The following is a 227,838-nucleotide window of genomic DNA, read 5'->3' as shown; positions in this document are numbered from 1 at the left end:
TGCGCTTCCTGCTGCCCGGCGAGGTCGAGCACACCGACGTGCGCGCCCGGCTCCGGGACGGGCTGCTGCACCACGTGGTGCTCCAGCTCTCCGGCGACGGCTTCACCGCCATCGGCATGATGAACCGCCTGAACGGCTCCACCGAGGAGATCCTGGAGGTCTCCGGACAGGACACCAAGCGCCAGGTCCTCAACCTCGCCGAGGTCGTCGACCACAAGGGCCAGCCCACCGTGCGCCGGCGCGGCGACTGGGTGCCGGTGGCCCGCCAGCGCGGCATCGAGCAGGCCGTGCTCGCCTTCCTCGACGCGGTCCGCGCGGGCCGCCGGCTCAGCGCCCGGGACGCCCTGCGGACCCACGAGCTGTGCGAGCACGTGGTCCGCCAGGTGCTCGCCCAGGCGTCCTGAGCCCCCACCGGCGCCCCGGCCCGGCGAGGCAGACGAGCACCATCACGGCGAAGGCCCCGTACACCGCCCAGTCGCCCAGCCGGTCGTAGAGCGTCGGGCCCCCGCCGAGCGGCAGCGCGTAGACGGCGGTCGTGCTGCGGCCGGTGCCGAGCCGCGGGCCGACCGGGCGCCCGTCGGGGCCGTACGCGGCACTGATCCCGGTCAGCGTCGCGTGCAGCACCGGGCGGCCCGTCTCCGCCGCCCGCAGCGCACCGAGCGAGGCGTGCTGGGCCGGCGCCCAGGACTCCTGGAAGGTCGAGGTCGAGGACTGGGCGACCAGCACGTCCGCGCCGTCCCGCGCGAGCTGCCGGCTCATGTCGGGGAACGCGGTCTCGAAGCAGATCAGCGGCCCGATCCGCAGCCCCGCAGGCCCCGGCCCGGGCGCCTCGGGCAGGGTCATCACCACCGGCGCCGCACCGCGCCGCCGGTCCTCGCCGGCCGCCTTGCCCACCGCCGTGGCCCAGCCGAGCACCGGCCGGGCCGGGATGTACTCGCCGAAGGGCACCAGCCGCATCTTGTCGTACCGCGCGCCCGTCGCCCCGTCCCTGCCGACCAGGATCGCGCTCTTGAAGATCCCGGGCCGGTCGGAGCGGCGGGCGTCCACGTTCACCAGGAGCGGCGCGTCCACGGCCCGGCTGAGCGCGGCCACGCGCGCGGTGACGTCGGGCCGGGCCGCCAGGTCCATGCCGACGCTGCTCTCGCCCCACACCACCAGGTCGAGCCGCTGCCCGGTCAGCGAGGCGGTCAGCTCCTCGCCCCGGTCGAAGCGCAGGCCCGGCGGGCCGATCGGGCCCGGCTGCACCACCGCGATCCGCACCGTGCCGGAGCCCCGCGAGGGCGCGCCGGCCCACCAGCCGAGCCCCACCAGGAGCGCGCAGCACAGCAGCCCCGCCACGGCGGTGCGGCGCAGCGGGGGCACGGCGAGGAAGAGGGCGACGGCCGTGTTGACGGCGACCACGAGCAGGGTCACCAGCCACACCCCGCCGACCGAGGCGAGCCGCAGCGCGGCCGGCACCTGCCACTGGCTCGCCCCCAGCAGCCCCCAGGGCCCGCCGAGGCCCTGCCAGGAGCGCACCAGCTCGACGAGCAGCCAGCCCGACGGGACGACGAGCAGCGCGGCCGCCGCCCGGCGCGGGGACGGCGTCCCGCCCAGCATCGCCCGCACCAGGCGCCCCCAGGGCAGCCACAGGAGCCCGAGCAGCGCGGCGATCACCAGCAGGAAGACGTGCAGGCTGGGCAGCAGCCAGTGGTGCACGGCCACCATGAACCCGATCCCGCCGCACCAGCCGTCCAGCCCGGCCCGGCGCTGGTCGGGCGCCGTGCGGATCAGCAGCAGCCAGGGCACGACCGCGAGGTACGCCCACCACCACAGGCCGGGCTCGGGAAAGGCCAGCGCGGGCGGCGCCCCGAGGAGAAAGGCGACCCCGGACCGCCCGAGCCCCCGGAGCCGACCGCGGCCCGGGCCCGTACCGGCGTCGGATCCGCGCCCCGACCCCGTACCGGCGGCGGGTCCGGAACCTCGGCCCGTACCGGCGTCGGCGCCGGGAGTGCCCCCGGTGTCCGCGCCCGTCGCGGGCGCCGTCCCGGCCGTCGCCGGCCGGTGGGCGAACGGGATCCGCATGCCCTGCCTCCAGGTGTCGCCGCCTCCAGTGTGCGCGCCCCGCTCCCGGCGGGCCTCACATGCGGCGCCACCTCTCCTCGACCACCACGCCGCACAGCCGCCAGCCGGCGTCGGTGCGGCGCGCGGTGAAGACGTACCGTCCGCCGCACACGAAATCCTCGCCCGTCTCGAAGCGCATCGGGTTCACGTAGTCGGCGCGCACGCTGGCCGTGTCACCCGGAAAGCCCCCCTGATCGGCCACATGGAACCGGCGGTTGACGATGAGGTGCTGCCGTACGGGAAAGAGCCGCATCGCCCCGGCCAGCCACTCGGCCACCTCCGCGGCCGGCCCCTCGATCCCGCCCGAGCCCCGGTAGTCGGCGCGCCCGTCGGGGGTGAACAGGCCGCGGTAGGCGGTCCAGTCGGCGTCGTCCACGGCCACGGCGTAGCCGGTGACCAGGTCGTCGAGGGCGAGCCGGTCCATCACGCCGGCGAGGTCCACGCGCTGCGTCATCGCCTCAGTGTCGGGCAGCGCCCGCGCGAGGCCAAGGGTCGTGCGGCGGAAGCACCGAAAGGGCCCGCACAGCCGGGGCTGTGCGGGCCGGTACGGGCGCCGCGCGGGGGCGGGAATACGGTCAGGCCCAGCCCGGGGCACCGTATTCGCACAGGACCCTCGTGGTGCCCGACATCTTGCAGACTTCGAGCCACACGCGCGTCTGCTCCGGAAGGTCACCGGTCTGCCAACCCGTGCAGTAGTTCGCGGTGTGACCCGCGGTGCTGGCGGTCCGAATGAGTCTGCCGGTGTCCCGATTGGTCAGCCACGCCTTGATGTAATAGCCGTCCGAGGCCAGGTCACAGGCTTTCAGCGCGTCACCGGGGTTGCTCCCTATCGGATCGGCATTGAACCACCCGTACCCGGCGGTGGAGCAGTAGTCGAGCGGGCACTGCAGGACGTGGACGGTGACACTCGTGCTGGCCTGCGCCGGAGACGTGGCGAAGACCAGCATTCCGCCGGCCGCTACCGTCGCCGTGAAGAGCCTCTTCGCAAAACGCGGAATGCGCATGGATTCCCCCTCTGTTGGTCCATTGGGTGAACGCAGATTATTCACGGGCCGTCAACGGAACAAGGATTCGGCGTGGTCCGCGATGGAAAGAAAAGTCGTCGGCGATGGAATGCGCAGAGTTTTCCGCGGCTACGACTCTCCGGTCAGGGAGCGATGCCGGTGTTCCCTGGGTGATTCGCCATAAGCGGCCCGGAACGCGCGGGCGAAACAGGACGGGCGGGGCATGCCCCAGCGGGTCGCGACGGACTGGATCGGAGTGGTCCGCAGCAGGGGGTCCGCCAGGTCGCGTCGGGCGTTCTCCAGCCGTCGGCGGCGGATCCAGGCGGCGACCGTCTCTCCGCCGGACTGCTCGGTGAAGACGCGGTGCAGATGGCTGAGCGAGATGTGGTGGGCGTCGGCGATCGTGCCGGGTGTCAGCTCAGGGTCGTGCAGGTGCTCCTCGATGTACGCCCGGATCCGTTCCGCCAGGGCGTACTGACACGCGTCCTCGGACCGGCCGGCCTCGGCACGCACCACCTGGGCCAGCCAGACCGACACCAGGTCCAGCACGACCGCGCCCAGGCGTGGTGCGTCGGCCGGCCGGAGCGACGGGGCCTGGCGTACGAGGCCCAGCAGGAAGTCCGTCAGCAGTGCTCCCGTGCCCTCCCGCTCCGTCAACCCGCGCCCGAGCAGGCCGCGTACACGCGGGGCGGGCAGCGACAGCAGCGCCTGCGGGAACTCGACCGCGACGCCCTCGACGGCACGGTCCGCCGCCCGCCGCCCGGCGGAGTCGGCGCCGTACGGGTCGGCTTCGCGAAGCCGCGAACCCGTCATCGTGAGAAGAATGCGCGGGTCGAGCGAGGACGCCGGCCCCGCGTGACCGCCCGATGGCGGCATGTCGTGCGGCACGAGGGTCAGGCGGTGGAGGGGAGGGAGGGGCCGAGGTGCCGTGGTGGTCCGCTCCGGGGAGTGCGCCGACGCGGCGCGGATCGTCCACACCTTCACCGGCCCCAGCTCCACGACCCCCTCACCGGTCCGGAGGTCGATGGCGTCCGCGCTCATCGTCGTGCGCAGGGGCATGCGCGCACGCCCCTGCCCCGGAACACGGTCCGGATCACCGCTTTTCCCCGCACGCCGCGGGGACCTGCCCCGGATCCTCGGAGGCCAGTTCCTCCGCGACGGCCTTGACGTTCTCCTGCGCGAGGGTCGGGAGGTCCGCGACCGGTGGGTGACCGGGGTGGGAGCGGTCCATCGCCGCGGTGATCGTCGTCTGTTCGTCAGGGGTCACCGCCCGCCCGGCGGGCGAGTGCACGGCGACGGCCGGACGGACCAGACCGCGGAACCGCTGGAGGTATCCGCGCTGGTCCTCGATCAGCGTCCTGGCCGGGCCCGGCGCACCATGTCCCGGATAGGCCGTCCCGGCTTCGGGGAAGCGCCGGCCCAGCCGGTCGAGGGCCTGGAGCCAGCCGCAGCTGTGTCCCTCGATCAGGGCGGGCGTGACCTTGCTGGTGGCCAGGTCGCCGGCGAAGAGGTCCCCGGTTTCCGGACGGTAGTAGACGGTCGCGGTGTCGGACTCGCCCTCCGTGAACGTGGCGGTCTCGAAACGCAGTCCGCCGACCCGCACCGGAGCGCCGTCCTCGAAGGTCTTGTCGGCGTACGTGAGGGTGGCGGGAAAGGCGGCGTTGGCCGAACGGGCCAGCGGGTAGAAGCCCCGTCGGTCCTCCCGCATGGCCCGGTCCGTCGCCTTGGAGGCGAGGATCGGGGCCTGGGGAAAGGCCTCGTGGAAGGCGCCCGCGCCACCCACGTGATCGGGATGGGAGTGGGTCAGGAGAACGGCTGCGACGGGCTTGCCGGTCTTCCTGATCTCCGCGATCGCCTCGCGGGCGTCGCCCGGCGTGCGCAGGGTGTCGATGACGACCAGGCCCTGCGGCGCCTGGATCCAGTACGTGTTGACGGAGCCCGGATCGCGGGAGGCGAAGCGCCCCGGCGGCGGGACCGTCCGCGTCTGCGACGCGTCGGGCCCGGGGACGTCCGAGCAGCCCGTGGCCGCCGTGAGGGCGCACACGGCGGCGAAGCCGGTGGCCAGAACACGCCGTAATCCCTGGCGCGACTGGCGCACATGACGCGACTGACGCGCATGACTCGACTGATTCGACTGACTCATCTGGAGCTTTCGTGACGTCGGGTGCGTGGCTGATGCGGCGGAAGCCGTCCGCGTGACCGTTCCGACCGCCAGGACGACTCTGTACGGACAGCACCGCGAACGGAAACAACGATGCGCTGGGCCTGTCCCAGCGCATCGTTGTGGCCGTTAGGGTGATCGCCATGAACGACATCGAGCTCCGGCACCTGCGTTCATTCCTGGCGGTGGCCCGGGAGCGTTCCCTCACCGGCGCCGGAGCGGTGCTGCACCTGACGCAGCAGGCGGTGTCGGCTCATGTGCGGCATCTGGAACGCGCCCTGGGCGTGGCCCTGTTGGTGCGGACCTCCCGAGGTGTCCTGCTCACCGCCGCGGGGGAGGAACTCGCCGCCGGCGGCGCGGCCGTCGTCGACGACGTGGACCGGCTGGCCGAACGGGTGCGCGCCGTGGCCGATGCCCAGGCCGGCACGTTGCGGCTGGCCTGCTGCCCCGCCGCCACCTCGCTGTTCGCCTTCGACCTCGCCGACGCGCTCGAGGCGTCGGTCCCGGGCCTGCGCGTGACGCTGAAAGCCGCACGCCATCCCAGGGACGAACTCGAACTCCTCACCGGCGGACGAGCCGACGCGGCCTTCATGTGGCTGCCGGTCGGCGACGGCTCGTTGCACCACGCGGTGGTGCGCGGCGATCCCCGGGCCGTGGCGGTCTCGACCCGGCATCCCCTGGCCGACCGCGCGAGCGTGACCCTCGCCGAGCTCGCGACCGATCCCGTCGTGCGTCCCGACGTCCTCATCTCGCCGGACGTCGAGCGGTTCTGGATCGTGGACCCCCGCCCCGACGGCGCCCGCGCGCCGCTCGGACCGGTCGTCCCGCTGGTCGAGGACTGCCTGCTGGAGGTCGGCCGCGGCCGTGGCGTGTGGTTCGCGCCGCAGCCGCTGGAGATGCTGGCGCCCACCGGCGGCGTGCGCTGGATCCCGGTCAAGGACGCGGAGCGCTTCGAACTCGCCGTCGTATGGACCGATCGTGCGCCCCAGGCCCTGGTCACGCGCCTGATCGCCGAAGTCCGCGCCCTCACGGGCCACGTGCCGCGATAGCGCGCGACCCGTGTGACCCGGTTGCTCAGCCCGCCGACTCGCCCGCGTGCGGGCTGAGCACGCCCATGCCGACCAGCACGATCAGCAGGATGCCCAGCGCGATCCGGTAGATCACGAACGGCATGAAGCTCTTCGTGGTGATGAACTTCATGAACCAGGCGATCACCGCGTAGCCCACCACGAACGCCACGATCGTGGCGAAGACCGTCGGGCCCCAGGAGACGTGGCCGCCCTCGGCCGCGTCCTTGAGCTCCAGGCCGCCGGAGGCGAGCACCGCAGGAATGGCGAGGAGGAAGGAGTAGCGGGCGGCGGCCTCGCGGGTGTAGCCCATGAGCAGGCCGCCGGAGATGGTCGCGCCCGACCGGGAGACGCCCGGGATCAGGGCCATGGCCTGGCAGACGCCGTAGATCAGGCCGTCCCGGACGCCGAGCTCCGCCAGCGTCTTGCGCTCGCGCGCGGCCCGGTGCCGGCCGCCCATCTCGTCGCGGGCGGCGAGCCGGTCGGCGACGCCGAGGACGATGCCCATGACGATCAGCGAGGCGGCGGTGAGCCGCAGATCGCGGAAGGGGCCCTCGATCTGGTCCTTGAGCGTGACGCCGAGGACGCCGATCGGGATGGAGCCGACGATGACCAGCCAGCCCATCTGGGCGTCGTGGTCGGCGCGCATCGACCTGTCGAAGAGCGAGCGGAACCAGGACGAGACGATCCGCGCGATGTCCTTGCGGAAGTAGATGAGGACGGCGGTCTCGGTGCCGATCTGGGTGATCGCCGTGAACGCGGCACCCGGGTCCTCCCAGCCGGCGAAGGCCGCGGTGAGCCGCAGGTGCGCGCTGGAGGAGATGGGGAGGAACTCCGTGAGCCCCTGGACGAGTCCGAGGATGAACGATTCGAACCAACTCATGGAGCCAGGGCCGTCCCGAATGTACGTGTGCGGTCAGAAGGTCGGTGCGCAGCGTACCGTCCCAAGATGACGCGTCCGCCACGGGGCCGGGCCGGGCGGACGCCCCGCCGCGGCCGGGAAACGTCAGGGTCGTGCGGGGCCGTCGGGCCCCTCCCCGGGCGGGCGTTCAGTCCTCGACCGGGCCCGTCGTGGTCCAGCCCGGGGCCCGGGTGTGGTGCCGGAGGCGGTCCGGGTCCGTGGCTCCGCCGCAGTGCGCGCAGACCACCCGGGGGGTGAGGGCCGCGCCGCAGTCGTGCTCCAGGAGGACCGGCGGGGCGTCCGGGTTGAGGTGGCGGTCGCCCCAGGCCATCAGGGTCAGCAGCACCGGCGCCAGCTCCTCGCCGGCGGGCGTGGCCCGGTACTCGTAGCGCTTCGGGCGCTCGCTGTAGGCCACCTTCTCCAGGATCCCGGCGTCGACGAGCCGCTTGAGCCGGGCGGTGAGGACGTCGCGCGGGGCGCCCGTGTTGCGGGCGATGCGGTCGAAGCGGCGGACGCCGAGGGAGATCTCGCGCAGCACGAGCAGGGAGTACTTCTCGCCGACCAGGGCGAGCGTGTCGGCGATGGAGCAGGGGCGGGGCGCGGCCTTCATGGGGCCAGCGTAAGGCAGCCGGGAACGAGAGGGTTTGAAAGTCCAACTCACTGGGCTATGTTACCGACGAGTGTTCGTCCAGTTTTCCAACCCAGCACCTCAGGAGATGTGCCATGCGCGAGGCCGTCATCGTCGAAGCCGTCCGCACGCCCATCGGGAAGGGCAAGCCCGGCGGAGCGCTCGCCGACGTCCACCCGGTCGCCCTGCTCTCCCACACCCTGCGCGCCCTGATCGACCGGGCCGGGATCGACCCCGCCCGGGTCGACGACGTCATCGGCGGCACCGTCGACCAGGTCGGCGAGCAGGCCATGAACACCACCCGGTACGCCTGGCTGGGCGCCGGCCTGCCCGAGACCGTGCCCGCCACCACCGTCGACCGGCAGTGCGGCTCCTCCCAGCAGGCCGTGCACTTCGCCGCCCAGGGCGTCCTCTCCGGCGCCTACGACATCGTCGTGGCCTGCGGCGTCGAGTCCATGAGCCGCGTCCCGATGTGGTCCAACGTGCCGCCCGGCGCCGACCCCTTCGGCCCCGGCGTCGCCGCCCGCTACCCCGACGGCCTCGTCCCGCAGGGCATCAGCGCCGAACTCATCGCCGCCAAGTGGTCGCTGGGCCGGACCGCCATGGACGAGTTCGCCGCCGGCTCGCACGCCAGGGCCGCGCGCGCCTGGGCCGACGGCTTCTTCGACGCCCAGGTCGTGCCGTACGGGGACGTGCGCCGCGACGAGTCGGTGCGGCCGGCCACCACGCCCGAGATCCTCGCCGGGCTCCGGCCCTCCTTCGAGGACCCGGCCTTCGCCGAACGCTTCCCGCAGATCGACTGGTCCGTCACCGCCGGCAACAGCAGCCCCATCAACGACGGCGCCTCCGCCGTCCTCGTCATGGCCGCCGACACCGCCCGCGCCCTCGGCCTGCGCCCGCTCGCCCGGCTGCACTCCTTCGCCGTCACCGGCTCCGACCCGCTGCTCATGCTCACCGGGGTCATCCCCGCCACCGAGAAGGTGCTCCGGCGGGCCGGCCTCGACCTCGCGGACATCGACCTCTTCGAGATCAACGAGGCCTTCGCGAGCGTCGTCCTCGCCTGGCAGCAGGAGACCGGCGCCGACCCGGCCAAGGTCAACGTGCACGGCGGCGCCATCGCCCTCGGCCACCCCCTCGGCGCCAGCGGCACCCGCCTCACCACCACCCTGGTGCACGCCCTGCGCACCCGCGGCGGCCGCTACGGCCTCCAGGCCATGTGCGAGGCGGGCGGCCTCGCCAACGCGATGATCGTCGAGGCGCTGTAACACCGGGACGCCGGCCGCCCCGGGGCGCGCGGCTCAGGCCGAGACGCGCTCCGGCTCGCGCGGGGCCGGCGCCGTCCCGGCCGGGCCGGGACGGCGCAGATGGTGCCGCTTGCGCCAGCCCACCAGCGCGGCGACCACCGCCGACAGCACGATGAACCCCGTCGAGACCAGGAAGGCGGGGGAGGTCGGCGAGGTCGCCTCGCTGCCCGCGATCACGTACGCCAGGGTGTTCGGGATCGAACCCAGCGCCGTCGCGAGCAGGAACGGCAGACACCGCATCCGCGACACGGCCGCCGCGTAGTTCGCCACCACGAACGGCATCCCCGGGAAGAGACGGATCGCCAGCACCGACCGGAAGCCGTGCCGGCTCAGCTGGCCGTCCGCCGCCTTCAGCCACCGCCCCCGGACGTACGGGCGCAGCGCCTCCTGCCCCAGGACGCGGCCCAGCGCGAACGAGAGCCCCGCCCCGAGCACCGTGCCGCCGAGCGCCGCCGCGAAGCCCGCCTGGGTGCCGAACAGCGCCCCGGCCGCCAGGTTCAGGATCGGCCGCGGCACCAGGGCCGCCGTGCACACCCCGTACGCGAGCCCGAAGACCAGCACCGCGCCCGCCCCGCTCAGCTGCGGCGGCCACCCCGCCGACAGCAGCCGCTGGGGCTCGAAGAGCAGCACCGAGACGCCCGCGGAGAGCAGGATCACGGCGAGGTACGCCAGCCGGGCCTTCGGCGACAGGAGCATGGCCGGGAGCGTAACCGACACCGGCGGATGATCGCCGCAGGTGAGGTGCCGCCGGGGCTCCTAGAGTGGGCCCGTGACCACCACCGCCGTCCCCGAGAGCACCCTCGCCGACACGGTGCTCGCCCGCCTCACCGAGGTCTACCCGCGGGCCGGCGACCCCTTCCGGGCGCAGGAGATGATCGCGTACATGAAGGGCGTCGCGCCCTTCCTCGGCATCCGCACCCCCGAGCGGCGGGCGCTGTCCCGCACCGTCCTCGACGGCCTGCCCGCCCCTGCCGAGGGCGACTGCACCGCCCTCGCGCTGCGCTGCTTCGCGCTGCCCGAGCGCGAGTACCACTACTTCGCCGTCGACTACCTGCGCCGCCACGTCCGGCGCTGCTCCTCCGCCTTCCTGCCGGTGGCCCGCACGCTCGTCACCACCGTCTCCTGGTGGGACACCGTCGACCACCTCGCCGCGCACGTGGTCGGCGGCCTGGTCGCCGCCGACCCGGCGCTCGGCGACGTCATGGACGAGTGGATCGCCGACGACGACCTCTGGGTGGCCCGCACCGCCCTGCTCCACCAGCTCCGCTTCAAGACCGCCACCGACGCCGACCGCCTCTTCGCGCACTGCCTGCTGCGCTCCGGCCACCCCGACTTCTTCGTCCGCAAGGCGATCGGCTGGTCCCTGCGCGAGTACGCCAAGACCGCCCCGGACGAGGTCCGGGCCTTCGTCGCCCAGAACGGCTCGCGACTGTCCCCGCTCTCGGTGCGCGAGGCGCTGAAGAACCTCTGAGGCGCTGCCAACGGCCCGCCGCCGCGCCGAAATCCGTTCGACGGCGGCCGCCCGGCCGTCCATCATCGGAGCATGTCCCGGTACGCCTTCCCCGCAGCGCCGTACGCAGTCGCGGACGCGCCGAAGGCTGCCGTCCGCGCGCTGCCCGGCGGCGACCGAAGCTGACCCTCCCCGGACCGTCCGGCGGACCCCACAGGGGGAGGGTCGGTCCGGCCCCGGGGTCCCCACACACGCTTCGAGCAGGGAATCGAGCGCCTTCGTCATGTCCAAGCAGCTGTACGCGCGCACCAAGCCGCACCTCAACATCGGCACCATGGGCCACGTCGACCACGGCAAGACCACCCTCACCGCCGCCATCACCAAGGTCCTCAGCGCCCGCGGCACCACCCGCTACGTGGCCTTCGACCGCATCGACCGGGCCCCCGAGGAGGCACGGCGCGGCATCACCATCAACGCGGCGCACGTCGAGTACGAGACCGACACCCGGCACTACGCCCACGTCGACATGCCCGGCCACGCCGACTACGTCAAGAACATGATCACCGGAGCCGCGCAGCTCGACGGGGCGATTCTCGTCGTGTCCGCGCTCGACGGGATCATGCCGCAGACCGCCGAGCACGTGCTCCTCGCCCGCCAGGTCGGCGTCGACCACATCGTCGTCGCGCTCAACAAGGCGGACGGCGCCGACGACGAACTGGCCGACCTGGTCGAGCTGGAGGTGCGCGAGCTGCTCACCGCCCACGGCTACGGCGGCGACGCGGTGCCGGTCGTCCGGGTCTCCGGGCTGCGCGCCCTCGACGGCGACCCGCGCTGGACGGCCTCCGTGGAGGCGCTGCTCGACGCCGTCGACACCTATGTGCCGGTGCCGGAGCGCTATGTGGAGGCGCCGTTCCTGCTGCCGGTGGAGAGCGTGCTCACCATCACCGGGCGCGGCACCGTCGTCACCGGAGCCGTGGAGCGCGGCGCGGTCCGGGTCGGCGACCGCGTCACCGTCCTCGGCCCGGACCTGGACACCGTCGTGACCGGCGTGGAGACCTTCGGGCGCCCCATGGAGTCGGCCCAGGCCGGCGACAACGTCGCGCTGCTGCTGCGCGGGGTGCCGCGCGGCGCGGTCCGCCGCGGCCATGTCGTCGCCCAGCCCGGCACGGTGGAGCCACGCCGCCGCTTCACGGCCCGGGTGCACGTCCTCTCCGCCCGCGAGGGCGGCCGCTCGACCCCGATCGGCACCGGCTACCGGCCGCAGTTCCACCTGCGCACCGCCGACGTGGTCGGCGCCGTCGACCTCGGTCCGCTGCCCGCCGCCCGGCCCGGCGACATGGTCACCATGACCGTCGAACTGGGCCGCGAGCTCCCGCTGGAGCCCGGCCTCGGCTTCGCGATCCGCGAGGGCGGGCGCACGGTCGGCGCGGGCACGGTGACCGAGGTGCTCTGACCCGCCCCCAGCACCACGGGCGGGGGCCGGAACGATTCCTTCCGGCCCCCGCCCGACACCTGCCCCACCCTGTCGGCCACACTCGTCCCATGACCGAGACAGCGAGGCGAACGGCACTCGTCCTGGGCGCGGGCGGGCTGACCGGGGCGGCATGGGAGATCGGAATCCTGCGGGGGCTCGCCGAGGCAGGCGTCGACCCGGGCACCGCGGACCTGGTCGTCGGAAGCTCCGCCGGCGCCGTCGTCGGCGCCCAGCTGACCACCGGCGGACGCACCCTCGACGAGCTGTACGAGAGCCAGTTCGCCGACGCCGCCGACGAGCTGCCCGCCCGCCTGAGCCCCGGCCAGATCCTCCGCTACGCCCTCGCCGTCCTCGGCTCGCGCACCCCCGAGGCGTACGGGCGCAAGCTCGGCCGCCTCGCGACCGCCGCCCGCACCGTCACCCCCGAGGCACGCCGCAAGGTCGTCGCCGCCCGGCTCGGCGACCGGGCCGACTGGCCGGCGCGGCGGCTGCTCCTCACCGCCGTGGACGCCGACAGCGGCGCCCTCACCGCCTTCGACCGGGACGCCGGCGTCCCCCTCGTCGACGCCGTCACCGCCAGCTGCGCCATCCCCGGCGCCTGGCCGGTCGTCGAACTCGCCGGCCGCCGCTGGATCGACGGCGGTCTGCACTCCACCGCCAACGCCCAGCTCGCCGCCGGATACGAGCGGGTCCTCGTCGTCGCCCCGAGCGCCGCCGGCAACGGCGTGCTGCACTCCCCGGCCCGGCAGGGCGCCGCGCTCGCGGCCGCCGGCGCCCGGGTCGAGGTCATCACCCCGGACGCCGCCTCCCGGCAGGCCTTCGGCCGCGACCGCTTCGACCTCACGCGCCGCGGCCCGGCCGCACGGGCCGGCCGCGCCCAGGCGGCGGCCCACGCAGCCGCCGTCACCGCCCTCTGGGCACAATGAGCGGGTGAACGACCAGATTCCCGTCCTCCGCGAGGTCGACGGCGGCACCGCCCGCCTCATGCCCGACGTGGACACCGAGCACGGCTGGCTGCTGACCGTCGACGGCGCGCCCCAGTCGTACGTCGACCTCGACGACCCGGACCACCTGGAGTTCGAGTACGCCCGGCGGATCGCCCACGTCCTGGACCTGGCCGCCGAGGAGGGCGCCCCGCTCGACGTGGTGCACCTGGGCGGCGGGGCGCTGACCCTGCCGCGCTACGTGGCGGCCACCCGGCCCGGCTCCCGGCAGCGGGTCGCCGAGGCCGACCGGGGACTGCTCGACCTGGTCGCCGAACACCTGCCGCTGCCGCCGGACTCCGGCATCGCCGTGCACGGCGCGGACGCCCGGGCCTGGCTGGCCGAAGAGCCGGCGGACTCCGCGGACGTGCTGATCGCCGACGTCTTCGGCGGCTCCCGGGTGCCCGCGCACCTCACCTCCGTCGAGTACGCCCGGGAGGCGCGCCGGGTCCTGCGCCCCGGCGGGATCTACGCGGCGAACCTGGCCGACGGCGCGCCCTTCGGCTTCCTGCGCGGCCAGCTCGCCACCTTCGCCGCCGTGTTCCCCGAGCTGGCCCTCGTCGCCGAACCGGCCGTGCTGCGCGGGCGGCGCTTCGGCAACGCCGTGCTGCTGGCCTCCGACCGCGAGCCGGACCTCGCGGGCCTGGCCCGCCGTACCGCCGCCGACCCGTTCCCGGCGCGGGTGGAGTCGGGGGCGGCCGTGGTGCGCTTCGTCAGCGGCGCGGCGCCGGTGCACGACGCGGACGCCGTGCCGTCACCCGTGCCCCCGGACGGGGCCTTCGGCATCGGCTGAGGCCGCGCCGGGGGCGGGGACGGCCGCGGGGCCGCCCGTCACCGGCTTCGTACGGCGGGTCAGGTTCCGCACCTCGGGCACGAGCAGCACCAGGCCCGTGACCAGCACGATCAGCGCCGCCGAGCCCCACAGCGCGGCGCTGCGGCCGACCAGGCTCTCGACCGGTCCGGCCAGGGCCGTGGAGAGCGGCAGCATCGCCGTGGAGCCGAACCAGTCGTAGGCCGAGACCCGCGACAGCTTCTCCTCCGGGATCTCCTGGTGCAGCGCCGTCATCCAGGACACGCCGAACACCTCGATCGCGACCCCGCTGACGAACATCGCCGCGGCGAGACCGAAGAAGTCCAGCGGCACCGCGAGCGCCGCCGAGGGCAGCGCGATGGGGAAGACGCACAGGGTGCCGACGAGCAGCATCCGGCGCGGCTTCCAGCGGGCCATCAGCAGCGCCCCGGCCAGCGTGCCGAGGCCGAACGCGGCCAGCGCCAGGCCCCAGGGCCGGGCGCCGCCCAGCGAGTCCCGGGCGACCAGCGGCCCGTACACCGACTCGGCCGCGCCGACCAGGGCCACCACGATGGAGAACTGGGCCACGATCGACCACAGCCAGGGCCGTCCGGCGAACTCCGTCCAGCCCTCCCGCAGATCGGCGAGCAGCCCGCCGCCCGGCGTCCGCTCGGGGATGTGCCGCACGTCGAGGAAGGCGCGCAGCGCGCCCGCGAGGGCGAAGGCGGCCGCGTCGACGGCCAGCACCCACCCCGGCCCGAGGGCGGCGATCATCGCGCCGCCGAGCGCGGCGCCGCCGATGCCCGCGCCGTTCATCGCCATCCGGAAGAGGGCGAACGCGCGCCCGGCCTGCTCGCCGTCCACGCTGGACATCAGCATGGCCTCGGCGGCCGGGTTGAAGAAGGCCTGCCCGGTGCCGCACAGCGCGGTCAGCAGCATCATGTGCCACAGCCGGGCCTCGCCGGTGAGCACGAGGACCGCGAAGACGGCCTGCGAGGCGCAGTTGAGGGCGTTCGCGGCCACCATCACCCGGTGCCGGGGCACCCGGTCGGCGACCGCGCCGCCGACGAGCAGGAACAGCACCAGCGGGAGGGTGCGGGCCATCGCGACCAGGCCCACGTCGCCGCCGTCGCCGCCGGACTGGATGACGGCGAACGCCGCCGCGATCAGGGCACCGTGGGTGCCCAGGTTGGTGACGATCGCGGCGGCGGTCAGCAGCAGGTAGTTCCGGCCCGCCCACTCGGGTCTGCGAGCCCGGTTCACGACTGCGGGGACTCGGGGGCCAGCCGGACGGTGGAGACGATCTTCTTGATGGTGTCGTCCGACAGCTCCTCCTTGACGCCCTTGGCGGCGTAGAGCACGAAGGAGGAGAAGTCGCCCTTCGCGTTCTTGAAGGAGAAGGCGACGGACTTGCCGTCCGACTCGCACTTGTTGCGCTTCTTGATGTTGGGCGCCACGGCGGTCGCCATGCTGCCCTGGAGGCCGGACGCGGTGGTGAACGGCACCGCCTTGGTGATCTTGATGGTGCCCTTGGGCATGTGCTGCGCGTAGCCCGCCCACACCCAGTTGCCGGCCTCGTTGTAGGCCGCCTCGGCGGTGTCCTTGGCGCCCTGGCCGCCCTTGGTGCCGGCGGTGCTCAGGCCCCAGGTCTCCTCGGTGCCGTTCTTGTCGGTGTCGTACGCGCACCAGTTGCTCTTCAGGTGCGCGGGCGCCGACATGGTGACGACGGGGGAGCCGTCGCCCTTCTTCTCGTCCTCGAAGTAGGTGACCATGCCCGGCTTGGACAGCTCCCACTCCGGCGGGACGTCGAAGAGCGTGCCGTACTTCGGGTTGTAGACGACCTTCCAGCCGGGGATCGTCGGCTGGTGGTCGGCGCCGTTGCGCGGGTTCTCCAGCGGCGGCGCCGAGGCGGAGCCGCTCGGCGTGCCCGTCGCCGACTGCGTGGGCTTCGGGTCCTGCGCCTGGTCGTTCTTGTCCTCGTCCTTGCCGAGGACCAGGAAGGCGGTCACGCCGGCGGCCGCGAGGACCGCGAGGGCGGCGACGATCGCCACGACCGTCGTCTTCTTCTTGTCGTCACCCCCGCCGGGCTGCGCCGGGCCGGGCATCGCGTACTGCGCCACGGTCGGCTGCTGGTACGGGTTCGGCTGCGCGTAGCCGGGCTGCTGCCCGGGCTGGGCGTACGGGTTGGGCTGCTGTCCGTAGGCCGGCTGCGGCACGGTCGGCTGCTGGTACGGATTGGGCTGCCCGTAGCCGGGCTGCTGCCCGGGCTGCGCGCCCGGCTGCTGTCCCGGCTGCGCGTACGGGTTCTGACTCTGGTCCTGCGGGTTCTGCTCGCCCCCGGGCGGCTGCTGTCCTGGCCACATGGGCCGTAACGATAGAGGGGTCGGGGGAGCGGGGCTACGGCCGCCCCCGTGCGGGGATGGCGAAGACTGCTACTGGTGGGTAACATCACGGCCCATGAGCGCAGACCAGATGACCGTCGGCGAGATGCTCGCCGCCACCGTGCCCATGGCCCGGACCCTCAACCTGGAGTTCCTGGAGACCACCGCCGAGCGTGCCGTCGTGCGCCTGCCGGACCAGCCCGCCTACCACAACCACGTCGGCGGCCCGCACGCCGGCGCCATGTTCACCCTCGCCGAGTCCGCCAGCGGCGCCATCGTGCTCGCCGCCTTCGGCGACCAGCTGGGCCGCGCCGTCCCGCTCGCCGTGAACGCCGACATCGCCTACAAGAAGCTCGCCATGGGCGTCGTCACCGCCACCGCGACCCTGGGCCGCCCGGCCGCCGAGGTCGTCGCCGACCTCGACGCGGGCACCCGCCCCGAGTTCCCGGTGCACATCGCGATCACCCGCGAGGACGGCGCCGTCACGGGCGAGATGACCGTGACCTGGACGCTGCGCCCCAACGGCCAGGGCAAGTGACCCCACGGCGTCCCCCGCCCGCGTCGGGGGACGTCACCCCGCGGACCCGGCCGACCGCTCCTGCTTCGCCCACGGCCTGACCCCGAGCCGGGCCGTCGTGCCCAGGTCGAGCCCCGGGGTCACGATCACCGGATCGGCGCCCGCCTTCGCGCGGACCCGTACGTACGGCACCGTCAACGGCGTGCCGCCTTCCGTCGTGTTGCGCCACACCAGGCTCGCGATCGCCGCCTCGGCGGGCCGCAGCACGACCCGCCGCGGCGGCGCGTCGGCCCCCGCGCCGGTGCTGATCGCCCCGCTGCCCCGCAGCACCGTGACGCCCGTGACCCGCTTGCGGTCCGCGTCCAGCAGCTCCAGGAGCGGATAGCCCTCCACCACGTACTCCCGCGTGCCGCAGTTCTCCAGGTGCAGCCCCACCACGCGCAGCCCCATGGCCGCGTCCCCCCGGTCCGCGTGGATCCGCACCCCGGACGCGGGACAGGCGCCGTCCTCCGAAGGCGCCTCGGCCGCCGGCACCTTGGTCACCCCGAAGACCTTCGCCCCCGTCACCCGCGGCGTGCCCGGCGGGAGTTCCCCGGGCCCCACCGTGCCCCGCACCGTCCGGCCCGGGCCCACGTCCCGGACGGTCACCGTCCGGTTCGACATCGCCCCGCCCGCCGCGTCCGTGAAGGTGACGACCAGCGTGTAGGTCAGGGTCTCGGTGCCCGCGTTGGTGACCTCGTACGCGGCGGAGATCTCCGAGGCCGAAGCACCGGCGAGGGTCACCGAGGTGATCCGCGCCCCGTCCTTGCCGGGGTCGGCCACGGGTCGCGCCGACGGCGCCCCCGGCGCCCGCCCGCCGGTCTCGACCTCCCCGAGGGAGGCGGGCCGGGTCCCGCAGGCGGTGAGCAGGAGGGCGGCCGCGGCGAGGACCGGCAGGACAGTGGTGCGCTTCGTCATCCGGCCATCCCAGCAGGGGGGAGGCGGGGGGCCCGTGAGGGAAGCCACAGTTCCGGTCACAGGGGTGTCACAAGGGACCACGGGGGAGGACCGGGGCGGCCCCGATGGGTCGGTCCGTGCGTGGATGCGTGGGCGGGCGATGGGTGGGTGCGTCGGTGCGTTGGTGGGTGGATGCGTGGGCCGGCCGGCGCGTGGCCCGCCGGCTCGTCGGGCCGTGGCGGCGTGGCGGCCCCTGGGCCTCGTCGGCGCATGGGCCCGTCGGCACGTCGGCGCGGAATCCGATGGACCGTCACGCATAGTGCGACCAGAGCATGATCACCGGATTCGTCCCGGTACGTCACCTAAGGAGCGCGCCGTGCCCCCTGCCCAGGCCCCCACCCCGGACCGGCCGGACACCCCCGCCACTCCCGCTCCGCCGCACCGGCCCACCCGGCGCGGACTGCTCCTCGCGCTCGCGGGCGCGACCGCCCTCACCCTCGCCCCGCCCGGTCGCCCCGCTTCCGCGCGAGCCGCGTCCCGGCGCCCGGCCGGAGGACCCACCGGCCCCGGCCCGGCCCGGGTCGAGGAACTCCTCGCGCAGCTCACGCTCGACGAGAAGACCGCCCTGCTGCACGGCACCGCCGACCCCGAACGGCTCGGCCAGGCCGGCTACGTCCCCGGCGTGCCCCGGCTCGGCATCCCGCCGCTGCGGCTCGCCGACGGCCCCGCCGGCGTCCGGCTCCCCAGGACCGCCACCGCGCTGCCCGCGCCCGTGATGCTCGCCGCCGCCTTCGACCCCGCACTCGCCCGCGCCTACGGCCGGGTCATCGGCCACGAGGGCCGCGCCCTCGGCCAGGACGTGCTGCTCTCGCCCATGGTGAACCTCATCCGCACCCCGTACGCAGGCCGCAACTTCGAGACCTTCTCCGAGGACCCGCTGCTCTCCGCCGACCTCGTCGCCGAGGAGATCCGCGGCATCCAGGCGGAAGGGCTCATCGCCACCGTCAAGCACCTCGCGCTCAACAACCAGGAACGCGACCGCCTCTCCGTCGACGTCCGGGCCGACGAACAGACCCGGCACGAGACCGAACTGCGCGGATTCGAGGCCGCCGTGGCCGCCGGCGTGGGCTCCGTCATGGCCGCGTACAACAAGGTCGACGGCGTGCACTCCACCGAGAGCCGGGACCTGCTGACCGACGTCCTGCGCGACCGGTGGGGATTCGACGGCTGGGTCATGAGCGACTGGGGCGCCGTCCACTCCACCGTGCCCGCGCTCACCGCCGGCTGCGACATGGAGATGCCCCGCGGCCCCCACTTCGGCGCCGCCCTGCGCGCCGCCGTGCGCGACGGCCGGATCGACGAGGCCGCCGTCGACACCGCGGTCCGCCGCGTCCTGACCGTACGGGAGCGCTTTGGGCACCTCGACGCGCCCACCGCCCGGCCCGCGCGCGACGCGGCCGCCGGCGCGCGGCTCGCGCGCGAGGTCGCCGTCGCCGGCGCCACCCTGCTGCGCAACGCGCACCGCACCCTGCCGCTCGCCGGCCCGGCCGCCCGCTCGATCGCCGTGATCGGCCCCACCGGCTCCGTGCCCTTCGCCAGCGGCGGCGGCAGCGCCCACGTCGTGTCCGACGCCGCCGTCAGCCCGCTCGACGCCCTGCGGGCCCGCGCCGGTGCCGACGCCACGGTGACGTACGCGCTCGGCGAGGACATCCACGGCAAGCCGCTGCCCGCCACCGGCGCGACCCTCGAACCCGCCCGCTCCCTCGACGAGGTCGCCGTGGCCGCCGGCGAGACCTGGCGCCACGAGGCCGCCTTCACCACCGCGGCCGACGACGACTGGAGCCTCTTCGTCCACTACACCGGCCGGCGCCCCACCGTCACCCTCGACGGCACCGACCTCTTCCCCGTCGTTCCCGGTGCCACCGAGTTCGCCGGCGGGCTCGGCGGCCGCGCCCCCGACGGACGACACCTGCGCCGCGCCGACCTCCGCCTCGCCGCCGGCGCCCACCGCCTCGCCGTCACCGCCCACGGCGGCACCGGCGGGCAGCGCTTCCGGCTGCGGGCCGCCAACACCGCCACCCGGAGCGCCGACCGGGCCGCCGCCGTCGCAGCGGCCCGGGCCGCAGAGAGCGTGGTCCTCTTCGCCTACGAGGACGCCACCGAGGGCCGCGACCGCACCACGCTCGCGCTGCCCGGCGGCCAGGAGGCCCTCATCGAGGCCGTGACCGCCGCCAACCCCCGTACCACCGTGGTCCTCAACACCTCGTCCGCCGTCACCATGCCCTGGCTGGAGCGCACCGGCGCCGTGCTGCAGATGTACTACCCCGGCCAGGAGGGCGGCCCGGCCACCGCCGCCGTGCTGTTCGGCGACGCCGACCCCGGCGGGCGGCTCACCCAGACCTTCCCGCGCACCGAGGACGCCCACCCCACCGCCGGCGACCCGCGCCGCTACCCCGGTCAGGACGGGATCGAGGAGTACGGCGAGGGCGTCCACGTCGGCCACCGCTGGTACGACGCGGAGGACGTCACCCCGCTCTTCCCGTTCGGCCACGGCCTGTCGTACACCACCTTCCGGTACGAGGCGCTGCGCGTCGTCCCGGCCGCCGGGGGGCTCCTCCACGTGACCTTCAGCGTCCTCAACACCGGCACCCGCACGGGGACCGACGTCGCCCAGGTCTACGCCGGCCCCTCGCCCGACCTCACCGCCCTCGGGATCGACCAGCCCCGCCGGATCCTCGCCGGCTACCGGCGGCTCACCCTCGCCGCCGGCGCCCACCGCCGGATCACCGTCACCGTCGGCGCCCGCACCCTCTCCTCCTGGGACAGCGCCCGGCACGCCTGGGTCCTCGGCACCGGCCGCCGCGAGATCCACGTCGGCCGCTCCTCCCGGAACCTCCCCCTCCGTACCCGGGCCGTCGTTCGCCCTTAGCCGGCGCTCACCGCCGGCGCGGTAGGCTGCCCAGACCCCACCGCCACCCCACCGGAGAGGAACCCGCGTGCACGTCCAGGAATGGCTGGAGACGATCCCCGCGGTCGCCGTCTACGCACTGGTCGGGGTGGTGATCGGCTTGGAGAGCCTGGGCATCCCGCTGCCCGGCGAGATCGTCCTCGTGAGCTCCGCGCTGCTCGCCTCGCAGCACGGCGACATCAACCCGTACGTCCTCGGCACCTGCGCCAGCGTCGGCGCGATCGTCGGCGACTCCATCGGCTACGCCATCGGCCGCAAGGGCGGCCGGCCGCTGCTCGCGAAGCTCGGGAAGAAGTTCCCCAAGCACTTCAGCGAGGCCAACATCGGGCTCGCCGAGCGCTCCTTCGAGAAGTGGGGCATGTGGGCGGTCTTCTTCGGGCGCTTCGTCGCCCTGCTGCGCATCTTCGCCGGCCCGCTCGCCGGCGTCCTGCGCATGCCGTACTGGAAGTTCCTCGTCGCCAACGTCTTCGGCGGCATCCTGTGGGCCGGCGGCACCACGGCCGTCATCTACACCGTGGGCATCGTCGCCGAGGCCTGGCTCAAGCGCTTCTCCTGGCTCGGCCTGGTGATCGCCGTCCTCTTCGGCCTGGTTACCCTGCTGATCCTGAAGAACCGCGCCAAGAAGGCAGCCGCCGGCCGGACCGCCCCCGCGGAGGCGGACCGGTCGGGGGCGGGCGACCGGCCGGCGCCCGCCGTCGCCGACTAGGCGGAGCCGGACGGCTCCTCGCCGAACGCCTCGGCGTGGCCCTTGGCCAGGTGCAGGTACATCTCCGCGTTCAGCCGGATGCCCGCCTGCTCCTCCTCGGTCAGGGGCCGCCGCACCTTCGCGGGCACGCCCGCGACCAGCGAACCCGGCGGCACCTCCATGCCCTGCGGCACCAGCGCCTGCGCGGCGACCAGCGAACCGGCGCCGATCCGGGCCCCGTTGAGGACCGTGGCGCCCATGCCGACCAGGACGTCGTCCTCGATGGTGCAGCCGTGCACGGTCGCGTTGTGACCGATCGTCACCCGCGCCCCGATCCGCACCGGGAAGCCCGGGTCCACGTGCACCGTGCAGTTGTCCTGCACGTTCGCGTCCTCCCCGACCTCGATCGGGCCGCAGTCCGCCCGCAGCACCGCGTGGTACCAGACGCTGGCGCGCGGCCCCAGCGTGACCTCGCCGAGCACCACCGAGGTCGGCGCCGTGAACGCCGTCGGGTCGACCACCGGCTCCTTGCCGCCCACGCCCCTGATCAACGCCCCGGACACGTCCGTCACCTCTGCCATCGTCTCGCTCCTGCTTCGTTCGTCGTTCGTCGGTCGTCCGTCGCGCCTTCCCGCGCAGCGTAGTCCGGGCCCATGACGGACATCACAGCGCACCGCACTGATCAGCGACGACACCGCCGACTACGGTGTCCGGGTGCCCCGGAACCGAAACACGTTCTCTTCCCTGACCGCCTGGCGGCGCCGTGTCGTCGCCCGCGCCCTCCAGGGCGGCTGGCGTCGGATCCAGCAGGCCGGGGCGGTGACCGCCGAGCACCCGGGACGGCTGCGCTTCCGCGCCCTCGGCGAGGGCACCCGGCTCGCGTTCCCGCAGGGCACCGTCTTCGGCGAGCAGTGGATCGAGATCGGCGCCTGCTGCATCATCGCCGAACAGGTCACGCTGACCGCCGGCATGCTGCCGGACCTCGACCTCGGCACCGAGACCGTGCTGACCCTCGGCGACGGCGTCGTCCTCGGCCGGGGCAGCCACGTCATCGCGGACGCGCCGATCAGCATCGGCTCCGACACCTACTGCGGGCCGTACGTCTACATCACCTCGACCAACCACAGTTACGACGACCCCGACGTGCCGATCGGCCGCCAGTGGCCGCGCTCGGAGCCGGTGCGCATCGGACCGGGCTGCTGGCTCGGCACCGGCGCGGTGATACTGCCGGGCGCCCGCCTCGGCCGGAACGTCGTGGTCGCCGCCGGCGCCGTGGTCCGAGGGGAGGTGCCCGACCACGCGGTGGTGGCCGGTGCCCCGGCGAAGGTGGTCCGCTCCTACGACCCCGAGCGCGGCTGGCAGCCCCCGCTGCGCACCCCGGCGCCCCGGCCGCTCCCGGACGGCATCACGTCCGAGCAGATGGCCGCGCTGGCGCGACTCGACGCGGAACAGTTGGAGGGGCTGGCGAACCTGGAGCGCTGAGGGGCGCGTCGCGGTGGGGGCGGGGCTCCGGCCTCAGCGGACGGCGAGGGGTCCGGCGGCCGGTCATGAAGGGTCCCTCATCCGGTGGCGAGCAGCACCGTGCCGACCAGGGCCAGTCCCGCGCCGGCCGCCTGGACCGCGCGCAGCCGCTCCTTGAGGACTCCCCGCGCGGCGAGGGCCGTCACGACCGGGTAGAGCGAGGCGAGGACCGCGGCGACGGTGACCGGGCCGCGCTGCGCGGCCAGCGCGTAGGTGCCGTTGGCGGCGACGTCCGCGAGGCCGACGAAGGCGAGCGCGGGCAGCGAGGCGGCGATCGCCCGCAGGCCGCCGCCGTCCTCGGGCAGGGCCCGGCCGCCGCGCCGTACGGAGACCCACAGGGCCGCCCCGCCGACCGCGACATTGGTGACGCGCTGGACGAACAGCGCGAGGAAGAGCCCGGTCACGGTGGTCGACGCCTCGGAGATCAGGGCCATCACGGCGCCGAAGCCGAAGGCGGCGACCAGGGTGAGCAGCACCGCCTGCCGCTGCACGGGAGCGCCGCGCAGTTCGGGGCCGCCGGCCAGGACCACGCCGAGGACCGCGACGGCGATGCCCGCGAACTGGAGCGGTCCGGGCCGGTCGCCGAGCAGCAGGCCCACGCCGACCGGGACCACCACGCCGAGCGAGCCGAGCGGGGAGACCACGCCCATCGGGCCGAGGGCGAGCGCGCGGTAGAAGGCGAGCATCGCGACCGGGCCGACGACGCCGGCCGCGACCGCGTACCAGAGCCGGGGACCGGCCTCGTCGAAGGCGCCGGTGGAGAGCACCACGGTGCCGAGGACGAGGACGGCGACCGTCTGCGAGACCACGACCACGGTAAGGGCGGGGAAGCGGCGGGTCAGCAGACCGCCGCCGAAGTCGGCGAGCCCCCAGAGCAGGCTGGTGCCCAGGGCGAGCAGCGCCGTCAGTGCGGTCATCGGTGGTGCCTCGCAGTACAGTGCGGTGAACAAGGGAGTGCACCACACCGTAGTGCAGTCTGCTGAACTCTGTCATCCAGGATATTGGACGGTACGTGTCGGACCTCGACCAGCTCACCCAGTCGCTCGCCCGCAACCTGAGGCGCTGGCGCAACGAGCGCGGCTTCACCCTGGACGCGCTCGCCGCCCGGGCCGGAGTCAGCCGCGGCATGATCATCCAGATCGAGCAGGCCCGCACCAACCCCAGCGTCGGCACCACGGTCAAGCTCGCCGACGCCCTCGGCGTCTCGATCACCACCCTGCTCGACTACGAACAGGGCCCGCACGTCCGGCTCGTGCCCCCGGAGCAGGCCGTCCGCATGTGGTCCACCTCCACCGGCAGCCACACCACCCTGCTGGCCGGCACCGAGGCCCGCGGCCCGCTGGAGCTGTGGCACTGGACCCTCATGCCCGGGGACGGCAGCGCCTCCGACCCGCACCCCGACGGCACCACCGAGCTCCTGCACGTCACCGCCGGCACCCTCACCCTCGAAGTGGACGGCGCCGACCACCTCCTCCCGGCCGGCACCTCCGCCGTCTTCGAGAGCAACGTGCCGCACGCCTACCGCAACGAGGGCACCGAGACCGTCGAGATGACCATGGCCGTCTCGATCCCGCCCGTACGCTGAGACGAACGGCCGCTTCCCGGCCCGCACTTGTTACGGTGCCGGGCATGCGCGCTCCGATCGGTGACTTCGACGACGTCCGCCCCGCCCCCGACTGCCTCGACCTGCTGACCGCCCCCGTCGCCGCGGCGGTCCGCACCTGGTCCGGCGCCGTGCCGGCCGACCAGCTGCTGTACGTGGACACGGACCCGGACGTGGCGGACACGTCCGTCTTCGTCGAGCACTACGGCCGGCGCCTCCTGGACGAGTCCGCGAACTGCGTGATCGTCGCGGGCAAGCGGGGCGAGACCACCACCCTGGCCGCCTGCGTGGTCCGCTCCGCCACCCGCATCGACGTCAACGGCGTGGTCCGCAAGGAACTCGGCTCCCGCAAGGTGCGCTTCGCGCCCATGGAGACCGCCACCGGCGACACCGGCATGGAATACGGCGGCATCACCCCCATCGGCCTCCCGGCCGCTTGGCCGGTCCTGGTCGACGCCACCGTGGTCGACACCCCGTGGGTGCTGATCGGCAGCGGCCGCCGCCGCGGCAAGCTCATCGTCCCCGGCAAGGCCTTCGCCGACCTCCCCGGCGCCGTCGTCCTGGAAGGCCTCGGCACCGAGGGCTGACCCCGGCCGCCCGATCGCGGTCGGCGGCCCCGAGGCGAACCCGCACGCCCCGGAGCCGCCGCACGCCCCGGATCAGCGCCCGAGCTTCGGAATCTCGATCGCCGGACAGCGGTGCATCACCATGTCGAGCCCGGCCGCCCGGGTCCGCTCGTACGCCGCCTCGTCGATCACGTCGAGCTGGAACCACACGGCCTTGGCCCCGATCTCCACCGCCTGGTCCGCGACCGCACCGGCCAGCTCGCTGTTCACGAACACGTCGACCACGTCCACCGGGAACGGAATCTCCGCCAGCGACGCGTACCCCTGCTCCCCGTGCACCGTCTCCGCCTTCGGATGCACCGGCACGATCCGCTTCCCGAACCGCTGCAGCACCTCGGCCACCCCGTACGCCGCCCGCATCCGGTTGTTGGACAGCCCCACCACCGCCCAGGTGTCGCCGGTCTCGGTGAGGATGCGGCGCACGGTCTCCGCCTCGGTGGTCATGGACTCGACGCTCATCACACACTGCCCTTCCGCGAAACGATCGGTCGTCGATGGTGAACGCCCCGTGACCCTCGGTCATTCCCGGGCGGCCGGCGGATCCGCCGTGGCCGGGAAGCCGGGCGCGGGCGCATAGGGTGGCGGGATGCAGGAGCAGTACCGCACGCTCGCCGGCGAGGGCGTTCACGAGTCCGAGATCAACCGATCGCGCTTCATCTGCGCGCTCGCGCCCGTCGCCACCGAGGCCGAGGCCCAGGAGTTCGTCGCCCGGATCCGGCGCGAGCACCCCACCGCCACGCACAACTGCTTCGCGTACGTCATCGGCGCCGACGCCTCCGTGCAGAAGGCGTCCGACGACGGGGAACCCGGCGGCACCGCCGGGGTGCCCATGCTCCAGATGCTGCTGCGCCGCGAGATGCGGTACGTCGCCGCCGTCGTCACCCGCTACTACGGGGGCGTCAAGCTCGGCGCCGGCGGGCTGATCCGCGCCTACGGGGGAGTGGTCGGCGAGGCCCTGGACGCCCTCGGCACCGTCACCCGGCGCCGCTACCGGCTCGCCACCGTGACCGTCGACCACCAGCGGGCCGGGAAGCTGCAGAACGACCTGCGGGCCACCGGGATCGCGGTGCGCGAGGTCGGGTACGGAGCCGCCGTGACCATCGGCATCGGGCTGCCCGACTCCGATGTGACCCGTTTCACGGCCTGGCTCGCCGACGTGACGGCCGGCACCGCCGGCTTCGAACTCGGCGGCGAGGCGTACGGCGAGGCGTCCGGCGATGAGTGACGCCGGACCGAACCCCGCCACCGCTGTCACACCCCACCGATACGCTCAGGGATCATGAGGCTTCTGCACACGTCGGACTGGCACCTGGGACGCTCGTTCCACCGGGTCGCCCTGCTCGACGCCCAGGCCGCGTTCCTCGACCACCTGGTGGCCACGGTGCGCGAGCGCGAGGTGGACGCGGTGCTCGTCGCCGGCGACGTCTACGACCGCGCCGTGCCCCCGCTCACCGCCGTCGCGCTCTTCGACACCGCCCTGCACCGGCTCGCCGACGCCGGCGTGCCCACCGTCATGATCTCCGGCAACCACGACTCGGGCCGCCGCCTCGGCGTCGGCGCCGGCCTCATCGAGCGCGCCGGCATCCACCTGCGCACCGACCCCGCCGGCGTCGGCACCCCCGTGCTGCTCGCCGACGCCCACGGCGACGTCGCCCTCTACGGCCTGCCCTACCTCGAACCGGCCCTGGTCCGCGAGCAGTTCGGCGCCGCCAAGGCCGGCCACGAGGCGGTCCTGGGCGCCGCCATGGACCGGGTCCGCGCCGACCTCGCCACCCGCCCCGCCGGCACCCGCTCCGTCGTCCTCGCCCACGCCTTCGTCGCCGGCGGCGAGCCCAGCGACAGCGAGCGCGACATCACCGTCGGCGGCGTCGCCGCCGTCCCCGCCGGAGTCTTCGACGGCGTCGACTACGTGGCCCTCGGCCACCTCCACGGCAGCCAGACCCTCACCGAGCGGGTGCGCTACTCCGGCTCCCCACTCGCCTACTCCTTCTCCGAGACCGACCACCGCAAGACCATGTGGCTGATCGACCTCGGCGCCGACGGCGCCATCGACACGGCCGAGCGGATCGACTGCCCCGTACCGCGCCCGCTCGCCCGGATCCGCGGCCGGCTCGACGACCTCCTCGCCGACCCCGGCCTCGCCCGCCACGAGGACTCCTGGATCGAGGCCACCCTCACCGATGCCGTGCGGCCCGCCGAACCGATGGCCCGGCTCGCCGAGCGCTTCCCGCACACCCTCCACCTCGTCTTCGACCCCGAGCGCGGCGAGGACGACCCCGCCCTCTCCTACGCCGGCCGGCTGCGCGACCGGAGCGACCAGCAGATCGCCGAGGACTTCGTGGCCCACGTACGCGGCGGCGCCGGCCCCGACAGCGCCGAACGCGACGTGCTGCACGGCGCCTTCGACGACGTCCGGGTCGACGCGGCCCGCCACGAGCGCGAGGTGACCCGGTGAGACTCCACCGCCTCGTCGTCACCGCCTTCGGCCCCTTCGGCACCCCGCAGGAGATCGACTTCGACAGCCTCTCCTCGGCCGGCCTCTTCCTGCTCCACGGCCCCACCGGCGCCGGCAAGACCTCCGTCCTCGACGCCGTCTGCTTCGCGCTGTACGGCTCCGTCCCCGGCGCCCGCCAGAGCCCCGGCACCGTGCTGCGCAGCGACCACGCCGCCGCCGGCACCCCCACCGAGGTCACCCTCGAACTCACCGTGGGCGAGCGGCGCCTGGAGATCACCCGGCGGCCCGCCCAGCAGCGCCCCAAGCGGCGCGGCACCGGCTTCACCACCGAGAAGGCCCTGAGCCGGCTGCGCGAGTACGACGCCGGGAGCGGCGAGTGGCGCGCGCTCAGCCGCTCCCACCAGGAGATCGGCGAGGAGATCACCCAGCTCCTCGGCATGAGCCGCGACCAGTTCTGCCAGGTCGTGCTGCTGCCCCAGGGCGACTTCGCGCGCTTCCTGCGCGCCGACGCCGAGGCCCGCGGCAAGCTCCTCGGCCGGCTCTTCGACACCCGGCGCTTCGCCGCCGTCGAGGACCGGCTCGCCGAGCTGCGCAAGGCCGCCGAGCGGGAGGTCGCCGCCGGCGACGAACGCCTCCTCGCGCTCGCCCACCGGATGGCCGAGGCCGCCGGCGCCGGATCGCCCGCGGCCGCGCCCGTCGAGGAGCGCCCAGGCGAGCCCGGCCTCGCCGAGGCCGTCCAGACCCGCGCCGCGCTCGCCCGCAGCGAGGCCCGCGAGACCCTCGACATCGCCCGGCTCCGGCTCGCCGCCGCCGAGGAGCGCCAGGCCCGGGCCCGCGCCGCCCTCGACGCGGCCCGCGAGCTCGCCGACCGCCAGGCCCGGCACGCCGACGCGCTGCGCCGGCAGGAGGAACTGGCCGCCCGCCGCCCCGAGTGCGAGCGCTGGCAGCAGGCCCTCGACCGCTCCCTCAAGGCCGACCGGGTTGCCCCCGCGCTCGCCCTGCGCGAGGACGCCGAGCGTGCCCACCGGGCGGCCGACGCCGCCCGCGACCGGGCCCGCGCGGTCCTCCACCCCGACTACGCCGAGGCCGGCGCCGAACAGCTGTCCGCCGTCGAGCGGCGGCTGCGCGAGGAGCTCGGCGCCCTGGAGGCGGCCCGCCGGGCCGAACAGCGCGGCGCCGAACTCGCCGCCGAGCGCGCCGCCCTGGACCGCGAGGCCCGCGCCGACGAGGAATTCCTCCAGGACGCCGCGGCCTGGCTGGCCGGCTGGGAGACCCGCCGCGCCGAGCTGAGGCGGCACGTCGAGGCGGCCCAGGAGGCCACCGCCCGCGCCGAACAGCTCGCCGGCCGCCTCGAACCGGCCCGCCGCCGCCTCGCCGCCGCCCGCCGCCGCGACGCCCTCGCCGCCGACCTCGCCACCGCCCGCGAGCGCCTCACCACCGCCCGCGAGCGGCGCAACGAGGCCCACGAACACTGGCTCGACGTCAAGTCCCGCCGCCTGCGCGGCATCGCCGCCGAACTCGCCGCCGCCCTCACCCCCGGCGCCCCCTGCCAGGTCTGCGGCTCCGCCACCCACCCCGCCCCGGCCCGCACCACCGCCGACCACGTCGACCGCACCGCCGAGGACGCCGCCTACGCCGCCTACACCCGCGCCGACGAGGCCCGCACGGCCGCGGAGACGGGCGTCGCCGCGACCACGGAGGCCTGGGAGGCGGCCCGCCAGGAGGCCCGCGCGAGCGACCCGGCCGCCGCCGGGCCGGCCCCGGTGGGGGACCCGGCCGCCGACGCCGCCGGAGCGGCTACGCCCCCCGACCCCGCCGTCGAGGAGCTCGCGCGGCTCGTCGACGAGTTGGCCCGGGCGCACGGCGAGGCGCACGCGCTCGCCGGGCAGACGCATGCCGCGCGCGAGGCGTTGGCGGCGGCCGAGCGGGAGTACGAGGAGCGGGTGGCCGCGCAGCGGGAGACCGAGCGGCGGGTGGCCGCGCGGATGTCGCGGCGGGAGGCGTTGGAGCGGCAGCAGGCGGAGCTGGAGGCCGAAGTGGCGGCCTCGCGGGGGGAGTCGGGCAGTGTGGCGGAGTACGCCACGCTGCTGGAGCGGCGGATCGCGCTGCTCACCGGGGCCGCCGAGGCGGTGCGGACCGCCGAGACGGCCGCGCGGGCACTGAAGGAGGCGGACGACCGGCTCGCCGACGCCGCCTTCCGGGCGGGCTTCGCGACCCCTGCGGAGGCCGCCGCCGCGCTCCTGGACGAGCCGGCCCGGCGCGGGTTGCAGCAGCGGGTCGACGCCTGGCGGTCGGAGGCGGCGGTCGTCGCCGACCGGCTGGGCGAGGAGGCCACCGCGGCCGCCGCCGCGCTGCCGCCCGCCGACCCGGAGGCGGCCGGCGCCGCGCACACCCGCGCCGAGCGCGCGCTGCGCGAGGCCGCCGCCGCGCTCTCCGCCGTAACGGAGCGGTGCGAGGCCCTGGACCGGCTGTCCGGTCTGGCCGACGCGGAGGTGCGCCGGCTCGGGCCGCTGCGCGAGGAGTACGAGCGGGTGGCGCGGCTCGCCGCGCTCACCGCCGGCACCTCCGCCGAGAACGAGCGCAGGATGCGCCTGGAGTCGTACGTGCTCGCGGCTCGCCTCGAGCAGGTCGCGGCCGCCGCCACGGCCCGGCTGCAGCGGATGTCCTCCGGGCGCTACACGCTGGTGCACTCCGACGCCCGCAGCGGCGGCCGGCGGTCCGGTCTCGGCCTGCACGTGGTGGACGCCTGGACGGGCAACGAGCGGGACACCGCCACGCTCTCCGGCGGCGAGACCTTCTTCGCCTCCCTGGCCCTGGCGCTCGGCCTCGCCGACGTCGTCACCGACGAGGCCGGCGGGGTCCGCCTGGACACCCTCTTCATCGACGAGGGCTTCGGCAGCCTGGACGACCAGACCCTGGACGAGGTGCTCGACGTCCTGGACTCGCTCCGTGAGCGGGACCGCAGCGTCGGCATCGTCAGCCACGTCGGCGACCTGCGCCGCCGCATCCCGGCCCAGCTGGAGGTGGTGAAGGCCCGGCACGGTTCCGCGGTCCGCCTGCGCACCGGCGGCGAGGCGCTGGGGGAGGCGCTCAGCGGCTGATCGGGCGGCGCGGCAGCGGTGAGGAGTAGACGACGCTCGTCGTGACCGAGCCGAGCGCGCCGATCTTCCCGGAGACCTCCTCCAGGTGCCGCATCGACCGGGCGGCGACCTTCAGGACGAAGCAGTCGTCGCCCGTGACGTGGTGCGCCTCCAGGACCTCGGGCGTGGCGGCGATCAGATCGTGGAAGGGCTTGTAGTTGCCGTTGGGGTAGCGCAGCCGGACGAAGGCGAGGATGGGCAGGCCGAGCCGCTCCTGGTCGATGATCGCCGTGTAGCCGGCGATCACCCCCGCCTCCTCCAGGCGCCGTACGCGTTCGGTCACGGCCGAGGCGGACATGGACACCGCCCGGGCGAGTTCGGCGAAGCTGGCCCGGCCCTGGGTCTGGAGGGCGTCGAGGATCCGCCAGTCCGTGGCGTCCGGGGTGTATCCGCTGGTCATGGGCGTGACCTTGCAGAAAAACCCCCGGGAGTTCAAGTCTTCCCGGGGGTTTCTCACAGTCCGGCCCCCCGCAGCCCCGGCCGCCCCGCAGCCCCGGCCGCCCGGGTGCTCAGAGCCGGGAGATCTCGTCCACCAGGTCGTCCAGGCCCAGCGGCCCCTGCGACAGGGCCGCCATGTGCCAGGCCTTCGCGTCGAACGCGTCGCCGTGCTTGGCGCGGGCGTTGGCCCGGCCGAGCAGCCAGGCCCGCTCGCCCAGCTTGTAGCCGATGGCCTGGGCCGGCACCGACAGATAGCGGGTCATCTCGCTCTCCACGAAGGCCGGCGGCCGGCTGCTGTGCCGCTGGAAGAACTCCTGGGCGAGCGCCGGGGTCCACCGCTCGCCCGGGTGGAAGGTCGAGTCCGCCGGGATCTCCAGGCCCAGGTGCATGCCGATGTCCACGATCACCCGGCAGGCCCGCATCATCTGCCCGTCGAGATAGCCGAGCCGCTTCTCCGGGTCGCCGAGGAAGCCCAGCTCGTCCATCAGGCGCTCCGCGTAGAGCGCCCAGCCCTCGGTGTTGGCGCTGACCTTGCCGATCGTCGCCTGGTAGCGGGACAGCCGGTCGGCGACGTGCACCCACTGGGCGATCTGCAGGTGGTGGCCGGGCACGCCCTCGTGGTACCAGGTCGACACCAGATCGTAGACCGGGAAGCGGTGCTGCCCGTCGACCGGCAGCCAGGTGCGGCCGGGGCGCGCGAAGTCCTCCGAGGGGCCGGTGTAGTAAGGGGCGGCGGCGCCGCCCGGCGGGGCGATCCGGGACTCCACCCGCCGGACCCGCTCGGCGAGTTCGAAGTGCGTGCCGTCCAGCGCCTCGATCGCCTCGTCCATCAGGCCCTGCAGCCAGTCCCGTACCGCGTCCACGCCCTCGATGTGCGCCCCGTGCACGTCGAGGTGGGCCAGTGCCTCCCACGGGTCGGAGCCGGGCAGGATCCGGTCCGCTTCGTGACGCATCTCGCCGAGCAGGCGGTGGTATTCGGACCAGCCGTACGCGTACGCCTGGTCGAGGTCCAGGTCGGTGCCGTTGAAGAAGCGCGCCCAGCGGCGGTAGCGCTCGCGGCCCACGGTGTCAGGCGCGTCGGCGACCGCCGGGCCGTAGACGTCGCGCATCCAGTCCCGCAGCGCCAGCACGGCGGCGTCGGCGCCGGAGCCGGCCGCCGTCAGCTCGGCCCGCAGGGCGTCCGGCAGGACGCCCTCGCCGAGCGCCGCGTCCGCGCCGGCGGCGAGGCCCGCGAACCAGCCGCGCGGCGCGCCGTCCGGGCCGGTGCCGCCGCCGGCCGCCCACTCGGTGAGCTGCCCGACGAAGGTGGCCGTGGCCCGCGGCCCGCCCCGCATGCCGCGTTCGAGGCCCAGCGCGAGCGAGGCGCGGTAGCCCTCCAGGGCCGCCGGCACGGCGCGCAGCCGGGCCGCGACGGCCGTCCAGTCGTCGACGGTCGCCGTCGGCAGCATGGTGAAGGAGAGGCGCACGCTGTGCGCGGGCGAGCGCAGATTGCTGACCGCGCACAGGCCCTCGTCGGCCTCGTGCACGAGGAGCTGGGCGGTCAGCCGCTCGCGCAGCAGCCGGCCGCAGCGCCGCTCCGCCTCGTCCTCGGCGCCGTCCTGCCGCTCCGCCGCGTCGAGCCGTTCGAGCGTGCGCCGCGCGAGGTCGGCGACGGCCTCCTGGCCGGCGGGGGAGAAGTCGGGGAGGCGCCCCGCGCTCTCGCGGACTCCCAGGAAGGTGCCGGTGATCGGGTCGAGTTCGATGAGCGCGTCGACGTAGTCGTCGGCGACCTGGCGGGGGAGCGCGGTGCTGGAAGACTCTGGCATGGGCCAATCCTGGCCCGTACGGGGCGTCCGCGTCACCCTCGTTCGATCTCGGTCGGCGACAACTGAGCGCCCGGGACCGGTGGAAGCAGCGGTCCGCACTCCCACTGCTGGAAGATCAGGCGGGTTTCCACCCGGGCCACCTCGCGCCGTGAGGTGAACGCGTCCAGCACGAGTCGCTGCAGGTCAGCGGGGTCGGCGACGGCCACGTGGACCAAGTAGTCGTCGGGGCCGGTGAGATGGAACAGAGCCCGGGACTCCGGCAGGGCGCGCACCCGCTCGACGAACGGGCCGATGAGTTCGCGTCGGTGCGGGCGCACCTGGACGAGCAGCAGGGCTTCGAGGCCACGGCCGAGTTTGGCCGGATTCAGCTGTAGGCGGTGTCCGAGGATCACGCCGCTGCGGCGCAGCCGGGCCACCCGGTCCAGGCAGGTGGACGGAGCCACCCCCACCTCGGCGGCGAGCTCCCGGTAGGTGCTCCGGGCGTCGTTCTGCAACAGGCGAAGAATGTGCAGATCGACCGGGTCCAGTACGACAGAATCGGCCATTGGCCGAACGTAGCACGGCGATTTCCCGCTACCCACCGGTATTCGTTCACAGTGCGCCGCATGGACATGACCAGGAACGCCCACGCGTCCTCCGCCGCGTCCGCCCCCACCCGGGCGCTCGCCACCGAAGCCGTGCACGCCGGCCGCGACGACCTCGCCGAGCTCGGTCTGCACGCCCCGCCGCTCGATCTGTCCACCACCTATCCGTCCCGCGACGCCCGGGCCGAGGCCGCCCGGATCGACGAGTTCGCCACCACCGGCGTCCTCCCGGACGGCCCGCCGGTCTACGCCCGCCTGGACAACCCCACCACCGCGCGCTTCGAGACCGCCCTCGCCCGCCTGGAGGGCACCGACTCCGCGGTGGCCTTCGCCAGCGGCATGGCGGCGCTCAGCGCCGTCCTGCTGGCCCGCGCGAGCCAGGGCCTGCGGCACGTCGTGGCGGTCCGCCCGCTCTACGGCTGCAGCGACCACCTCCTCAACGCCGGACTGCTCGGCACCGAGGTCACCTGGACCGACCCGGCCGGCGTCGCCGACGCCATCCGGCCCGACACCGGCCTGGTCATGGTCGAGACGCCCGCCAACCCGACCCTCGCCGAGGTCGACGTCCGGGCCCTGGCCCACTCCTGCGGCGAGGTGCCGCTGCTGGTCGACAACACCTTCGCCACCCCGGTGCTCCAGCGGCCCGCCGAGCTCGGGGCGCGGATCGTGCTGCACAGCGCCACCAAGTACCTCGGCGGCCACGGCGACGTCATGGGTGGTGTCGTCGCCTGCGACGAGGGCTTCGCCCGCACCCTGCGCCAGGTGCGCTTCGCCACCGGCGGCGTGCTGCACCCGCTCGCCGGCTATCTGCTGCTGCGCGGCCTCTCCACGCTGCCGGTGCGGGTCCGGGCCGCCTCGGAGACCGCCGCCGAACTGGTCCGCCGGCTCGCCGCCGACCCGCGGGTGGCGCGCGTGCACTATCCGCGGATCGGCGGCGCGATGATCGCCTTCGAGGTGCACGGCGACCCGCACGACGTGATCGGCGCCGTGCGGCTCGTCACCCCGGCGGTCAGCCTCGGCAGCGTCGACTCGCTCATCCAGCACCCGGCCTCGATCAGCCACCGGATCGTCGACCCCTCGGACCGGCGCACCGGCGGCATCGACGACCGGCTGCTGCGCATGTCCGTGGGCCTGGAGGACGTCGAGGACCTGTGGCAGGACCTCGACCGGGCGCTCAGCGCCGGGCCCGCCACCGGCTCGCGGCGTCCACGGGACCCGGAGCGGGCCGGAGCGTAGCCGCGTCGGCCTCCGTGCGGGCGCCGTCGGCCTCCGTACGGGCGCCGGCCGGGCGTCCGGCGAGGCGGGCGGTGATCACCAGGGTGCCCTCCTCGATCTGGTAGTCGAGGGGCAGGTTCAGCCCGCGCATGGCGGCCACCATGCCGGTGTTGGAGGACTGGGTCACCGCGTAGACGCTGTCGCAGCCGGCCTCCTCGGCCAGCGCCACCAGGCGCCCGAGGAGCTCGGAGCCGATGCCCCGCCGCTGCCACTCGTCCTCGACGAGCAGCGCGACCTCGGTCTCGTCGCCGTCCCACAGCAGATGGCCGAGGGCGACGACCCGGCCGGAGGCCGTCTGCACGGCCAGGGTGCGCCCGAAGCGCGGGCTCAGCAGGTGGTCGAGATAGCGGTCGGCGTCGCCGACCGGGCCGTGGTAGCGCAGCGCCAGGGTCCGGTCGGAGCAGCGGTCGTGCATCGCCCGCGCGGCGGCCAGGTCGCGCTGGTCGGCGCGGCGGACGGTGATGTCGTTGCCCTCGGGCAGGGTCAGCACGTCCCGGCCGCGCGGCAGCCGCGGCCCGAGCCGGGCGTCGAGCTCCACCAGGGCCCGGGCCCGGGCGAACTCGGTGGGCGTGAACGGCAGATAGGGGCGCTCGATCACCAGCGTCCCGCCGTTCGGGTCGCGCAGCCGCATCGAGGTCTCCTCCAGGACCCCCTCCACGGGAGCCTGTTCACCGGTCGGACGGCCGCTGAGGGAGACCGCCGGCACGGAGCGCAGGGTGCAGCGGCCGAGCAGCCGCCGCAGCGCCAGCGGGAGTTCGGCCGCGTCGAGCGCGGTGCGGGTGGCCAGGCCCAGCACCCGGGTCGGGACGTCGACCAGGTCGTGCGCGTCGGCCCGCTCGGTCCAGATGTCGGTGCCGCCGGCCGCGGCGATCTCCCGGGTCAGCACGCCCGCCTCCAGAGCGGCGGGCGCGCGCAGCAGGAACTCGTCCACGGTGCCCACGGCCAGCGGGTGCGTCTGCAGGGTCAGGATGTCGACCCCGTGCCGGGCCAGCACCGCGCACAGCGCGGCCAGGCTGCCCGGGGCGTCGCGGACCGTGGTCCGCAGCCGCCACAGGGTCGTGGCCGTTCCGGCGGAGTCCCCCACGGGGGTGGGGGCACTGCCGGGAACCGCGTCCGGCGGCAGCGGGGCCGACGCCCCGCTGCCGCCGGGATCGTCGGCGGGCGGCGCATGGCTGTGCCGCCGGGCCCACCAGGTGTGGAAGGCGGCCGTGGCGACCAGCGCGATCGCCGAGAACACCAGCAGGTAGGGGCCGTCCGGGCCCTTCACCACGGTCTTGGCGATCGAGTCGGCCACCACCACGGCGGTGAACAGCGCGGCCAGTTCGATGAGGTCGTGCCGCCAGTGGTGGAGGCGGCGGGCGTTGTTCCGGTGTGACATGTCGGGCGTCATGACCTCACTGTGACCCAGCGGTGTTGCGTGATCACGAACGCCTTGTGACTGACGGGTTAAGCGCCGATCCGGGGCATTGATGGCGATTTCAAGCAGTTTCCGATCGGTCCTGATCGGCCCCCTGACCGAGGGCGACCGCGAGCCGCCGCGCCTGCGTCACCAGCTGCGTCGACCCCTTCCGGGCCGCGAGCTCCGCGAGCCCCGGCACCTCCCCGGAACCGCCGGCCCGCTCCACGCACTCCGCCGCCACCGCGAGCAGCTCGCCCGTGCCGCGTACGGGCCCGGGGCCGCCGAGCACCGAGGGCAGCAGCGCGAGCAGCAGGTCGCCCACCGTCCGGTACGCGCCCGTCGCCGCCGCCGTACGGGCCGAGTCCGCCAGCCGGTTCGGCTTCACCGTGCCCTCGGCGAGCAGCTCCGCGAGCCGCGCCCCCAGCAGCCCCGCGTCCAGCTCGCCCCGCGAGGCCAGCACGAGCAGCGCGTCCACCGCCGTCAGCCGGTCCTCCACGTGCCGGAAACCGAGCGCGACCGCGAGCGCGCAGTGCACCGCCGGACCGACGGGGCCGTCCGCCTCGGCCAGTGCGGTGAGCCCCTCGGCGACGTCCCGCTCCTCACCCCGCGCCCCGGCCGCGAGGACCGGCAGCAGCCAGGCCGCGAAGGTCTCCCGGTCGTCCGGGAGGACGGCCGGCCACAGCGGACGCCGGCCCGAGCCGGGCCAGTGGGCGCAGCCGCGCGCGTGCTCCGCCACCGACGAGCCCAGCCAGTGGAAGGCGGCCGGGAACTCGTCCCGTATCGCCCGCCGCTCCCGCACCGCCACCACCAGCCGGTCCGCGAGCCACCACCGGCCGGAGCGGTCGTCGCCGCTCCGGGCCAGGAAGCGCAGACCGGGCGACAGCGTCTCGTCCGCGGTCAGCCACTCCGCCAGCCGGTCACCCGCGCGGGTGCCGAGCGCCGCCGCGCCGGCGGCCGCGTCCGCCGCCTCCGAGCCGCCCTTGCGGACCCGCAGCAGCGCCTGCGCCAGGTCCAGGGGCAGCGGATCGACCCCCGCGTCCCGGTACTCCCGCAGCCGCTCCACCAGCACCGCCGGATCGATCGCCCCCGTGTGCCAGGTGGGCGCGGCGAGCAGGAACGGCACCGGCTTCTCCGTGATCACCAGCCACGCCGTCTCCCACACCCGCGCGTCGATCACCTGCCCCAGGGCCGTGTGCGCACAGGACGCGGACTCCGACCGACGCCTCCGGGCGGCGTCCAACTGACCCGGCCGCACCAGACCCAGCAGCGCCGCGAGCACCGTCGTCAGACCGTGCGAGCCGAGCGCGCTCGTGTGCCGCCCGCTGTTCAGCCGGTGCGAGCCCGCGAACGCCTCCCGCACCGCCGCCTTCAGCGCCTCCCGGTCCCGGTGCGCATGCCGTACGAGACCGTCGAGGGCCCGCTCGAACGCCTCCGGATCCTCGTACGGACGCCGCTCCAGCGCGACCAGGTCCGCGACCAGCTCCGCCACCGTGCCGGCCGGCGGCGCCACCGGGCGGCGCTCCGGCGCGGGTGGCAGCACCTCCTCGTACGGCGCCTCGTCGGCCACGGCCGCGGCCACGCCGAACAGCTCCGCCGCGGCCTGCCGGTGGACCGGGCTCAACAGCTCGACAGAACCCGCCAGTTCCGCCCGTACCCCGTCGTCCACGTGCTTCAGATGACGGCCCACCAGGGCCAGTACCCGCTCCTGGACCGCGGTGTCCTCGTGTCCGAAGGCGTCCGTGACCGCCGGCAGCAGCTCCGGCGCCGCGCCCGGATCGCGCCGCAGCACCTTGCCGAGCAGCGTCAACTGCGCCCGCACCAGCTTCTTCTCGCTGCGGAACAGCACCGAGCCCGACATCTCCGCCAGCTCGCCCACCGTGAGCCCGCCGTCGAGCGCCAGCTCGGTCAGGACCGCCTGGGCGTGCCCGGCCACCGGCGACGGCCCGTCCGCCGCCATGCCCAGCCAGTCCGGCACCCGGGCGCGCCGCTCCTCGTCCGTGGTGCCGAGGATCTGCAGAAGCGCCAGCGGGAAGCGCAGGTCACGGGCCCGGCCGCCGCGCAGCAGCCGGGACACGCAGCCGTCCACCAGCACCGCCCGGTCGAGCACGCCCTCGTCGGCGAGGGTCTTCAGGGCCGTCGGCCAGTGCGTCGGCGCGTCGGGCCCGACCGACCAGGTGAGCCGGTCCGGGGTCTCCGTCAGGGCCAGGACGTGCGGCAGCAGCACCGGCGTCTGCGGGTCCTCGCGCAGCCGCGCCGTCAGCCGGTGGTCCGTCACCGCCCGGATCCAGCCGCGCAGATAGCCCTCGGTGGTCGGCACCGGGCCGCCCGCGCGCTCCACCAGCGTGCGCACCAGGCGGTACTCGTCGTCGGCGAAGCCGGGGCGGGCGGCCAGCCGGCCCGCCACGTCCGCGAGCCAGGCCGGCTCCCGGTCCGCCAGCACGTCCAGGAGGCCGTCCACGGTGTGCCCGCCCCAGCCGGTGAGATCCCGCGAGGCGATCCAGGTCGCCGCCGCGGCCGGGCCCGTGTGACAGGCGGCGCCCGCCACCCGCAGCGCCCTGCGCGCCTCGGTCTGCGCGGTCCACTGCTGCCAGTCCCAGCCGCGCACCTCGGCGCGCAGCTCCTTCAGGCGCGGCAGCAGCCGCTTGCGGGCGGCGGCGTCCAGCGGCTCCAGGAGGGCGGGCACCTCGGTGTGCCGTCCCGCCCGCACCGCCGCAAGCAGCCGCTCCGCCGCGCCCTCCACCGCGGTCATGGCCGCGGTGTCCGTCGTGGCCGCCGTTTCCGCTGTGGCGGCCGTGTCCGTCGTGTCCGTCGTGGCCGTCGTGTCCGTCATGGTCCCCACCGCCCCCGTCATGGTCCGTACCGTCCCCGCTTCCGTCCCCGTCGTCGTCATCGCGCGGCCTGCGTGGCCGCCCCGACGGAGGCCGGCGCCGTCTCGACCGTCACCCCGCGCCGGGCCATCCGCACCGCGAGCGCGTGCTTGCACGGGCCGCGCCGGCCCCGGTGGTCCGCCCACCAGGCGCAGGTGCAGCTCAGGCGTCCGTCGGCCGCCTCCCGCACCTGGTAGCGGCGCTCGCCGGACACGACCGTGGCGAGCTCGCCGTCCAGCGCGACCGCGCCCGCCGCGAGCAGGGCGCGGGCGGACAGCAGCCGCGGGTTGTGGCGCTCGGCGCGGTCGGCGTCGTACGGCAGCTCGCGGTGGAAGTAGGCCGCCTCGGCCACGTCGTAGCCCACCCGGCCGGCCGTGCCGAGCCGGGTCAGCGCCGCCCGCACCCGGTCCACCGGCAGGCCCGACTGCTCGGCCAGGTCCGCGAGGTCGATGCGCGGCTCCCAGGCGAGCAGCACCGAGATCAGCTCGGCGTCCCCGGCGGCCTCCTCCGTGGCCAGCGACTCCAGGACTCCGCCCTCGCCGGAGAAGCCGCGCGCCGGGTCGGGGGAGAGGGTCAGGGTGAGCCGCATGCCCGGCAGCTCCACCTCCCAGGCGCTCGGCGCGGCCGCCCCGTCCGGCACCGGCCCGTACACCCGCAGCGCCACGGCGTGCCGGAGCACCCGCTCAAGCGCGACGAGCCGGTCGGGGCCGGCGAGACAGACCGCGCCCGGCACCGGCCGGGTGGTCGGGCGCAGGGTCCGGCCCTGCTGCACCACCCACAGCGGGCCCCGGCCGCGGGCCTGGCCGCGCGGCAGCGAGCGCAGGAAGCGCACCGCCTCGGCACCGGACAGCTCGGCCCGCAGGTCGAAGCCGGCGGACGAGACCTGCGCCTCGGCGAAGCCGCGCAGCCAGCGGTCCGGCAGCGGCACCTTCTTCTCGGCGACCGGGCCGTCCAGGGTGGTCACCGCCAACTCGTCCGGCCCGACCCGCAGATGCAGCGGGTCGGTGCCGGTCAGGCGCGACAGGGCCTCCCGCAGCGGGTTGTTGACGTCGACGTTGGTGGTGCCGTGTCCGGTCTCCGCCCCGTCGAGACCGGCGCTCAGCACGTCCAGACGCGCGTACACCCCGCCGCAGCCCGAGAAGGACTCGAAGCGCAGCCGGTCCCCGTTGCCCGTCACCACCGGGTCCAGCGAACCGGGTCGCATCCGCTGGTGGTAGCGCGCCGCCGCCACGTCGGCCACGGCGAGCAGCCCGCGCGCGGCGATCTGCGGCGAGCTGAGGAACCCGGAGAAGAACCGGGGCCGGGCCTCGGCGCCGCGCGGCGTGCGGCCTCCCGAGGTCTCCAGGCCGAGCGACCGCCCGGAGCCGGCGGTCTCCAGGACGGACGGGCGTGCGTAGGCGAGCGCAGTCAGGGATCGCGTCATGGGAACGACCGTAGGACCCACCACTGACAATCGCCCGAGCCCGAGCCCGAGCCCGAGCCCGAGCCCGAGCCCGAGCCCGAGCCCCCGGCCCCCGGCCCCCGGCCGAGCGCCGGGCCCGGTCGGACGCGCCCCCGTCCGGCCGGGCCCCGGTGCCGTGCCTACTGCCCCACGCGCCCCGGCTGGAGCGTCCGGCTGAACAGCACGAGACCGCCCTCCGCCCGCAGGCGCACCGTCAGTTCCCCGCTGTCGCCGTCGATGTCGACCTCGCCGAAGTGCTGCGGGGTCTCCATCGGCGAGAGGTTGGCCCGCTCCGGGGCGCGGACGAAGACGCGGTCCGGGCCGAAGGTGGCGTCCAGCTTGTTGGCCGGGAAGGCGCCGGCCGCGAGCGGGCCCGAGACGAACTCCCAGAACGGGGCGAAGTCCTTGAAGGCCGCGCGCTCCGGCGCGTAGTGCTGCGCCGAGGTGTAGTGCACGTCGGCGGTGAGCCACAGCGTGCCGGTGATGCGGCGGTGCTTGATGAAGCGCAGCAGCTCGGCGATCTGCAGCTCGCGGCCGAGCGGCGCGCCCGGGTCGCCCTGCGCGACCGCCTCGAAGTCGGTCGCCCCGTCGGTGACCACGAGGCCCAGCGGCATGTCGGCGGCGAGCACCTTCCACACCGCACGCGAGCGCGACAGCTCCCGCTTCAGCCACTCCAGCTGCTCCGCGCCCAGGATGCCGGTGGTGTCGTCGGCCTGCCGGCCCGGCGAGTTGGCGTTGCGGTACGAGCGCATGTCGAGCACGAACACGTCGAGCAGCGGACCGTGGTGCACCACCCGGTGCATCCGGCCCTCGGCGCGGGTCTCGCCCACGCGCGCGTGCAGCGTGGAGACCGGGAAGTACTCGGCGAAGGCGCGCGAGGCGCGGGCCGCCAGGACGTCCACGTCCTTCTCGGTGTAGCGCGGGTCGTCGAGGATCTGGCCCGGGTACCAGTTGTTGCGCACCTCGTGGTCGTCCCACTGCACGATGGTCGGCACCTGCGCGTTGAAGGCGCGCACGTTGTGGTCGAGCAGGTTGTAGCGGAAGTTGCCCCGGTACTCGGCCAGGGTCTCGGCGACCTTCGACTTCTCCGGCGTGGTGACGTTCCGCCAGACCCGCCCGTCGGGCAGCGTCACGGAGGGCTGGATGACGCCGTCCGCGTAGATGGTGTCGCCGCTGCACAGGAAGAAGTCCGGGTCTAGCCGGCGCATCTCCTCGTACGCCCGGAAGCCGCCGATGTCCGGGTTGATGCCCCAGCCCTGCCCCGCGATGTCGCCCGACCACAGGAAGCGCACCCCGTCGCGGCGCCGCACCGGGGCGGTGCGGAAGGTGCCGGTGACCGGCTCGCCGGTGCGCCGCGGGTCGTCCGGGTCGGCCAGGGTGACCCGGTAGTGGATCTGCTCGCCGGCCGGAAGACCGCGCAGCGCGGTGGTGCCGGTGAAGTCGGTGCCCGGGCCGAGCAGCGGGCCGTGGTGCCGGTGCACCCGGCGGAACGATTCGCTCGCCGAGGTCTCCACGATCATGCGGGCCGGCCGGTCCGAACGGACCCACACCAGACCCGAGTGCGCGGTGACGTCACCGGTCTGCACGCCCCACGCGGCCGTCGGACGCCCGGAGAGCGCGAACGCCGGGCTCGCGAACGCGCCGCCGCCGGCGGCGAGGGCGGCCGCCGACGCGGCGAGCGAGCCGCGCAGGACCGTACGACGGGCGGGTGCCGGGCCGCCGGCCGCCGGGCCGGGGGTGGGCTGGGACATCGAACGCCTCCAAGGGGTCTGCGGACCGGGACCGTCGCCCCGGCCACGGCTCCGGGGACCCGGGCCGCGCCCCATGCCTAGCGCCCGGGGACGGCGGGCAGCCGAACCCGGCGTGAACAACCCCTGCCCGGAGCCCCGTTCAGCCGTCCTGCCGACCGCCGTCCCGCATCGCGTCCGCCAGCAGCCCCACCCCGCGCGCGATCTCCGCGGGCGCCAGATGGGCGTAGCCGATCACGAGCCGCACCGCGCCGTCCGAGGGGCGGGCCGTGCCGTGGTCCTCCAGGGGGCGCAGGGAGACGCCCGCGGCCCATGCCCGCTCCAGGAAACGGGCGGTGGGCCCGTGGCGCGGCGGCAGACGGGCGATGACGTGGAGGCCGGCGGCGATACCGGTGACCTCCGTACCGGGAAAGTGCCGGTCCAGGGCGGTCACCAGGGCGTCCCGGCGCTCGCGGTACGCACGCTGGCAGCGGCGCAGCTGCCGGTCGTACCCGCCGCCGGTGACGAAGCGGGCCAGCACCGCCTGGTCGAGCACCGGATTGCCGAGGTCCATGGTCCGCTTGCGCTCCACCACCTCGTCGAGCAGCGCCTCCGGCACCAGCATCCAGCCGAGCCGCAGGCCCGGCGCGAGCGACTTGCTCACCGAGCCCGCGTACGCGACCCGCTCCGGGTCGAGGCCCTGGAGCGCGCCGACCGGCGCCCGGTCGTAGCGGAAGTCGCCGTCGTAGTCGTCCTCCAGGACGAAACCGTCCACCGCCCGCGCCCAGTCGAGGAGTTCGGCCCGCCGCCGGGCCCCGTAGGCGATGCCGGAAGGGAACTGGTGCGAGGGCGTGACCACGACCGCCCGGACCCCGGACGCGGCCAGCGGCCCCGGGACGAGGCCCTCCTCGTCCAGCGGCAGCCACACCGTCTCCAGGCCGGAGGCGGCGAACAGCCGGCCGTGCTCGGGGCTGCCCGGGTCCTCGATGCCGACCGAGGTGTGGCCGCGCGCCCGCAGCGCGAGGCCGAGGAGCGTCGTCGCCTGGGCCACCCCCGAGCACACCACGAGCCGCTCGGGGTCGGCGACCACCCCGCGCCGCCGCGCCAGCAGCGCCGCGAGCGCGGCCCGCAGTTCGGGCAGGCCCCGGGGGTCGGGGTAGCCGAGCCGGCGGTGCGGCAGCTCCGCGAGCACGGCCCGCTGGGCGGCGCCCCACGCGGCCCGCGGGAACAGCGACAGGTCCGGTGTGCCGGGGTGGAAGTCCACCCGCACGCCCGGCGGGCGCGGCGCGAGGTCCCGTACGCCGGGCGCGGCGGCCCGCGCGGCCCCGCCCACCCAGGTCCCGGACCCGCGGTCGCTGCGCAGATAACCCTCCGCGACGAGCTGTTCGTACGCCTCGGTCACCAGGCCCCGCGAGACCCCGAGGTCGGCCGCGAGCGCCCGGCTCGACGGCAGCCGGGTCCCGGCGGCGAGCCGTCCCGTGCGCACGGCCTCCCGCAGCGCCTCCTGGAGCGACCGGCCGCGCTGCCGCGCCGGTGCGGCAGCGGCGGGCAGCAGCAGTTCCCAGGCCGGTTGCCCCCGCATCCCCACGCCTCCTCCCACTTCCTGTTCCCGGTCCCCGCCCCCAGGGGAGGGCCTCATGGACCGACGGCCTCATGGCCTTGCCGACGGCCTCACAGGATCAGGTCCCGCAACCAGCCGAGCACGCTGAACATGATCACCGCCAGGATCACGAAGAAGGCGATGCAGCCCACGTTCACCCAGTTCCAGCCGCCCTCGCCGCCCGGCGGGCCGTCGCCCCGGCCGTCACCCAGCTCCCCGTCGATCCAGTCCATGCGCTTCCCCCCAAGTGGTCCCCGATGTCGTCAGGGAAGTGGACCTCATCATCGGGTGCCGCGGTTCCTAGCGTCGACATCATGAACCCGAACTCCCTGCGCGGTGTGCTCCTGGTCACCGTCGCCTACGCCCTCGTCGGCGCCTCCTTCACCGCCAACAGCCTGCTCGGTGCCTATCCGTACGCGGGCGGTCAGGCGCTGCGCTACGCCGCCGCCTGCCTCTTCCTGCTGCCGCTGCTCGGCGGCCGGGCCGCGCTCGCGCCGTTCCGCTCCCTGACCGCGCGCCACTGGCTGCGGATCGCGCTGCTCGCGGCGGTCGGCATGGTCGGCTTCAACCTCGCGGTGCTGGCCGCCGAACGGACCGCCGAGCCGGCCGTCCCCGGCGTCCTGGTCGGCTGCGCGCCGGTCGTGGTCGCCGTCCTGGTGCCGCTGACCGAGGGCCGGCGGCCGGCCAGGCCGGTGTTGTACGGGGCGGTGCTCGTCGCCGCCGGCGCCTTCGCCGTGCAGGGCTGGGGCCGCACCGACCTGGCCGGCCTCGGCTGGTCGGTGGCCGCGCTCGCGGGCGAGGTCGGCTTCACGGTGCTCGCGGTGCCGGTCCTGCGGCTGCTGGGGCCCAAGCTCCTGACGGCCGTGGTGTGCGGGGTCGGCGCGGTGGAGGCGGCCCTGGTCGCGGTCCTCGTCGACGGCACGGCGGCGGTGCGGATGCCGACGGCGGTGGAGGCCGGGGCCCTGGTGTGGCAGGCGCTGCTCGCGACCGTCGTCGGCTTCGTGCTCTTCTACATGGGCGCCCAGCGGATCGGCATGGAACGCGCCACGCTCTACACCGGGGCCATCCCGGTGGCCGCCGCGCTGACCGCGGTGCTCGTCGGCGAGGGCAGTTTCGGCGCGGCGCAGGCCGTCGGCGGCCTCCTGGTGGGCGCGGGGGCGGCGCTCGGCACCGGCCTGCTCGGCCGAAGCGCCGGTCTCGGTGCCGGCCGTGACCGCTGCCGTGACCACGACCACGACCACGACCACGACGGCGTTCGCACCCACGCCGACAGGGCTTCGGACGGGGCGTCAGACGGCCGCGCTGCCGTCCAGGATCACCCGGGCCACGAGGGCGGGGTCGTCGTTCATCGGCACATGGCCGCAGCCGGGCAGCCGCACGAGCCGGGCGGCCGGGATGGCCTGCTTGGCGCGGACCCCCTGGCGGCGCAGCAGCAGCCGGTCGCGGCTGCCCCAGGCGATCGTCACGGGCAGCGCGCCGACGTCCTCGCGGAACCGCACGGTGCGGCCCGCCGCGAGGGTCTGCTCGAAGCCGGTGGCCTTCCGCAGGGACAGCGTCTCGGCGACGGCCGACTCGGGTGAGAGCCGGGCCGGGCGGGCGTAGATGGAGCTGGTGAGCAGGGTGCGGCCGGCCGCGCTGCGGGACAGGCGCTCGATCAGCGGCAGCGGCATCGCCCGGGCGGCGCCCCGCATCGCGCGCAGCGTGGTGAAGGCGTAGCGCCGCTCGGCCTCCGACCAGAAGCCGGCGGGGGAGAGCGCCGTGACCGAGCGCACCAGCTTCTCCCGGCCCAGCTCCAGGGCGAGCAGGCCGCCCAGCGAGTTGCCCGCGACGTGCGGCCGGTCGATCCCGAGCGCCGCGCAGAAGCCGGTGAGCACCGGCACCACCGTGGCCAGGTCGTACGCGAGCGGGGCCGGCAGCGCCGGGGAGGCGCCGAAGCCCGGCAGGTCGACGGCGATCACGTCCCGCTCGGTGGCCAGCACGTCGATGACCGGCTCCCAGGCCTGCCAGAGGTGCCCGATGCCGTGGAGCAGCAGCAGGGGTTCGCCGACGCCCCGCCGTTCGTAGGTCACGGTGACCGTGCGCGGCCCCGCCGCGGATTCCACGGGGAACGAGATCTGTGCGGACATGGCTGCTCCCTGTCGTACCGGCACTCGGTGCGGGACACCTGCAAGACACCCTGTCAGCAACAATTACCGGTGAGTAGAGTCGAGTTCAAGAGGCGCGGGCGGACGGAGCCCGGGCCGCACTGGACACGGGCGGGCCCGTGGGCTGGGATGGGCACGTGCCGACCGAGATGCCGACCGACCTCACCGACGTCTTCGAGGAGCACCGCGCGCTGCTCACCGGCGTCGCCTACCGCATGCTCGGCCGCGCCGCCGACGCCGAGGACGTGGTGCAGGAGGCCTGGCTGCGCTGGACCGCCGACGACCGCACCGGCGTCCGCGAACCGCGCGCCTTCCTCGTACGGATCACCACCCGGCTCGCGATCGACCGGCTCCGCCGGCTCCAGTCCCGCCGCGAGTCCTACGTCGGCCCCTGGCTGCCCGAGCCGATCGTGACCGACTTCGGGCCCGCCGTCCCCGACACCGCCGAGCGGGCCGTGCTCGCCGACTCGGTCTCCCTCGCCCTGCTGGTCGTCCTGGAGTCCCTCTCCCCGCTGGAGCGCGCGGTGTTCGTGCTGCGCGAGGCCTTCGGCCTTCCCTTCGCCGAGATCGCCACCGCCCTCGACCGCACCGAGGCCGCCGTGCGCCAGCTGGCCGGCCGGGCCCGCAAGCACGTCGACGAGGGACGGCCGCGCTACGACGTCGACCCGGCCCAACGTCGCGACCTCACCGAGCGGTTCCTCGCCGCCGCGGCCGGCGGCGACCTGGAGGGGCTGCTCGCCCTGCTCGCCCCGGACGTGCGTCTCGTCGGCGACAGCGGGGGCAAGGCCAAGGCGCCGCTGCGGATCATGGAGGCCGCCGACAAGATCGGGCGCTTCATGGTCGCCGTCGCCCAGGACATGGGGGAGTCCTACGAGTTCCGCTTCGAGGAGATCAACGGCGGCCCCGCGCTGGTCGTCCTCCTCGACGGCACGGTGGACGTGGTCTACCAGGTCGACGTACGGGACGGGCGGATCGCCTGCATGTACATCCTGCGCAATCCGGACAAGCTCCGGGGTCTCGCCCTCGGCTGATCCCGGCCGACCCCGGATCCCCGGCCCGCGCCGCCCCCTTGGCGCCCCCGGCCCCCCGCCGCCCCCTCGTCACCGCGCCCGCCCGCCCCGCCCGGAGCCGACCGCTCCGGGCGGGGCCTCGTGCTGCGCGGGCCTCACGGAGACACGAACGTCCTGTGAACGATCTAGGTCAGAGGGTCACATTCGGGGCCGTCCGGCGCAGGATTGGTCTTGACCAAGGGGGTGGCGCCCCTTATGGTCGCAGAGTTAGTGCAGGAACCTTTAATAAACAAGGGCGCGGAAAAACGCCGCGGGACACGGCGAATGTGCGGAGGATCAGGGTGGGGACCACGCAGCTCGAAGCAGCACCGGAGCCTAAGTACTGGCACCTCAAGACCGTGATCAGCGAAGCCCTCGACACGGACTTCGCGGTCGGCGAGATCCTGCCCAACGAGCGTGAGCTGGCGGCCCGGTTCGGCGTCGCCCGCGCGACCCTGCGGCAGGCCCTGGAGCAGCTCGAACTCGAAGGCCGGCTGCAGCGCCGCCGCGGGGTCGGCACCACCGTCGCCCCGCCGCGCGTCGGCGTCGACGTCTCCACCACCCAGCACGCCTGGCCCGGCGCCGCCGACGAGACCTGGCAGGCCCTGGACGCGGGCACCGACACCGCCCCGGCCGCCGTCCTGCGCCTCCTCGACGCGCTGCCCGGCGAGCGGGTGCACGTCGTGCGCCGGCTGCGCGTCACCGACGGCACGCCCGTCGCCGCCGAACTGCTCTACGTGCCCGCCGGTTCCGTGCCCGGCCTCGACACGGCCGCCGCCCCCGAGGGCCCCGGCGGGGCCCGCGCCGTCCTGCGCGAACTGCGCCGACTGGCCCTGGAGGGCCAGGACCGCTCCGTCGAGCTCGGCTCGGCCCGCGCCGACGACGCCAAGGAGCTCGACCGCCTGCCCGGCTCCCCGGTCCTCGTCGTCACCACCCGCTACCTGTCCGGGGGCCGCACCGCCGCCGTCTCCGTGGCCACCTACCGCGCCGACACCTGCCGCCTCACCTTCGGCGACTCCGGCGACCTGGCCATGGCCTCCTGACGACCCCTCGCACCGACGGGGACGGCCCCGGGCACACCGCCCGGGGCCGTCCCCGTGTTCCGCGTCGCATCCGGCCCGCACCGCGGCCGGCGACGGCTCAACGCCGCGCGGACACCGTGCCGTCCACGGCGAACAGCTGCTCCTCCACGTGGTCGAGCGCGAGCCGCAGCGCACCCGTGGCCACCGCCGCCTCGCCGAGCAGGGAGAGCGCCACCCGCGGCGGGCGCAGACAGAACCGCGCCAGCTCCTCGCGCAGCGGCTGCAGCACCCCGTCCAGACCGGCCGCCCAGCCGCCGATCACCACGAGCTCCGGATCGAGCGCGAGCACCAGTGCCGCCACGTCGTGCACCAGCCGCTGGATGAACCGTTCCACCGCCGCCTGCGCCGCCGCGTCGCCCTGCCGGGCCAGCGCGAACACCTCCGCCACCGCCTGCTCGTCCAGCGGGTGCAGCGGCTCGTCCGTCGGCGACAGCAGGTGCTCCGGGGTCACGCCCCGGCCGAGCAGGTGCAGCGCGCCGATCTCGCCGGCCGCCCCGCCGTACCCCCGGTGCAGCCGTCCGCCGATCAGCGAACCGGCGCCCGGGCTCAGCCCCGCGAGCACGAAGACGAGGTCGTCGGAGTCGGTGGCCGCGCCCTTCCAGTGCTCGGCGACCGCCGCCGCGTTGGCGTCGTTCTCCACGATCACCGGGCAGCGGAAGGAGCGCCGCAGCCGCTCGCCGAGCGCGAGCCCCGTCCAGCCCGGCAGCGCGGTGCCCAGCCGGACCGTGCCGTCCGCCTCCACGATGCCCGGCGTGCCGACGCCGACCGCCCGCAGGTTCGACCGGGGCACCCCGGTCCGCCGCAGCACGTCCGCCACCACCGCCCGCACCCGGTCCAGGCGCTCGTCCTCGGGGGCGGTCTCGGACACCTCGCGCGAACCGGCGCCGACGATCCGGCCGTCGAGGCCCGAGATCAGCGCGGCGACCCGGTGCGGACCGATCTCGACGCCCAGCAGATGCCCGGCCTCCGCGCGGAAGCGGAACCTCCGGGCCGGCCGGCCCTGCCGCCGCGTCTCGCCCTCCTCGGGTGCCGCCTCGACGACCAGACCGCCCTCGATCAGCCCCTCGGTCACCCCCTCGACCGTCGGCCGGGACAGACCGGTGATCCGGGTCAGGTCCGTGAGCGTGAGCGCGTCGGAGCCCCGCAGCGCATGGAGTACCACCGCGGAGTTGATCCGCCGCAGCAGCGACGGGTCCCCGCCGGTCAGCCGCCCCACCGTGTGTCCTCCCAGCTCGCGCGTCCTTGGCCGGATGTTACTCAATGGACCCGGGCCCGGCGAGCGCCGCCCGCGGGCCGGTCCGGGCCCCCGGCGGCCCCGCCGGGCCGCCGGGGGGTGACGCACCGCCAACTGTTGTCAGTGGCGGGCGGTTTACTGGACTCATGGAGACGGCACAGCACCTCGCGGCGATCGACGAGCTGGTCGGCCGGGCCTTCCCGGAGCGCGACGAGCGCACCGGCCTCCGGGACAGCGGCCCGGGGTACCACGTGGCCGCGCTCACGACCAGCGAGGAGTTCTGGGAGGACGACGGCACCCGCCGATCGGCCGTCGAGGAGCAGTACGAGGCGGAGCGGGACGGCCTGTCGGAGCTGCTCGCCGTCCGTTGGGGCCCGCCGCAGGTCCTCAGCCTGTGGTCGGTCCTCGACCGGAGCATGTCCGGCGAGGACATACCCGAGCCCTGGGGCGTCCTGAGCAACCACACCCCCGACCTGCACCTGTGGCGCGCCGAGCGGCGCTGGATCGCGCTCGGGGTCTCCCAGTGGGACGACGAGCTGCCCTTCCAGCTGCTCGCCGTCGTCACCACGGTCGACCCGCCCTGACCGGTCCGGACTCAGCCCGCGCGCCGGTCCGGCAGGCCCGCCGCCTCTCGCAGCCGGGCGAACTCCTCGGCCATCGTCGCCGCCGTCCAGTGCGCGTTCAGCCCGCTCGGATTGGGCAGCGCCCAGATCCTCGTCGTGCCCAGCGGCCCCTCGATCACGCGCTCCTGCGGCCCGATCGCGGCCCCCTTCTCGCCGAAGGCCGTGCGGTACGCGGTGACCCCGACGACCGCGAGCCAGCGCGGGCCCAGCCGGGCCACCTTCTCGGTGAGGATCCGCCCGCCCTCGCGGTACTCCTCGGCGCTCAGCTCGTCCGCCCGGGCGGACGCCCGGGCCACCACGTTGGTGATGCCCAGGCCGTACGCGAGCAGCTCCCGCTGCTCCGCCGGGGCGAACTGCCGCGGGGTGAAGCCCGACAGGTGCAGCACCGGCCAGAACCGGTTGCCGGGGCGGGCGAAGTGGTGGCCGGTCGCCGCCGTCATCAGCCCCGGGTTGATCCCGCAGAAGAGCACCGAAAGGCCGCCCGCGACCACGTCGGGGACGACGCGGTCGCGGGCGGCCTGGAGCTCCTCGGCGGAGAACCGGCGGGACGGGGTCAGAGGATCGCCCCGGGGGTGTAGCCGGCGGCCTCCGGGTGCTGCTTGACGATCTCCTCGACCCGGGCCACCACGGCGGCGACCTGGTCGGCGGCGGCGCCGGTGAAGGACAGCTTGTCGGCCATCAGCGCGTCGAGCTGCGCGCGGTCCAGCGGGATCCGCTCGTCGGCGGCCAGCTTGTCCAGGAGCTCGTTGCGCTCGGCGCCCTGCTCGCGCATGGCGAGCGCGGAGGCCACCGCGTTCTCCTTGATGGCCTCGTGGGCGAGCTCGCGGCCGACGCCGGCCCGGACGGCGCCCATGAGCACCTTGGTGGTGGCCAGGAAGGGCAGGTAGCGGTCGAGCTCGCGGGCGATGACGGCCGGGAAGGCGCCGAACTCGTCGAGCACGGTGAGGAAGGTCTCAAGGAGGCCGTCGAGCGCGAAGAACGCGTCCGGCAGGGCCACCCGGCGGACCACCGAGCAGGAGACGTCGCCCTCGTTCCACTGGTCGCCGGCCAGCTCGCCGGTCATCGACGCGTAGCCGCGCAGGATGACCATCAGGCCGTTGACGCGCTCGCAGGAGCGGGTGTTCATCTTGTGCGGCATCGCCGAGGAGCCGACCTGGCCGGGCTTGAAGCCCTCGGTGACCAGCTCGTGGCCGGCCATCAGGCGGATCGTCTTGGCCAGCGAGGACGGCGCGGCGGCCAGCTGCACGAGGGCGGTGACCACCTCGTAGTCGAGCGAGCGCGGGTAGACCTGGCCGACCGAGGTGAAGGCGTGCGCGAAGCCGAGGTGCCCGGCGATCCGGTCCTCCAGCTCGGCGAGCTTGGCTGCGTCGCCGCCGAGCAGGTCCAGCATGTCCTGCGCGGTGCCGACCGGGCCCTTGATCCCGCGCAGCGGGTAGCGGCCGAGCAGCTCCTCCAGGCGCGCGTAGGCCACGAGCAGCTCGTCGGTGGCGGTGGCGAAGCGCTTGCCGAGGGTGGTGGCCTGGGCGGCGACGTTGTGCGAGCGCCCGGCCATGACCAGCTCCGCGTACTCGCCGGACAGCTTGCCCAGGCGGGCCAGGACGGCGACCGTGCGGTCCCGCACCAGCTCCAGGGAGAGCCGGATCTGCAGCTGCTCGACGTTCTCGGTGAGGTCGCGCGAGGTCATGCCCTTGTGCACGTGCTCGTGGCCGGCGAGGGCGTTGAACTCCTCGATGCGGGCCTTCACGTCGTGCCGCGTGACCTTCTCGCGCTCGGCGATCGACGCCAGGTCGACCTGGTCGAGCACGCGCTCGTAGTCGGCGAGCGCCGCGTCCGGCACCTCGATCCCGAGGTCCTTCTGGGCACGCAGCACGGCGAGCCACAGCCGGCGCTCCAGCTTCACCTTCTGCTCGGGGGACCAGAGGACGGCGAGCTCCGCGGAGGCGTAGCGGCCGGCCAGGACGTTGGGGATGCGGGGCTTCGCAGTCTCAGCAGTCACGTGTCCAGATTCTACTGGCGGTTTCTGCAGGCCAGCGCCACGGTCCGGGCTGGAGCTTGCTACGAGACGGGCGTCACGTCGGGCCCCGGGCGGCGGTCCGCCGGGCCGGAGCCCGGACGCTCAGCCGGTCCCCGTGGCCTCGGCCGGGGCGGTCGCGGGCGGCCCGGCCGCCGCCACCGGCTCGTACGGCAGCAGTTCGGGCCGCTTCGGCGGGCGGCCGTCGCCCGAGGAGCGGCCGGTGAGCCGGCGCCCGATCCAGGGCGCCAGGTGCTGCCGGGCGAAGCGTACGTCGGCGGCCCGGCGGCTGGCCCAGCCCGGTCGCGGGCCCGGCGCCAGCGGGGCGCGCCAGTCGAAGGCGGGCGCCAGGCCCAGGGTCTCCGCGACCGCCTCGGCCACCCGGCGGTGCCCCTCGCCGGTCAGGTGCAGCCGGTCCACGTCCCACAGGCGCGGGTCGGCGAGCGCCGGGGCGCCGTAGAGGTCGACCACCAGGGCGCCGTGCCGGGCGGCGAGCTCGTCCACGTACCCGAAGAGCTCCTCCATGCGGGGGCGGAAGCGCTCCAGGACCGGGCCGTTGCGGCCCGGGCTGCGCATCAGGACCAGCTGCCCGCAGGACGGCGCGAGGCGCTCGACGGCCTCGCCGAGCAGGGCGCGCACCCGGCCCATGTCGCACTTCGGGCGCAGGGTGTCGTTGAGCCCGCCGACGAGTGTGACGATGTCCGCATTCATGGCCGCGGCGGCCTCGACCTGCTCGTCGACGATCTGCCCGATGAGCTTGCCCCGTACGGCCAGATTGGCGTAGCGGAAGCCGGGCGCGCGGGCGGCGAGCCGGCCCGCGAGGAGGTCGGCCCACCCCTGGTACGACCCGTCGGGCCGCAGATCCGACATACCCTCGGTGAAGCTGTCGCCCAGGGCGACAAGACTGGTGTACGTGGCATTGATCTCCATGGCCCAGCGATCGTACCGCGCGGTATGGTCCCGGCGCCGAGTGGAGAACCGGGAGGGGAAACCCCATGAGCGAGGCGCTGCTGAGCGCGCTGACCGAGGCCCTGGCCGAGCTGGTCACGGCGGTGGAGACCGCGGACGACGCGGTGCTCGACCCCGACACCGCCGTGAAGTGGCTGGAGAGCACGGCGCACCCGCTCCGCGGGCTTCCGCCGGCCGACCGGCGCAGGCTCGACGGGCTCTTCCGCGACGCCGCGCTGCGGCAGCCGGCCGGGGCGTGGCGCGACGAGCTGCTCAAGGTCTCCCAGGGCTTCGGGCTCACCGAGGACGTCCACCCGGCCCGGCTCGACGCGGTCGCCGCCCGGCTGGAGAGCTTCGTCACGCTCGTCCGGGGCGCCGACCCCGCCACCCCGGTGCCCAGCTGCCCCGGCTGGACCCTGGCCGACCTGGTGCGGCACCACGGCACCACCCACCGCTGGATCGAGCACCTGGTCCACACCCGCGCCACCGAGCGCGTGTGGTCGAGGGACGTGCCGCTGGACCTGCCCGGGGACCCGGCCGCCTACCCGGACTGGCTGGCCGAGAGCGCCGCCGCGAGCCTGCGGACCCTGCGCGCCGCCGACCCGGACACCCCGATGTGGTCGCACGGCGCCGACCCGCACGTGCGGTTCTTCCCCCGCCGGCTGCTCTTCGAGGCCGTCGTCCACCTCGCCGACGCCGAGCTGGCCCTCGGCCGAGAGCCGGAACCCGTCGACCCGGACACGGCCGCCGACGGCATCGAGGAGTTCCTGGAGAACCTGCCGTACTTCTCCTGGGTCGCCGAGCGCGTCGCCCAGCTCGACCGGGACGGCGCGGGCATCCGGCTGGCCGCCACCGACTCCGGCGCGGCCTGGACCCTCACCCTCGGCGGGGGCGGCTTCGACTGGCGGCGCCGGGTCGAGGGCCCGGTGACCGCGACCGTCGAGGGGACCGCCGGCGACCTGCTGCTCCTCGTCTACGGGCGATACGGGGCCGACGACCCGCGCTTCACCCACCACGGCGACCGCGCCGTGCTCGACGCCTGGCGGGCCGCCACCGCCCTGTGACGCGCCGCGGGTGATCCACGGGCAGCCGAAGGGCCCCGGGACGACCCGTCCCGGGGCCCTTCGCACGGACGGCGCGTGCGGCGCCGTGGCGTCACGGGCCGGTGGGCCGGCCCACCAGCTCGCGCAGCACGTCCTCCATCGTCACCAGGCCGGCCAGCTTGCCGTCCTCGTCGATGACCGCCGCCAGATGGGTCCGGCTGCGCCGCATCGCGGTCAGCACGTCGTCCATCGGCGTCGCCGCCCGCACCCGGGCGATCGGCCGCAGCGCCGTCACCGGGAAGCGCAGGTCGCGCGGGGTGACGTCCAGGGCGTCCTTCACATGGAGGTAGCCCAGGATCCGGCGCCCCTCGTCGACCACCGGGAAGCGCGAGAAACCGGTCCGGGCGGACAGCGCCTCCAGCTGCTCCGGAGTGGTGCCCGTCTCCGCGTACACCACCTTCTCCAGCGGCAGCACGACGTCCCGCACGGGGCGCCGGCCCAGCTCCAGGGCGTCGTGGAGCCGCTCGGCCGCCCGGTCGTCGAGCAGGCCCGCGTCCCCGGCGTCGGTCACCATCCGGGCCAGCTCGTCGTCCGAGAAGGTCGCCGCGACCTCGCCCTTGGCGTCGACCCGCAGCAGCTTCAGGATCCCGTTGGCGAAGGCGTTGATCGCGAAGATCACCGGCTTCAGCGCGCGGGCCAGGGCCACCAGCGGGGGGCCGAGCAGCAGCGCGCTGCGGGTCGGCTCGGCGAGCGCGATGTTCTTCGGGACCATCTCGCCGAGCAGCATGTGCAGATAGGTCGCCACGGTCAGCGCGATCACGAAGGAGATCGGGTGCACCAGACCGTGCGGCACGCCGACCGCGTCGAAGACCGGTTCGAGCAGGTGGGCGATGGCCGGCTCGGCCACGATGCCGAGCACCAGGGTGCACAGCGTGATGCCGAGCTGGGCGGCCGCGAGCAGCGCCGAGACGTGCTCCAGACCCCACACGACGCTGCGCGCCCGGCGGTCGCCGGACTCCGCGAGCGGCTCGATCTGGCTGCGCCGGACCGAGATCAGGGCGAACTCGGCGCCGACGAAGAAGGCGTTCACGACCAGGGTCGCGAGGCCGATCAGCAACTGGATCGCGGTCATCGGCCGGCCTCCCCGTCCGTGTCACCGGGGTGCGGCGGCGGGGCGTGCAGCAGCACCCGGGCCGCCCGCCGCCCCGAGGCGTCGACCACGTCGAGCCGCCAGCCGGCCAGCTCGACGCTGTCGCCGTTGGCCGGGATCCGGCCGAGCTCGGTGGCGAGCACGCCCGCCAGGGTCTCGTACGGGCCCTCGGGCACCCTCAGTCCGATCGCCTCCAGCTGGTCGGTGCGGGCGGCGCCGTCCGCCGACCACAGCGCGCGGCCGTCGGCGTCCTCGCCCGCCGGCGCCAGGTCCGGCGTCTCGTGCGGGTCGTGCTCGTCGCGGACCTCGCCGACGACCTCCTCGACGATGTCCTCCAGGGTCGCGACGCCGGCCGTGCCGCCGTACTCGTCGATGACGACGGCCATGGTCTGCCGCCCGGACATGCGGTCGAGCAGCCGGTCCACGGTCAGGCTCTCCGGGACCAGCAGCGGCTCGCGCACGACGTCGCCGACCGAGCGGCGGCGCCGCTCGTCGGCCGGTATCGCGAGCACGTCCTTGACGTGCGCGATGCCGACCACCGCGTCCAGGCTGCCGCGGTAGACCGGGAAGCGGCTCAGGCCGGTCGCCCGGGTCGCGTTGAGCACGTCCTCGGCGGTGGCCTGCACCTCCAGGGCGGTGACCTGGACGCGCGGGGTCATCACGTTCTCCGCGGTCAGCTCCGCGAGGTTCAGGGTGCGCACGAACAGCTCGGCGGTGTCCGCCTCCAGCGCGCCCTCCTTGGCGGAGTGCCGGGCCAGCGCCACCAGCTCCTGCGGGGAGCGGGCGGAGGCCAGCTCCTCGGTGGGCTCCAGGCCCAGCCGGCGCAGGATGCGGTTGGCCGTGTTGTTCAGATGGCTGATGAGCGGCTTGAACGCGGCCGTGAAGATCCGCTGCGGGGTGCCCACGACCTTGGCGACGGCCAGCGGCGAGGAGATCGCCCAGTTCTTGGGGACCAGTTCACCGACGACCATCAGGACCACCGTCGACAGGGCGGTGCCGATCACCAGCGCCACCGACGAGGCGACCGAGGGGGACAGGCCGAGGGCCTCGACCGGGCCCTCGATCAGCTTCGAGATCGAGGGCTCGGAGAGCATGCCGACGACCAGGTTGGTCACGGTGATGCCGAGCTGGGCGCCGGAGAGCTGGAAGGTGAGCGAACGCACCGCCTTCAGGGCGCCGGCCGCGCCGCGCTCGCCGCGCTCGGCGGCGGCTTCGAGCTCGCCGCGCTCGACGGTGGTCAGCGAGAACTCCGCCGCCACGAACGCGCCGCACGCCACGGCGAGCAGCAGGGCCACCAGGAGCAGCAGTACCTCGGTCATCGGTTCACCTCCGTCCCCGGGTGAGTCCCATGATCAGTCAGGGAGGGAAGGAGCGCGCGGTGTCGGCCGCGGCGGAGGATCGGGGAACGGCTACTGGGAGGCTCGCCCATGGGCGGACGCTCACACCTTTCGGTCGGGTGGTGCTCATCGGATGAGGTGATGCTCATCGGATGATCGGATACGGACACCATGGTAAAGGATCGGCAAAGCGGCGAGACGTGCCTCGATGCCGTGGGCATACGGGTGCCCTGCGGGTCCCGGTGTCCGCGCGCCGCTCAGGCGGGCAGCGGCTTCACCCAGCGGGTCCAGCGCTCGTCCGGGCCGTACTCCGCCGCCCGCCACGCCGCTCGCCCCGGCTCGTTCCCGTCGAGCACCATCGCGTCCGCGCGCCGCCCGCCGAGCCGTACGAAGCGCTCCTCCGCCGCGCGCAGCAGCGCGCCCGAGATCCCGCGCCGCCGGTGCTCCGGATGGACGGCCATCCGGTAGAGGTGGCACCGCCAGCCGTCGAAGCCGGCGATCACCGTGCCGACCAGGGTGCCGTCCGGGCGCTCGGCGAGCAGCAGGGCCTCGGGGTCCCGCTCCACCAGCCGGGCCACCCCGGCCGGGTCGTCGCTGATGCTGGTGCCCTCCGCCGCGAGCTTCCAGAAGGCGAGCACGGCGTCGATGTCGGCCGCGACCGCGGCCCGTATCCGAAGATCGTCCATGGCCGTCATCCCATCACCGCCCGCCGTGCCCGGTCGACCGCGTTTCAGTCCGTGGTCCGCCGCAGCTCCGCGAGGACCGGGCCGAAGGCCTCCATCGCCCCGTCGAGCACCGTGAAGTACGAGAAGCCGTGCCGCTCGCGCAGCGCGCGCACCTGCGCGGCGATCTCCGGCACGGTGCCGAGCAGCACGATCGGCAGATCGAGGATCTGCTCCTCGGTGAGGTACGGCACCGCCTCCCGGAACCCGGCCGCCGCCGCGGCCCGGTCCTCGGTCACCACCACCCGCTGGATCAGCAGATTCCGCTCGGCCGGTACGGCGCGGCCCGCCGCCCGCTCGAACTCCGCGAAGGTCTCCACCCGCTCCGCCAGCTCCTCGGCGGTGAGCACGGTCGGCGCGTCGCCGTCGAACCGGCCGCCGGAGAAGGCCATCACATCGGCGTGCCGGGCCGCGAGCCGCAGCACCCGGTTCCCGTTGCCGCCGATCGTCAGGCCCACCCCCGGCGTCCCCTCGGCGCCCTTCAGCACACCGGCCAGCTCCTCCACCACCCGCACCAGATGGTCCACCCGCTCGCGCGGCGGCAGGAACGGGATGCCCGCCCGCTCGTGCTCGTCCGGCACGTAGCCGGTGCCCAGGCCGAGTTCGAGCCGCCCGCCGGTCAGCGCGGCCGTGGTCGCCACCTCGCGGGCGAGCAGCACCGGGTTCCAGAAGGCGGCGTTCAGCACGAAGGTGCCGAGCCGCGGCCGGGTGGTCGCCGCGGCGGCCGCGACCAGCGAGGGGAACGGCGCGGGCATCCCGAGGTGGTCGGCCACCAGGATCAGGTCGTAGCCGAGCTCCTCCGCCCGGCGACAACGGGTCCGCCACTCCTCGGCGGAGCCCGGGGCGAGCATGTTGACGGCGAATCGGAACGGCAACACCACGACGGTTTCCCCTCGTTGACGACGTCGGGCCGTCCTCGAACCTACCCGCCGCCCCCCTCGCCCCGCCGCTATCCGGTCACGAAGCAGAACTCGTTGCCCTCGGGGTCGAACATCACCTGGAACGAGCCCTGCTCGTCGGTCACGAGCCCGCCCGAGCGGCGCGCCCCGAGGGCCAGCGCCTCCTCGGCCGCCGCGACCGGATCGTCCACCTCCACGTCCAGGTGGAGGCGGTTCTTCACCGCCTTGCCCTCCGGCACCCGCTGGAAGGCGATCCGGACGAAGCCCGGCGGCTCCACATACGCCCAGTCGGGACTCCGGTCGACCGGAGCCCCGCCGAGGAGCGCCGCCCAGAACCGCACGAGGGCGGCCGGGCCGGCGCAGTCGAAGACGAGTTCCTGAACCCTGGCACGTCGCATGCGGCCCAGCGTACGGAGCTCAGCGGCCCGCCGTCGCGGCGAACCGCCCCGCCTCCCAGACCCCGCCGAGCGCGGGCGCCAGCCAGCCGGCCGCCGCCTCCCGGAACGCCTCGGGGGCGAGCGCGCCCGCGCCCTCCGGGACCGCGCCGAGCAGCGGCGCTCCCGCCACCTCCGGCAGGTCCGCCAGGTTGCACCGGGCCGCCAGGTCCGGCTCGGCCGGCCAGCTGCCGACCACCACGCCCAGCTGCGGGATGCCGCGGGCCCGCAGCGCCTCGGCCGTCAGGGCGGTCGAGTTGAGCGTGCCGAGCCCGGCCGGCGCCACCACCAGGACCGGCGCGCCGAGCAGGCCCGCCGCGTCCGCGAGCGTGCCGCCCGCCTCGTCGAAGCGCACGAGCAGCCCGCCCGCGCCCTCCACGAGCACCAGGTCGTGGTCCTCGGCCAGCTTCCGGGCGGCGTCGGCGACCTCGGCCGGGGTCACCGGCGCCATCCCCGCCCGCCGGGCCGCCGTCCCCGGCGCCAAGGGCTCGGGGAACCGGGCCAGTTCGGCCCCCGTGACCGCCCCGGACAGGCGCACGACCTCGTCCGCGTCACCGGTCTCCTCCGGTGTGACGCCGGTCTGGGCGGGCTTGAGCACGGCGACGGTACGCCCGGCGGCGGTGGCCACCGCGGCGAGCGCGGCGGTGACGATCGTCTTGCCGATCTCCGTGCCGGTGCCGGTGACGACGATGACGCTCATGGGGAGGAACCTTTCCTGGTCGTACGGACAGCGGGACGCGGGGCCGGACGCCCGGCCCCGCGGGCATTCAGCCCGCCGCGGCCGCCGCGCGGACCGCCGCGCAGATCCGCGCCACGTCCTCGTCGCCGGTCACGAACGGCGGCATCGTGTAGATCAGGTCGCGGAACGGGCGCAGCCACACGCCCTCGCGGACCGCGGCCCGGGTGGCGGCGACCATGTCGACCTCGTGGTCGAGCTGGACCACCCCGATCGCGCCGAGCACCCGCACGTCCCGGACCCCGGGCAGCGCCCTCGCCCCGGCGAGGCCCTCGCGCAGCCCCGCCTCGATCCGCTTGACCTCGACCTGCCAGTCCTGGCCGAGCAGCAGGTCCACCGAGGCCAGGGCCACGGCGGAGGCCAGCGGATTGCCCATGAAGGTCGGGCCGTGCGCCAGCACCGGCACCTCGCCGCGCGAGATGCCGTCGGCGACCCGGCCCGTGCACAGCGTGGCCGCCATCGACAGATAGCCGCCGGTCAGCGCCTTGCCCAGGCACATCACATCGGGCGAGATCCCGGCGTGGTCGGCGGCGAACAGCGCGCCGGTGCGCCCGAATCCGGTCGCGATCTCGTCGAGCACCAGCAGCACGTCGTGCGCGTCGCAGGCCTCCCGCAGCACCCGCAGGTACTCCGGGCTGTGGAAGCGCATGCCGCCCGCGCCCTGCACCACCGGCTCCACGATCACCGCGGCCAGCTCGTCGGCGTGCCGCCCGATCGCCTCGCGCAGCAGCTCGGCGTACGACTCCTCGTACTCCGCCGGCGGGGCGTCCACGAAGACCTGCTCCTGGAGCACCCCCGACCACAGCTGGTGCATCCCGCCCTCGGGATCGCACACCGACATCGGCTGCCAGGTGTCGCCGTGGTAGCCGCCGCGCCAGGTCAGCAGCCGCCGCTTGGCGGGCCGGCCGAGCGAGCGCCAGTACTGCAGGCACATCTTCGCGGCGACCTCGACCGCGACCGAACCGGAGTCGCTGAGGAAGACGTGCCGCAGCGGCTCCGGGGTGATCTCCACCAGCCGGGCGGCCAGCCGCACGGCCGGCTCGTGGGTGAGCCCGCCGAACATCACGTGGCTCATCTTCTCGAGCTGCCCGCGCGCCGCCTCGTTGAGCACCGGGTGGTTGTAGCCGTGCACGGCCGACCACCAGGAGGACATGCCGTCCACCAACTCGGCGTGCCCCTCGGCGGGTTCGGCCAGCCGCAGCCTCACCCCGGACGCGGACGCGACGACCAGCGGTTCCGTACGGCCGGGCATCGGGCCGTACGGGTGCCAGACGTGCGCCCGGTCCAGGGCGAGGAGTTCGGTGTCACGCATTCGGCGCGAGGTCCGTACCGGCACCGCGACGGCGCACCGTCACCAGGTCCGTCCTGGCCTCGGACGCGGCGGCCGCCTCCGAGGGCGCCTCGGCCGCCGGCGCGTCGTGCCCGCCGCACGGGCCGCAGCCCCCGCCGGCCTCCGCGTGCGAGCCGCAGCCCCCGCCCGCCCCGGCCTGCGAGCCGCAGCCCGCGCCGGCCGCGGCGGCGGCCACGTCCGCCCGGTGCGCGGGCAGCGTGGTGGTGCCCGCGCCCTCCACCTCGAAGCCGGCGTCCGCGATCATGTCGAGGTCGGCCTTGCCGGCCTGGCCCTCGCTGGTCAGGTAGTCGCCCAGGAAGATCGAGTTCGCGATGTTCAGGGCCAGCGGCTGCATCGTGCGCAGGTGCACCTCGCGGCCGCCGGCGATCCGGACCTCGACGTCGGGGCAGACGAACCGCACCATGGCGAGGATCCGCAGACAGCGCTGCGGGGTGAGGTTCCACTCCTTGGCGAGCGGCGTGCCCTCGAACGGGATCAGGAAGTTGACCGGCACCGAGTCCGAGTCCAGCTCGCGCAGCGCGAACACCACGTCGACCAGGTCCTCGTCGGTCTCGCCCATGCCCGCGATCAGACCCGAGCAGGCCGACAGGCCGGCGCCGTGCGCCTTCTGCACCGTGTCGACGCGGTCCGCGTAGGTGTGGGTGGTGGTGATCTCGCCGTACGTGCCCTCGGAGGTGTTGAGGTTGTGGTTGTACGCGTCGGCGCCGGCCGCCTTCAGGCGCTCGGCCTGCCCGTCAGAGAGCAGCCCGAGGCAGGCGCAGACCTCCACGCCCTCGTTCTGTTCCTTGATCGCCTCGATGGTCTTGCCGACCCGCTCCACGTCCCGGTCCGTCGGGCCGCGGCCGCTCGCCACCAGGCAGACCCGCTTGGCGCCGCCGGCGACACCGGCCGCGGCGGCGGCCGAGGCCTCGTCGGGCTTCAGCCAGGAGTACTTGAGGATGCCGGCCGTCGAGCCGAGCCGCTGCGAACAGTAGGAGCAGTCCTCGGGGCACAGGCCGGACTTCAGGTTGACCAGGTAGTTGAGCTTCACCCGCCGCCCGAACCAGTGCCGGCGCACCTTGCCGGCCGCGCTCACCACATCGAGCAGCTCGTCGTCGGAGGTCGCCAGCACGGCGAGCGCTTCTTCACGGGTCGGCGACTCGCGCCGCAGCCCCTTCTCCACCAGCGTGTTCAGCAGGTCCATAAGCGCTGATCCTGGCCTACGGCACGCCCCCTGGCCAAGGAGGATCCGAACAAACGACGCCGTTTGAGGTGTGTGCATGGCCACACCCTGACCTCGGGCCGTTCCGGTTAGGGTCTGTGCGCTGCCTACAAAAGGACCCGCCATGCCGTCGTACGCCGAGGACCCGCAGGACCGCGCCGCGGGGGCGGGCCCGCGCCCGGGCGCCTTCGACTGGACCGAGGACGCGGCCCGGCGGCGCGCGGCGACCGGCCTGGTGCGCACCCTGCGGCCCCGGCCCGCCGAGTCCGAACTCCTCGACCTGGCGAGCAACGACTACCTCGGACTGACCCGCCGCCCCGAGATCACCGAGGCCGCCGCCGAGGCCGCCCGGCGCTGGGGCGCCGGTGCCACCGGCTCGCGCCTGGTCACCGGCTCCACCCGGCTGCACGCCCGGCTCGAACGGGAACTCGCCGCCTTCTGCGGCTTCGAGGCGGCGCTCGTGTTCTCCTCCGGCTACGCGGCCAACCTGGCCGCGCTCACCGCGCTGTCGGTCCGCGAGGGCCTGATCGTCTCCGACGCCGACAACCACGCCTCCCTCGTCGACGGCTGCCGGCTCGCCCGCGCCGAGACGGCCGTCGTGCCGCACGCCGACCCGGGGGCCGTCGCCAAGACCCTGGCCGCCCACCCCGGCCGCCCGGCGCTCGTGGTGAGCGACGCGGTGTTCTCCGTGGACGGCGACCGGGCGCCGCTCGCCGGCCTCGCCGAGGCCTGCCGCGAGCACGGCGCGGGCCTGGTCGTCGACGACGCCCACGGCTTCGGCGTGCTCGGCGAGGGCGGGCGCGGCACCCTCCACGAGGCCGGGCTCGCCGGCGCCCCCGACGTGGTCGCGACCCTCACCCTGTCCAAGTCGCTGGGGAGCCAGGGCGGCGCGGTGCTCGGCCCGGCCCGGGTGATCGAGCACCTGGTGAACGCCGCCCGCACCTTCATCTTCGACACCGGCCTGGCCCCCGCCGCGGCCGGCGCCGCCCTCGCGAGCCTGCGCCTGATCGCCGCCGAGCCCGCGCTCCCGGCCCGCGCCGGCACCGTCGCGCTGACCCTGCACCGGCTGCTCACCGCCGCCGGACTCACCGCCGCCCGCCCCGACGCCGCCGTGGTCTCGGTCCGCGCCCCCGGCCCCGCGGAGGCGCTGCGCTGGGCCGCCGACTGCCGCGAACTCGGCCTCGGCGTCGGCTGCTTCCGCCCCCCGTCGGTGCCGGACGGCATCTCGCGGCTGCGTCTGACGGCCCGCGCGGACCTCACCGACGCGGAGATCGCACGCGCGGTGGCGACGATCGTGCGCACGGCGCCGCCCGGGGCGCTCTGAGCACCGGTCCGGGCCGTCGGCCCCGGAGCCCGACTGTCAGTGCCGCTCGCTAGGTTGACCGCATGAGTTCTTCCCTGAGCGTGTACCTGATCGACCCCAAGGCCGCCCGGGCCCTCGTCGGCTCCGGCGACGAGCAGCTGCTCGACATCATCCGCGAGCGTTTCGGCGACCAGTTGGCGCACGACGACGACTGGTTCTCCTCCGAGATCGCGGACGGCGCCCCCAGCGCGTACGAGGCGCTGCGCGCGGTGGTGCACGGCGGCCCGTTCGACGCGGAGAAGCAGTACTCCTTCCAGTACGGCTACGCCTACAAGCGCCTGTGCTCGCTGACCGGTTCCTTCCTCGACAACTCCTGCTTCTCGCCGTTCCGCGGGGACTGGCTGGAGATGGTCGACGAGGGTCTCAGGGCGCTGCGGATCACGGCCGTGTCGGTGGCGGAGCTCGGTTACTACGACGGCCTTCCCGAGCAGCTGCCGCGCTACGAGCTGCCGCGCTGCGGCGAGTGGACGCACGAGGAGTGCCTGGCGGCCCTGGAGCAGTTCGAGCGCACCAAGGCGGAGGGCCACGCGCCGCCGCTGGACCGCGAGGTGGTCGACGCGGTGATGGACGTCATCGGCTGGCTGCGGCACGCCGCCGCGCGCCCCGGCTTCGGGGTCGTCGGCTTCGTCTCCTGACGGTCCGCGGCGGCCCGGCGGGCGCCGCCGGGCGCGCGTGATCCGGTCGCCCGTCGGACGGTTCACCGCTTCGGGCGACAGATATGCGTATATCCGGCGGATCCGCGCCCGGCGCCGCGGCTTCGGTGGCAGGCTGACGCGCAGTGCATTCCGGGCATGGCCCGGTGGGAGAAGGACGGCGTCGCATGGCAGACCACCAGGAAGCAACCGTCACGCTGCCGAGCGACCCCGCCTCGGTCTCGGCCGCGCGGAGGTACGTGGCGCAGGTGCTCACCTCCTGGGGCCTGGACGACGCGGGCGAGACCGCGGACGCGGTCCGGCTGATGGTCTCGGAGCTGGCCACCAATGCGGTGCTGCACACCTTCGGCCAGTCGCCCACCTTCACCGTCGACCTGCGTCTCGACCGGGACGAGGAGCTGCGCATCGGGGTCACCGACAGCCACCCCCGCTGGCCGCGCAGGCTGCCCGCCGCGGTGCAGCAGGACAACGGGCGGGGGATGGTGATCATCCGCTCCCTGGCCAAGGAGGCGGGCGGCCGGCTCTCGGTGACCCCGACGGCGGAGGGCGGCAAGACGGTCTGGATCAGCCTGCCGTGGACGCCGGTGCTGACCCAGGCCTGACCGGCGCGCGGTCCGGCCGGGTCACCGGACCCGGCCGTAGAGGACCTTCGAGGTCCAGATCCGGTCGAGCTTCACCCAGGACCCGGTCTTGGGGGAGTGCCAGATCTTGTTGTTCCCCGCGTAGATCCCGACGTGGTAGACCCGTCCGCCGGAGTGGAAGAACACCAGGTCGCCCGCCCGCCGGCCGGAGGCGGCGATGTGCCGGGTCTTGTTGTACTGCTGCTGCGCGGTGCGGGGCAGCGTCTTGCCGGCCTTCTTGTACGAGTAGAGCGTGAGGCCCGAGCAGTCGAAGCGGCTCGGGCCGGTGGCCCCGTACTTGTAGGGCGCCCCCCTCTTGGAGGCGGCCACGTTCAGCGCCTTGCTCGCGTAGGAGGTCGCCGCCTGGGCCTCCGGCGCCGCTCCCGGTGCGAGGAGCGTGCCGCCGACGGCGGCGAGGGTGAGAGCCGAGACGGCTCCGGCCCGGGACAGCAGGGACGGGACATGCATCTGCGCAGTCATGCGCAACCCTTCGTCAGCCGCCTGCGAAGGATGACCTGTCGGGTTCGGGCGGCGAAGACGCCCGGCCGCTGCTGCGGCTTCACCCCGAGGAACGTCCCGCACTGCGCGGGCGTCCCGTACTGCTCGGGTCCTCCACTCCTGCCGGTCCACTCCTGTCGACCAGACGTCCGGGACGGCGGCAGGACTCGGCGTCCGCCCGGACCGCCCCGCCGCGGTGGCGGGGGCTTGTCGTCGACAGGGATCTTGACCCACGGCCAGGGCGAAAACCACGTTGAAACGGCGATATGTGAGGCTCCTCACGACTGATCCATACGGGTGGACAGTCAGGTTTCGGGACCTCGCAGGTTTGGCCGACGAGCCCGTCACCAGCACCGGAAGGTGATATTCCGCCAGATGCGTACACCCGTTGCGCAACTCACCTGAGCTCCTTGTCGATACGTCGACTACGCCGAACGGGGGAGCGATTTCGCGTTTTCCTTGCCCCGTGTGGACCTCGACACGACACGCGACGGTGTCAACTCGCCCTTCCTCCCGGCAGGGTGACGCGCCCGGAGCGCCGCTCGCCGTCCAACACCCTGAGCGCACGCGCCAATGTCTCCGTGTGGACCTCGCTCTCGCCCCGCAGATGCATGAGCGTCAGCGCGTCCCGGAGCGCCGTCGCCCGTCCGACCAGGGCCTGGGCCGCGCGCAGCGCCCCATAGGTATGCGAGGACCTGGATGGATTGATCCTCCCCAGCAGGTCGACGACTTCGAGGTACGCGTCGACGAACTCGCCCTCGGCGCGCGTCAGGGCGGGCAGCGGCGGCAGCTCCGGCACCATCGCGGCCTCACTCCTCCCCGGCGGCGGCGCGCCGGCTGCGCACCACCCGGTCCACCAGGCCGTAGGCGAGGGCCGCCGGGGCGTCGAGCACCATGGTGCGCTCCAGATCGGCGTCGACCCGCTCCCGGTCCCGGCCGCTGTGCGCGCTGAGCAGTCCGGCGATCAGGTCCCGCTGGCGCAACAACTCCCGTGCGCGGAGGTCGAGATCGCTGGGCTGGCCCTGCAACGGCTCGTCGAGCGAGGGCTGCTGGAGCACGATCCGGGCGCCCGGCAGGGCGAGCCGGCGGCCCGGTGAGCCCGCCGCGAGCAGCACCGCGGCCGGCCCGGCGGCCTGGCCCAGGCAGATGGTCTCCACCTCGCAGGAGACGGTGCGGATCGTGTCGTAGACCGAGGTCATGGCGCTCACCGAACCGCCCGGCGAGTTGATGTAGAGGCTGATCACCCGGCCGGGCGCGTCGTAGTCGAGGTGCAGGAACTGCGCGATGACGTCGTTGGCCGAGGTCTCGTCGATCGGGGTGCCCAGGAGGACGATCCGCTCCTGGAGCAGCTTGGAGTAGGGGTCCAGGGTGCGGGTCCCGAAGCCGGTGCGCTCGGTGAACTCCGGCAGGACGTACCGCATCGCGTGCCGTGTGCCGTCGTGCATGGTGCTCCTCCTTCTGTAAAAAATGTACAGGACGTACAGGCCGTAAGATGAGGAGCATGACTTACGAGATTCCGGTGACGCAAGCGCGCGCCGAGCTCGCGGACCTGATCAACCGCGTGGTGTACGGCGACGAGCGGGTGGTCGTCACCCGCCACGGCAAGCCGCTCGTGGCCCTGGTCTCCGCCGCTGACCTGGAGAAACTCGAGGCGCTTCGGGAGCCGGCGGACGAGCAGGTGATCAGCTCGGTCTCGCGGATCGGCGGCTCGACGTCCGTCGCGGGCGAACAGCGCCGCTTCGGCATCGCCGCCCACCACCAGGACCCGGGGGCGCCCCGCGGCTGACCAAGCGCTCGTTTAATGCCTGCGCAAAGCGCCGGTTAACGTGCCGGAAAAACTTCCGCCCTAACGTGCAATCTCTGGCGCGGCGGACCGTCTGCGCAGGTCAACAGTGTGTTGAAGCTCTGTAGGGTCCGCTGCTGTCCGGGGCACCGCCCGGTGACGACAGTGAGGTGGAAGCGTGCGACTCAGCCCCCACGAGCAGGAACGCCTGCTCATCCATGTCGCGGCCGACGTGGCCGAGAAGCGCCGGGCGCGCGGAGTCCGGCTCAACCACCCCGAGGCCGTCGCACTCATCACCTCCCACGTCCTGGAGGGCGCCCGCGACGGCCGCACCGTCGCCGAGCTGATGGCCTCCGGCCGCAAGGTGCTCACCCGCGACGAGGTCATGGACGGCATCCCCGAGATGATCCACGACGTCCAGGTCGAGGCCACCTTCCCGGACGGCACCAAGCTCGTCACCGTCCACGACCCCATCGTCTGAGGGGGCCGCGCACCGTGATCCCCGGCGAGATCCTGTACGGGGACGGGCCGGTGACCCTCAACGAGGGCCGCCCCGTCACCCGGCTCACCGTCCTCAACGCCGCCGACCGGCCCGTCCAGGTCGGCTCCCACTACCACTTCGCCGAGGCCAACCCCGGCCTCGACTTCGACCGCGCGGCCGCCCGCGGCCTGCGCCTGAACATCGCCGCGGGCACCGCCGTCCGCTTCGAGCCCGGCATCCCCGTCGAGGTCGAACTGGTGCCGATCGCCGGCCGCCGGATCGTGCCCGGCCTGCGCGGCGCGACCGCCGGCCCCCTCGACCCGCCCCGCCCGAACGGAGACGCCCGTGCCTGAACTGCACCGCGCCGCGTACGCCGACCTGTTCGGCCCCACCACCGGCGACCGCATCCGGCTCGCCGACACCGACCTGCTCGTCGAGATCGAGGAGGACCGCTCCGGCGGCCCCGGCCGCGCCGGCGAGGAGGCGGTCTTCGGCGGCGGCAAGGTCATCCGCGAGTCCATGGGCCAGTCCCGCGCCACCCGCGCCGAGGGTGCCCCGGACACCGTGATCACCGGCGCCGTCGTCCTCGACCACTGGGGCGTCGTCAAGGCCGACATCGGCATCCGCGACGGCCGGATCACCGCCCTCGGCAAAGCGGGCAACCCCGACACCATGGACGGGGTGCACCCCGACCTGGTGATCGGCCCGGAGACCGAGGTGATCGTCGGCAACGGCCGGATCGTCACCGCCGGCGCCGTGGACACCCACGTGCACTTCATCTCGCCCACCGTGGTCGAGCAGGCCCTCGCCACCGGCGTCACCACCCTGGTCGGCGGCGGCACCGGCCCCGCCGAGGGCACCAAGGCCACCACCGTCACCCCCGGCCCCTGGCACATGGCCCGGATGTTCGAGGCCCTCGACACCTTCCCGGTCAACATCGGCCTGCTCGGCAAGGGCAACACCATGTCCCGCGAGGCCATGCACTCCCAACTGCGCGGCGGCGCCCTGGGGTTCAAGATCCACGAGGACTGGGGGGCCACCCCCGCCGTCATCGACGCCTGCCTCAGCGTCTGCGAGGAGACCGGCACCCAGCTCGCCATCCACACCGACACCCTCAACGAGGCCGGCTTCGTCGGCGACACCCTCGCCGCCATCGCCGGCCGCACCATCCACGCGTACCACACCGAGGGCGCGGGCGGCGGGCACGCCCCGGACATCATCACCGTGGTCTCCGAGCCGCACGTGCTGCCCAGCTCGACCAACCCGACCCGGCCGCACACCGTCAACACCATCGAGGAACACCTCGACATGCTGATGGTCTGCCACCACCTCAACCCGGCCGTGCCCGAGGACCTCGCCTTCGCCGAGTCCCGCATCCGGCCCTCCACCATCGCCGCCGAGGACGTGCTGCACGACCTCGGCGCCATCTCGATCATCTCCTCCGACTCCCAGGCCATGGGCCGGATCGGCGAGGTGATCATGCGCACCTGGCAGACCGCCCACGTCATGAAGAAGCGCCGCGGCGCGCTCCCCGGCGACGGCACCGCCGACAACCACCGGGCCCGCCGCTACGTCGCCAAGTACACGATCAACCCGGCCGTCGCCCAGGGCATGGACCACCTCGTCGGCTCCGTCGAACCCGGCAAGCTCGCCGACCTCGTCCTGTGGGAGCCCGCCTTCTTCGGCGTCAAGCCGCTCGTCGTCCTCAAGGGCGGCCAGATCGCGTACGCGCAGATGGGCGACGCCAACGCCTCCATCCCCACGCCCCAACCGGTCCTTCCCCGGCCGATGTTCGGCGCGCTGGGCCGGGCCGCCGCGGGCGGCTCGGTCAACTTCGTCGCCCGGGCCGCGCTCGAGGACGACCTGCCCCACAGGCTGGGCCTGCACAAGGAGTTCACCGCCATCGGCTCCACCCGCCGGACCACCAAGGCCGACATGCGGGAGAACGACGCCCTGCCCCGGGTCGAGGTCGACGCCGACACCTTCACCGTGACCATCGACGGCGAGCCGGTCGAACCGGCGCCCGCCGCCGAACTGCCCATGGCCCAGCGCTACTTCCTCTTCTGATGACACGCTCAGCCCTGCTCGTGCTCGCCGACGGGCGCTTCCCCGCCGGCGGGCACGCCCACTCCGGCGGCGCCGAGGCCGCCGTGCAGGCCGGACGCCTCCGGGACGCCGCCGACCTGGAGGCCTTCTGCCGCGGCCGGCTGCACACCACCGGCCTCACCTCGGCCGCCCTCGCCGCCTCGGCCGCGCACGGACTCGACCCGCACGAGCTCGACGCCGCCGCCGACGCCCGCACGCCCTCGGCCGCCCTGCGCGCCGCCTCCCGCAGACTCGGCCGCCAGCTGATGCGGGCCGCCCGCGCCGCCTGGCCGAGCCCCGAACTCGACGCACTGGCCGCCGCGTTCCCGCGCGGCGCCCACCAGCCCGTGGTGCTCGGCACCACCGCCCGGGCCGCCGGGCTCGGCCCCGAGGACGCGGCGCACTGCGTCGCGTACGAGACCGTCGGCGGCCCCGCCACCGCCGCCGTCCGGCTGCTCGGCCTCGACCCCTACCAGGCCACCGCCGTGCTCGCCCGCCTCGCACCCGAGATGGACCAGGTGACCGCGCGCGCCGCCGAGGCCGCCCGGCAGGGCCTCGACGCCCTGCCCGCCGCCTCCGCGCCGCTGCTCGACCTCACCGCCGAACAGCACGCGGCCTGGCCCGTCCGCCTCTTCGCCTCCTGACCCCCCCCGGAGAACCCCCATGCACCTCGACCACTCCCACGACCACGGCACCGCCGTCTCCGCCGACGCCCACCGGCCCGACGGCCGCCGCCGCGCCCTGCGCATCGGCCTCGGCGGCCCCGTCGGCTCCGGCAAGACCGCCACCGTCGCCGCCCTGTGCCGCGCCCTGCGCGACACCCTCTCGCTCGCCGTCGTCACCAACGACATCTACACCCGCGAGGACGCCGAGTTCCTGCTCCGCGAGGCCGTGCTGCCGCCCGAGCGGATCGCCGCCGTCGAGACCGGCGCCTGCCCGCACACCGCGATCCGCGACGACATCTCCGCCAACCTGGAGGCCGTCGAGGACCTGGAGGACAGCGTCGGCCCGCTCGACCTCGTCCTCGTCGAGTCCGGCGGCGACAACCTCACCGCCACCTTCTCCAAGGGCCTCGTCGACGCCCAGATCTTCGTCATCGACGTGGCAGGCGGCGACGACATCCCGCGCAAGGGCGGCCCCGGCGTCACCACCGCCGACCTGCTCGTCGTCAACAAGACCGACCTCGCCCCGTACGTCGGCTCCGACCTCGACCGGATGGCCCGCGACGCCGAGCGGCAGCGCGGCCCGCTGCCCGTCGCCTTCACCTCGCTCCGCTCCGAGCAGGGCGTCGCCCCCGTCGCCGACTGGGTCCGCGAGAAGCTCGCCGCATGGACCGCCTGAGCCTCACCGCGACCGCGCGGATCGCCGCCGCGCCGGACGGCTCGCTGCCCGTCCTGGAGAGCGCCGGACCGCTCGCGCTGCGCCGCACCCGCGCCACCGGCCCGTACACCCGGGTCACCGTCGTCGGCGCGATGAGCGCACCGCTCGGCGGCGACCGGCTCGCCCTGGAGGCCGAGGTACGGGACGGTGCGCGGCTGCTCGTCGACTCGGCCGCCGCGACCGTCGCCCTGCCCGGCCGCCACGGCGCCCCCGCCGCGTACGAGATCGCGCTCACCGTCGGCGCCGGAGCCGAGCTGCGCTGGCTGCCCGAACAGCTGGTGTGCGCCGCCGGCTCCGTCCTGCGGATGCGCACCACCGTCGAACTCGCCCCCACCGCACGGCTCGTGCTCCGCGAGGAGCAGGTCCTCGGCCGGCACCGCGAGGCGCCCGGCACGCTGCTCAGCCGGCTCACCGTCCGCCGGGCCGGCCGCCCGCTGCTCGACCAGGAACTCGGCTGTGGGCCCGGCGCCCCGGCCGGCTGGGACGGGCCCGCCGTCCTCGCCGGGCACCGGGCCACGGGGCAACTCCTCGTCGTCGACCCGGCGTTCGCCGACAAACCGGTGGAAACCCGGCTTTTCGGGGAGGATGCGGTGCTCAGCCCGCTCGCCGGGCCGGCCGCCCTCGTCACCGCCGTGGCCCGCGACGCCCTCGCCCTGCGCCGGGTCCTCGACGAGGCCCTGTCCGTACTCGTCCCGGTCTGAGTGGATTGCCGCACCCGTTCGAGGAGTCACCGCTCAGCGGTACACGCGTCACCGGTTATTGGTTCGGCAAAGAACATGTGTACGCCCTTTTACCCGAGGCCCCGTTGACGCGAGGATCCCCCGGACAACCCACACGACGCTGCCACGGGGGCGGCGCTCATCCAGGGGGAGGAACCACTTGCGACGCAGTGCAGTGCTCGGCTCCGCCGGCACTCTCATAGCGGGCACGCTGATGGCGACCGCGCTCGCCACTCCGGCGGCCAGTGCCCACGGCCGGCACGGAGGCGACGACGAGGCCCGCGGCGCCGCCGTGGCCGCCGCCCGCGCGGCGAAGGCCGGCATCGACTGGCAGGACTGTCCCGCCGACTGGGGCCTGGACAAGGGCATCCAGTGCGGCTGGGTCACCGTCCCGGTCGACTACGCCAAGCCGAACGGCAAGCAGATCAAGATCGCCGTGGACCGGGCCCGTGCCACCGGCACGCCCGAGGAGAAGCAGGGCGCCCTGCTCTACAACCCCGGCGGCCCCGGCGGCTCCGGCCTCCGCTTCCCGCGCCGCGTGACCACCGGCGCCAAGCTCTGGGTCAACACCGCCAAGGCCTACGACTTCGTCGGCTTCGACCCGCGCGGCGTCGGCCACTCGGCGCCCATCTCCTGCGTCGACCCGACCGAGTTCGTCAAGGGCCCCAAGGCCGACCCGGTCCCGGACACCGAGGCCGACAAGCTCGCCCAGCGCAAGCTGGCCGCCGAGTACGCCAAGGGCTGCGCGGAGAAGAGCGGCGACATGCTGCCCTTCATGACCACCCGCAACACCGCCCGCGACCTCGACGTCATCCGGGCCGCGCTCGGCGAGAAGAAGCTCAACTTCATCGGCGTCTCCTACGGCACCTACCTCGGCGCCGTCTACGGCACCCTGTACCCCGACCACGTGCGCCGCATGATCGTGGACAGCGTGGTCGACCCGTCGAAGAAGGAGATCTGGTACGGGGCCAACCTCAACCAGGACATCGCCTTCGAGGGCCGCCTCAAGGACTGGATGACCTGGGTCGCCCAGCACGACGACGCCTTCCACCTCGGGAAGACCTACGACGAGGTCAAGCTGCAGTGGACGACCCTGCGCGCCGCCGCCAAGAAGGAGCCGCTCGGCGGCAAGGTCGGCCCGGCCGAGCTCATCGGCTTCTTCCAGAACGCCCCGTACTACGACTCCATGTGGGTCCCGGTCGCCGAGGCCTGGAGCGCCTACGCCGCCGGTGACCCGCAGCCGCTGATCGACGCGGCCGCCGCCGACCTCACCGACACCGCCGGCAACATCTCCGCGGAGAACGGCAACGCCGTCTACACCGCGGTCGAGTGCGCCGACGCCCCCTGGCCGACCAGCTGGCGCAAGTGGGACCGGGACAACTCCCGGCTGCACGAGCAGTACCCCTTCATGACCTGGGCCAACGCCTGGATGAACCTGCCCTGCGCCACCTGGTCCGCGCCGCGCCAGAAGCCGACCGAGGTCAAGACGGGCAAGGGCCTGCCGCCCGTCCTCATCGTCCAGGCCGAGCGTGACGCCGCCACCCCGTACGCCGGCGCCGTCGAGCTGCACAAGCGGTTCAAGGGTTCGCGCCTCATCACCGAGAAGAACGCCGGCTCGCACGGCGTCACCAACCTGGTCAACTCCTGCATCAACCCGCGGGTCGAGACCTACCTGCTGACCGGCAAGGTCGACGGCGCCGACGTGACGTGCGAGCCGCACGCCACGCCGCAGCCGTAACACCCCGCGTAGGACAAGGAGGGGCGGTCGCCGCGGCACGGCGACCGCCCCTTCGCGCGTCCGGGCTCAGCGCGCGGCCAGCCAGGCGTCCTCCGCCGCGTAGTCGAAGAAGTCCACCCCGTACTTCACCAGGCCGGGGAAGGCCTCCCGCCAGTCCCGCCGGGCCACCGTCTCCGCCAGGAACTCGATCGTCGCGGGCAGCGACTCCGCGTACGTGGCCACCACCGGCCGGTAGCCCAGCTCCCGCTCCGCCGCCGACATGCCGGCCACCATCGGGTGGGGAGTGGTCCACGGCGTGTAGCCCACCCAGTCCTTCCCGGGCGGCCCGTCGAACAGGATCGTCTCGCTGCTCACCCCCATCGCCGCGTCGATCGCCGCACCGATCTCGGCGACCGTCGGCGCCTGCGGGTCCGCCCCGTTCAGCACCCGGGTGCCCGGCTTCGACGCCGCCAGGCGGATCAGCTCGGCCAGGTTGTCCACGTGCGCCGGGTGGAACACGGACCGGCCGCCCTCCGCCAGGATCCGCACCGGCCGCCCGTCCAAGGCCCGCTTGACGAACCACAGTTCACGCGGACCCGGGCTGTACGGGCCGTGCACCGCCGCCGCCCGCAGCACCGTCGTCGGCAGCCGGTCGCCCGCCCCGAGCACCTCGCGCTCCAGGGCCACCTTCCGGGTGCCGTACGAGAAGTCGCTCGGCGCCACCGTCCGCCAGGTCTCCGGGATCGGCAGCGGGAACACCGGGAAGCCGCCCGGCTCGTCCTGGGTGTCGAAGTTCCGCCCCTGCTCGTCCTCGTAGACCGCCCCGCTGGAGATCACCACCGCGGAACCGATCCGGTCCGCAAGGCCCGTCAGCTGCCGCCCGTGGCGGGCGTCGAAGGCCACCACGTCCACCAGGACGTCCGTGCCCGCGCCGAGCGCCGCCGCGAGCGCGCCCTCCTCGTCCCGGTCCACCCGCACGGTGCGGACCTCCGGACCCCACCCCTCGTCCCGGACGCCCCGGCGCGAGGCGGCCGTCACCTCCCATCCGTCCGCGACGAGCGCCCGCACGGCCGCCCGTCCGATCTGTCCCGTCGCTCCCAGCACGAACGCGTTTCCCTTGGTCATGCCGGGGACGCTACGGCCCGCCGACCCGCCCGCCCAGCCGCTTTCGCCGTGCGCGGATCCGCCCACAGCGTGCGCCGGACGGGAACTTCCCCCGGGCCCGCCGCCACCACCGGGAGCGGAACCGGTCCGGCCGCGCCCGGACCGCGGCCCGTCAGGAACCCCCGGCCGCCTTCGCCTTCGCCGCGTACTCGTCCACGTACTCCTGCCCGGAAAGGCGCATGATCGCGTACATGATCTCGTCGGTGACCGCGCGGACCGCCGCCTTCTCCTCCGCCAGGCCCGCGTAGCGGGAGAAGTCCAGCGGCTCGCCGAACCGGATGGTGACCCGGCGGATCCGCGGCAGCACCCGGCCCGGGGGCTGGATCTCGAAGGTGCCCAGCATCGCGCACGGCACCACCTTCACCCCGGCCGTCAGGGCCATCACCGCGACCCCCACCTTGCCCTTGTAGAGCCGCCCGTCGTGCGAGCGGGTGCCCTCCGGGTAGATGCCCAGCAGCTCGCCCTTCGCGAGCACCCCGAGGCCCTCGCGGATCGCCGCCCGCCCGGCCTCCTTGCCCGAGCGGTCCACCGGGATCTGGCCCGCGCTGCGGAAGAAGGCCGCCGTCAGCCGGCCCTTGAGCCCCGGGCCCGTGAAGTACTCCTGCTTCGCCAGGAAGGTGATCCGGCGGCTCAGCACCACCGGCATCAGGAAGTGGTCCGAGAAGGACAGGTGGTTCCCGGCGACGATCGCCGCACCCTCCTCCGGGACGTGCTCCAGGCCCTCCACCCGAGGCCGGAACAGCAGCTTCAGCAGCGGTCCGAGCAGCACGTACTTGAGCACGTAGTAGAACACCGGCGACCCCCTTGTCCCTGCCTTTGTAACCAAGGACCCGCCCGTGGTCCACTGGTGGGGAGGAGCGGGACCATGACAGGCGCGCGCGGGCACAGGCGTCCCGGCGCCGCCGCCACCGCCGTACTGTGCGCCGTGACGGCCGCCGGTCTCTACGGCTGCTCCGGCCCGGGCCCGTCGGAGCACCCGCCGTCCCCGACGCCCACGCCCGCGCCCGCCACCCCGCCGGCCACCACCCCGCCCGCCGGCACCTCACCGCTCACCGGACTGCCCGCCCGCTCCGGTCCGGTGCTCGCCGTGAAGCTCGACAACGTGCCCGCGGCCCGCCCGCACACCGGGCTCGCCGCCGCCGACCTCGTCTACGTCGAACAGGTCGAGTCCGGCCAGACCCGGCTGATGGGCGTCTACGCCTCGCGCCTGCCCGACCGGGTCGGCCCGGTCCGCAGCGCCCGCGAGTCCGACCTCGCCCTGTTGCGCCAGTTCGGCCGGCCGGTCCTCGCCTACTCCGGTGCCCAGGGCGCGCTCACCCCGCTGCTCAGGGCCGCGCCGCTGCACCTGGTCCACGAGGGCGGCACCCCCGCCGCCTTCCGGCGCGACCCGGGCCGCGCGGCCCCGCACAACCTCTACCTGCGGCCCGCCCGCGCGCTGGCCACCGCACCGGACGCCACCCGCGCCCGGGACATCGGCTTCCGCTTCGGCCCGGCCCCGGCCGACGGCACCCCGGTGAACAGCCGGACCGTGCGCTTCCCCGCCGCCCGCTACACCTTCACCTGGGCGCCGGACGCGAAGGCCTGGCACGTCACCATGGACGGGCGCCCCGACGGGCCGCTCGCCCCCGCCACCGTCGTGGTCCAGCACGTCACCGTACGGCCCTCGCGCTTCCACGACTTCCTCGGCGCCGTGTCCCCGTACACCGTGACCACCGGTTCCGGCACCGCCGAGGTGCTGCGCGACGGACGGGCGTACCCCGCCCGCTGGAACCGCCCCGACCCGGACCGCGGCACCGTCTTCACCACCCCGGCGGGGGCGCGCCTGAACTTCGCGCCGGGCCAGGTGTGGGTGCTGCTGACGGGGACGACGCGCTGACCGCCGCTCGCCCGGCGGCGTCAGGGGCCTCAGGCGTGCGGACGGGGGCGGCGCGGAGGTGCGGGCCGCGCGGACGGGTCCGCGTCCGCCGCCGCCATCCCGATGGTGGCCACCGCGAGCACCACCAGACCGAACCACAGCCAGCCGCTGCTGCCCAGGGCCACCGTGTAGCCGGTGGTCAGCACCAGGGCCGCGCAGGTGATCGCCGTCATCGTCTTCGTCGGGCCTGACATCATCGCTCCGCCCTCCTCCAGGTCATCGTGACCCCGGAGGAGGGGCGCGCGCCAGACCTCGGACGCCCTGTCGTGCACCGGTCGCACGCCGTGCACGGCCCGCGAGCGCCCGTACGGGGACGCGGCGGAGGCGGCGCTACTGGCCGCGGGCCTGGAGCGAGGCCAGGTACGCGTTGTACGCCTCCAGCTCCTTGTCGCCGTCCCGGTCCGCGGCCCGGTCCTTGCGGACGGCCTGCCGCTGCTCGGAGTGGTACCACTGGTAGACCAGCGCGATCAGCACCAGCACCGAGGGGATCTCGCTGAACGCCCAGGCGATGCCGCCCGCCGCGTGCTGGTCGTCGAGCGCGTCGATGCCCAGCGAGGCCGGCGGGTTCGCGTACACCTTCACCAGCGGCTCGGAGGCCATCATCATCGCGATGCCGAAGAAGGCGTGGAACGGCATGCCCGCGAACAGCTCCAGCATCCGCATCACGTAGCCCGGCCGGTGCGGACCCGGGTCCACGCCCATGATCGGCCAGAAGAAGACCAGGCCCACCGCGAGGAAGTGCACCATCATCCCGACGTGGCCGGCCTTCGACCCCATCAGGAAGTCGAAGAGCGGCGAGAAGTACAGCGCGTAGAGGCTCGCGATGAACATCGAGATCGTGAACGCCGGGTGCGTGACGATCCGCATGTAGCGGCTGTGCAGCAGCTTCAGGAGCAGCTCGCGCGGGCCGGTGGACCCGCGGCCGGCCACCGGCAGGGCGCGCAGCGCCAGGGTGACCGGCGCGCCGAGCAGCAGCAGGATCGGCGACAGCATGGAGATCACCATGTGCTGCACCATGTGCACGCTGAACATCACCATGCCGTAGTCGTTCAGCTTCGTGCACATCACCAGGGCGATGCTCAGCACGCCCACCGTGAAGAACACCGTCCGGCTGACCGGCCAGGCGTCCCCGCGCCCCCGCAGCCGCGCCACGCCCCAGCCGTACAGGCCGAGCGCGGCGAGACAGCCGAAGAGGAAGAAGAGGTCGGGGGAGAACTCCAGGGCCCGCCCCAGCGTGAACGGCGGCAGATCCATCGTCATGCCGTGCCCGCTGTGATCCATCGATTACTCCTGGAGCCCGATTCGCGCTTGTTGTCCGCACCAGACTAGAACCGCCCCCGGCCGCGATCGCGACCGGGGGCGGTTCGTGGCGCACGGCCACCGCGCGGGGGCGGCGGTCAGAGCACGTTCTCGGCCTCGGCGTAGCGCTCGTCCGGGACCGTCTTCAGGGTCTCCACCGCCCGGGCCAGCGGCACCAGCTCGATGTCGGTGCCGCGCAGCGCGGTCAGCATGCCGAACTCGCCGCGGTGCGCCGCCTCGACCGCGTGCCAGCCGAAGCGGGTCGCGAGGACCCGGTCGTACGCGGTGGGGGTGCCGCCGCGCTGGACGTGGCCCAGGATCACCGGGCGGGCCTCCTTGCCGAGCCGCCGCTCCAGCTCGACCGAGAGCTGGTTGGCCACGCCGGTGAAACGCTCGTGGCCGTAGATGTCGGTGCCGGCGGTCTTGAACTCCATCGAGCCGCCCTCGCGCGGCTTGGCGCCCTCGGCGACCACGACGATCGCGAAGCGCTTGCCGTCCTCGAAGCGGGCGCCGACCCGGGCGGTCAGCTCGTCGATGTCGAAGGGGCGCTCCGGCACCACGATGGCGTGCGCGCCGGCCGCCATGCCGGAGTGCAGCGCTATCCAGCCGGTGTGCCGGCCCATCACCTCGACGACCAGACAGCGCTGGTGCGACTCGGCGGTGGTCTTCAGCCGGTCCAGGGCCTCGGTGGCGACGGTCACGGCCGTGTCGAAGCCGAAGGTGACGTCGGTCGAGGCGATGTCGTTGTCGATGGTCTTCGGCACGCCCACGATCGGCAGGCCCGCCTCGGAGAGCAGGTTGGCCGCCTTCAGGGTGCCCTCGCCGCCGATCGGGATGATCGCGTCGATGCCGAGGTCGGCGACATGGCCCTTGGCCCGCTCCACCCCGTCGACGAGGTGCGCGGGCTGCACCCGGGAGGAGCCGAGGATGGTGCCGCCGCGGGCGAGGATGCCGCCCACCGCGTCCAGGTCGAGCTTCCGGTAGTCCGCCTCCAGGAGGCCCTTCCAGCCGTCGAGGAAGCCGATGACCTCGTCACCGTGGTCGACGACGGCGCGGTGCACGACGGACCGGATGACGGCGTTCAGACCGGGGCAGTCTCCGCCGGAGGTGAGCACACCAATGCGCATAGCCCAAAAACCTTTGCAACGTGGGCCGACTCCCGGACCACGTCGTCCGGCTGGATCCCCGCCACCCTATCGGTGGAGAGTGGCGGGGCCGAACCGGATGTCCGCGGATTGGACACCCTCTTTACCCGGGCATCCCATGTGCGCTAGCCCGCTCAGACGTGCAGGCCTGGCGGGGCGTCAGGCGCGGTGTCCGTCCCGGGTGTCAGGCGGGCTGCGAGGCCGCCGCGATGCGCTCGGCGCGCAGCGCCTCGTACCACCGGTCGTCGGTCGGCGGCAGCGCGTTCACGTCGAGGGCCAGCTTCAGGAGCAGGTCCGCGATCTGCGGGTTGCGGGCCATGACGGGGCCGTGCATGTACGTGCCGAAGACCGTGTCGTTGTACGCGCCCTCGGTGCCGTCCCCGGTGCCGTTGCCGTTGCCGTACACGGTGCGCGCGAACGCCCGGGCGGTCGGGCCCAGGTGCGTGACGCCCTGGTGGTTCTCGAAGCCGGTCAGCTGGGGCAGGCCCAGGTGCGGGTCGATGTCGGCGAGCACGTCGCCGACGCAGCGGGCGCCCTCGCCGCGGACCGTGGTGACGTCGAGCAGACCGAGGCCCGGCTCGCGCTCGCCGAGGTCGTTGATGAACTCGTGGCCCAGGATCTGGTAGCCGGCGCACACCGAGAAGATGATCGCGCCGTTGGCCGCCGCCCGGTTCAGACCGCCGTCGCGGCGCAGCCGCTCGGCGGCCAGCCGCTGCGGACGGTCCTCGCCGCCGCCGACCAGGTAGATGTCGCCGGAGGTGGGGATCGGCTGGTCGCTGCGCACGTCGAGGCGCTCGACGCTGAGCCCGCGCTGCCGGGCGCGGCGCTCGACGACCAGGACGTTGCCCTGGTCGCCGTAGGTGCTGAGGAGGTCCGGGTAGACCCAGACCACCCGCAGGCTGCTGTCACTCATGCTGCAAGTCCTTCTGCGAGTCGTGGCGGGGCCGGGGTCAGTTGCCGACGCGGCGGCGGACGTCCTGGAAGGCCGTGTAGTTGGCGATCAGCTCGATCTGCCCGGGCGGCGCCACCGTGACGGCCTCGTCGAGGGTCTCGCAGACGCGGAAGTCCACGCCCGCGACCTCCAGGCGCACGGCCAGGTCGAGCTTGCGGTCGCCGATCACCATGATCGGGTGCCCGGCCAGCCGTCCGTAGTCCACGTCCCACAGCCAGGAGGTGTCCGTGCCGTCGGCGCCGCGGGCGTTGACGGAGAGGATCACCGGGGCCGGCGGCTGGTCGATCAGGGAGAAGGTCTCGAGCCAGCCGGCCGGGTTCTTGGCGAGCAGCAGCCGCAGCTCGCGGCCCTGGAAGGAGACCACGTCGTAGCGGCCGGCGACGGCCTGCACCTGGTACATGCGCTCCAGGGCCACCTGCGGCGGCACCCCGAAGACCGCGGCGACCGCGGCGGAGGTGGCGGCGTTGGCCTTGTTGGCGCGGCCGGGCAGCTGGAGCCGGATCGGCCAGGCGGAGCCGTGCGGGTCGAGCACGTGGTCGCCGTTGAGCGCCCAGCTCGGCGCGGGGCGGCGGAAGCCGCACTCGCCGCAGAACCAGTCGTCGCCGGGGCGCTGCAGCACACCGCCGCAGGCGGGGCAGGACCAGGCGTCGTCCTTCCACTCCTGTCCGACGGCCACCCACACCACGTTGGGCGAGGAGGAAGCGGCCCAGACGATCAGCGGGTCGTCGGCGTTGGCGATGATCACGGCCTTGCTGCCGTTGAGGCCCTCGCGCCACTTCTCGGCGAGCATCCGGGTCTCGGCGGCGCGGTCGAGCTGGTCGCGCGAGAGGTTGAGCAGGGCGATCGCCTTGGGCGCGGTGTCCCGGGCCACACCGGCCAGGTACTTCTCGTCGACCTCGATCACGCCGTACTTGGCGTCCGAGCCGCCGGCCAGGGCGGAGGTGATGCCGGCGGGCATGTTGGCGCCGAGCGCGTTCGACACGACCGGGCCGCTGGCCCGCAGGGCCTCGGCGATCAGCCGGGTCGTGGTGGTCTTGCCGTTGGTCGCCGACACGAGCACGACATCGAGGTGCTGCGCGAGCTGTCCCAGCAGGTCGGGGTCGAGCTTGAGCGCCACCCGGCCGCCGATCACCGATCCGCTGCCGCGGCCGGCCGCGCGCGACACCGCGGCGGCGGCCTTGCCCGCGGTCACGGCGAGCTTGGCGCGCGCCGACAGCGGCTCTGGATTAGCGGCGTGTCCTGACATCGTCCTTGTTCCTCCTTGCGTCGGTCCGGGCTCAGCCTATCGAGATCCGGCCAGCAGCCCGAACCGCGGCACCGCCGACCGGGCACGACGCCCCCTGAACGTACCCTTGCGCCCATGCGAAACCGCCCGATCCCCGGCAGTTCCGGCCGCGTCCGGGGGATGACCCTGCTCGGCGCCCCCGTGCTGCACGCCCCCTGCGCGCCCGTCACCGACTTCGGCCCCGAACTGGCCCGCCTCGTCGAGGACATGTTCGCCACGATGTACGCGGCGAACGGCGTCGGCCTCGCCGCCAACCAGGTGGGCGAGGGGCTGCGGGTCTTCGTCTACGACTGCCCGGACGACGAGGACGTCCGGCACCTGGGCCACGTGGTGAACCCGCGCCTCGTGGAGGCCGACGGCGAGGTGGTCCGCGGCCCCGAGGGCTGTCTGTCCCTGCCGGGCCTGGAGGCCCCGACCCCGCGCTACGACCGCGCGGTCGTCGAGGGCGTCCGCCTGGACGGCACCCCGGTCCGCGTCGAGGGCACCGGCTTCTTCGCCCGCTGCCTCCAGCACGAGTGCGACCACCTCGCGGGCGGCGTCTACGCGGACCTGGTGACGGGCTGGTCGCGCCGGAAGCTGCTGCGGGCGATCCGGAAGGAGCCGTGGGGGAGGGACGGCGTGGCGGCGCTCGACACCGCGGCGCGCGACTGATCGGCCCGGCCCCAGGGCGAGTGAGCCGAAGGGGCGCGCCGGGGTTGCAGCCCCGGGCGCGCGGAGACGGGCGAGGCACGAGCCGGTCGAGCACGGTCGGGGCCGCGAGCCCGGCACCCAAGCGCTCCGGAGGCGAACCGGGCCGCTAGAAGCCCGGCCCGTCGGCGCGGTCGTCCGCCAGGGCCAGGCGGCCCCAGAGGATGTCGGCGAGGCTGCGGACGAGCTCGGCGCGGGAGCAGGGGCGCTCACCGAGCCACCAGTCGCCGGCCGCGTGCATCATGCCGACGATGCCGTGGCCCCAGATCCGGGCCTGCGCCTCGCCGCCGGGGCCGAGGTCGATGCGCTCGGCGATCACCTGGCCCAGCTCCTCGCCCATCCGCCGCAGCAGCGGGGCCGAGTGGCGGCCGACGTCGAAGCCCTGCTCGGCCTGGTGCGGCTCCTCGGCCGGATGCATGAGGAAGCGGTAGACCTGCGGCATCGCCTCGATCGAGGCGAGGTAGGTGTCGAGGGTCGACTCGACCCGCTGACGGCGGTCGGCCGGGGCGTCCAGGGCGGCGCGCAGGGCCGCGAGCAGGGCGTCGGTGTGCCGGGTCGCCAGGGCGCGGTAGAGGCCGCCCTTGTCGCCGAAGTGGCGGTAGAGGATCGGCTTGGTGATCCCCGCCTCGGCGGCGATCGCGTTCATCGAGGCCTGCGGGCCGTCGCGGAGCACCACGCGGTCCGCCGCCTCCAGCAGTTCGCGCCGGCGCTGGTCGGCCGGCTTCTGCTGGTCGGTGGTGCTCCGTTGTGTGGTGGTCATCAGCGTGTCTCCCCGCCCGTACGAAATTCCTGAGGCTGTCGCAACGTAACACCCGGGCGGCACCCGGTGCCGTCCGGCCGGTGCCCGGCGGGGGCCGCCAGGAACTGCTCCGCTGCTGGTTGACAGCCCATACCCACCGGTAACAAGATGGGGTTACCGCAAGTAACACACCGCCGGGAGGGATCATGGCCGAGTTCACGCTCGAACTCAACGACGACCAGAAGCAGGTGCGCGACTGGCTCCACGGCTTCGCCGCCGACGTGATGCGCCCCGCGGCCGCCGAGTGGGACGAGCGCGAGGAGACCCCCTGGCCGATCATCCAGGAGGCCGCCAAGCTCGGAATCTACTCCCTCGACTTCTACGCGCAGCAGTTCTTCGACCCCACCGGCCTCGGCATCCCGATGACCATGGAGGAGCTCTTCTGGGGCGACGCCGGCATCGCGCTCTCGATCGTCGGCACCGGCCTCGCCGCCGTCGGCGTCCTCGCCAACGGCACCGAGGAGCAGATCGGCACCTGGGTCCCGCAGATGTACGGCGACGCGAACGACGTCAAGGTCGCCGCCTTCTGCTCCTCCGAGCCCGACGCCGGCTCCGACGTCGCCTCCATGCGCACCCGCGCCGTCTACGACGAGGCCAAGGACGAGTGGGTGCTCAACGGCACCAAGACCTGGGCCACCAACGGCGGCATCGCCAACGTCCACGTCGTCGTCGCCGTCGTCGACCCCGAGCTCGGCTCCAAGGGCCACGCCTCCTTCATCGTGCCGCCGAACACCCCCGGCCTCTCCCAGGGCCAGAAGTTCCAGAAGCACGGCATCCGCGCCTCGCACACCGCCGAGGTCGTCCTGGAGAACGTCCGCGTCCCCGGCCACTGCCTGCTCGGCGGCAAGGAGAAGCTCGACGAGCGCCTCGCCCGGGCCCGGGAGCGCGCGAAGCGGACCGGGAACGGCGAGCGCGTCAAGAACGCCGCCATGGCCACCTTCGAGGCCTCCCGCCCCGCCGTCGGCGCCATGGCCGTCGGCACCGCCCGCGCCGCGTACGAGGTCGCCCTCGACTACGCCAAGACCCGCGAGCAGTTCGGCCGCCCCATCATCGACAACCAGGGCGTCGCCTTCCAGCTCGCCGACATGCGCACCCAGATCGACGCCGCCCGCCTCCTCGTCTGGCGCGCCTCCTGGATGGCCACCGCCGGCAAGCCCTTCACCTCCGCCGAGGGCTCCATGTCCAAGCTGTACGCGAGCGAGGTCGCCAAGAAGGTCACCGCCCAGGCCATCCAGATCCTCGGCGGCAACGGCTACACCCGCGAGTACCCGGTCGAGCGGATGCACCGCGACGCCGCCATCTACACCATCTTCGAGGGCACGAGCGAGATCCAGCGCCTGGTCATCGCCCGCACCCTCTCCGGCATGCCGATCCGCTGACCCGCGGCCACCGGCACACCGGCCCCCGGGGAGTCCAGGCCCCGGGCCGCCCGGGCCCGGAGGGCTCACACGACGCAGAACTCGTTGCCCTCCGGGTCCCGGAGCAGCACCGCGTAGTGGTCCATGCCCTCCGGCCGGTCGCTCACGCGCACCACGGACGCGCCCAGTGCGGTCAGCCGCGCCACCTCCGCGTCCACCCGCGAGCGCCGGACGGACATCGGCACCGCCCGGCCGCCGCCCACCTTCAGATCGAGATGCAGCCGGTTCTTCACCGTCTTCGGCTCGGGCACCTGCTGGAACCAGACGCGCGGCCCCGCGCCCCGTGGGTCCACGATCGACTCCGGCAGCTCGCCCGCGCCGCCGGCCAGCTCCTCCTCGGGCACGCCCATGGCGCGCCAGTACGCCGTCCAGCTCGCGTGGCCCTCCGGCGGCGGCTCCGGCACGTACCCCAGCGCCGCCGCCCAGAACGGGACCAGCCGCGCGGGGTCCGCGCAGTCCACGGTGAGCTGGAACACCGGCCCGGGGCCTTCGGTCTCGTGTGCGTCCATGCGGAAAGCCTCGCAGACACCACTGACAAGCGACGGGACAGCGCCGCCCGGCTGCGGGACAATCGACCCGCCACCGAAGCTCACAAGGGGGAGACGGCACGATGGCGACCACCACCGGCACCACCACCTCAACCGTTCCCGAAGTCACCGGACTTCCACTGATCGGCTCGCTGCTCGACCTCAAGAACGACTCGCTCGGCACCTTCCTCAAGGCCCGCCGCGACCACGGCGACGTGGTCCGGATCGTCGCCGGACCGCCCGGTCTGCGCGCCACCGTCCACTGCGTCTTCTCCGCCGAGGGCGTCCAGCAGGTGCTGGCCGGCGAGGCCGCCAACTTCCGCAAGGACAACGCCTTCTACCAGGAGATCCGGGAGTCCTTCGGCAACGGCCTGCTCACCAGCCAGGACGCCGACTACCTGCGCCAACGCCGGCTCGTCCAGCCGCTGTTCACCCGCCGCAGCGTCGAGACCTACGCCTCCGCCGTGGCCGACGAGGTCACCCGGCTCACCGACGGCTGGCAGGCCCGCGGCGCCGAGACCGTCGACGTCGTCCACGAGATGACCCGGCTCGCGCTGCGCGCCGTCGCCCGCATCCTGTTCGGCACCGACGTCGACGCGGCCGTCGACATCGTCGAACGCTGTTTCCCGGTGCTCGGCGCCTACGTGTCCCGGCGCGGCTATTCGCCCCGCAAGCCGCCCCGCTCCTGGCCGCTGCCCTCGAACCGGCGGGCCGCCGTCGCCCACGAGGAGCTCTACGCGGTCTGCGACCGGATCATCGCCGAACGGCGCGCGAGCGGCACCGCCGCCCAGGGCCGCGACCTGCTCACCCTGCTCGTCGCCGCCGGCGAGGCGGACGGCAGCGGCTTCGACGCGTCCGAACTGCGCGAACAGGTCCTCGTGTTCCTGCTCGCCGGCCACGAGACCACCGCGACCTCGCTCGGCTTCGCCCTCCACCTGCTGGCCCGCCACCCCGAGCACCAGGCGCGCGCCCACGAGGAGCTCGACCGGGTCCTCGGCGGCCGCACCCCTCAGGCCGCCGACCTCGACGCCCTGCCCTACCTCACCCGGGTCCTCAAGGAGGCCATGCGGCTCTTCCCGGCCGCCCCCGCCATCGGCCGTCGGGCCGTCGCGGCCACCGAGATCGGCGGCCACACCATCCCCGCCGGGGCCGACGTCGTCGTCTCCTCCTGGGTCACCCACCGGCACCCGCGCTACTGGGAGGACCCGGAGCGCTTCGACCCCGACCGCTTCACCCCGGAGGCAGAGGCCGCCCGCCCGCGCTACGCGTACTTCCCCTTCGGCGGCGGGCCGCGCGCCTGCATCGGCCAGCACTTCTCCATGCTGGAGTCGACGATCGCGCTCGCGATGATCCTCCAGGGCTACGAGCTGGAGGCGATCGACACCCACGTGCCGCTCGACTCCGCGATCACCCTCCAGGCCCTCGGCCCGACCCGCTGCCGCCTGAAGCCCCGGAAGTGACGGGCCGCCGGCGTCAGGCCGCGCAGCGGGTGCCGGGGCCCACCGGGGCCAGGTCGACGAGATAGGCCTCGACCTTCCGGTCGACACAGGCGTTCCGGCCGTAGCCGGTGTGCCCGGCACCCTCGAAGGAGAGCAGCATGCCGCCGGGGAACTGCCGGGCCAGGCTCACCGCCTCGCCGTACGGCGTCGCCGGGTCGCCCGCCGTGCCCACGACGAGGACCGGCGGGACGCCCGGGGCGGCCACCCGGTGCGGCCGCCCCGGCCCGGCCGGCCAGTCCTCGCAGACCAGTTCGCCGGTCACGCCGGTGGTGCCGTAGACCCCGGCGGCCCGCTCGGCGGGGTCGAGCGCGTCCCAGTAGGCGCGCTCGTCGCGGGGGTGCGGGACGTCGAGGCAGTTGACCGCGATCAGGGCGGCCTCGGAGTTGTCCTCGGGCACGCCGTCGCCCTCCCCGGCGTCCTCGTCGCCGGAGTCCTCGGAGTCGCCGGAGTCCTCGGAGTCGCCGGTGTCCTCGGTGTGCTCGGTGTCCTGGGCGTCCTCGGGGGTGCCGTCGTCTCCCTCGGGGCCTTCCGTGTCCTCCGTGTCCTCGCCGTCCTCCGTGCCGAGGGCCGCCAGCCTGGTGCCGTCCCCGGCGTCGGCGGCGCGCAGGGCCTCGGACAACTCCTCCCACTGCGCCTCCGGGGTGTACATGGACAGACTGAGCGCGGAGACCACGCCTGCCGCGTCGAGCCCGACCCCGGAGCCGTCGACCGGCAGCGGCTTGCGCTGCGCGCGCTCCAGGAGCCGGTCGATCAGCGCCCGTATCTCCTCGGGCGTCGCCCCCGGGCAGCGCTCGCCGACGGTGTCGGCGCAGCTGCGGGCGTAGTCCGCGACGGCGTCACGGAAGCCCTTGGCCTGGCTCAGCGCGCGCTGCCGCCAGTCCAGCGCCGGATCGACCGCCCCGTCCAGGACCATCGCCCGCACCCGGTGCGGGAACTGCTCGGCGTACGAGGTGCCCAGGCTCGTGCCGTACGACCAGCCGACGTACGTGAGCCTCCGCTCGCCGAGCGCCGCGCGCAGCACGTCCAGGTCGCGCGCCGCGTCGTCCGTGCCGACGTGCCGCAGCAGCGGACCGCTCGCCTCCCGGCAGGCCTCCGCGGTCGCCCGGGCGTCGGCGAGCACGGCGGCCCGTTCCTCGGCGGTACGGGGGTGCAGCGGCGCGCCGGCGGCGGTCGGGGCCGCCGTGTCCGGTGTGTCTGGCATGTCCGGAGTGTCGACCGTGTCCCGGCTCCGGCAGGTCAGCGCGGGCCTGCTCTCGCCGACCCCGCGCGGGTCGAAGGCCACGACGTCGAACCGTTCCCGCACGCCCCGCCCGAGCTCGTCGGCCAGGCCGTCCTTCAGCGCCCGCACCCCGCGCTCGCCGGGGCCGCCCGGGTTGTAGAGGAGGGAGCCGATCAGGCGGTCCGGCGAGGCGGTCGCGGCCTTGGCCACCGGCAGCACGAAGGTCCGGCCGTCGCCGGGGCGCGCGTAGTCCATGGGGACCGTGAGCGCGGCGCACCGGAAGGCGCCGCAGGGCCGCCAGTCGAGCTTCTGCCCGTAGAAGCGGCGCAGTTCGGGCCGGTTCGCGGGGTCGGCGGCGGCCGGCGTGCGCGGCCGGTCGTCCCGCGGTCCGGGCCCCGCCGTACAGGCTGCGAGCGACGTGGCGCCGAGCACGGCGAGGGCGGTGACGAGGGCCGTGCGCGGACGGCGGCGGGCGAGGGCGCGGATCACGAGGAACTCCCTGGGGCTGGTCGGTCCCCCGAAGGATCACGCGCCGATGCTGAGGATTTCCTGAGGCGGGACGGCCGGGTGCCGCGGTGGCCGGGGCCGCCGGGGGCGGGGGAGAGGGGACGCGCCCTCAACCCGGGGGCGTCGGCAGGCGCAGCACGAAGCGGGCGCCGCCGCGGGTGCCGGGCTCCGCCGTGAGGGCGCCCCCGTTCGCGTGCGCCACCCAGGCCGCGATGGACAGGCCGAGACCGGTGGAGCCGGAGCCGGAGCCGGGACGGCTCGAACCGGGACCGGAGCCCGAGCCGCGGCGGAACCGTTCGAACAGGCTCCCCGCGAGCTCCGGCGGCAGCCCCGGGCCGGCGTCCTCGACCGTCAGCGTGCCGTCCCGCGTGACCGTGACCCGCACGTCCGCCGGGACGCCCGGGGCGTGCCCGTGCACGAGGGCGTTGCCGAGGAGGTTGGCCACGGCCCGGCGCACCAGGTCCGGGTCGGCGAGCACGACGGTGTCCTCGGCCTCCACCCGCACCCGGTGGCCCGCCGCGGCCGCCTCCGGGGCCTCCGTGACCTCCTCGGCGACGGCCTCGACGAGCTGGTCGAGCCGCAGCGGCTGGCGCGCCACGGCGGCCGTGCCCGACATGAGCCGGGCCCGGGTCAGCAGCCCGTCGACCAGCCTGCCCATGCCCTCCGCCAGGCGCAGGGTGCGCCGGTGCACGTCCGCGCTGTCGGTCTCGCCGCGCAGCGCCGTCTCGGCGAGCGTCCGCAGCGAGGCGGCCGGGGTGCGCAGGTCGTGCGCGGCGTCCGCGAGGAAGGCCTCCTGCCGGCCCAGGGCCTCCAGGGCCGGGCGGACCGCCCGGCCGGAGAGGAGGTGCCCGACGGCCGCGGACAGCAGCACGAGCAGGGCGCAGCCGCCCGTCACCAGGCGGACGAGGCGCCGGTGGTCCTCCTGCTGCGCGGACGCGTCTGCCGTCGTCACGAGGACCCCCTGCGGCGGGTCGTCGCCGGCGGCCTCCGCCGCGTAGAAGGGCAGCGCGAAGACCCGTACCGGCGTGCCGTCGGCGGCCCGCCGGTCGAAGGCCCGCGGTTCCCCGGCCCGCGCCGCCGCGCGCCCGGCGTCCAGGACCACGGCCCGGCTCACGGACACGCACGGCCTGCCGGGCGCGTGCCGGACGCGCAGCTCGGCCGGGTCGTCCCCGGCCACCAGGAGGACCGTGAGCGGCGGGCAGTCGAGGTCGGCCGTGTCGGCCAGGACGTCGGTGTCCAGGCGTCCGTCCTCGTCGGTCTCCAGCAGCCCGAGCGCCCAGCTGGTGTCCGCGTCCAGGGTGTGGTCGAGCTGCTCCCGCCAGCGCCCGCTGTCGCTGCGCACGGCGAAGACCGCCATCGCGACCAGACCGACGGCGCTGGTCAGCGCGAACAGCACGCTGATCCGCCGGCGCAGCCGCAGCACCCGGGCCGTCGGCGTCGGCGGCGAGGAGCGGCGCGGGAGCCGGGCGGCCCTCACCGCGCGCCGGGCGGGGCGAGCCGGTAGCCGACCCCGCGCACCGTACGGATCAGGGCCGGTTCGCCGAGCTTGCGGCGCAGCTGGGAGACGAGCACCTCCAGGACGTTGGACTGCGGCTCGGCCATCTCGTCCCAGCAGCTCTCGATCAGCTCGCCGCGCGGGACCGCCTGGTCGGCGCGGGCCGCGAGGACCTCCAGGACGGCGAACTCCCGGCCTGTCAGCGTCAGAAGCACCCCGCCCCGGCGCACCTGCCGGCGCGCCGTGTCGATCTCCAGGTCGCCGACCCGGTGCACCGGTGGCCGGACCACCGCGGAGCGGCGGCACAGGCTCCGCACCCGGGCGACGAGCTCGGGCACCGCGAACGGCTTGACGAGGTAGTCGTCGCCGCCGCTCGCGAAGCCCGCGAGCCGGTCGGCCACCGTGTCGCGCGCCGTCAGGAACAGCACCGGCACGGCGAGGCCGTCCCGGCGCAGCCGCTCGACGAGGGTGACGGCGTCCCCCGACGGCAGCATCCGGTCGAGCACCGCGCAGTCGTACGCGGTCACGAACAGCGCCTCGTCGGCCCGCGGCAGATCGTCCGCCTCGTCGACGGCGAACCCGGCGGCCCGCAGGGCGGCGGCCACCCCGAACCGCAGATTCTCGTCGTCCTCGACCAGCAGTACGCGCACCCGCACACCTTAGGCGGTGCCCCGCCACACGCCCCGCCGGTCAGCCCCCGGGGCGGGCCCGCGGGGCGGGCCCGGTCCCGCCCGGGGGGCGCGCGGCTCAGCCGTCGCCGCCGCCGAAGAGTGCCTTCTGGACGTCGTCGGGGCCGTCGTAGCGCTTCGTCCCCGAGGAACGGAGCCGCTCCACGACCCGGTCGTCGGCGCCGTTGCGCTCGGCCAGCGACACCAGGTCGTCGCCCTTCGCCGGGTACTCGGCACCCTTGAGCGCCTTCTGCACGTCGATGGGACTCACGTCTGCCATGACGTCGGCCTCCTCTCGCTTCGGTCCCGTGGCGGATCTCGTGGCGCGTGCCCCGGATCCGCCCGCGGATGCGTCCCGAGCGGAGGTCGGTCAGGCGGTCCGGGTCGCCACCACGACCGTGGCCCAGCGGTCCTCGTCCGTGTGGACCCGGGCCGTCAGGCCGTGCGCGGTGACCGCCGCCACGGCCGCGTCCGTCTGGCGCTCGCTGGTCTCGAACAGCAGGTGGCCGCCCGGGGCCAGCCACCGCCCCGCGCCGGCCGCGACGCGGCGCAGCACGTCGAGGCCGTCCGGGCCGCCGTCGAGCGCGATCAGCGGCTCGTGCTCGCGGGCCTCGGCCGGCAGCAGTGCCACGTCCGCGCTGGGCACGTACGGGACGTTCGCGACCAGGACCTCGATCCGGCCGCGCAGCGCGGTCGGCAGCGGGTCGAAGAGGTCCCCCTCGTACACCCGGCCGCCGCGCGGTTCCACGTTGCGGCGGGCGCAGCGCACCGCCGCGGGATCGATGTCCGCGGCGTGCACCTCGGCGCCCGCGACGGACGCCAGCAGCACGGCGCCCGCCGCGCCGGAGCCGCAGCACAGGTCGACGCAGACGGCGCCGGGCCGGGCCAGCCCCACCGCCAGCTCCATCAGGAACTCGGTGCGCCGGCGCGGGACGAACACCCCGCCGTCGAGCTCGATCCGCAGCCCGGCGAACCCGGCCCAGCCCACCACGTGCTCCAGCGGCAGGCCGCCCGCCCGCCGCTCGACCATGGCGTCCAGCTCGGCCGGACCGGCCGCGGCCGCGCGCAGCAGCTCCGCCTCCTCCTCGGCGAAGACGCAGCCCGCGGCCCGCAGCCGCTCCACCACCCCGAGGTCAGACAAGCTGCGCCTCGATGGCGGCGACGAGTTCCGCGGCCTCCGGCTCGGTGCGCGGCCGGAAGCGGGTGACCGCGCCGTCCCGCCCGATCAGGAACTTCTCGAAGTTCCACTGCACGTCCCCGGCCTCGCCCCCGGCGTCCGCGACCTTGGTCAGCTCGGCGTAGAGCGGGTGCCGCCCGGCCCCGTTGACCTCGGTCTTCGCGAGGAGCGGGAAGCTCACCCCGTACGTCGTCGAGCAGAAGGTCTCGATCTCCTCGGCGCTGCCCGGCTCCTGGCCGGCGAACTGGTTGCAGGGCACGCCGAGCACGGTGAACCCGCGCTCCCCGTACTCCTTCTGGAGCCGCTCCAGGCCCGCGTACTGCGGGGTCAGCCCGCACTTGGAGGCCACGTTGACCACCAGGACGGCCTTGTCGCGGAAGTCCGCGAGCGACAGCGGATCGCCGGACAGGGTGGTCAGGGGGATGTCGTACAGGCTCATGGGAGGCTCCTTGTCACACCGATGGGGTTTGATCTCAGCATGGGAGACGAACCACTGGCAATCGACATCGATTCCGCCCCGGCCGCGCCCCGCCGGATCCGCTGCCGCCTCTGCGGCCGCCCCCTGACCGGCCCGGAGTCCCGCCGCACCGGCCTCGGCCCCGCCTGCGACGCCAAGCTCCACCCGGCGGGCCCGGACATCCGCACCCGCCGCCACGAGGTGGAGCAGGACACCCTGCCCGGCGTCTAGGGACCGACGAGCGGTGGCCCTAGAGCTTCCGGAAGAGACCCTCCTGCACCACCGACACCAGCAGCCGCCCCTCGCGGTCGTAGATCCGGCCGCGGGCCAGGCCCCGGCCGCCGGTGGCGATCGGGGACTCCTGGTCGTAGAGGAACCACTCGTCGGCGCGGAAGGGGCGGTGGAACCACATGGCGTGGTCGAGCGAGGCCATGTCGAAGCCGCGCGGGCCCCACAGCGGTTCAATAGGGATGCGGACCGCGTCCAGGAGCGTCATGTCCGAGGCGTAGGTGAGCGCGCAGGTGTGCACCAGCGGGTCGTCGCCCAGCGGTCCCACCGCCCGCATCCACACCGCGCTGCGCGGGTCCGTGCCGGCGACCTCGTCCTTCGTCCAGCGCAGCCGGTCCACGTAGCGGATGTCGAAGGGCTGACGGCGGGCCATCCGCTCCAGCGCCTCCGGGAGGGCGCCGAGGTGGTCGCGGATCTCGTCCGGGAGCTTCGGCAGGCTCTCCGGGTCGGTGAGGTGCCTCGGCGGGAGCTGGTGCTCGAAGGCGCCCTCCTCCGGGAGGTGGAAGGAGGCCGTCAGATTGAAGATCGTCCGGCCCTCCTGGACCGCCGTGACCCGCCGGGTGGTGAAGGACCGCCCGTCGCGGACCCGCTCCACCTGGTAGACGATCGGCACGCCGGGGCGGCCCGGCCGCAGGAAGTAGGCGTGCAGCGAGTGCACCGGGCGCTCGTCGTCCACCGTGCGGCCGGCCGCCACCAGGGCCTGGCCGGCGACCTGCCCGCCGAAGACCCGCTGGAGCGACTCCTGCGGGCTGCGGCCGCGGAAGATGTTCACCTCGATCCGCTCCAGGTCGAGCAGGTCCACGAGCCTCTCGGCGGGGTTGGTCACCGTCGTCCTCCTCCAGGGATCTCTACAGCTGTCCGACCGACGTCACGCGGACCACGGCCCGGCCCTCCTCGTCCGAGGCCGCCAGGTCCACCTCCGCGCTGATGCCCCAGTCATGGTCGCCGTTCGGGTCCGCGAAGGTCTGCCGGACGCGCCAGACGCCGTGCGCCGGGTCCTCCTCGATGGACAGCAGCTTGGGGCCGCGCGCGTCCGGGCCGGTGCCCAGGTCGTCGTACTCGTCCCAGTAGCCGTCCATCGCCTCGCCCCAGGCGTCCGCGTCCCAGCCGGACTCCGCGTCCAGCTCGCCCAGCTGGTCCACGTCGTCCAGCGCCGCCAGCTCCACCCGGCGGAACATCGCGTTGCGCACGAGCACCCGGAAGGCACGCGCGTTCGCGGTGACCGGCTTGACCTGGTCGGCCTTCTCCTGCGCCTCCTCCGCGGACTCCAGCTCCGGATTGGCCAGTTGCTCCCACTCGTCGAGCAGCGAGGAGTCCACCTGGCGCACCATCTCGCCCAGCCAGGCGATCAGGTCCTCCAGGTCCTCCGTCTTCAGGTCGTCCGGGATCGTGTGGTCGAGCGCCTTGTACGCGCTCGCGAGGTAGCGCAGCACGATGCCCTCGGTGCGCGCCAGCTCGTAGAAGGAGGTGAACTCCGTGAAGGACAGCGCCCGTTCGTACATGTCACGGATGACCGACTTCGGCGACACCGGGTGGTCGCCGACCCACGGGTGCGACTTGCGGTAGACGTTGTACGCGTGCCACAGCAGCTCTTCGAGCGGCTTCGGGTACGTGACCTCCTGGAGCCGCTCCATGCGCTCCTCGTACTCGACGCCGTCGGCCTTCATCGCGCCGACCGCCTCGCCGCGCGCCTTGTTCTGCTGGGCGTGCAGGATCTGCCGCGGATCGTCGAGGGTGGACTCGACCACCGACACCATGTCCAGGGCGTACGAGGGGGATTCGGGGTCGAGCAGGTCGAAGGCGGCGAGCGCGAAGGTCGACAGCGGCTGGTTGAGCGCGAAGTCCTGCTGGAGGTCGACGGTCAGCCGGATGGTGCGCCCCTCGGCGTCCGGGGTGTCCAGCTGCTCCACCACCCCGCCGTCGAGCAGCGAGCGGTAGATGGCGATGGCCCGGCGGATGTGCTTCAGCTGGTTCCTGCGCGGCTCGTGGTTGTCCTCCAGGAGCTTGCGCATGGCCTCGAAGGCATTGCCCGGGCGGGCGATCACCGAGAGCAGCATGGTGTGGGTGACCCGGAAGCGGGAGGTCAGCGGCTCGGGCTCGGAGGCGATCAGCTTCTCGAAGGTGTTCTCGGTCCAGCCGACGAAGCCCTCCGGGGCCTTCTTGCGGACCACCTTGCGGCGCTTCTTCGGGTCGTCGCCGGCCTTCGCCAGCGCCTTCTCGTTCTCGATGACGTGCTCGGGCGCCTGCGCCACCACGAAACCGGCCGTGTCGAAGCCGGCCCGGCCGGCCCGGCCCGCGATCTGGTGGAACTCCCGGGCCCGCAGGGTGCGCACCCGGTTGCCGTCGTACTTCGTCAGCGCGGTGAACAGCACCGTGCGGATCGGTACGTTGACGCCGACGCCCAGGGTGTCCGTGCCGCAGATGACCTTCAGCAGGCCCGCCTGCGCCAGCTTCTCCACCAGTCGCCGGTACTTCGGCAGCATGCCGGCGTGGTGCACGCCGATGCCGTGCCGGACGTAACGGGACAGGTTCTTGCCGAACTTGGTGGTGAAGCGGAAGTTGCCGATCATCTCGGCGATGGCGTCCTTCTCCTCGCGCGAGCACATGTTGATGCTCATCAGCGACTGGGCGCGCTCCACCGCCTGCGCCTGTGTGAAGTGGACGATGTAGACCGGCGCCTGCTTGGTCTGCAGCAGCTCGGTGAGGGTGTCGGTGATGGGCGTGAGCCGGTACTCGTACGAGAGCGGCACCGGCCGGGTCGCCGAGCGCACCACCGAGGTGGGCCGGCCGGTGCGCCGGGTCAGGTCCTTCTCGAACATCGACACGTCGCCGAGGGTCGCCGACATGAGGACGAACTGGGCCTGCGGGAGTTCCAGGAGCGGGATCTGCCAGGCCCAGCCGCGGTCCGGCTCCGCGTAGAAGTGGAACTCGTCCATGACGACCTGGCCGATGTCGGCGTCCTTGCCGTCGCGCAGCGCGATGGAGGCGAGGACCTCGGCGGTGCAGCAGATCACCGGCGCGTCCGCGTTCACGGACGCGTCGCCGGTGAGCATGCCGACGTTCTCGGTGCCGAAGATCTTGCACAGCTCGAAGAACTTCTCCGACACCAGCGCCTTGATCGGCGCCGTGTAGAAGGTGACCTGGTCATTGGCCAGGGCCGTGAAGTGCGCACCCGCCGCCACCAGCGACTTCCCGGAGCCGGTGGGGGTGGAGAGGATCACGTTGGCCCCGGAGACCACCTCGATCAGCGCCTCCTCCTGGGCCGGGTAGAGCGTGATGCCCCGGCCCTCCGCCCATGAGGAGAAGGCCTCGAAGAGGGCGTCGGGGTCGGCGGTCGGCGGCAGCTGATCGATAAGGGTCACGACCCCATCTTGCCTGGATTCCGCCCGGATGAGGGAACCGGCCACCGGAACGAAGATCACGGACGATAGGCTGACCCGTCGGCCGGGCGTGCGGCCGACGGCCGACCGGGCGTCAACTGGGCGTCCGGGCGCGGGGAGACCGCCGGACGGCGGCGGGCGACGGCGAGGAACGGGGCGGGAAGAATCATGATGGGACCGGCGCACTCGCTGTCCGGAGCGGCGGCCTGGCTCGGCGTGGGAGCGGCGGCGGCCGCCTTCGACCACCCGATGCCGTGGCCGGTTCTCGTCGTCGGCGCGCTCATCTGCGCGGGCGCCGCCCTCGCCCCCGACCTCGACCACAAGTCGGCCACCATCTCGCGCGCCTTCGGCCCGGTCTCCCGCGGCCTGTGCGAGATCGTCGACAAGCTCTCGTACGCCGTCTACAAGGCGACCCGCACCGCCCAGGACCCGCGCCGCTCCGGCGGCCACCGCACGCTCACCCACACCTGGGTGTGGGCGGTGCTGATCGGCGGCGGCTGCTCGGTCGCGGCGGTCACCGGCGGCCGCTGGGCGGTCCTGGCGATCCTCTTCGTGCACCTGGTCCTGGCGGTCGAGGGCCTGCTGTGGCGGGCCGCGCGGATGTCCAGCGACGTCCTGGTGTGGCTGCTCGGCGCGACCAGCGCGTGGATCCTCGCCGGGGTCCTGGACCAGCCCGGCAACGGCGCCGACTGGCTCTTCACCCAGCCGGGCCAGGAGTACCTCTGGCTCGGCCTGCCGATCGTCCTCGGCGCCCTGGTCCACGACATCGGCGACGCCCTGACCGTCTCCGGCTGCCCGATCCTGTGGCCCATCCCGGTCGGCCGCAAGCGCTGGTACCCGGTCGGCCCGCCGAAGGGCATGCGCTTCCGGGCCGGCAGCTGGGTCGAGCTGAAGGTCCTCATGCCGGCCTTCATGCTGCTCGGCGGCGTCGGCGGAGCCTCGGCGCTCGGCTTCTTCTAGGAGTCGTACGACCCAGGAGCCGTACGTCTCAGGGGCCGCACCGGACGAACCGGTGCGGCCCCTTCGCGCTGTCCGGGCGGCGTACGGGGCGGGGGCGGGGCTCAGCTCGTGGGGGCCGTGGCCGCGAGGGCCCGGGGCAGCTCGGCGCAGGTGGCCCGCAGTCGGCGGGCGAGGGCGGCCGGGGCGTGGCCGGACGGCTCGGCGACCCAGGCGTCGAGGGCCTGCCGGAAGACCGCGACGAGCACGTCCAGCGCCAGCCGGGCGTGCAGCGTGCCGGCCTCGCCGGGCGGGGGGAAGCGCCGGGCGGTCACGGCGAGCGCGGACCGGGTGGTGCGGTCGCAGAAGGCGAGGCCGTGCGCGTCCATCGACGGGGTGCGCGCGGCGAGCCGCCGGCTCGCCACCACCCGCTCCGCCCAGCCCTCGGCCGGCATCCGGCCGATCGCCGCCACGAGTGCGTCCTCGTACACCGCGAGCAGGCGCCGGCCGTCGGGCGCGACCTCCTCCAGGACGTCGAGGAAGGCCGCCCAGAGGTCCTGGGTGGGCGCCATCGCGACGTCCTCCTTGCTGGCGAAGTAGCGGAAGAAGGTCCGCTTGGAGACCTCGACCGCCTCGCAGAGCTCGTCCAGCGTCACGGCGTCGAACCCGCGCTCGCCGAAGAGCCGCAGGGCGGTGTCGGTCAGGGACTGCCGGGTGCGCAGCTTCTTGCGCTCCCGCAGCGGCAGGGCGGCGGAGGTCTCGGGGCTCACCCGGTCACTGTAGCCACCGCCGATCCCGGGCAGCGAAAGCCACCTGTAGGCTTCTGCCACTCAGTGGCAGAATCTTGGAGGTCCTTCTGATGCGCGCCCTGCTCGTCGACCGCGACGCCCCCGCCGGACTGCGGCTCGGCACCGCCCCCGACCCCGAACCCGGGCCCCACCAGGCCCTCGTCCGGGTGACCGCGACCTCGCTCAACCCCGGCGAGATCACCTTCGGCCTGGCGGCCGCCCCACAGGGCGCGGTGCTCGGCTGGGACGCCGCCGGAATCGTCGAGCGCGCCGCGGCGGACGGCTCCGGACCGGCGGCCGGCACCCCGGTCGTGACCCTGATGCCGGACGGGGCCTGGGCCGAGCTCCGCGCCGTCGACACCGACCTCGTCGGCCCCGCGCCCACCGGCGCCGACCCGGCCGCCCTCGCCACCGTGCCCGTCGCCGGCGCGAGCGCGCTGCGCGCCCTGCACCGGCTCGGCCCGCTGCTCGGCCGGGCCGTGCTGATCACCGGCGCGACCGGGGGAGTCGGGCGCTACGCCGTCCAGCTCGCCCGCGCGGCCGGCGCCCACGTCGTGGCCACCACCGGGGACCCCGCGGCCAACGGCCCGCTGCTGCGCGGCCTCGGCGCCCACGAGGTGGTCCGGCGCCCCGCCGACACGGCCGGACCGGTGGACGGCGTGATCGACCTCCTCGGCGGCCCGCACCTGGTCGAGGGCTGGGAAAGGCTCGCCGAGAGCGGCACCCTGGTGGCCGTCGGGCACTCCGACGGCCGGGGCGAGGACTTCCCGTACGGCGCGCTGTTCGGCCACGAGGGACGCCACGACCGCTCCCTGGCCACCTTCTTCCTGCTCTCCTGCACCGGCCTCGCCCGCGACCTCGGCTGGCTCGCCGGACGCGTCGCCGCCGGAGACCTCGACCCGGGCGTCACCTGGCGCGGCGACTGGAGCCGGGCCGCCGAGGCGGTCGACGCCCTCCGCTCGGGCCGCCTCCACGGCAAGGCGGTCCTGACCCTCTCCTGAAAGCCCGCCGGGCTAGCCGTGCCAGGACCGCCACAGCGCCGCGTACGCGCCGTCCGCCGCCACCAGGTCCGCGTGGCTGCCCAGCTCGCTGATCCGGCCGTCCTCGACGACCGCGATCAGGTCGGCGTCGTGCGCGGTGTGCAGCCGGTGGGCGATCGCCACGACCGTGCGGCCGGCCAGGACCCGGGCGAGCGAGCGTTCCAGGTGGCGGGCCGCGCGCGGGTCCAGGAGCGACGTCGCCTCGTCCAGGACCAGGGTGTGAGGGTCGGCGAGGACGAGCCGGGCCAGCGCCACCTGCTGGGCCTGGGCCGGGGTCAGCGTCCGGCCGCCCGAGCCGACCTCGGCGTCCAGGCCCCCGTCGAGCCCCCGCGCCCACTCCTCGGCGTCGACCGCCGCGAGCGCCGCCCACAGCTCGGCGTCCCCGGCGTCCGCCCGGGCCAGCCGCAGGTTGTCCCGGAGCGAGCCCACGAAGACGTGGTGCTCCTGGTTCACCAGGGCCACGTGCTCCCGGACCCGCTCGGCCGGCATCCGGGCCAGCTCCGCGGCGCCGAGCGTGACCGTGCCCGCGCGCGGCGCGTACACGCCCGCGAGCAGCCGGCCCAGCGTCGACTTCCCGGCGCCGGACGGGCCCACCAGGGCCAGCCGGGTGCCCGGGGCGACGTCCAGCGACACCCGGTGCAGCACGTCCACGCCCTCCCGGTAGCCGAAGCGCACCTCGTCCGCCCGCACCGCGCGCCCCTCCGGCCGCACCGCCTCCTCGCCCGCCGCGGGCTCGATCTCCCGCACGCCGACCAGCCGGGCCAGCGACACCTGGGCCACCTGGAGCTCGTCGTACCACCGCAGCACGATCCCGATCGGGTCGACCAGCATCTGCGCGAGCAGCGCGCCCGTGGTCAGCCGTCCCACGTCCAGCAGGCCCTGGAAGACCAGGAAGCCGCCGATCACCAGGACGCCGGTGAGCACCACGGTGTGGGTGAGGGTGACGACCGGGAACAGCACCGTGCGCAGATACAGCGTGTACCGCTCCCACCGGGTCCACTCCTCGACCCGGCGGTCCGACAGCGCGACCCGCCGCCGCCCGAGCCGGTGCGCCTCGACCGTACGGCCCGCGTCCACCGTCTCCGCGAGGGCGGCGGCCACCGCCGCGTACCCGGCGGCCTCCGAGCGGTACGCCGACGGCGCGCGCCGGAAGTACCAGCGGCAGCCGGCGAACAGCAGCGGCGCGGCCAGCAGCAGCGCGAGCGCGAGCGGCGGCGCCGTGACCGCGATGCCCGCCACCAGCAGCCCCGCCCACACCACGCCGATGACGAGCTGCGGCACCGCCTCCCGCATCGCGTTGGCCAGCCGGTCCACGTCGGCGGTGATCCGGGACAGCAGGTCGCCCGTGCCCGCGCGTTCGAGCACGCCCGGCGGCAGCGCCACCGCCCGCACCAGGAAGTCCTCGCGCAGGTCCGCCAGCATCTCCTCGCCGAGCATCGCGCCGCGCAGCCGCACCAGGCGCACGAACAGCGTCTGGACCAGCAGCGCCCCCGCGAACAGCACGGCCGTGCGCTCCAGACGCGGCTCCCGGGAGCCGGCGGTGAGCGCGTCCACGACCGAGCCGAGCAGATACGGCCCCGCCATCGACGCGGTCACGGCGATCGCGTTGACCGCGATCAGCACCGCGAACGCCCGCCGGTGCCGGCGCAGCAGCGCCCGTACGTAGCCGCGGACGGTGGCCCCGCCGGCGACCGGCAGGGTGGTGGCCGAGCGGGGTGCCGCCGGGTCGTACGCGGGCGGTTCGACGCGGATCACGCGCCTTCTCCCTTCCGTTCGCCGAGCGGGACCAGGGCGTCGTCGAGCCCGGCCCCCGGGTCCGTCTCACGCGTCACCACCGCCCGGTAGCGGGGCTCGGCGGCGAGCAGTTCGCGATGGGTGCCGACCGCGACGGACCTGCCCCCGTCGACCAGGACCACCCGGTCGGCGAGGTCGAGCAGCAGCGGCGAGGAGGCCAGGACCACGGTGGTCCGCCCGGACCGCAGCCGTTTGACGCCCGCCGCCACCCGCGCCTCGGTGTGGGCGTCCACCGCCGAGGTCGGCTCGTCCAGGACCAGCACCTGTGGGTCCGTCACCAGCGAACGGGCCAGCGCGAGCCGCTGGCGCTGGCCGCCGGACAGCGACCGGCCGCGCTCGGTGATCCGGGTCCGCATCGGGTCGCCGCCGGTGTCCACCGAGGCCTGCGCGAGCGCGTCCAGCACGTCCCCGCAACGGGCCGCGTCCAGCGCCTCGGCCGCCGGCACCTGGCCCGAGGCCGGCACGTCGAGCAGCTCCGCCAGGGTGCCCGAGAGCAGCACCGGCTCCTTGTCCTGCACCAGCACCGCGGTCCGCGCCACGTCCAGCGGCAGCGCGTCGAGCGCCACCCCGCCGAGCAGCACCGAGGCGTGCTCCCCGTCCGGCTCCGCCGGATGCCCGCCGAGCCGGTCCGCCAGCCGGCCGGCCGCGTCCGGATCGCCGCAGACCACCGCCGTGAACGCGCCCGCCGGCGCCCGCACCCCGGTCACCGGGTCGTACAGCTCCCCGCCCGGCACGATGGCCTCCGTCCCGGCCCGCACGGTGGCGGTGCGGGAGAGGGCGAGCACCCGCGCGGCCCGCCGCGCCGAGGGGCGCGAGAAGGAGTACGCCATGGCGATCTCCTCGAAGGTGCGCAGCGGATGATGGGTGAGGGCCACCGCGCCGTACACCGTGACCAGCGCGCCCACCGAGATCCGTCCGTCCAGCGCGAGCCGCGCGCCGTACACCACGACCCCGAGCAGCAGCAGGCCCGGCAGCAGCACCTGGAGCGCCGCGATCAGCGCCCACATCCGGGCGCTGCGCACGGCGGCCCCGCGCACCTCCTGGGAGGCGGCCCGGTAGCGGCCGAGGAACAGCTCCTCGCCGCCGATGCCGCGCAGCACCCGGAGCCCGGCCACGGTGTCGGAGGCGAGCTCGGTGGCCCGCCCGGCCTTCTCGCGCTGCTCGTCGGCCCGCCGGGTGGCCCGGGGCAGCAGTGGCAGCGCGGCGAGCGCGAGCACCGGCACGGCGACGGCGACCAGCGGGCCCAGCTCCGGCTCGTACAGGACGAGTCCGACGCAGACCGCGACCAGCGCGACGGCGGCGGACGCGAACCGCGAGACGGCCTCGACGAACCAGCCGATCTTCTCCACGTCGGCCGTGGACACGGCCACCACCTCGCCGGCCGCGACCCGGCGGGTCAGCACCGCGCCGAGCTCGGCGGTCTTGCGGGCGAGCAGCTGCTGGACCCGGGCGGCGGCGGTGATCCAGTTGGTCACGGCCACCCGGTGGGTCATGGTGTCGCCGACCGCGATGGCCAGGCCGCAGCCGGCCAGCAGGCCGATCCCGAGCGCGAACCGGCCGCCGTCCCGGTCCACCACCGCCTGCACGGCCAGGCCCACGCCGAGCGGCAGCCCGGCGATGCCGAGCTGCATCAACAGCCCCCAGAACAGGCAGGCGAGCTGTCCGCCCAGCTGTCCGCGGCCGAGCCACAGGAGGAAGCGGAAGCCCGAGCGGACGTCCGGCACCCCCGGGTCGGCATACGGCAGGTCCTGGATCTTCATGGCGCCCCACGGGAGTCGACCGCAGGCGCGGTCATCGGCTCGGTCACGGACGGGGCACGCCCGTCCCCGCCAGGCTTGCGCCGCAGAGGCCGTCCCGGCAAACGATTTTCCGGCAACTCCGGCCAGAACCCGCCAAGGCGGGCCCACGCCCTCTGGACCGCCCCCCGGGTCCCGCGCTTCACTGCCGACCCATGAGACAACGGAAGATCATGAGCATGATCGGCGGACTCACCCTGTCCGCCGGTCTGCTGCTCGCCGGACCCGCCGCCCACGCGGACGAGGCGCCCGTCCCGCCGGCCGAGTTCACCACCGACTGGCACGACCCGGTCACCGCCGGCCCGCCCGTCGCCGTCCCCGGCACCCCCAGCTGCGAAGTCACCCTCGCCGCAGCCCAGTTCCGCGACTTCACGCCGTACAAGGGGAGTTACGCCCCGCCCAAGGAGTGCGGCACCCGCTGGAACAAGGTGGTGCTGCGCCTGGAGGGCAAGGTGAAGGGCCGTCAGTACGACCGGCTCGGCCACCTCAGCGTCGGCGGCGTCGAGATCCTCCGCACCTCCACCCCCGAACCCTCGCCCGAGGGCATCACCTGGGCGGTCGAGAAGGACGTCACCCGCTACCGCGACACCCTCAGCCGCCCCCAGCCCGTCGAGATGCTCATCGGCAACGTCGTCAACGACACCTACACCGGCGTCATCGACGTCCGCGTCACCCTCACCTTCCACACCGCCCAGGGCACGGTGAAGCCCGCCGCCGGAACCCCCGACCGGGTCCTCCCGCTCACCGACGGCACCCTCACCACCCCGCGCAACACCGAACGCGTCCTCGCCGAGGTGTACGCCACCGGCTCGGGCGGCGGCTGCGAGGAGTTCTGGTACCTGACCGTCCCCGACGCGGCGCCCTACTCGTGCAAGGCCACCGACGGCCCGTACCGCGAGGTGCGGATCTCCGTCGACGGCAAGCTGGCCGGCATCGCCGCGCCCTTCCCGCACGTGTGGACCGGCGGCTGGTCCAACCCCTTCCTCTGGTACGTGATCCCCGCCCCGCGCGCCTTCGACGTGCAGCCGGTCGTCTACGACCTGACCCCCTTCGCGGCCGTCCTCAACGACGGGCGGGCCCACCGCGTCGAGGTCTCCGTCGCCGGCGTGCCCGCCGGGCAGAGCGGCTGGAGCGTGCCCGCCAACGTGCTGCTGTGGCAGGACGAGGGCAGCACGGTCGTCACCGGCGCCCTCGACCGGCACGAGTCCGGCACCCCGCGCAACTCCTCGGTGCACACGCCCGGTTCGCCCGACCGCGTCGACACCGCCGGCGGGCACACCCTGACCGTCGCCGGCCACCTGAACACCTCGCACGGCCGGGTCGCCACCACGGTCACCCGCACCGTCGAGAACACCTCGGCCCACCGCTGGGGCGCCGAGGAGAACCCGGACGCGCTCACCGCCTCCTGGACCGACGACGAGACCGTCACCACCGGCCGGACCGCGACCCGCACCCACCGCACGTACACGATGGACGGCGAGATCACCGTCGACTCCGGCAACCGGCTGCGGACCGTCCTCACCATCGGCGACCGCGCCGCCGTCGACGTCGTCCGCGACGGCAGGCGGCTGTCCTGGTCCCGGCTCGACGACAGCTACACCGGTGACGCCGCCTTCACCCTCGGCGTCCCGCGCGAGGAACGGCACGCCGTCGGCACCAGCGCCGAGCGCTACCGCCTCTTCGGCTCCGCCGGCTGCTACGACCGCTCCCTGAAGACCGTCCAGGGCACCCTGGTCGAGGACCTGCGGCGCTGCTGAACCGGCGGTGTCCGGGCCCCGGCGTTCCCCGCCGCGGGCCCGGACACCGCACCGGGGCGCCCTGCGTCAGGGGCGGGTCGCGCGCTCCAGGGCGATCAGCGCCGAGTGGTACGTGCGGCCGGTCGCCCGGTCCATGCCGACCTCGCACATGCGGTTGGCCGAGAGGTGCAGGTCGAAGGGCCGGGCGGTCACCTCGGCGGCCTCCCGTGCGGTGGCCGAGGCGGTCAGCTCCGGATGGAGCATGCCCCGGTCGCCGGCGAAGGCGCAGCACCCCGCGTCCATCGGGACGACGACCTCCTCGGCGCAGGCCGCGGCCAGCTCGGTGAGCTTCTCCTCGTCGCCGAGGTGCCGCATCGAGCAGGTCGGGTGCACCACCGCCGACGCGACCCGGTGGCGCACGTCGAGGCGGGGCAGCAGCTCGTCGGCCGCCCACACCAGCGAGTCCACGACGGTGAGTTCGGCGTGCAGCGCGCGGTTGTCCTCGGTGAGGAAGGGCACGACGTCGCGGGCGAGGCCCAGGGCGCACGAGGACGCGTCGACCACCAGGGGCAGCCGGCCCCCGGCGGTCCAGCCCCAGGCGGCCTCCACGACCCGGTTGGCCATCACCTCGTTGCCCCGCTCGTAGCCCTTGGAGTGCCAGATGGTGGCGCAGCAGGTGCCCGCCACGTCGTCCGGGATCCACACCGGCCGCCCGGCGCGGGCCGCGAGCGCCACCACCGCCTCCGGCAGTGACGGACCGTCAAGTTCCTCCGGGTTGCCGAAGATCCGGTTGACGCAGGCCGGGTAGTAGACGGCGACGGCGGCCGGCCGGTGGGTGCGCGGCAGCCGGCGGCCGGCCGCCCCGGGGATCTCCGGCAGCCACGCGGGCACCAGGTCCGGCCGCACGGCCCGGCGCGCGAGGCCGGTCACCGACTCCAGGAACCCGTCGCCCAGGTGCGCGCCCGTCGCCACCGCGAGCCGCGCCGAGGCCTCCACGGCCCTGAAGTTCCGCGCCGCGAGGGCCGCGAGGCGCTCCTCGCGCGCGGAGTGCCGCTCGTGCCGGAAGCCCTTCATCAGCGCACCGGTGTCGATCCCGACCGGGCAGTCCAGCGCGCAGGTCGAGTCCCCGGCGCAGGTGTCGACGGCGTCGTGGCCGTACGACTCGAGCAGGCTCGACTCGACCGGAGAACCGTCGGCCTGCCGCATCATCTCCCGGCGCAGCGCGATCCGCTGGCGCGGAGTGGTCGTCAGGTCCCGGCTGGGGCAAGTGGGTTCGCAGAACCCGCACTCGATGCACGGGTCGGCGACCGCCTCCACGGTCGGAATGGTCTTCAGGCCGCGCAGGTGGGCCTGCGGGTCGCGGTCCAGGACGACCCGCGGTGCGAGCAGTCCCTCCGGGTCGACGACCTCCTTGGTCCGCCACATCAGCTCGGTCGCCTTCGCCCCCCACTCCAGCTCCAGGAACGGCGCGATGTTGCGGCCGGTGGCGTGCTCGGCCTTCAGCGAGCCGTCGAAGCGCTCCACGGTCAGCTTGCAGAAGTCGTCCATGAAGGAGGCGTAGCGCTCGACGTCGGCCGGGTCACCGGCGTCGAAGGCCAGCAGGAAGTGCAGGTTGCCGTGGGCGGCGTGGCCCGCCACCGCCGCGTCGAAACCGTGCCGGGACTGCAGGTCGAGCAGCTCCGCACAGGCCTCCGCGAGCCGCTCCGGCGGCACCGCGAAGTCCTCGGTGATCAGGGTCGTGCCCGACGGACGGGAGCCGCCGACCGCCGTCACGAAGGCCCGGCGCGCCTTCCAGTAACCGCCGATCGTGCCCGGGTCCCGGGTGAAGGCGTTGTCCACGGAGGGCACCGGCGCCACCAGGTCGAGCTCCGCGAGGACCGCGGCCGCCGCCTCCTCGTACGCCCGCTGCCCGGCCTCGTCCGGCGCCCGGAACTCCACGAGCAGTGCCGCGGTCTCCTTCGGCAGCTCCGCCCAGTCGCCCGGCACCCCCGGCACGCGCACCGAGGCGCGCAGGGTGTTGCCGTCCATCAGTTCCACGGCGAGCGCGCCCGCCGCGTTGAAGCGCGGCACGGCGGCCGCCGCGGCCGGCAGCGAGGGGAAGAACAGCAGCGCCGTGGACACCCGCCGGTCCAGGGGGAGGGTGTCGAAGACCGTCTCGGCGATGAACCCGAGGGTGCCCTCGGAACCCACCATCAGGCCGCGCAGGATCTGCACCGGCGTCGCGCCGTCCAGGAAGGCGTCGAGCCGGTAGCCGTTGGTGTTCTTGATGGTGTGCTTGGCGCGGATCCGGGCCGTCAGCTCCGGGTCCGCCTCGATCTCCGCCTTCAGGGCGAGCAGGCCCGCGCACAGCCGCGGCTCGGCCCGGGCCAGCTCCTCGTCGGCCGCCGGGTCGGCGGTGTCGACCACGGTGCCGCTCGGCAGCACGACGGTGAGCGAGGCGAGGGTGCGGTACGCGTTCCGGGTGGTGCCGGCCGTCATCCCGGAGGCGTTGTTGGCGACCACCCCGCCGATCGTGCAGGCGAGGGCGCTCGCCGGATCGGGGCCCAGCACCCGGCCGTACGGCGCGAGCGCCGCGTTCGCCCGGACCACCGTCGTGCCGGGCCGGATCCGCACCCGCGCGCCGCCGTCCAGGACCTCGACGCCCGCCCAGTGCCGGCGCACGTCGACCAGGATGTCCTCGCCCTGCGCCTGCCCGTTGAGGCTGGTCCCGGCGGCCCGGAACACCACCTCGCGGCCCTTGCCGCGCGCGTACGACAGGACGGCCGACACGTCGTCGACGTCCTCGGCCACCACCACGACCTGCGGCAGGAAGCGGTAGGGGCTCGCGTCGGAGGCGTAGCGCACCAGGTCGGAGACGGTCGAGAGCACCTTGTCGGCGCCGAGGACGGCGACCAGCTCCTCGCGCAGGTGCTTCGGCGTGCCGCGGGCGTGGAGGTCCGGCACCCGGTCGGGCAGCGCCCGCCGCTTCGTACCGGCTCGCAGCGACTGCGGCTTCGGCTCCCCTACGGGCATGGCCAGCGCTCCCCTCCGGCGCGCGGCGTGCCCGGGGCCAAGGTCCCCGGCCGGCCGGGTCCTCCCGGTCCGTCCGGTCCGCGCGGGGCTCAGCAGGCGCGCTCGGGACCGCGGTCGACCAGGGCGGACAGCAGGTCTCCGAGCACTTCGCGCTGTTCGACGGTCAGTGGGGCCAGGATGTCCTCTGCGGCGGCGCGGCGCGCGCTGCGCAGCTCCCTCAGCGTGTCGCGGCCGGCGTCGGTCAGCTCGATCCGGACCACCCGGCGGTTGGCCGGGTCCGGCACCCGGCGCACCCGGCCGGAGGCCTCCAGGCCGTCGACCAGACTCGTGACCGCGCGCGGGACGACCTCCAGGCGGGCCGCCAGGTCCGCCATCCGCGGCGGCTCCCCGTAGTGCGCGACCGTCCGCAGCAGCCGGAACTGCGCCGGGGTGATCCCGACCGGCTCCAGATACCGCTTGTGGGAGCGGTGCAGCCGGCGGGTGAGGCGCAGCAGCTGCTCGGCGAGGACGCCGTCGGGGTCGGGGGAATCGGACAGGGCCGGGGTGCTCATGACCGGAACAATATCAGGACCTTGTGCATTGTGAGTAGAGGTAACAATGAGCTAGGCTCTCATCGTCCCCGAACCGAACCCTCGTAGGAGCCCATGCATCCGCACGACGAGTCCACCTGGACACCCCCCGCCCGGGACCCCCGGCAGCCCGAGGAGCCCGCCCAGCTGCGCCGCATCCTGCGGCTCTTCCGCCCCTACCGCGGCCGCCTCGCCGTGGTCGGCCTGCTCGTGGCCGCCTCGTCGCTGGTCTCGGTCGCCTCGCCCTTCCTGCTCCGGGAGATCCTCGACACCGCCATCCCGCAGGGCCGCACCGGGCTGCTCAGCCTGCTCGCCCTCGGCATGATCCTCACCGCGGTGGTCTCCGGGGTCTTCGGCGTGCTCCAGACCCTGATCTCCACGACGGTCGGCCAGCGCGTCATGCACGACCTGCGCACCGGGGTCTACGCCCAGCTCCAGCGCATGCCGCTGGCCTTCTTCACCCGCACCCGCACCGGCGAGGTCCAGTCCCGCATCGCCAACGACATCGGCGGCATGCAGGCCACCGTCACCTCCACCGCCACCTCCCTGGTGTCCAACCTCACCGCCGTCGTCGCCACCGTCGTCGCCATGCTCGCGCTCGACTGGCGGCTCACCCTGGTCTCGCTGCTGCTGCTCCCGCTGTTCGTCTGGATCAGCCGCCGGGTCGGCCGCGAGCGCAAGCGGATCACCACCCGGCGCCAGAAGCAGATGGCCGCCATGGCCGCCACCGTCACCGAGTCGCTGTCGGTCAGCGGCATCCTGCTCGGCCGCACCATGGGCCGCGCCGACTCCCTGACCCGGTCCTTCGCCGAGGAGTCCGAGCGCCTGGTCGACCTCGAAGTGCGCTCCTCCATGGCCGGCCGCTGGCGCATGTCCACCATCGGCATCGTCATGGCCGCCATGCCCGCCCTGCTCTACTGGGCGGCCGGCCTCGCCCTCCAGATCGGTGGGCCCGCGATATCGCTCGGCACCCTGGTCGCCTTCGTCTCGCTCCAGCAGGGCCTCTTCCGGCCCACCGTGAGTCTGCTCTCCACCGGCGTCCAGATGCAGACCTCGCTCGCCCTCTTCCAGCGCATCTTCGAGTACCTCGACCTGCCCGTCGAGATCACCGAGCCCGACGAGCCCGTCCGCCTGCCCGCGGTCGCCGGCGAGATCGCCTTCGAGAAGGCCACCTTCCGCTACGACCCCGAGGGCGGCGGCCGCCCCACCCTCGACGCGATCGACCTCACCGTCCCCGCCGGCGGCAGCCTCGCCGTGGTCGGCCCTACCGGCTCCGGCAAGTCCACCCTCAGCTACCTCGTGCCCCGCCTCTACGACGTCACCGACGGCCGGGTCACCCTCGACGGAGTCGACGTGCGCGACCTCGACTTCGACACCCTCGCCCGCGCCGTCGGCGTGGTCTCCCAGGAGACCTACCTCTTCCACGCCTCCGTCGCCGACAACCTGCGCTTCGCCAAGCCCGACGCCACCGACGAGGAGCTCGAGGCCGCCGCCCGCGCCGCACAGATCCACGACCACATCACCTCGCTTCCCGACGGCTACGACACCCTCGTCGGCGAGCGCGGCTACCGCTTCTCGGGCGGCGAGAAGCAGCGCCTTGCCATCGCCCGCACCATCCTGCGCGACCCGCCGGTGCTGATCCTCGACGAGGCCACCAGCGCCCTGGACACCCGCACCGAACACGCCGTCCAGCAGGCCATCGACGCCCTCTCGGCCGGCCGCACCACCATCACCATCGCCCACCGCCTCTCCACCGTCCGCGACGCCGACCAGATCGTCGTCCTGGACGCCGGCCGCATCGTCGAGCGCGGCACCCACGAGGAACTCCTCGCCCTCGACGGGCGCTACGCGGCCCTGGTGCGCCGCGACGAACACACGAACGTGGGAGCGGTTGTTCCCCGGAACGTGTGATCGTCCCCGTTTTCGTTGCCCAACTCCGGTACGGCGTCGGATGATTACGGTGCGCAAGCGACGGGCTGCAGACCGCGACTGCGCAGTCCCACAGAAAGCTCTGTACGAGGAGACAGCACCACCATGAACGTCATCACCAACCTGCTCGCCGGCGTCCTCCACTTCCTGGGCTGGCTCGTCTGACCCGTAGCAGGACAGCAGCGGCGCCGCCGGCCCCCGTCCCAGGGACCGGCGGCGCTGCCGCGTGCACGGGGTCCCCGAATTCGGGCCCGACGCGGGTTAGCGTGCGCCCATGACGTACCGGACCTGGCAGCCCGATCCCCGTCGCCGCCGCACCCGGCTCACCCCACGCGGCAAGCTCGTCCTGCTGCTCGGCGGGCTCCTCGTCGCCGCGGCCGTCACCGTGCCGCTCCTGCTGTTCACCGGCGGCGACGCGCCCGCGCCGCGGCCCGTCCCCGACAAGCAGCGCACCCTGCTCATCCCCGAGGGCTGGCGGGACGGCGAGGTGTACGCGGCCGTCGACCGCTCGCTCAAGCTGCCCCCGGGCACCGCCCGCCGGACCGCCCGGGCCCCGGCCACCCCGCTCGCCCTGCCTGCCGCCGCGCGCGGCAACCCCGAGGGCTATCTCTTCCCCGCCACCTATCCGGTCGGCAAGGCCACCACCGCCGAGGGCCTGCTGCGCTACATGGTCGACACCGCGACCCGGCGTTTCGCCGGCCCGCGCATCGCCGAGGCCGCCCGCCGGCACGGGCTGAGCGTCCACGAGATGGTCATCGTCGCCAGCATCGTCCAGGCCGAGGCCGACACCCCCGAGGACATGGGCAAGGTGGCCCGGGTCGTCTACAACCGGCTCGCCCGGGACATGCCGCTGCAGATGGACTCCACCATCAACTACGCCCTGGGCCGCGACACCGTGGACACCACCCACCAGGACACCCGCGTCGACAGCCCCTACAACACCTACGAGCGGCGCGGGCTGCCGCCGTCACCCATCGGCAACCCCGGCGACCAGGCGATGGGCGCGGCCGTCGCCCCGGCGGACGGCGACTGGCTCTACTTCGTCACGGTGCGGCACGGTGACACCCGCTTCACCGGCAGCTACGCCGAACACCAGGCGAACGTGGCCGACTTCAACGAGCTCCGACGGGCCGCGGCGCGGTCCTGAGCAGCCGCCGGATGTCGGCGACCGCCGCCCGGCCGGCCCGGTTCGCGCCGATGGTCGACGCGGAGGGACCGTACCCGACGAGATGGATCCGCGGATCACGGACGGCCCTGGTCCCCTCCATCCGGATGCCGCCGCCCGGCTCGCGCAGCCGCAGCGGGGCGAGATGGTCGATCACCGGCCGGAAGCCGGTGGCCCACAGGATGACGTCCGCGTCCACGCTCCGCCCGTCGTCCCAGGCCACCCCGGTCGGCGTGATCCGGTCGAACATGGGCAGCCGGTCCAGGATCCCCCGGGTGCGGGCGTCCCGTATCGCGTCGTTGAGCGGAAGTCCGGTGACCGACACCACGCTGCGCGGCGGCAGCCCCTGCCGCACCCGGTCCTCGACCAGCGCCACCGCGGCCCGGCCCTCGGCCTCGCCGAACGGGCCCTCGCGGAAGACCGGTTCGCTGCGGGTGACCCAGGTGGTCGCGGCGGCCACGTCGGCGATCTCCATCAGGTGCTGGGTGCCCGAGGCGCCGCCGCCGACCACGACCACCCGCTGCCCCGCGAAGGCCTCCGGCCCGGGGTACCGCGCGGTGTGCAGCTGGCGCCCGCGGAAGGTCTCCTGCCCGGGGTAGCGGGGCCAGAACGGCCGGTCCCAGGTGCCGGTCGCGTTGATCAGCGCACGGGTGGCGTACGTGCCCTCCGAGCTCTCCACGAGCAGCCGTCCGTGCGCGCCCTCGCGGACGGCGGTGACGTCGACCGGGCGGTGCACCCGCAGACCGAAGGTCTCCTCGTAGGCGCGGAAGTACTCCCCGATCACCTCGGAGGACGGCCGGCCCGGGTCCGCGCCGGTCAGCTCCATCCCGGGCAGGGCGTGCATGCCGTGCACCTTGCCGTACGTGAGCGAGGGCCAGCGGAACTGCCAGGCGCCGCCCGGCCGCGGGGCGTGGTCGAGGACCACGAAGTCCCGGTCGGGCTCGAAGCCGGTGCGCCGCAGGTGGAAGGCGGCCGAGAGGCCGGCCTGCCCGGCGCCGATGACGACCACGTCGACGGCACGGACCGGACCGGCCGGTGTCGTCGCCCGGTCCTCGCCGAGAACTTCGCGCGCCTGGGTCGCCTCGTTCGCCTCGAAATCGTTCACGATTCCACCAACCGTGGACGGGGCCGGGATCTTCCCGCCCCGTCCACGATCACTCGGGTACGGGCAGGCGCTCAGCGCCCGCCGCCCGCGACGAGCAGCGGCGCGCCGCCCGGCGCCGAGGCCGGGCGCCCGTTCGCGGCCGGCACCCCGAGCAACGGCGAGGCCGGCACGGTCGGCAGCAGACCGCGCGCCGCCAGCTCCGGCGTCACGCCCTCCCCGAACCAGTAGGCCTCCTCCAGGTGCGGGTAGCCCGACAGCACGAAGTGCTCGACCCCGAGGTCGTGGTACTCCTCGATCCGGTCGGCCACGTCCGTGTGGCTGCCCACGAGCGCGGTGCCCGCCCCGCCCCGTACCAGACCCACCCCCGCCCACAGATTCGGCGCGATCTCCAGACGGTCCCGGTCGAGCGTGCCGCCCCCGTGCAGCGCCAGCATCCGCTGCTGGCCCACCGACTCGCTGCGGCCGAGCGCCGTCTGCGCCGCGGCCACCGTCTCCGGGTCGAGATCCGCGAGCAGCCGTTCCGCCGTCGCCCACGCCTCGCGCGCCGAGTCCCGCGAGATGGTGTGCAGCCGGATGCCGAAGCGCACGCTGCGGCCCCGCTCCTCGGCGAGCCGCCGGATCCAGTCGATCTTCTCCTTGACCTGCCACGGCGGCTCGCCCCAGGTGAGGTACACGTCCGCGTGCTCGGCGGCGACCGGCCCGGCCGCCGCCGACGAACCCCCGAAGAAGATCTCCGGCAGCGGGTCCGGCGGCAGCGCCGTCAGCCCGCCCTCGACCTGGAAGTGCTCTCCCCGGAAGTCGTACGGCCGGCCGCCCCACACCCCGCGCACCACCTCCAGGAACTCCGCCGTCCGGGCGTACCGCCGGTCGTGGTCCAGGAAGTCCCCGAAGCGCCGCTGCTCGGCCGAGTCGCCACCGGTCACCACGTTGAGCAGCAGCCGCCCCCGGGTGATCCGCTGGTACGTGGCCGCCATCTGCGCCGCGAGCACCGGGGACAGGACGCCCGGACGGAACGCCACCAGGAACTTCAGCCGTTCCGTGTGCTGGGCGAGCGCCGCCGTGGTCAGCCAGGCGTCCTCGCACCAGGTGCCGGTCGGCGTCAGCACCGCCTCGAAGCCCAGTTGCTCGGCCGCCTTGGCGATCTGCACCAGGTACTCGATGTCCGGCGGACGCACCCCGCTCGCGGTGCGCGCCCGGCCGATGCCGCCGTCGCCGTAGACGTGCCGGTCGACCAGGGTGCGGCCGTCGCCGCCGGTCGGCAGGAACCAGTGGAGGTGCACGGTCATCAGGAGGAGCCCTTTCCGTAGGAGCGCGCCGGGGTGGTGGACGGCGGCAGGTTCTTGTTGAAACGGGTGTCGACGAAGTCCGCGAAGCGGAACCGGTGCGGGATCAGGCCGAGTCCGGCGAAGGTGTCGGCGATCCGCTGCTCGGAGGCGACCGCCGCCGGATCGAGCGCCACGGCGATCCGGGTGCCGTTGCTCCGCTTCACCGAGGCGAGCGCCACCTCGTACGGCAGCCCGGTCTCCTTCGCCCAGACCTTCGCCCAGGCCTCCGGGTGCCGGTACACCCAGTCCTGCGCGCGCCGCAGCCGCTCGACGAAGTCGCCGATCGCCGCTGCCTTCTTCGGGTCGGCGAGCGCGGCGGGCGCGGCGACCTGGAAGCCGAGCCCGTTGACGACCCCGCGCCCGTCGGTGAGCACCCGGCCCTTGCCGCTCTGCAGGACCTGCGAGGTGTACGGGTCCCAGACCGCCCAGGCGTCGACCTTGCCGCTGGTGAAGGCGGCGAGTGCGTCGGCCGGCTGGAGCAGGTTCACCTTCACGTCGGAGGGCTTGAGGCCGGCCTTCGCCAGCGAGGCGATCAGCTGGTAGTGCGCGGAGCTGCCCTGCGCCACGGCGATCGAGCGGCCCCTGAGCTGGGCCGGGGAGCGCAGCGGCGAGTCGCGCGGCACCAGGATGGCCTCGCCGGCCGAGTCGCCGTGGGTGGCCGCCACCACGGTGATCTTCGAGCCGGCGCCGGCCGCGAAGACGGGCGGGGTGTTGCCGACGCCGCCGATGTCGACGGCCTTCGCGTTGATCGCCTCCAGGAGCGGCGGTCCCGAGGTGAAGGTCGACCAGGCGACGCGGTAGGGCAGGTCGTCGAGCTCCCCGGCGGCGCGCAGCACCGCCTCGGCCCCGCCCTTCTGGTCGCCGACGCGCAGCACGAGCGAGGAGCCGCCGCCCGGCCCGTCGTCGGCGGCGGAGGTGGTGGAGCAGGCGGAGGAGAGGAGGGCGAGGGGGAGCAGCAGGGCGGCGGCGGGTCGGAGGAAGCGGAGTCGAGACGGTCGCGTCATGAGATGGCCTTCGGGTGGCTAGGGGGAGGGGAGGGAGGGGGTCAGACGGTCTGGGGTACGGGAGGGACCGGGGTGCCCCGGAGCGCCGCCGGCGCGGCGGCCTCGGCCGGGTGCTCGGTCGGCTCCTCGTGGACGCCGAGTTCCGCGAGGAGCCGGGCGCGCAGGGCGGCGAAGCCGGGGTCGGCGGGGTCACGGGGCCGGTCGAGGGCGACGGGTGTGTCGTACGCGATGACGCCGTCCCGCATCACGAGCGCGCGGTCGGCGAGCAGCAGCGCCTCGTCGACGTCGTGCGTGACCAGCAGCACCGTGCAGCCGCGCCGCCGCCACAGCTCGCCCACCAGGCGCTGGGCCTTGATGCGGGTGAGCGCGTCGAGCGCGCCGAACGGCTCGTCGAGCAGCAGCAGATCGGGCTCCCGTACCAACGCGCGGGCGAGGGAGGCGCGTTGGGCCTCGCCGCCGGAGAGCGTCTTGGGCCAGGCGCCGGACCGGTGCCCGAGGCCGACCTCGGCGAGGGCCCGCTCGGCCCGCTCCCGGTCCGGCCGGCCGGGCAGCCCGAGGAGGACGTTGCGCCAGACCCGCTTCCACGGCATCAGGCGCGGCGCCTGGAAGGCGACGGCGCGCCGCTTCGGGACGAGCACGGTGCCGCTGATCTCCCGGTCGAGCCCGGCGAGCACGCGCAGCAGGGTCGACTTGCCGCAGCCGCTGTGCCCGAGGAGCGCGGTGAACTGGCCCGCGCCGAGGGTGAGATCGAGTCCGTCGACCACGGCACGCCCGTCGAAGGAGCGGGTCAGGCCGCGGACGGTCACTGTCCGGTGAAGGTCGGTCGCCATTGCAGCAGCAGCCTTTCGAGGGAGCGGACGAGGGCGTCGGCGAGGAGGCCGAGAAGGGCGTAGACGACGAGGCAGACGACGATGACGTCGGTGCGGAAGAACTCGCGGGCCTGGTTCATGAGGAAGCCGATGCCGGCGTCGGCGTTCACGGACTCGCCGAACACGAGGGCCAGCCAGGCGGTGGCGAGGGAGTAGCGCAGCCCGGTCATGGCCCCCGGCAGCGCGCCGGGCAGCACCACGTGCCGCACGAGACCCCAGCGGCCGAGTCCCAGGGAGCCGCCCGCCTCGACGAGTTGGGCATCGACGCCGCGGATCCCCGCGTACACGTTGAGATAGAGGTGGAAGGCGACGCCGAGCGCGATGAGCGCCACCTTCGGGGCCTCGCCGATGCCGAGCCAGATGATGAACAGCGGGATCAGCCCGACCCAGGGCACGGTGCGCAGCATCTGCACGCTGGCGTCCACCAGGTCCTCGCCGAGCCGCGAGAGCCCGGACACCAGGGCGAGGGACACTCCGACCGCCCCGCCGATCAGCAGCCCGACGGCCACGCGTTGCAGGGACACCAGCATCGCGTGCGGCAGCGTGCCGTCCCGCACCAGCTCCGCACCGGCCCGGGCGACCGTCCCGGGCGAGGCGAGCACCTCGCCGCTCAGCACCCCGGTGACGCTGAACACCTGCCAGAGGACGAGCAGGAGCACCGGCCCGACGGCCCGCCGCAGCCAGCGCGGCGGCCGGGGAAGACGACGGGGACCCCGGTCGGGGACGAGGGATTCAAGCTCTGACATGGCGGACATATCCGGCGGGGAATGCGCCGGTGCGGTCCCGAGGGTCATGGAAGGGCTCCGGGGGAGGGGAAAGAAGGGGGAGCCGCACGAGGGTGCGGCGAAGCCGCGGAGCCCCGGACGCGGACGCGCCTACGGGCACGTCAGGGCGTCAGGACACCACGGGGAAAGGAGAGAAGAAGGAGAAAGCGCAGAGGGGCGTCAGCAGCCGCGGGAACACGCGGCGGAGGCCACCCGCAGCAGGTCGATGTGACCGCGCGTGGTGAGCAGGGCTGTACGCAACATGGCGTGAACCTAGCGACCCGTTCGGCGGCGGGTCAACGGCGTCTCGGAGCGTGGACGCGCGATCCCGCGCCGTGAGCGGCAGGATGGCCCCATGGCCTTCACCAGCACCGTGCTCACCGTGACCACCGGCTCCAAGGAGACGGTCCACGACCTCACCCGCGACTGCGAACGCTTCCTCGCCGACGCCGCCCCCGGCCGCGACGGCCTCCTCCACCTCTTCGTCCCGCACGCCACCGCGGGCCTCGCCGTCCTGGAGACCGGCGCCGGCAGCGACGAAGACCTCCTCACCGCCCTCCACCACCTCCTCCCGCCCGACGACCGCTGGCAACACCGCCACGGCTCCCCGGGCCACGGCCGCGACCACGTCCTCCCCGCCCTGATCCCGCCCTACGCGACGATCCCGGTCCTGAACGGCCGCATGGAACTGGGCACGTGGCAGTCGATCTGCCTGGTGGACACGAACAAGGACAACCCGGAGCGGAAGGTGCGGCTGAGCTTCCTGGGCTGATCGAATCGAGAGCCGGGCGGAACGCGTCTCACTTCCCCTGTTTCGCGAAGTGCCGTTCGCGGTCGTCCGGTCGTTGCCATACTGATCTGGTGACCGGCTTCACGGATCGGATGACACGGACGGCGCAGAGGCGGCGACTCCACGACGCTGTGGTGGTCGTCCCTGGGATCATGGGCAGCGAGCTGATCGACTCGGCGAGCGACAAGGTGCTGTGGGGCGCGCCTCATCTGTTCACATACACCGCACGGATGCACGCCGATCGTCTCCGCTCGCTGGCGGTGACCGACGACGAACGGGCCGGCCGGACCGGCAGGATCAGGACCGGAGGGCTGCTCTCGGTTCACGAGTGGATGCCCGATCTCGGCGGCATCGAGCCGTACAGCCGGATGGTCGGCGACCTCCGGCAGTATGCCGTCCATCCGCACGCCGTCGTTCCCTTCCCCTACGACTGGCGCCTGTCCGTACGGCACAACGCGAAGCTCCTCGCGGACGCCGCTCACCGCCACCTCGAACGCTGGCGCTCCCACCCGGAGCACCTGCGGCACATGAGGGACACGGGGGAGGAGCGCCCGGCTCAACTTCTTTTCGTCGCTCATTCGATGGGTGGTCTCCTCGTCCGGGAGCTGTTCAGGATTCCCGGCGCCGCCGACGACGTACGGGCCGTGCTGACCGCCGGCACCCCCTTCCTCGGCTCCGTCAAGTCCGCCGTCGTGCTGGCCAGCGGCAAGGCGGGTGCTCCGTGGCTGCCGAAGAAGGCGCTGAGGGAGGCCGGCCGCACGATGCCTGGTCTGTACGACCTGCTCCCCTCGTACCGTTGCGTCTGGGACGGCGAGGACACGCGGCGCCTGACGGTCTCGGACGTGACCGCCCTCGGCGGTGACGCCGACCTCGTCCGGGAGACCCAGGCCTGGCAGGCCGCGAGCGCCGGCACGGAACTGCGCGGACACAGCATGATCGTGGGCGTCGAGCAGCCCACCCCGCTGAGCCTGCGGATCGAGAACGGACAGGCCGTCACCGGCCGGAGTCTGCCGGCTCGTCGGCCTGACGGGACGCTCCGCCGTGACGGCAGCGGCCGCGCGGTGACCGAAGACGCCCTGGGCGACGGAACGGTCTTCCGTGAGGCGGCCGTGACCGGGGAAGCGACGGAGATCGCCGTCGCCCGGAAGCACGGGTCCCTGATGTCCTCCAAGCAGGTCAGAACGATGGCCGCCGCAGCGCTCAGCGGCCTGCGCGATCTCGCCGAGCGCGGTTCCGTGCTCGGCGCCGGCCACTTCGGCCTCGACGCCCCGGAAGCGGCCCGGCCGGGCGAGCCGTTCACCATCCGCCTCACCGGCGCCGACGACCCGTCCGAGGTGCGCTGCACCCTGGAGGAGGTCACCGGCGCGGAGAGCTCGGCCCGCACCGTCCTCAAGCCCGATCGCGCCGACCGGACGACCCTGTCGGGGCAGTGCACGCTGCCCGGCCCCGGACTCTTCCGCATCGAGGTCACCGGTGGCCTCGAGCCGGTGTCTCACCTGGTCATGGCAGTCGCTGACGATCACTAGTACAGGGGCACGGGGGAACGTGGTGACGGAGCTCTACGGCACCGGGTTCGTGGACGAGTTACCGGTCCACACGCTCACCTTCGACGAGGTGCACGCCCAGCCGCGCGTCGCCGCCGCCGAGGAGGCCGCCGCGATCACCGCCGTCCTCGGCCGCCTCGGCGCGGTCCCCGCACCGGGTGTCGCGCAGCCCGCCCAGTGGGACCTGAACACCGTCGAGGAACGGCTGGCCCAGTGGTCGGCCTCCGGGGGCGAACGCACCTCGGTCCTGTTGTGGATCGGACACGGCAAGGGGGCGGAGCGACAGGAGCACCTGCTCGTACCGGGGAATCCCGAGAACACCCGCGCCGGCCGCGTCGTACCCCAGACGTTCGCGTGGCACCTCCACGACGAGGCGAGGCGGCGCGTGGCACCGCACTGGGCCTTCGTGGTCGTGGAGGCGTGCAGCTCGTGGGGCTTCGTGGACCGGGTCGCGGAAGAACTCACCCGCATCGGCGCTACCGCCGACAAGGAACTGGCCCTGCTGCTGGTCGCGTCCGGCGAACATCTCGGCCCCGGACACCTCGGCACGTTCCGCGAGAGGCTGACCGAGGTCCTGGACGGCTTCACGGACCACGACGCGGGGATCCAGCCCGGAGAGCTCGCCCACCGCCTCAACGCTCAACCCGGAGTGAACGCACGCGCCATCGGGTGCGGCAGGCAGCTCCCCTTACGGCAGAGGGCCGCACACCCGCTGCCCGTGACGGCCACCGTCGAGGACTACGACCGGCTCCACCGGCTCCTGGACACCCAGACGGACAGTGCGATGGCGCACTTGCTGCGCCGGGGGATCGGAACCGGTCTCACCGAACTCTCCTGGGGCTTCATGGGCCGGGAGGCCGACCGCAGGGACATCGCCCGCTGGGCCGCCGACCCGCACGCGCCGGGCATGCTGATCATCACCGGTACCCCAGGGGCGGGGAAGTCGGCACTGCTCGGCAACCTGCTGCTGCATGCGTACCCCGCCGTCGGCGAGGAGTTGGACGCCGCGGGATTCGCGGACCGCCTTGATCCGAATCTCGGGCTCCCCGCCGTCGACGCCGTGCTCCACCTCGCCGGTTCCACCCTGGACGACGTGGTCGGCAGACTCCCCACCCTCTTGGGCCTCGACCTCCCTGAGCCGGGGCTCGCCCTCCACGAGCGGATCGCAGCCCTGCGGAAGGCCGTGGAAGCCCGGGCCGGCACCTTCGTCATGGTCGACGCGCTCGACGAGGCCCGCGAACCCCTGCTCATCGCGGGCCTGTTGAGAGAGCTCGCCCCGCTGTCCGGCGTACGCCTCCTCGTCGCCACCCGGCCCACCGCATCCGCCCTCCTCAGCGGCGCCCCGTCACCGGGCGGCGCGGTCCGCGCGGACGAGCCGCGGGCCGATTCCCGAACCCGGGCGGTACCTACCCCCGGACGCCGTGCCCCCACGGCCTCGGAAGAACTGCTTGACGCACTCGGGCGCACCACCGGACATGCGCGGGTGCACGTCCTGGAGCGTGACGCCGAGGCCGTACGCGGCTACGTGGCCCGATGTCTGCGTCAGACCGCTCCCGGGGAGCCGCCGGCCGCCGGGCGCGACACCGCGGCCGTCGACGGGATCGCCGACATCGTCCGCGAGAGGGTCGCGGCCGGGGACTGGGAGTTCCTCCAGGCCGCGCTTGTCGTCCAGGAGATCCGGCAGCGCCCGGAGCTGCTCCGTCCGGACCGGCTCGCCGACCTCAACCAGCTCCTCGCCCACGACCAGCGAGGCCTGTTCAACTCCGCCGTGGATCGGATCTCCGAAGGCTTTCCGCGGGCCAACGCGCTGCTGGCGGCACTCGCCCACACCCGTGGGCGCGGCCTGCCCCGCGCGGACCAGGTGTGGACCACGGTCGCCGCGGCACTCGAGCCGGGCGCGGAGGCCCCCGGGGACGCCGACATCGCCCTGCTGCTCCACCGTGCCGCCGCGTACGTGCTCCTGGACGGGGAGGACGGTCACACCGTCTACCGGCTCGCGCACCGTACCTTCGCGGACCGGTTCCTGGAGCGGTCCGTCCCGTGCGAGAGGGAGGCCGTCCTGCGCGCGCTCGCGGGTCTCGCGGAGCGCCGGATCGAGGACGCCCCCGACGCCCCGCTGCCCGGCTACCTCGCCCGGCATCTGTCGGGGCACGCGGCCGCGACCGGCCCCGTCGGCTGGCGGGAGCTGGCCGCCCACCCCCGTGTGCTCGACCGGATCGACCTCCCCGCCCTCGCCGCGGACGTCCTCTCCGCGGGGATGTCGCTGACTTCCGCGGCCGGAGACGCCGAACAACTGCCCGGCGCCGTGCTCGGCACCGTCGCCTCCGCCCACCTCATCCGCGCGTCGCGACCCGGCGACAGGCCGGGTCTGCGTCAACTCGGCGAGGCCCGCACCACCGGCGGACACACCGAGGCCGGACCGGACGGCGAATGGCGGGTCTGCTGGAGCCGGTTGGAGCGGCACTCCCCGCACCTGCCGCTCGACGGCCACGTCCGGCCCGTCAAGGAGCTCGTCTCCTGGGGGGCGGAGATCCCCTTGCTCGCGAGCGGGGCGGAGGACGGCACCGTCTTGTTATGGGGCCCGTGGGTCGGGCACGAGCCGGTCGTGGCGGTGCCCGCCCCCCTGCGCACGAGCCTGCTGGCCATGGCCGCGCTCCCGTCCGGCCACGCCCACGGCGTCCGGCTCGCCGTGGCCCACAACGACCGGCGGGTACGCGTCTGGGACCTCGGCGACACGCCCGCCGTCCACACGGAGACCGATGTGCCCGCGATCCTCACCGCCATGGCCGCGGTGCCCGGACCGCGGCCGAAGCTCGCCCTGGCCGGCACGCAGGGCTACGTCGCCCTGTGGGATCTCACGGAGCCGGAGCGCAAGCCCCGGTCGGGCGATCAGCCGGGCGGACGCGTGCGCGACGTCGTCGCCGTGCCGGAACGCCGGCTGGTCACCGTCGACGAAGGCGGGTACGTCAGGCTCTGGGACGCCTCGGGCGAAGCGCCGAGGAGCCTTGTCTCCCATCGTCCCGCCACGCCCCCGACCGCCCTCGCCGTGCTGCCGGGTGCGGCCGGGGCCGTACGGTTCGTCTCCGCGCACACCGAGGACACGGCGGGCGATGCGAAGGCCGCGGCGGAAGTGACCTTCTGGACGCTCACCGAGGACGGCCTGGCTCAGGACGGCGAGCCGCTGTACACCGGCGACACGGCACTGACCTCGATCGGCGCGATCACCGTGCCGGACGGCGGCGCACAGCTGGTCACGGCGGCCCGGGACGGATCCCTGTGCCTGTGGGACCCCGACACCCGCACGCGGATCGCGGTGCTCCGCGAGGGGGCGTCCGCCCGGACCGTCCGAATCCAGTCCTTCGTCGGACCGGACGGGATGCCGATGCCCGTCACCGCCGCCCGACGCGACAGCGCCGTACGGCTCTGGAGCCCGCACCCGCCCGGCGCCTCGCACGCCACCGGCGGCCCCGCGGATCAGGCACTGGCCGGAGCGACGAGCGTCGACCGTGTGCTGGGTCCCGACGGCGAGGAGCTCCTGCGGCTCGGGTTCCCGGACGGCACGTGGCGGGTGTGCGCGGCGTCCGACGGGGCCGACCGGCCTGCCGTGGACGTCAGGCCCGCGTCGCTGCCCGGAAGCCCGCCGCAGCTGCCGGACCGACTGGGTGCCCGGTTGCGCGACCGGGCCGTGCTCGACCGCGGCCGTACCGCGCTGGTACTGGACGACGGAGTGATCGTGGTGGAGGCCCTCGACCCGCCGGGGACCCACCCAGGGGAGAAGGAGTCACCATGACCGAACTGGGCGACGAGACCCCCGAGGACGTCCTCGACTCGCTCTTCACCGGGGACACTGCCCCCTTCGGTCCGTACGTCGTCCACGGCGTCCCGGTCGTGGTCGCGGGCGGGCGCATGGTCCGGGCCACCCTCACCCGGCCCGGCGACGACGTGGAACGCTTCGACGTGTGCGTCTTCCGGAACGTCACGAGCATCGTCGGCGAGCTGTGGGAGCACGAGGTGCGCAGCCTGCTGCGCCTCCAGGCGCTCGGACACCCCGCACTGCCCGAATTCGTCGACGGACGGTACGACGAAGGAGTCGGCGCGGCGTTCACCCTGACGCGGCAGACGGGCAACCGGGTGAGCGAGGAGTGGCACGAAGGCGACTTCCCGCGTTGGGCGGCGCAGAACCAGGCCGTCGTGTTCGACCAGTACAGCCTGCTCGTCGACGCCCTCAGCCAGCTGCACGGCGCCCGCATCATGCACCGCAACGTGACACCGGCCGCGATCACGATCCGCCGTACCGACAGCGAGGACCGCTACTCCTTCGCCCTGGGACGCTTCGAGATGAGCGCCCTCCTGGGCAACCTCGTCCAGTCCATGTACGCGCCGTCCCGGGACAGCGACTACCGCAGCCTCGTCAACGACCTGTACCTCGAGGCGCACGACGGCATCGAGCCCGCCCACCACCTGGCGTACCTCGCCCCGGAGACCTGGCCGTCGCTCTTCTCCGACAACGCGCCGCCGCGCCGGGACTGGGCCAGCACCGACGTCTTCGGGCTCGGGGTGTTCGGCTGGGAGCTGTTCTGCGGCCCGCTGGCCGAGAACCTTCCGGAGGCGTACGCCGCCGTGGCCGCGGCGGCGCCGGCGGAGCTGCCGCGGGCGCTGCAGGAACTGCACGCCCGGATGCGCGCGCACCTGAACGTGCACACCGCCGCCCAGGTACCGCGCGAGCTGCGCAACGTGCTCCTCAGGATGCTCGATCCCGAACCGCGCGGCCGGTGCTCCTCCTTCGAGGCGGCCCGGGCGCTGGAGGAGAACTGGGAGGCCATCAGCTCGGTGTGGTCCCAGCAGCGGGACACCAAGAGGCCCTACCTCGTCGCCTTCATGCCCGTGCAGTCGGTCGACACCCTCTACCGCCAGCGCCACTGGATCTCTCGCAGCCCCGTCGACGACGCCGGCAGGGAGGAGCTCCAGGCCTTCCTGGAAAGGGAGCTGCGGCAGGCCGAACTGGTGTGGGTGTCCGGTGGAGCCAAGGGGTACGTGTACGCCGGGCGGGAGGAGCGGCTCGCCCAGGCGGAGTGGGTGCTGATCGGCGAACGGGCCGTGTGGTTCTGTGCCTTCCTGTACGACGAGAAGCTCACCGGAGAGATCAAGAAGACCCATGACGACACCCTGGTGATCAAGTACGTGGTCGACCGGAGGTTCGCACCGGAGGTCCTCGCCGCCCGGCCGCGCCGCCGGGTCGGCCGGATGGACCTCGTCCCGTACAAGATCGGGCAGGCCCTCGGCGACGAGGTGCACAGGGACCGCCCGTCCTGGGTGCCGATCACCGAAGCGGTGAAGGCGGCGAGCGCACCTCCGGACCCGGAGAACAAGGAACTCCTCCAGTCCATGCACTTCATGCTGGAGTACCAGGGAGTCATCCACCGGGCCCGCCAGTACGCCTACCGGCTGCCCGAAGACGCCCCCGAGGGCCGGACGTACGTGCTGGAGCACGACCCCAAACGGGACCGCGAACGCATCAACAACTCACCGCTGCTCACCGCGTACGCGGGGGATCGCGCGCGCCGGCCGTCCCTCGGGGACTTCGCCGACGCGCTGCTCCACGAAGAGGGCGGCGGCACGCTCACCGTGGTGCGCGACGACGGCGGCAAACCTCACTTCGGCCGTGACTCCTTCGAGGTCAGGATCAAGGGCAGGGCGGACGCGGACTCCGTGACGGTCATCGCGCTGAACGGCCAGCCGCTGCCCGAACGGGGATGGATCCGCCCGGCGGGGGACCGGGGTACCGAGATCCAGTTGCGCCGGATGGCACGCGGGGTCGAAGCGCTGCGGCAGAAGCACGGCCTGATGCGCGCGCTGCACAGTCCGTCCTCGATCCGCCTCAGTCGCGGCCAGTGGAGCCACGAGGACGAGGAACGGACCAAGCACCTCAAGGGCAACGCCACGAGCGTCATCGGCGAGATGCTCGACTATCACCCCTTCTACGCGCTGCAGGGGCCCCCGGGTACCGGCAAGACCACGGTCGCCACCCACGCGGTACAGCAGTACCTGCGGGCCGAGCCGGGAGCACGGGTGCTGGTGAGTGCCCAGTCGAACCACGCGCTCGACCATCTCGGCATCCGCCTGGCCGAGCAGCTGCAGGAGGAGATCGAAGAGGGGAAGGTACTCCTCCTGCGCGAACTCCAGGACAGCCGGGGCCCCGGTGAACTTCCGCCGGCCCTGCGGCCGTACACCCTGTCCACGCTGACGGAGCAGCTGAAGACGAAGATCATCGACGCGGCGCGCGACACCGCCGCACCCGCGGAGGACGGTACCGAGCTCAGTGACGCGGAGCAGCATCTGAGGGACGAGTGGGCACGGATCGTGAACGGGAACGAGCTGGAGATCTCGGACCGGATCAAGGCCGGAGCCAACATCGTTCTCGCCACCTGCTCCATCGCGGGCACCCTGAACGACGACATCCGCGACGCGAACGACGTCTTCGACTGGGTGATCATCGAGGAGGCGGCGAAGGCTTGGCCCACCGAGATCATCATGCCGCTCGTCCTCGGCGTGCGCTGGACCCTGATCGGCGACCACCGGCAGCTCGGGCCGCACCGCGCGACGGACCTCGCCGGCTTCCTGCAGGGACTGGCACCGAACAAGAGTGACGAGATCGTGCGCCATGTGAAGGCCACGGACCGATACCTGCGCCACATGGCACTCTTCGGGTCCCTCTTCGCGGAGCCGACCGGGGACGCCACCGGCGAGGACGACGGGAACGGCGAGGACGGCGCGGCACGGAAGGCGGGCGCCGCGCAACCGCGGCCCCGGCCCACGCCCGTACCCCCGCCCCGGCGTGCGGCCGAGCCGCGGAGTCCGGCCGAACCCCGCCCGCTCAACCGGCTGGTGAGCCAGTTCCGGATGCACCCGTCGATCGCCGAGCCCGTGGCGCGGACCTTCTACCAGCAGCGGACGGAGGGAGGCAAGATCGTCAAGGACGCCAAGGGCCTCCCCGTCAGCTTCCTCGAGTCGCCCCCCACTCAGGACAAGAGGCTGCACGGTCTCCGCCGGCCGGACTTCCTGCGGGACATGCCGCTCGTCTGGCTCGACACCTCGCTGCGGGACGACTGCAAGGACCAGCCCTACTGGAGCAACCCGGGCGAGGCGGCAGTGGTCCGGGACCTCGTCGTCACCCTGCGGCAACAGCGGACCGCGCCCCAGGACTTGGCCCTGCTCACCCCTTATGCGCAGCAGAAGAAGCTGCTGTGCAAGCGCCTCGAGGAGCGAGGACTCCAGGACGAGGTGCACACCGTGCACTCCTTCCAGGGACAGGAGGCGGATCTCGTCGTCGTCTCCCTGGTGCGCTCCGTCGAGCAGGGGCCGCACCCGCGGCAGAACGTGGGCCACGTCGCCCAGCCGGAGCTGGTCAACGTCCTGCTGTCACGGGCCAGGCAACTCCTCGTCGTGGTCGGTGACCTGCGGCACTTCGAGAAGCACGGCGGGAAGAACTGGCAGACCGTCATCGACGTCTTCCGGAACCAGAAAGCGATCGTGCCCGCGCCCGCGTTCCTCGGCACCGAGGAGGCGGGGGACGCATGACCGGGACCGTCGACATCGCGGTGCCCTGCCACGTCGTGACCCTCAACCTGGTGCTCGGACCCGAAGCCGGGGCGACCACCCTGGAGGGCCTCGTCGTACGCGGCATCGTCGCAGGCCGGCGCACGGTCGAAGAGCTGGCCCACCTGTTCTCCCTGCCGCACCGCGTGATGCTGGACGTGATCCACGGTCTGTGGACCAAGGGCTACGTCTCCATCGACTTCTCCGACGGCTTTCTCGAACTGACCGACGCCGCCAAGGACCTGATCGCGGCGGGAGGCGGCCTGGAGGACGCCTCCACCCAGACGGAGCAGCGCCAGTTCGTCTTCGAACCGCTGTCCGGGTGCGTGTTCGTCTTCGAGCGGTCCCTGCTCAGGCCGCCCCCGGACAGCCTGGAAGTCCCGATCACCCAGGGAGTGGGGGCGGACGACCTGCCGCGCGGCGAGCTGCTGCGCGCGGTGCGCGCCACCGTCCGGCACGAGCAGCGTGACAAGGGGCTGCGGAGCAACATCCTCGACGTCTCCTTCGGCAACCCGCTGCTGAGCACCGACGGAGGCGTTCGCTGGCTCGCCGTGAGCGGGACCGTCCAGATCGATCCCGAGACGGACCGGCTCGCGCTGAACCTCGCGGACGCCTCGGGCTGGAACCGCTCGGCCCGGGACCGGCTCCGCAGCCAGATCGCGGCACTCGCGGAGCGCAGTCCGGCCGATCCCTTCGTCACCTCCCTGCGGAACAAGGCGGAGCCGGCCAGCCCCGAGCGCACCGACCTCGGCCACCTCGCCGACCGGCTCGCCGCCCTGGTGGCGGAGGCCCCCGACGCGGAACCGGCGACGATGGCCGCGCGCAACGAGGAGCTGACGGAGGTCGCCGGACAGATCTCCGAACGCGTCCACCAGCTCTCCGGTTTCCGGGCCGCCGCCACTCCGGTCGCCGCGGGGGAGGACGTGACCTGGTGGCGCGGCGAGCTCATCCGCCGGGCCCGGCACCAACTCGTCCTGTCCGTCCCCACCGTCGACTACTCGGCGCTGAACGACGTCTTCCACGAGCTGGAGGCGGCCCTCGCGCGCGGCGTCACCCTGGTCTTCCTCTGGGGAACCGATCCCACGGCCACCCTGCCCTCCAAGGTGGAGACCGCGCTCTACGACCTGCAGGCACGGCATCCGGAACAGGTCCTGCTCGCCGACCGGAGCTCCAGCACCCGGGCCTGCGTCCTGATCCAGGACGACGAGCGGGCCTTCGTCGGAACCCGCAGCGTCCTCGACTTCGACCCGGGCAGCAGCGTCCTCGTCCAGGCCGCCCCGGACGCGGCCGGCCCCGCCCGCTGCGTGGTCGACCTGCTGCTGTGGGCCCGGCGGGTCTACCCGTACCGCTCCGACAGCAGGCGGATCGCCTTCCGGCACGAGGACTTCGGCCGGACGCGGGAGACCGCGGTGGCCGCCCCGGCGCCCGCGGTCATGGCGCCGGACCGGCTCCCCGTCCCGGCCGAGAACTGGGAGGCGGACCAGGTCGCCGCGCGGGCCGTGTGGGCCGCCGAGTGGGAGGAAGTCCATGCTCGGCTCGTCGGCGCGGTCGCCGCCCTCCACCACGGCGACCCCATCGTCCGCACGACCGACGACGCAGACTACGGGGATGCCGTCCACCAGGCCCTCGGCGGAACGATGGACCGGCTCGTCGTCACCGACGATCGCGCCGACCGCATCGTCTGCGGAGACCTCCTCGCCCGCCGGCTGCGCGCCCGGATCGACGCCGGGGCGGTGCTCCATCTCCACCATCCCGCCCTCCCGGCTCCGGTGTCCGCACCCGGGAAGTACGACGAACTCCTCGCGGACCTCCGTCGGCAACGGACCTACCGCGAGGGCCGCGCGGCGGCCCGCGCGGTCGTCAGCGACCACGAGGTGCTCACCGGAAGCTACTCCCCGCTGGGCCGGCCGACGGCCCGGTCGGTGTCGAATCCGCACAGCGGACACGTCGGGCTCCACATTCTCGGCGCCGACTTCGCCGTCGCCTTCACCCGCACCCTGGGCATCCCCGACTGGGACACCCTCCCGACCCGCGAACGCGCGGCCGCAGCCTCCCGCCCCGTGGCGCGGACCGCGGACAGGGGTGCCGGCGCCGCGGCGCGGCTCCCCTGGAAGATCCTGGAAGCACGTGCGCGGGATCCGCTCTGCCCGCCCGAGTCTCTCCGTGCCGAGATCGCCAGAACGCTCCGCGAGAACCCCGACCCCGGGCCCGACTGGGACACCTGGGCGAACTGGCTGCTCAGGGACGCCTGGCGGCGGAACGCCTTCATGGAGGCACACCTGCTCGCGACCCGGATCGGACGGTCGGCCGTGCTGTCACCGGCGCTGACCACCGCCGCGGTACCCGTGGAGCACGGACCCGCCGGCGAGCTGCTCTTCTTCGCGGTGGACGAACTGCTGCAAGGTTCGCCGGGGGAGCGGGCCGTCGCCCTGGTGGGCACGATCGCCGAACTGCTGTTGCGCGGTGGCGAGTCCGGGGTCCTCGCGTACACCGAGCTGACGGGTGGCGACGACGCCATGGAGGGGATCCCGCCGACCTGGTCGGAACTCGCCGAACTGGCCGTGGCGTACCACCAGGACACGCTGACGGCGCTTCCGCTGACCCTGCTGGCGGGGGAGGAGGAGCAGTTCTCGACGGCCGACCGGATCACCCGGCAGTGGCAGGAACTCGCGGCGCGGGCCCAGAACTTCGCCTCCTCCCGGCAGAGCTTCGGCTTCGCCTCCGGACGGTACGCCCACGAGACGCTGTGCGCGCCGGACGGTTTCCTGCACGGGATCACCACCGTGGGACTGGCCGGTGGGGGCACGGCGAGTGCGCGCGAGGAGCTGGCAGCCCTGTTTCCGGACCGGGACATCAGGGCGTACATCGACAAGATCGTCGCCGACATGCCTCGGCTCCCGGGCCCACGCAAGCGGCAGCAGATCCAGTGGAGCCGGCACCTGAACTACGCCGACCGGCTCGCCGGCATCGTCGAGGACGCCCGCCGGCTGATCCTGGAGACCACCGGACTGGAGGACCAGGGGAGTGCCTGGAGAGCGGCTCCGGAAGGTCACCTGCCCCTGGCCGCGTTCGTCACGGCACACTGGAATCAGCTCTTCATCGAGGCGGAAGCCCTCGGAGATCCGCACCGGATTCCGGCCCTGGCCCTGCTCAAGCAGTTGCGGCCGCTGAGTAGATCCCTGAGGGAGTCCCATGACCACACCGCTGCGTGACCTGCTGGCGAGCTGGCCGGGCCGCTTCCGCCACCCGGCCGTGCTGATCGCGCTGGCCGACGGAACCGCCGACCCCGACGGAAAGGCGCTGGGCGACGGCCTGCTGGACGCGCTCGGCGGCCGCAGACCCGACGCCGTATTCGACTACCTCCTCCAGGAGGGAGAGTTCATGGCGGCGGACGCCATGCTCCACGACTGCGCGGAGCTGGCGGAGACGGCCGAGGCACGACGGGGGGCACTGGAGGCCGCCCGCAAGCGGGCCGACGACGCCGTCCAGCTGGAGGGAAAGGAGCTCATGCGCCGGGCCGAGGCGGCGGGCCTGGAGATGCGGCAGGACGAGGTGGACGGCTTCGCCGTCGTCGCCCGTCGTCGCCGGCCCGAGGCCCAGCGGCTGATGAAGGAGCGGGCCGAGGCCATCGACCAGGCGATCGAGGACGAGGCACGGATACTGCGGGCCCGCATCACCGCCAGGTTCGCCGCCGGGGAGGCCGATGCGCCGGAACCCGACGGGACGAGCTCGGACCTCGAAGAGCTGCTCCAGGCCGGCCAGTTGAAGATCGTGCGCTCCCGACTCGCCCACGAGCCCGCCGGGGCCCTGTTCCCCGAGGCCGTACCGGCCTTGCGGCCGGCACAGTGGCGCAAGCTCACCCCGCAGCGCGTCCTGCAACTGATCCGCGACGAGACGGTTCCACGGGACGCCGGGTTCGCCCGGTGGAACCCGGTCGATCGGCACGGGCGTGAACTGCTCGACGCCTACGCCGGACTCGAGCACAACCACGAGCGCTCCGCGGCGGACTTCGCCGCCGCGCTGGCCGCGTTCCTCGGCTCGGGCGGCCCGGTGCCCCGAGCCGACCGCCGTCCGTACGGTGACGGATTCCTCACCTCGCTGGACGGGCTCTTCGCCGAGTTCCCGCTGCGCCGGCTCCACACCTCCGGACGGATCGATCTCTTCGTCGCGCGCCCGGAGGTGAGGGACGTCCCCGTGGATCTCGTGGACTCCGCCGGGCAGCGGCCCTGCGTCGCGATCGGCCCGGACCTGGAGCCCTCCGGGTACCTGGGCCGCACCAACGTGGCCGTGGTCACCCTGCGCGACCTGCTGCGGCTGGCCACCGTACGGGAGCGGCGCGCCGTCCTGCTGCTGCGGCGGATCGCCCGGCAGTGGCCCGTCACCGCGCTGACGGGCCCGACGGCCCAGGACTTCCAGCGCGTCCTGGGTACCGACCGGGACGTCGCATGGCAGACTCTGCGCTGGATCCTTGACCTGACGGGGGCCGGGGACGCGGTCGCGGCCGACGCCATGGCCGGCTGCACAGGGATGGACCCCGGGCTGCTGCTCGTCATGTTGCACGCGGCGGTGAAGGCGGACGGGGCATGGCCCGGCCCCGCGTCAGGGTCGCGCCGCGTCGAACCCTGGGAAGACCAGCCCCAGCTCGTCGAGGCGTTGGAACGGGAACTGCTCGGCCGTTGTCAGGATCCGCAGACCGAGGCGGCGTTCTGGGCGGCGCTGGTCGTCGCGGGGCCGGACGGCAGGACGTCGGCGGAGGACATGCGGGTCATCGCGGATGCGGTGGCGGAGGGCCGGAACGTCGACGCCGAGATCGCCGCCGGCATCGAGGCCCTGCTCGCCAACGGCATTCTCCGGGAGACCGCTCAGGGAGAGTTGACGCTGCGGAACTCCGATCTGGAGCGGCGTCTGTGGCAGCGGGCCGACGCGGAACTGGTCGAAGCCGTCGAGCGGATCCCCGCGGAGACGGCTGCCCAGGCCCAGTGCGCCGTCGCCCCGGAAGTCGCGATGCTCACGGGCTGGCCGGCCAACCGCCACCTTCTGGCTCCGTCCTATCCCGACTTCCTGCAGCTGGCCGAGACGGGGAGCGCGAGAGCCGAGGAACTCCTGGACCGAGCCCGCGCCGTCCTTGCCGAGACCGCCTCCTCCGATCCCGACGTTCCGGTCGGCACGGCCGCGCTGCACACGGTTTTGACGTCCCTGGCCGCGCAGTTGCCTTCCTTCCACCCTGATGTGCACGTCGACGTGCGCTGTCCCGAAGACACCTGGGTCTCGGTCGACGACGCCGCCCTCCGGGTGGTGTTCCACGAGCTTCTGGACAATGCGGCCGAGGCTCTCACGGCTCAGCAGGGCGGCACGATCAGGGTCGACGTGGTCCTGGAGGCGTACGACGCCGTTGTCGACGTCCGGGACAGCGGGAGGGGCCTGCCCGCCGAAGTACGCGGACGGGAACGCGTGGTGTTCCGCGAGGGATACTCCACGCGCGGTGCGGGCCGCGGGGCCGGCTTGGCCCGCGTCATGAAGATTCTCCAGCTCGTCAGACCGGACTTCGCCGAGATCCGAGCCCTGCCCTCGGACGCCGCACCGTCGACGCTCAGGGGCGCACGCTTCACGGTGGTGCTGCCGCTGACCGACACCGGACGTTCGGCCTGACGTGCTCGGCGGGACCTTCAGCGGGAACTGTCCAGCGGGTCGTCGCTCTGGGTTATTGAGGTCCGCGCAGGGGGGCATCGGGTTGCCCTCACTGGGGTTGGTGCACACCGACGAGGACAACCCGGAGCGGACGGTGCGGCTGAGCTTCCCGGGGTGATCGGGGCGAGATCGGCACCGGCTTTCGATACGACCGTTGCGTAAATCAAGGGGCCGGCGCTAATCTCCTTTACGAAACACCAGTATCGAAAGAGGGGGATCGATATGGAACCCACCGCACGCCGCGGCCGGCCGCGCAGCGAGGCCGCCGACGGGCGCATCCTCGACGCCGCGCTGCACCTGCTCCTCGACCGCGGCTACGACCGGTTCTCCATCGACGAAGTCGCCGGGACCGCCGGGGTGGCCAAGACCACCCTCTACCGCCGGTGGCCCACCAAGGACCACCTCATCGTCGCCGTCGTCGCCCGCCTCCAGGACACGGTCCCGGTCCACTACAGCGGCGACGTCCGCCTGGACCTGACCCGCTACCTCAACGAGATCGCCGCCGGACTGAACCGGATGCGCCTCGCCGGCCGCCCCGCGACCTCCGGCGACACCTCCGCCGGTCTGGTCGCGGAAGTCGCCGCCGCGGCCGCCCGCCACGCAGACGTCGGCGCGGCAGTCCAGACGATGTTCCAACGCCGCAACGCCCTGGTCCTGACCCTCCTGGAAGAGGCCCGCACCAGCGGTGAACTCCACCCCGACACCCAGCCCGAGGTGCTCTTCGACCAACTCGCCGGCGCCCTGTACTACCGCCTCCTGATCACCGGACGCCCCCTGGACGCCGCGTACATCGACCTGCTCGTAGCCGGCGCCCTGCGCGGAGCCGCCCAGCCCGCCACCGACCGCGAGAAGGGCCTCCGATGACCACCACCCCCCACACCCCGCCGTCCCCCGCCTCGCGGATACCCGCGCGTCGCCGACGCCGCCTGCTCGTGGCCCTCACCACCCTGCTGGCCCTGCTCGGCGGTTACACGGCCTGGACGAATCTGCGTCCGGTCCACCTGACCGCCTCCATCGACATCGAGGCGACCCCTGAAGACGTCTGGCACGTACTGACCGACCTTCCGGCCTACGGGCAGTGGAACCCGTTCATCACCTCGGCCGAGGTCACCTCCGCCACCGGCCGGCTCGAAGAAGGCGCGCACCTGCGCATCGTCCTGCACGACCGCACCGGCGACACCGCCTTCACCCCCCGTGTCCTCACCGCGAACCCGGGCCGTGAACTGCGCTGGCTGGGCAAGATCGGCCCCGGCTGGATCGCCGACGGCGAACACCGCTTCACCATCGAGGAGACAACTCCCGGCCACGTCCGACTCACCCAGAGCGAACGCTTCACCGGTGTCGCCGTGCCCTTCGCCCAAAGCGCTCTCCACGCCGACACGCTCCCTCAGTTCCATGCCCTGAACAAAGCCCTCGCCCTCCGGGCCGAGGCCCTCACCCCCTGACCGGCCCGAAAGCCGGAGTCAGTGATTCCCTTCCGCTTCGAGTGCCTCCCGCCGGTGGGGCGGGGCCTACGCTGGGAGCGCCGCACCGACTGGTGCGGAAGGGCAAAGCCGTCGTCGAAGGAGGCGCGGTGCTGGGACTGCTGGGCTTCTACGACGAATTCGACAACCGCCCGGGCCGGCCGAACGGCCCCATCCATGATGCCGTCCGGCCCGTCGGCGAGCCGGACGAGGTGGACCTGGTGGCCTACCTGGACTCCGGCCACGTCCTCATCGACGTCATGGAGGCGGGCCACGACGTCATCACCGGCAGCCCGCACCGCCACTCGCTCGGCTGCTCCTCACTGGTCACCGACGGCGCCTGGCTGTGGCGCCAGGACTTTCCGCACTACGTGGAGACGCACCACGTCCTGCTCCCCGAGGCGTTCACCGAGCGAGTCCGAGGCCTGAACTACCGGATGCCTGCCCTCATCACCGCCCAGTTCGCCCCTCGCTACGACGCGACCATGCCCCTCGTCGGCTGGAGTTCAGCCGTCCCGTGGCGAGCAACCGCAGCCGTGCTCGAACCCGAGCCACGAGCGGTGACCAGCAAGGCCGACTTCGAAGCGGCGATGCTCGCCCGGGAACGCAACCGGCCCCACGGCAACGGGACCAAGCCCCGCAAGCCGAGGCACGCTTGCTGACGGCCCACACAAGCAGCCGTTGCCTATTGCTCGGCAGCGCTCGGTTCGAATGCCTTGAAGCACACGGCCCGGCTGGTGCTGCAGATCTCGGCATCCATCGGGATGTTGATGCCCTCCGGGAACTCGTACGTCAGGAACGTCATCGTTCTGCCCGAGGGGAACCTCACCGTGGCTTCCTGAACCGGGGTCGCGTGCTCCGGCGTACCGTCCTTGTACGCGAAGGGGCCGCTCGTGTTCTCGACGACGCTGACGGAGAGCCACAACTGGTGCGGCTCGGCCTGGCTGCCAAGATCGTGCGGAGCACCTCGGCCCACGTGCACATAGCCCTGAGGCTTCCGCTCCTTCGCGAGTCCGAAGCACTGCCGGTCCGACGCCCGCTCGCGAATCGACACGAGGCAGTACGTGTTGGCGTCGGGCATCCAGGCAAGGTCACCCGTACCCGCCGTCCGGCCGCGCCGCAGAACCGCGAGTTCGGACGTCGCGGGAACAGCCTGCCCCTGGGGGAACAACGCTCCGTTCCCGTACGCCTCGATCAGCTTGGCGTCCTTCGCGGTGACCGTCGCCGCACCCAACGGCGTCGCGGGGCCCGGCTCGGGCGGCTCGGGCGAACTGGAGGAGCCGGAGGAAGCGGGTGTCGAGGAAGAGGAAGGGGCAGGGGCAGGGGAGCTGAGCGGGGGAGCGTCCTCCGTACAGCCGATCACCGCGAACAGCATGACGCCCACACACGCAAGAAGCCCACGCTTCATCGCCCACCCCCCGGTTGCGGAGATCATAGCCGCGCCATCGTCCGGACTGCATGGCCCGTTCTCGAAGGCCATGCAGTCCGAGGCGCCCTCGGTGGAGTACGGGCCGGTCCGGAGGGCGGAAGTGACCGCCACCGCTGCCGCAGGCTTCCGACCGAACCGGCCTCGACGCGACACCGGAATCGCTCCTTCTGGGGCCGAAACGTGATATTCATCCGCCGTTGATCGTCCCCAGACCCCGGTTCGAGCCAACCGGGGAAGTGGCGGACGGGGCCCCCGCTCGGGCCCCCAGAGGCCGTCTGACCAGGGGAAAGCCCGCTTCCCTGCGGCGTACCGGACCGAGGGGGAGCGCCGGCGCCGCCGGCGGCGCCGCCCCCGGCAGGAGCGCCCCGTGAGCCGCCTTTGCGCAGGTCAGCCCGCTACTTCCCGAAGTCCCCCGGCGCCCCGTGACTTTGGCCGGTGAGCCGGTAGCTTGGAGCCCGCACGGCCGCCCTCCGCATCGCCTTGCGGGGGGCCTGACTGTACGGGGGCATGGTCACGGTGTCGTCCATCGGAATGCGTGCGGCAGAACGCGAAAGCGAAAGCGAGCGCATGCGGGCGTTTCTCGACGAGGTGTTCCAGCCGCTGCATCGCGCGGAACAACGTCGCTGGGCCCGGGAATACCTGTGGGGCCTCATCCACTTACCGGGCCGGAAGACACCGCGCTCCATGGCCCGCGCGGGGGCGCTTCCCGCGGGTGCGGCGCACGGCCTGCACCAATTCGTCAACGCCAGCCCGTGGAGCTGGGGAGCGGTGCGGACCCGACTCGCGAGGGTCGTCGCCGAAAGCGGCCCCGCGTACGCGTGGACGGTCGCCGACGTCATCATCCCCAAACAGGGCGAGCATTCCGTCGGCGTGCACCGACGAGTCGACCCGGAAACCGGGCGTACCGTCAATTGCCAACGCGGCGTGGGTCTTTTCCTCATGGCCGGCACCCGCTGCTTTCCCGTCGACTGGCGCCTCGTGCTCCGCGGCGCCTGGGACTGGGACGAGCCGCGCCGGCGCCGCGCCCGCATACCCGAGGCCGAGACCGGCCGACCCGTCGGCGCGTTCGTCCTCGAGTACGCCGCCGCGGTCGCCGTCGCCCGCCCCCGGCTGCCCGACGTGCCCTGGGTGCTCGACCTGACCCGGCGCTGCGACGACGCCGGCGGCGTCATGGCCGGACTCGCCCGCCGCGGGCTCGACTTCCTCTGCGAGGTCGATGCCGGACAGACCGTGCTCGCGGGACGCCGCTCACCGGCCGTGACCACCGTCGGCGAGCTGATGGAGGAGCCGCACGCCCGGCAGCCGCACGTGCTGCCCGGCCCCCTCCGGCGCACCGCCGCCCGGCCCGTGCGGGTCAACGTGTCCGCGCGGACGGTGCGCCTCTCGCAGCGCGGCGGCGGCCGGGACGGCGCCTCGGCCGCGTACCACGTCCTCGAACTCCCGCCCGGCGACAGCGGACAGGCCGCCCGGTACTGGGTCACCAACGTCCTGGACCGGGGCGTGGAGGAACTCCTCGCCCTGGCCCGGACCCGGGCCGCCGCCGGCGCGACCGTCGAGGAGCTGCGGCGCTCCTTCGGCGTGCTCGACTTCGAGGGCCGCTCCTACACCGGCTGGCACCACCACATGACGATGGCCTCGGCCGCGTACGCCTACCAGCACCTGTACGGCGCCGCCGCGCGCCCGGCAGACACCGAAGTGAAGGGCCTGGGCACGTGACGAAGGTGCTCGTTGTGGAACAGGACGCGGCCACCGCCGAGGCGACGGCCGCCGATCTGCGCCGGCAGGGCTACGCCGCCCGCACCGCCGACCGGGGCGCCTGGGTCCTGCGCACCTACCGCGACGCCGACCTGGTGCTGCTCGCGCTGGACCTGCCCGACATCGACGGCCTGGAGGTGTGCCGGACGCTGCGGGCCGAGAGCGACGTCCCGGTGATCGCCTGCACGCCCCGAGACAACGAACTGGAGCGGGTCCTCGCCCTCAAGGCCGGGGCGGACGACTGCGTGGTACGGGCCTGGGGGCCGCGGGAGATCGGCGCGCGGATCGAGGCCGTGCTGCGGCGCAGCCGCCCGCAGTCCGCCGCCAGCGACACCATCTCGCTGCGCCCCCTGCACATCGACCCGCGACGGCGCGAAGTGCGGCTGAGCGACCGGCTGGTGGACATGACCGGCACGGAATTCGAGCTCCTCTACGCGCTCGCCGCGAACCCCGACACCGTCGCCTCGCGCAAGGAACTGATGGCCAAGGTCTGGGGGACCGACTGGGTGCCCACCAGCCGCACCATCGACACCCACGTCAGCAGCCTGCGGTCGAAACTCGGCTCCAGCCGCTGGATCATCACCGTGCGCGGCGTCGGATACCGCATGGGCCACGTCGACCAACTGCCCGAGAAATCCGCCGGATGAACCGGCCGGAACCCTCGGACGCCCGCTCGCGGCCCGCATTCCCCGCCCGGAAGGAAGCGTAAGGACAGCATGAAACAGATCCACCTCGCCGCCCAACTGCCGGCCATCCACAACGTCACCGTCTGGTCCGACCCGCGCTCCCGGAGCCAGATCGCCATCGAGTCCTTCGTGGACCTCGCCCGCACCGCCGAACGCGGGAAGTTCGACTTCTTCTTCCTCGCCGAAGGGCTGCGGCTGCGCGAACACAAGGGCGCCTTCTACGAACTGGACGTGGTGGGACGGCCCGACAACCTCACCATGCTCAGCGCGGTGGCCGCCGTCACCACCCGGCTCGGCGTCGCCGGCACCGTCAACGCCACCTTCAACGAGCCGTACGAGGTCGCCCGCCGGCTCGCCAGCCTCGACCACCTCAGCGCGGGCCGGGCCGCCTGGAACGTGGTGACCAGCCACGACGCCTTCACCGGGGAGAACTTCCGGCGCGGCGGCTTCCTCGCAGAGGAGGACCGCTACACCCGCGCCGCCGAGTTCCTGACCACCGCCCGCGCCCTGTGGGACAGCTGGGCCGACGGGGACGTGCTCGCCGACCCCGCCACCGGGAACTTCGTCCGCCCCGGAGCCGGTGAATTCGCCCACCGGGGCCAGCACTTCGACATCCGGGGACGCTTCACCACCCCGCGCGCACCGCAGGGCCACCCCGTGATCATCCAGGCCGGGGAGTCCGAGACGGGCCGGGACTTCGCGGCGGCACAGGCCGAGGTCGTCTTCAGCAAGTACAACCGCCTCGACGAGGCCCGCGCCTTCTACCGGGACATCAAGGACCGGCTCGCCCGGCACGGACGCTCGCCCGACGCCCTGCGGATCCTGCCCACCGCCACCGTGGTCGTCGCCGACACCGACGAGGAGGCCGCGGCCCAGGCCGACGAGATCACCCGGGCCCAGGTGAGCCCCCAGACCGCGATCGCCCACCTGGAGGCCGTCTGGGGCCGCGACCTGTCCGCCTACGACCCCGACGGCCCGCTCCCCGAGATCGACCCCGAACCCGAGGCGCTGGTCCTCAAGGGCCACTCGGTCTTCCGCCGGGGCCGCGCCGAGACCGCCCGCCGCTGGCGCGCCCTCGCCGCCGAACGAGGCCTCAGCATCCGCGAGTTGATGATCCACGTGCACGGCGGACAGACCTTCGTCGGCAGCCCGCGCACCGTCGCCGACGCCGTGGACCACTTCGTGCAGAGCGACGGCGCGGACGGCTTCGTCTTCGCCGCGCACCTCACGCCCGGCGGCCTGGACGACTTCGTCGACCGGGTCGTGCCCCTGCTCCAGGAGAAGGGTGTCCTGCGGCGGGACTACACCGGCACCACGCTGCGCGAGCACCTCGGGCTGCCGCCGCACCCGCCCCGCCCCGAGGCCGCCGTCACCACCGCCACCGCCACCGCCACCAGCACCGCCACCGCCACCGCCACGAAGGAGGCCTCGTGACCGGCACGCCCCTGCACCTCGCCGTCGCCCTGGACGGCGCCGGCTGGCACCCCGCCGCCTGGCGCCTGCCGGACGCCCGCCCCGACGCCCTGTTCACCGCCGGCTACTGGGCCGAGCAGGTGAAGGAGGCCGAGCGCGGACTGCTCGACTTCGTGACCCTCGAGGACACCCTCGGCCTCCAGTCCGCCGCCCCGCACCGCCCCGACTCCCGCACCGACCAGGTCCGGGGCAGCCTGGACGCGGCCCTCGTCGCCGCCCACGTCGCCCTGCTCACCACCCACATCGGCCTGATCCCGACGGTCAACGTCACCCACACCGAGCCCTTCCACCTGGCCGTCGGCATCGCCACCCTCGACCACATCAGCCGGGGCCGGGCCGGCTGGCGCCCGCAGATCGCCGCCCGCGCCGCCGACGCCGCGCACTTCGGCCGCCGCACCACGCCCGAGCTGACCGACGAGGACGTGCGCGACCCCGAACTGATCGCCCGCCGGCTGCGCCCGCTGTTCGCCGAGGCCGACGACGTGGTCGAGGTGGCCCGCCGGCTGTGGGACAGCTGGGAGGACGACGCGGAGATACGGGACGTCGCCACCGGCCGCTTCGTCGACGGCGGCAAGCTGCACCACATCGACTTCGAGGGACCGCACTTCTCGGTCAAGGGCCCCTCGATCGTCCCCCGCCCGCCCCAGGGGCAGCCGGTGGTGGCGAGCGTCGCCCACGCCTCGACGCCCTACGAGTTCGCGGCGCGCGGCAGCGACGTCGTCTTCGTCACGCCCTTCGACCGCGCGGGCGCCAAGGGGATCCTCGCGCAGGTCGACGAGGCCGTCGAGCTGGCCGGCCGGGACGTCCGGGAGCGCCCGCTGCGCCGCTTCGCCGACCTCGTCGTCCTCCTCGACGAGGAGCCCGGCGCCGCGGCCCGCCGCAAGGAACACCTGGACGACCTGAACGGCGCCGCGTTCACCTCCGACGCGCTGATCTTCACCGGCAGCGCCGGCGAGCTGGCCGACCTGCTGCTCGACTGGCACGGCACCGGCATCGAGGGCTTCCGGCTGCGCCCCGGCGCCGTACCGCACGACCTGCGCGCGATCACCCGCCGGCTGGTGCCCGAGCTGAGCCGCCGCGGCGCCTTCCGCACCGCCTACGGCCCCGGCACCCTGCGCACCCGCCTGGGCCTGCCGCACCCCCGCAACCGGTACGCGCCCGCCGGCTGACCGGGACCGGCCGACCGGCCGTCCGGCCTGGCGGGCGCCCCACCCGCCAGGTGCCCGACGGTCCATCCACCGGTGCGCCTCCGGCCGCCTCGGCCCGCATCCGCGCGCCGCCGAAACGCCGAAGAAGCGGCAGGGCGCGTGTGCGCCACGTCGATCGGTGAAACGGATCAGCGCATGGACATCGCCACCCCGCCCGAGGGCACCCGCTGTCTGGTGACCGGCGCGAGCGGCTACATCGGGGGCCGGCTCGTGCCGGAGCTGCTCGGCGCCGGTCACCGCGTCCGCTGTCTGGCCCGGCACCCGGACAAGCTGCGCGACTTCCCCTGGGCCGACCGCGTGGAGACCGTGCGCGGGGACGTCACCGACGCCGCGAGCCTCCGAGAGGCGTTCGCCGGCGTGGACGTCGCCTACTACCTCGTCCACTCCATGAGCTCGACGGCGGACTTCGAGGCCACCGACCGGCTCGCCGCCCGCACCTTCGCCGCCGAGGCGCGTGCGGCCGGGGTGCGGCGCGTCGTCTACCTGGGCGGCCTCGTCCCACGCGGCGTGCCGGAGCGCGCGCTCTCGCCCCACCTGCGGTCCCGCACGGAGGTGGGCCGCATCCTCCTCGACTCGGGCGTCCCCACCACCGTGCTGCGCGCGGCCGTGGTCATCGGCTCCGGATCGGCCTCCTTCGAGATGCTCCGCTACCTCACCGAACGGCTGCCCGTCATGGTCACCCCCAGCTGGGTCGACAGCCGGGTCCAGCCCATCGCCGTCCGCGACGTGCTGAGATACCTGGTGGGCAGCGCCGGCATGCCCCCGGACGTCAACCGGACCTTCGACATCGGCGGCCCCGACGTGCTCACGTACCGGGAGATGATGGAGCGGTACGCCGAGGTCGCCGGCCTGCGCCGACGCCTGATCGTGCCCGTGCCCGTCCTCACCCCGCGGCTGTCGAGCCAGTGGATCGGTCTGGTCACCCCGGTGCCGGCCTCGCTGGCCAAGCCGCTCACCGAGTCGCTCCGGCACGAGGTGGTGTGCACCGAACACGACATCGCCGGGTACGTGCCCGACGGCCCCGGCCGCCCCGTCCCGTTCGAGGAGTCGCTCCGGCTGGCCCTGCGCCGGGTGCGCGAGGCACGCGTCACGACCCGCTGGTCCTCCGCCTCGCCGCCCGGGGCGCCGAGCGACCCGCTGCCCACCGATCCGGACTGGGCGGGCGGCAGCCTCTACACGGACGAACGCGCGCGCACCGTCGAGGCGAGCGCCGAGTCGCTGTGGCGGGTCATCGAGGGCGTCGGCGGGGAGAACGGCTGGTACTCCTTCCCGCTCGCCTGGGCCGTCCGGGGCTGGGCGGACCGCCTCGTCGGGGGAGTGGGGCTGCGCCGGGGCCGCCGTGACGCGGCGCGGCTGCGGGTCGGCGACGCGCTGGACTTCTGGCGCGTCGAGGAGATCGACCGCGGCCGCCTGCTGCGGCTGCGGGCCGAGATGCGGCTGCCCGGTCTCGCCTGGCTGGAGATGGCGGTGGACCAGGACGCGGCCGGGCGTACGTCCTACCGGCAGCGGGCGCTCTTCCACCCCAAGGGCCTCGCCGGACAAGCCTACTGGTGGAGCGTCTCCCCCTTTCACGCCGTGGTCTTCGGCGGCATGGCCAGGAACATCGCCCGCACCGCCGAGACGGAGGGCCGACGGGACGCGCCGTGACGGCGCGCGCCGTGCCGGGCCCCCGGCCTCGGACGGCTTCCTCCCGGCGCCGAGGGGCGGCCGGCGCCCCGCCGTCGGACGACCGGACCCGGCAAGGTATACCAAACGCCGGGGTGTCGTTAGGGTGCCCTGGCGGGCCGGCCGAGGGCCGACCCGCGGCCGTACCGCGGACGAGAGGAAGTCGATGAGGACCCTGGTGACCGCCTCCTGGGTGATCGCCCACGACGGACGCACCCACGTGGAGCTCCCCGACGGCGGCGTGCTGATCGACGGCGACACCGTCCTCGACGTCGGCGACCGGGCCGCGCTCGCCCGCACCCCGGTCGACCGGCACGTCGAACTCGGCGAGGCCGTCCTCACCCCCGGCCTCATCGACCTGGATGCCCTCACCGACATCGACCACCTGATCCTCGACTCCTGGGCCCCGCCCGAACGCGCCGACGGATACGTGTGGTCGGAGGCGTACTTCGACCGCCCCCGGGCCGTCTTCGACGCCGCCCAGCGGCGCACCGTGCGCACGTACGCCCTGACCCAGCTCGCCCTGCACGGCATCACCAGCTACATGCCGATCGCCTCCGAGGTGCACAGCGACTGGGCCGAGACGCACGAGGACCTCGTCGCCATGGCCGAGGTCTCCCGGAGCCTCGGCCTGCGCGGCTTCCTCGGACCGTCCTTCCGCTCCGGGGTCAACGTCATCGGCGCCGACGGCGAACCCACCGTGAAGTACGACGAGGAGGCCGGCCGGCGCGGCCTCGCCGAGGCCCTCCGCTTCCTGGACCACACCGAGAAGCTCGCCGACCCCCTGGTCACCGGCGTGCTGCTGCCCTGCCGCATCGAGACCCTCACCCCCGAGCTGCTCCGCGACATCGCCCGGGCCGCCGAGCGGCGCGGCGCCCTGGTGCGGCTGCACGCCCTCCAGGGCAACGCGGAACGCGCGTACGTCCGGCGCACCCACGGCATGACCCCGCTCCAGCTGCTCGCCGAGACCGGACTGCTCTCCGACCGTCTGATCGTGCCGCACGGCGTCGTCCTCGACGTGCACCCCGACGTCCTCGGCACCGACACCGGCGACACCGCCGTCCTCGCCGAGGCCGGCGTCTCGGTCGTCCACTGTCCGCTGACCAACGCCCGCTACGCCCACCACCTGCACACCTTCGGCGCCTACCGGGAGCGCGGGGTCAACCTCTGCCTGGGCACGGACTCCTTCCCGCCGGACCTGATCCGCGGCATCGACACCGGCGTCCAGGTCGCCAAGCTCCAGGCCGGCGACCTCGGCCAGGGGCACCTCGCCGGCTACTTCGAGGCGCTGTGGACCGGTGGCCCTGCACCGCCCCGACCTCGGCCGGATCGCCCCCGGCGCCGCCGCCGACCTCACGGCCTTCGCGCTCGACGACTTCCGCATGGGCGTGACCGAGGACCCGCTGCGCACCCTGGTCCTCAACGGCACCGCGCGCGACGCGGTCCTCACCATGGTCGCCGGCCGGGTCGTCATGCGCGACGGGCGGATCCCCGGCGTCGACCTCGGCGCGCTGCGGCGCGCCGGGCAGGAGCTGTTCGACCTGATGCGCGCGGCCTACCCGGAGCGGGACCACCGCCGGCGGCCGGTGGAGGAACTCTTCCCGCCTGTCTTCCCGCGCGGCTGACGGACCGCGGCTGACGGACCGCGGTTGAGCGGGGGAGCGGCGCCGTGCGAAGGTGCGGCGTCGAGCGCGACGCAGATACGGGATCCACGGCACCGGGAGCTGACGACATGACCGCAGGACGCCTGCTCAGGGCGCGGGACCGGGCGGCGACGCCCTGGCGCAACGGCGGCGGCGTGACCCGCGAGATCGCGGCCGGGCCCGCCGACGCGGGCCTGGACGACTTCGTCTGGCGGGTGAGCCTCGCCGATGTCGCCGCCGGCGGGCCGTTCTCCGCCTTCCCCGGCGTCGACCGGGTCATCACGGTCGTCGACGGCCCCGGCATGCAGCTCACGGTCGACGGCGCCCCGCACCTCGTCGACGCCCGCTTCGCACCCTTCCGCTTCCCCGGCGACGCGGTCACCGACTGCCGTCTCCTCGGCGGCCCGCTGGTCGACTTCAACGTGATGACCCGCCGTACGGCGGCCACGGCGGAGGTCCGCATGGTGCGCGGGCCCTTCGAGGCCGCGCCGCCGGCCGGCGCCGTCACCCTGGTGGTCGTGCTGAACGGCACGGCGGTCGACACCGGTTCCGGCCGCACCCTGGAGCGCTTCGACGCGGTCCTGTACGAGGCGGGGGAGACCGGCGCCCACCGGGTGGACGGGGTGGCGGCCGTGGTCACGGTGACGGAGACATCGACGGAGACGGAGACGGCGCGGGACTGAGCCGGGCGCCTCAGTTGCCGCCCGGCTCGTAGTTGGTCAGGACGCAGCCGGCCGCGGCCGCCTTCTCCACCCGGTAGCCGGCCGGGGCGGAGAAGCCGGGCTCGCAGTTCAGGTACAGGAACTGGAGCTGGTACAGGCCGTGGCGGACGGCCGGGTCGTTCGTCTCCACGGCGATGTTCCGCCCGACCAGCAGCCGGCTCGCGGTGGCGCTCAGCCGGTTGTCGTCCTTCAGGTCCTCGCGCTGCGCGTCCCGGGCCCGGCTCTGCAGCAGCGTCATGTCGGAGACCACGTCGAGCCAGTTGAGGTCGTGGGCGCGCTGCTCACCGGCCGGATAGCCGCACAGCGCGCGCTCCTCGACGCCCCAGGCGCGGTGGTCGCCCCGGACGACCGGCTGGAAGTCGATCGACTCGACCGCGAGGTCAGCGGGATCGGTCGAGAAGTTCGCGCAGTCGACGTGGTACGGGTGGAGCATCTTCTTCAGCTCCTCCAGGCTCCCGGCCTGCGGCAGCCCGAGGCTCCCCGCGTCCGGCTGCCCCGGCTTCGCGGACGTCTCGCCGCCCGCGGCCGGATCGCGCGGCGCCTCGAAGTTCGGGCTGCCCGAGCCGTCCTCGCTGCCGACGAAGTCGCTCAGGACGCAGCCCTCGACGAGCGCCTTCTCCCGCTTGTAGCCCTCGGGCACGGAGGCCGTCGGATTGCAGGTGAGAACGCGCAGCTCCGAACGGGACAGCTTGAGCGCGGTCTTGGTCTCGGTGGGCGTCACCGCGAAGTTCCGGCCCACGAACACCCGGCTGAACAGCCCGTACGTGGCCTCGCCGGCCGCGATCTTGTCCATCACCCGCTTCTTGTAGCCCTCCTGGAACGCCTTCATGTCGGAGGTCACGTAGAAGATCAGCTCACCGTTCTCCACCCGGTCGCTGCACACGCCCCGCTCCGTCACGCCCCACTTCCCGACGGTCGTGAGGTCGGTGAGCGGCAGCCGCGGGTCGTTCGGTTCGGTGCCCATCCGCTCGCAGGAGGCGTAGCGCTGCACGTACGCCCGCGCCTGCTCCAGCGTGGTGGCGTCGGCCCCCTTGCCGGCGGCGGACGTCGGGCTCGTCACCTCGGTGGTGCGGTCGGTCCCGGAGTCCTCGCAGGCGGTGAGCGCGGTGAGGGCGGCGAGGGAGAGGAGGGTGCTGAGGATCCGCTTGACGTGCATGGTCCCGTTCCGTGGTGACAGTTTCGATGCGGTGTGGTGCGGGGATCTCCGGTGGTGCGCGACCGGCGCGCGGGCGCTCGGCACGTGCCACACGGCCGCTACGGCACGGCGAACCAGCAGACGTCCCCGGAGTCCGGCAGCCCCGGCAGCGCACGGACCTCCGCCGCGATCCGCTCCAGCGCCTCGGCCCGCTCCAGCGGCCAGGGCCGGAAGGGCTCCTCCGCCGAGTCGGTGAGGTCCCCGGGCCGCGCCCCCGCGTCGTACAGCGCGCCCACCAGGCGCAGCAACAGCTCGACCTGGTCGGCGGCCGGCGCGCCGCGCCCGAGGATGGTGCCGACGGCTCCGCTGATCACGGAGAAGCCGAGCCAGTCGTCGTGGGCGTACGCGACGAGGTGGTCCAGCTCGTGGCGCTCGGCTTCCTGACGGTCCGTCACGTGGCCCCTTCCCGTGATCACGCCGTCCATGATCGCACAGGTGAACGCCCGGGCCGCACCGGCGACTTGCTCACCCGGCCGGCGTCGGCGGTGCCTGTCCGTCCTCCATGAGGAGCCTCGGGGCGCCGGTGCCGTCGGCGGGGACGGTCCAGGTGTCGTCGCTGTGCGGGCGGGTGTCGGCCGGGAGGGAGTAGGCGAGGGTGCGGTCGTCGAGCCAGACGGCCTGGTCGTCGACGCTGCGGCGCTCCGCGAGCGGGGTGGACTTCAGGGTGCGCAGGTCCAGGACGTGCTCGCGCCAGAGGGCGGCCGTGCCGAGGACGCGCTTCTTGTACGCGACGCGGGTGCCGTCCGGGGACAGCGACGGGCACTCGACGTTCCGCGTCAGGGTGGTCACCGCCCGGCCCCGCACCGAACCGCGCACCAGATAGGTCTGGTTGCCGGTGGCGAGGGTGGCGTAGAAGGTGTCGTCGTCGGCGGCGAAGGTGACGCCCCAGAAGTTCACGTCCTGGTTGCGGTAGGGACGGCCCTCCAGGGTGATCGCGTACTCCTCCAGGTTCGCGTCGAGCCGCCCGCTGCGGGTGTCCAGGATCGAGGTGCGGGTGGAGAAGAAGGCCGTGCCGTACGACTCGCCCTTCACGAACACCGTCCAGGCGACGAGCTTTCCGCTGGGGGAGACCCGGGCGCGGCTCGGGATGCCGGCCAGCGGGTGGCTCTTCAGGGTGCGCAGCTCCGCGTCGAGGATCTGCGCGCGGTAGGAGGGGCGCCCGAGGACCGTGGTCGACTGGAGGCAGACGCCGGTGCCGGCGGCCGAGTGGAAGCGCAGACAGCTCAGGTCGGAGGCGGTGCGGACCCCGCCCGCCGCCCGGTCGGCCGGCACCGACACCAGGTGGTCGCGCTGCGGCCCGGCGGCCGTGTTGCGGAAGACGAGCCGGCCCGGCTCGTCCAGGGTGACCCGGCCCGCGGTGAAGGCCGGGCCGCCGGGGCGGGGCTTGTTCTCCTCCTCGGCCCGTTCGGCGGCGGACAGCACCGACCAGGCGCCGACGCCCCCGAGCAGCAGCACCCCGGCGGCCAGGATCAGCAGTCGGCGCAGCGGGGTCAGGGCCATCACTTCTCTCCCGGGGACGAGGGCGGGGGCGAGGACAGGAGCGGGGGCGACGACGGGGACGGGGAGGGCGGGGCCTGCGGGCGCAGGGCCACGCCCGCCGCCGTGGCGCAGCAGGCCAGGCCGGCCGCCGCCGTGGCCAGCGCCGGGCCGTCGCCCCACGCCGCCCACGCCGCGCCGAAGGCCAGCGAGCAGCAGAACCGGGCGAGCGCCTGGCCCGTGCCGACCAGGGCGATGCCGCTGGCCCGCAGCCGCTCCGGCACCACCGCGCCCACCGCCGCGGGCAGCACCCCGTCGGTCGCCGCGTAGAACGCGCCGTGCAGCACGAGCACCAGGTACGGCAGGGCGGGCGTCGCCGGGGCCCACAGCAGCAGGGCGTACGCGAGCAGCAGCCCCGCGTGCCCCGCGAGGAACACGGCCCGCCGGCCGACCCGGTCCGCGAGCCGCCCGAGCGGCAGCGCGAGCAGCAGGAACACGCTCGCCGTGCCCAGCGGCAGCAGCGGGAACAGCTGCTCGGCGACCCCGGTGCGGCGCTGCACCAGGAGATAGAGGAAGGCGTCGCTGACCGTGGTCAGACCGAGCAGCACCGCGCAGCCGAACAGCACCCGCAGCCGGCGGGTGCGCAACAGCCCGAAGGCGGCCCGCAGATCGACCTTCGGCGCCTCCTCGGCGCCCGCCGCCGGCCTCCGCTTCCCGCCCGGCACGAACAGCAGCAGGACCAGCACACCGAGCGCGGCCACGCAGCCGCTGACCGCGAACACCGCGTCGTAACCCCCCGCCGCCACACCGAGGATGACGAAGGCGAGCACCGGACCGAGCAGCGCCCCGGTGGTGTCCATCGCCCGGTGCACCCCGAAAGCCCGGCCCTGCCGCTCGGGCGGCGCCGACAGCGAGATCAGCGCGTCGCGCGGCGCGGTGCGCAGGCCCTTGCCCGTGCGGTCCAGGGCGAGCGCCGCGCCCAGGGCGCCCAGGTGGTGCACGAGCAGCAGCGGCTTGCACAGCGCCGACAGGCCGTAACCGACCGCCGCCACCATCTTGTGGTCGCGCACCCGGTCGGCGAGGTGGCCGCCGGTCAGCTGGACCAGGGCGCTCACCCCGTTCTGCACGCCGTCGAGCACGCCGAAGCCCAGCGGGCTCAGACCGAGCCCCAGGACGAGGTAGAGCGGCAGGACGGCGGTGACCATCTCCGTCGACACGTCGGTGATCAGGCTGACCGTGCCGAGCGCCAGGACGGTCGGCGAGACCGCCCGCACCGTGCCGCGGACGCGGTCCTCGGCGGTGGCGGCCCCGCGCGGGGCGGAGCGATCGGCCAGGTACACGGCAAGGACTCCAGCCTCGTCGAACGGGTGGACGCGCGCCCACTGTAACGGCTGGGACCCGTCGGAACGGCAGGATCGGGGCGGCTTCGCGACCGCTTGCCACCAATTCCGCGAAAGGCCTCATCGTCACCGTGTTGTGCGCCTATCTTCCCGTTGTACGCTGCGAGTTGAGCACGGCGTCCGCGCCGTGCCCAGGGGGTGTTCGTGGGGGGATTCACGGGCGGAAGGCCGGAGCCGGGCGGCTTCGCGGCCGACTGCCGTCATCGGCATGCTCGTCATGCCCGGGACCGCCGGTCCCGGGTCCGATCGCGCACCGGCACGTCCGGCGGACGGGGATCCGCCGGGTGACCGCGCGGGCGCGCGGAAGCGGCGCCGTCCGGGGGGCCTGAGGAGACCCCCTCGGCTCGCCGTCCCGCACACCCGCACGCGTCGCGGACCGCCCCCACCCACATCCCGCAGTACGCCCCGCAGCACCTCCGCACGACTCTCATCTCAGCAACGCACCACAACGGCCCGCCCACACCGGGCCGTTCACACGCCGACCCGGACCAGCCGCTCTGGACCGGACCGACCCGAGGGGGGTGGGTGTGTCAGTTCGTCCTGCCAACACACCCGACATGCCACGCAGTTCACGGATGACCGAGCTCTCCCGAGCCGACCGGACGCTCCACGGGCTCGCCACCCGGCTGCTCGCCGTGGCGGAGCGCGGCCTGCCGGAGATGCTGCTGCCCGACGGCGGCGGCTTCGTCTTCACCCGCGCCGGGCACCGGGCGGACGACGGCTCCTTCACCCTGGAACGGCGCGGCACCAGCGTCCGCTACGCGGCCATCACCGCGCTCGGCGCCCGCTTCCTGCCCGCCGACCGGCAGCGCGCCGTGCTCGGCGGCCACACCGCCGAGGAGTTCACCGGCCTGCTGATCGAGCGGCTGCCCGGGGTGCGCAACCTCGGCGACGCCGCCCTGATCGCCTGGGCCGCCGCCGAGACCGGACACCCCAAGCTGTCCGACGCCCTCGACCGGGTCGCCCGGCTCGACCCGCCCGGCCGGCCGCAGTACACCGTCGAGGCCGCCTGGGTGCTCTCCGCGCTCGCCGCCGCCCGCCCCCACCTCGACGTCGAGCAGCGGCTCGCCGCCGCCCGCGACCGGCTGCTGCGCGCCCGCATCGGCCGCAGCCCGCTCTTCCCGCACGCCACCGGGCCCGGCCTCAACCCCTGGTACCGCGCGCACATCGGCTGCTTCGCCGACCAGACCTACCCCCTGCAGGCCCTCGCCCGCGCCCACGCGAGCGGCGACGACCCGCAGGCGCTCGCCGCCGCCGACGCCTGCGCCACCCGGATCTGCGCCCTCCAGGGCGAGGGCGGCCAGTGGTGGTGGCACTACGACGCCCGCTACGGGACCGTCGTCGAGGGCTACCCGGTCTACAGCGTGCACCAGCACGCCATGGCCCCCACCGCCCTGCTCGACCTCGCCGAGGCCGGCGGCACCGACTTCGGCGAGCCCGTACGGCGCGGACTGCGCTGGATGACCGAGGTGCCCGAGCTCGCCCGGGCCGGCGCCACCGAGCCGATGATCCTCGACGAACTCGGCGTCACCTGGCGCAAGGTGTACCGCGGCGACCCGAAGAAGGCCGTCCGCGCCGCCCGCGGCCTGAGCACCCGGCTGGTGCCCGGACTGCGGATCGGCGCGCTCGACCGCGTGTTCCGGCCCGCGTCCGTGGACCGCGAGTGCCGCCCGTACGAGTTCGGCTGGATGCTCTTCGCCTGGCTCGGCTCGCTGCCGGGGACCACCGCGGCCGACGGGGGGACGGAGAGATGACCCCACGTCAGAACCTGTTCGGCGTCGGCATCGACGCCCTCACCATGGACCGGGCCGTCGGCCGCTGCCTCGCCGCCGTCCGCGCGGGCGAACGCCTGGAGATAGGCGTCGTCAACGCCGCCAAGCTGGTCACCATGCGCCGCGACCCGGCCCTCGCCCGCGCCGTCTCCGGCTGCGACCTCGTCCTCGCCGACGGCCAGGCCGTCGTGTGGGCGAGCCGGCTGCTGCGTCGCCCGCTGCCCGAACGCGTCGCCGGCATCGACCTGTTCACCCGGCTGCTCGCCGAGGCCGAGCGCGAGGGGCTGTCCGTCTACCTGCTCGGCGCGAAGCAGCACGTCCTCGACGAGATGCTGCGCCGGATCGCCGTCCGCCACCCGGGCCTGCGGGTCGCGGGCAGCCGCAACGGCTACTTCGGCGACGACGAACAGCCCGCCGTCGCCGACGCCATCGCCGCCAGCGGAGCCGACCTGCTCTTCCTCGGCATGACCTCCCCCAAGAAGGAGATCTTCACCGCCGGCTACGGCGAGCGCAGCAAGGCCGCCCTCGTACACGGCGTCGGCGGCTCCTTCGACGTCCTCGCCGGCGTCACCCGCCGCGCCCCGGAGAGCTGGCAGCGGCTCGGCCTCGAATGGCTCTACCGCGCCCTCCAGGAACCCCGCCGCCTCGGCCGCCGCTACCTCACCACCAATGTCTCCTTCGCCCTGATGACCGCGCGCGAGCTGCTCCGCCGTACCGCCTCACCGTCGATCAGCACCGCCAGCAGGGGGGAATCGTGATGCGCCGCGTCGTCGTCGTGGGCCAGGGGTACGTCGGCCTGCCGCTCGCCATCCGCGCCGCCGAGACCGGTCACGAGGTGATCGGCTACGACGTGGACGCCGAACGGGTCAAGAGCCTCGCCGCCGGGGAGTCGTACGTCGAGGACGTCTCCGCCGAACGCATCCGCGCCGCCCTGGAGGCCGGCACCTACCGGGCCAGCGACTCCGTCCGGGACTGCGGCGGCTTCGACGTCGCCGTCGTCACCGTGCCCACCCCGCTGCACGAGGGCACCCCGGACCTGCGCTACATCGAGGAGTCCGCCCGCGCCCTCGCCCGCTACCTGCGCCCCGGCGCCACCGTCGTCCTGGAGTCCACCACCTACCCGGGCACCACCCAGGAGCTCTTCGGCCCGCTCCTCGAAGAGGGCTCCGGCCTCGTCGCCGGCGCCGACTTCCACCTCGGCTACAGCCCCGAGCGGATCGACCCCGGCAACCCGGTCTGGGGCTTCGAGCAGACCCCCAAGATCGTCTCCGGCGTGGACGCCGCCTCCCTCAAGGCGGTCCAGGAGTTCTACGACGCCCTGGTCGACACCACCGTGCCCGTCGGCTCGCCCAAGGAGGCCGAGCTCGCCAAACTCCTGGAGAACACCTTCCGGCACGTCAACATCGCCCTCGTCAACGAGATAGCGATGTTCGCCCGCCACCTCGACATCGACGTCTGGCAGGCCATCGACGCCGCCTCCAGCAAGCCCTTCGGCTTCATGCGCTTCACCCCCGGCCCCGGCGTCGGCGGCCACTGCCTGCCGATCGACCCCTCCTACCTCTCCTGGCGGGTGCAGCGCGAACTCGGCCAGAGCTTCCGCTTCGTCGAGCTCGCCAACGACATCAACAACCACATGCCCGACTACGTCACCCGGCGCCTGGTCAACGCCTTCAACACCCGCAAGCGGTCCGTCAACGGCTCCCGCGTCCTGCTCCTCGGCCTCGCCTACAAGAAGAACACCGGCGACGCCCGCGAATCGCCCGCGCTGCGCATCTCCCAGCTCCTCCTGGACATGGGCGCCGAGGTCCGCGCCGCCGACCCGCACGTGGTCGAGGGCCAGCGGGTCGACCACCGTCTCGTCCGGGTCGAGCTGACCGAGCAGGAGCTCGCCGCCGCCGACGCGGTGGTGCTCATCACCGACCACGACGCCTTCGACTACGCCCTCGTCGAGGCCCACGCCGACTACGTCCTCGACTGCCGCCGCCGGCTGACCGGCCCGCGGGTCGAGGTGCTCTGACCCCCGTGAGGACCCCCGTGCGGATCATCTGCGTCGCCGGCGCGCGACCCAACTACATGAAGATCAAACCCGTGTTGGACGCCCTGGAGGTCCGGGGCGCCGAGACCTTCCTCGTCCACACCGGCCAGCACTACGACCCGGCCATGAACGACGTGTTCTTCCGCGACCTGGGCCTGCGCCCGCCCGACCGCTTCCTCGGCGTGGGCTCCGGCAGCCACGCGGAGCAGACCGGGCGGGTCATGACCGCCTTCGAACCGCTCGTCGACGAACTCGCCCCGGACCTCGTGGTCGTCGTCGGCGACGTCAACTCCACCCTCGCCTGCGCCCTGGTCACCGCCAAGGCCGGCCCGCTGCTCGCCCACGTCGAGGCCGGCCTGCGCAGCCGCGACTGGTCGATGCCCGAGGAGGTCAACCGGCTCGCCACCGACCGGGTCAGCGACTACCTCCTCGCGCCCTCCGAGGACGCCGCCGACAACCTGCGCGCCGAGGGCTACCACGCGGACCAGATCCACGTGGTCGGCAACGTCATGATCGACACCCTCTTCGCCAACCTCGACCGGGCCCGCGCCGGCGACACCCTGGACCGGCTCGGCCTCGCCCCCGGCCCGTACGGCCTGGTCACCCTGCACCGGCCCGCCAACGTCGACGACCCCGAGGTCCTCGCCGGGCTGCTCAAGGGCCTCGGCGAGGTCGCCGCCCACGTCCCCCTCGTGCTGCCCGTGCACCCCCGGGCCGCCGAGCGGATCGAGGCGGTCGGCGCCCCCGGCGGCATCCGTCTCGTCCCGCCGGCCGGCTACCTCGACTTCATCGCCCTCCAGGCCGGCGCCCGGATCGTGCTCACCGACTCCGGCGGCGTCCAGGAGGAGACCACGGCGCTCGGCGTGCCCTGCGTGACCCTGCGGGACAACACCGAACGCCCGATCACCGTCGAGCAGGGCACCAACGTGCTCGCCGGCCGCGACCCGGACCGGATCCTCGCCACCGCCCTGCGGCTCCTCGACGCCCCGCCACCGCCCCGCCGGCCCGCGCTCTGGGACGGCCGGGCGGGGGAGCGGATCGCCCGGGTGCTGCTCGACGGCGGCACCGCCGCCACCCGCCCCAGGCCCACCGACGGCCGCTGAACCGCCGCACGTGGTGATCGCGAAGGACTCACGTCCGCTCGCGATCCCACCTATTCTCATCTGCGGTACGGCAGTTGAGCAGCCGCCGCCGAACGGGGGGCGCGCAAGGGGGAATGCCATGGACCTCGCAGAGATCTTCCGGGTCATGTGCCGGCGGTGGTACGTCCTGCTGCCCGGACTGCTGCTCACCGGCGCCCTCACGACGGGCGCGTGGCTGCTCGTGCCCGTCACGTACGAGTCGCAGAGCACCGTCGCCATGCTCAACTCCCGCAAGGGCGCGCAGGCCGACGGCAACCCCTTCCTCAGCATGGAGCCCTCGCTCACCGGCATGGCCGACAGCCTCGCCCGCAACGTCAACTCCGACGCGTCCGCGGCCGAGCTGAAGGGCCGGGGGATGCGCGAGAAGTACGAGGCGAAGATCGCGGACAACGCGCAGGGGCCCCTGCTCTGGCTCACCGTGAAGGGCGAGGACCGGGACGCGGTGCTCGCCGGGAACAAGACGCTCATGGCCTTCACCGCCCAGCGGCTCAAGGACCTCCAGGCGGACCAGGCGGTCGCCCCGGACGCGATGATCCGGATCACCACCATCGTCCCGCCGCAGGACCCCGAGCCCCAGCTGAAGTCCAAGGTCCAGTACCTGATCATGGCCGCCGGCCTCGGCGTCGTGCTCAGCCTGGTGGCGACCTTCTTCGCCGAGGCGCGCCGCCGCGCCAAGGACCGCGCCCGCGCGGCGGCACGCGCCGCTGCCGCCGCCGAGCGGGCCGCAACGGAGACCGATCAGGACCACCGGGAGGCGGAGCCGGCCGCCGACGCGGAGGCGCAGGAAGCGGCCCCCGTACCCCAGCAGTCCGACCAGCCCACCATGCAACTGCCCGCCCTGCCCGTCTCCGAGCGCCGCCCCGCCAAACGACCCCCCTCCTGGGCCAAGTGACGGGACACCCTCCACCCATGGCGAACGACTCCGCCACCCCGGCCGCCGCCCCCGAGGGCCTCGGCACCAAGGTCCGCTCCGCCACCCGCTGGAGCCTGATCAACACCGTGGTCATGCGGCTCGGCAACTTCGCCACCGGCATCGTCCTGGTGCGCTACGTCCTCGACCCCGCCGCCTGGGGCGTCTACGGCGTCGCCCAGACCGTCCTCATGGTGCTGCTCGCCGCCAACGAACTCGGCGTCACCCTCGCCGTGGTGCGCTGGGAGGGGGACGTGCGGCGCTTCGCGCCCACCGTGCTCACCCTCGGCGCACTGTCCAGCTCCCTGCTCTACCTCGCGCTGTTCGCCGCCGCCCCCGGCGTCGCCGCGCTGCTCGGCGCCCCCGAGGCCACCGCCGTGCTCCGGGTGATGTGCCTCTGCCTGATCCTCGACGGGCTGGCCCAGGTGCCCGCCGGCGTCCTCACCCGGGAATTCCGCCAGGGCCGCCGGATGGTCGTCGACGCCCTCAACTTCCTCGTCAGCACCGCGGTGACCCTCGTCCTCGCCCTCCAGGGCTGGGGCGCCATGAGCTTCGCCTGCGGCGCCGTGGCCGGCAACGCGGTCGCCCTGGCCGGCTGCGCGCTCGCCGCGCCCGGCATGCTCCGCTTCGGCTGGAACCCCGAGCAGGCCCGGGCGCTGCTCCGCTTCGGACTGCCGCTGGCCGGCGCCAGCCTGCTCTCGCTCGCCGTGGTCAACGCCGACGCCATGATCGTCGGCGCCGTCCTCGGCCACGTCGCCCTCGGCTACTACATGCTCGCCTTCAACATGGCGGGCTGGCCGGTCCGGGTCATCTCCGAGACCGCCCGGCGGGTCTCCTTCGCCGGCTTCTCCCGGCTCGCCGACTCCCCGAAGGCCCTCTCCGACGGCTTCGCCCGCGCCCTCGGCGCCCTGATGACCGCCACCGTGCCCGCCTGCGTCCTGCTCGGCGCGCTCGCCGGACCCCTGGTCGAGCTCGTGTACGGGGCGAAGTGGCGGCCCGCCGCCGAGGCGCTGCCCTGGCTGATGGCCCTCGGCCTGGCCAGGATCGCCGCCGAGCTCACGTACGACTGCCTGGTCGCCATCGGACGGCGCCGCGCCCTGCTGCTCATCCAGGGCCTGTGGCTGGTCGCCCTGGTGCCGGTCCTCGTCCTCGCGGCCCGCGCCGGCGGCATCGAGACGGTCGCCGCCGGCCATGTCCTGGTGGCCGGCGCGGTCGTGCTGCCGGTCTTCCTGCTCGCCCTGCGGCGCGGCGGCATCGCCGTCCGGGCCCTGGTCCGGGTGTGCGTGCGGCCCGTGCTCGGCGGCCTGGTGATGGCCCTGGTCCTGCTCGTGCTGCGGCAGCGGCTCGGGGAGGGGGCGCTCGCCGTGTGCGCCACCAGTGTCATCGGCCTGGTGTGTTACGCGCCGTGCGCGCTGCCGGCCCGCACACTGGTGCGCGGCGCCCGCGCCCGGCTCGGCCGGCACCGGGCGGGGCCGGCCCGGGCCACGGGCGCCGTCCCCGCCGTACCGGCACCGCAGAGGCCGGCCGAGCCGGCCCGTGAACGATGAGGTGAGTCCCCTGGCCCGACCCCGTCGCCGCAAGGCCCTCGGCGCGGCGCTGCTCGCCGCCGTGCTGCTCTTCGCCCTCTTCACCTTCACCGGGCTCGGGCAGCAGGCGCTCTGCCTGGGCGGCGCCGCCCTGTGCGACTCGCGCGCCATCACCGCCCCCGGCGCCGACGGCGGCCCGTCCGGGACGACAGACGACGGCAAGCCGGCCGCCCCGAAGGGCTGCGCGCGCCCGCGCGACTGCGGCTACCCCGACGAGACCACCACCGGTCCGCGGATCGCCCGGCTGACCCCCCAGAGCACCGGAAACGCCGCCATCCGCACCGACGGCACCGTCATCCGCGGCTGGGACATCACCGGCTCCCTGGACATCTACGCCAACGACGTGACCGTGATCGACAGCCGGATCACCTCCACCAACTGGTGGGGCATCAACCTGCGCCCCGGCTTCTCCGGCCTGAAGGTCCTCCACACCACCATCACCGCCGTGCCCGGCAAGGGCCTGAACAACGGCGGCTCCGACTACGCGGTCTCCAACATGTCCACCAGCTCGATCGAGATCGGCCACTGCGACATCTCCGTCTTCGGCGACGCCCTCTCCATGGGCCAGGGCGACATCCACGACAACTACGTGCACGACATCGTGCCCTTCAAGAACCTGGACGGCGAGTGGCAGCACACCAACGCCGTGATCAGCAACGGCGGCGGCAAGGGCAGGCTGACCATCCGTCACAACACCCTGCTCAACCCCACTCCGGTCGAGAAGGGCGCGTCCGCCGCCGTCGGCCTCTTCGCCGACAGCGCCCCCGTCACCAACACCGTCGTCCACGACAACTGGCTCGCCGGCGGCGCCTACACGCTCTACGCCGGCGGCAAGGACTCCACCGGCATCGAGGTCACCGACAACGTCTTCTCGCCGCAGTACTACCCGGCCGGCGGCAAGTACGGACCCGTCTCCTACTGGAACCCGACCGGCAAGGGCAACGTCTGGCGGGGCAACCGGATGGCCGACGGCACCCCGGTGAACCCGCCGCCGCCCAACTGAGCCCCGCCGCACCGTCATACGGAAAGTGCGAGGGCACGTTCCGGGCATCGACCTGATAAGTCCCCTCATCGGGCACTACGGTGGACCGCGACCCACCCCGCCCTTTTTCGAACCCCAGGTGGTTGATGCGATGCCCGGCCTGCGTGCCCTCCGCAACCGATTCGTCGACGCGCCCGACTCGCTCGGCGAACGCTTCCGCGCGGCCCGCTGGGAGCGCTTCCGGTCCTGCTTCCCCGGCATCGCGGACATGCGGGTGATCGACCTCGGTGGCACGGCCGACAACTGGCTGCGCTCCCCGCTGCGCCCGAAGCACGTGCACCTGGTCAACCTGGAGGCGCACCCGGCCGAACTGCCGGACTGGATCAGCGCCGAGATCGCCGACGTGACCGCCCCGGAGATCCCGGACCGGCTCGGCAGCTTCGACCTCGTGGTCTCCAACTCGACCATCGAGCACGTCGGCGGCCCCAGCCAGCGCCGCCGCTTCGTGACCGCCATCGAGAAGCTCGCCCCGCTGCACTGGGTGCAGACCCCCTACCGCTACTTTCCGGTCGAGCCGCACTTTCTCGCCCCCGGCTTCCAGTTCCTGCCGCTCGCCGCCCAGGCCAAGCTGGTCCGGCACTGGCCGCTCACCCACAGCCGCCCCGGCAACCCGGAGGAGGCCATGGACGCCGTCATCAACATCGAGCTGCTCACCCGCGCCGAGATGCGCTACCTCTTCCCCCGCTCCGTGATCCTCAGCGAGCGGGTCGCGGGCCTCACCAAGTCCCTCACGGCCGTCCGCACCCGGGCCTGATGCGCCGGCTCCTGCGGGCCCCCTGGGAGCTGCTCAAGCGGCGCTTCGGGTGGCTCGTCCTGTACGAGCTGCGCAACAAGGTGCTGCTCGCGCCCACCGCCCGCCGGCTCCGGCGGACCGAGGACGCCGAGACCGCCCGGCTCGCCCGCGAGCTCGGGCGGCGCCCGGCGGCCCGGGTCGCCACCGTCATCGCCACCCACCGGCGCCCCGAGGAACTGCGCCGGGCGGTCCGGTCCGCGCTCGACCAGACCGTGCGCGACCAGGTCGTCATCGTCGTCGACGACGGCGCAGGGCTGCCCGAACTCCCCGAGGACCCGCGGCTGTTCGCCGTCTCCCTGGGCCGCAACACGGGCGTGGCCGGCGTGGTGCGCAACGTGGGGATCCGGCTGACCTCCTCCGCGTACGTCGCCTTCCTCGACGACGACAACCTGTGGGAGCCCGAGCACCTCCAGGAGGCCCTCGCCGCCCTGGAGGCGCCGGGCGGCCCCGACGGCGTCTACACGGCCCTGCGCCGGGTCCGGCCCGACGGCACCGACATGGACGTGCTCTCCGTGCCGTTCGACCGGCGCGCGGCCGCCCACCGGGCCTTCCTCGACACCAACGCCTTCGTCGCCCGCCGCACCCCGGCACTCCGCTTCAGCCGGCTCCGCCGCACCCCCGAGGTGCTGCCCCGCGAGGACTGGGAGCTGATCCGGCGCTACGCCCGGGGGCACCGGGTCGCGCACCTGCCCCGGCCCACCGTGCGCTATCTGGTGAACCCGGGCAGCTACTACACCTCCTGGACCGACGGGGGAGCGGCGGGCGCGGGGACCGGCGGCGCGAAGGCCTGAGGCGCGCCCAGCAGCGCGCCCACGGCGGCCCGCGCCGGCGCCCGGCCGAGCGCCGCCCGGGACAGCTCGCGCAGCAGCACCGCGCCCCTGAAGGCCACCGTGGCCGCGGTGCCGTGCCGGCGCCGGTAGAGCCGCACCCGGTTGACGCAGAGCAGCGACCACAGGCGCGGCGAGACCTGCGACTCGCCGCCCAGATGGGTGGCCCGGGCGTCCGGTTCGAGGCGGGTCGCGAGCCCGAGGTCCCGGGCGCGCAGGCAGTACTCGGTCTCCTCGGAGTAGAGGAAGAAGGACTCGTCCCAGGGGCCGCAGGCCGTCACGCACTCCCGGGACAGCGCCATCAGGGCGCCGGTGGCCCAGTCGGCCGTGGTCCGGGCCCGGTAGGCGGCCGGGGCGGTGACCAGCTCGCTCAGCGGCGGGAAGCGTCCGGCCCGCCGGTTGCCGAGGACGGCCTCGCCCAGCGCCCGGCCCAGCCGGGACTCGCGGCGCAGCGAGTGGATGAGCGCGCCGTCCTCCTCGTAGAGCAGCGGCACCGAGATCCCGACCCGGGAGCCGTCCGGAAGGGCGCTGCCCAGGGCCGCCACGAGCGTGCCCGCGCAGCCCTCCGCCATCCGGATGTCCGGGTTGCAGATCAGCACCGCCCGGTAGGGCTCGTCCCAGCCGTCCGCCGCGCGCAGGGCCGCGTTGACGCCGAAGGCGTAGCCGCCGTTCCGGCCGGTCTCCACGACGGTGGCGTCCGGGGCCAGGGCGCGGACCACGGCGACCGTGTCGTCGGAGGAGGCGTTGTCGGCGACCACGAGCCGCCAGTCCAGGCCCTTCATCCCGGCCGCCAGGGAGTCGAGGAAGCCGGGCAGCACGCCGGCGCTGTTCCAGGTGACGACGAGGACGGCCACGGGGCCGGTCGTGCCGTCGGGGTGACGGGACATCAGATCTCCACGAGACGGGTCGGTTCGGGGGTACGGGCGGCGGGCGCGGGCGGTCCGCCCGGCTCCGGCGCGGCCGGGGGAGCGGGCTCGTCCCGCGCCGCGCGCCGCACGAAGGCGGCGCAGCTCCCGCCGGCGCCGAGCAGCAGGAAGAACACGCCCGCGAACATCGGGAAGCTCAGGGTGTCGAAGGTCGCGCCGATCACCAGGGCCACCGCCGCCGAGGCGAAGAAGGCCTGCCCCAGCTCGCGGTCCGAATCCGCGCGCGCCAGCCGCCGGACCGCACCGCCGTTGTGTACCCCGGCGAGCCCCAGGAGCAGCAGGCAGCCCACGCCCAGCGCGCCCAGCTCCGCCACGGTCAGCAGGTACTGGTTGTCGGTGAAGAAGTAGCGCTCCGGGGTGAAGGTGCCGAAGCCCCGGCCGAGGACCGGGTCCTGCACGAAGTACTCGTAGATCTTCGGGTACTTGATGGTGCGCGCCTGGGTGCTGCTGTCGGCGTTGTTGAGGCTGCCCGAGAACAGCCCGGTGATCGTCCCGATCAGCCCGGGCACCAGCACCTTGAACACCGCGACCGCCCCGAACAGGATGCCGATCGCGGTCCAGCGGCGCTGCGGCTTCCAGCGCGGCAGCATGATCAGCACCACCACCGCGATCCCGATGATCGAGGTGCGCGACACCGTGAGCGGCAGCCCGCCGCCCAGCAGCACCACCGGCGCCCAGCGCTTGAACCGGCCCAGGTGCAGCCGCGCCGGGTCGAAGGCGTGCCAGATCGCGAACGGCAGCAGGATCGCCAGCATCCCGCTGAACTCCAGCGGGTGCGCGGTGAGCGAGCGCGGCCGGGTGAAGGAGCCGCGGTCCATCACGCTGACGCTCGCCGTGCTGGAGTTGAGCCCCGGGACGCGCAGCGAGTCGGCGATGTTGGTGCCGGTGAAGAAGTCGTACAGGCCCAGCGCCGCCACCACCGAGCCCATCACCACCAGCCGGCGCAACAGCGTGTCGAGCCGCTCCCGGTCCTGGATGCCGGCCGTCGTCAGGACCACCAGCGACACCCACACCAGCAGCACGATCAGGCCCCGGTCGGCCGCCAGGATCTCCTTCTGGGTGCTGATCCGGTCCTGGTTCCCGATGTACGAGAGCAGCACGGTGACGCCGAGCACCAGCATCACCAGGCGCATCGGCCGGGTCCCCGGCGCCGGCGCGATCCGCCCCGCGCACCAGGTCGCCAGGTACCAGAACAGGCCGAGCAGCGCGAACACGTTCGCCGGCGTGCCCGCGCCGCCGAGCGCCGGCAGCGCCAGATTGGACGGCAGGAACAGCGCGAGCGCCAGATAGCCGGTGAGCACCGCCGTCGCGTCCAGCGGACGGGTCAGCAGCACCCGCAGCCGCCCCGCGCCGGGCCGCGGCACCGGCGGCACGTCGTGGAAGCCGCCCAGGCCCCGTGCCCGCCGCCGGGCCGCCGCCCAGGTGTCCACCACGAAGGCCAGCACGAAGCCGCCCGCGACACAGACCACCAGGACCGCGGCCACCTTCTGGTAGCGGGACTTGGGCTGCGACACCGGCTTCTGCGGCGGCACGATCCGCGCCGACTGCACGTAGTAGCCGTCCGGCACCCGGGCCTGCTCCTGGAGCTCCTTGAGCTGCTCCGCCGCGTAGTCGGTGAGCCGCCGGGTCTCGGCGAGCACCCGCTCCCGGTCCTCGCCCTTGACGGTCAGCGTCAGCAGCGGTCCCTCCGCCTGGGCGGCGAAGTCCACCCCGTACTCGTCGGTGATCCCGTGCCCGCGCAGCTCCTGCACCGTCTCCGCCGACTGCAGCGCCCGGATCAGCACGTCGGCCGTGCCGATCAGCGAACCGCTCGCGTACGCCAGGGTGTTGCCGTAGCTCGGCGCCGGACGGGCCACCCGGCTGGAGTTGAGCAGCGCGAGCTGGCTCTGCGACTCGTAGGTCACCGGGACCGTCGTGTAGAGGTAGCCGCCCGCGAGCAGACCGAGCAGCGTCATCGGCACCATCACGTACCAACGCCGGCCCAGCACGCGGAAGATCTCGGCGATGCTCACGAACCCTCCCCCGGTTCCCCTCGGTGCTGCCAGTATCGGTGCTGACGGAACCGCCGACCGACGAGACGGACCACGACGTGCTGACTCCCGAGGGACTCGTCCGCGTGCTGCTGCGCCGCTGGTACGTCCTGCTGCTCGCCGCGCTCGTCACGGGCGCCGCCTGCTACCCGTCGCTGCGGCCCCCGCCGCGCTACCAGAGCTCCGCGGTGCTCGTGGTGAAGCCGCCGCGCACCGACAACCAGCCCAACCAGCTGACCAACCTCCAGCCCTCGCTGGCGATGGTGTCGTACGCGGTCGTGCAGCGGCTGCAGTCTCCCGCGGGCCGCGCCGAGCTGAAGTCCGCCGGAGCGCACGGCAGTTACCGCCTCACCCCGCGCAACAGCGGCACCAGCGCCACCCCGTACTACTCGATCCCCACCCTGCAGATCGAGTCCGAGCAGTCCGCGCCCGAGGAGGCCGACCGCGTGGTGCAGCGGGTCATCGACGTCTACGCCCGGCACCTGGAGCAACTCCAGGCCGAGCAGAAGGTGCCGGCCGCGGCCCGGCTCACCGTCGACCTGGTCAACCGCCCCGGCACCGTCGCCCTGCCCCCCAACCGCACCCGCGCCTTCGCCGGCGTGGGCGCGCTCGGCGTCCTCACCGGCGTGGTCTGTGCGCTGTGGACCGAGCAGTACGCCGGTGGGCGCCGGGCCCGCCGGAAGGCCGGGCCCGCGCCGCGGACGCCGCTCAGCGCCCGGCACCGTGCTCCGTGAGCCGCCCGTCCCGCTCCTCGTACAGCGCGCCGGTCTCCGGGCACTCCCACAGGCCCGGCGCGTCCGGGCGCTCGGTCAGCCGCACGCCCGCCCGGCCGACCCAGCCGGCCTGCCGGGCGGGGACGCCCATGACCAGGGCGAAGTCGGGCACGTCGGAGGTGACCACGGAACCGGCGGCGACCAGGGCCCAGCGCCCGATGGTCACCGGCGCCACGCACACCGAGCGGGCGCCGACGGCCGCGCCGTCGCCGATCACCACCGCGACCGGCTCCCAGTCGCCGCCCCGCTTCAGCCTCCCGTCGGGGTCCACGGCACGCGGGTTGTGGTCGTTGGTGAGCACCGCCGACGGGCCGACGAACACGCCGTCGCCGAGCACGGCGGGCTCGTACACCAGCGCGTAGTTCTGCAGCTTGCAGTTGTCGCCGAGGGTCACCCCGGGGCCGACGTAGGCGCCCCGGCCGATCACGCAGTTCTCGCCCAGGCGGGCGTCCTCGCGGATCTGGGCGAGCTCCCACACGCTGCTGCCGGCGCCGACGACGGCCTTCTCGTCGACCTGCGCGGTGGGCTGGACCCGGTAGTTCACGGTGATGCCTCTCTCGGTGTACGGAACGGGGGGTGACGGGCGGTCAGATGCCGCGGCGGTTCCAGGAGCGCCACCACAGCCACTCGCGGCCGCGCTCGACCACGGCGGACAGGATCAGCGGCTGGAGCCAGGGCATGGCCCGGGCGCCGATCCGGCGGCGCAGCCGCAGCGCCCGCCACTCGGGCAGGCTCTCGACGTCCGGCCGGCACGCGCGGGCGAAGGCCACCAGCTCCTCGACCGGCACCACGTCGGTGCGGCCCCGGTCGTAGGCCCGGTAGGCCCGGCGCAGCGCCTGGCGGGCCAGCCGGGTGTCGACCAGGGAGGCGAGCCGGCCCGCCTGCGGCAGCCGGTCGGCGCACTTGTCGAGGACGGCGGTGAAGGCGGCCCGGCGCTGCCGGATGTCGTCGAGCTGCCCGCCGAAGTCGGTGGTGGACATGTTGTTGCCGTGCACCCGGTAGTAGGCCTGGTCGGCGCCGCGGACGTAGCCCACGTCGGCGTGCGCGGCGAGCCGCATCCACATCTCGATGTCGCCGGCGTGCGGCAGCGCGGGGTCGTAGCCGCCGACCTCGCGCTGGAGGCTGGTGCGGACCACCACCTCCGGCGAGGTGATGCAGCCGGTGCCCTCGCGGAAGCGCCGCTCCAGCCACCAGTGGCCGGGGTAGACGACGGAGCCGGTGGAGCGGGTGCGGGCGGCCGGGAGCGGCCCACCGTTCTGGAAGCGGAGGGGCCGGCCGTAGCAGAAGCCGGCCTCCGGGTGCGCGTCGAGCAGGGCCACGGCCCGCACCAGCGCCCCGGGGACCAGCCGGTCGTCGGCCGACAGCAGCACGACGTAGTCGCCGTCCGCCCATTCGAGCAGGCCCTCGTTGTAGGTGGCGATGTGCCCCTTGTTCCGCTCGTGCACCCGCACCTCGATCCTCGGGTCGGAGGCGGCCAGCTTCCTGGCCGCCTCCGCCGAGTCGTCGGGGGACGCGTCGTCGATGATCAGCACCCGCACGTCGAGGCCGGGCTGTTCGTCGAGCACGCTGCGTACGCAGTCGGCCAGGAAGTGGCCGTACTTGTAGCAGGGGATGACGACGCTGACTGAGCTCATGTGGTGCGTTCCCCGGTTTCGTTCGGTCGTAGGCGTGGGTGGTCGGTCAGGTCGGTGGGTCAGCCGGTCGTGAAGACCGGGGAGACCCAGTAGTTGGTGGAGTTGTAGGAGCTGTTCGGGAAGGCGGTCGTGGCGCCGTAGCGGTAGAGGCCGTTGGGGCTGCCGCTGCCGTCCGCGAGGCCGGACAGCGGGTAGATGAGCCGGGCGCCCGCGAAGTACTGCGGGTCGGCGGCGTAGTTGCCGTTCGGCGCGTGGTACGACACCACGTAGGTGGTGTCCGCGGTGATGTCCACCGGGGTGGCGAAGGTGAGCTTCTGCCAGCCGGAGGCCGTCTCGCCGGTGAAGGTGCCGGTGGCGAGCAGGGTGCCGTCGTCCGTCCACAGGCTGCCGGTGTGGGTGCCGGTGTTGGTGGCGCCCTTGTAGAAGGTGACGCCGGTGACCTTGCCGTTCAGCGCCGAGCGGAAGCGGGTGCCCAGCTCCAGCGAGTTCCCGTCACCGGTCTCCGCGGCCTTCGCGGGCACGGCGTCGGGGCCCCACAGGGTGCACGGGCAGTTCGCCGGCGGCGGCGTGGCGCTGGTGGTGAAGGTCCAGGTCACCGGGTCGGGCATGGCGTTGCCCCACAGGTCGGCGGCCTGCACCGAGGCGGTGTAGGCGGTGCCGAGCGCGAGCTGGCTGCCCAGGGTGAATGCCGCGGTCTTCCCGTCGCCGTCCAGGACGGCCCGGCCCGGGACGACGCTGCCGCCGGGTCCCTTCACCGTGAACACCAGGGTGCTCGCGTCGATGCTCTGGTTGAAGGTCGCCGACACCGGGCTGGTGATGGCCACCCCGGTCGCGCCGGGTGCCGGGGTGCGGGCGGTGACGGTCGGCGGCGCGGTGGAGGCCGAGCCGGTCTCCAGGATCGCGTCCACCCAGTAGTTGCTGCCCGCCGACTCCTGGTTCGGGAACGCGCTGGCGGAGCCGTACCGGTAGACGCCGTTGCCGCCGTCCGTGCCGGACTGCAGCGCCGTCAGCGGGGCCAGGCCGGCGCCCTTGTCGGTGAAGTAGTGCGCGTCGTAGGAGTATCCGCCGTTCGGCGCGAAGTACGAGGCGACATAGGTGGTGTTGGCCTTCACCGGCACGGGGCTGGCGAACTTCAGCTCCTGCCAGCCCGAGGCCGTCTCGCCCGTGAAGGTGCCGCTCGCGAGCAGCTGCCCGGTCGCCGACCACAGACTGCCCTTGTGGGTGCCGGTGTTGGCGGCGCTCTTGTAGAAGCGGACGCCGGTGATGGTGCCCGGCACCGAGCTGCGCACCTTCACGCCGAGCTCCACGGAGGAGCCGTCGCCGCCGTTGACCTTGTCCGGTGCGGCCGAGGACGGCCACACCGTGCACGGGCACTGCTGCTCGGCCACGGTCAGAGGGACGGAGGTGACCGCGCCGATGTTGACGCTGTCGTCGACCGCGCGCACCTTCAGCTGCACGGGACCCTGGGTGATCGGGGTCCACTTGTAGCTCCAGGAGGTGGTGCCCTCGGCTGCCTTCCAGGTGGTGCCGCCGTCCGTGGAGACCTCGACGCGGGCCACCACGCCGCCGCCCGGGTCGGCCGCGGTGCCGGTGACGGTGATCTGGCGCAGCGCCGGGACGGCGGCGTTCGGCGCGGGGCTGGTGACGGTGACCGCCGGGCCGGTCGCGTCGGTGGAGGCGGTGGCGGGGACCAGTCCGGACTGCAGGCTCTTCGGCTGGATGCCCATGTCGGCCAGGATGTTCACGGTGGCCTGCTGCATCCGCTTGTCCTCGGTGACCACGCCGCCGGCCGGGTCGGCCGTCGGCACGTTGGTCAGACCCCAGGACCACTGCACGGTGCCGGTGCCGAACACCAGGGCGTGGGAGGTCTGGTCGCGGAAGGCGACCAGGCTGTGCGTGGCGGTGCCGTTGCCGTAGGTGTTGCCCCAGTCCATCAGGTAGTTGCCGTCGTTGATGTCGACGGTGGTGGAGGACATCCGGATCTCACCGGCCGGGCGGCTGGCGTTCTCCACGTCGCTGTTCCACTCGTAGCCGAGGGTGCCGGCCGGGAAGGTGGCCACCTGTCCGCCGGTGAGCCCGGCGACCGAGGTGTTCCGCCACAGGCGCATCCTGCCGTACGCGGCGGGCACCGTGATGGCGTCGTTCCGCGGGCCGTTCACCTGGAACAGCGAGCCGGTGAGGATGTTCTGCGGCCGGTACGGCTCGCCCTCCTTGGTGCTGTCCGGGTCCATCCAGGTGCCGGTCCACACGTTGCTCGGGTCCGGAACGCCGTTCGGCACCGGGAACTTGAGCTTGGTCTCCTTGTAGCAGACCAGCGTGCGGTTGGCGGTGTTGCTGCCGTCGATGCTGGGTTCGAGACGGGTCTTCCAGAAGATCTCGTTGCCCGCGAAGAAGGTCTGGTGCTGGCCCGCCTTGCGCGCGTTGAGGACGTTGGTGAACTGCTCCTGCGTCCAGTACTCGTCGTGGCCCTGCGACATGAACATCTTGTGCCCGGCGAGCAGCTGGGCGCCGCGGGTGGCGGTGTCCAGGCCCGAGACGTAGCTCAGGTCGTAGCCGTTGCGCTCCAGCCAGGCGACCATCTCGTACTCGGAGCCGTAGATGCCGTTCTCGCCGCCGATGTCCATCGGACGGTTGTAACTGACCTTGTACGCACGCCCGTCGGGCGCCGGGCCCTGCCCGTCGTAGAGGTTGGTGCCGCCCCAGTCGTTGTACGCCTGCCAGGTCTGGTCGGAGGTCTGCACCAGGATCTCGGAGCGGCTGGCGTCGTTGCGCACCACGAAGGGGTACGGCATGAGGCCGTTGCCGTCCGCCTGGTCGAAGTTGGCCACGTACAGACCGGAGACCGCGTCCGCCGGCACCGTCCAGCTCGCGTTGGCCGTCCAGTTGCCGCAGTCCATCAGACCGGTCGCCGCGTCCTTCGCGCAGCCCGGACGGGTGTTGGTGTACGTCGCGGGATAGGTCTGCGCGGCCTGCGCCGGGGTCGACATCAGCCGGGCGCCGTCGCCGCCGTACCAGCCGAGCCGGTAGATCTTCACGTGGAACGGGCTCGGCGACTGCACCTTGAACTGCAGCGTCTCACCGGCCTGCAGGCTCATCTTGGTGGGGAAGCCGGCGATGTCCCCCCAGGAGCTGCCGGCGAACCAGTCGGACATCGGCGTGCCGGGCTTGGAGTTCTCGCAGACGATCGGGTTGCTGCCCGTGCCGCACGGATCGGCGAGGGCGCTCGCCTGTCCGCTCGCCGGCAGGAATATCGCCGTCAGGGCCGCGGCCAGGGCGAACACGGCGCCCCTGGCCCGGCGGATCGGATTCTGCATCGCTGTACCTTTCACGGGCAGTGCAGGTCCCGGCCGTGACGGCCGGGGTGGGGGAGCGGGCCCCTGGGGCCGGTCCTCGGGGATGCGGTGCGGAGCGGACCGGCCCGCCAGCGGCGGACACGCCCTGTCAGTCCAGGGCATTCACCAGCGCGTCCACGACCCTGCGCTGCTGGTCGTGGGTGATCTGCGGGAAGAGGGGCAGCGAGAGGATCTCGTCGGCGGCCCGTTCCGCGTGCGGGAAGTCCCCGCGGTCGTGCCCGAGGTGGCGGTAGGCGGGCGTCAGGTGCACCGGCTGCGGGTAGTGCACGCCCGCCCCGATGCCGCCCGCGTTGAGCTTGCCCACCACCGCGTCCCGGTCGGCGCCCGGCACCCGCAGCACGTACAGGTGCCAGACGTGGCTGTTGCCCGGGGCGGTCACCGGCAGCACCACCCGGCCGGCCCCGGCGAGCGGGGCGAGCAGCTCGTCGTAGCGCGCCGCGGCCGCCCGCCGGGCCTCGTTCCCCGCAGCGAGCCGCCGCAGCTTGGCCCGCAGCACCACGGCCTGGAGCCCGTCGAGACGGCTGTTGAAGCCCGGCACGTCGTGCCGGTACTTCGCCACCCCGCCGTGGTTGGCGATCGCCCGCACCAGGGCCGCGGCCTCCGGGTCGTCGGTGAGCACCGCGCCCGCGTCGCCGTAGGCGCCCAGGTTCTTGCCCGGGTAGAAGCTGGTCGCGGCGATCCCGCCGGCGCCCGGGGTGCGCCCGGACCGGCTCGCGCCCTGGCTCTGCGCCGCGTCCTCCACGATCCGCACCCGCTCCGGCAGGGCCGCGGCGAGCGCGGTGACGTCCGCGCACTGCCCGTACAGGTGCACCGGCACCACGGCCCGGGTGGCCGCGCCGACCGCGCCGAGCACGGCGTCCGGGTCGACGAGCAGGGTGTCCGGGGCGCAGTCCACCAGGACCGGCCGGGCGCCGATCCGGGCGACGGCCCCGGCGGTGGCGATGAAGGTGTTGGCCGGCAGCACGACCTCGTCGCCCGCGCCGACCCCGCTCGCCCGCAGCGCCAGCTCCAGCGCGTCGGTGCCGTTGGCGACGCCGACCACGTGCCCGACCCCGCCGAAGGCGGCGTACTCGCGCTCGAACGCGGCGACCTCCTCGCCGCCGATGAACGCGGTGCCGGCCAGGACCCGGTCGAAACCGGCGCGTATCTCGGCCTCGACCTCCGCGTGCGCCGCCTTCAGGTCGACCAGGGGAATGTGGTTCATCAGCGGTTCGCTCCTCGAGCCGGTACGGGTGGGGCGGGGGCGGCGACGGCGTCCCGCGCCGCGAGACGGTCCAGCGCCGGCGGCGGCGCCGGGCGCAGCCGGCGGGCGGGCGCACCGGCCCACACCTCGCCGGGCGGCACGTCGGCCAGGACCACGGAGCCCATGCCGACCAGCGACCAGGCGCCGACCCCGGTGCCCTCGCGCAGCAGGGCGCCCGCCCCCAGATAGGCGCCGGTGGCGATCCGGGCCGCGCCCCCGAGCCGTACGCCCGAGGCGAGGGTGGCGAAGTCGCCGAGCACGTCGTCGTGGGTGAGCACGCACTGCGGCATCACCGCCACGTGCCGGCCCACCGTCACGGCCGCCGTGAGCACGGTGTGCGCGAGCAGCACCGTGCCCGGGCCGAGCACCGAGCTCGCCGACACGGCGGCGGTCGGGTGCACGACCGTGGTGTAGCGCTCCTCGGGCAGGCCGAGGCGGTCGACGATCCGGGCCCGCGAGGCGTAGTCGCGGGGGCTGCCCGTGCACACCACGAACGAGGCGTCCGCCAGGCCGTGCGCGAGCGCGGTGCCGCCGAGCACCGGCACCCCGTCGACCTCCCGGCCGTGCAGCGCCGGGTCGTCGTCCAGGTGGCCCGCGAGCGGCAGGCCGGCGGCGCGGGCGGCCTGCGCGGTCTCCCGCGCGAAGCCGCCCGCCCCGATGATCACCAGCTCGGTCACCGACCCGCCGCCGCTTCCCGCAGCGCCGCGACCACGCGGTCCTGCTGCTCCTCGGTCATGGTGTGGAACAGCGGCAGGATCAGCGAGTCCCGGCTGATCCGCTCGGTCACCGGCAAGGGCCCGGCCGGGTGGCCGGCATAGGCCGGTTCGAGGTGGCTCGCCATGATGCCGCGCCGCGCCGAGATCCCCGACGCCGCGAGCCGGGCGAGGAGTTCGTCCCGGCCGACCGGGAAGCCGGTGTCGAGCAGCACCCAGTACGACTGGAAGTTGCCCGTGCCGTGTGCCGGGTCCCGCACCGGGTCGAGCCCCGGCACGTCGGCGAGCAACGCCGTGTAGCGGGCGGCCAGTTCGCGGCGCCGGGCGACCATCGCGTCCAGCTTCTCCAGCTGGGCCAGGCCCACCGCGGCCTGGATGTCGGTCATCCGGTAGTTGAAGCCGGTCTCCAGATAGCTCTCCAGGACCGGGGTGCCGCTCGCGTGCCGGTCGGCCGCCGACACGTTCATGCCGTGCTCGCGCAGCCGGCGCAGCCGCGCCGCCCACTCGGGGTCGTCGGTGGTGACCATGCCGCCCTCGCCGGTGGTGAGCAGCTTGCGCGGGTGGAAGGACCAGGCCGCCAGCAGCGCGCCGCGGCCGACGGACCCGCCGCCCGCCGTCGAGCCGATCGCGCAGGCCGCGTCCTCCACCAGCGGCAGGCCCCAGCCCTCGCAGGCCGCCCGGAGCGCCTCGACGTCGGCCGGCACGCCCGCCTGGTGGACCACGAGGACCGCCTTGGTGCGCGCGGTGCGGACCGCGTCCACGGTCGCCGCCGTCAGGTTGCCGGTGGCGAGCTCGACATCGGCGAAGACCGGCTCGGCGCCCACGTACCGCACCGCGTTGGCGGTGGCGATGAAGGACAGCGACGGCACGATCACCTCGTCGCCCGGGCCGAGACCGAGGGCGACGAGCGCCAGGTGCAGGGCCGTGGTGCAGGAGCTGACCGCCACGCCGTGCGCGGCGCCGACCCGCTCGGCGAAGGCCCGCTCGAACGCGGCGACCCGCGGCCCCTGCGCGACCCAGCCGGAGCGGACCGCCGCGGCGGCCGCGTCGGCCTCCTCGTCGCCCAGCCACGGCACCATCACGGGGATCCGGGCCGGCTGCGCGGCCGCCCGGTCGGCGTCGGTGGCGGTCGCGCCCTTCTCGGCCCGCCACCAGTCGACCAGGTCCTTCAGACCGGTCCGCAGGTCGATCTCCGCCTTGAAGCCGAGCCGCTCCTCGGCGAGCGTGGTGTCCGCGAGCCTGCGGGTCACCCCGTTGACCGCGCGCGCCGGGCCGTGCACCGGCTCCAGGTCCGAACCCATCACGGCGAGCAGCTCGTCGGCCAGCTCCCGCAGCGAGGTCTCCGTCGCCGAGGCCACGTTGAACACCGCGTCGGTCAACCCCGGCCGCGCGGCCAGGATGTTGGCGCGCGCGATGTCCCGCACGTCCACGAAGTCCATCGTCTGGGTGCCGTCGCCGAGGATCAGCGGCGGCTCGCCCGCCTCGATGCGCTCCATCCAGCGGATCAGCACCTCGGTGTAGAGGCCGTGGATGTCCATCCGGGGCCCGTACACGTTGAAGTAGCGCAGCACCACGTAGTCCAGGCCGTACATCGCGTGGAAGCTGCGCAGCATGCCCTCGTTGAAGGCCTTCGCCGCCCCGTAGAAGGTGTCGTTGTTGTACGGGTGGTGGCGCTCGGTGGTCGGGAAGGACTCGGCCAGTCCGTAGACCGAGGCCGAGGACGAGGCGATCACCTTGCCCACCCCCGCCGCGGCCGCCGCCTCCAGGACGTTGAACGTGCCGTCGACCATCACCTCGTTGGCCAGCCGCGGCTCCTCCGCGCACTGGGTGATCCGGATCGCCGCCAGGTGGTAGACGAGATCGGCACCCTCGGTCACCCGGCGCACCGTCGCCGCGTCCCGGATGTCCCCCTCGACGAGCCGGACCCGGCCGCTCGCCAGCGCCTTGGCGAGGTTGGCCCGCCGGCCGCGCACGAAGTTGTCGAGCACGACGACCTCGCGCGCACCCCCCTCGACGAGCAGGTCCGTCACGTGCGAGCCGATCGTGCCGGCACCGCCGGTGACCAGGATCCGCTTGCCCTCGAAGTCGCTCAACGCCGTTCTCCCGCCGTGTCGTTCGCGTTCTTCGCGGACCGGTCGCCACCGGTCCGCAGCCCCACGACCGCGCCGCGGAACTCCAGGCTCCGCGAGGCCGCCTCCAGGATGTCCAGGACCCTCAGGCCGGCCCGCCCGTCGGTCAGCGGCGGCCGGCCCCCGGTGATCGCCGCCGCGAACTCGTCGACCATGCTCCGCAGCGCCTCCTTCTCGCCGAGCGCCGGCGCGACCATGTCGCCGCTGCGGTACGAGATCAGCGCCTCCCGGCGCTCGTCGGCACCCAGGTCCTGCGGGGTCGCCAGGTCCACGCCCCGGTCGAAGACCGCCACCCGCTGCGCCGGGTTCAGGTCGTCCCAGATCAGGGTGCGCTTGGCCCCGCCGACCATGGTGGTGCGCACCTTGGTGGGGGACAGCCAGTTCACGTGCACATGGGCGATGGCCCCGGTGTTCAGCTGGAGCGTGAGGTACGTGATGCAGTCCCGGCCCGCGCCGATCGGGTCCGCGCCGTGCGCGGCGACCGCCACCGGCTCCACGTGCTCGGGCAGGATGAAGTCCAGGATCGACAGGTCGTGCGGGGCCAGGTCCCACAGCACGTCGATGTCCTTCTGCACCAGACCCAGGTTGATCCGCACCGAGTCCACGTAGTGGATGTCCCCGAGCGCGCCCTCGTGCACCAGCTCGCGGATCTTCGCCACGGCCGGGGTGTAGCAGTAGGTGTGGTCGCACATCAGGGCCAGACCGCGCTCCTCGGCCTCCGCGACCAGCCGCGCCCCGTCGGCGTAGGTGGTGGCCAGCGGCTTCTCGACCAGCACGTGCTTCCCGGCGCGCAGCGCGGCCAGCGCCACCTCCAGATGGGTGCCGGCCGGGGTGGCGACGGCGACCGCGGCGACCTCGGGGTCCGCGAGCACCGCCGCGTAGTCGTCGGTGGCCCGCACCGTCGAGTACCCGCCGAGGACCCGCTCGGCCCGGGCGCGGTCGAGGTCGCACAGCCAGCGCAGCCGGAAGCGGTCGCTGGCCTGGAAGTTGCGCACCAGATTGGGACCCCAGTAGCCGGCGCCTATGACGGCGACTCCCAGCCGCTCGTCGGGTCGGTCGGCTTCGTTCAACGTGTTCCCCTCCATACAGGGTGGGCGGATCGGGGTGGGCGGGTCTTCGTCAGTACGCGCCGGTGCCGCGGACCACGGCCGGACCGGTGCGCAGCAGGATCTCGGCGTCCAGGCCGAGCGACCAGTTGTCCACGTAGGCGAGGTCGAGCCGGACGGCCTCCTCCCACGGGAGGTCGGAGCGCCCGCTGACCTGCCAGAGGCCGGTGAGCCCCGGCTTCACGAGCAGCCGGCGGCGCACCTCGTGGGTGTAGCCCGCCACCTCCTCGGGCAGCGGCGGACGCGGGCCGATCAGCGACATCCGGCCGCTCAGCACGTTGAACAGCTGCGGCAGTTCGTCGAGCGAGTAGCGGCGCAGGGTGGCCCCGATGCGGGTCACCCGCGGATCGTCGCGGACCTTGAACAGCAGCCCGTCGCTGTTGTGGTTGGCGTGCGCCAGCTCCGCCCGGCGGGCCTCCGCGTCCGGCCGCATCGTGCGGAACTTCAGCATGGTGAACTGCTTGCCGTGCAGCCCCACCCGGACCTGCCGGAACAGCGCCGGCCCCTTGCTGCCCAGCCGCACCGCGAGCGCCACGGCGCACATCAGCGGCGACAGCAGGACGAGCAGCACCGCCGCCACGAGCCGGTCCGTGAGCTCCTTCGGGAAGCGCGAGAGCCGGGACATCCTCGGCGCCCGCACGTGGATCAGCGGCACCCCGCCGACCGGCCGCACCTCCAGGCGCGAGGCGGCCACGTCACCGAAGGCCGGGGCGACCAGGAAGTCGCCCCCGACGGCGGCCGTGCTCCACGCGAGCCGGCGCATCAGCGGCGCGTCGATCTCGGCCGAGGGCAGCACCACGACGGCCGTCGAGTCGCCGAACGCCCGTATGACACCGGGGACTTCGTCGACCCCGCCGAGCACCGTCACCCCGAAGCGGTCCACCGCGGCGGCGTGCTCCGGATCCGTCAGGCACACCCCCGCGATGTCCATGCCCGGGAGCACCGAGCCCGCGGGCGCGCCCGGCACCCGGTCGCGCAGCAGCGCCGTCAGCAGCTCGGCCACCGCGGCCGCCGGCCCGACCAGGACGGCGGTGGTACGGCCCCGGCCGCGCGCCCAGTGTCCGCGCAGCCGGCGCCGCAGCGCGTACCGCCCGGCCAGCGAGAGCCCGGCGGCCACCGGGGCGGCGAGCACCGTCCCGTACAGCACCTCCGGGTCCCGGCCCAGCACCCAGCCGAGCACGGCGGCGAGCGCCGGCAGCACCAGCGCGGCGCGCAGCACCCGGCGGTACGCCTCCGTGCCGGAGCCCCACGAGCCCCGGGCGTAACCGCCGTGGGCGTGCAGCACCAGCGTCCAGGCCGGCGGCAGCGCCGCCACGGCCACCCCGTGGCCGCCCGTACGCAGCACCAGCACCGCCGAGAGGCCCGCCGACGCGAAGTCGGCGGCCAGCAGGGCCATCTGATGTCTCCTCCGCCACCACGGGCGGAGGGGAAGGTCGACATGTGTGGATTCGACACGGTGCCGCTCATGCGTGACCGGCAGGACGGTCATCCATTCCCCCCAAGGGCGCTTCGCGCGCACCCCGTTGAACCCCCGCGGCACTTCCCCCCGATGCGCCCGGCGAGCGCACGACTCGCGGGCAGGGGAAGGGCGGCGACGGTCGACGAGGGTGCGCGGCTCTTCCGCCTGACTGAACGGTGCGGACCGAGTCGCAAGTCTCCCCAGCCACGGCAGGGTCCGCACAGGACGCAGAATCCGCCCGGGACGACTGTTTCGACCGAGCGGATCCGGCAGCGCTCAATCTAGACCAACTGGGGCAGGCCATCCAGGAGTTGTGTGAAACTCCTACCGATAGTTGAAGGAACTGTAAGAGTGGGACTCCTTGGTCATACTGTGCGCGTGCCCAGCATCGTGATCCCCGCGCACAACGAGGAACGCACCCTCGGCCGGCTGCTCGACCGCCTCCTGGAGGGTGCGGCCGAGCGGGAGTTCGACGTGCTCGTCGTGGCCAACGGCTGCACGGACGGCACCGCCGCCGTCGCCTCGGCCCGCGGTCCCGCCGTCCGTGTCGTCGAGACCCCCGTCCCCTCCAAGCACGAGGCGCTGCGCCTCGGCGACCGGCACGCCCGGGGCTTCCCCCGGGTGTACGTGGACGCCGACGTGGAGCTCGGTGCCGCCGACGTGCGCGCCCTGACCGCCGCGCTCACCGGCCCCGGAGCCGTGCTCGCCGCCGCGCCCGAGCGCGAGCTGCCGATGACCGGCTGCTCCTGGCGGGTGCGGGCCTACTACCGGGTCTGGCAGCGGCTGCCCGCCGTCCGCGAGGGCCTCTTCGGACGCGGCGTGATCGCCATGACCGCCGAGGGCCACGCCCGCATCGCCGCGCTCCCGCCCCTGATGGCCGACGACCTGGCCGCGTCCCTCGCCTTCACCCCCACGGAACGCGCCGTCGTCCCGACCGCCCGCGTCACCGTCCACCCACCCCGCACCTGGCCCGACCTGATCCGCCGCCGCATCCGCGCGGCCACCTCGACGGCCCAACTGGAGGAGCGGGGCGTGGTGTGGGACGGCGCGGACGGTCCGGGCGCGGCCCACGGGTCGGGGCCGGGGGACCCCGGCGCGGCGCCCGTGGCCGGCCCCAGGGAGTCCGGGCCGGCGCCCGGCACCGGACTAGGTCCAGGTGAGGGGCGCCCCGTGGTGCGCCAGGACTCCGGGCCGGCACCAGGGGGCGGCCCCGGGGAGTCTGGCTCGGTGTCCGGCGCGGAGTTCGCTGCTGTGCCTGGGCAGGTGTCCGGTACCGGTGAGGGGTGCCGGGAGCCCGGCGGGCGCCCCGACGCGTTCCAGGAGTCCGGCGCGGGCTTGCCGGAGCCCGGTGCGGCGCCCGGGGCCAGGGGGCCAGGGGAGCACCCGGCAGGTGGCGGACGCCCCGACGCGCGCCAGGAGCGCGGCGCGGCCTCCGGCGCGGGCTTGTCGGAGGCCAGCGTGGCGCCCGGCCCCGCCTTCGGCTCCCGGTCCGGGGCGCCCAGCCCGGTCCCCACTGCCCGGACCGGTCTCGGGGACCTGGGGGCGCTGTTGCGCGCCGATCCGGGGTTGCTGCCCGCGATGCTCGTGTTTCTCTCCGCGGCGCTCACGGCGCGCAGGGGCGCGCGGAAGGCGATTCGGGCGCGGGACTTCGACACCTGGTTGCGTGACGAGAGCAGTCGACAGGGCTGAAGGCGCCCCTCCTTTCCCCCGCTCCGGCATGATCGACGGGGGAACAGCCCGAGGGCGGCCATGCGGTGACGGACCGTAAGAATGCACGGCGGCGGCGCGCCGCCCGACTCGTGGTGGCGCTGGCCGTCTGCGCCGCGTGGGCGGCGGCCGGGCCGGGCGCGCGCGCCGAGGAGCCGGCGGCGGCGCCGACGCTCACGCCCGCGACCCGTTTCTACGTGGACCCCGACAGCGGGGCCGCCCGGCAGGCCGTCGCCGACGCGGCGGCCGGGGACAGCGACGACGCGGCCCGGATGACCCGCCTGGCCGCGCTGCCGCAGGCGGCCTGGTTCACCGGCGGAACGCCCGAGCAGGCGCGCGCGGACGCCGCCGCGCTCGGCGCGCGCGCCCGCGCCGCCGGGGAGGTGCCCGTCCTCGTGGCGTACAACGTGCCCGGCCGGGACTGCGGCCTGTACTCCGGCGGCGGCGCCGCGTCCTCCGCCGCGTACCGGGACTGGGTGACCGGCCTCGCCGACGGCATCGGCGACACCCCCGCCGTCGTCCTCCTCGAACCCGACGCGCTCGCAGCCCTCCCCAAGGACTGCGCCGCCACCGGCGGCACCGCCGGCGACCCCAGCGGCGAACCGACCCGGACCCGCCTCGCCGATCTCGCCTTCGCCGTCACCACCCTCAAACGGCACCCCGCCACCCTCGTCTACCTCGACGCCGGCAACAGCCAGTGGCGCGCCGTCGGCGAGATGGCCCAGCGGCTGATCGACGCCGGCGTCGACCGCACCGACGGCTTCGCCCTGAACGTCTCCAACTTCCAGCCCACCGACCACCAGACCCGCTACGGCGGCTGGCTGTCGAAGTGCGTCTGGTTCGCCACCCGCGGCCCCGACTGGGGCCGCGGCCACGCCGACTGGTGCGCGAGCCAGTACTACTCCTCCGCCGCGCCGAACGACGGCACCCCGGCCGGCGCCGTCTCCGCCGAGGACCCGACCACCTGGCACTGGACCGACCTCTGGTACGACCAGACCGTCGGCCACCCGGCCACGACCGAGCTCGCCCGCTTCGTCGTCGACACCAGCCGCAACGGCAAGGGCCCCTGGAAGCCCGCGCCCGGCACGTACCCCGATCCGGAGACCTGGTGCAACCCGCCGGGCCGGGGCATGGGGCCGCGCCCGACCGCCGACACCGGGCAGCCGCTGGTCGACGCCTATCTGTACGTGAAGACCATCGGCGAGTCCGACGGCAGCTGCACCCGCGGCACCGCAGGGCCCACCGACCCGGCCCACGGAGTGGTCGACCCGCCCGCCGGTGCCTGGTGGCCGGAACTCGCCCACGCGCTCGCCCGGGACGCCGAACCGCCCCTGCTCCCCTGAGCCCGGCGAAAGGCCGGCCCCCGAGCCCTCGACGCGGGGCGGTGCCGTGCGCGATGATCACGCCCGCACCACGGCGCCGTCCCGCACCAATGGCGCCACCTACCCCACCCTCACCATCCCTCACCGGGAGGACGTTGATGGCTCGCCGCACATCCCGCGGCCTGATCGCCGCGGCCACCGCCACCGTGGCGCTGATCGCCCCGGCGGGACTCGCCGGACCGGCCGCCGCCGCGGGCAGCGCCCCGCAGGCCGCTGGCCCCCAGGCCCGCCTCTTCATGGTCAACCCCGTGCAGTCCACGGGCGACCAGTCGCTCACCGACGCCAAGGACTCCGCCACCGCGGTGCCCGCCTCCGCCTACGCGCTCGCGGAGCTGCGCAACCTCGACGGCAGCGGCGGCCTCTCCGGCCGCTGGGCCGTCGTCCGGTCCGACACCGGCGCCTCGGCCAGGACCGCCGACGCCGCCGGCTACGACCGCCACGACGACCAGTTCGAGCAGGTCATGGCGTACTTCTGGGTCAACGAGGCGCAGGAGTACCTCCAGGGCCTCGGCTTCGGCAGCGAACTGCCCGGCGCCAACGACCGGGCGCAGCCGGTGCGGATCAACCAGTGGGGCGCCGACAACTCCTTCTTCACCGACAAGAAGGACGAGATCCGCTTCGGCAAGGGCGGCGTCGACGACGCCGAGGACGCCGAGGTGATCGTCCACGAGTACGGGCACGCCGTGCACGAGGCCCAGGTGCCCGGCTTCGGCGCCTCCGCCGAGGCCGGGGCGATCGGCGAGGCCTTCGGCGACTACCTCGCCGTCGCCGTCGGCAGCAACGCCGCCGCCCGCCACGGCTGGCCGGTCCGCGCCGACCTGGCCTGCGTCGCCGACTGGGACTCCGTCACGTACAGCGGCACGCCGCACTGCCTGCGCCGCGTGGACGGCACCAAGGTCTACGCCGACCGCGTGGGCGAGGTGCACGCCGACGGCGAGATCTGGTCCCGCGCCCTGTGGGACATCCGCCAGGCCCTCGGCGCCCGCACCGCCGACCGCATCATCGTGAACGCCCAGTTCGGCTTCGCCCCGGACACCTCCTTCTCGGCCGCGGCGAACCAGACCGTCGCCACCGCCCGCGGCATGTACGGCCAGTCCGCGGCCGACGCGGTCCGCGCCGCCTTCCAGGCCCGCGGGATACCGGGCGTCTGACCGGGCGTCTGACCGGTCGCCGGATCCGTGCGTACGGATCCGGCGGAACCGCTCGTGGCCGACCGCGGAGGACGTGTCGGCCGCGACGGACGTCGCGGTCCGGGCGCGGGTGGGCGTGCCGGCGGCCGGCTGCGCCGGTCTCCTCGCGCCCACCCTGCGCCGACCCTCACCGCTCCCGGGGGCTGAGCCGGTCCAGCGGGACGCGCCGGAAGGCGATCGACTCGTACGGGCCCCGCCGCCCCGTCTCGTACAGCACGCCGATCGTCTCCTCGTCCACCCGCACCAGGTCCGAGTAGGCGGCGGGCCGCGGGGACAGGGTGAGCGCCGGGGTCGCGGTGCGCCCGCCGTCGGTGCTGGTCCACAGGGTCGCGGCGGCGCGCCGGTCCGGCCGGGAGGGCGCCGAGAACAGCAGCAGCCCGGGCCGCCCGGGCACGGAGACGTACAGCAGGCTGCCCTGCACCACCGGGACGGTCGCGAGCGCGGGCTGCGGGGCGAAGGGGCGGTCCAGGCTCGCGCCGCCGTCGTGGGAGCGGGCGGCGGAGCGGTGGCCGGGGGCGGCGCCGAGCTGGTCGCGGGTGCTGAGGAAGAGGCTGCCGTCCGGCAGTTCGGCCGCGGTGGTCTCGTTGCTGTTGATCCACCCGTCGTACGTCGCGTCCGTGGCCCCGATCCGCCAGGTGCGGCCGCCGTCGTCGCTGAGCAGCGCGTGCGCGCCGTAGTGACGCGGCTCCCGGCCGGTGTCGGGGGAGCCGGGCGGCGGCGCGGCCGAGTGGTCGGCGGGGACGACGAGCCGGCCCGCGTGGCGGCCCTGGCCGAGGGCGAGGGCGTGGCCGGGACCGGTGGCGTACCAGCGCCAGTCGGGTCGCTTCACCGAGGCGGTGACGTCCCGGGGCGGCGAGAAGCTCCGCCCGTCGTCCGTGCTGCGCTGCACGTAGACCCGCCGCCCGTCGGCGGCGTCCACCAGCCCTTGGAGCACGGCGCTTTCGGTCGCCGTGCCCGCGTTGCCCGAGGAGAGCAGCACGACGTCACCGCTCGCCGGGTCGACCACGGGCGCCGGATTGCCCCGGGTGTCGCCGTGCCCGGCCGCGACCACGGACAGCGGCCCCCAGGTGCAGCCACCGTCGGCCGAGCGCCGCAGCACCAGGTCCACGGCCCCGGAGTCGCCCGCCCCGTGCAGCACCCGGCCCTCGGCGAAGGCGAGCAGCGTCCCGGCCGGGGTGTGCACCACCGCCGGAATCCGGTAGACCGCGTAGCCGCCGGACCCCGCGGTGTACGGCACCGAGCCCGCGCACCGCGCCGGCCCCGGCGGCCGGTCCGCCGCCCCGGCCGCCGCCGTCAGCACCAGCGCCGCCGCCACCCGTCCCCATCGCCCCCACTGCCCCCACTGCCCCCTGCGCATGCCGCCCACCGCATCCCGCCCCGGCGGCGCGGCCCCCAACGGCGGTGCACAGGAGGGGAGTCGGTCGGCGAAGACCGGGTGAACACCGCAGGGTCGGCGGGGTGCGGCTCAGCCGTCGAAGCCCAGGCCCGCGCGGTCCAGGGTGCGCAGCCACAGGTTGCGGCGGCCTTCCCGGGCGTCGGCCCGGGCCAGGGACTTCTGGTTGATGCCTCGATGAGCACGACGTCGGCGGGCGGGTCGCGTTCCTTGGCGATCAGCGCGGTCCACAGCCCGCTGTGGCCGCCGCCGACCACGAGCAGATCGCAGTCGGTGGGTCCGCCCGGCCCGCTGCGGCTGCCGCCCGCTACCCCCGCCCCGCCCGCAGCGCCTCCAGCCGTGCCCCCACCGCGTCCAGCATCAGCTCCAGCGCGAAGGGGTGGCCGCTGTCCCGCATGTCCGCGGCGAGCAGCGGGTAGGTCGCCGCGACGTTCGGGTGGGTCTCGGCCGACAGCTTGCCGTACGCCGCGTGCCAGACCTGCTCGTCGGCCGCGCGGGCCGGCTCCGGCAGGGCGAGCGCGGCCGCGTCGAGGGCGGCGAAGGCCAGCGCCTGGTCGACGAAGGCGTGGTAGATCCGCACCGCGTCGGCGTCCGGGAAGCCCGCCCGGCGCAGCACCCCGAGGATCGACTCGACCGCCCGGGTCTCGTGCTCGCGTCCCGTCGTGCGGTGCGCCGCGAGGGCCGCGACCTGCGGGTCGGCGAGGTAGGCGGCGTGGATGCGCGAGGCGATCTCGCGCAGGTCGGCCCGCCAGTCGCCGGTGGCCCGCCAGCCCGCCTGGGCCCGCCCGACCATCTCGTCGGCGAGGGCGAGCAGCAGGTCGTCGGTGTTGCGGAAGTAGCGGTAGAGCGCGCTGGGATCGCATCCCAGGGCGGCGCCCAGCCGCCGTACGGACAGCGCCTCCGCGCCGTGCTGGGCGACGAGCCGCAGCGCCGTCTCGACGATCACCCGCTCGGAGAGCACGGTGCCCTGCTTGGTGGGGCGGCGGCGCTGCCGCCGGTCCTCCGGAACCACACGTTCGGCCATGGCCGGACCCTATCGGCACCCGGCCTTATGACAACACCCTTGACGTGTGAACGGCGGCGGCTGTTCCATGGCGCCTCGCGCACCGGCCGCCCCGCGCCGGGCCCTCACCCCTCCAGGAGTACCCAGATGAGCACGGCCGACCTGGTCTTCACCGGTGGTCCCGTCTTCACCGGCGACCCGGCCCGCACCCGGGCAAGCTCGCTCGCCGTGACCGGCGAACGGATCGTCGCCGTCGGCCACGACGAGGTGCGCGAGCTCGTCGGACCCTCCACCGAAGTCGTCGACCTCACCGGCAAGTTGCTGGTCCCCGGCTTCCAGGACGCCCACGTCCACGCGGTGTTCGGCGGCGTGGAGCTCGCGCAGTGCGACCTCAGCGGCACCACCGGCGCCGACGAGTACCTCCGGATCGTCGCCGGCTACGCGGCCGCCCACCCCGATCTGGAATGGATCACCGGCGGCGGCTGGTCCATGGAGAGCTTCGCCGGCGGCCTGCCCACCCGGCAGCTGCTCGACTCCGTCGTCCCCGACCGCCCGGTCCTCCTGGTCAACCGCGACCACCACGGCTCCTGGGCCAACACCCGCGCCCTGGAACTCGCCGGGATCACCGCCGACACCCCCGACCCGGCCGACGGCCGGATCGAGCGGGACGCCTCCGGCCGGCCCACCGGCGTGCTCCAGGAAGGCGCGTCCGACCTGGTGTCCCGGCTCGTCCCGGCGAGCACCCCCGCCGACCGGGTCGCCGGCCTCCTGCGCGCCCAGGAGCTGCTGCACTCGCTCGGCATCACCGGCTGGCAGGACGCCCTGCTCGGCGAGTTCAGCGGCAAGCCCGACCCCTCCGACGCCTACCTCACCGCCGCCCAGGACGGCACCCTCACCGCCCGTGTGACCGGCGCCCTGTGGTGGGACCGCGGTCGTGGCGCCGAGCAGATCCCCGAACTCCTCGCCCTGCGCGAGAAGTCCCGGCACGGGCGCTTCCGGGCCGGCTCGGTGAAGATCATGCAGGACGGCATCGCGGAGAACTTCACCGCCGCCCTGACCAGCCCCTACCTCGACGGCTGCGGCTGCGCCACCGCCAACTCCGGGATGAGCTTCGTCGACCCGGCCGAGCTGCGCGCCCACGTCACCGCGCTCGACGCCCTCGACTTCCAGGTGCACTTCCACGCCCTCGGCGACCGCGCGGTCCGCGAGGCCCTGGACGCGATCGAGGCCGCCGTCGCGGCCAACGGGCGGCGCGGCAACCGGCACCACCTGGCCCACCTCCAGGTCGTCCACCCCGACGACATCGCCCGCTTCGCCCGGCTCGGCGCGCTCGCCAACATCCAGCCGCTGTGGGCCGCGCACGAACCGCAGATGGACGAGCTGACCATTCCCTTCCTCGGGCCCGAACGCGCCGCCTGGCAGTACCCCTTCGGCTCGCTGGTGCGCGCCGGCGCCACCCTGGTGGCGGGCAGCGACTGGCCGGTCAGCAGTCCCGACCCGCTCGCCGGCCTCCACGTCGCCGTCAACCGGGCGCTGCCCGGCGCCACCGACGGCCGGGTCTTCCTGCCCGAGCAGCGCATCGACCTCACCACCGCGCTCGGCGCCTACACGGCCGGGTCCGCCCACGTGAACGGCCACGACGACGCGGGCAGCCTGCGCCCCGGCCACCTGGCGGACCTGGTCGTCCTCGACCGGGACATCCTCAGCGGCCCGCCCGAGGAGATCGCCGACGCCCGCGTCGAGCAGACCTTCGTCGGCGGCGTCCGCGTCCACGGGGCCTGAGGCCGCGGCGTCATGAGGCTGTCACGACGAGGCCCGCACCCGGAGCCGGGCGGTGAGCAGCACGCCGGGGGGCGTGCTGCTCCCGCCCTCGGGACCCGCCCCGCCCCCGCCCCGGGCCGGCCCCTCCGGCCCCCGGTCCTCCCGTCCGTCCCCGCCCGGACCCTCGGGACCGCCCCCGCCCCGGGCCGGCCCCTCCGGCCCCCGGTCCTCCCGTCCGTCCCCGCCCGGCACGGCGGCCGCGCCCTCCCGGACGCTCCCGCCCGGCTGGGTGGCCCCGCCCTCCCGTGTCCCGCCCTCCCGTGCCCCGCCCTCCAGCGCCGCCACCAGCAGGGCCATCCCCTGCTCGGCGACCTCCTCCGGGCACAGGCTCAGCGTGGTGACCGGCGGGTCCGCGTGGGCGGCCGACTCGTCCTCGCTGACGCACACCACCCGGACGTCGCCGGGCACGCTCAGGCCGAGCCGGCGGGCCGCGTCCATGACGAGCGGTGGACTGGCCTCCGCGACGACGAACAGGCCGTCGGGGCGCGGCTCCTGGCCGAGGGACCGCTCGACGGCCCGCACGACGGGACCGTTGCCGGGCTCCGGGACGAGGGTCAGCCGCTCCTCGGCGCCGTGTTCGGCGCACCAGGCCCGGTACGCCGCGAGGACCTCCCGGTGGAAGCGGGTGCTGTTGTCGGGCAGCACCAGCGCGGTCCGCCGGGCGCCACCCGCCCGCAGGTGCTCCAGGCACTCCCGTACCGCCGCGTCCGTGTCCAGGTCGACCCAGTGCGCGCCCGGCCGGCCCGCCACCGAGGCGTCGCTGAAGACCGGGATCCGGGCCGCGAGGAGGTCCGCCACCAGCGGGTCGTCCGCGACGGGATCCGCCACGATCACCGCCTCCAGGGGCAGGTCGGCCCACTCCCGCTGGAGCGTCCCGGCGGGCAGCATCACCAGCGCGTAGCCGTGCCGCAGCGCCGCCGAGGCCGTCGCCCCGGTGAGCCGGGCGAAGTACGGCGAGTCGAGGTACGTCCAGGGCTCGCCGGCGAACTCGCCCACCACGTAGCCGATCAGCCGGGCCCGCCCGGCGCGCAGCTGGCGCGCCGTCGCGTTGGGCCGGTAGCCCATCCGGCGCGCGGTCTCGACCGCCTTCTCCCGCACGGCGGGGGAGAGACGCCCGGTGCCGTTGAGCGCGGCGGACACGGTGGTCTTGGACAGGCCCGCCTCGCGGGCGACGTCGACGAGCCGGACCCGGGGCGCGGCCGCCCCGCCGCGGCTCTCCCCGCCATGCCCGGCGGAGGGTTCACGTGTGCTCACGGTCCGATGCTGCCATCTCCCCGACCTGTGCAGAACCGTTCCCGCAAAGTCTCCGGAAAGGTCTTGGAAACCCTTGTGCGGGAACGTTCCCGCATCAATACTCGCTCCATTCCTCCCCCACGTACCGAAGCCCCACGTACCGAAGCCCCACGTACCGAAGCCCCCCGTCACCGCACCCTCACGACACCCGCAAAGGGGTGGGTCTCCTTGCGCACGCCCAGACTCCGTCTGCTCCTCGCCGCGCTCGCCGTCACCGTGACCGCCTGCTCCGGCGCCACGAAGCCCGCCGGACCCGGCGGCGACTTCGCCGTCACCCCGCTCTCGCCGCCGGCCAAGGGCCCGCTGCCCTCGTTCACCTGGTCGCTGTACGCCGAGCCGTACACCCTCGACTACGCCCAGGCCTTCGACTACCCGCCCAACACGGTCCTCGCCAACGTCTGCGAGCAGCTCCTGCGGGTCACCCCCGACCTGCGGATCGAGCCCGGCCTCGCCGTGAAGTGGGAGAACCCCGACCCGCTGGTCTGGGTCTACACCCTGCGGCCCGGCGTCACCTTCCACGACGGCACCGTGATGACCGCCGACGACGTCGTCGCCTCCCTGAACCGGCAGATGGACCCGGCCACCGGCTCCCCGTGGGGCTCCGCCTTCAAGAACGTCAAGGCCGTCGAGAAGACCGGGCCGCTCCAGGTCACCCTCCGCCTGACCAAGCCCGACGTCCTCCTCAACGAACTCCTGGCCGCCTCGCCCGGCACCATCGAGAGCGCCGCCTTCCTCGCCCGGGCCGGCAAGGACTACGGCGTGCCCGGCGGCAAGGTCAACTGCACCGGCCCCTACGCCCTGGACCAGTGGCGGCAGGGCGAGTCCATCACCCTGAAGAAGCACCCCGGCTACTGGGACCGGAAGCTCACGCCCAAGACCGACACCGTCCGCTTCACCTTCACCGAGGACCCCGCCGCCCGCACCAACGCCTTCCTGACCGGCACCGCCGACGGCGGCTACATGGTCCCCTCCTCCTCGCTTGCCCAGCTGCGGTCGAGCACCAAGGGCACGGTCCACTTCGGCCCCAACACCGCCGCCGCCAACCTCGCCGTCCTGAACTTCCACGGAACCCTCGGCGACCTCAAGGTCCGCAAGGCCCTCTCCCTCGCCCTGGACCGCGAGAACATCGTCAAGGCCGCCGCCGGCGGCGTCGGCGCCCCCGCCAAGGCCCCCGCCGCCCGCGGCGCCTGGGCCCTGCGCCCCGAGCGCACCGAGGGCTACTACAAGGAACTGCCCGAGCCGGTCCGCGACGTCGCCGCCGCCAAGGCCCTCGTCGAGGAGGCCGGCGCCACCGGCAAGCCCGTCACCCTCGTCACCAGCAGCCTCGCCCCCGAGATCAGCGTCGTCGCCAACGCCGTCCAGGCCGCCGGCCGCGAGATCGGCCTCGACGTGCGCCTCAAGTCCGTCGCCCCCGAGGCGTACAGCAGCATCTTCGTCGACCCGAACGCCCGCAAGGGCCTCGACCTCGTCATCACCAACGGCTACGACAACACGCCCGACCCGCTGGAGTTCTACCAGTACCTGCGCACCGGCGACTTCGGGAACTACGGCAACTGGTCCGACCCCGAGTACGACGCCGCCTTCGACCGGGCCGTCGCCGCCGCCGACCCCGGACCGCGCAGCGACCTCACCGACGAACTCCAGCGGATCGCCGTCCGCGAACTGCCGGTCATCCCGGTCTACGAGGCGCCCTACTCCGTCTTCCTCGGCAACCGGATCACCGGCGCCCCCACCGGCATCGCCCAGCTCTACTACCCCTGGGCCGCGACGATCGGCTCCGCACACTGATGAACGGCCTCACCCGCTACCTCCTCGGACGGCTCGCCGGCCTCCTCGGCGTCCTGCTCGTCACCTCCTTCGTGGTCTTCGCGAGCGTCCACCTCGCCCCCGGCGACCCCGTCTCCTTCCTGCTGCACGGCCGCCCCGCCACCCCCGAGACCGTGGCCGCCCTGCGCGCCGAGCACCACCTGGACGACCCGCTGGCCGTGCAGTACGCCCGCTGGCTCGGCGACGTCCTGCACGGCGACCTCGGCCGCTCCGCCCAGTACCACCAGGACGTCTCCGCCCTGATCGGCTCCCGGCTCACCGGCACCGCGCTGCTCGTCGGCTACGCGGCCGTGCTCGTCGCCCTCGGCGGCGTCACCGCGGGCGTGCTCGCCGCCCTGCGCCCCGGACTCGTCGACCGGCTCGTCCTGCTCGGCACCGGCGTCGCCACCGCCACCCCGTCCTTCGTCAGCGCCATCGCCCTGGTCTCGGTGTTCTCCGTGCAGCTCGGCTGGTTCCCCGGCCCCGGCGGCACGCCCACCGGCCTCGGCGACCGCCTGCACCACCTCACCCTGCCCGCCTTCGCCCTGGCCACCACCTTCGCCGGACTGCTCGCCCGGGTCACCCGCTCCGCGATGCTCGACGAACTCGGCCGCGAACACGTCGAGGTGGCCCGCGCCCGCGGCGTCGCCGGCCGCACCGTGGTCCGCCGGCACGTGCTGCGCAACAGCCTCGGCCCCGTCGTCACCGTCGGCGGCACCATGCTCGCCGGCCTCCTCGTCACCACCTCGGTCGTCGAGACCGCCTTCGACGTCCCCGGCCTCGGCTCCCTCCTCGTGCAGTCCGTCTCCGCCCAGGACTTCGCCGTCGTCCAGGCCGTCACCCTGCTCAGCGTCGCGGCCTTCGTCCTCGTCAACCTCGCCGTCGACCTCCTCGCCCCCCTCATCGACCCCCGGCTCAGCCTGCTCACCCACGGGGAAGGCCCCTCATGACCCTCACCGCACCCACCGGGGCCGCCGGCCCCGCGGCAGCCCTGAGCCGCCGCCCCGGCCTGCGCCGGCTGCGCGCCCTGGGCGGCCAGGGCCCGCTGTTCACCGCGGCCGTCCTGGTGCTCGCCGCCCTCGTCCTGGTCGCCGTCCTGGCCCCGCTGATCGCCCCGTACGACCCCGAGGCCATGGACCTGTCCGCCAGCCTCGTCGGCACCGGCGGCGACCACCTCCTCGGCACCGACCAGTCCGGCCGCGACATCCTGTCCCGGCTGCTGCACGGCGCCCGCACCGGACTCCTCGGCCCGCTCCTCGTCGTCGCCGTCTCCACCGTCCTCGGACTCGTCCTCGGCGTGGTCGCCGGCTGGCGCGGCGGCTGGGCCGACGCCCTGCTCTCCCGCTCCATGGACCTGGTCTTCGCCGTCCCCGGACTGCTCCTCGCGATCATGCTCGTCGCCGTCGTCGGCCCCGGCATGACCGCGCCCGTCGCCGCCATGGCCCTCGCCTACACCCCGTACGTCGGACGCCTGGTGCGCGGCATCGCCCGCCAGGAGAAGGCCCGCCCCTACATCGAGTCGTACGTCGTGCAGGGCTGGTCCGGCCGGACCATCTGCCTGCGCCACCTGCTGCCCAACATCGCGCCCACCGTGCTCGCCCAGTCCGCGATGAACTTCGGCTACGCGCTGATGGACCTGGCCGCCCTGTCCTTCCTCGGCTTCGGCGTCCAGCCGCCCACCGCCGACTGGGGCGCCATGATCAACGAAGGCCAGTCGGCGATCCAGCAGGGCGCGATGCTGCCCGCGCTCGCCCCGTCCTTCTGCATCGTCCTCGCCGTCGTGGCGTTCGGCATCGTCGGCGAGGGCCTCGCCGACCGGATCGCGAAGAGGGAGCGCTGACCCGGCCATGACCCAGCAGCACACCACCGGCGGCAACGTCCTGGAGATCGACCGCCTCACCCTCCGGCTCCCCGACGGGCGCGCCGCCCGCCCCCTCCTCGACGGCGTCAGCCTCACCGTCGCCCCCGGCGAGACCGTCGGCCTGGTCGGCGAGTCCGGCTCCGGCAAGTCCGTCGCCTGCCGCAGCGTCCTCGGCCTGCTGCCCGGCGCGGCCCGCGCCACCGGCGAGGTCCGGGTGGCCGGCCGCGACGTCCTCACCCTGGGCCGCGCCGACCTCGCCGCCCTGCGGGCCCGCGAGGTCGCCATGGTCTTCCAGGACCCGCGCGCCTCCGTCAACCCGCTGCGCCGCGTCGGCGACTTCGTCACCGAGGGCCTGCGCGCCACCGGCGTCCCGGCGGCCAGGGCCACCGCCCGCGCCGAGGAACTCCTCGCCGCCGTCGGCATCCGCGACCCGCGCGGCGCCCTGCGCCGCCGTCCGCACGAGTTCTCCGGCGGCATGCTCCAGCGCGTGGTCATCGCCGCCGCGCTCGCCGGCGACCCCGCCCTCCTCGTCGCCGACGAACCCACCACCGCCCTCGACGTCACCACCCAGGCCGAGATCATCGCGATCCTCACCCGCCTCCAGGCCGAACGCGGCACCGGGCTCCTCTTCGTCACCCACGACCTCGAACTCGCCGCCGCCCTCTGCGACCGGGTCTACGTGATGTACGCCGGACGCATCGTCGAGACCGGCCGCACCGGCGACCTCTTCGACCGGCCCCGCCACCCCTACACCGCGGGCCTGCTCTCCTGCACCCCGCGGCTCGACCCCGACGCGCCCGCGCCCCGGCCCGTCACCGGCCGCCCCGTCTCGGTCGCCGAGGCCCCGCCCGGCTGCGCCTTCGCCGCCCGCTGCCCGCACGCCCAGCCGCGCTGCACCGAGGAGGTGCCCGAACTCCGCCCATACGGCCCCGGGTTCGCCTCCTGTCACCGCGCCGACGAAGGGATCCCGCTGTGACCGCCCCCGGCCTCACCGTCCACGGACTGCGCAAGACCTACGGCGCCCACACCGCCGTCGACGACGTCTCCTTCGCCCTCGCCCCCGGCTCCTCCCTCGGCATCGTGGGCGAGTCGGGCAGCGGCAAGACCACCACCGTCCGCATGCTCGTCGGCCTGGAGCGCGCCGACGCCGGCACCGTCACCCTCGACGGCCGGGACCGCTCGGCCCGCCCGCGCGGCCGGGCCGAACGCCTCGCCCGGGCCCGCGAGATCCAGATGGTCTTCCAGGACCCCTATCTCTCGCTCGACCCGCGGGTCACGGTCGGCGGCTGCGTCGACGAGGTGCTGCGCCTGCACTTCCGGCTCGCCCCGGCCGCCCGCCGGGCCCGGGTCGCCGAACTCCTCGACCAGGTCGGCCTCGGCCCGCGCGAGGCCGCCGCCCTGCCCCGCGCCCTGTCCGGCGGCCAGCGCCAGCGCGTGGCCATCGCCCGCGCCCTGGCCGCCGAGCCAGGGGTGCTCGTCCTCGACGAGGCGGTCGCCGCGCTCGACGTCTCCATCCAGGCCCAGATCCTGGAACTGCTGGCCCGGATCCGCCGCGAGGCAGGCGTCGGCTACCTCTTCGTCACCCACGACCTCGGCGTCGTCCGCCACGTCACCGAGGAGATCGTGGTGCTCCGCCACGGCCGGATCGTCGAGTCCGGCCCCACCGGACGGGTGCTCGGCGCGCCCGAGCACCCCTACACCCGGCTGCTGCTCGACTCCGTGCCGCGCCGGGGCTGGGACCCGGCGCGGATCGCGGGACGGCGGACGGAGCCGGCCGGCTGAGCTCAGCCCGCGGGCACCACCGCCCGGCCCGCGCGCAGCTCGAGCCGCGCGCCGCCGAAGGAGGCGCGGAAGCGCTCGTCGTGCGAGACGGCCACGACCGGGCCGGGGAACCCGGCCAGGGCGGCCTCCAGCTCCTCCACGAGGGACAGCGCCAGGTGGTTGGTCGGCTCGTCGAGGACCAGCAGGTCGACCGGGCGGGTCACCAGCCGGGCCAGCTCCAGCCGCCGGCGCTGCCCGACCGACAGGGCCCGCACCGGCACGTGCAGGTCGTCCGCGCGGAACAGGCCGAGCGCGAGGAGCTCGTCCGCGTGCTCCTCGGGCAGCCCGGGGCGCCCCTCGGCGAAGGCGGCGAGCAGCGGCAGCGGCGGGGCGACGGCGGGCAGTTCCTGGGCCAGGTGCCCGATGCGGGACGGCAGCCGCACCGTGCCGCCGTCCGGGGCGAGTTCGCCCGCCAGCACCCGCAACAGGGTGGACTTCCCCGCCCCGTTGGGGCCCGAGACGAGCAGCCGCTGACCGGGCCCGAGCCGCAGCCCGTCCAGCGCGAGCCGGTCCCCGACCGTGACCCCGCTCAGCTCGACCTCCGCGTCCGCCTCCGCCCCCGTCTCCGTGGCGGCGCCTGCGAAGTGCGCCCGGAAGGACAGGGGTTCGGGCGGCGGGGCGACGGGGTGCGCGAGCAGTTCGGCGAGCCGGGTCCGGGCGGCCCTGACCCGTCCCGACAGCTTGTTCTCGCTGGACCGCCGGTGCTTGCCGAAGCCCTGCCCCGGGTCCCGTCCGGTCGCGGCGAGCCGCTGCCCGGCCGCGGCCACCAGCTGCTCGGTGCGGGCCACCTCTTCCCGCCACTCCTGGTGCTCCTGGGCCTGCCGCCGTCGGGCCGCCGCCCGTGCCGCGCGATAGCCGGCCCAGCCGTCCCCGTACCGCGTCACGGTCCGGGCGTCCCGGTCGACCTCCAAAATGCTCGTGGCGGTCGCCTCCAGGAAAGCCCGGTCGTGGGTGACGGCGACGACCGTCCCCCGGTGGGCCCGCAGCCGGTCCCGCAGCCAGCCGACGGCGGCACGGTCGAGGTGGTTGGTGGGTTCGTCGAGCAGCAGCAGCTCGGCTCCGGAGGACAGCACGCAGGCGAGGGCGAGCCGGGACTGCTCGCCGCCCGACAGGGTGCCGATCCGGCGTTCGTACGGGAGGTGTCCGAGGCCGAGGCCGTCGAGCGCGGCGGCCAGCCGGGCGTCGGCCCGATAGCCGCCCCGCTCCTCGAAGCGTTCGAGCAACTCTCCGTACGCCGCGAGCTGTTCGGCGTCGGCGTCGGCGAGGCTCCGCTCGGCCTCCCGCAATCGGGCTTCCAGCGAGCGGAGTTCGGCCAGGGCGGCGTCGAGGGCGTCGCGGACGGTGTGGCCGGGGCCGACGGCGAGGGTCTCGCCGAGCGTCTGGGCGAGCCGCGCGCTGCCGCCGGGGAAGCGCACGGTCACCTCCCCGGCCTCCGGGGCCTCGGCCCCGGCGATCAGACGCAGCAGGGTGGACTTGCCGGAGCCGTTCTCGCCGACGACGGCGACGCGTTCGCCGGGCCGGACGGAGAAGGAGACGTCCTGGAGGACCTGGCGGTCACCGTAGGACCGGGAGACGTGGAGCAGGGTGAGTTGGGCGCGATCGCGCATGGTGGGATTCCCTGGGTACGGGTTCGACTGATCCGGGCGGGGCGCCGTGACGGCGCGCGCGGACACAGGCGGCCTGCCGCCCGGCGCGACCAGCGCGCCGGCGGCTCACGCCGTGTCCCGGTCGGGGATCAGCGGAAGTAGTAGTACCCGTACGTGCGCATGCGGCCCACCGTAACAAAGCGCCCCGGTCCGCCGCCCGTGGTTTTCAGGGCGTACGGGCCGGGGTCACCGGGAGCAGCCGCGGGCGCTTGGCGGTGCGCCCGTCACCGGACGAGCGCCCGCGCAGCCGCCGGCCGAACCAGGGCCCGAGGAAGGTCGCGGCCCAGGCCAGCTCCGCGGCGACGGCCCGCGCGCCGGTCGCGGCCCGCACGCCGGTCGCGGGCCGGACGGCGGGCGGCGGCAGCGGCGCCCGCCAGCTGTCGTCGCTGCCGGGCAGGCCGAGGGCGTCGGCGAAGGCGGCGGCGATGCGGGCGTGGCCGAGCGGGGAGGCGTGCAGCCGGTCGCGGCTCCACAGCCGCGGGTCGGTCACGACCGGGTGGGCGGCCGTCTCCAGGACCGTGACGCCGTGCGCGCGGGCGGCCTCCCGGATGCGCGCGTTGAGCGCGCTGATCCGCGGCGCGACCGGGCGGGCCACCGGGATCAGCCGGCTGAGGTCGGGGAAGGTCAGGGTGGCGACCCGGGCGCCGCCGGCGCCGAGCGCTTCGAACATCGCCGCCAGGTGCCCCGCCACCTCGTCGGCGTCGAAGCGCGGCCGCAGCAGGTCGTTGACCCCGGCCACCACGGTGGCGAGATCGGGGGCCAGGGCGAGCGCCGGGCCGAGCTGCTCGGCCCGCACCTGACCGGCCAGCCGGCCGCGCACGGCGAGGTTGGCGTAGGTCAGCCCCGGGTTGGCCCCGGCGGCGAGTTCGGCGAGCCGGTCGGCCCAGCCGCGCAGACCGGTGGCGTCGTCGCCGTCCCCGACGCCCTCGGTCTGGCTGTCGCCGAGGGCGACGTACCGCAGATACCGGGTCCCGTCCGCCGTCGGCCGGGAGGAGGCCATGCCGGCAGACTCCGACTGCTCGCGCCGTTCATTATTCATATTGTTGAGTATATGGAGGCGGTTCAGCCGACGTGGACGCGCGGGCGGCGCTCCCGGTCCGGCTCGGCCTCGCGCAGGATCTCGCGGGTGGTGGGCGCGACCTCGCCCCGGCCGAAGAGGAAGAAGCGGAAGAAGTTGGCGAAGGGGTTGCCCTCGGTCCACTCGAAGTAGATGTGCGGGCGGACGCCGGTGAGGTCCCGGGCGTGCAGCAGCAGGGCGGCCAGCGCGTTGGGCACGGAGGAGCTCTCGACGGTCAGCACCCGGTAGCGGTCGTGCAGCACCTCGCCGCGGACCGTCAGCCCGGCCTCGAACTCGGACGGGTCGGTGACGGTGACCTCGATGAAGACGAAGTCCTGGGTGTCGGGGAGGTCGTTGTCGGCGCGGATCTGCTCGGTCTTGTCGCGGTACTCGGCCACGTCCCGTTCGTCCGGTTCGTTGGCGATGAACCGCGGGGTGCGTCGGGAGATGTCCTGGATGAAGCGTTCGGCCATGTCGTCGAGCTCGACGTGGGTGACGCGCAGCTCGAAGGCGCGGCCGAGGCGGGAGAGGAGCGAGACGAGGATGATGCCGGCGATGAAGCAGGCGCCGATCTTCACGCCGTCCGGGCGCTCGATGATGTTGACGACGGTGGTGTAGAGGAAGACGGCCGAGATGATTCCGAAGCCGATGGTCCAGCCGCGCTGGCCGGCCTTGCGGGCGGCGATGGTCACGGCGATGGCGGCCGAGCAGATCAGCACGAGGACACCGGTGGCGTAGGCGCCGCCCTGGGCGTCGACGTCCGCGTCGAAGATCCAGGTGACGAGGAAGGCGATCAGGGTGAAGACGATCACCATCGGGCGCACGGCGCGGGCCCAGTGCGGGGCCATGCCGTACTTGGGCAGGTAGCGGGGCATCAGGTTGAGCAGGCCGGCCATGGCCGAGGCACCGGCGAACCACAGGATGAGGATGGTCGAGACGTCGTAGACGGTGCCGAAGGTGTTGCCCAGGTACTCGTGGGCGAGGTAGGCGAGCGCGCGGCCGTTGGCGTCGCCGCCGGACTCGAACTCGTGCTGGGGGATGAGGACGGTGGTGATGAAGCTGGTCGTGATCAGGAAGACGCTCATGACGAGCGCGGCCGTGGTCAGCAGCTTCTTGGTGCCGCGGATCCGCCCGGTCGGCGCGGCCTCGGTGTCCGAAGGGTCGCCCTTGACGTGGGGCATCACGGCCACGCCGGTCTCGAAGCCGGAGAGGCCGAGCGCCAGCTTGGGGAAGACGAGCAGGGCGACGCCGACCATCGCGAAGATGTCGCCGTGCTCGGTGGTGAGCGCGGCCGTCCAGTCGGTGACCACGTGCCCCTCGGTCAGCACGTGCCACAGGCCGGTGACGACCACGACGACGTTCAGCCCGAGATAGACGCCGACGAGGGCGACGGCGACCCCGATGGCCTCCAGGAAGCCCTTGAGGAACACCGCGCCGAGCAGGGCGATGAGGGTCATCGTGATCAGCACCTGCTTGTCGTGCAGGGCCGATTCGAGGTGGGGGTTCTCCACCAGGTGGGTGGAGGCGTCCGCGGCGGAGAGCGTGATGGTGATGAGGAAGTCGGTCGCCGCGAAGCCGAGGAGGGTGAGGACGAAGAGCTTGCCCTTCCAGAAGGACAGCAGCCGCGAGAGCATCGCGATCGAGCCCTCGCCGTGCGGACTCTCCTCGGCCACCCGCCGGTAGACCGGCAGGGCGCCGGCCAGGGTGACGATCACCAGGACGATCGTGGCGACGGGGGAGAGCAGACCGGCGGCCAGGGCGGCGATGCCGGGCTGGTAGCCGAGGGTGGAGAAGTAGTCGACACCCGTCAGACACATCACCCGGTACCAGGGCTGGCCCTTGTGCCCGGCGTCCGCGGCCGGTTCCTCGGGCCGGGACGGCCGGCCCTTGCCCATGTCGGACAGGCCCTCCAGCATCCAGGCCCGGAGGCGGCCGGAACGGGTGGCGGAGGGTGTGGCCATCGGAGGACTCCTGCTGTCCAGTACGACGAAGGGGTGTTTTTCGGCCATCATCGGACGGCGGCCGGGTCAGCGTATGCAAGGAAGCCCCGCCGAACGGACCGCTGCGCGTATGGATACCGTCAAGATCCCCCCACCGGTCGTTGCCCTCGTCACACCCGGGCGGCGGGAGCACGGCACCGGCCGGGCGCGGGGGCGCCCGGCTCCCCGTGCGTCATGTGGTCGGTCTGAGTGACGGGCCGCACGGAAGGGCGGGATGCGGAGCGTGACGCTCCGGACCTCTTGAAGATCATTTGGGGCGACGTGCCTTGTGGGCGCCGTCGCCGCGGACCTACGGTGCCGGTTTGCCGCACCGGCCATGTTCATTTCAGGGGGAGAACCATGTCCGCAACGACCGCGCAACCGGGCCCGCCCGCCCGCTCCGGCGCCGCCACCGCCATCGGCTGGGCGCTCACCATCGGCCTCAACGTCCTGGCGCCGATCCTCACCTACGACGCGCTGACCGCCCAGGGCTGGAGCGAGTTCGGCGCACTGCTCGCCAGCGGCGCCTGGCCGGTGCTCGACACCGTCGTGCACCTGCTCTGGCACCGCAAGCTCGACGAGTTCGCGGTCGTCACGATCCTCTTCCTCGTCCTCACCGCCGTCGTCTCGCTGGTCGGCACCCACTCCACCCGCGCCCTGCTGGTCAAGGACTCCGCCGTCACCGGCCTGTTCGGCGTGCTCTGCCTCGCCACCCTCCTCGCGCCCCGGCCGCTGATGTTCTACTTCGGGCGCCGCTTCTCCACCGACGGCACCCCGGAGAGCCACGCGTGGTGGAACGGCCTGTGGCGGTTCGAGGGCTTCCGTACGGTGATGCGGAGGATGACGATCGTCTGGGGGCTCGCCTACCTGGCGGAGGCCGCCGCCCGGGTCGTCCTGTCGTACCTGCTCTCCGTCGGCGCCATGGTGGTCGTCAACCCGGTCCTGATCTACGGCACCCTCGGCCTCCTCGTGCTGTGGACCGTCCGCACCGCCCGGCGCTCCCGCGCCGAGGGCGCGGCCCGCGCGGCGGCGGCCGGCGCCGCGCCCGACGCCTGACCCGTGGGACCGCCCCGCCCGGCCCCGCCGCCCCCCCCGTCCGCGCGGGGCGGCGCCGGTGCGGGCGGCCGCATCGCGAAGCGCCCGCCCGTTATGTCTCATATAGGGTGATGCGATAGGAATCGCGGATTGCGCCCCTCGGGGCCCGGCCGATGCGTAGGTCGATGCGTTGGACACTCACCAGCCGCCGAGCAGGGTCCCGCAGCCGCCCCGGGCGGCCGTCGGGTACGCGGGCGTGCTCAACGACCTGCTTCCCATCGCGCTCTGGCGCGAGGACGCGAGCGGCCGCATCGTCGAATGGTCCCTGGCCGCCCAGGACCTCCTCGGCTACCGCCCCGAGGACGTCATCGGGCGCTTCGCCACACCCCTCCTGGTGCCCGACGCCAACCGCGAACTCGCCGACCGGCTCACCCGCCAGGTGCAGTCAGGCGAGACCGTCGTCGGCACCCTCCCGGTGCGCCACCGCGACGGCCACTCGGTCGCCATGGAGATGTGGATCGTGCCCGCCACCGACCCCGACGGCCGCCCGGGCGCGATGCTCATCGCCTTCGAGACCTCCCAGGTCCTGCGGATGCGCGACAGCCTCGCCGCCCTCGAATCGCTCTTCACCCAGTCGCCCATCGGCCTCGCCACCCTCGGCCCCGACCTGCGCTTCCTGCGCGTCAACGACGCCCTCGCCCGGATGAACGGCGTCCCCGCCGCCGACCACATCGGCCGCCGCCTCACGGAGGTCGTCCCCGGCATCAACGCCGGCGCCCTGGAGGCCCTGATGCGCCAGGTCCTCGACACCGGCACCGCCGTCGTCGACGCCCGCCGGGCCGGCCGGACCCCCGCCGACCCCGCGCACGACCACATCTGGTCCAACTCCTACGCGCCGCTCCTCGACCACGGCGGCCGCACGCTCGGGATCATCGCCTCCCTCATCGACATCACCGAGAGCCAGCAGGCCCACATCGAGGTCGAGCGCGCCCGCCACCGCTTCGCCCTGCTCGCCGAGGCCGGCGCCCGCATCGGCACGACGCTCGACCTGCGGCAGACCGCCGAGGAGGTGGTCGACTTCCTCGTCCCCCAGCTCGCCGACTCCGCCGACGTCCAGCTCCTCGAATCCGTCCTCGACCCCGACGAGTCCACCGCCGCCACCCGCGGCATCCTGCGCCGGCTCGCCGCCCGCTTCCCCGACCCCACCGCCCCGACCGCCCTCCTCGCGCCCGGCCAGACCTTCCAGATCCCGCTGGAATCGGTGTACGAGGAGGTCATCACCGAGGCCCGGCCGATGGACCTGCACGTCGCCGACATCCCCGCGCTCCTCCGCGACCCGCGCCTCGAAGCCCTCCGCCGCTACCTCGCCACCCGCATCGGCGCCGCCCGGCTGATCCCCCTCGTCGCCCGCGGCAAGGTGCTCGGCACCGTCTCCGTCACCCGGCTGCGCCACCGCGAACCCTTCGACGAGCAGGACCGGGTCCTGATGGACGAGGTCGTCGCCCGCGCCGCCACCAACATCGACAACGCCCGGCTCTACACCACCCAGCGCCACGCGGCCCGCACCCTCCAGCGCAGCCTCACCAACCACGCCCTGCCCGACGTCCCCGGCCTCGAACTCACCGGCCGCTACCTCCCCGCCAGCGACCACGACGTCGGCGGCGACTGGTTCGACGTGGTGCCGCTGCCCCACGGCCGCACCGCGCTGGTGATCGGCGACGTCATGGGCCACGGCATCCACGCCGCCGCCGTCATGGGCCAGCTCCGCACCGCCGTGCGCACCCTGGCCCGGCACGACATCCCGCCCGCCGAGATGCTGCGCTCCCTGGACGCCGTCGTCGACGACCTCGGCGAGGACGAGATGGCGACCTGTGTGTACGCGGTGTACGACCCCGCCGCCGCGCACTGGACGATCGCCCGGGCCGGCCACCCGCCGCCGGCCGCGGTCACCCCCGACGGCACCGTCACCTTCCTGGACGGCCCGCCCGGCACACCGCTCGGCACCGGCGCCCACTCCTTCGGCGCCGAGGAGGTGGCGCTGCCCGCGGGCGGCCTCCTGGTGCTCTACACCGACGGGCTCATCGAGACCCGGGACCGTGACCTCGACGACGGCATGGCCCGGGTCGCCGCCGCGCTGCGCGCCATGGACCACCCGCTGGACGCCCTGTGCGACAAGCTCCTGGCCGGCCTCCCCGAGGGCCCCGCGCAGGACGACGTGGCCGTCCTGCTGGCCCGTACCACCACGGCCGGGCCGCGGGGACCCGGCCGGGCGTGACAGACGGATGCAGGTGCGGGACGAGGCGGCCGGTCAGCCGGTGGTGCCGCGCTCCAGGATGCTCTTCAGGTGCTCCTCGTCGCGCGGCATCTCCTTGCGCGCGGCCGGCTTCACGACGAGCGGCACGAGCGCCTTGCCGATCCCGTGGCCCTCGAAGTCGAGGGAGATCGTGACGCGCGAGCGGGTGCCCTGGTCCAGTGGTTCGATCCGGCCCTGGACGTCACCGCGGACCGGGCCGTCCACTCCGTGCACGTGCCAGCTGCGGGGCGGGTCGAGCTCCATGACCTGCATGGTCGTCTCGAACTCCCGCTTGCCCATGCGCCGGGTCACGGCGACCCGTGAGCCGACCGCGCCGGGCGTGCCGCTGCGCGGCGTCACCTTGACCGCGCTGTCCTGCCAGTCGGGCAGGTGACCGGGATCGGTGATGTAGGCGAAGACCTCCTCGGGCGGGCGCGAGATGTCGACGGAGGCGTTGATCCTGGACATGTCGCCTCCTTCGCTTGCGAAGGGAGGATCCCTTCCATCGTCCCACGCGCCCCCGCCGCCCGCCGGGTCAGCCGCGGGCCCGGTAGAGGTCCCTGAGCAGGGCGATCTCCGCCCCGTGCGCCAGGAGTTCCTGGTTCATCCACCAGACGACGTCGACCATCGCCTCCTCCGGATCGCCGCCGTGCGGATAGCTGGAGTACCCGACGGTGTCCAGGTCCGCGTCGCTCAGCCCGAGCAGCATCCCGTGCCAGCCCGCCATCGACCGCTCCAGGTCCGCGACGGCCGAGGCCGCGTCACCGCGGCAGGGGACGTCGTCGCGGGTCAGCGTCCGCCCGCCCGCCGTGTGGTCGGTGCGCACCGTGAACATCTCCACGAGATGGGACAGCCGCCAGGCGATCGTCGTGAAGGGGGCGGGCACCGGATGCGGCGGGGGCGTCGTGTCCCGCCCCCACTCCCCGGTCCCGACCAGCACCGTGGCCCGCGCCCCCGGGCCGTCCGCCTTCCGGCGCACCGACCAGCAGTCCGCCACCGGCTCCCAGCGGTACTCCTCGTCCGTCAGCGGCGTCACCGGCACCTCGGTGCCGTTCCCGCTGTCCATCAGCGGCCCGCGGAGCCGGTTCAGGAGCCGGTCGCGGGTGAAGCGGAACTGCTCGACGAGGGGGACGAGCCGTGCGGGGAGTACGGGGTCGGACATGGCAGCGCTCCGGGGTCGGGGACGGGTGGACCGTCCCGGACGCTGCCACAGAACGCCCGTACGGGCCACGGGATTTCGGACTCCGTCGGGTCTCACAGGGTGACGACGGTGACCTCGGTCGCCTTCACGCCCGTCCACACCGGCGCACCGTCCGCGAGGGCCAGCTCGGCCGCCGCCTGCGGGGTGATCTCGGCGACCAGCGGCGGCACCCGGTCCGAGGTGACGAGCACGCGCAGCCGGCTGCCGCTCGCGGTGATCTCCCGCACGGTGCCGGGCCAGACGTTGCGCGGGCTGCCGCCCGGGCGCTCGCGGTGCACCGCCACCGCCTCGGGCGGGATGATCGCGAGCACCTCCGCGCCCGCCGGCACCGGATCGGCGGCGAGGAGCGTCCCGCCGCCGGACAGGTCCAGCCGCCCGCCGGCCCCGCTCGCCGTGGCCGGCCAGGCGTTGCGGCCCAGCATGCGCGCGACCCACGGCGAGCGCGGATGGCGCGACACCTCGGCGGGGGAGGCGTCCTGCAGGGCGCGCCCGTCCTCCAGGACGAGCACCCGGTCGGCCAGCGACACCGCCTCCACCGGATCGTGGGTGACGATCAGACAGACCCCGCCGAAGGCCGCCAGATGGCCGCGCAGGGTGTGCCGGACCTGGGCGCGGGTGGTCTGGTCGAGCGCCGCCAGCGGCTCGTCGAGCAGCAGCAGCCGGGGCCGGGCGGCCAGCGCCCGGGCCAGCGCGACCCGCTGCGCCTGCCCGCCGGACAACTCGGCGGGCCTGCGCCGCGCGAGGTGGCCGACGCCCAGCCGGTCCAACCAGGCCTGCGCGGCCCGGCGCGCCTCGGCGCGCGGCACGCCCCGCGCGCGCAGCCCGTACGCCGTGTTCGAGAGCGCCGACAGGTGCGGGAACAGCGCCCCGTCCTGCGGCACCCACGCGACCTGCCGGCGGTGCGGCGGAAGCGCGGTGACGTCGGTGTCCCCGAGGGTCAGCCGGGCGTGCGCCCGGGGCGTGAGCCCGAGCAGCGCCCGCAGCAGGGTGGTCTTGCCGGCCCCGTTGGGCCCGACGACGGCGATCGTCGTGCCCGGCTCGGCATCCAGGGTCAGCCGGTCGAAGCCGGTGACCTCGGCCCGCAGCGCCCAGCGCCCCCCGCCGTCCCCGGCCACCGCCTCGGGCCCCGGTGCCGGCTCCGTCGCCTTCGGCTCGGCGGGACCGCCGGAGCGCTCCTCGCCGGCCGGTACGGCGCGGCGCGCCCGGCGGCCGGGCGCGGGACGGCCCGTCCAGCGCCCGCGGAGGGCGATCAGCACGCCCATCGCGATCGCCAGGAGCAGCAGCGAGACCGAGGTGGCGGCCGCCGGCTCGTCCTGGAGCAGCAGGTACACCTCCAGCGGCAGGGTCTGGGTGGTGCCCGGCAGGTTCCCCGCGAAGGTGATGGTGGCGCCGAACTCGCCGAGCGCACGCGCCCAGGTGAGCGCCGCGCCCGCGAGCAGGCCCGGGGCGACCATGGGCAGCGTGACGGTGCGGAACACCCGCAGCGGCGAGGCGCCGAGCGAGGCCGCCGTCTCCTCGTACCGCGGCCGCAGCCCGCCCAGCGCGCCCTCCAGGCTGATGACCAGGAACGGCATCGACACGAAGGTCGCCGCGACCACGGCGCCGGAGGTGTGGAAGGGCAGGGTGACGCCGAAGGTGTCCTCCAGCCACGGCCCGAGCAGCCCGCGCCGCCCGAAGGCCAGCAGCAGCGCGACCCCGCCCACGGTGGGCGGCAGCACCATCGGCAGCAGCACCAGGGAGCGCACGAAGGCCTTGCCGGGGAACGGCACCCGGGCCAGCAGCCACGCCAGCGGCACCCCGAGCAGCAGCGAGAGCCCCAGGGCCCAGAAGGAGACGAGCAGCGAGAGCCTGAGCGCCTGCACCGTCGCGGCACCGGAGAGGTGGCTGCCGAGCTCGCTCCACTCGGTGCGCGCCAGGATGCCGACCAGCGGCAGCAGCAGGAACGCGATCGCGAGCAGGGCGGGGACCGCGAGGGCGATCGGGGTGCGGGATCGGTTCATCGCTCGTCCGTGGGGTGCTCGGGGCTCTGTCTGCGGGGCGCCGGGCGCGGTATGCGTGCTCGGTGCTCGGTGCTCGGTGCTCGGTGCTCGGTGCGCGTGCGCGGTGCGCGTGCTCGGTGTCCGGGGGAGCGGACGGAGCGGGGGCTGTCCGTCCCCCCGTGCACGGACAGCCCCCGCGGCGCGATGGCCCGGGGCGGGCCCGGGCGCCGGCTCAGGTCCGGTCGATGTGCACGCTGGTCGACTTGACCCGGGCGGTGGCCCGCATGCCGACTTCCAGGCCCAGCTCCTCCACCGCCTCCCGGGTCAGCAGCGAGACCAGCCGGTGCGGCCCCGCCTGGATCTCCACCTGGGCGGCGACGTCGCCGAGCTTGACGGCGGTCACGATGCCGGGGAAGGCGTTGCGGGCCGAGGTGTACGGCTCCTCCTCGTCCCCCGTGTCGCCGCCCTGGGCGAGCTCGACCGAGAACGCGGCCAGGTCGCGGCCGTCGATCAGCCGCCGGCCGCCCTCGTCGCGATGGGTGGCGACCCGGCCGGCGTCGGCCCAGCGGCGCGCGGTGTCCGGGCTGACGCCGAGCAGACGGGCCGCCTGCCCGATGGTGTAGGACTGCATGCGCGCCACCCTAGGCGCGCGGTCATCTCATCTGCAATCAGCTGTGGGCCATCCTCCTGGCACCTGCCAGAACCGCTGGAGGAAGCTCCAAGAGCCGGACGGCGTGTCCTCGGTACGGGCGCGGCCCGCGCGGCGGTCAGGAGCCGCCCCGGCCCATCGACTCCACCAGGGGCAGCAGCCGGTGCGGGACCCGCTCGCGCAGCGCGATCTCGGTGCGGGTGCGGACCACGCCCGGGAGCTGGATCAGGCGCTGGATCACGTCCTCCAGATGTCCCGCGTCGCGGGCCACCACCCGGGTCAGCAGGTCGCCGCCGCCGGTGATGGAGAAGGCCTCGACGATCTCCGGCACCCCCGCCAGCGCGTCCCCCACCTCGTCCAGGTGCCCCTGGGTGACCTCGATGTGCACGAAGGCGAGCACCGGGTGCCCGAGCGCCGCCGGGGACAGCACGGGCCCGGTGGCCGTGATCACGCCGTCCCGCTCCAGACGGTCGATGCGGGCCTGCACGGTGCCCCGGGCCACGCCGAGGATCCGCGCGTACTCGCGCACGCTGGTGCGCGGCTGCTCGATGAGCAGCCGCAGGACACGGGTGTCGAGCTCGTCCACCGCCATGGTCCGTTGGCCCCCTTCTGGTCGTGAGTTCCGTGCTCCGACTGTACCAATGGCCCATCTCGAAGGGAGTCGGTTGAGCCAGTGGGCCGACGGATGCTTTCCTTCCGGGAGAGAGTTGGACTGAGGGCGCCGCGCACGCGCCGGACCGGCGAGGTGGCCGGATCCCGGACCCGCGGCGCCTTCGTCATGTACAGGTCCGGGACGCCCCACGGCGTCCGTGATGTCCGAAGAGGGTGTGTGTACGACAGCGGGGGCGGAACGACCGTCATGAAGAAGGCCCTGACGGCCACCGGCAGACTCCTGCGCCACATGTGCGTGGCGCCCGACCCGGGCAGGGTCCGGCTGCGCGTCGCGAGCCGCGCCGTGCTCGGCGTCGGCCTCTCGGTGGCCGCCGCCGAACTGGCCGGCCTCTCCCTGACCGCCTCCATCACGGCGGGTCTCGCCGCGCTGCTCGCGCTCTTCACGGTCGCCGATCCCACCGTGCGCCGGCAGGTCGTCACCACCGCCCTGCTCCCGCTGGCCGGCTTCCCCGTGCTCGCCCTGGCCACCGTCCTGCACGGCACGCCGCCGCTGCGCGACCTCGCCTGGCTCCTGGTGGTCTTCGCCGGGGTGTACGCGCGGCGCTGGGGCCCGCGCGGCCACGCGCTCGGCATCTTCGCCTTCATGCAGTTCTTCGTCACCCAGTTCCTGCACGCCGTGCCCGCGCAGCTGCCGGAGCTCTACGGCGCGGTGCTGCTCGCCCTCGGCACGGCCGGCGCGGTCCGCTTCGTCCTGTGGTGCGTCGAGCGGCGCGTGCCGCCGCCCGCCGCGCCCGCGCCGCTGCCCGGCACCGGTCTGGCCCGGCCCACCACCCGGCAGGCCTTCCAGGCCACCGCCGCCTGCGCCGTCGCCCTCGGCGTCGGACAGCTGCTCTCCCAGGAGCGCTGGTACTGGGCCGTCGGCACCGCCTGGTGGATCTTCGTCAACACCGCCTCGCGCGGCGAGACCCTGGTCCGCGGCTTCCGCCGGGTCGTCGGCACCGTCACCGGCATCGCCGCCGGCCTGCTGGTGGCCATCCCGCTGGGCGGCGCCCCCGCCCCGACCGCCGTCCTCGTCGCCGTCTGCGTCTTCGGCATCTTCTACACGGCGCCCCTCTCGTACAGCTGGATGATGTTCTTCGTGACCGTCATGGCCGGTCTGCTGTACGGGCTCCTCGGCGTCCTGCACCCCGGGCTGCTGCTCCTCCGCTTCGAGGAGACCGCGGTCGGCGCGCTCGGCGCGGCCGTCGGCGTCGCCCTGCTGCCGGTCACCACCCACGCCGCCACCAACGCCTGGATCCAGCGCGCCGTCGCCTGCGTGCACGCCTGCACCACCGCCGCGGCCCGCCGCCTGGCCGGCGACCCCGACGCCGACCCGGCCGCCCACGCCGCCGAGCTCGACCTGCTGCTCGGCCGCGCCCGGCTCACCCTGGCCCCGCTGGTCCACCCGCTCAGCCCGCTGCGCGCCCGCAAGGCCCGCGCCCGCCACGTCCTGGAGCTGCTCGACGCCTGCGCCCGCGAGAGCCGCGGCCTCGCCGCCGTCGCCGCCGACCCGGACGCCTCCCACGACGCCCGGCTCGCGGCCGCCGCCTGGCGCGTCGAGGCCGCCGTCCACGCGCTGGTCCCGCAGGTCGCGCCGAAGCGCCCGCGGATCCCGGCGGAGCGCGCCCTGCCGGCCCACCACCCGGGCGCCGAGGCCGCCCTCGGTCACCTCCACGCCCTGGAGCACGCCCTGACCGCCCTGGCCACCCCGCTGCGCGCCGCGCCCGACTCGCCGCTGGTCCCGGCGGCCTGATCCCGGCGGCCCGGTCCCGACGGCCGGATCCCCGCGGATGGCCTCCTTTGGTCTAGACCGCCTGGTAGCGTCGCCGTCAACGGCCGGCCGGCCGCCCGTGGCCGGCCCCAGGGACAGGGGAGGCGCCGTGGACGGCGGTCAGGCGGAGCAGCGGGGCGCACGGCGCCCCGGACGGGCGTACATCGGTTCGTTCACCTCGGCCGGCGGGCACGGAGTGCTCGCCGCCGACGTGGACCCGGAGACCGGCGCCCTCGACATCACCGGATCGAGCGACGCGGTCACCGACCCGTCCTTCCTCGCCCTCGACGGCGACCTCCTCTACGCCGTCTCCGAGACCGAGCCCGGCGCCGCCGCGGCCTTCGACGTCAGCGGCCCCGCCCCGCGCCCGCTCGGCGCACCCGTCCCCGTGGACGCCGCGGGCCCCACCCACCTCGCGCTGGCCGACGGGCACGTCCTCACCGCCAACTACACCTCCGGCAGCGTCTCCGTGCTGCCCCGCGCCGCCGACGGCACCCTCCGGCCCGTCACCGGGCAGGTGCGCCACGAGGGCGGCGGGCCGGTCGCCGGCCGCCAGGAGGGCCCGCACGCGCACCAGGTGCTGCCCGACCCCAGCGGGCGCTGGGTGCTCGCCGTGGACCTCGGCACGGACTCCGTGACCGTCACCGCCCTCGACCCCGCCACGGGCACCCTCCGCCCGCACGGCGCCACCGCGCTGCGCCCCGGCACCGGGCCGCGGCACCTCGCCTTCCATCCGGACGGCGGCCACGCCTACGTCCTCAACGAGCTGGAACCCACCCTCACCGTGTGCCGCTGGGACCCCGCGGCGGGCGTGCTCACCCCGCTCGGCGAGACCCCCGTCGTGCCCGAGGGGACCGCGGGCGCCCGCTACCCCTCCGAGGTCGTGGTCGCCCCCGACGGGCGCTTCCTGTGGGCCGCCGTGCGCGGCGCCGACACGCTCGCCGTGCTCGCCCTCGCCGAGGACGGTGCGAGCGCCCGGCTGACCGCCTCCGTGCCCTGCGGCGGCCACTGGCCCCGCGACCTGACCCTCGCCCCCTCGGGGCGGCACCTCTACGCGGCGAACGAGCGCTCCGGCGACGTCACCTGGTTCACCCTGGACCCGGAGACCGGCCTGCCCGAGCGCACCGGCTCCGTCCCGGCCCCCGCCGCCTCCTGCGTCGTCCTCGGCTGACGACCGGCCCGAGGGCGTACGGGAGGTACGGGAAGGGCCCGCACCGGATCACTCCGGTGCGGGCCCTTCCCGTCACGGTCGTACGGAGCCCGCTCGGCCCCGGCGCGTCTAGCGCACCGGCGCGCCCGGCTGCGGGGCGATGCCGAGGGTCGACATGAACTGCGAGAGCACCAGCCGGCCGATCGCCGGGTAGGCGCCCAGCGGCTCGGCCGCCGCGCAGCCCGCCTCCTTGGCGGCCACGTCGAGCAGCCCCTCGGTCAGCTCGGGGCCGATCAGGTACGGGGCGAGCGCGAGCTGCTCCGCACCGGCGCCGCGCAGCTGCTCGGCGATCGAGGCGATCGAACCCTCCTGGTCGAGCGCGGCCGCCATCACCGGCACCGCGAGCCGGGCCGCGAGCAGCATGCCGGTGATGCCGGCGGCCTGCACGGCCTCCTCGCCGCCCACGGTGGCCAGGATGATGCCGTCGGCCGCCGTGGCGACCGTGAACAGGCGGGCGCGGTCGGCGCGGGCCAGACCGGCCTCGGAGAGGCGCACGTGCAGCCCCTCGGCGAGCAGCGGGTGCGGGCCGAGCACCTCGGTCAGCTCGGCGTTGTTGCCGGCGTCCATGACGGCCTGGCGGATCCGGCGGGTCAGCGCGCTGTCGGGGCCGGCGAGCAGCGGCACCACGACCGCCGCCGGGCCCTCGGGGGCGGCGACCTCGCGGCCGGCGGCCACGGCGATCTCGTAGCGCTCGGTGCGCAGCGCGGAGACCGCGGTCAGCACCGCCGCCAGCGTCGGGTACTCGGCGTCGTCGCCGTCCAGGTAGCCGATCACGGCCTCCAGGCCGGGCAGCTCCGAGCGGGCGATGCTCACGACCTCCTCGGCCAGCGAGCGTATGGCGGCCGACGGCGTGCCGGGCACGGCGAGCACCAGGGTCGGAGCGCCCTCGGGCGCCGCCACGGGTTCAGGGCGACGGTGCCGCCCGGACTGGCGGGGTCGCGGCATTCGTACAGGCAGGCCGGGAGTGGGCCCAGTGGGGGAGCTCATGCCGCCGCATGCTACTGGTTTCGTGTGCCGCGCGGCTCGCTGAGGTGCAGTCGGGCGACTTCTGCCCCGCTATGTCCGAAGTGGTCAGGAAGCGCCGTTTACCTGGTGAGTTGGAGCAGGCGCGGGTCCTCCGGCAGCCGGAGCGTCCCGCGCGCGAGCGCCGCCGCGATCGTCACCGCCCCGGCCAGCGGATCGCCCGCCGCGGGCACCTCGCGAACCGCCGGTGCCAGCGTGCCGAGTTCGGCCCGCAAGGGCCCGAGCAAGGGCTCCCCGATCCTGAACAGCCCGCCCGTGAACGCCACTTCGCCACCCGCGCCGGCCCCTCCCGCCGACCCGTCCGGCAGGACGGCCGCCGCGGCCTCGGCGATGTGCCGGCCGGCCCCGGCGAGGATCCCGCCCGCGACCGGATCGCCGGAGCCGGCCGCCGCGGCCACGTCCGGCGCGAAGGAGGCGAGGACGGCGGGCCGGTCGGTACGGGGATAGAGCGCGGCCGGCAGCCCGTCGGCCGGACCGAACCGCGCCTCGGCCCGCGCGAGCAGCGCCGTCGAACCCCCGCGTCGCCCGTCGTGCGCCCGCATCGCCGCCTCCAGACCGGCCCGGCCGATCCAGGCACCGCTGCCGCAGTCCCCGAGCAGATGGCCCCAGCCGTCCGCCCGGCGCCAGCCGGACAGATCGGTGCCGAGCGCGATCAGCCCGGTGCCGCCCGCGACCACCGCACCCGGCCGCTGCCCGAGCGCCCCGGCATACGCGGTGACGGCGTCCGCCGCCAGCGCGAGCCGCCGCACGCCCCAGGCCGCGCCGAGGGCGCCCGGCAGCTCGGCCCGCAGCCGGTCGCCGAGGGTCGCCATCCCGGCCGCGCCGACGGCCACCGCGAGCACGCTCCCGCCGCCGGCCCGGACCACCATCGCGTCCACGGTCGGCAGCAGCCGGCCGAGCAGCTGCCCGGCGTCGATCCCGCCCGGCCCGGTGGGCACCGGCTCCTTGGACGCCTGGGTCTCCAGGACCGTCCCGGAGCCGTCCCCGGGCCGCGCGAGCGCGACCCGCAGTCCCGAGCCGCCGGAGTCGACCCCGACGACGAAGCCCTCCCCGGCGGCGCCCGTCACGGCAGCTGCCAGTCCACCGGCTGGGCGCCCTGCCGCAGCAGCAGCTCGTTGGTGCGGCTGAACGGCCGCGAGCCGAAGAAGCCGCGGTCGGCGGACATCGGCGAGGGGTGCGGGGACTCGATCGCCGGGAGGTTGCCGAGGAGCGGGCGCAGATTGCGCGCGTCCCGCCCCCACAGCACCGACACCAGCGGCTTCCCGCGGGTGGCGAGCGCCCGGATGGCCTGCTCGGTGACGGCCTCCCAGCCCTTGTCCCGGTGCGCCCCCGGGCGCCGTGGGGCGGTGGTGAGCGCCCTGTTGAGCAACAGGACGCCCTGCCGCGTCCACGGCGTCAGATCACCGTTCGAGGGCCGGGGGAGGCCCAGGTCGGTGTGCATCTCCCGGAAGATGTTCTCCAGGCTCGGCGGCAGCGGGTGCACGTCCGGGGCGACGGAGAAGCTGAGCCCCACGGCATGGCCGGGGGTCGGGTAGGGGTCCTGGCCGACGATGAGGACCCGCACCTCGTCGAAGGGCTGCTGGAACGCCCTCAGGACGTTCGCCCCCGACGGGAGGTACGTGCGCCCCGCGGCGATCTCCTGACGGAGGAAGTCGCCCATCGCGGCGATGCGTTCGGCCACCGGCGCGAGCGCGTGCGCCCACCCGGCCTCGACGATTTCGTTCAACGGTCGTGCTGCCACGCCGTCACTCTACTGGCGCACACCGGCAACGCCGCCGGACTCCGTTCCCCCACCGGCTCGGCCGGGTTCCCCCAGCTCAGCCGATGACCGCGGCCCGCACGCAGAGCACGTCCGGCAGGTGCTCGGCGAGCAGCTGCCAGCTGTCCCCGTCGTCCGCGCTCGCGTACACCTCGCCGTTGCGATTGCCGAAGTAGACGCCCGCGGGATCGGCGTCGTCCGTGCACAGCGCGTCGCGCAGCACCGTGCCGTAGTGGTCGCCCTCCGGCAGGCCCTTGGACAGCGGCTCCCAGCTCTCGCCGCCGTCGGTGGTGCGGTAGACCCGGCAGCGGCGGCCGGCCGGGACCCGGTCGGCGTCGGCGTTGATCGGGAACACGTAGGCCGTGTCCGGGCGGTGGGGATGGGCGGCGACGGCGAAGCCGAAGTCGGACGGCAGGCCCCCGCCGATGTCGGTCCACCGGCCGCCGGCGTCGTCGCTCCGGAAGACGCCCCAGTGGTTCTGCAGATAGAGCCGGTCCGGATCGCCCGCGTCCTGGGCGATCTTGTGCACGCACTGCCCGAACTCCGGGTTCGGATCGGGCAGGAAGACCGCCGAGACGCCCTGGTTGGAGGGGGCCCAGCTGGCCCCGCCGTCGCGGGAGCGGAAGACGCCGGCGGTCGACACCGCGACCGTCACCGCCTCCGGGTCCCGGGCGTCGGTGACCACCGTGTGCACCGCCTCGCCACCCCCGCCCGGCACCCAGCGGTCCCGGGTCGGGTGCTCCCACAGCGGCCGCACCAGCTCGAAGGACTCGCCGCCGTCGGCCGAGCGGAAGAGCGCGGCCGGCTCCGTCCCCGCGTACACCACGCCGGGGGAGTGGGCCGGTGCCGGGTGGAGCTGCCAGACCCGCTCCAGCGAGGCCCCGGTGTCCTGGGGGAACTTGACGGCCGGGCGCGGCGGCTCGGTCCAGCTCGCGCCGAGGTCGTCGGAGTGGAAGACGGAGGGGCCCCAGTGGGAGCTGTCCCCGCCGACCAGGATCCGGGGGCGCTCGCCCCGGGTGTCGATCCCGATCGAGTAGATCGCCTGCGCGTTGAAGTGAGGGGCGTCGAACTCCCATCGGCCGTCTCGCCCGCGGCCGATGAAGAGCCCCTTGCGGGTGCCCACGGTCAGTAGCACGTCGGTCATGCCGACACCTCCAGGACGCCGTTGTCGCGGATAGGGGCCAGTCTGCACCCCACCACTGACAACGGCGTCCGGAGCCGGCTCCGTCCCTGGTCAGAGGCGTGTTGTGGGCCTCAGATCGCCCAGGCGTACGGGCTCGGGGCGGAGATCTCGGCGCCCAGCTCGCGAGCCGCGCGGCGCGGCCAGGAGGCGTCCCGCAGCAGCTCGCGGCCGAGCAGCACGGCGTCCGCCTCGCCGTTGGCGACGATCTTCTCGGCCTGCTCGCTCTCCGTGATCAGGCCGACGGCCGCGACCGGCAGCCCGGTCTCCGCCTTCACCCGGGCAGCGAACGGCACCTGGTAGCCGGGGCCGACCGGGATCCGGGCCGGGCCGCCGTTGCCGCCGCTGGACACGTCGAGCAGGTCCACGCCGTGCTCGCGCAGCAGCGCGGCGAAGCGCACGGTCTCGTCGGGCGTCCAGCCCTGCTCCTCCAGCCAGTCGGTGGCGGAGATCCGGAAGAAGAGCGGCAGTTCCTCGGGCCAGACGGCGCGCACGGCGTCGACGACCTCCAGGGCGAGCCGGGTGCGGTTCTCGAAGGAGCCGCCGTAGGCGTCGGTGCGCCTGTTGCTGTGCGGGGAGAGGAACTCGCCGATCAGGTAGCCGTGGGCGCCGTGCACCTCCAGGACCTGGAACCCGGCGGCGAGCGCGCGGCGCGCGGCGTCCGCGAACCGCTCGGTGATGCCGTGGATCTGCTCGACCGTCAGCTCGGTGGGCACCTGGTGCTCGTCGTCGTAGGGGACCGGGCTCGGGCCGACCGGCTGCCAGCCGAGGCCGCCGGCCGGGTCGACCGGTCCGCGGCCCTGCCACGGCTGCTTGGTGGCGGCCTTGCGTCCGGCGTGACCGATCTGGATGCCGGGCACGGTGCCGTGCTCGCTCAGGAAGGAGGCGATCCGGCGCAGGCCGTCGATCTGCGCGTCGTCCCAGAGCCCCAGGTCGAAGGGGCTGATCCGGCCCTCGGGGGCGACCGCCGTCGCCTCGACCAGGATCAGGGCCGCGCCGCCGGTGGCGCGGGAGGCGTAGTGCGCGAAGTGCCAGTCGCCCGCGACGCCGGCGCCCGGACCGGTCGGCTCCGCCGAGTACTGGCACATCGGGGCCATCCAGACCCGGTGCGGCACGGTGACGGACCGAAGGGTGACGGGCTGGAACAGGGCGGCGCTCATGACGGACTCCTCGTCGGTGTGACGGATGGTGCCTCGGGCTGACGTTCGTACGATACGCATCGTAGTACGGCGTCTGTCAAACTACGAGAAGTCTCGTACAATGAAGGTCCCCGATCCCGAGAGCCGTGGAGCCGCCGCCGTGACCACCGCGACCAACCCCCGGGTCCTGGAGCACCCCGCGCGCGAGGAGATCCGCCTCGAAGCCGTCCTCCACGCGCTCTCCGACGCGGTCCGGCTGCGGATCGTCCGGGACATGGTCCGCGGCGAGGGCGAGGAGTTCGCCTGCTCGTCCTTCGTCCTGCCGGTCACCAAGTCGACGACCACCCACCACTTCCGCGTCCTGCGCGAGAGCGGTGTGGTCCGCCAGCTCTACCGGGGCACGACCAAGCTCAACATCCTCCGCCGCGACGACCTCGAAGCCCTCTTCCCCGGCCTCCTGGACAGCATCCTCACGGCCACCGAGGCCCAATCCGTCCGCCTCGGCGAGCCGTAGGCCGACTCCTCGCGGGATCCCTCCCCGCTCAGCCGCGCAGCAGGGCGGCGATCTCCGTGAAGCCGCGGCTTTCCGCGTGGGCGAGCGCGGTGACGCCCTCGGCGTCCGCGAGGTCGCGGTCGGCGCCGGCGGCGAGCAGGAGGGCCACCACCTTCTGGTGGGCGCGACCGCCGTCGCCGAGGATGACCGCCTCCAGCAGGGCCGTCCAGCCCAGGTCGTTCACGTGGTCGACGTCGATCCGCGTCTCCTGGAGCAGCGCCTGTACGTAGGCGACATGGCCGCGTTCGGCGGCCGGGATGACGCTGATGCCGCCGAAGCGGTTGCGCAGCTTCAGGTCCGGGCCCGGATCGGCCGCGAGCAGCACCCGCATCATCGCGACGCTGCCGGTCACCCCGGTCACCAGCCACGGGCTGTCGTGCCGCCGGTCCTGGGCGTTCACGTCCGCGCCCGCCGCGACCAGCTCCCGGGCCGCCGCCACGTGGTCGCCCAGCGAGGCGAGCAGCAGCGGCGTGCGCAGCTCCTCGTCCCGGACGTCCACACGGGCGCCCTCGTCGAGCGCGGCGCGCACCAGGGCCGGGTCGCCCCGGCGGGCGGCGGCGAGCAGGCTCAGGTCGGCGGTGGAGGGCATGCGGGGCTCCTGGGGGCGTCGGGGCGGGCGTGCGGTGCTCGTGGCGGCGCGGGCGGGCCGGTGCGCCGGCCGTGTCCTGCTCCCATCCTCGGTCCCGTACCCCCGACGGCCCTCCGCCCGCCGGACGGTTCCCCGCGGCCGCTCGGGTGACCCGGGGGTCAGCCGATCGGCCGACCCCCGGGAACCCGGCTGCCCCTACAGCGAGCGCATCCGGTTGATCTCGGCCGACTGCTGCGCGATCACGTCGTTCGCCATCTCCTCGACCAGGACGTTGTTGCCCTGGCCCAGCGCGTCCGCCGCCATCGTGATCGCGCCCTGGTGGTGGGTGATCATCAGCTCCAGGAAGAGGGCGTCGAAGGCCGCGCCCTTCGCGGCCCGCAGCCGGGCGAGCTGGGCCTCGGTCGCCATCCCGGGCATGGCGTGGTGGTCGTGGCCGGTCATCGGGCGCGGGCCGCCGTTGTTCTTCAGCCAGCCCTCCATCGCCCCGATCTCCGGCCCCTGGGCCGCCGCGATCCGCTCGGCCACCTTGCGGACCTGCGGGTCCTTCACGCGCGCGGGGACGAGCGCGGTCATCGTGAGGGCCTGCCGGTGGTGCTCGATCATCATCTGCACATACGCGTAGTCGGCGCTGTTGGGCCGCTCGTCCGGCATCAGCCGGGCCGCCTCCTCGGGGGAGACCCGCCGGGCCTGCTCACCGGGCTTCCCGGGCGCCACGATCCCGGGGCTCTTCCCCGAACTCCCCTGTCCGGCGGCGGACCTGGCGCCGTCCGGCGCCGACTCGCAGGCCCCCAGGGCGAAGACGGCACCGGCGGCGAGCAGCACGGCGAGGGCACCACGGACACGGCGGTTCGACAACGCGACCTCCAAAGACACGGGTACGGGGGCGACTTCGGTCACTCGGGAAACGCTGGTCACTCGGTCAACGGCGGCGGTGTGAGGAATTCTCATGACTTCTTTGTTGCCATCTGTTGAGATGTGCACGCTAAGGAAGATACTGCCGGGGTCCATCCGTCGTTCAACTGCGAACGAAATCCAGAGAGGACGGAGTGACTTCGTGCGTACCACGAGTACCCCGCGTGCACGGATCAGAGGCCTGGGTGTGGCGACCGCCGCGGCCGGCCTGCTGATCGGACTGCTCGCCGCAGGACCCGCGGCTGCCACACCCGACCCGGGCGACGCGCCCGTGACGAACCCGGTCACCGCCGAGCAGGCGGCCGGCGCCCGCGCCGCCATCGCGAGCGGCGAGATACCCGGCGTGGACGAGGTCGTCCACAGCGCCAACATCGAACACCTCGTCAACATCCCCAAGGACGCCCTCAAGGGCACCAACTCGGACCTGGCGTTCCAGGGCGACTACGCCTTCGCCGGGAACTACGACGGCTTCCGGATCTTCGACATCAGCGACCCGGCGCACCCGAGGACCGTCACCCAGGTGCTCTGCCCCGGCTCGCAGAACGACGTGTCCGTCTCCGGCAACCTGCTCTTCCTCTCCACCGACTCCTCCCGCAGCGACAACTCCTGCGCCAGCACCCCGCAGCCCGCCTCGGTGAAGGAATCCTGGGAGGGCATGAAGATCTTCGACATCAGCGACATCGCCAACCCGAAGTACGTCGCCGCCGTCGAGACCGCCTGCGGCTCCCACACCCACACCCTCGTGCCCAAGCGCACGGACGTGTACGTCTACGTCTCCTCCTACTCGCCCAACGCCGCGTTCCCGGACTGCCAGCCCCCGCACGACGGCATCTCCGTGATCAAGGTCCCGCGCAAGGCCCCCGAGCAGGCCAAGGTGGTCGCCTTCCCCGTGCTCTTCCCCGGTGAGGGCCCCGACGGCGGCGGCAACCCCGGCGCGCCCACCAACCCGGGCGTCTCCAAGACCACCGGCTGCCACGACATCACCGTGCTCCCGGGCAAGGACCTGGCCGCCGGCGCCTGCATGGGCGACGGCATCCTCTTCGACATCAAGAACCCCGAGCAGCCCCGGGTCGTCGACCGCGTCCAGGACAACGTCAACTTCGCCTTCTGGCACTCCGCGACCTTCAACCAGAAGGCCGACAAGGTCGTCTTCACCGACGAGCTCGGCGGCGGCGGCGCGGCCACCTGCAACGCGGCCGTGGGCCCGAACCGCGGCGCGGACGGCATCTACGACATCGTCGGCAAGGGCGACCAGCGCAAGCTGGTCTTCCGCAGCTACTTCAAGATCCCGCGCCACCAGGCCGACACCGAGAACTGCGTCGCCCACAACGGCTCGCTGATCCCGGTCAAGGGCAAGGACATCATGGTCCAGGCCTGGTACCAGGGCGGCGTCTCCGTCTGGGACTTCACCGACTCCCGCCGCCCGAAGGAGATCGCCTACTTCGAGCGCGGCCCCATCTCCGCCACCAACCTGGTCGGCGGCGGTTCCTGGTCCGCCTACTACTACAACGGCTTCATCTACTCCAACGACCTGGTCAAGGGCTTCGACGTGCTGAAGCTCAGCGACAAGCGCACCGACAAGGCGGAGCGGATCCGGATGGACGAGCTCAACGTCCAGACACAGCCGGACTACTTCGAGGACTTCGACCGCGTCTCCGGCGAGGACTGAGCCCCCGCCCGCGAGACCGGCACCATCGCGCGCGTGCCGTCGGGCGGACCCCCGCCCGGCGGCACGCCGAGCTCCCAGTCGAGCCCGTACCGCTGGAACAGCTCCGCCCGCAGCCGGGCCGCCGGCATCGGCGCCCCCGGCAGCAGCACGGCGAACACGGCGCCCATGAGCAGGGCCCGCAGCAGCGGGTAGTCGGTCGCCACGTCCTCGGAGCCGTACCGGTCCACCGTGTCCCGCAGCAGGGCCGCCAGCCGCTGCTGCTCCGGACACTGCACGAAGCCCTCGGCCTGCAGGATCCCCGCCATGTGCGTCCGCATCAGCACCGGGCGCTCCTCGGCCAGGCCCAGGATCGCGTCGATCGCCCGGGCCAGCCGCTCCCGGCCGTCCTCCGTGCGCGGCTCGCGCTCCAGGGCCGCCTCCAGGGTGCGGTGCATCAGCCGGTGCACGGCGGACTGGAGCAGCTGGCGCTTGCCGGGGAAGTAGTACGAGACCAGGCCACGGGCCGATCCGGCCCGCTCGGCGATGTCCGCGAGGGTCGTCGCCTCGTAGCCGTGCTCGGAGACGAGCTCCACGGTGGCCGCGAGGATCCGGTCACGGGAGCGCCGCCGAAGCTCTTCATTGACCGATGCGCTACGCGGGGACATCCTGGACTCCTGCGTTGACTGGCTCCGAGCCAATATACTCAGCGCGTCCTGCCGTCGCGCCCTCGTGGCCGGGGGCGGGACCGGCCGTCTGTTCTGGGCGACGCGGGGGATCGTCCAGGACAGGCGGCTTCATCGTGTGTCCTCCATTCTGCTCCCGGCATCCGGCCCGGCGGGCGGCTCCGCGGGCGGTGCCGCAACCGGCGCCAGCCGGCGGTACGTGACGATCGTCGCGGCCGCGCAGCACCAGCCGAACAGCCAGCCGGCCAGCACGTCCGAGGGCCAGTGGACGCCCAGGTACACCCGCGTCCAGCCCACGCCGAGCACCGACACCACGGCGACCCCGGACAGCGTCCCCCAGCCCGGACGGCCCTCCCGCCAGTGCAGCGCCAGCACCCAGAGCAGCAGCCCGCAGGCCACCGTCGCCGCCATCGCGTGCCCGGACGGGAAGGCCGCGTACGGGGCCGAGTCGACCGGGTCCGGCCAGCGCGGCCGCTCGCGCCCCACCGCCGCCTTCAGGCCCTGCTGGAGCAGCCAGGCCAGCAGGGTGCCGACGGTGAGCCACAGCGCGAGCAGGTGCTCGCGCCGGCGCAGCAGCCACACCACCGCGAGCAGCGTCAGCGCCCGCATGGTCCACGGGTCCCAGACCCAGTCGGTCAGGACGCGGTGCAGCCGGGTGAGACCGGGCTGGGCCACCGCGTCGCGGTGCAGCGCCGCGGACACCTCCCGGTCGAAGGAGAGCAACGGGGACCACCCCACGGCCACCAGGACGAGGAGCAGCACGCCCAGGGCGCCGGTCACCACGGCGGAGATGCGCATGGCCCGCATCCTGCCCGACGGCGGCCCGGCGGTGTGCGCACGGGGTCGGCCGCGTCGCCGCCGGACCGCTCAGCCGAGGGTCCGCAGCGCCGGGACGAAGGCGATCAGCACCGGGACCACCGGCACCAGCGCCGCCGCGGCCGTCAGCCGCAGCCGGCGCCCCGCGGTGAGCCGGGGCGTGGCGCTCAGCAGCCGGTCCACCCGCTCCGGCAGTCCGGGGTGCGGCGCGGGACCCGGGCCGAACACGCCCCGGTCCTCGTTCAGTTCCACCAGCGCCAGGGCCACCGTGAGCCGCCCGAAGCGGCGCGAGGCCACGTCGTCCGCCGCCAGCTCCACCAGCCGGTGCATCTCGCCGCGGAAGGCCGCGAAGACCGGCACGCCCGGGAAGCCGTCCGCGAGCGCCGCCGAGCAGTGCAGCAGCCAGTCGTGCCGGGCCCGGGCGTGCCCCTGCTCGTGCGCGAGGACCGCGTCCAGCTGCCGGCCCTTGAGCCGGCGCAGCGCCGCCGTGGTGATGACCAGGCGAGGCGTCCCGCCGGGCAGCCACCAGGCGTCCGCGCGCTCGCCCTCCAGGACCACGAGCCGGGAGCTGCCCGAGGGCTCCTCGCCGGGCAGCAGCGGTGCCCTGACCAGCAGTTCGTCCCGGCGCGAACGGCGCCGGGCCCGGGCCCGGCCGATCTCCCGGCCCAGCATGGCCCCGGTCCACAGCCCGCCGGCCGCGAGCACCACGGCGAGCGCCGCCGACCACGGGCCGTTGGTCCCCAGCTCGTACGCCTCGATCACGGCGCGCGGCGCGGGCGCGAAGACCTGGCCGCGCACCGCCTGCCAGGCCGCCGAGGCGCTGAAGGTCATCGAGAGCGCGAAGCTCAGCAGGACGGCGGCCACCACGCACTGCCACACCCACAGGGCCACCACGGGTTCCCGTTCCACCCAGTCGGCCCGCGCGAGGAGGCGCGGGGCGACGACGGCGGTCAGGACGCCGAGCACGAGCAGCGCGAGGGAGACCAACATGACCTCAGCCTATGAGCGCGGTACCCGGTGGGGTACGGCCTCGCGCCTCAAGTGACGCACACCACGGTTTGATTCGGCCGCGGGCTCACAGCGCGAGCAGCATCGCCAGCATCGCGAGCCCCATCGACAGCCGGCACACCAGCGTCAGCTCCGCACCCCCGCCGGCCACCGCCCCGGCCGCGCCGCCCGGGGCCGCCCCCGGCACCAGCCGGGCGCCCGAACGCAGCACGTACACCCCGTAGTAGGCGAGCAGGACCCCCGTCAGCACGGGTACGCCCCCGCTCGCGGCCGCCCCGCCGTGCGCCGCGTGGCCACCCCCGTGCCCGGCGGGCTGCGCGGCCATCGCGAGCGCCATGTAGACCATCGCGAGCGAGCCCACCAGATGGTGCAGATGGTGCCCGCCGTGCCGCACCGCCCCCACCAGGCCGTGCAGCGCGGCCAGGCCGAACACCACCGCGTACACCGCCCAGCTCCACTCCGGCGGGCTCAGCACCGCCGCCGGCAGCGCCATCGCGGCCATGCCGAAGCCCATCACCGCCTCGCTCCCGGCCGCGCCCCGCCCGTCCGCCCCGCCCGTCCGCATCCGCAGCAGGCAGTACGCCCCGCTGGCCGCGCACAGCACCACGAGCAGCCACCCGGACAGCGCCGGTCCGTGCACGCCGCACACCCCCTCCCCGTGCTCCCGACCCCCGGTGCATGCCCGGCCCTCCCGGCCCCCACGCGGGCGCACGGGCGCGCACGGGTGTACGAGGGGGAGTGCGGGGGAGCGCGCTAGGCTCGGGGCGATCGCGTCCGCCGATCGACCGCGCCCGAGGGGAGACCCGCACACCATGGACACCGCCGCGCCCCGGCAGACCGCCCCCGTCACCTACCGCGACGCCGTCCTCGACGACGTACCGGCGCTCGTCCCCCTCGTCGAGTCGGCCTACCGGGGCGACGCCAGCCGGGCGGGATGGACCACCGAGGCGGACATCCTCCAGGGGCAGCGCACCGACCCGGAGGGGGTCACGGCGGTCATCACCACGCCCGGCAGCCGGCTGATGGTGGTGGAGCAGGACGGCGAGATCGTCGCCTGCTGCCAGCTGGAGCACCGCGGCGAGGCCGCCTACTTCGGCATGTTCGCGGTCCGCCCCGAGCTCCAGGGCGCCGGGCTCGGCCGGCAGATCATCGCCGAGGCCGAGCGCCGGGTGCGCGAGCTCTGGGACGTGCGCGAGATGCACATGACCGTGATCTCGGTGCGCGAGGAGCTGATCGCCTGGTACGAGCGCCGCGGCTACTCCCGCACCGGCCGGACGACCCCCTTCCCGTACGGCGACGAGCGCTTCGGCGTCCCGCAGCGCGACGACCTGGAGTTCGAGCTCCTGGTGAAGCCGCTCGGCTAGGCCGTCTCTTCCGGATCTCGCCGGGCTCTCGACTCCCCCAGAGCTTCGCCTGGGTGGGGGTGCCCCCGGCACCGCGTCTCGCCGCGTTGTCGTCGGTCGCCGATGGCCCCCTGGGCTTCGCCCGGGTGGGGGTGCCCCCGGGCGAAGCCCAGGGGGAGTACCCCCACCGCATCGCTTCCGCCCCCTCGGCCTGGCGGCCGCGGAGGTGCCCCCACCTCCGCCTTGCGATCCTTCCCCTGGGCCCTGGCGGGCCCGGGGAGACCCCAACCCTCGGCCCTGACGGGCCTGGGGAGACCCCAACCCTCGGCCCTGACGGGCCTGGGGAGACCCCAACCCTCGGCCCTGACGGGCTTGGGGAGACCCCATGCACCGGACGCCGCTCGCCCCCGTAGCCCTCCGGGCACGGGAGGTGCCCCCGGATCCGGCCTGATCCGAAAGAAACGGCCCAGGGCCTGTCCGGCGGCTCGGCCGGCCGGCCGCTCAGGCGGTGCCGGCGCGGGCGGCCTCGCGGATCTCCGGGCGGTCCGTGGTCGCCCCGTCGAGTCCCAGCGCGTGGGCCAGCCGCAGGTCGTCCGGGGTGTTCACGACCCAGCCGATCACCCGCAGGCCCGCCCGGTGCGCCGCGTCCGCGGTGTGCCGCGTCAGGTGCCGGATGTTGAGGACCAGCGCCCGCGCGCCGACCGCCAGCGCGCGCTCCACCACCGCGCCCTGCTCCTCGTCGGCGACCAGCGCGGTGCGCACCCCGGGGACCAGGTCGCGGATCTCCGCGAGCGCCTCGTCGTGGAAGGACAGCACCTCCACCCGCCCGGTCAGCGCGCGCCGCTCGATCACCTCGGCGAGCGCCCGGGCCGCCGCGGTGTCCTTGATCTCCGCCTGGATCGGCGCCCGGACGGCCGAGAGGACCTCCTCGAAGACGGGGACCCGTTCCCCCTCGCCCGCGTCGAGCTCCCTCAGCTCCGCGAGCGTCTTGCCGGCGACCGGCCCGGAGCCGTCCGTGGTCCGGTCGACGTCGGCGTCGTGCATGACGACGAGCGCCCCGTCCTTGCTGAGGTGCAGGTCCAGTTCGACGGCGTCCATGCCGGCCTGCTCGGCCCGGACGAAGGAGAGCAGGGTGTTCTCGGGCGCGACGCCCATCACCCCGCGGTGGCCGATGGTCACGAAACCCACGATCTCCTCGCTTCCGTCGAGGTCTGCGGCCCCGGCCCCGGTTCCCGCCGGGCGCCGGGCGGTTCCTCGGGGCAGCCTAGTGGTGGGGACAGCGGCGGACGGGAGACACGCGGAACGCCGTATTTCTCGGCTTCAAACCCCGCCACGCAGGAAAATTCGCGGTGACACCCGGGGGTGCACAGGAGAATTTTTCCTCCCCCTCTTGTGAGACGGGGCTGTCCCTGGTTACGGTGTGTTGACGCAAGGTTCTCCTGTGGAGGAAGAGAAATGACGGAAATTCTTGTGCAGGACGTGACCGGTGAGGGGATAGCCACCGACACCGTGGTGGTCGACCACCCTGCCTGGACCGAGCTCAAGAATGCCGTGGAGGAGATCCGCCCCTGGCAGAGCGCGGACGGCTCCATCGACTTCACCGCCGAGGACGCCCCGGCCCGCGACCTGGCCGAGCAGACCGTCGAGCGCATCGTGGCCGCGGTCGAGCAGCTCTCCCCGCTGCTCCCGCACGACGCCGCCTACCACCGCGCCCTCGTCGCCGACCTGCGCAAGTGGGTCGCCGACGGCTTCCAGGTGCCGGACTTCCTGGACGCGCTGCTGGCCTTCCACCCGGCCGCCGACCGCCGGGACGGCCTCCAGCACCTCGTCGTCTTCCCGATGTACACGCAGAACGGCAACCCGGACCGCAACTTCGAGGCCGTCGTCCTCCGGATGGTGTGGCCGGAGTGGCTCGCCGAGCTGGAGGCCACCCGCTACGACAACCCGGGCTACATCGGCATCACCTTCGAGGACTTCACCGCCGGTTACGACACCAACTCGGCCGTCCTCTTCCCGGAGACCGTCGCCGTCCGCGAGGTCCCCGAGCGCTTCACCTGGGGCGGCATCTTCTGCGACCGCGAGGCCGCCCGCTTCCGCAAGGTGACCGAGGCCGCCGTCGACACCCTCGGCCTGGAGCTGCCCGCCGACATCGCCGCCATGCTCGGCGACCAGAAGCGCTGCGAGCAGGCCTTCGCCCTCTGGGACCTGGTCCACGACCGCGCCCACAGCCGCGGCGACCTGCCCTTCGACCCGTTCATGATCAAGCAGCGCCAGCCCTTCTGGATGTACGGCCTGGAGGAGCTCCGCTGCGACCTCACCGCCTTCAAGGCGGCCGTGCAGCTGGAGTCCGAGGGCAACGAGCACGGCCGTGACGTGCAGTACGCGGTGCTCTTCGACCGCATGTTCCGCTTCCCGCTCACCGGCGACCGCACCCGCAACTACGACGGCCTCGGCGGTCAGCTGCTCTTCGCCTACCTCCACAAGCACGACGTGGTGCGCTGGACCGACAACACCCTGACCATCGACTGGCAGCGCGCCCCCGAGGTCACCAACCAGCTCTGCGGCGAGATCGAGAAGCTCTACCGCGACGGCATCGACCGTCCCAAGCTCGTCCACTGGTTCAAGGCCTACGAGCTGGTCTCCACCTACCTCGCCCCGCACCCGGGCTCGAAGTGGGCCAAGGGCCCCGACGCCCTCGACGTCTCCCTCCCGCCGCGCAAGCTCGTGGACGACGTGCTTCCCGACGAGTTTCCGCTCAGCATGTTCTTTGAGGCCCTCTCCAAGAAGATGAAGGGCGTGATCGCCGACACCAAGGGCATCACCGCCGCCGACATGCCCGAGCGGGTCGCCGCGTGACCGACGGTACGGAGCCCACGGAGGAGTCGTCCATGAACGCCAACGGAAACGGCGGACCGCTCGACGGAGCCGTCGTCGCGGTCGCGGGCGCGGCCGGCCCGGCGGGCCGCGCGGCCCTGCTGCGCCTCGCCGAGGCGGGTGCCACGGTGGTCGCCTCCGACGCCGACCCGGCCCGGCTCGCGGAGGCGGTCGACGCCGCCCGCTACGCCCACGGCGGCGCCACGGTCACCGGGGACACGGTCGACCTGCTCGACCTGGACGCCACGCGCGACTGGGCCGCCAAGACCGAGAAGGAGTTCGGCCGCATCGACGGCCTGGTCCACCTCGTCGGCGGCTGGCGCGGCGCGCCCTCCTTCACCGAGGCCGACCTCAAGGACTGGGACTTCCTGGAGAAGCTCCTGATCCGCACGGTCCAGCACACCTCGCTCGCCTTCCACGACGCGTTGCTGCGCAGCGGCGGCCGTGGCCGCTACGCGCTGATCAGCCAGGTCGGCGCGCACAAGCCGCAGGCCAACAACGCCGCGTACAACGCCGGCAAGGCCGCGGCCGAGGCCTGGACGCTCGCCATGGCGGACTCCTTCCGCAAGCTGGGGGGCGAGGACGGGCCGCAGGCGGCCGCTGCGATCCTGGTGATCAAGGCACTGGTGCACGACGCGATGCGCGCGGAGCGCCCCAATGCGAAGTTCGCGGGCTTCACGGACGTCAAGGAACTGGCCGACGCCATCGCCGGACTCTGGGACCGGCCCGCACAGGAAGTGAATGGACAGCGCCTGTGGCTGACCCCCAAGCCCTGACCGCGGCCACGCGGACCGACGCCCGTCGTCACCACGACCCGTCGGTCCGCGGCTTCGCCAGCGACAACTACGCCGGAGCCCATCCGGAGGTCCTCGCGGCCATCGCCCTCGCCAACGGCGGCCACCAGGTCGCCTACGGGGAGGACGACTACACCGACCACCTGCAGCGCGTGATGCACAGCCACTTCGGCCCGGCGGCCGAGGCGTTCCCGGTCTTCAACGGGACCGGCGCCAACGTGACCGCGCTCCAGGCGCTCACCGACCGCTGGGGCGCGGTGATCTGCGCCGAGTCCGCGCACATCAACGTGGACGAGGGCGGCGCGCCCGAGCGGATGGGCGGCCTCAAGCTGCTCACCGTGCCCACCCCGGACGGCAAGCTCACCCCCGAGCTCATCGACCGGCAGGCCTGGGGCTGGGAGGACGAGCACCGGGCGATGCCGCAGGTCGTCTCGATCACCCAGAACACCGAGCTCGGCACCGTCTACACGGTCGACGAGATCCGGGCCATCGTGGAGCACGCCCACGCCAAGGGCATGAAGGTGCACCTCGACGGCGCCCGGATAGCCAACGCGGCCGCGTCCCTGAACGTGCCGATGCGGGCCTTCACCAACGCGGTCGGCGTCGACGTCATCTCGTACGGCGGCACCAAGAACGGCATGCTCTTCGGCGAGGCCGTGGTCGTCCTCAACCCGGACGCGGTCAGCCACATGAAGCACCTGCGCAAGCTGTCCATGCAGCTGGCCTCGAAGATGCGCTTCGTGTCGGTCCAGCTGGAGGCGCTGCTCGCCAAGGACCTGTGGCTGCGCAACGCGAGCCACGCCAACGCGATGGCCCAGCGCCTCGCGGCCGGCGTGCGCGGCGTGGACGGGGTGGAGATCCTCTACCCGGTGCAGGCCAACGCGGTCTTCGCCCGGCTGCCGCACGAGGTCAGCCGGCGCCTCCAGAAGCGCTTCCGCTTCTACTTCTGGGACGAGGCGGCCGGCGACGTGCGCTGGATGTGCTCCTTCGACACCACGGAGGACGACGTCGACGCCTTCCTGCAGGCGCTGAAGGAAGAGATGGCGCGCTAGCCGGGACCTCGCTCAGACTGCATGAGTATGCGGCCGGACGGAAAGTCATTGACTGCCGTCCGGCCGCATTCCTATGCTCACACCGCATGAAACTGATCCAGCAGAACCCTGACGTCTCCGCCTACTTGGTCGCCGACGAGGTCGTCGACCACGCCCACCCGCTGGTGAAAGAGACCGCCGACCGTCTCTGGTCTCAACATCCCGACGCATACTCATACGCGCAGGCGGCCTACGAGTTCGTCCGCGACACCATCCCGCACTCGGCCGACTCCGGCGACCTCCGCGTCCCGGTGCGCGCCTCCGACGTGCTCGCCACCCGCAACGGCATCTGCGTCTCCAAGGCGCACGCCGTCGCCGCGCTCCTGCGGGCCCGGGGCGTCCCCACGGCCTTCTGCTACCAGCGGCTCACCGAGGACGGGGACGATCCGATGGTCCACGGACTCGTCGCCGTCCTGCTGCCCGGACGGCAGGTCTGGTCGCGGCTCGACGTGCGCGGCAACAAGCCCGGGATCGACGCGCGGTTCTCCCTCGACGAGGAGCGGCTGTCCTGGTCCGTCCGCCCCGAGTTCGGCGAAGTGGACTACCCGGTCCTCTACGAGGCGCCGCATCCGGTGGTGGTGCACGCCCTGCGGACGGCCGCCGACCGGCCCCACCTCTGGAAGACCTTCCCCACCGAGCTCCCGGCCCCGGACGCCGGACCGGTCGGCTGACGCCGGGTCCTACTGCTCGGCGCGCCGCTCCGCGGCCTTGAGCTCCTCCGGCGTCGGCGCCGTGCCCCCGAGGTGCGCGGGCACCCACCAGGTGTCGCCCGCGTCCTTGGGGCGCACCGGGTAGGCCCGCTGCGCCGCCTCCAGGAGCTCCTGGACCCGGTCCCGCAGCCTGCGCGTGATCGCGCCCGCGTACTGGTCGGCCGGCGCCTCCACCGGCTCGCCGACCCGGATCGTCACCGGGATGTGGCTGCGCTTGAAGTTCCGCGGCCTGCCCTTGGTCCAGATCCGCTGGGTGCCCCACAGCGCCATCGGGATCAGCGGCACCCCGGCCTCCTGCGCGAGGCGCGCCGCACCGGACTTGAAGCTCTTCAGGGTGAACGACTGCGAGATGGTCGCCTCGGGGAAGACGCCCACGATCTCGCCCGAACGCAGCGCGTCGAGCGCGTGCTGGTAGGCGTGCTCGCCCTGCGCGCGGTCCACCGGGATGTGCTTCATCGCGCGCATCAGCGGCCCCGACACCTTGTGCCGGAAGACCGACTCCTTCGCCATGAAGCGCACCAGGCGCTTCTGCGGCAGCGCGGCGAGACCGGTGAAGATGAAGTCCAGATAGCTGATGTGATTGCTCACCAGCACCGCGCCGCCCTGGCGGGGGATGTGGTGCGACCCCTGGGTGTCGATCTTCAGGTCCAGCGCCTTGAACATGGTCAGGGCGGCGCCGATGACCGGCCGATAGACGAGCTCTGCCATCTGGGAGGAACCCCTTACGTCTGTGCCTGGGGAGGGTTCTCCCGGCGAAGTTACGCGGCCGTAGGTTTTCGGCTTTGGGCCGATCGTGCCCCATGTGGGAGCCCGAGACCAGTCCTGACGGCTTCGTACGGGGAGATTCTCGTCACTCCCGGTGGTCGTGGCGGGAATGCGACGCCGTCCCCGGGCGCTGCACCAGGGAGAACGGCCGGACGCGGCCGGAGCGCGACAGGAGGCGGGGAACGGATGAGCGAGGTCCTGGGCGCGGCGGAGCTGGGCGCCGAGCTGGGGGAGCGGGCCACCCTGGTGCAGTTCTCCACCGCCTTCTGCCAGCCCTGCCGGGCCACCCGCCGCACGCTGGCCGAGGTCGCCGCCATGGTCGAGGGCGTCGGGCACGTGGAGGTCGACGCCGAGGAGCGCCTCGATCTCGTACGGGCCCTCGGCATCGCCCGTACCCCCACCGTGCTCGTCCTCGACCGGGGCGGCCGGATCGTCCGCCGCGCCACCGGGCAGCCCCGCAAGGCCGATGTCATCGCCGCGCTCGGGCGGGCGGTGTGACGCCGTGACGCTCCTCCCAGATGCCGGTACGCACTTGACTGCACACGTCAACGATCGTCAGTCTGGCGTAATGGTCCCAGAACTCCTTCTCTACGGCCGGGCCCACGTGGACCTGGCCCGCAACGCGAGCGCGCGCTGTCCGGGTGTCTGACGAACCCGCGACCTCCCTCCCGCCGCCCTCGCAGAAGGACAACTCCATGACGGTCTCGCCCGAGCTCCGCACGCTCCCGACGATTCCCTCCGACCTCACCGCCGCCGCCCCGTCGCTCGCCGCCCCCGTCCCTGCGGCCCGTGCGGCCCGCCCCGGCTCTCCCGAACTGCTGCGCTCCGTCTTCCGGCAGCACGCCGCCGGCGTCGCGGTCGTCACCGCGTACGGCGAGGGGCGCCCGGTCGGCTTCACCGCCACCTCCCTCAACTCCGTGGCCGCCGAGCCCCCGCTGATCTCCTTCGGTGTCGGCACCGGCTCCTCCAGCTGGCCCGTGGTCTCCGGGGCCGAGCACATCGGCGTGCACATACTCGGCGAGCACCAGGCCGAGCTGGCCGCCACCTTCGCCCGCAGCGGCGCCGACCGCTTCGCCGCGCCGACCCGCTGGAGCCGCGGCCCCGAGGGCGTGCCGGTCCTGGACGGGGTCCTCGCCTGGCTGGTGTGCCGGGTGGTGGCCCGGGTCCCGGCCGGCGACCACCGGATCGTGATCGCCGAGGCGGTGGCCGGCGACCCGGACGGCGCGGGCCGTCCGCTCCTCTACCACCAGGGGCGCTTCAACGCCCTGCGCGACTGAGAGTTCCCGTACCGGCCGGTCCGGGCGCGTTGGCAAGGTCACACGGCTGAGCGCTTGCTCAGTGGTAACGAACTGGGTGTACTGGCGAGTAATATCTCGGTCGGGGTATTGGACGCCCCGACCGGAAACCCGCCCTTCAGGCGCCTATGCTGCGAGCAACAAGGCAGCCCAGTTATGACGATGCAGTAGGAGAGCCGGCGTGAGCTTGAGGATCGTTGTCTGTGTGAAGTACGTGCCGGACGCCACGGGCGACCGGAAGTTCGCGGACGACCTGACGGTCGACCGCGACGACGTCGACGGCCTCCTTTCGGAGCTCGACGAGTACGCGGTCGAGCAGGCGCTCCAGATCGCCGAAGAGGCGGACGACGCCGAGGTCACCGTGCTGACGGTGGGCCCGGAGGACGCCAAGGACGCGCTGCGCAAGGCGCTGTCGATGGGCGCCGACAAGGCCGTCCACGTCGAGGACGACGACCTGCACGGCACCGACGTCATGGGCACCTCGCTGGTGCTGGCCAAGGCGATCGAGAAGACCGGCTACGACATCGTCATCGCCGGCATGGCCTCGACCGACGGCACCATGGGCGTCCTCCCGGCGATCCTGGCCGAGCGCCTGGGCGTCCCGCAGGTCACCCTGCTCTCCGAGGTCAAGGTCGAGGACGGCAAGGTGACCGGCCGCCGTGACGGCGACACCGCCTCCGAACAGCTGGAGGCCTCCCTCCCGGCGGTCGTGTCCGTGACCGACCAGTCCGGCGAGGCCCGTTACCCGTCCTTCAAGGGCATCATGGCCGCCAAGAAGAAGCCGGTGGAGTCCCTGGACCTCTCCGACCTCGACATCGAGGCCGACGAGGTCGGCCTGGAGGGCGCCTGGACCAAGGTCGACGAGGCGAACGAGCGCCCCGCCCGCACCAAGGGCACGATCGTCACCGACGAGGGCGAGGGCGGCAAGCAGCTGGCCGAGTTCCTCGCGAGCCAGAAGTTCATCTGAGGCTCGCGCGAGCCCTACCGACTGCCCCCCTTTTCGTTCGCAGGAGATTGACGTCCCATGGCTGAGATTCTCGTCTACGTCGACCACGTCGACGGAGCCGTCCGCAAGCCCACCCTGGAGCTGCTGACCCTGGCCCGCCGCCTGGGCGAGCCGGTCGCCGTCGCGCTGGGCAACGGCGCCGCCGACACCGCCGCCACCCTCGCCGAGCACGGCGCCGTGAAGGTGCTCACCGCCGACGCCCCCGAGTTCGCCGAGTACCTCGTCGTCCCGAAGGTGGAGGCCCTGCAGGCCGCGTACGAGTCTGTGTCCGCCGCCGGCTCCCTGGCCGCCGTGCTCGTCCCGTCCTCCGCCGAGGGCAAGGAGATCGCCGCCCGCCTCGCGGTCCGCATCGGCTCCGGCATCATCACCGACGCCGTGGACCTGGAGGCCGGCGCCGAGGGCCCGGTCGCCACGCAGTCGGCGTTCGCCGCCTCGTACACCACCAAGTCCCGCGTCTCCAAGGGCACCCCGGTCATCACGGTCAAGCCGAACTCGGCCCCCGTGGAGGCCGCGCCGGCCGCCGGCGCCGTCGAGGCGCTCGCCGTCTCCTTCTCGGAGAAGGCCACCGGCACCAAGGTCACCTCGCGCACCCCGCGCGAGTCGACCGGTCGCCCGGAGCTGACCGAGGCCGCGATCGTGGTCTCCGGCGGCCGCGGCGTCAACGGCGCCGAGAACTTCGGTGTCATCGAGGCCCTCGCCGACTCGCTCGGCGCGGCCGTCGGCGCCTCGCGCGCCGCCGTGGACGCCGGCTGGTACCCGCACTCCAACCAGGTCGGCCAGACCGGCAAGTCGGTCTCCCCGCAGCTGTACATCGCCTCCGGCATCTCCGGCGCGATCCAGCACCGCGCGGGCATGCAGACCTCGAAGACCATCGTCGCGATCAACAAGGACGCCGAGGCGCCGATCTTCGACCTGGTCGACTACGGCGTGGTGGGCGACCTCTTCGACGTCGTCCCGCAGCTGACCCAGGAGATCCAGTCCCGCAAGGGCTGATCTGCGAGTCCTTCCTGGTCGGGGGCCGCGCGGTGTTCTGCACCGCGCGGCCCCCGGCCGTTTCGGACACCCATTGACGCGGGTCCGCGCGGACTACTAACTTCGCTATACGGATTGTTGATTCCGTGCAGCGGAAAACAGGAGGATGTGGGATGGGTCAGCAGGAGAAGGTGTCGACGAGCCTCGCCGGCGCGGTCAGCGAGGGCATCAGCGCCTCCCTCGCCGCCGTGGACGCCGAGCTGGACCGTCGCTACCCGGGAGACCCCGGCACCCGTCAGCCCGTCCACACGGTCTACGTCCCCGGCAACCTCTTCGACGCCGGCACCATCCGCTCCTGGGGCGACCAGGCCCTCGCGGCCCTCGACGAGCACGCCCCCGACGCCGCCACCTTCGCCGCCGTCCTCGGCCTCGGCGACGAGCTCGCCGAGGACGTCTACGGCCGGGTCCGCGCCAAGCTGGAGCGCGAGCCCATCGAGGACCTGCGCATCGACTTCGAGGACGGCTACGGCGGGACCGACGAGGACGCCGACGCCGCCCGCGCCGCCCGCATCGTCACCGAGGCGTACGCGGACCTCAGCGCGGCCCCGTACATGGGCATCCGGATGAAGTGCATGGAGTCCGCCGTCCGTGACCGCGGCATCCGCACCACCGACGTCTTCCTCACCGGCCTCATGGAGCACGGCGGCCTGCCCGACGGCCTCGTCCTCACCCTCCCCAAGGTCACCTACCCCGAGCAGGTCACCGCCTTCGTACGCCTCCTGGAGGCCTTCGAGAAGGCGCACGGCCTCGCCGAGGGACGGCTTGGCTTCGAGATCCAGATCGAGACCAGCCAGGCCATCCTCGCCGCCGACGGCACCGCCACCGTCGCCCGCATGATCGACGCCGCCGAGGGCCGCGCCACCGGCCTGCACTACGGCACCTTCGACTACAGCGCCTGCCTCGGCGTCTCCGCCGCCTACCAGGCCAGCGACCACCCGGCCGCCGACCACGCCAAGGCGATCATGCAGGTCGCCGCCGCCGGCACCGGCGTCCGCGTCTCCGACGGCTCCACCAACGTCCTCCCGGTCGGCCCCACCGACCAGGTCCACGAGGCCTGGAAGCTGCACTACGGCCTCACCCGCCGCGCCCTGGCCCGCGCCTACTACCAGGGCTGGGACATGCACCCGGGCCACATCCCCACCCGCTACGCCGCCGTCTTCGCCTTCTATCGCGAGGGTTTCGAGACCGCCGCCAAGCGCCTCTCCGCCTACGCCAACCACGCCGGCGGCGACGTCATGGACGAGCCCGCCACCGCCAAGGCGCTCTCCTCCTACCTGCTCCGCGGCCTGCAGTGCGGCGCCCTCGACACCACCGAGGTCGACGCCCTCACCGGCATGACCCGCGCCGACCTGGAGCGCTTCGCCGCCCCGCGCCGCGGAGACCTGACCGCGACGGCGCAGTAACCCCCGGCCCGCGCCGGGCCACGCTCCGTGCCCCGTACCCTGTACGCGTCCATCGCAGCCGACAGAGGAACGGGGCACGCGTGTCTTCGGGGGAGTACGAGCGGCTGGCCGGCCGCTACCGGGTGGTGAGCCAACTCGGGCGGGGCGGCATGGGCGTCGTCTGGCGCGCGGTCGACGAGGTCCTCGGCCGTGAGGTGGCGGTCAAGGAACTGCGCACCTACAACGACGCCTCGGGGCCGGAACTGGCAGACCTGCGCCTGCGCATGCAGCGCGAGGCCCGCGCGGCGGCCCGGGTCCGCCACCCCGGGGTGGTCGCCGTCCACGACGTGACCGAGCACGAGGGCCGGCCCGTCATCGTCATGGAACTGGTCGAGGGCCCCTCGCTCGACGGCGTGCTCGCCGAGCGCGGCACCCTCGACCCGCGCGAGGCCGCCGGCGTCGGCGCCGCGGTCCTGGACGCGCTCGCCGCCGCCCACGACGCCGGCGTGCTCCACCGCGACGTGAAGCCCGGCAACGTGCTGCTTGACCGCGGCGGCCCCGCCGAGGGCGGCCGGGTGGTCCTCACCGACTTCGGGATCGCCGCGATGGAGGACCCCGGCGACGGCTCCGCCACCCACCTCACCCGCAGCGGCGAGATCGTGGGCTCCCTCGACTACCTGGCCCCCGAGCGCGCCCAGGGGCAGCAGCCGGGCCCGGCCTCCGACGTGTGGGCGCTCGGCGCCACCCTGTACGCGGCGGTCGAGGGCGCCTCGCCCTTCCGCCGCACCTCCACCTGGTCCACCCTCAACGCCATCGTGGTCGAACCCCTTCCGTCCCCGCGCCGGGCCGGCCCGCTGACCCCGGTCCTGCTCCGCCTCCTGGACAAGGACCCGGCCCGCCGCCCGGACGCCCGCACGGCGGCGGGGCTGCTGCGCGCGGTGGCCGAGGGCGCCCCGGTGCCCCCGGCCGAGGCCACCGGTCCGGCGGGTGCGGTGCCGGGCGCCGAGACGCAGCCGTGGGCGCAGGCCGGGCCGCAGGCCGACCAGCCGTGGGTTCCGGCCGGGGCCGGGGGCCCTGTGGGGCCGGTGCCGACGCAGCCGTGGGCGCGGGCCGGGCAGCAGGCCGCACCGTCCTCGGTGCCCCCGCCGTCGTGGACGCCCGCCCGGGGCGACGCCGTGCCGCAGGCGCCCCAGGGCTTCGGCCCGGCGGTCGCCCCGCCGCCCGCCGTGGTGGCGCAGCCCGTTCCGGCCGGCTTCTCCGGCGCGGCGGCGACCACCCCGGTGGCGTACGGAGGACAGGGCGTCGGCGCGTCCGAGCGGCCCGCGCGCAAGCGGCGCGGGGCGCTGGTGGCCGCGACGGCCGCCGGAGTACTGCTGCTCGGCGGCGGGGTGACCTATGCGCTGCTCGACCGGGACGGCGGCCCCGGCGGCACGACCACGGCCGGCGGCGAGCCGACGGCGGGGCCCACGGGAG

200 protein-coding genes, 1 pseudogene and 1 riboswitch (2 of these 202 cut by a window edge) are annotated in these 227,838 nt (G+C 74.2%); of the genes and pseudogenes, 95 read left to right on the top strand and 106 right to left on the bottom strand.

Annotated elements, in window-relative coordinates; all coding sequences use genetic code 11:
• On the top strand, positions 1-404 hold the final stretch of the coding sequence (locus ACIGW2_RS16045; RefSeq protein WP_392174644.1) for a Gfo/Idh/MocA family protein. The gene continues 502 nt to the left of window position 1, outside the view; the window shows 404 of its 906 coding nt (coding positions 503-906); the start codon falls outside the window, past its left edge; it ends in the stop codon at positions 402-404.
• Here ACIGW2_RS16045 and lnt read toward each other — a convergent pair.
• The 5 genes from lnt to ACIGW2_RS16020 all read right to left on the bottom strand — a co-directional run bounded on the left by lnt (position 328) and on the right by ACIGW2_RS16020 (position 5,151).
• Positions 328-2,064 carry an apolipoprotein N-acyltransferase gene (gene lnt, locus ACIGW2_RS16040; protein ID WP_399844047.1) on the bottom strand — a complete coding sequence of 579 codons (1,737 nt, stop codon included), beginning with the start codon at positions 2,062-2,064 and terminating at the stop codon, positions 328-330. The genes ACIGW2_RS16045 and lnt overlap by 77 nt on opposite strands.
• 55 nt (positions 2,065-2,119) lie before the next feature.
• Positions 2,120-2,557, bottom strand: a complete 438-nt coding sequence (locus ACIGW2_RS16035; RefSeq protein WP_399844045.1) for a nuclear transport factor 2 family protein — start codon at positions 2,555-2,557, stop codon at positions 2,120-2,122.
• A gap of 121 nt (positions 2,558-2,678) precedes the next feature.
• Complete coding sequence (locus ACIGW2_RS16030; protein ID WP_361588022.1) at positions 2,679-3,107, bottom strand: hypothetical protein; 429 nt, start codon at positions 3,105-3,107, stop codon at positions 2,679-2,681.
• A 129-nt stretch (positions 3,108-3,236) separates the two neighbouring features.
• Positions 3,237-4,166, bottom strand: a complete 930-nt coding sequence (locus tag ACIGW2_RS16025; RefSeq protein WP_391656380.1) for a helix-turn-helix domain-containing protein — start codon at positions 4,164-4,166, stop codon at positions 3,237-3,239.
• 34 nt (positions 4,167-4,200) lie between these two features.
• Positions 4,201-5,151, bottom strand: a complete 951-nt coding sequence (locus tag ACIGW2_RS16020) for an MBL fold metallo-hydrolase (protein ID WP_399844042.1) — start codon at positions 5,149-5,151, stop codon at positions 4,201-4,203.
• Between the two features lie 260 nt (positions 5,152-5,411).
• Between ACIGW2_RS16020 and ACIGW2_RS16015 the strand changes: the two genes are divergently transcribed.
• Entirely contained in the window at positions 5,412-6,317 is a 906-nt protein-coding gene (locus ACIGW2_RS16015; protein ID WP_391656378.1) for a LysR family transcriptional regulator, read from the top strand.
• A 25-nt stretch (positions 6,318-6,342) separates the two neighbouring features.
• Here the strand turns inward: ACIGW2_RS16015 and ACIGW2_RS16010 are convergent, their stop codons facing one another.
• Both ACIGW2_RS16010 and ACIGW2_RS16005 read right to left on the bottom strand, forming a co-directional pair.
• Entirely contained in the window at positions 6,343-7,218 is an 876-nt protein-coding gene (locus ACIGW2_RS16010; RefSeq protein WP_391656377.1) for an undecaprenyl-diphosphate phosphatase, read from the bottom strand.
• A 166-nt stretch (positions 7,219-7,384) separates the two neighbouring features.
• Positions 7,385-7,846, bottom strand: coding sequence for a winged helix-turn-helix transcriptional regulator (locus tag ACIGW2_RS16005; RefSeq protein WP_391656376.1), 462 nt, complete (start codon positions 7,844-7,846; stop codon positions 7,385-7,387).
• Between the two features lie 113 nt (positions 7,847-7,959).
• On the opposite strand from ACIGW2_RS16005, the gene ACIGW2_RS16000 reads away from it, so the two are divergent.
• On the top strand, positions 7,960-9,129 hold the full coding sequence (locus ACIGW2_RS16000; RefSeq protein ID WP_399844039.1) for a thiolase family protein: 1,170 nt from the start codon (positions 7,960-7,962) through the stop codon (positions 9,127-9,129).
• Positions 9,130-9,162: 33 nt separating this feature from the next.
• Here ACIGW2_RS16000 and ACIGW2_RS15995 read toward each other — a convergent pair whose 3' ends face one another.
• The gene (locus tag ACIGW2_RS15995) at positions 9,163-9,864 is read right to left on the bottom strand and encodes a TVP38/TMEM64 family protein (protein WP_391656374.1); all 702 of its coding nucleotides are present in this window, start codon (positions 9,862-9,864) and stop codon (positions 9,163-9,165) included.
• Between the two features lie 73 nt (positions 9,865-9,937).
• Here ACIGW2_RS15995 and ACIGW2_RS15990 point away from each other — a divergent pair, with 73 nt between their 5' ends.
• From ACIGW2_RS15990 to ACIGW2_RS15975, 4 genes are all read left to right on the top strand, one after another.
• Positions 9,938-10,639, top strand: a complete 702-nt coding sequence (locus ACIGW2_RS15990) for a DNA alkylation repair protein (protein ID WP_391656373.1) — start codon at positions 9,938-9,940, stop codon at positions 10,637-10,639.
• Positions 10,640-10,901: 262 nt separating this feature from the next.
• Complete coding sequence (tuf, locus tag ACIGW2_RS15985; RefSeq protein WP_399844037.1) at positions 10,902-12,071, top strand: elongation factor Tu; 1,170 nt, start codon at positions 10,902-10,904, stop codon at positions 12,069-12,071.
• A gap of 89 nt (positions 12,072-12,160) precedes the next feature.
• Positions 12,161-13,018, top strand: a complete 858-nt coding sequence (locus tag ACIGW2_RS15980) for a patatin-like phospholipase family protein (RefSeq protein WP_399844035.1) — start codon at positions 12,161-12,163, stop codon at positions 13,016-13,018.
• A 4-nt stretch (positions 13,019-13,022) separates the two neighbouring features.
• Positions 13,023-13,868 (top strand): spermidine synthase, encoded by an 846-nt coding sequence (locus ACIGW2_RS15975; RefSeq protein ID WP_391656370.1) that lies wholly within the window; start codon positions 13,023-13,025, stop codon positions 13,866-13,868.
• Here the strand turns inward: ACIGW2_RS15975 and ACIGW2_RS15970 are convergent.
• Both ACIGW2_RS15970 and ACIGW2_RS15965 read right to left on the bottom strand, forming a co-directional pair.
• On the bottom strand, positions 13,830-15,128 hold the full coding sequence (locus ACIGW2_RS15970; RefSeq protein ID WP_399844032.1) for an MFS transporter: 1,299 nt from the start codon (positions 15,126-15,128) through the stop codon (positions 13,830-13,832). The two genes, ACIGW2_RS15975 and ACIGW2_RS15970, sit on opposite strands and share 39 nt — an antisense overlap.
• A complete protein-coding gene (locus ACIGW2_RS15965; RefSeq protein WP_361587999.1) occupies positions 15,125-16,228 on the bottom strand; it encodes a hypothetical protein in 1,104 nt (367 codons plus the stop codon). Before ACIGW2_RS15965 ends, ACIGW2_RS15970 begins: the two co-directional genes overlap by 4 nt.
• A 94-nt stretch (positions 16,229-16,322) precedes the next feature.
• On the opposite strand from ACIGW2_RS15965, the gene ACIGW2_RS15960 reads away from it, so the two are divergent.
• The gene (locus ACIGW2_RS15960) at positions 16,323-16,784 is read left to right on the top strand and encodes a DUF4442 domain-containing protein (protein WP_399844030.1); all 462 of its coding nucleotides are present in this window, start codon (positions 16,323-16,325) and stop codon (positions 16,782-16,784) included.
• A gap of 33 nt (positions 16,785-16,817) precedes the next feature.
• Here ACIGW2_RS15960 and ACIGW2_RS15955 read toward each other — a convergent pair whose 3' ends face one another.
• The gene (locus ACIGW2_RS15955; RefSeq protein WP_391656367.1) at positions 16,818-17,720 is read right to left on the bottom strand and encodes a DUF4232 domain-containing protein; all 903 of its coding nucleotides are present in this window, start codon (positions 17,718-17,720) and stop codon (positions 16,818-16,820) included.
• Between the two features lie 355 nt (positions 17,721-18,075).
• Here ACIGW2_RS15955 and ACIGW2_RS15950 point away from each other — a divergent pair, with 355 nt between their 5' ends.
• Positions 18,076-20,628: a glycoside hydrolase family 3 C-terminal domain-containing protein gene (locus tag ACIGW2_RS15950; RefSeq protein ID WP_399844028.1), complete on the top strand. Its 2,553-nt coding sequence runs from the start codon at positions 18,076-18,078 to the stop codon at positions 20,626-20,628.
• A gap of 67 nt (positions 20,629-20,695) precedes the next feature.
• Positions 20,696-21,373 carry a DedA family protein gene (locus tag ACIGW2_RS15945; protein WP_399844027.1) on the top strand — a complete coding sequence of 226 codons (678 nt, stop codon included), beginning with the start codon at positions 20,696-20,698 and terminating at the stop codon, positions 21,371-21,373.
• On the opposite strand, the gene ACIGW2_RS15940 is transcribed toward ACIGW2_RS15945, so the two are convergent.
• Positions 21,370-21,933: a gamma carbonic anhydrase family protein gene (locus tag ACIGW2_RS15940; RefSeq protein ID WP_361587990.1), complete on the bottom strand. Its 564-nt coding sequence runs from the start codon at positions 21,931-21,933 to the stop codon at positions 21,370-21,372. The two genes, ACIGW2_RS15945 and ACIGW2_RS15940, sit on opposite strands and share 4 nt — an antisense overlap.
• Before the next feature lie 133 nt (positions 21,934-22,066).
• Between ACIGW2_RS15940 and ACIGW2_RS15935 the strand changes: the two genes are divergently transcribed.
• Positions 22,067-22,834 (top strand): acyltransferase, encoded by a 768-nt coding sequence (locus ACIGW2_RS15935; protein ID WP_399844025.1) that lies wholly within the window; start codon positions 22,067-22,069, stop codon positions 22,832-22,834.
• Positions 22,835-22,911: 77 nt separating this feature from the next.
• On the opposite strand, the gene ACIGW2_RS15930 is transcribed toward ACIGW2_RS15935, so the two are convergent.
• The gene (locus ACIGW2_RS15930) at positions 22,912-23,781 is read right to left on the bottom strand and encodes an EamA family transporter (RefSeq protein WP_391656414.1); all 870 of its coding nucleotides are present in this window, start codon (positions 23,779-23,781) and stop codon (positions 22,912-22,914) included.
• A gap of 104 nt (positions 23,782-23,885) precedes the next feature.
• Between ACIGW2_RS15930 and ACIGW2_RS15925 the strand changes: the two genes are divergently transcribed.
• Together ACIGW2_RS15925 and ACIGW2_RS15920 are read left to right on the top strand one after the other, a co-directional pair.
• Positions 23,886-24,458 (top strand): helix-turn-helix domain-containing protein, encoded by a 573-nt coding sequence (locus ACIGW2_RS15925; protein WP_391656363.1) that lies wholly within the window; start codon positions 23,886-23,888, stop codon positions 24,456-24,458.
• A 44-nt stretch (positions 24,459-24,502) separates the two neighbouring features.
• The gene (locus tag ACIGW2_RS15920) at positions 24,503-25,063 is read left to right on the top strand and encodes a YbaK/EbsC family protein (protein WP_391656362.1); all 561 of its coding nucleotides are present in this window, start codon (positions 24,503-24,505) and stop codon (positions 25,061-25,063) included.
• Between the two features lie 72 nt (positions 25,064-25,135).
• Here the strand turns inward: ACIGW2_RS15920 and ACIGW2_RS15915 are convergent, their stop codons facing one another.
• On the bottom strand, positions 25,136-25,546 hold the full coding sequence (locus ACIGW2_RS15915; RefSeq protein WP_391656413.1) for a CoA-binding protein: 411 nt from the start codon (positions 25,544-25,546) through the stop codon (positions 25,136-25,138).
• Positions 25,547-25,688: 142 nt separating this feature from the next.
• Between ACIGW2_RS15915 and ACIGW2_RS15910 the strand changes: the two genes are divergently transcribed.
• Genes ACIGW2_RS15910 through ACIGW2_RS15900 form a run of 3 tightly spaced genes read left to right on the top strand, consistent with a single transcriptional unit; the run spans position 25,689 to position 30,658 of the window.
• Positions 25,689-26,327 carry a YigZ family protein gene (locus ACIGW2_RS15910; protein WP_391656361.1) on the top strand — a complete coding sequence of 213 codons (639 nt, stop codon included), beginning with the start codon at positions 25,689-25,691 and terminating at the stop codon, positions 26,325-26,327.
• 54 nt (positions 26,328-26,381) lie between these two features.
• Complete coding sequence (locus tag ACIGW2_RS15905; protein ID WP_399844024.1) at positions 26,382-27,557, top strand: exonuclease SbcCD subunit D; 1,176 nt, start codon at positions 26,382-26,384, stop codon at positions 27,555-27,557.
• Positions 27,554-30,658 carry an AAA family ATPase gene (locus ACIGW2_RS15900; RefSeq protein WP_399844023.1) on the top strand — a complete coding sequence of 1,035 codons (3,105 nt, stop codon included), beginning with the start codon at positions 27,554-27,556 and terminating at the stop codon, positions 30,656-30,658. The genes ACIGW2_RS15905 and ACIGW2_RS15900 overlap by 4 nt, the downstream gene beginning before the upstream one ends.
• On the opposite strand, the gene ACIGW2_RS15895 is transcribed toward ACIGW2_RS15900, so the two are convergent.
• The 3 genes from ACIGW2_RS15895 to ACIGW2_RS15885 form a co-directional block, all read right to left on the bottom strand.
• Complete coding sequence (locus ACIGW2_RS15895; RefSeq protein WP_356074544.1) at positions 30,648-31,097, bottom strand: Lrp/AsnC family transcriptional regulator; 450 nt, start codon at positions 31,095-31,097, stop codon at positions 30,648-30,650. The genes ACIGW2_RS15900 and ACIGW2_RS15895 overlap by 11 nt on opposite strands.
• 109 nt (positions 31,098-31,206) lie before the next feature.
• Positions 31,207-32,940, bottom strand: coding sequence for a DUF885 domain-containing protein (locus ACIGW2_RS15890; protein WP_399844021.1), 1,734 nt, complete (start codon positions 32,938-32,940; stop codon positions 31,207-31,209).
• A gap of 32 nt (positions 32,941-32,972) precedes the next feature.
• Positions 32,973-33,485, bottom strand: a complete 513-nt coding sequence (locus tag ACIGW2_RS15885; RefSeq protein WP_361587957.1) for an Lrp/AsnC family transcriptional regulator — start codon at positions 33,483-33,485, stop codon at positions 32,973-32,975.
• 66 nt (positions 33,486-33,551) lie between these two features.
• Between ACIGW2_RS15885 and ACIGW2_RS15880 the strand changes: the two genes are divergently transcribed.
• Entirely contained in the window at positions 33,552-34,760 is a 1,209-nt protein-coding gene (locus ACIGW2_RS15880; RefSeq protein WP_361588124.1) for a PLP-dependent transferase, read from the top strand.
• Here ACIGW2_RS15880 and ACIGW2_RS15875 read toward each other — a convergent pair.
• The 6 genes from ACIGW2_RS15875 to ACIGW2_RS15850 form a co-directional block, all read right to left on the bottom strand.
• Positions 34,699-36,189 carry a GNAT family N-acetyltransferase gene (locus ACIGW2_RS15875; RefSeq protein WP_399844018.1) on the bottom strand — a complete coding sequence of 497 codons (1,491 nt, stop codon included), beginning with the start codon at positions 36,187-36,189 and terminating at the stop codon, positions 34,699-34,701. The genes ACIGW2_RS15880 and ACIGW2_RS15875 overlap by 62 nt on opposite strands.
• Positions 36,190-36,277: 88 nt before the next feature.
• On the bottom strand, positions 36,278-39,028 hold the full coding sequence (locus tag ACIGW2_RS15870; protein ID WP_399844016.1) for a DUF6493 family protein: 2,751 nt from the start codon (positions 39,026-39,028) through the stop codon (positions 36,278-36,280).
• A gap of 56 nt (positions 39,029-39,084) precedes the next feature.
• Positions 39,085-40,488, bottom strand: coding sequence for an SWIM zinc finger family protein (locus tag ACIGW2_RS15865; RefSeq protein WP_399844015.1), 1,404 nt, complete (start codon positions 40,486-40,488; stop codon positions 39,085-39,087).
• Between the two features lie 158 nt (positions 40,489-40,646).
• Entirely contained in the window at positions 40,647-42,257 is a 1,611-nt protein-coding gene (locus tag ACIGW2_RS15860) for an alkaline phosphatase D family protein (RefSeq protein WP_391656354.1), read from the bottom strand.
• 139 nt (positions 42,258-42,396) lie between these two features.
• The gene (locus ACIGW2_RS15855) at positions 42,397-43,815 is read right to left on the bottom strand and encodes a PLP-dependent aminotransferase family protein (protein WP_391656353.1); all 1,419 of its coding nucleotides are present in this window, start codon (positions 43,813-43,815) and stop codon (positions 42,397-42,399) included.
• An 89-nt stretch (positions 43,816-43,904) separates the two neighbouring features.
• Complete coding sequence (locus tag ACIGW2_RS15850; protein WP_356074519.1) at positions 43,905-44,066, bottom strand: hypothetical protein; 162 nt, start codon at positions 44,064-44,066, stop codon at positions 43,905-43,907.
• A 24-nt stretch (positions 44,067-44,090) separates the two neighbouring features.
• Here ACIGW2_RS15850 and ACIGW2_RS15845 point away from each other — a divergent pair.
• Positions 44,091-44,987 (top strand): annotated as a pseudogene (locus tag ACIGW2_RS15845) (DMT family transporter); the annotation flags it as partial.
• Positions 44,988-45,122: 135 nt separating this feature from the next.
• Here the strand turns inward: ACIGW2_RS15845 and ACIGW2_RS15840 are convergent.
• The gene (locus ACIGW2_RS15840) at positions 45,123-45,959 is read right to left on the bottom strand and encodes an alpha/beta fold hydrolase (protein ID WP_391656352.1); all 837 of its coding nucleotides are present in this window, start codon (positions 45,957-45,959) and stop codon (positions 45,123-45,125) included.
• Positions 45,960-46,126: 167 nt separating this feature from the next.
• Here ACIGW2_RS15840 and sigJ point away from each other — a divergent pair, with 167 nt between their 5' ends.
• Positions 46,127-47,008 (top strand): RNA polymerase sigma factor SigJ, encoded by an 882-nt coding sequence (gene sigJ / locus ACIGW2_RS15835; protein ID WP_391656412.1) that lies wholly within the window; start codon positions 46,127-46,129, stop codon positions 47,006-47,008.
• A 320-nt stretch (positions 47,009-47,328) separates the two neighbouring features.
• Positions 47,329-48,069 (top strand): GntR family transcriptional regulator, encoded by a 741-nt coding sequence (locus ACIGW2_RS15830; protein ID WP_391656351.1) that lies wholly within the window; start codon positions 47,329-47,331, stop codon positions 48,067-48,069.
• A gap of 97 nt (positions 48,070-48,166) precedes the next feature.
• Here the strand turns inward: ACIGW2_RS15830 and ACIGW2_RS15825 are convergent, their stop codons facing one another.
• On the bottom strand, positions 48,167-49,324 hold the full coding sequence (locus ACIGW2_RS15825; RefSeq protein ID WP_356074511.1) for an ROK family transcriptional regulator: 1,158 nt from the start codon (positions 49,322-49,324) through the stop codon (positions 48,167-48,169).
• A 164-nt stretch (positions 49,325-49,488) separates the two neighbouring features.
• Here ACIGW2_RS15825 and ACIGW2_RS15820 point away from each other — a divergent pair, with 164 nt between their 5' ends.
• Positions 49,489-49,926: a hypothetical protein gene (locus ACIGW2_RS15820; protein WP_391656350.1), complete on the top strand. Its 438-nt coding sequence runs from the start codon at positions 49,489-49,491 to the stop codon at positions 49,924-49,926.
• 11 nt (positions 49,927-49,937) lie between these two features.
• Here ACIGW2_RS15820 and mug read toward each other — a convergent pair whose 3' ends face one another.
• The 3 genes from mug to ACIGW2_RS15805 all read right to left on the bottom strand — a co-directional run bounded on the left by mug (position 49,938) and on the right by ACIGW2_RS15805 (position 52,906).
• The gene (gene mug / locus ACIGW2_RS15815; RefSeq protein ID WP_361588120.1) at positions 49,938-50,522 is read right to left on the bottom strand and encodes a G/U mismatch-specific DNA glycosylase; all 585 of its coding nucleotides are present in this window, start codon (positions 50,520-50,522) and stop codon (positions 49,938-49,940) included.
• Complete coding sequence (gene purB / locus ACIGW2_RS15810) at positions 50,519-51,961, bottom strand: adenylosuccinate lyase (protein ID WP_361587938.1); 1,443 nt, start codon at positions 51,959-51,961, stop codon at positions 50,519-50,521. The genes mug and purB overlap by 4 nt, the downstream gene beginning before the upstream one ends.
• A gap of 120 nt (positions 51,962-52,081) precedes the next feature.
• Complete coding sequence (locus tag ACIGW2_RS15805) at positions 52,082-52,906, bottom strand: SGNH/GDSL hydrolase family protein (RefSeq protein WP_391656349.1); 825 nt, start codon at positions 52,904-52,906, stop codon at positions 52,082-52,084.
• A 65-nt stretch (positions 52,907-52,971) separates the two neighbouring features.
• Here ACIGW2_RS15805 and ACIGW2_RS15800 point away from each other — a divergent pair, with 65 nt between their 5' ends.
• Positions 52,972-53,988, top strand: coding sequence for a maleylpyruvate isomerase family mycothiol-dependent enzyme (locus ACIGW2_RS15800; protein ID WP_399844010.1), 1,017 nt, complete (start codon positions 52,972-52,974; stop codon positions 53,986-53,988).
• Positions 53,989-54,079: 91 nt separating this feature from the next.
• On the opposite strand, the gene ACIGW2_RS15795 is transcribed toward ACIGW2_RS15800, so the two are convergent.
• From ACIGW2_RS15795 to bioB, 8 genes are all read right to left on the bottom strand, one after another.
• Positions 54,080-55,099 carry a hemolysin family protein gene (locus ACIGW2_RS15795; protein WP_356069340.1) on the bottom strand — a complete coding sequence of 340 codons (1,020 nt, stop codon included), beginning with the start codon at positions 55,097-55,099 and terminating at the stop codon, positions 54,080-54,082.
• Complete coding sequence (locus ACIGW2_RS15790; RefSeq protein WP_399844008.1) at positions 55,096-56,436, bottom strand: hemolysin family protein; 1,341 nt, start codon at positions 56,434-56,436, stop codon at positions 55,096-55,098. The genes ACIGW2_RS15795 and ACIGW2_RS15790 overlap by 4 nt, the downstream gene beginning before the upstream one ends.
• Before the next feature lie 275 nt (positions 56,437-56,711).
• Positions 56,712-57,149 (bottom strand): GNAT family N-acetyltransferase, encoded by a 438-nt coding sequence (locus tag ACIGW2_RS15785; RefSeq protein ID WP_399844006.1) that lies wholly within the window; start codon positions 57,147-57,149, stop codon positions 56,712-56,714.
• Between the two features lie 35 nt (positions 57,150-57,184).
• The gene (locus ACIGW2_RS15780; protein ID WP_391656345.1) at positions 57,185-58,057 is read right to left on the bottom strand and encodes a TIGR03621 family F420-dependent LLM class oxidoreductase; all 873 of its coding nucleotides are present in this window, start codon (positions 58,055-58,057) and stop codon (positions 57,185-57,187) included.
• Positions 58,058-58,125: 68 nt separating this feature from the next.
• Positions 58,126-58,473, bottom strand: a complete 348-nt coding sequence (locus tag ACIGW2_RS15775; protein ID WP_391656344.1) for a VOC family protein — start codon at positions 58,471-58,473, stop codon at positions 58,126-58,128.
• Positions 58,474-58,492: 19 nt separating this feature from the next.
• On the bottom strand, positions 58,493-59,209 hold the full coding sequence (gene bioD / locus ACIGW2_RS15770) for a dethiobiotin synthase (RefSeq protein ID WP_361587925.1): 717 nt from the start codon (positions 59,207-59,209) through the stop codon (positions 58,493-58,495).
• Between the two features lie 67 nt (positions 59,210-59,276).
• The gene (locus tag ACIGW2_RS15765) at positions 59,277-60,557 is read right to left on the bottom strand and encodes an adenosylmethionine--8-amino-7-oxononanoate transaminase (protein WP_391656343.1); all 1,281 of its coding nucleotides are present in this window, start codon (positions 60,555-60,557) and stop codon (positions 59,277-59,279) included.
• Positions 60,550-61,779, bottom strand: coding sequence for a biotin synthase BioB (gene bioB, locus ACIGW2_RS15760; protein WP_391656342.1), 1,230 nt, complete (start codon positions 61,777-61,779; stop codon positions 60,550-60,552). The genes ACIGW2_RS15765 and bioB overlap by 8 nt, the downstream gene beginning before the upstream one ends.
• Before the next feature lie 142 nt (positions 61,780-61,921).
• Between bioB and ACIGW2_RS15755 the strand changes: the two genes are divergently transcribed.
• From ACIGW2_RS15755 to ACIGW2_RS15745, 3 genes are all read left to right on the top strand, one after another.
• Positions 61,922-63,121 (top strand): 8-amino-7-oxononanoate synthase, encoded by a 1,200-nt coding sequence (locus tag ACIGW2_RS15755; protein WP_391656341.1) that lies wholly within the window; start codon positions 61,922-61,924, stop codon positions 63,119-63,121.
• Between the two features lie 62 nt (positions 63,122-63,183).
• A complete protein-coding gene (locus tag ACIGW2_RS15750) occupies positions 63,184-63,795 on the top strand; it encodes a hypothetical protein (protein WP_391656340.1) in 612 nt (203 codons plus the stop codon).
• Positions 63,796-63,980: 185 nt separating this feature from the next.
• Positions 63,981-64,415, top strand: coding sequence for an ATP-binding protein (locus tag ACIGW2_RS15745; protein WP_391656339.1), 435 nt, complete (start codon positions 63,981-63,983; stop codon positions 64,413-64,415).
• 21 nt (positions 64,416-64,436) lie between these two features.
• Here ACIGW2_RS15745 and ACIGW2_RS15740 read toward each other — a convergent pair whose 3' ends face one another.
• From ACIGW2_RS15740 to ACIGW2_RS15730, 3 genes are all read right to left on the bottom strand, one after another.
• Positions 64,437-64,913 carry a C40 family peptidase gene (locus tag ACIGW2_RS15740; protein WP_391656338.1) on the bottom strand — a complete coding sequence of 159 codons (477 nt, stop codon included), beginning with the start codon at positions 64,911-64,913 and terminating at the stop codon, positions 64,437-64,439.
• A 3-nt stretch (positions 64,914-64,916) separates the two neighbouring features.
• A riboswitch (cyclic di-AMP (ydaO/yuaA leader) is annotated at positions 64,917-65,114 on the bottom strand.
• 313 nt (positions 65,115-65,427) lie between these two features.
• On the bottom strand, positions 65,428-65,733 hold the full coding sequence (locus ACIGW2_RS15735) for a hypothetical protein (RefSeq protein WP_391656337.1): 306 nt from the start codon (positions 65,731-65,733) through the stop codon (positions 65,428-65,430).
• 7 nt (positions 65,734-65,740) lie between these two features.
• A complete protein-coding gene (locus ACIGW2_RS15730; protein WP_399844001.1) occupies positions 65,741-66,376 on the bottom strand; it encodes an ATP-dependent Clp protease proteolytic subunit in 636 nt (211 codons plus the stop codon).
• 56 nt (positions 66,377-66,432) lie between these two features.
• Here ACIGW2_RS15730 and ACIGW2_RS15725 point away from each other — a divergent pair, with 56 nt between their 5' ends.
• The 8 genes from ACIGW2_RS15725 to ACIGW2_RS15690 all read left to right on the top strand — a co-directional run bounded on the left by ACIGW2_RS15725 (position 66,433) and on the right by ACIGW2_RS15690 (position 73,117).
• Complete coding sequence (locus ACIGW2_RS15725) at positions 66,433-66,717, top strand: type II toxin-antitoxin system Phd/YefM family antitoxin (RefSeq protein ID WP_399843999.1); 285 nt, start codon at positions 66,433-66,435, stop codon at positions 66,715-66,717.
• A gap of 175 nt (positions 66,718-66,892) precedes the next feature.
• Positions 66,893-67,195 (top strand): urease subunit gamma, encoded by a 303-nt coding sequence (locus ACIGW2_RS15720; protein WP_356069379.1) that lies wholly within the window; start codon positions 66,893-66,895, stop codon positions 67,193-67,195.
• A 14-nt stretch (positions 67,196-67,209) separates the two neighbouring features.
• On the top strand, positions 67,210-67,548 hold the full coding sequence (locus tag ACIGW2_RS15715; protein ID WP_399843997.1) for an urease subunit beta: 339 nt from the start codon (positions 67,210-67,212) through the stop codon (positions 67,546-67,548).
• On the top strand, positions 67,541-69,262 hold the full coding sequence (locus ACIGW2_RS15710) for an urease subunit alpha (protein WP_399843995.1): 1,722 nt from the start codon (positions 67,541-67,543) through the stop codon (positions 69,260-69,262). The genes ACIGW2_RS15715 and ACIGW2_RS15710 overlap by 8 nt, the downstream gene beginning before the upstream one ends.
• Positions 69,262-69,924, top strand: a complete 663-nt coding sequence (locus ACIGW2_RS15705) for an urease accessory protein UreF (RefSeq protein WP_391656333.1) — start codon at positions 69,262-69,264, stop codon at positions 69,922-69,924. The genes ACIGW2_RS15710 and ACIGW2_RS15705 overlap by 1 nt, the downstream gene beginning before the upstream one ends.
• 19 nt (positions 69,925-69,943) lie before the next feature.
• Positions 69,944-70,621, top strand: a complete 678-nt coding sequence (ureG, locus tag ACIGW2_RS15700; RefSeq protein ID WP_361587901.1) for an urease accessory protein UreG — start codon at positions 69,944-69,946, stop codon at positions 70,619-70,621.
• On the top strand, positions 70,618-71,361 hold the full coding sequence (locus ACIGW2_RS15695) for an urease accessory protein UreD (RefSeq protein ID WP_399844140.1): 744 nt from the start codon (positions 70,618-70,620) through the stop codon (positions 71,359-71,361). Before ureG ends, ACIGW2_RS15695 begins: the two co-directional genes overlap by 4 nt.
• Before the next feature lie 178 nt (positions 71,362-71,539).
• Positions 71,540-73,117 (top strand): alpha/beta hydrolase, encoded by a 1,578-nt coding sequence (locus tag ACIGW2_RS15690; RefSeq protein ID WP_399843993.1) that lies wholly within the window; start codon positions 71,540-71,542, stop codon positions 73,115-73,117.
• A gap of 66 nt (positions 73,118-73,183) precedes the next feature.
• Here ACIGW2_RS15690 and ACIGW2_RS15685 read toward each other — a convergent pair whose 3' ends face one another.
• Positions 73,184-74,221, bottom strand: coding sequence for an NAD-dependent epimerase/dehydratase family protein (locus ACIGW2_RS15685; protein WP_399843991.1), 1,038 nt, complete (start codon positions 74,219-74,221; stop codon positions 73,184-73,186).
• A gap of 151 nt (positions 74,222-74,372) precedes the next feature.
• Entirely contained in the window at positions 74,373-75,053 is a 681-nt protein-coding gene (locus ACIGW2_RS15680; protein ID WP_391656330.1) for a lysophospholipid acyltransferase family protein, read from the bottom strand.
• 72 nt (positions 75,054-75,125) lie between these two features.
• On the opposite strand from ACIGW2_RS15680, the gene ACIGW2_RS15675 reads away from it, so the two are divergent.
• Positions 75,126-76,136 carry a DUF3048 domain-containing protein gene (locus ACIGW2_RS15675; protein WP_399843989.1) on the top strand — a complete coding sequence of 337 codons (1,011 nt, stop codon included), beginning with the start codon at positions 75,126-75,128 and terminating at the stop codon, positions 76,134-76,136.
• A gap of 29 nt (positions 76,137-76,165) precedes the next feature.
• On the opposite strand, the gene ACIGW2_RS15670 is transcribed toward ACIGW2_RS15675, so the two are convergent.
• From ACIGW2_RS15670 to ACIGW2_RS15650, 5 genes are all read right to left on the bottom strand, one after another.
• A complete protein-coding gene (locus ACIGW2_RS15670; protein ID WP_399844138.1) occupies positions 76,166-76,369 on the bottom strand; it encodes a hypothetical protein in 204 nt (67 codons plus the stop codon).
• Between the two features lie 136 nt (positions 76,370-76,505).
• Positions 76,506-77,456, bottom strand: coding sequence for a cytochrome c oxidase assembly protein (locus tag ACIGW2_RS15665; RefSeq protein WP_391656328.1), 951 nt, complete (start codon positions 77,454-77,456; stop codon positions 76,506-76,508).
• Positions 77,457-77,572: 116 nt separating this feature from the next.
• Positions 77,573-78,601: a 6-phosphofructokinase gene (locus tag ACIGW2_RS15660; RefSeq protein ID WP_361587890.1), complete on the bottom strand. Its 1,029-nt coding sequence runs from the start codon at positions 78,599-78,601 to the stop codon at positions 77,573-77,575.
• 202 nt (positions 78,602-78,803) lie between these two features.
• Positions 78,804-79,532 (bottom strand): glutamine amidotransferase, encoded by a 729-nt coding sequence (locus ACIGW2_RS15655; RefSeq protein WP_356069410.1) that lies wholly within the window; start codon positions 79,530-79,532, stop codon positions 78,804-78,806.
• A gap of 37 nt (positions 79,533-79,569) precedes the next feature.
• Complete coding sequence (locus ACIGW2_RS15650; protein WP_356069413.1) at positions 79,570-80,817, bottom strand: MurT ligase domain-containing protein; 1,248 nt, start codon at positions 80,815-80,817, stop codon at positions 79,570-79,572.
• Positions 80,818-80,931: 114 nt separating this feature from the next.
• On the opposite strand from ACIGW2_RS15650, the gene def reads away from it, so the two are divergent.
• Positions 80,932-81,507: a peptide deformylase gene (def, locus tag ACIGW2_RS15645; RefSeq protein WP_391656327.1), complete on the top strand. Its 576-nt coding sequence runs from the start codon at positions 80,932-80,934 to the stop codon at positions 81,505-81,507.
• A gap of 145 nt (positions 81,508-81,652) precedes the next feature.
• On the opposite strand, the gene ACIGW2_RS15640 is transcribed toward def, so the two are convergent.
• A complete protein-coding gene (locus ACIGW2_RS15640; protein WP_391656326.1) occupies positions 81,653-82,303 on the bottom strand; it encodes a TetR family transcriptional regulator in 651 nt (216 codons plus the stop codon).
• 185 nt (positions 82,304-82,488) lie between these two features.
• Here ACIGW2_RS15640 and ACIGW2_RS15635 point away from each other — a divergent pair, with 185 nt between their 5' ends.
• Positions 82,489-83,721, top strand: a complete 1,233-nt coding sequence (locus ACIGW2_RS15635) for an acyl-CoA dehydrogenase family protein (RefSeq protein ID WP_399843985.1) — start codon at positions 82,489-82,491, stop codon at positions 83,719-83,721.
• Between the two features lie 65 nt (positions 83,722-83,786).
• Here ACIGW2_RS15635 and ACIGW2_RS15630 read toward each other — a convergent pair whose 3' ends face one another.
• Positions 83,787-84,269, bottom strand: a complete 483-nt coding sequence (locus tag ACIGW2_RS15630; protein ID WP_391656324.1) for a VOC family protein — start codon at positions 84,267-84,269, stop codon at positions 83,787-83,789.
• Positions 84,270-84,370: 101 nt separating this feature from the next.
• Between ACIGW2_RS15630 and ACIGW2_RS15625 the strand changes: the two genes are divergently transcribed.
• Positions 84,371-85,747, top strand: coding sequence for a cytochrome P450 (locus ACIGW2_RS15625; RefSeq protein ID WP_399843983.1), 1,377 nt, complete (start codon positions 84,371-84,373; stop codon positions 85,745-85,747).
• 13 nt (positions 85,748-85,760) lie between these two features.
• Here ACIGW2_RS15625 and ACIGW2_RS15620 read toward each other — a convergent pair whose 3' ends face one another.
• The 6 genes from ACIGW2_RS15620 to ACIGW2_RS15595 all read right to left on the bottom strand — a co-directional run bounded on the left by ACIGW2_RS15620 (position 85,761) and on the right by ACIGW2_RS15595 (position 91,291).
• A complete protein-coding gene (locus ACIGW2_RS15620; RefSeq protein WP_399843981.1) occupies positions 85,761-87,494 on the bottom strand; it encodes an alpha/beta fold hydrolase in 1,734 nt (577 codons plus the stop codon).
• Positions 87,495-87,621: 127 nt separating this feature from the next.
• On the bottom strand, positions 87,622-88,989 hold the full coding sequence (locus ACIGW2_RS15615) for a sensor histidine kinase (RefSeq protein ID WP_399843980.1): 1,368 nt from the start codon (positions 88,987-88,989) through the stop codon (positions 87,622-87,624).
• The gene (locus tag ACIGW2_RS15610) at positions 88,986-89,657 is read right to left on the bottom strand and encodes a winged helix-turn-helix domain-containing protein (protein WP_391656320.1); all 672 of its coding nucleotides are present in this window, start codon (positions 89,655-89,657) and stop codon (positions 88,986-88,988) included. The genes ACIGW2_RS15615 and ACIGW2_RS15610 overlap by 4 nt, the downstream gene beginning before the upstream one ends.
• A gap of 97 nt (positions 89,658-89,754) precedes the next feature.
• Complete coding sequence (locus tag ACIGW2_RS15605) at positions 89,755-89,955, bottom strand: DUF2795 domain-containing protein (protein WP_361587873.1); 201 nt, start codon at positions 89,953-89,955, stop codon at positions 89,755-89,757.
• Between the two features lie 90 nt (positions 89,956-90,045).
• The gene (locus ACIGW2_RS15600; protein ID WP_399843977.1) at positions 90,046-90,816 is read right to left on the bottom strand and encodes a putative protein N(5)-glutamine methyltransferase; all 771 of its coding nucleotides are present in this window, start codon (positions 90,814-90,816) and stop codon (positions 90,046-90,048) included.
• Complete coding sequence (locus ACIGW2_RS15595) at positions 90,809-91,291, bottom strand: glutathione peroxidase (protein WP_361587869.1); 483 nt, start codon at positions 91,289-91,291, stop codon at positions 90,809-90,811. The genes ACIGW2_RS15600 and ACIGW2_RS15595 overlap by 8 nt, the downstream gene beginning before the upstream one ends.
• Positions 91,292-91,330: 39 nt before the next feature.
• Between ACIGW2_RS15595 and ACIGW2_RS15590 the strand changes: the two genes are divergently transcribed.
• Positions 91,331-91,540 (top strand): DUF6011 domain-containing protein, encoded by a 210-nt coding sequence (locus ACIGW2_RS15590; RefSeq protein ID WP_391656316.1) that lies wholly within the window; start codon positions 91,331-91,333, stop codon positions 91,538-91,540.
• Between the two features lie 19 nt (positions 91,541-91,559).
• On the opposite strand, the gene ACIGW2_RS15585 is transcribed toward ACIGW2_RS15590, so the two are convergent.
• Positions 91,560-92,423 carry an acyl-CoA thioesterase II gene (locus ACIGW2_RS15585; protein WP_361588336.1) on the bottom strand — a complete coding sequence of 288 codons (864 nt, stop codon included), beginning with the start codon at positions 92,421-92,423 and terminating at the stop codon, positions 91,560-91,562.
• A 22-nt stretch (positions 92,424-92,445) separates the two neighbouring features.
• Positions 92,446-95,019: a DUF3516 domain-containing protein gene (locus tag ACIGW2_RS15580; protein ID WP_356067867.1), complete on the bottom strand. Its 2,574-nt coding sequence runs from the start codon at positions 95,017-95,019 to the stop codon at positions 92,446-92,448.
• A 126-nt stretch (positions 95,020-95,145) separates the two neighbouring features.
• Here ACIGW2_RS15580 and ACIGW2_RS15575 point away from each other — a divergent pair, with 126 nt between their 5' ends.
• On the top strand, positions 95,146-95,937 hold the full coding sequence (locus ACIGW2_RS15575) for a metal-dependent hydrolase (protein WP_361588338.1): 792 nt from the start codon (positions 95,146-95,148) through the stop codon (positions 95,935-95,937).
• Between the two features lie 101 nt (positions 95,938-96,038).
• Here ACIGW2_RS15575 and ACIGW2_RS15570 read toward each other — a convergent pair whose 3' ends face one another.
• Entirely contained in the window at positions 96,039-96,683 is a 645-nt protein-coding gene (locus ACIGW2_RS15570) for a TetR family transcriptional regulator (RefSeq protein ID WP_391656314.1), read from the bottom strand.
• Positions 96,684-96,772: 89 nt separating this feature from the next.
• Between ACIGW2_RS15570 and ACIGW2_RS15565 the strand changes: the two genes are divergently transcribed.
• A complete protein-coding gene (locus ACIGW2_RS15565; RefSeq protein WP_399843972.1) occupies positions 96,773-97,702 on the top strand; it encodes a zinc-binding dehydrogenase in 930 nt (309 codons plus the stop codon).
• 12 nt (positions 97,703-97,714) lie between these two features.
• On the opposite strand, the gene ACIGW2_RS15560 is transcribed toward ACIGW2_RS15565, so the two are convergent.
• Both ACIGW2_RS15560 and ACIGW2_RS15555 read right to left on the bottom strand, forming a co-directional pair.
• Positions 97,715-99,496, bottom strand: coding sequence for an ABC transporter ATP-binding protein (locus tag ACIGW2_RS15560; protein ID WP_399843970.1), 1,782 nt, complete (start codon positions 99,494-99,496; stop codon positions 97,715-97,717).
• Positions 99,493-101,295: an ABC transporter transmembrane domain-containing protein gene (locus ACIGW2_RS15555; RefSeq protein WP_399843969.1), complete on the bottom strand. Its 1,803-nt coding sequence runs from the start codon at positions 101,293-101,295 to the stop codon at positions 99,493-99,495. Before ACIGW2_RS15555 ends, ACIGW2_RS15560 begins: the two co-directional genes overlap by 4 nt.
• A gap of 191 nt (positions 101,296-101,486) precedes the next feature.
• On the opposite strand from ACIGW2_RS15555, the gene ACIGW2_RS15550 reads away from it, so the two are divergent.
• Positions 101,487-103,088 carry a peptide-N4-asparagine amidase gene (locus ACIGW2_RS15550; RefSeq protein ID WP_399843967.1) on the top strand — a complete coding sequence of 534 codons (1,602 nt, stop codon included), beginning with the start codon at positions 101,487-101,489 and terminating at the stop codon, positions 103,086-103,088.
• A 66-nt stretch (positions 103,089-103,154) separates the two neighbouring features.
• Here the strand turns inward: ACIGW2_RS15550 and ACIGW2_RS15545 are convergent, their stop codons facing one another.
• Both ACIGW2_RS15545 and ACIGW2_RS15540 read right to left on the bottom strand, forming a co-directional pair.
• Complete coding sequence (locus ACIGW2_RS15545; protein ID WP_399843965.1) at positions 103,155-106,079, bottom strand: FAD-binding and (Fe-S)-binding domain-containing protein; 2,925 nt, start codon at positions 106,077-106,079, stop codon at positions 103,155-103,157.
• Positions 106,080-106,168: 89 nt separating this feature from the next.
• Positions 106,169-106,630: a MarR family transcriptional regulator gene (locus ACIGW2_RS15540; protein WP_356067852.1), complete on the bottom strand. Its 462-nt coding sequence runs from the start codon at positions 106,628-106,630 to the stop codon at positions 106,169-106,171.
• A 93-nt stretch (positions 106,631-106,723) separates the two neighbouring features.
• On the opposite strand from ACIGW2_RS15540, the gene ACIGW2_RS15535 reads away from it, so the two are divergent.
• Positions 106,724-108,559: an ABC transporter ATP-binding protein gene (locus ACIGW2_RS15535; protein ID WP_399843963.1), complete on the top strand. Its 1,836-nt coding sequence runs from the start codon at positions 106,724-106,726 to the stop codon at positions 108,557-108,559.
• A 292-nt stretch (positions 108,560-108,851) separates the two neighbouring features.
• Positions 108,852-109,724 (top strand): endolytic transglycosylase MltG, encoded by an 873-nt coding sequence (mltG, locus tag ACIGW2_RS15530; protein WP_391656303.1) that lies wholly within the window; start codon positions 108,852-108,854, stop codon positions 109,722-109,724.
• Here the strand turns inward: mltG and ACIGW2_RS15525 are convergent.
• The 6 genes from ACIGW2_RS15525 to ACIGW2_RS15500 form a co-directional block, all read right to left on the bottom strand.
• On the bottom strand, positions 109,690-110,751 hold the full coding sequence (locus ACIGW2_RS15525; protein ID WP_391656409.1) for an NAD(P)-binding domain-containing protein: 1,062 nt from the start codon (positions 110,749-110,751) through the stop codon (positions 109,690-109,692). The genes mltG and ACIGW2_RS15525 overlap by 35 nt on opposite strands.
• A 167-nt stretch (positions 110,752-110,918) precedes the next feature.
• Positions 110,919-112,133 carry an LLM class flavin-dependent oxidoreductase gene (locus ACIGW2_RS15520; protein WP_391656302.1) on the bottom strand — a complete coding sequence of 405 codons (1,215 nt, stop codon included), beginning with the start codon at positions 112,131-112,133 and terminating at the stop codon, positions 110,919-110,921.
• Positions 112,133-113,176, bottom strand: a complete 1,044-nt coding sequence (locus ACIGW2_RS15515) for an ABC transporter substrate-binding protein (protein ID WP_391656301.1) — start codon at positions 113,174-113,176, stop codon at positions 112,133-112,135. Before ACIGW2_RS15515 ends, ACIGW2_RS15520 begins: the two co-directional genes overlap by 1 nt.
• 41 nt (positions 113,177-113,217) lie before the next feature.
• On the bottom strand, positions 113,218-114,006 hold the full coding sequence (locus tag ACIGW2_RS15510; protein ID WP_391656300.1) for an ABC transporter ATP-binding protein: 789 nt from the start codon (positions 114,004-114,006) through the stop codon (positions 113,218-113,220).
• On the bottom strand, positions 113,979-114,839 hold the full coding sequence (locus tag ACIGW2_RS15505) for an ABC transporter permease (RefSeq protein ID WP_391656299.1): 861 nt from the start codon (positions 114,837-114,839) through the stop codon (positions 113,979-113,981). The genes ACIGW2_RS15510 and ACIGW2_RS15505 overlap by 28 nt, the downstream gene beginning before the upstream one ends.
• A gap of 150 nt (positions 114,840-114,989) precedes the next feature.
• Positions 114,990-115,073 (bottom strand): putative leader peptide, encoded by an 84-nt coding sequence (locus ACIGW2_RS15500; RefSeq protein WP_356067872.1) that lies wholly within the window; start codon positions 115,071-115,073, stop codon positions 114,990-114,992.
• A gap of 91 nt (positions 115,074-115,164) precedes the next feature.
• On the opposite strand from ACIGW2_RS15500, the gene ACIGW2_RS15495 reads away from it, so the two are divergent.
• From ACIGW2_RS15495 to ACIGW2_RS15455, 9 genes are all read left to right on the top strand, one after another.
• A complete protein-coding gene (locus tag ACIGW2_RS15495) occupies positions 115,165-115,581 on the top strand; it encodes a secondary thiamine-phosphate synthase enzyme YjbQ (RefSeq protein ID WP_391656298.1) in 417 nt (138 codons plus the stop codon).
• A 170-nt stretch (positions 115,582-115,751) separates the two neighbouring features.
• On the top strand, positions 115,752-117,125 hold the full coding sequence (locus ACIGW2_RS15490; protein ID WP_391656297.1) for a hypothetical protein: 1,374 nt from the start codon (positions 115,752-115,754) through the stop codon (positions 117,123-117,125).
• Between the two features lie 22 nt (positions 117,126-117,147).
• Positions 117,148-120,933 carry a hypothetical protein gene (locus ACIGW2_RS15485; RefSeq protein WP_391656296.1) on the top strand — a complete coding sequence of 1,262 codons (3,786 nt, stop codon included), beginning with the start codon at positions 117,148-117,150 and terminating at the stop codon, positions 120,931-120,933.
• A complete protein-coding gene (locus ACIGW2_RS15480) occupies positions 120,930-124,721 on the top strand; it encodes an AAA domain-containing protein (protein WP_391656295.1) in 3,792 nt (1,263 codons plus the stop codon). The genes ACIGW2_RS15485 and ACIGW2_RS15480 overlap by 4 nt, the downstream gene beginning before the upstream one ends.
• Positions 124,718-127,951, top strand: a complete 3,234-nt coding sequence (locus ACIGW2_RS15475) for a hypothetical protein (protein ID WP_391656294.1) — start codon at positions 124,718-124,720, stop codon at positions 127,949-127,951. The genes ACIGW2_RS15480 and ACIGW2_RS15475 overlap by 4 nt, the downstream gene beginning before the upstream one ends.
• Positions 127,932-130,388 (top strand): ATP-binding protein, encoded by a 2,457-nt coding sequence (locus ACIGW2_RS15470; protein ID WP_391656293.1) that lies wholly within the window; start codon positions 127,932-127,934, stop codon positions 130,386-130,388. The genes ACIGW2_RS15475 and ACIGW2_RS15470 overlap by 20 nt, the downstream gene beginning before the upstream one ends.
• A gap of 261 nt (positions 130,389-130,649) precedes the next feature.
• Positions 130,650-131,291 (top strand): TetR/AcrR family transcriptional regulator, encoded by a 642-nt coding sequence (locus ACIGW2_RS15465; protein WP_391656292.1) that lies wholly within the window; start codon positions 130,650-130,652, stop codon positions 131,289-131,291.
• Complete coding sequence (locus ACIGW2_RS15460) at positions 131,288-131,872, top strand: SRPBCC family protein (RefSeq protein WP_391656291.1); 585 nt, start codon at positions 131,288-131,290, stop codon at positions 131,870-131,872. Before ACIGW2_RS15465 ends, ACIGW2_RS15460 begins: the two co-directional genes overlap by 4 nt.
• 128 nt (positions 131,873-132,000) lie before the next feature.
• Entirely contained in the window at positions 132,001-132,552 is a 552-nt protein-coding gene (locus ACIGW2_RS15455; protein WP_391656290.1) for a hypothetical protein, read from the top strand.
• Between the two features lie 23 nt (positions 132,553-132,575).
• Here ACIGW2_RS15455 and ACIGW2_RS15450 read toward each other — a convergent pair whose 3' ends face one another.
• A complete protein-coding gene (locus tag ACIGW2_RS15450; RefSeq protein ID WP_399843957.1) occupies positions 132,576-133,274 on the bottom strand; it encodes a hypothetical protein in 699 nt (232 codons plus the stop codon).
• 552 nt (positions 133,275-133,826) lie between these two features.
• Here ACIGW2_RS15450 and ACIGW2_RS15445 point away from each other — a divergent pair.
• The 7 genes from ACIGW2_RS15445 (at position 133,827) to ACIGW2_RS15415 (ending at position 142,432) form a co-directional block, all read left to right on the top strand.
• Positions 133,827-135,035 carry a transposase gene (locus tag ACIGW2_RS15445; protein WP_399843955.1) on the top strand — a complete coding sequence of 403 codons (1,209 nt, stop codon included), beginning with the start codon at positions 133,827-133,829 and terminating at the stop codon, positions 135,033-135,035.
• A 14-nt stretch (positions 135,036-135,049) separates the two neighbouring features.
• A complete protein-coding gene (locus ACIGW2_RS15440) occupies positions 135,050-135,721 on the top strand; it encodes a response regulator transcription factor (RefSeq protein ID WP_399843953.1) in 672 nt (223 codons plus the stop codon).
• A gap of 69 nt (positions 135,722-135,790) precedes the next feature.
• A complete protein-coding gene (locus ACIGW2_RS15435; RefSeq protein WP_399843951.1) occupies positions 135,791-137,194 on the top strand; it encodes an NtaA/DmoA family FMN-dependent monooxygenase in 1,404 nt (467 codons plus the stop codon).
• Positions 137,191-138,402 (top strand): LLM class flavin-dependent oxidoreductase, encoded by a 1,212-nt coding sequence (locus ACIGW2_RS15430; RefSeq protein ID WP_399843949.1) that lies wholly within the window; start codon positions 137,191-137,193, stop codon positions 138,400-138,402. Before ACIGW2_RS15435 ends, ACIGW2_RS15430 begins: the two co-directional genes overlap by 4 nt.
• A 174-nt stretch (positions 138,403-138,576) precedes the next feature.
• Positions 138,577-140,088 carry an SDR family oxidoreductase gene (locus ACIGW2_RS15425; RefSeq protein WP_399843947.1) on the top strand — a complete coding sequence of 504 codons (1,512 nt, stop codon included), beginning with the start codon at positions 138,577-138,579 and terminating at the stop codon, positions 140,086-140,088.
• 184 nt (positions 140,089-140,272) lie between these two features.
• Positions 140,273-141,745 carry an amidohydrolase family protein gene (locus tag ACIGW2_RS15420; RefSeq protein ID WP_399843945.1) on the top strand — a complete coding sequence of 491 codons (1,473 nt, stop codon included), beginning with the start codon at positions 140,273-140,275 and terminating at the stop codon, positions 141,743-141,745.
• 93 nt (positions 141,746-141,838) lie between these two features.
• Positions 141,839-142,432, top strand: a complete 594-nt coding sequence (locus tag ACIGW2_RS15415) for a HutD family protein (RefSeq protein ID WP_399843943.1) — start codon at positions 141,839-141,841, stop codon at positions 142,430-142,432.
• A 10-nt stretch (positions 142,433-142,442) separates the two neighbouring features.
• On the opposite strand, the gene ACIGW2_RS15410 is transcribed toward ACIGW2_RS15415, so the two are convergent.
• From ACIGW2_RS15410 to ACIGW2_RS15395, 4 genes are all read right to left on the bottom strand, one after another.
• Positions 142,443-143,627, bottom strand: a complete 1,185-nt coding sequence (locus ACIGW2_RS15410; RefSeq protein ID WP_399843941.1) for a hypothetical protein — start codon at positions 143,625-143,627, stop codon at positions 142,443-142,445.
• A gap of 98 nt (positions 143,628-143,725) precedes the next feature.
• A complete protein-coding gene (locus tag ACIGW2_RS15405; RefSeq protein ID WP_399843939.1) occupies positions 143,726-144,082 on the bottom strand; it encodes a hypothetical protein in 357 nt (118 codons plus the stop codon).
• A 49-nt stretch (positions 144,083-144,131) separates the two neighbouring features.
• Complete coding sequence (locus ACIGW2_RS15400) at positions 144,132-145,160, bottom strand: TolB-like translocation protein (RefSeq protein WP_399844136.1); 1,029 nt, start codon at positions 145,158-145,160, stop codon at positions 144,132-144,134.
• 5 nt (positions 145,161-145,165) lie between these two features.
• The gene (locus tag ACIGW2_RS15395; RefSeq protein WP_399843938.1) at positions 145,166-146,482 is read right to left on the bottom strand and encodes an MFS transporter; all 1,317 of its coding nucleotides are present in this window, start codon (positions 146,480-146,482) and stop codon (positions 145,166-145,168) included.
• Positions 146,483-147,117: 635 nt separating this feature from the next.
• Here ACIGW2_RS15395 and ACIGW2_RS15390 point away from each other — a divergent pair.
• From ACIGW2_RS15390 to ACIGW2_RS15350, 9 genes are all read left to right on the top strand, one after another.
• Positions 147,118-148,296 (top strand): hypothetical protein, encoded by a 1,179-nt coding sequence (locus tag ACIGW2_RS15390; RefSeq protein ID WP_399843936.1) that lies wholly within the window; start codon positions 147,118-147,120, stop codon positions 148,294-148,296.
• A complete protein-coding gene (locus tag ACIGW2_RS15385) occupies positions 148,293-149,072 on the top strand; it encodes a WecB/TagA/CpsF family glycosyltransferase (RefSeq protein ID WP_391654863.1) in 780 nt (259 codons plus the stop codon). The genes ACIGW2_RS15390 and ACIGW2_RS15385 overlap by 4 nt, the downstream gene beginning before the upstream one ends.
• Positions 149,072-150,331, top strand: a complete 1,260-nt coding sequence (locus ACIGW2_RS15380) for a nucleotide sugar dehydrogenase (protein ID WP_391654864.1) — start codon at positions 149,072-149,074, stop codon at positions 150,329-150,331. The genes ACIGW2_RS15385 and ACIGW2_RS15380 overlap by 1 nt, the downstream gene beginning before the upstream one ends.
• 5 nt (positions 150,332-150,336) lie before the next feature.
• A complete protein-coding gene (wecB, locus tag ACIGW2_RS15375; protein ID WP_399843934.1) occupies positions 150,337-151,452 on the top strand; it encodes a non-hydrolyzing UDP-N-acetylglucosamine 2-epimerase in 1,116 nt (371 codons plus the stop codon).
• Positions 151,453-151,570: 118 nt separating this feature from the next.
• Complete coding sequence (locus ACIGW2_RS15370; RefSeq protein WP_399843932.1) at positions 151,571-152,383, top strand: chain length determinant protein; 813 nt, start codon at positions 151,571-151,573, stop codon at positions 152,381-152,383.
• 17 nt (positions 152,384-152,400) lie between these two features.
• A complete protein-coding gene (locus tag ACIGW2_RS15365) occupies positions 152,401-153,948 on the top strand; it encodes an oligosaccharide flippase family protein (protein ID WP_391654867.1) in 1,548 nt (515 codons plus the stop codon).
• Between the two features lies 1 nt (position 153,949).
• Positions 153,950-154,990: a hypothetical protein gene (locus ACIGW2_RS15360; RefSeq protein ID WP_391654868.1), complete on the top strand. Its 1,041-nt coding sequence runs from the start codon at positions 153,950-153,952 to the stop codon at positions 154,988-154,990.
• A gap of 130 nt (positions 154,991-155,120) precedes the next feature.
• Positions 155,121-155,783, top strand: coding sequence for a class I SAM-dependent methyltransferase (locus tag ACIGW2_RS15355; RefSeq protein ID WP_391654869.1), 663 nt, complete (start codon positions 155,121-155,123; stop codon positions 155,781-155,783).
• Entirely contained in the window at positions 155,783-156,613 is an 831-nt protein-coding gene (locus ACIGW2_RS15350; protein WP_391654870.1) for a glycosyltransferase family 2 protein, read from the top strand. The genes ACIGW2_RS15355 and ACIGW2_RS15350 overlap by 1 nt, the downstream gene beginning before the upstream one ends.
• Here the strand turns inward: ACIGW2_RS15350 and ACIGW2_RS15345 are convergent.
• Complete coding sequence (locus ACIGW2_RS15345; RefSeq protein ID WP_391654871.1) at positions 156,553-157,536, bottom strand: glycosyltransferase family 2 protein; 984 nt, start codon at positions 157,534-157,536, stop codon at positions 156,553-156,555. The two genes, ACIGW2_RS15350 and ACIGW2_RS15345, sit on opposite strands and share 61 nt — an antisense overlap.
• Entirely contained in the window at positions 157,536-159,587 is a 2,052-nt protein-coding gene (locus tag ACIGW2_RS15340) for an O-antigen ligase family protein (protein ID WP_399843928.1), read from the bottom strand. The genes ACIGW2_RS15345 and ACIGW2_RS15340 overlap by 1 nt, the downstream gene beginning before the upstream one ends.
• A 23-nt stretch (positions 159,588-159,610) precedes the next feature.
• On the opposite strand from ACIGW2_RS15340, the gene ACIGW2_RS15335 reads away from it, so the two are divergent.
• The gene (locus ACIGW2_RS15335) at positions 159,611-160,339 is read left to right on the top strand and encodes a Wzz/FepE/Etk N-terminal domain-containing protein (RefSeq protein WP_391654873.1); all 729 of its coding nucleotides are present in this window, start codon (positions 159,611-159,613) and stop codon (positions 160,337-160,339) included.
• Here the strand turns inward: ACIGW2_RS15335 and ACIGW2_RS15330 are convergent.
• The 8 genes from ACIGW2_RS15330 to ACIGW2_RS15295 form a co-directional block, all read right to left on the bottom strand.
• Positions 160,314-160,922 carry an acyltransferase gene (locus tag ACIGW2_RS15330; RefSeq protein WP_361588432.1) on the bottom strand — a complete coding sequence of 203 codons (609 nt, stop codon included), beginning with the start codon at positions 160,920-160,922 and terminating at the stop codon, positions 160,314-160,316. The two genes, ACIGW2_RS15335 and ACIGW2_RS15330, sit on opposite strands and share 26 nt — an antisense overlap.
• A gap of 43 nt (positions 160,923-160,965) precedes the next feature.
• A complete protein-coding gene (locus tag ACIGW2_RS15325; RefSeq protein ID WP_399843926.1) occupies positions 160,966-162,012 on the bottom strand; it encodes a glycosyltransferase family 2 protein in 1,047 nt (348 codons plus the stop codon).
• 59 nt (positions 162,013-162,071) lie between these two features.
• Positions 162,072-165,326 carry a DUF4082 domain-containing protein gene (locus tag ACIGW2_RS15320; protein ID WP_399843924.1) on the bottom strand — a complete coding sequence of 1,085 codons (3,255 nt, stop codon included), beginning with the start codon at positions 165,324-165,326 and terminating at the stop codon, positions 162,072-162,074.
• A 127-nt stretch (positions 165,327-165,453) separates the two neighbouring features.
• Positions 165,454-166,569 (bottom strand): DegT/DnrJ/EryC1/StrS family aminotransferase, encoded by a 1,116-nt coding sequence (locus ACIGW2_RS15315; protein WP_391654876.1) that lies wholly within the window; start codon positions 166,567-166,569, stop codon positions 165,454-165,456.
• Positions 166,569-167,285: an acetyltransferase gene (locus ACIGW2_RS15310; RefSeq protein WP_391654877.1), complete on the bottom strand. Its 717-nt coding sequence runs from the start codon at positions 167,283-167,285 to the stop codon at positions 166,569-166,571. Before ACIGW2_RS15310 ends, ACIGW2_RS15315 begins: the two co-directional genes overlap by 1 nt.
• Positions 167,282-169,414, bottom strand: coding sequence for an aminotransferase class I/II-fold pyridoxal phosphate-dependent enzyme (locus ACIGW2_RS15305; RefSeq protein WP_399843921.1), 2,133 nt, complete (start codon positions 169,412-169,414; stop codon positions 167,282-167,284). Before ACIGW2_RS15305 ends, ACIGW2_RS15310 begins: the two co-directional genes overlap by 4 nt.
• On the bottom strand, positions 169,411-170,520 hold the full coding sequence (locus ACIGW2_RS15300; RefSeq protein ID WP_399843919.1) for a Gfo/Idh/MocA family protein: 1,110 nt from the start codon (positions 170,518-170,520) through the stop codon (positions 169,411-169,413). Before ACIGW2_RS15300 ends, ACIGW2_RS15305 begins: the two co-directional genes overlap by 4 nt.
• 49 nt (positions 170,521-170,569) lie before the next feature.
• On the bottom strand, positions 170,570-171,952 hold the full coding sequence (locus tag ACIGW2_RS15295; RefSeq protein ID WP_399843918.1) for a sugar transferase: 1,383 nt from the start codon (positions 171,950-171,952) through the stop codon (positions 170,570-170,572).
• A 441-nt stretch (positions 171,953-172,393) separates the two neighbouring features.
• On the opposite strand from ACIGW2_RS15295, the gene ACIGW2_RS15290 reads away from it, so the two are divergent.
• From ACIGW2_RS15290 to ACIGW2_RS15280, 3 genes are all read left to right on the top strand, one after another.
• Complete coding sequence (locus tag ACIGW2_RS15290) at positions 172,394-173,704, top strand: glycosyltransferase (protein ID WP_399843916.1); 1,311 nt, start codon at positions 172,394-172,396, stop codon at positions 173,702-173,704.
• A 65-nt stretch (positions 173,705-173,769) separates the two neighbouring features.
• Positions 173,770-175,065, top strand: a complete 1,296-nt coding sequence (locus ACIGW2_RS15285; protein ID WP_399843914.1) for a glycoside hydrolase family 6 protein — start codon at positions 173,770-173,772, stop codon at positions 175,063-175,065.
• Positions 175,066-175,202: 137 nt separating this feature from the next.
• Entirely contained in the window at positions 175,203-176,255 is a 1,053-nt protein-coding gene (locus tag ACIGW2_RS15280) for a M4 family metallopeptidase (RefSeq protein WP_361588448.1), read from the top strand.
• A gap of 166 nt (positions 176,256-176,421) precedes the next feature.
• Here the strand turns inward: ACIGW2_RS15280 and ACIGW2_RS15275 are convergent, their stop codons facing one another.
• A complete protein-coding gene (locus tag ACIGW2_RS15275; RefSeq protein ID WP_399843912.1) occupies positions 176,422-177,651 on the bottom strand; it encodes an exo-alpha-sialidase in 1,230 nt (409 codons plus the stop codon).
• Between the two features lie 343 nt (positions 177,652-177,994).
• A complete protein-coding gene (locus tag ACIGW2_RS15270) occupies positions 177,995-178,711 on the bottom strand; it encodes a TetR/AcrR family transcriptional regulator (protein ID WP_391654884.1) in 717 nt (238 codons plus the stop codon).
• Between the two features lie 126 nt (positions 178,712-178,837).
• Here ACIGW2_RS15270 and ACIGW2_RS15265 point away from each other — a divergent pair, with 126 nt between their 5' ends.
• A complete protein-coding gene (locus tag ACIGW2_RS15265; protein ID WP_399843911.1) occupies positions 178,838-180,472 on the top strand; it encodes an amidohydrolase in 1,635 nt (544 codons plus the stop codon).
• Positions 180,473-180,493: 21 nt separating this feature from the next.
• Here ACIGW2_RS15265 and ACIGW2_RS15260 read toward each other — a convergent pair whose 3' ends face one another.
• Positions 180,494-181,765 carry a LacI family DNA-binding transcriptional regulator gene (locus tag ACIGW2_RS15260; RefSeq protein WP_399843909.1) on the bottom strand — a complete coding sequence of 424 codons (1,272 nt, stop codon included), beginning with the start codon at positions 181,763-181,765 and terminating at the stop codon, positions 180,494-180,496.
• Between the two features lie 207 nt (positions 181,766-181,972).
• On the opposite strand from ACIGW2_RS15260, the gene ACIGW2_RS15255 reads away from it, so the two are divergent.
• From ACIGW2_RS15255 to ACIGW2_RS15235, 5 genes are read left to right on the top strand one after another with little or no spacing between them, the layout of a single operon-like run.
• Positions 181,973-183,592: an ABC transporter substrate-binding protein gene (locus tag ACIGW2_RS15255; RefSeq protein WP_391654887.1), complete on the top strand. Its 1,620-nt coding sequence runs from the start codon at positions 181,973-181,975 to the stop codon at positions 183,590-183,592.
• Positions 183,592-184,560, top strand: a complete 969-nt coding sequence (locus ACIGW2_RS15250; RefSeq protein ID WP_391654888.1) for an ABC transporter permease — start codon at positions 183,592-183,594, stop codon at positions 184,558-184,560. The genes ACIGW2_RS15255 and ACIGW2_RS15250 overlap by 1 nt, the downstream gene beginning before the upstream one ends.
• Positions 184,557-185,450, top strand: a complete 894-nt coding sequence (locus ACIGW2_RS15245) for an ABC transporter permease (protein WP_391654889.1) — start codon at positions 184,557-184,559, stop codon at positions 185,448-185,450. The genes ACIGW2_RS15250 and ACIGW2_RS15245 overlap by 4 nt, the downstream gene beginning before the upstream one ends.
• Positions 185,451-185,457: 7 nt before the next feature.
• Positions 185,458-186,447 (top strand): ABC transporter ATP-binding protein, encoded by a 990-nt coding sequence (locus tag ACIGW2_RS15240; protein WP_391654890.1) that lies wholly within the window; start codon positions 185,458-185,460, stop codon positions 186,445-186,447.
• On the top strand, positions 186,444-187,253 hold the full coding sequence (locus ACIGW2_RS15235; RefSeq protein WP_391654891.1) for an ABC transporter ATP-binding protein: 810 nt from the start codon (positions 186,444-186,446) through the stop codon (positions 187,251-187,253). The genes ACIGW2_RS15240 and ACIGW2_RS15235 overlap by 4 nt, the downstream gene beginning before the upstream one ends.
• A 2-nt stretch (positions 187,254-187,255) precedes the next feature.
• Here the strand turns inward: ACIGW2_RS15235 and abc-f are convergent, their stop codons facing one another.
• The 3 genes from abc-f to ACIGW2_RS15220 all read right to left on the bottom strand — a co-directional run bounded on the left by abc-f (position 187,256) and on the right by ACIGW2_RS15220 (position 191,956).
• Positions 187,256-188,899 (bottom strand): ribosomal protection-like ABC-F family protein, encoded by a 1,644-nt coding sequence (abc-f, locus tag ACIGW2_RS15230; protein WP_391654892.1) that lies wholly within the window; start codon positions 188,897-188,899, stop codon positions 187,256-187,258.
• 205 nt (positions 188,900-189,104) lie between these two features.
• Entirely contained in the window at positions 189,105-189,938 is an 834-nt protein-coding gene (locus tag ACIGW2_RS15225) for an SGNH/GDSL hydrolase family protein (protein WP_399844134.1), read from the bottom strand.
• Between the two features lie 62 nt (positions 189,939-190,000).
• On the bottom strand, positions 190,001-191,956 hold the full coding sequence (locus tag ACIGW2_RS15220) for an amino acid transporter (protein ID WP_399843905.1): 1,956 nt from the start codon (positions 191,954-191,956) through the stop codon (positions 190,001-190,003).
• 378 nt (positions 191,957-192,334) lie between these two features.
• On the opposite strand from ACIGW2_RS15220, the gene ACIGW2_RS15215 reads away from it, so the two are divergent.
• Together ACIGW2_RS15215 and ACIGW2_RS15210 are read left to right on the top strand one after the other, a co-directional pair.
• Positions 192,335-193,030, top strand: coding sequence for a VC0807 family protein (locus ACIGW2_RS15215; protein WP_399843903.1), 696 nt, complete (start codon positions 192,335-192,337; stop codon positions 193,028-193,030).
• Between the two features lie 169 nt (positions 193,031-193,199).
• On the top strand, positions 193,200-195,284 hold the full coding sequence (locus tag ACIGW2_RS15210) for a SpoIIE family protein phosphatase (protein ID WP_391654895.1): 2,085 nt from the start codon (positions 193,200-193,202) through the stop codon (positions 195,282-195,284).
• A gap of 33 nt (positions 195,285-195,317) precedes the next feature.
• Here ACIGW2_RS15210 and ACIGW2_RS15205 read toward each other — a convergent pair whose 3' ends face one another.
• The 5 genes from ACIGW2_RS15205 to ACIGW2_RS15185 all read right to left on the bottom strand — a co-directional run bounded on the left by ACIGW2_RS15205 (position 195,318) and on the right by ACIGW2_RS15185 (position 199,723).
• Positions 195,318-195,770, bottom strand: coding sequence for an SRPBCC family protein (locus ACIGW2_RS15205; RefSeq protein WP_391654896.1), 453 nt, complete (start codon positions 195,768-195,770; stop codon positions 195,318-195,320).
• Positions 195,771-195,837: 67 nt separating this feature from the next.
• Positions 195,838-196,464, bottom strand: a complete 627-nt coding sequence (locus ACIGW2_RS15200; RefSeq protein WP_391654897.1) for a DinB family protein — start codon at positions 196,462-196,464, stop codon at positions 195,838-195,840.
• Positions 196,465-196,556: 92 nt separating this feature from the next.
• Entirely contained in the window at positions 196,557-198,503 is a 1,947-nt protein-coding gene (locus tag ACIGW2_RS15195; RefSeq protein ID WP_399843900.1) for an ABC transporter permease, read from the bottom strand.
• A 211-nt stretch (positions 198,504-198,714) separates the two neighbouring features.
• Entirely contained in the window at positions 198,715-199,113 is a 399-nt protein-coding gene (locus tag ACIGW2_RS15190; RefSeq protein WP_361588489.1) for a helix-turn-helix transcriptional regulator, read from the bottom strand.
• 136 nt (positions 199,114-199,249) lie between these two features.
• Positions 199,250-199,723, bottom strand: coding sequence for an Lrp/AsnC family transcriptional regulator (locus ACIGW2_RS15185; protein WP_356065039.1), 474 nt, complete (start codon positions 199,721-199,723; stop codon positions 199,250-199,252).
• Positions 199,724-200,032: 309 nt separating this feature from the next.
• Here ACIGW2_RS15185 and ACIGW2_RS15180 point away from each other — a divergent pair, with 309 nt between their 5' ends.
• Positions 200,033-201,535: an FUSC family protein gene (locus ACIGW2_RS15180; RefSeq protein ID WP_399844132.1), complete on the top strand. Its 1,503-nt coding sequence runs from the start codon at positions 200,033-200,035 to the stop codon at positions 201,533-201,535.
• A gap of 127 nt (positions 201,536-201,662) precedes the next feature.
• Complete coding sequence (locus ACIGW2_RS15175) at positions 201,663-202,724, top strand: lactonase family protein (protein ID WP_391654900.1); 1,062 nt, start codon at positions 201,663-201,665, stop codon at positions 202,722-202,724.
• Between the two features lie 108 nt (positions 202,725-202,832).
• On the opposite strand, the gene ACIGW2_RS15170 is transcribed toward ACIGW2_RS15175, so the two are convergent.
• The 5 genes from ACIGW2_RS15170 to ACIGW2_RS15150 form a co-directional block, all read right to left on the bottom strand.
• A complete protein-coding gene (locus ACIGW2_RS15170; RefSeq protein ID WP_361588495.1) occupies positions 202,833-203,750 on the bottom strand; it encodes a hypothetical protein in 918 nt (305 codons plus the stop codon).
• Positions 203,751-203,848: 98 nt separating this feature from the next.
• Complete coding sequence (locus ACIGW2_RS15165) at positions 203,849-204,853, bottom strand: N-acetylglucosamine kinase (RefSeq protein WP_399843897.1); 1,005 nt, start codon at positions 204,851-204,853, stop codon at positions 203,849-203,851.
• Positions 204,850-205,527: a uracil-DNA glycosylase gene (locus tag ACIGW2_RS15160; protein WP_399843895.1), complete on the bottom strand. Its 678-nt coding sequence runs from the start codon at positions 205,525-205,527 to the stop codon at positions 204,850-204,852. Before ACIGW2_RS15160 ends, ACIGW2_RS15165 begins: the two co-directional genes overlap by 4 nt.
• Positions 205,528-205,603: 76 nt before the next feature.
• Entirely contained in the window at positions 205,604-206,689 is a 1,086-nt protein-coding gene (locus ACIGW2_RS15155; RefSeq protein ID WP_391654903.1) for a WD40/YVTN/BNR-like repeat-containing protein, read from the bottom strand.
• A gap of 110 nt (positions 206,690-206,799) precedes the next feature.
• On the bottom strand, positions 206,800-207,885 hold the full coding sequence (locus tag ACIGW2_RS15150; RefSeq protein ID WP_399843893.1) for an NADH:flavin oxidoreductase/NADH oxidase: 1,086 nt from the start codon (positions 207,883-207,885) through the stop codon (positions 206,800-206,802).
• Between the two features lie 139 nt (positions 207,886-208,024).
• On the opposite strand from ACIGW2_RS15150, the gene ACIGW2_RS15145 reads away from it, so the two are divergent.
• Positions 208,025-208,378 (top strand): helix-turn-helix transcriptional regulator, encoded by a 354-nt coding sequence (locus ACIGW2_RS15145; RefSeq protein WP_356065024.1) that lies wholly within the window; start codon positions 208,025-208,027, stop codon positions 208,376-208,378.
• A 28-nt stretch (positions 208,379-208,406) separates the two neighbouring features.
• On the opposite strand, the gene ACIGW2_RS15140 is transcribed toward ACIGW2_RS15145, so the two are convergent.
• On the bottom strand, positions 208,407-209,006 hold the full coding sequence (locus tag ACIGW2_RS15140) for an ankyrin repeat domain-containing protein (protein WP_399843891.1): 600 nt from the start codon (positions 209,004-209,006) through the stop codon (positions 208,407-208,409).
• 195 nt (positions 209,007-209,201) lie between these two features.
• Positions 209,202-209,861: a DUF305 domain-containing protein gene (locus tag ACIGW2_RS15135; RefSeq protein ID WP_399843889.1), complete on the bottom strand. Its 660-nt coding sequence runs from the start codon at positions 209,859-209,861 to the stop codon at positions 209,202-209,204.
• Positions 209,862-210,105: 244 nt separating this feature from the next.
• On the opposite strand from ACIGW2_RS15135, the gene ACIGW2_RS15130 reads away from it, so the two are divergent.
• On the top strand, positions 210,106-211,587 hold the full coding sequence (locus tag ACIGW2_RS15130; RefSeq protein WP_391654907.1) for an LVIVD repeat-containing protein: 1,482 nt from the start codon (positions 210,106-210,108) through the stop codon (positions 211,585-211,587).
• Here the strand turns inward: ACIGW2_RS15130 and ACIGW2_RS15125 are convergent.
• The 4 genes from ACIGW2_RS15125 to ACIGW2_RS15110 all read right to left on the bottom strand — a co-directional run bounded on the left by ACIGW2_RS15125 (position 211,548) and on the right by ACIGW2_RS15110 (position 214,713).
• Complete coding sequence (locus tag ACIGW2_RS15125; RefSeq protein ID WP_391654908.1) at positions 211,548-212,231, bottom strand: TetR/AcrR family transcriptional regulator; 684 nt, start codon at positions 212,229-212,231, stop codon at positions 211,548-211,550. The genes ACIGW2_RS15130 and ACIGW2_RS15125 overlap by 40 nt on opposite strands.
• A gap of 129 nt (positions 212,232-212,360) precedes the next feature.
• The gene (locus tag ACIGW2_RS15120) at positions 212,361-213,047 is read right to left on the bottom strand and encodes a phosphatase PAP2 family protein (protein WP_391654909.1); all 687 of its coding nucleotides are present in this window, start codon (positions 213,045-213,047) and stop codon (positions 212,361-212,363) included.
• A 69-nt stretch (positions 213,048-213,116) separates the two neighbouring features.
• On the bottom strand, positions 213,117-214,055 hold the full coding sequence (locus ACIGW2_RS15115) for a M56 family metallopeptidase (protein ID WP_399843886.1): 939 nt from the start codon (positions 214,053-214,055) through the stop codon (positions 213,117-213,119).
• Positions 214,056-214,140: 85 nt separating this feature from the next.
• On the bottom strand, positions 214,141-214,713 hold the full coding sequence (locus tag ACIGW2_RS15110; RefSeq protein ID WP_399843884.1) for a DUF5134 domain-containing protein: 573 nt from the start codon (positions 214,711-214,713) through the stop codon (positions 214,141-214,143).
• Between the two features lie 172 nt (positions 214,714-214,885).
• On the opposite strand from ACIGW2_RS15110, the gene ACIGW2_RS15105 reads away from it, so the two are divergent.
• The gene (locus tag ACIGW2_RS15105; protein ID WP_391654912.1) at positions 214,886-215,437 is read left to right on the top strand and encodes a GNAT family N-acetyltransferase; all 552 of its coding nucleotides are present in this window, start codon (positions 214,886-214,888) and stop codon (positions 215,435-215,437) included.
• A gap of 480 nt (positions 215,438-215,917) precedes the next feature.
• Here ACIGW2_RS15105 and ACIGW2_RS15100 read toward each other — a convergent pair whose 3' ends face one another.
• Entirely contained in the window at positions 215,918-216,604 is a 687-nt protein-coding gene (locus ACIGW2_RS15100; RefSeq protein ID WP_399843881.1) for a glycerophosphodiester phosphodiesterase, read from the bottom strand.
• Between the two features lie 267 nt (positions 216,605-216,871).
• On the opposite strand from ACIGW2_RS15100, the gene ACIGW2_RS15095 reads away from it, so the two are divergent.
• The 4 genes from ACIGW2_RS15095 to ACIGW2_RS15080 all read left to right on the top strand — a co-directional run bounded on the left by ACIGW2_RS15095 (position 216,872) and on the right by ACIGW2_RS15080 (position 220,846).
• Positions 216,872-218,272 carry a DUF6421 family protein gene (locus ACIGW2_RS15095; protein ID WP_391654913.1) on the top strand — a complete coding sequence of 467 codons (1,401 nt, stop codon included), beginning with the start codon at positions 216,872-216,874 and terminating at the stop codon, positions 218,270-218,272.
• A 32-nt stretch (positions 218,273-218,304) separates the two neighbouring features.
• Entirely contained in the window at positions 218,305-219,066 is a 762-nt protein-coding gene (locus ACIGW2_RS15090; protein WP_391654914.1) for an SDR family NAD(P)-dependent oxidoreductase, read from the top strand.
• Positions 219,063-220,136 carry a low specificity L-threonine aldolase gene (locus ACIGW2_RS15085; protein WP_361582901.1) on the top strand — a complete coding sequence of 358 codons (1,074 nt, stop codon included), beginning with the start codon at positions 219,063-219,065 and terminating at the stop codon, positions 220,134-220,136. The genes ACIGW2_RS15090 and ACIGW2_RS15085 overlap by 4 nt, the downstream gene beginning before the upstream one ends.
• Before the next feature lie 86 nt (positions 220,137-220,222).
• On the top strand, positions 220,223-220,846 hold the full coding sequence (locus ACIGW2_RS15080; RefSeq protein WP_399843879.1) for a transglutaminase family protein: 624 nt from the start codon (positions 220,223-220,225) through the stop codon (positions 220,844-220,846).
• Between the two features lie 9 nt (positions 220,847-220,855).
• Here the strand turns inward: ACIGW2_RS15080 and ACIGW2_RS15075 are convergent, their stop codons facing one another.
• Positions 220,856-221,593, bottom strand: a complete 738-nt coding sequence (locus tag ACIGW2_RS15075; RefSeq protein WP_361582836.1) for a lysophospholipid acyltransferase family protein — start codon at positions 221,591-221,593, stop codon at positions 220,856-220,858.
• A 243-nt stretch (positions 221,594-221,836) separates the two neighbouring features.
• Between ACIGW2_RS15075 and ACIGW2_RS15070 the strand changes: the two genes are divergently transcribed.
• The 6 genes from ACIGW2_RS15070 to ACIGW2_RS15045 all read left to right on the top strand — a co-directional run.
• Positions 221,837-222,148: a TlpA family protein disulfide reductase gene (locus tag ACIGW2_RS15070; RefSeq protein WP_391654916.1), complete on the top strand. Its 312-nt coding sequence runs from the start codon at positions 221,837-221,839 to the stop codon at positions 222,146-222,148.
• A 197-nt stretch (positions 222,149-222,345) separates the two neighbouring features.
• Entirely contained in the window at positions 222,346-222,927 is a 582-nt protein-coding gene (locus ACIGW2_RS15065; protein WP_361582899.1) for a flavin reductase family protein, read from the top strand.
• Positions 222,928-223,126: 199 nt separating this feature from the next.
• Positions 223,127-223,912: an electron transfer flavoprotein subunit beta/FixA family protein gene (locus ACIGW2_RS15060; RefSeq protein ID WP_361582830.1), complete on the top strand. Its 786-nt coding sequence runs from the start codon at positions 223,127-223,129 to the stop codon at positions 223,910-223,912.
• Between the two features lie 57 nt (positions 223,913-223,969).
• Complete coding sequence (locus tag ACIGW2_RS15055) at positions 223,970-224,944, top strand: electron transfer flavoprotein subunit alpha/FixB family protein (RefSeq protein ID WP_391654917.1); 975 nt, start codon at positions 223,970-223,972, stop codon at positions 224,942-224,944.
• 152 nt (positions 224,945-225,096) lie between these two features.
• Positions 225,097-226,386 carry a DUF6986 family protein gene (locus ACIGW2_RS15050; RefSeq protein ID WP_391654918.1) on the top strand — a complete coding sequence of 430 codons (1,290 nt, stop codon included), beginning with the start codon at positions 225,097-225,099 and terminating at the stop codon, positions 226,384-226,386.
• 80 nt (positions 226,387-226,466) lie between these two features.
• Positions 226,467-227,838 carry the 5' portion of a protein kinase gene (locus ACIGW2_RS15045; protein WP_399843875.1) on the top strand. Its footprint extends 530 nt past the window's final position, so 1,372 of the gene's 1,902 nt are visible here — the first part of the coding sequence; its start codon is at positions 226,467-226,469; its stop codon lies beyond the right edge, outside the window.

This window comes from Streptomyces sp. NPDC053541, from assembly GCF_044544705.1.
Taxonomy (GTDB): domain Bacteria; phylum Actinomycetota; class Actinomycetes; order Streptomycetales; family Streptomycetaceae; genus Streptomyces.
Note: the sequence above shows the minus strand (reverse complement) of the source record. Positions and strands in the feature narration are given on the sequence as shown.

Coding starts and splice junctions, on each gene's coding strand:
- lnt (WP_399844047.1), bottom strand. CDS start 2,064: ATGCGGATCCCGTTCGCCCACCGGCCGGCGACGGCCGGGACGGCGCCC.
- ACIGW2_RS16035 (WP_399844045.1), bottom strand. CDS start 2,557: ATGACGCAGCGCGTGGACCTCGCCGGCGTGATGGACCGGCTCGCCCTC.
- ACIGW2_RS16030 (WP_361588022.1), bottom strand. CDS start 3,107: ATGCGCATTCCGCGTTTTGCGAAGAGGCTCTTCACGGCGACGGTAGCG.
- ACIGW2_RS16025 (WP_391656380.1), bottom strand. CDS start 4,166: ATGCCCCTGCGCACGACGATGAGCGCGGACGCCATCGACCTCCGGACC.
- ACIGW2_RS16015 (WP_391656378.1), top strand. CDS start 5,412: ATGAACGACATCGAGCTCCGGCACCTGCGTTCATTCCTGGCGGTGGCC.
- ACIGW2_RS16010 (WP_391656377.1), bottom strand. CDS start 7,218: ATGAGTTGGTTCGAATCGTTCATCCTCGGACTCGTCCAGGGGCTCACG.
- ACIGW2_RS16005 (WP_391656376.1), bottom strand. CDS start 7,846: ATGAAGGCCGCGCCCCGCCCCTGCTCCATCGCCGACACGCTCGCCCTG.
- ACIGW2_RS16000 (WP_399844039.1), top strand. CDS start 7,960: ATGCGCGAGGCCGTCATCGTCGAAGCCGTCCGCACGCCCATCGGGAAG.
- ACIGW2_RS15995 (WP_391656374.1), bottom strand. CDS start 9,864: ATGCTCCTGTCGCCGAAGGCCCGGCTGGCGTACCTCGCCGTGATCCTG.
- tuf (WP_399844037.1), top strand. CDS start 10,902: ATGTCCAAGCAGCTGTACGCGCGCACCAAGCCGCACCTCAACATCGGC.
- ACIGW2_RS15980 (WP_399844035.1), top strand. CDS start 12,161: ATGACCGAGACAGCGAGGCGAACGGCACTCGTCCTGGGCGCGGGCGGG.
- ACIGW2_RS15965 (WP_361587999.1), bottom strand. CDS start 16,228: ATGTGGCCAGGACAGCAGCCGCCCGGGGGCGAGCAGAACCCGCAGGAC.
- ACIGW2_RS15960 (WP_399844030.1), top strand. CDS start 16,323: ATGAGCGCAGACCAGATGACCGTCGGCGAGATGCTCGCCGCCACCGTG.
- ACIGW2_RS15955 (WP_391656367.1), bottom strand. CDS start 17,720: ATGACGAAGCGCACCACTGTCCTGCCGGTCCTCGCCGCGGCCGCCCTC.
- ACIGW2_RS15940 (WP_361587990.1), bottom strand. CDS start 21,933: ATGGCAGAGGTGACGGACGTGTCCGGGGCGTTGATCAGGGGCGTGGGC.
- ACIGW2_RS15920 (WP_391656362.1), top strand. CDS start 24,503: ATGCGCGCTCCGATCGGTGACTTCGACGACGTCCGCCCCGCCCCCGAC.
- ACIGW2_RS15915 (WP_391656413.1), bottom strand. CDS start 25,546: ATGACCACCGAGGCGGAGACCGTGCGCCGCATCCTCACCGAGACCGGC.
- ACIGW2_RS15910 (WP_391656361.1), top strand. CDS start 25,689: ATGCAGGAGCAGTACCGCACGCTCGCCGGCGAGGGCGTTCACGAGTCC.
- ACIGW2_RS15905 (WP_399844024.1), top strand. CDS start 26,382: ATGAGGCTTCTGCACACGTCGGACTGGCACCTGGGACGCTCGTTCCAC.
- ACIGW2_RS15895 (WP_356074544.1), bottom strand. CDS start 31,097: ATGACCAGCGGATACACCCCGGACGCCACGGACTGGCGGATCCTCGAC.
- ACIGW2_RS15890 (WP_399844021.1), bottom strand. CDS start 32,940: ATGCCAGAGTCTTCCAGCACCGCGCTCCCCCGCCAGGTCGCCGACGAC.
- ACIGW2_RS15885 (WP_361587957.1), bottom strand. CDS start 33,485: ATGGCCGATTCTGTCGTACTGGACCCGGTCGATCTGCACATTCTTCGC.
- ACIGW2_RS15880 (WP_361588124.1), top strand. CDS start 33,552: ATGACCAGGAACGCCCACGCGTCCTCCGCCGCGTCCGCCCCCACCCGG.
- ACIGW2_RS15875 (WP_399844018.1), bottom strand. CDS start 36,189: ATGACGCCCGACATGTCACACCGGAACAACGCCCGCCGCCTCCACCAC.
- ACIGW2_RS15870 (WP_399844016.1), bottom strand. CDS start 39,028: ATGACGGACACGACGGCCACGACGGACACGACGGACACGGCCGCCACA.
- ACIGW2_RS15865 (WP_399844015.1), bottom strand. CDS start 40,488: ATGACGCGATCCCTGACTGCGCTCGCCTACGCACGCCCGTCCGTCCTG.
- ACIGW2_RS15860 (WP_391656354.1), bottom strand. CDS start 42,257: ATGTCCCAGCCCACCCCCGGCCCGGCGGCCGGCGGCCCGGCACCCGCC.
- ACIGW2_RS15855 (WP_391656353.1), bottom strand. CDS start 43,815: ATGCGGGGGCAACCGGCCTGGGAACTGCTGCTGCCCGCCGCTGCCGCA.
- ACIGW2_RS15850 (WP_356074519.1), bottom strand. CDS start 44,066: ATGGACTGGATCGACGGGGAGCTGGGTGACGGCCGGGGCGACGGCCCG.
- ACIGW2_RS15840 (WP_391656352.1), bottom strand. CDS start 45,959: ATGTCCGCACAGATCTCGTTCCCCGTGGAATCCGCGGCGGGGCCGCGC.
- sigJ (WP_391656412.1), top strand. CDS start 46,127: ATGCCGACCGACCTCACCGACGTCTTCGAGGAGCACCGCGCGCTGCTC.
- ACIGW2_RS15820 (WP_391656350.1), top strand. CDS start 49,489: ATGGAGACGGCACAGCACCTCGCGGCGATCGACGAGCTGGTCGGCCGG.
- ACIGW2_RS15805 (WP_391656349.1), bottom strand. CDS start 52,906: ATGGAGATCAATGCCACGTACACCAGTCTTGTCGCCCTGGGCGACAGC.
- ACIGW2_RS15800 (WP_399844010.1), top strand. CDS start 52,972: ATGAGCGAGGCGCTGCTGAGCGCGCTGACCGAGGCCCTGGCCGAGCTG.
- ACIGW2_RS15795 (WP_356069340.1), bottom strand. CDS start 55,099: ATGACCGCGATCCAGTTGCTGATCGGCCTCGCGACCCTGGTCGTGAAC.
- ACIGW2_RS15790 (WP_399844008.1), bottom strand. CDS start 56,436: ATGACCGAGGTACTGCTGCTCCTGGTGGCCCTGCTGCTCGCCGTGGCG.
- ACIGW2_RS15785 (WP_399844006.1), bottom strand. CDS start 57,149: ATGACGGCCATGGACGATCTTCGGATACGGGCCGCGGTCGCGGCCGAC.
- ACIGW2_RS15775 (WP_391656344.1), bottom strand. CDS start 58,473: ATGCGACGTGCCAGGGTTCAGGAACTCGTCTTCGACTGCGCCGGCCCG.
- bioD (WP_361587925.1), bottom strand. CDS start 59,209: ATGAGCGTCATCGTCGTCACCGGCACCGGCACGGAGATCGGCAAGACG.
- ACIGW2_RS15765 (WP_391656343.1), bottom strand. CDS start 60,557: ATGCGTGACACCGAACTCCTCGCCCTGGACCGGGCGCACGTCTGGCAC.
- bioB (WP_391656342.1), bottom strand. CDS start 61,779: ATGGACCTGCTGAACACGCTGGTGGAGAAGGGGCTGCGGCGCGAGTCG.
- ACIGW2_RS15755 (WP_391656341.1), top strand. CDS start 61,922: ATGCCGTCGTACGCCGAGGACCCGCAGGACCGCGCCGCGGGGGCGGGC.
- ACIGW2_RS15750 (WP_391656340.1), top strand. CDS start 63,184: ATGAGTTCTTCCCTGAGCGTGTACCTGATCGACCCCAAGGCCGCCCGG.
- ACIGW2_RS15745 (WP_391656339.1), top strand. CDS start 63,981: ATGGCAGACCACCAGGAAGCAACCGTCACGCTGCCGAGCGACCCCGCC.
- ACIGW2_RS15740 (WP_391656338.1), bottom strand. CDS start 64,913: ATGACTGCGCAGATGCATGTCCCGTCCCTGCTGTCCCGGGCCGGAGCC.
- ACIGW2_RS15735 (WP_391656337.1), bottom strand. CDS start 65,733: ATGGTGCCGGAGCTGCCGCCGCTGCCCGCCCTGACGCGCGCCGAGGGC.
- ACIGW2_RS15730 (WP_399844001.1), bottom strand. CDS start 66,376: ATGCACGACGGCACACGGCACGCGATGCGGTACGTCCTGCCGGAGTTC.
- ACIGW2_RS15725 (WP_399843999.1), top strand. CDS start 66,433: ATGACTTACGAGATTCCGGTGACGCAAGCGCGCGCCGAGCTCGCGGAC.
- ACIGW2_RS15705 (WP_391656333.1), top strand. CDS start 69,262: ATGACACGCTCAGCCCTGCTCGTGCTCGCCGACGGGCGCTTCCCCGCC.
- ureG (WP_361587901.1), top strand. CDS start 69,944: ATGCACCTCGACCACTCCCACGACCACGGCACCGCCGTCTCCGCCGAC.
- ACIGW2_RS15685 (WP_399843991.1), bottom strand. CDS start 74,221: ATGACCAAGGGAAACGCGTTCGTGCTGGGAGCGACGGGACAGATCGGA.
- ACIGW2_RS15675 (WP_399843989.1), top strand. CDS start 75,126: ATGACAGGCGCGCGCGGGCACAGGCGTCCCGGCGCCGCCGCCACCGCC.
- ACIGW2_RS15670 (WP_399844138.1), bottom strand. CDS start 76,369: ATGTCAGGCCCGACGAAGACGATGACGGCGATCACCTGCGCGGCCCTG.
- ACIGW2_RS15665 (WP_391656328.1), bottom strand. CDS start 77,456: ATGGATCACAGCGGGCACGGCATGACGATGGATCTGCCGCCGTTCACG.
- ACIGW2_RS15660 (WP_361587890.1), bottom strand. CDS start 78,601: ATGCGCATTGGTGTGCTCACCTCCGGCGGAGACTGCCCCGGTCTGAAC.
- ACIGW2_RS15655 (WP_356069410.1), bottom strand. CDS start 79,532: ATGAGTGACAGCAGCCTGCGGGTGGTCTGGGTCTACCCGGACCTCCTC.
- ACIGW2_RS15650 (WP_356069413.1), bottom strand. CDS start 80,817: ATGTCAGGACACGCCGCTAATCCAGAGCCGCTGTCGGCGCGCGCCAAG.
- def (WP_391656327.1), top strand. CDS start 80,932: ATGCGAAACCGCCCGATCCCCGGCAGTTCCGGCCGCGTCCGGGGGATG.
- ACIGW2_RS15640 (WP_391656326.1), bottom strand. CDS start 82,303: ATGACCACCACACAACGGAGCACCACCGACCAGCAGAAGCCGGCCGAC.
- ACIGW2_RS15635 (WP_399843985.1), top strand. CDS start 82,489: ATGGCCGAGTTCACGCTCGAACTCAACGACGACCAGAAGCAGGTGCGC.
- ACIGW2_RS15630 (WP_391656324.1), bottom strand. CDS start 84,269: ATGGACGCACACGAGACCGAAGGCCCCGGGCCGGTGTTCCAGCTCACC.
- ACIGW2_RS15625 (WP_399843983.1), top strand. CDS start 84,371: ATGGCGACCACCACCGGCACCACCACCTCAACCGTTCCCGAAGTCACC.
- ACIGW2_RS15605 (WP_361587873.1), bottom strand. CDS start 89,955: ATGGCAGACGTGAGTCCCATCGACGTGCAGAAGGCGCTCAAGGGTGCC.
- ACIGW2_RS15595 (WP_361587869.1), bottom strand. CDS start 91,291: ATGAGCCTGTACGACATCCCCCTGACCACCCTGTCCGGCGATCCGCTG.
- ACIGW2_RS15590 (WP_391656316.1), top strand. CDS start 91,331: ATGGGAGACGAACCACTGGCAATCGACATCGATTCCGCCCCGGCCGCG.
- ACIGW2_RS15575 (WP_361588338.1), top strand. CDS start 95,146: ATGATGGGACCGGCGCACTCGCTGTCCGGAGCGGCGGCCTGGCTCGGC.
- ACIGW2_RS15565 (WP_399843972.1), top strand. CDS start 96,773: ATGCGCGCCCTGCTCGTCGACCGCGACGCCCCCGCCGGACTGCGGCTC.
- ACIGW2_RS15555 (WP_399843969.1), bottom strand. CDS start 101,295: ATGAAGATCCAGGACCTGCCGTATGCCGACCCGGGGGTGCCGGACGTC.
- ACIGW2_RS15550 (WP_399843967.1), top strand. CDS start 101,487: ATGAGACAACGGAAGATCATGAGCATGATCGGCGGACTCACCCTGTCC.
- ACIGW2_RS15545 (WP_399843965.1), bottom strand. CDS start 106,079: ATGCCCGTAGGGGAGCCGAAGCCGCAGTCGCTGCGAGCCGGTACGAAG.
- ACIGW2_RS15540 (WP_356067852.1), bottom strand. CDS start 106,630: ATGAGCACCCCGGCCCTGTCCGATTCCCCCGACCCCGACGGCGTCCTC.
- ACIGW2_RS15535 (WP_399843963.1), top strand. CDS start 106,724: ATGCATCCGCACGACGAGTCCACCTGGACACCCCCCGCCCGGGACCCC.
- mltG (WP_391656303.1), top strand. CDS start 108,852: ATGACGTACCGGACCTGGCAGCCCGATCCCCGTCGCCGCCGCACCCGG.
- ACIGW2_RS15520 (WP_391656302.1), bottom strand. CDS start 112,133: ATGACCGTGCACCTCCACTGGTTCCTGCCGACCGGCGGCGACGGCCGC.
- ACIGW2_RS15515 (WP_391656301.1), bottom strand. CDS start 113,176: ATGACGCGACCGTCTCGACTCCGCTTCCTCCGACCCGCCGCCGCCCTG.
- ACIGW2_RS15510 (WP_391656300.1), bottom strand. CDS start 114,006: ATGGCGACCGACCTTCACCGGACAGTGACCGTCCGCGGCCTGACCCGC.
- ACIGW2_RS15505 (WP_391656299.1), bottom strand. CDS start 114,839: ATGACCCTCGGGACCGCACCGGCGCATTCCCCGCCGGATATGTCCGCC.
- ACIGW2_RS15500 (WP_356067872.1), bottom strand. CDS start 115,073: ATGTTGCGTACAGCCCTGCTCACCACGCGCGGTCACATCGACCTGCTG.
- ACIGW2_RS15495 (WP_391656298.1), top strand. CDS start 115,165: ATGGCCTTCACCAGCACCGTGCTCACCGTGACCACCGGCTCCAAGGAG.
- ACIGW2_RS15490 (WP_391656297.1), top strand. CDS start 115,752: ATGGGCAGCGAGCTGATCGACTCGGCGAGCGACAAGGTGCTGTGGGGC.
- ACIGW2_RS15480 (WP_391656295.1), top strand. CDS start 120,930: ATGACCGAACTGGGCGACGAGACCCCCGAGGACGTCCTCGACTCGCTC.
- ACIGW2_RS15475 (WP_391656294.1), top strand. CDS start 124,718: ATGACCGGGACCGTCGACATCGCGGTGCCCTGCCACGTCGTGACCCTC.
- ACIGW2_RS15470 (WP_391656293.1), top strand. CDS start 127,932: ATGACCACACCGCTGCGTGACCTGCTGGCGAGCTGGCCGGGCCGCTTC.
- ACIGW2_RS15465 (WP_391656292.1), top strand. CDS start 130,650: ATGGAACCCACCGCACGCCGCGGCCGGCCGCGCAGCGAGGCCGCCGAC.
- ACIGW2_RS15460 (WP_391656291.1), top strand. CDS start 131,288: ATGACCACCACCCCCCACACCCCGCCGTCCCCCGCCTCGCGGATACCC.
- ACIGW2_RS15445 (WP_399843955.1), top strand. CDS start 133,827: ATGGTCACGGTGTCGTCCATCGGAATGCGTGCGGCAGAACGCGAAAGC.
- ACIGW2_RS15435 (WP_399843951.1), top strand. CDS start 135,791: ATGAAACAGATCCACCTCGCCGCCCAACTGCCGGCCATCCACAACGTC.
- ACIGW2_RS15425 (WP_399843947.1), top strand. CDS start 138,577: ATGGACATCGCCACCCCGCCCGAGGGCACCCGCTGTCTGGTGACCGGC.
- ACIGW2_RS15420 (WP_399843945.1), top strand. CDS start 140,273: ATGAGGACCCTGGTGACCGCCTCCTGGGTGATCGCCCACGACGGACGC.
- ACIGW2_RS15415 (WP_399843943.1), top strand. CDS start 141,839: ATGACCGCAGGACGCCTGCTCAGGGCGCGGGACCGGGCGGCGACGCCC.
- ACIGW2_RS15410 (WP_399843941.1), bottom strand. CDS start 143,627: ATGCACGTCAAGCGGATCCTCAGCACCCTCCTCTCCCTCGCCGCCCTC.
- ACIGW2_RS15390 (WP_399843936.1), top strand. CDS start 147,118: ATGACCGAGCTCTCCCGAGCCGACCGGACGCTCCACGGGCTCGCCACC.
- ACIGW2_RS15385 (WP_391654863.1), top strand. CDS start 148,293: ATGACCCCACGTCAGAACCTGTTCGGCGTCGGCATCGACGCCCTCACC.
- ACIGW2_RS15380 (WP_391654864.1), top strand. CDS start 149,072: ATGCGCCGCGTCGTCGTCGTGGGCCAGGGGTACGTCGGCCTGCCGCTC.
- ACIGW2_RS15370 (WP_399843932.1), top strand. CDS start 151,571: ATGGACCTCGCAGAGATCTTCCGGGTCATGTGCCGGCGGTGGTACGTC.
- ACIGW2_RS15365 (WP_391654867.1), top strand. CDS start 152,401: ATGGCGAACGACTCCGCCACCCCGGCCGCCGCCCCCGAGGGCCTCGGC.
- ACIGW2_RS15355 (WP_391654869.1), top strand. CDS start 155,121: ATGCCCGGCCTGCGTGCCCTCCGCAACCGATTCGTCGACGCGCCCGAC.
- ACIGW2_RS15350 (WP_391654870.1), top strand. CDS start 155,783: ATGCGCCGGCTCCTGCGGGCCCCCTGGGAGCTGCTCAAGCGGCGCTTC.
- ACIGW2_RS15345 (WP_391654871.1), bottom strand. CDS start 157,536: ATGTCCCGTCACCCCGACGGCACGACCGGCCCCGTGGCCGTCCTCGTC.
- ACIGW2_RS15325 (WP_399843926.1), bottom strand. CDS start 162,012: ATGAGCTCAGTCAGCGTCGTCATCCCCTGCTACAAGTACGGCCACTTC.
- ACIGW2_RS15320 (WP_399843924.1), bottom strand. CDS start 165,326: ATGCAGAATCCGATCCGCCGGGCCAGGGGCGCCGTGTTCGCCCTGGCC.
- ACIGW2_RS15315 (WP_391654876.1), bottom strand. CDS start 166,569: ATGAACCACATTCCCCTGGTCGACCTGAAGGCGGCGCACGCGGAGGTC.
- ACIGW2_RS15295 (WP_399843918.1), bottom strand. CDS start 171,952: ATGGCCCTGCTGGCCGCCGACTTCGCGTCGGCGGGCCTCTCGGCGGTG.
- ACIGW2_RS15280 (WP_361588448.1), top strand. CDS start 175,203: ATGGCTCGCCGCACATCCCGCGGCCTGATCGCCGCGGCCACCGCCACC.
- ACIGW2_RS15275 (WP_399843912.1), bottom strand. CDS start 177,651: ATGCGCAGGGGGCAGTGGGGGCAGTGGGGGCGATGGGGACGGGTGGCG.
- ACIGW2_RS15270 (WP_391654884.1), bottom strand. CDS start 178,711: ATGGCCGAACGTGTGGTTCCGGAGGACCGGCGGCAGCGCCGCCGCCCC.
- ACIGW2_RS15265 (WP_399843911.1), top strand. CDS start 178,838: ATGAGCACGGCCGACCTGGTCTTCACCGGTGGTCCCGTCTTCACCGGC.
- ACIGW2_RS15250 (WP_391654888.1), top strand. CDS start 183,592: ATGAACGGCCTCACCCGCTACCTCCTCGGACGGCTCGCCGGCCTCCTC.
- ACIGW2_RS15245 (WP_391654889.1), top strand. CDS start 184,557: ATGACCCTCACCGCACCCACCGGGGCCGCCGGCCCCGCGGCAGCCCTG.
- ACIGW2_RS15240 (WP_391654890.1), top strand. CDS start 185,458: ATGACCCAGCAGCACACCACCGGCGGCAACGTCCTGGAGATCGACCGC.
- abc-f (WP_391654892.1), bottom strand. CDS start 188,899: ATGCGCGATCGCGCCCAACTCACCCTGCTCCACGTCTCCCGGTCCTAC.
- ACIGW2_RS15225 (WP_399844134.1), bottom strand. CDS start 189,938: ATGGCCTCCTCCCGGCCGACGGCGGACGGGACCCGGTATCTGCGGTAC.
- ACIGW2_RS15220 (WP_399843905.1), bottom strand. CDS start 191,956: ATGGCCACACCCTCCGCCACCCGTTCCGGCCGCCTCCGGGCCTGGATG.
- ACIGW2_RS15215 (WP_399843903.1), top strand. CDS start 192,335: ATGTCCGCAACGACCGCGCAACCGGGCCCGCCCGCCCGCTCCGGCGCC.
- ACIGW2_RS15205 (WP_391654896.1), bottom strand. CDS start 195,770: ATGTCCAGGATCAACGCCTCCGTCGACATCTCGCGCCCGCCCGAGGAG.
- ACIGW2_RS15200 (WP_391654897.1), bottom strand. CDS start 196,464: ATGTCCGACCCCGTACTCCCCGCACGGCTCGTCCCCCTCGTCGAGCAG.
- ACIGW2_RS15195 (WP_399843900.1), bottom strand. CDS start 198,503: ATGAACCGATCCCGCACCCCGATCGCCCTCGCGGTCCCCGCCCTGCTC.
- ACIGW2_RS15190 (WP_361588489.1), bottom strand. CDS start 199,113: ATGCAGTCCTACACCATCGGGCAGGCGGCCCGTCTGCTCGGCGTCAGC.
- ACIGW2_RS15185 (WP_356065039.1), bottom strand. CDS start 199,723: ATGGCGGTGGACGAGCTCGACACCCGTGTCCTGCGGCTGCTCATCGAG.
- ACIGW2_RS15180 (WP_399844132.1), top strand. CDS start 200,033: ATGTGCGTGGCGCCCGACCCGGGCAGGGTCCGGCTGCGCGTCGCGAGC.
- ACIGW2_RS15170 (WP_361588495.1), bottom strand. CDS start 203,750: ATGAGCTCCCCCACTGGGCCCACTCCCGGCCTGCCTGTACGAATGCCG.
- ACIGW2_RS15155 (WP_391654903.1), bottom strand. CDS start 206,689: ATGACCGACGTGCTACTGACCGTGGGCACCCGCAAGGGGCTCTTCATC.
- ACIGW2_RS15150 (WP_399843893.1), bottom strand. CDS start 207,885: ATGAGCGCCGCCCTGTTCCAGCCCGTCACCCTTCGGTCCGTCACCGTG.
- ACIGW2_RS15140 (WP_399843891.1), bottom strand. CDS start 209,006: ATGCCCTCCACCGCCGACCTGAGCCTGCTCGCCGCCGCCCGCCGGGGC.
- ACIGW2_RS15125 (WP_391654908.1), bottom strand. CDS start 212,231: ATGTCCCCGCGTAGCGCATCGGTCAATGAAGAGCTTCGGCGGCGCTCC.
- ACIGW2_RS15120 (WP_391654909.1), bottom strand. CDS start 213,047: ATGCGCATCTCCGCCGTGGTGACCGGCGCCCTGGGCGTGCTGCTCCTC.
- ACIGW2_RS15115 (WP_399843886.1), bottom strand. CDS start 214,055: ATGTTGGTCTCCCTCGCGCTGCTCGTGCTCGGCGTCCTGACCGCCGTC.
- ACIGW2_RS15105 (WP_391654912.1), top strand. CDS start 214,886: ATGGACACCGCCGCGCCCCGGCAGACCGCCCCCGTCACCTACCGCGAC.
- ACIGW2_RS15095 (WP_391654913.1), top strand. CDS start 216,872: ATGACGGAAATTCTTGTGCAGGACGTGACCGGTGAGGGGATAGCCACC.
- ACIGW2_RS15090 (WP_391654914.1), top strand. CDS start 218,305: ATGAACGCCAACGGAAACGGCGGACCGCTCGACGGAGCCGTCGTCGCG.
- ACIGW2_RS15080 (WP_399843879.1), top strand. CDS start 220,223: ATGAAACTGATCCAGCAGAACCCTGACGTCTCCGCCTACTTGGTCGCC.
- ACIGW2_RS15075 (WP_361582836.1), bottom strand. CDS start 221,593: ATGGCAGAGCTCGTCTATCGGCCGGTCATCGGCGCCGCCCTGACCATG.
- ACIGW2_RS15070 (WP_391654916.1), top strand. CDS start 221,837: ATGAGCGAGGTCCTGGGCGCGGCGGAGCTGGGCGCCGAGCTGGGGGAG.
- ACIGW2_RS15065 (WP_361582899.1), top strand. CDS start 222,346: ATGACGGTCTCGCCCGAGCTCCGCACGCTCCCGACGATTCCCTCCGAC.
- ACIGW2_RS15055 (WP_391654917.1), top strand. CDS start 223,970: ATGGCTGAGATTCTCGTCTACGTCGACCACGTCGACGGAGCCGTCCGC.
- ACIGW2_RS15050 (WP_391654918.1), top strand. CDS start 225,097: ATGGGTCAGCAGGAGAAGGTGTCGACGAGCCTCGCCGGCGCGGTCAGC.